The organism is Pseudomonas yamanorum (genome assembly GCF_900105735.1).
GTDB lineage: Bacteria > Pseudomonadota > Gammaproteobacteria > Pseudomonadales > Pseudomonadaceae > Aquipseudomonas > Aquipseudomonas yamanorum.
In genome coordinates this window covers 1858609-2087593 of sequence record NZ_LT629793.1, presented here as the reverse complement: position 1 = coordinate 2087593, position 228985 = coordinate 1858609, and the positions used below count along the sequence as shown (strand labels likewise).

The 228985-nt window shown below is 60.5% G+C and carries 210 protein-coding genes, 1 tRNA gene, 1 pseudogene and 1 riboswitch (2 of these 213 running past the window's edge); of the genes and pseudogenes, 111 read left to right on the top strand and 101 right to left on the bottom strand.

The genetic code is table 11. From position 1 onward, the window contains the following. Nucleotides 1-521, bottom strand: the beginning of a protein-coding gene (gene plsB, locus BLU46_RS10085) for a glycerol-3-phosphate 1-O-acyltransferase PlsB (protein ID WP_063032927.1). The gene continues 1984 nt to the left of window position 1, outside the view; only the first 521 of its 2505 coding nucleotides appear in the window; the start codon lies at nt 519-521; its stop codon lies off the left edge, out of view. Between the two features lie 193 nt (nt 522-714). On the opposite strand from plsB, the gene BLU46_RS10080 reads away from it, so the two are divergent. Further along, nucleotides 715-924 (top strand): cold-shock protein, encoded by a 210-nt coding sequence (locus BLU46_RS10080; protein ID WP_017479430.1) that lies wholly within the window; start codon nt 715-717, stop codon nt 922-924. 172 nt (nt 925-1096) lie between these two features. Here BLU46_RS10080 and BLU46_RS10075 read toward each other — a convergent pair whose 3' ends face one another. The 4 genes from BLU46_RS10075 to BLU46_RS10060 form a co-directional block, all read right to left on the bottom strand. After that, on the bottom strand, nt 1097-1474 hold the full coding sequence (locus tag BLU46_RS10075) for a hypothetical protein (RefSeq protein ID WP_010176770.1): 378 nt from the start codon (nt 1472-1474) through the stop codon (nt 1097-1099). 77 nt (nt 1475-1551) lie between these two features. Next, complete coding sequence (locus tag BLU46_RS10070; protein ID WP_063032925.1) at nt 1552-2361, bottom strand: putative RNA methyltransferase; 810 nt, start codon at nt 2359-2361, stop codon at nt 1552-1554. Continuing rightward, complete coding sequence (dapE, locus tag BLU46_RS10065; protein ID WP_063032923.1) at nt 2361-3512, bottom strand: succinyl-diaminopimelate desuccinylase; 1152 nt, start codon at nt 3510-3512, stop codon at nt 2361-2363. The genes BLU46_RS10070 and dapE overlap by 1 nt, the downstream gene beginning before the upstream one ends. Before the next feature lie 236 nt (nt 3513-3748). Continuing rightward, a complete protein-coding gene (locus BLU46_RS10060; protein ID WP_093201156.1) occupies nt 3749-6340 on the bottom strand; it encodes a glycosyltransferase in 2592 nt (863 codons plus the stop codon). Between the two features lie 219 nt (nt 6341-6559). Between BLU46_RS10060 and tcdA the strand changes: the two genes are divergently transcribed. After that, nucleotides 6560-7384: a tRNA cyclic N6-threonylcarbamoyladenosine(37) synthase TcdA gene (tcdA, locus tag BLU46_RS10055; RefSeq protein WP_408003272.1), complete on the top strand. Its 825-nt coding sequence runs from the start codon at nt 6560-6562 to the stop codon at nt 7382-7384. A gap of 102 nt (nt 7385-7486) precedes the next feature. On the opposite strand, the gene BLU46_RS10050 is transcribed toward tcdA, so the two are convergent. From BLU46_RS10050 to BLU46_RS10035, 4 genes are all read right to left on the bottom strand, one after another. Next, nucleotides 7487-7900, bottom strand: coding sequence for a SufE family protein (locus BLU46_RS10050; RefSeq protein ID WP_093201147.1), 414 nt, complete (start codon nt 7898-7900; stop codon nt 7487-7489). After that, the gene (locus BLU46_RS10045) at nt 7897-9102 is read right to left on the bottom strand and encodes an aminotransferase class V-fold PLP-dependent enzyme (RefSeq protein WP_093201143.1); all 1206 of its coding nucleotides are present in this window, start codon (nt 9100-9102) and stop codon (nt 7897-7899) included. The genes BLU46_RS10050 and BLU46_RS10045 overlap by 4 nt, the downstream gene beginning before the upstream one ends. Before the next feature lie 69 nt (nt 9103-9171). Beyond that, nucleotides 9172-10206: a 2,3,4,5-tetrahydropyridine-2,6-dicarboxylate N-succinyltransferase gene (dapD, locus tag BLU46_RS10040; RefSeq protein ID WP_017479423.1), complete on the bottom strand. Its 1035-nt coding sequence runs from the start codon at nt 10204-10206 to the stop codon at nt 9172-9174. Between the two features lie 33 nt (nt 10207-10239). Further along, a complete protein-coding gene (locus BLU46_RS10035) occupies nt 10240-10602 on the bottom strand; it encodes an ArsC family reductase (protein WP_003219341.1) in 363 nt (120 codons plus the stop codon). A 213-nt stretch (nt 10603-10815) separates the two neighbouring features. Here BLU46_RS10035 and BLU46_RS10030 point away from each other — a divergent pair, with 213 nt between their 5' ends. Beyond that, nucleotides 10816-12459, top strand: coding sequence for a Na+/H+ antiporter (locus tag BLU46_RS10030; protein ID WP_093201138.1), 1644 nt, complete (start codon nt 10816-10818; stop codon nt 12457-12459). Between the two features lie 33 nt (nt 12460-12492). Here BLU46_RS10030 and dapC read toward each other — a convergent pair whose 3' ends face one another. From dapC to map, 3 genes are all read right to left on the bottom strand, one after another. Further along, on the bottom strand, nt 12493-13692 hold the full coding sequence (dapC, locus tag BLU46_RS10025; protein WP_093201134.1) for a succinyldiaminopimelate transaminase: 1200 nt from the start codon (nt 13690-13692) through the stop codon (nt 12493-12495). A 46-nt stretch (nt 13693-13738) separates the two neighbouring features. Beyond that, nucleotides 13739-16441 carry a [protein-PII] uridylyltransferase gene (locus BLU46_RS10020; RefSeq protein ID WP_093201131.1) on the bottom strand — a complete coding sequence of 901 codons (2703 nt, stop codon included), beginning with the start codon at nt 16439-16441 and terminating at the stop codon, nt 13739-13741. Between the two features lie 61 nt (nt 16442-16502). After that, the gene (map, locus tag BLU46_RS10015) at nt 16503-17285 is read right to left on the bottom strand and encodes a type I methionyl aminopeptidase (protein ID WP_003219332.1); all 783 of its coding nucleotides are present in this window, start codon (nt 17283-17285) and stop codon (nt 16503-16505) included. Nucleotides 17286-17670: 385 nt separating this feature from the next. Here map and rpsB point away from each other — a divergent pair, with 385 nt between their 5' ends. The 23 genes from rpsB to ispD all read left to right on the top strand — a co-directional run bounded on the left by rpsB (nt 17671) and on the right by ispD (nt 43848). Further along, complete coding sequence (gene rpsB / locus BLU46_RS10010; protein ID WP_003219330.1) at nt 17671-18408, top strand: 30S ribosomal protein S2; 738 nt, start codon at nt 17671-17673, stop codon at nt 18406-18408. A gap of 192 nt (nt 18409-18600) precedes the next feature. After that, a complete protein-coding gene (tsf, locus tag BLU46_RS10005; protein ID WP_008432237.1) occupies nt 18601-19464 on the top strand; it encodes a translation elongation factor Ts in 864 nt (287 codons plus the stop codon). A 210-nt stretch (nt 19465-19674) separates the two neighbouring features. Then, nucleotides 19675-20418, top strand: a complete 744-nt coding sequence (gene pyrH, locus BLU46_RS10000; protein ID WP_003219327.1) for a UMP kinase — start codon at nt 19675-19677, stop codon at nt 20416-20418. Beyond that, complete coding sequence (gene frr / locus BLU46_RS09995; protein ID WP_093201127.1) at nt 20415-20972, top strand: ribosome recycling factor; 558 nt, start codon at nt 20415-20417, stop codon at nt 20970-20972. The genes pyrH and frr overlap by 4 nt, the downstream gene beginning before the upstream one ends. Nucleotides 20973-20989: 17 nt before the next feature. Further along, complete coding sequence (uppS, locus tag BLU46_RS09990) at nt 20990-21745, top strand: polyprenyl diphosphate synthase (RefSeq protein ID WP_003219323.1); 756 nt, start codon at nt 20990-20992, stop codon at nt 21743-21745. Beyond that, complete coding sequence (locus BLU46_RS09985) at nt 21745-22551, top strand: phosphatidate cytidylyltransferase (RefSeq protein WP_093201122.1); 807 nt, start codon at nt 21745-21747, stop codon at nt 22549-22551. Before uppS ends, BLU46_RS09985 begins: the two co-directional genes overlap by 1 nt. Continuing rightward, nucleotides 22548-23738, top strand: a complete 1191-nt coding sequence (gene ispC, locus BLU46_RS09980) for a 1-deoxy-D-xylulose-5-phosphate reductoisomerase (protein WP_017479412.1) — start codon at nt 22548-22550, stop codon at nt 23736-23738. The genes BLU46_RS09985 and ispC overlap by 4 nt, the downstream gene beginning before the upstream one ends. 53 nt (nt 23739-23791) lie before the next feature. Further along, nucleotides 23792-25144 carry a sigma E protease regulator RseP gene (gene rseP / locus BLU46_RS09975; RefSeq protein WP_063032906.1) on the top strand — a complete coding sequence of 451 codons (1353 nt, stop codon included), beginning with the start codon at nt 23792-23794 and terminating at the stop codon, nt 25142-25144. A gap of 74 nt (nt 25145-25218) precedes the next feature. After that, nucleotides 25219-27606, top strand: a complete 2388-nt coding sequence (bamA, locus tag BLU46_RS09970; protein ID WP_063032904.1) for an outer membrane protein assembly factor BamA — start codon at nt 25219-25221, stop codon at nt 27604-27606. A gap of 45 nt (nt 27607-27651) precedes the next feature. Beyond that, nucleotides 27652-28155: an OmpH family outer membrane protein gene (locus BLU46_RS09965; RefSeq protein ID WP_003219314.1), complete on the top strand. Its 504-nt coding sequence runs from the start codon at nt 27652-27654 to the stop codon at nt 28153-28155. 3 nt (nt 28156-28158) lie between these two features. Further along, nucleotides 28159-29214, top strand: coding sequence for a UDP-3-O-(3-hydroxymyristoyl)glucosamine N-acyltransferase (lpxD, locus tag BLU46_RS09960; RefSeq protein WP_063032902.1), 1056 nt, complete (start codon nt 28159-28161; stop codon nt 29212-29214). 110 nt (nt 29215-29324) lie between these two features. Then, nucleotides 29325-29765 carry a 3-hydroxyacyl-ACP dehydratase FabZ gene (gene fabZ, locus BLU46_RS09955; protein ID WP_003219309.1) on the top strand — a complete coding sequence of 147 codons (441 nt, stop codon included), beginning with the start codon at nt 29325-29327 and terminating at the stop codon, nt 29763-29765. Further along, nucleotides 29762-30538 carry an acyl-ACP--UDP-N-acetylglucosamine O-acyltransferase gene (lpxA, locus tag BLU46_RS09950; protein WP_063032900.1) on the top strand — a complete coding sequence of 259 codons (777 nt, stop codon included), beginning with the start codon at nt 29762-29764 and terminating at the stop codon, nt 30536-30538. Before fabZ ends, lpxA begins: the two co-directional genes overlap by 4 nt. A gap of 2 nt (nt 30539-30540) precedes the next feature. Then, the gene (lpxB, locus tag BLU46_RS09945; RefSeq protein WP_093201119.1) at nt 30541-31680 is read left to right on the top strand and encodes a lipid-A-disaccharide synthase; all 1140 of its coding nucleotides are present in this window, start codon (nt 30541-30543) and stop codon (nt 31678-31680) included. Then, on the top strand, nt 31677-32309 hold the full coding sequence (gene rnhB, locus BLU46_RS09940; RefSeq protein ID WP_088423009.1) for a ribonuclease HII: 633 nt from the start codon (nt 31677-31679) through the stop codon (nt 32307-32309). Before lpxB ends, rnhB begins: the two co-directional genes overlap by 4 nt. A gap of 76 nt (nt 32310-32385) precedes the next feature. Next, nucleotides 32386-35907, top strand: a complete 3522-nt coding sequence (gene dnaE / locus BLU46_RS09935; protein ID WP_063032894.1) for a DNA polymerase III subunit alpha — start codon at nt 32386-32388, stop codon at nt 35905-35907. Nucleotides 35908-36046: 139 nt separating this feature from the next. Beyond that, the gene (locus BLU46_RS09930; protein ID WP_010176746.1) at nt 36047-36994 is read left to right on the top strand and encodes an acetyl-CoA carboxylase carboxyltransferase subunit alpha; all 948 of its coding nucleotides are present in this window, start codon (nt 36047-36049) and stop codon (nt 36992-36994) included. A 174-nt stretch (nt 36995-37168) separates the two neighbouring features. Continuing rightward, nucleotides 37169-38488: a tRNA lysidine(34) synthetase TilS gene (gene tilS / locus BLU46_RS09925; protein WP_093201114.1), complete on the top strand. Its 1320-nt coding sequence runs from the start codon at nt 37169-37171 to the stop codon at nt 38486-38488. 273 nt (nt 38489-38761) lie between these two features. Next, the gene (locus BLU46_RS09920; RefSeq protein ID WP_003219298.1) at nt 38762-40393 is read left to right on the top strand and encodes a CTP synthase; all 1632 of its coding nucleotides are present in this window, start codon (nt 38762-38764) and stop codon (nt 40391-40393) included. A 5-nt stretch (nt 40394-40398) separates the two neighbouring features. Continuing rightward, nucleotides 40399-41244 carry a 3-deoxy-8-phosphooctulonate synthase gene (kdsA, locus tag BLU46_RS09915; protein WP_003219295.1) on the top strand — a complete coding sequence of 282 codons (846 nt, stop codon included), beginning with the start codon at nt 40399-40401 and terminating at the stop codon, nt 41242-41244. Nucleotides 41245-41401: 157 nt separating this feature from the next. Then, a complete protein-coding gene (gene eno / locus BLU46_RS09910) occupies nt 41402-42691 on the top strand; it encodes a phosphopyruvate hydratase (protein ID WP_003219294.1) in 1290 nt (429 codons plus the stop codon). Nucleotides 42692-42862: 171 nt separating this feature from the next. After that, nucleotides 42863-43141, top strand: a complete 279-nt coding sequence (gene ftsB / locus BLU46_RS09905) for a cell division protein FtsB (protein ID WP_003219292.1) — start codon at nt 42863-42865, stop codon at nt 43139-43141. Further along, entirely contained in the window at nt 43138-43848 is a 711-nt protein-coding gene (ispD, locus tag BLU46_RS09900) for a 2-C-methyl-D-erythritol 4-phosphate cytidylyltransferase (protein WP_063032889.1), read from the top strand. Before ftsB ends, ispD begins: the two co-directional genes overlap by 4 nt. 3 nt (nt 43849-43851) lie before the next feature. On the opposite strand, the gene BLU46_RS09895 is transcribed toward ispD, so the two are convergent. Together BLU46_RS09895 and BLU46_RS09890 are read right to left on the bottom strand one after the other, a co-directional pair. Next, complete coding sequence (locus BLU46_RS09895) at nt 43852-46890, bottom strand: dermonecrotic toxin domain-containing protein (protein ID WP_093201110.1); 3039 nt, start codon at nt 46888-46890, stop codon at nt 43852-43854. Nucleotides 46891-46959: 69 nt separating this feature from the next. Next, nucleotides 46960-47856 carry a LysR substrate-binding domain-containing protein gene (locus tag BLU46_RS09890; protein ID WP_063032886.1) on the bottom strand — a complete coding sequence of 299 codons (897 nt, stop codon included), beginning with the start codon at nt 47854-47856 and terminating at the stop codon, nt 46960-46962. A 109-nt stretch (nt 47857-47965) separates the two neighbouring features. Here BLU46_RS09890 and BLU46_RS09885 point away from each other — a divergent pair, with 109 nt between their 5' ends. The 8 genes and pseudogenes from BLU46_RS09885 (at nt 47966) to rpoS (ending at nt 55087) form a co-directional block, all read left to right on the top strand. Further along, on the top strand, nt 47966-49078 hold the full coding sequence (locus BLU46_RS09885) for an S-(hydroxymethyl)glutathione dehydrogenase/class III alcohol dehydrogenase (RefSeq protein WP_010176741.1): 1113 nt from the start codon (nt 47966-47968) through the stop codon (nt 49076-49078). A gap of 8 nt (nt 49079-49086) precedes the next feature. Continuing rightward, nucleotides 49087-49932 carry an S-formylglutathione hydrolase gene (gene fghA / locus BLU46_RS09880; protein WP_003219284.1) on the top strand — a complete coding sequence of 282 codons (846 nt, stop codon included), beginning with the start codon at nt 49087-49089 and terminating at the stop codon, nt 49930-49932. A 54-nt stretch (nt 49933-49986) separates the two neighbouring features. Beyond that, the gene (gene ispF, locus BLU46_RS09875; protein WP_010176739.1) at nt 49987-50460 is read left to right on the top strand and encodes a 2-C-methyl-D-erythritol 2,4-cyclodiphosphate synthase; all 474 of its coding nucleotides are present in this window, start codon (nt 49987-49989) and stop codon (nt 50458-50460) included. Beyond that, the gene (truD, locus tag BLU46_RS09870; RefSeq protein ID WP_093201106.1) at nt 50457-51515 is read left to right on the top strand and encodes a tRNA pseudouridine(13) synthase TruD; all 1059 of its coding nucleotides are present in this window, start codon (nt 50457-50459) and stop codon (nt 51513-51515) included. The genes ispF and truD overlap by 4 nt, the downstream gene beginning before the upstream one ends. Beyond that, on the top strand, nt 51503-52252 hold the full coding sequence (gene surE / locus BLU46_RS09865) for a 5'/3'-nucleotidase SurE (protein WP_017479399.1): 750 nt from the start codon (nt 51503-51505) through the stop codon (nt 52250-52252). The genes truD and surE overlap by 13 nt, the downstream gene beginning before the upstream one ends. A 41-nt stretch (nt 52253-52293) precedes the next feature. After that, nucleotides 52294-52929, top strand: a complete 636-nt coding sequence (locus tag BLU46_RS09860) for a protein-L-isoaspartate(D-aspartate) O-methyltransferase (protein WP_010176736.1) — start codon at nt 52294-52296, stop codon at nt 52927-52929. A gap of 209 nt (nt 52930-53138) precedes the next feature. Then, on the top strand, nt 53139-53975 hold the full coding sequence (locus BLU46_RS09855) for a peptidoglycan DD-metalloendopeptidase family protein (protein WP_063032882.1): 837 nt from the start codon (nt 53139-53141) through the stop codon (nt 53973-53975). A gap of 106 nt (nt 53976-54081) precedes the next feature. After that, nucleotides 54082-55087, top strand: a pseudogene (gene rpoS / locus BLU46_RS09850) (RNA polymerase sigma factor RpoS). A gap of 331 nt (nt 55088-55418) precedes the next feature. On the opposite strand, the gene BLU46_RS09840 reads toward rpoS, so the two are convergent. Beyond that, complete coding sequence (locus BLU46_RS09840) at nt 55419-55628, bottom strand: cold-shock protein (protein WP_002554837.1); 210 nt, start codon at nt 55626-55628, stop codon at nt 55419-55421. A gap of 378 nt (nt 55629-56006) precedes the next feature. On the opposite strand from BLU46_RS09840, the gene dcd reads away from it, so the two are divergent. Both dcd and BLU46_RS09830 read left to right on the top strand, forming a co-directional pair. Then, nucleotides 56007-56573 (top strand): dCTP deaminase, encoded by a 567-nt coding sequence (gene dcd / locus BLU46_RS09835; protein WP_003219273.1) that lies wholly within the window; start codon nt 56007-56009, stop codon nt 56571-56573. A 107-nt stretch (nt 56574-56680) separates the two neighbouring features. After that, the gene (locus tag BLU46_RS09830) at nt 56681-56884 is read left to right on the top strand and encodes a hypothetical protein (RefSeq protein WP_003219272.1); all 204 of its coding nucleotides are present in this window, start codon (nt 56681-56683) and stop codon (nt 56882-56884) included. A gap of 31 nt (nt 56885-56915) precedes the next feature. On the opposite strand, the gene pdeM is transcribed toward BLU46_RS09830, so the two are convergent. The 11 genes from pdeM to BLU46_RS09770 form a co-directional block, all read right to left on the bottom strand. Next, entirely contained in the window at nt 56916-57572 is a 657-nt protein-coding gene (gene pdeM / locus BLU46_RS09825) for a ligase-associated DNA damage response endonuclease PdeM (RefSeq protein ID WP_093201098.1), read from the bottom strand. Then, the gene (locus BLU46_RS09820) at nt 57572-60049 is read right to left on the bottom strand and encodes a ligase-associated DNA damage response DEXH box helicase (RefSeq protein ID WP_093201094.1); all 2478 of its coding nucleotides are present in this window, start codon (nt 60047-60049) and stop codon (nt 57572-57574) included. Before BLU46_RS09820 ends, pdeM begins: the two co-directional genes overlap by 1 nt. Before the next feature lie 903 nt (nt 60050-60952). Then, the gene (locus BLU46_RS09810; RefSeq protein ID WP_063032874.1) at nt 60953-61717 is read right to left on the bottom strand and encodes an ABC transporter ATP-binding protein; all 765 of its coding nucleotides are present in this window, start codon (nt 61715-61717) and stop codon (nt 60953-60955) included. A gap of 13 nt (nt 61718-61730) precedes the next feature. Continuing rightward, the gene (locus BLU46_RS09805; RefSeq protein WP_093201089.1) at nt 61731-62849 is read right to left on the bottom strand and encodes a succinylglutamate desuccinylase/aspartoacylase family protein; all 1119 of its coding nucleotides are present in this window, start codon (nt 62847-62849) and stop codon (nt 61731-61733) included. Nucleotides 62850-62858: 9 nt separating this feature from the next. Next, entirely contained in the window at nt 62859-63569 is a 711-nt protein-coding gene (locus BLU46_RS09800; RefSeq protein WP_093201085.1) for an ABC transporter permease, read from the bottom strand. Further along, entirely contained in the window at nt 63566-64294 is a 729-nt protein-coding gene (locus BLU46_RS09795) for an ABC transporter permease (RefSeq protein ID WP_063032870.1), read from the bottom strand. The genes BLU46_RS09800 and BLU46_RS09795 overlap by 4 nt, the downstream gene beginning before the upstream one ends. Nucleotides 64295-64351: 57 nt before the next feature. After that, nucleotides 64352-65131, bottom strand: a complete 780-nt coding sequence (locus BLU46_RS09790; protein WP_003213667.1) for a transporter substrate-binding domain-containing protein — start codon at nt 65129-65131, stop codon at nt 64352-64354. 329 nt (nt 65132-65460) lie between these two features. Further along, a complete protein-coding gene (locus tag BLU46_RS09785; RefSeq protein ID WP_093201080.1) occupies nt 65461-67095 on the bottom strand; it encodes an ATP-dependent DNA ligase in 1635 nt (544 codons plus the stop codon). Then, nucleotides 67092-68096: a ligase-associated DNA damage response exonuclease gene (locus tag BLU46_RS09780; RefSeq protein WP_093201074.1), complete on the bottom strand. Its 1005-nt coding sequence runs from the start codon at nt 68094-68096 to the stop codon at nt 67092-67094. Before BLU46_RS09780 ends, BLU46_RS09785 begins: the two co-directional genes overlap by 4 nt. A gap of 195 nt (nt 68097-68291) precedes the next feature. Beyond that, nucleotides 68292-70733, bottom strand: a complete 2442-nt coding sequence (locus tag BLU46_RS09775; RefSeq protein ID WP_093201067.1) for a penicillin acylase family protein — start codon at nt 70731-70733, stop codon at nt 68292-68294. A 234-nt stretch (nt 70734-70967) separates the two neighbouring features. Next, nucleotides 70968-71612: a glutathione binding-like protein gene (locus BLU46_RS09770; RefSeq protein WP_017479389.1), complete on the bottom strand. Its 645-nt coding sequence runs from the start codon at nt 71610-71612 to the stop codon at nt 70968-70970. Between the two features lie 96 nt (nt 71613-71708). On the opposite strand from BLU46_RS09770, the gene BLU46_RS09765 reads away from it, so the two are divergent. Further along, nucleotides 71709-72260 carry a cysteine hydrolase family protein gene (locus tag BLU46_RS09765; RefSeq protein ID WP_093201062.1) on the top strand — a complete coding sequence of 184 codons (552 nt, stop codon included), beginning with the start codon at nt 71709-71711 and terminating at the stop codon, nt 72258-72260. A 5-nt stretch (nt 72261-72265) separates the two neighbouring features. On the opposite strand, the gene BLU46_RS09760 is transcribed toward BLU46_RS09765, so the two are convergent. The 5 genes from BLU46_RS09760 to BLU46_RS09740 all read right to left on the bottom strand — a co-directional run bounded on the left by BLU46_RS09760 (nt 72266) and on the right by BLU46_RS09740 (nt 78480). Next, entirely contained in the window at nt 72266-73054 is a 789-nt protein-coding gene (locus BLU46_RS09760; RefSeq protein ID WP_093201058.1) for an ABC transporter ATP-binding protein, read from the bottom strand. Beyond that, nucleotides 73051-74109, bottom strand: coding sequence for a FecCD family ABC transporter permease (locus BLU46_RS09755; protein ID WP_093201053.1), 1059 nt, complete (start codon nt 74107-74109; stop codon nt 73051-73053). The genes BLU46_RS09760 and BLU46_RS09755 overlap by 4 nt, the downstream gene beginning before the upstream one ends. Before the next feature lie 161 nt (nt 74110-74270). Then, nucleotides 74271-75386, bottom strand: a complete 1116-nt coding sequence (locus BLU46_RS09750) for an ABC transporter substrate-binding protein (protein WP_093201049.1) — start codon at nt 75384-75386, stop codon at nt 74271-74273. 28 nt (nt 75387-75414) lie between these two features. Next, entirely contained in the window at nt 75415-76095 is a 681-nt protein-coding gene (locus tag BLU46_RS09745) for a Fe2+-dependent dioxygenase (protein WP_093201046.1), read from the bottom strand. 3 nt (nt 76096-76098) lie between these two features. Then, nucleotides 76099-78480, bottom strand: coding sequence for a TonB-dependent receptor (locus BLU46_RS09740; protein ID WP_093201041.1), 2382 nt, complete (start codon nt 78478-78480; stop codon nt 76099-76101). 196 nt (nt 78481-78676) lie between these two features. Between BLU46_RS09740 and BLU46_RS09735 the strand changes: the two genes are divergently transcribed. Further along, nucleotides 78677-79387, top strand: a complete 711-nt coding sequence (locus BLU46_RS09735) for a response regulator (RefSeq protein WP_003213692.1) — start codon at nt 78677-78679, stop codon at nt 79385-79387. Further along, on the top strand, nt 79384-80775 hold the full coding sequence (locus BLU46_RS09730; RefSeq protein ID WP_093201036.1) for an ATP-binding protein: 1392 nt from the start codon (nt 79384-79386) through the stop codon (nt 80773-80775). Before BLU46_RS09735 ends, BLU46_RS09730 begins: the two co-directional genes overlap by 4 nt. A gap of 121 nt (nt 80776-80896) precedes the next feature. Here BLU46_RS09730 and BLU46_RS09725 read toward each other — a convergent pair whose 3' ends face one another. The 4 genes from BLU46_RS09725 to BLU46_RS09710 form a co-directional block, all read right to left on the bottom strand. After that, entirely contained in the window at nt 80897-81097 is a 201-nt protein-coding gene (locus tag BLU46_RS09725) for an SEC-C metal-binding domain-containing protein (RefSeq protein ID WP_003189235.1), read from the bottom strand. Next, the gene (locus BLU46_RS09720) at nt 81094-81594 is read right to left on the bottom strand and encodes an LEA type 2 family protein (protein ID WP_026078214.1); all 501 of its coding nucleotides are present in this window, start codon (nt 81592-81594) and stop codon (nt 81094-81096) included. Before BLU46_RS09720 ends, BLU46_RS09725 begins: the two co-directional genes overlap by 4 nt. Nucleotides 81595-81655: 61 nt before the next feature. Next, nucleotides 81656-82126 carry a YchJ family protein gene (locus BLU46_RS09715; protein ID WP_063032848.1) on the bottom strand — a complete coding sequence of 157 codons (471 nt, stop codon included), beginning with the start codon at nt 82124-82126 and terminating at the stop codon, nt 81656-81658. 4 nt (nt 82127-82130) lie between these two features. Further along, complete coding sequence (locus BLU46_RS09710; RefSeq protein ID WP_093201032.1) at nt 82131-82628, bottom strand: DUF6231 family protein; 498 nt, start codon at nt 82626-82628, stop codon at nt 82131-82133. Between the two features lie 180 nt (nt 82629-82808). Between BLU46_RS09710 and BLU46_RS09705 the strand changes: the two genes are divergently transcribed. The 3 genes from BLU46_RS09705 (at nt 82809) to BLU46_RS09695 (ending at nt 84676) form a co-directional block, all read left to right on the top strand. Continuing rightward, nucleotides 82809-83504: an OmpA family protein gene (locus BLU46_RS09705; protein WP_008432103.1), complete on the top strand. Its 696-nt coding sequence runs from the start codon at nt 82809-82811 to the stop codon at nt 83502-83504. A 127-nt stretch (nt 83505-83631) separates the two neighbouring features. Continuing rightward, nucleotides 83632-83925, top strand: coding sequence for a DUF1145 domain-containing protein (locus BLU46_RS09700; protein WP_063032844.1), 294 nt, complete (start codon nt 83632-83634; stop codon nt 83923-83925). Continuing rightward, on the top strand, nt 83918-84676 hold the full coding sequence (locus tag BLU46_RS09695) for a hypothetical protein (RefSeq protein WP_063032842.1): 759 nt from the start codon (nt 83918-83920) through the stop codon (nt 84674-84676). The genes BLU46_RS09700 and BLU46_RS09695 overlap by 8 nt, the downstream gene beginning before the upstream one ends. 102 nt (nt 84677-84778) lie before the next feature. Here BLU46_RS09695 and BLU46_RS09690 read toward each other — a convergent pair whose 3' ends face one another. After that, nucleotides 84779-85243: a CopD family protein gene (locus tag BLU46_RS09690; RefSeq protein ID WP_063032839.1), complete on the bottom strand. Its 465-nt coding sequence runs from the start codon at nt 85241-85243 to the stop codon at nt 84779-84781. Between the two features lie 99 nt (nt 85244-85342). On the opposite strand from BLU46_RS09690, the gene dinG reads away from it, so the two are divergent. From dinG to BLU46_RS09660, 6 genes are all read left to right on the top strand, one after another. After that, on the top strand, nt 85343-87487 hold the full coding sequence (gene dinG, locus BLU46_RS09685; protein WP_008432096.1) for an ATP-dependent DNA helicase DinG: 2145 nt from the start codon (nt 85343-85345) through the stop codon (nt 87485-87487). A gap of 95 nt (nt 87488-87582) precedes the next feature. Then, complete coding sequence (locus BLU46_RS09680; RefSeq protein WP_093201028.1) at nt 87583-89910, top strand: beta-galactosidase; 2328 nt, start codon at nt 87583-87585, stop codon at nt 89908-89910. A 92-nt stretch (nt 89911-90002) separates the two neighbouring features. Then, complete coding sequence (locus BLU46_RS09675; protein WP_093201025.1) at nt 90003-91148, top strand: serine hydrolase domain-containing protein; 1146 nt, start codon at nt 90003-90005, stop codon at nt 91146-91148. 142 nt (nt 91149-91290) lie between these two features. Beyond that, the gene (locus tag BLU46_RS09670) at nt 91291-92463 is read left to right on the top strand and encodes an OmpA family protein (protein WP_093201020.1); all 1173 of its coding nucleotides are present in this window, start codon (nt 91291-91293) and stop codon (nt 92461-92463) included. Nucleotides 92464-92490: 27 nt separating this feature from the next. Next, nucleotides 92491-93138, top strand: coding sequence for a pyridoxamine 5'-phosphate oxidase (gene pdxH / locus BLU46_RS09665; RefSeq protein ID WP_093201016.1), 648 nt, complete (start codon nt 92491-92493; stop codon nt 93136-93138). A gap of 280 nt (nt 93139-93418) precedes the next feature. Further along, nucleotides 93419-93883, top strand: a complete 465-nt coding sequence (locus tag BLU46_RS09660) for an outer membrane lipoprotein (protein WP_010176704.1) — start codon at nt 93419-93421, stop codon at nt 93881-93883. An 81-nt stretch (nt 93884-93964) separates the two neighbouring features. On the opposite strand, the gene nhaA is transcribed toward BLU46_RS09660, so the two are convergent. Further along, nucleotides 93965-95152: a Na+/H+ antiporter NhaA gene (nhaA, locus tag BLU46_RS09655; RefSeq protein WP_017479371.1), complete on the bottom strand. Its 1188-nt coding sequence runs from the start codon at nt 95150-95152 to the stop codon at nt 93965-93967. Nucleotides 95153-95365: 213 nt separating this feature from the next. On the opposite strand from nhaA, the gene BLU46_RS09650 reads away from it, so the two are divergent. Continuing rightward, a complete protein-coding gene (locus BLU46_RS09650) occupies nt 95366-96463 on the top strand; it encodes a PLP-dependent cysteine synthase family protein (RefSeq protein ID WP_172834583.1) in 1098 nt (365 codons plus the stop codon). 145 nt (nt 96464-96608) lie between these two features. Here BLU46_RS09650 and BLU46_RS09645 read toward each other — a convergent pair whose 3' ends face one another. The 3 genes from BLU46_RS09645 to BLU46_RS09635 all read right to left on the bottom strand — a co-directional run bounded on the left by BLU46_RS09645 (nt 96609) and on the right by BLU46_RS09635 (nt 99675). Beyond that, on the bottom strand, nt 96609-98222 hold the full coding sequence (locus BLU46_RS09645) for an NAD(P)/FAD-dependent oxidoreductase (protein ID WP_093201007.1): 1614 nt from the start codon (nt 98220-98222) through the stop codon (nt 96609-96611). 107 nt (nt 98223-98329) lie between these two features. Further along, a complete protein-coding gene (locus BLU46_RS09640) occupies nt 98330-99001 on the bottom strand; it encodes a COG3650 family protein (RefSeq protein WP_063032827.1) in 672 nt (223 codons plus the stop codon). A gap of 74 nt (nt 99002-99075) precedes the next feature. Next, complete coding sequence (locus BLU46_RS09635; protein WP_017479367.1) at nt 99076-99675, bottom strand: short chain dehydrogenase; 600 nt, start codon at nt 99673-99675, stop codon at nt 99076-99078. Nucleotides 99676-99779: 104 nt separating this feature from the next. Here BLU46_RS09635 and BLU46_RS09630 point away from each other — a divergent pair, with 104 nt between their 5' ends. Continuing rightward, the gene (locus tag BLU46_RS09630) at nt 99780-100688 is read left to right on the top strand and encodes a LysR family transcriptional regulator (RefSeq protein WP_063032825.1); all 909 of its coding nucleotides are present in this window, start codon (nt 99780-99782) and stop codon (nt 100686-100688) included. Here BLU46_RS09630 and BLU46_RS09625 read toward each other — a convergent pair. The 10 genes from BLU46_RS09625 to BLU46_RS09585 all read right to left on the bottom strand — a co-directional run bounded on the left by BLU46_RS09625 (nt 100685) and on the right by BLU46_RS09585 (nt 108377). After that, nucleotides 100685-101170, bottom strand: a complete 486-nt coding sequence (locus tag BLU46_RS09625) for a DoxX family protein (protein ID WP_093201003.1) — start codon at nt 101168-101170, stop codon at nt 100685-100687. The genes BLU46_RS09630 and BLU46_RS09625 overlap by 4 nt on opposite strands. Further along, the gene (locus BLU46_RS09620) at nt 101167-101943 is read right to left on the bottom strand and encodes an HvfC/BufC N-terminal domain-containing protein (RefSeq protein WP_093200999.1); all 777 of its coding nucleotides are present in this window, start codon (nt 101941-101943) and stop codon (nt 101167-101169) included. Before BLU46_RS09620 ends, BLU46_RS09625 begins: the two co-directional genes overlap by 4 nt. Then, nucleotides 101940-102815 (bottom strand): MNIO family bufferin maturase, encoded by an 876-nt coding sequence (gene bufB, locus BLU46_RS09615; protein ID WP_093200994.1) that lies wholly within the window; start codon nt 102813-102815, stop codon nt 101940-101942. Before bufB ends, BLU46_RS09620 begins: the two co-directional genes overlap by 4 nt. 26 nt (nt 102816-102841) lie before the next feature. After that, a complete protein-coding gene (locus BLU46_RS09610; protein ID WP_093200990.1) occupies nt 102842-103147 on the bottom strand; it encodes a BufA1 family periplasmic bufferin-type metallophore in 306 nt (101 codons plus the stop codon). Between the two features lie 234 nt (nt 103148-103381). Then, nucleotides 103382-104083 (bottom strand): ABC transporter ATP-binding protein, encoded by a 702-nt coding sequence (locus BLU46_RS09605; protein WP_003211664.1) that lies wholly within the window; start codon nt 104081-104083, stop codon nt 103382-103384. A 1-nt stretch (nt 104084) separates the two neighbouring features. Further along, entirely contained in the window at nt 104085-104852 is a 768-nt protein-coding gene (gene livG, locus BLU46_RS09600; RefSeq protein ID WP_063032815.1) for a high-affinity branched-chain amino acid ABC transporter ATP-binding protein LivG, read from the bottom strand. Further along, nucleotides 104849-106102, bottom strand: a complete 1254-nt coding sequence (locus tag BLU46_RS09595; RefSeq protein WP_017479359.1) for a high-affinity branched-chain amino acid ABC transporter permease LivM — start codon at nt 106100-106102, stop codon at nt 104849-104851. The genes livG and BLU46_RS09595 overlap by 4 nt, the downstream gene beginning before the upstream one ends. Continuing rightward, a complete protein-coding gene (livH, locus tag BLU46_RS09590) occupies nt 106099-107022 on the bottom strand; it encodes a high-affinity branched-chain amino acid ABC transporter permease LivH (protein ID WP_017137212.1) in 924 nt (307 codons plus the stop codon). Before livH ends, BLU46_RS09595 begins: the two co-directional genes overlap by 4 nt. Continuing rightward, nucleotides 107022-107204, bottom strand: coding sequence for a hypothetical protein (locus BLU46_RS32845; RefSeq protein WP_003211657.1), 183 nt, complete (start codon nt 107202-107204; stop codon nt 107022-107024). Before BLU46_RS32845 ends, livH begins: the two co-directional genes overlap by 1 nt. A gap of 45 nt (nt 107205-107249) precedes the next feature. Then, on the bottom strand, nt 107250-108377 hold the full coding sequence (locus tag BLU46_RS09585; RefSeq protein ID WP_003211654.1) for a branched-chain amino acid ABC transporter substrate-binding protein: 1128 nt from the start codon (nt 108375-108377) through the stop codon (nt 107250-107252). Nucleotides 108378-108718: 341 nt separating this feature from the next. On the opposite strand from BLU46_RS09585, the gene BLU46_RS09580 reads away from it, so the two are divergent. After that, nucleotides 108719-109021 carry a DUF2288 domain-containing protein gene (locus BLU46_RS09580; protein ID WP_017479356.1) on the top strand — a complete coding sequence of 101 codons (303 nt, stop codon included), beginning with the start codon at nt 108719-108721 and terminating at the stop codon, nt 109019-109021. 1009 nt (nt 109022-110030) lie between these two features. On the opposite strand, the gene BLU46_RS09565 is transcribed toward BLU46_RS09580, so the two are convergent. Beyond that, the gene (locus BLU46_RS09565) at nt 110031-112208 is read right to left on the bottom strand and encodes a hypothetical protein (protein WP_093200981.1); all 2178 of its coding nucleotides are present in this window, start codon (nt 112206-112208) and stop codon (nt 110031-110033) included. Between the two features lie 206 nt (nt 112209-112414). After that, the gene (locus BLU46_RS09560) at nt 112415-114676 is read right to left on the bottom strand and encodes a putative bifunctional diguanylate cyclase/phosphodiesterase (RefSeq protein WP_063032811.1); all 2262 of its coding nucleotides are present in this window, start codon (nt 114674-114676) and stop codon (nt 112415-112417) included. A gap of 281 nt (nt 114677-114957) precedes the next feature. On the opposite strand from BLU46_RS09560, the gene BLU46_RS09555 reads away from it, so the two are divergent. Beyond that, on the top strand, nt 114958-116304 hold the full coding sequence (locus BLU46_RS09555) for a spinster family MFS transporter (protein WP_063032809.1): 1347 nt from the start codon (nt 114958-114960) through the stop codon (nt 116302-116304). A gap of 186 nt (nt 116305-116490) precedes the next feature. Here BLU46_RS09555 and rapA read toward each other — a convergent pair whose 3' ends face one another. Next, nucleotides 116491-119337 (bottom strand): RNA polymerase-associated protein RapA, encoded by a 2847-nt coding sequence (gene rapA, locus BLU46_RS09550; RefSeq protein ID WP_063032807.1) that lies wholly within the window; start codon nt 119335-119337, stop codon nt 116491-116493. Between the two features lie 216 nt (nt 119338-119553). Between rapA and BLU46_RS09545 the strand changes: the two genes are divergently transcribed. Next, nucleotides 119554-119895, top strand: coding sequence for a hypothetical protein (locus BLU46_RS09545; protein ID WP_063032805.1), 342 nt, complete (start codon nt 119554-119556; stop codon nt 119893-119895). On the opposite strand, the gene BLU46_RS09540 is transcribed toward BLU46_RS09545, so the two are convergent. The 3 genes from BLU46_RS09540 to BLU46_RS09530 form a co-directional block, all read right to left on the bottom strand. Then, a complete protein-coding gene (locus BLU46_RS09540) occupies nt 119892-121088 on the bottom strand; it encodes an aminotransferase class V-fold PLP-dependent enzyme (RefSeq protein ID WP_408003271.1) in 1197 nt (398 codons plus the stop codon). The two genes, BLU46_RS09545 and BLU46_RS09540, sit on opposite strands and share 4 nt — an antisense overlap. Beyond that, nucleotides 121085-121555 (bottom strand): RidA family protein, encoded by a 471-nt coding sequence (locus tag BLU46_RS09535; protein ID WP_017479348.1) that lies wholly within the window; start codon nt 121553-121555, stop codon nt 121085-121087. The genes BLU46_RS09540 and BLU46_RS09535 overlap by 4 nt, the downstream gene beginning before the upstream one ends. An 88-nt stretch (nt 121556-121643) precedes the next feature. After that, entirely contained in the window at nt 121644-122516 is an 873-nt protein-coding gene (locus BLU46_RS09530) for a LysR substrate-binding domain-containing protein (RefSeq protein WP_093200976.1), read from the bottom strand. On the opposite strand from BLU46_RS09530, the gene BLU46_RS32840 reads away from it, so the two are divergent. After that, nucleotides 122503-122811 carry a hypothetical protein gene (locus BLU46_RS32840; RefSeq protein ID WP_157721295.1) on the top strand — a complete coding sequence of 103 codons (309 nt, stop codon included), beginning with the start codon at nt 122503-122505 and terminating at the stop codon, nt 122809-122811. The two genes, BLU46_RS09530 and BLU46_RS32840, sit on opposite strands and share 14 nt — an antisense overlap. Before the next feature lie 143 nt (nt 122812-122954). After that, the gene (ccoM, locus tag BLU46_RS33430; protein ID WP_010176679.1) at nt 122955-123071 is read left to right on the top strand and encodes a cytochrome c oxidase subunit CcoM; all 117 of its coding nucleotides are present in this window, start codon (nt 122955-122957) and stop codon (nt 123069-123071) included. An 849-nt stretch (nt 123072-123920) separates the two neighbouring features. On the opposite strand, the gene BLU46_RS09510 is transcribed toward ccoM, so the two are convergent. Together BLU46_RS09510 and BLU46_RS09505 are read right to left on the bottom strand one after the other, a co-directional pair. Then, nucleotides 123921-125396: an inorganic phosphate transporter gene (locus BLU46_RS09510; protein ID WP_063032797.1), complete on the bottom strand. Its 1476-nt coding sequence runs from the start codon at nt 125394-125396 to the stop codon at nt 123921-123923. Between the two features lie 310 nt (nt 125397-125706). Beyond that, the gene (locus tag BLU46_RS09505) at nt 125707-125907 is read right to left on the bottom strand and encodes a hypothetical protein (protein ID WP_003219834.1); all 201 of its coding nucleotides are present in this window, start codon (nt 125905-125907) and stop codon (nt 125707-125709) included. A gap of 676 nt (nt 125908-126583) precedes the next feature. Between BLU46_RS09505 and pcaR the strand changes: the two genes are divergently transcribed. From pcaR to pcaC, 11 genes are all read left to right on the top strand, one after another. Next, nucleotides 126584-127426, top strand: coding sequence for a pca regulon transcriptional regulator PcaR (gene pcaR / locus BLU46_RS09500; RefSeq protein ID WP_093200967.1), 843 nt, complete (start codon nt 126584-126586; stop codon nt 127424-127426). Between the two features lie 148 nt (nt 127427-127574). Beyond that, the gene (locus tag BLU46_RS09495) at nt 127575-128921 is read left to right on the top strand and encodes an MFS transporter (RefSeq protein ID WP_093200962.1); all 1347 of its coding nucleotides are present in this window, start codon (nt 127575-127577) and stop codon (nt 128919-128921) included. 148 nt (nt 128922-129069) lie between these two features. Further along, nucleotides 129070-129927 (top strand): CoA transferase subunit A, encoded by an 858-nt coding sequence (locus BLU46_RS09490; RefSeq protein WP_063032796.1) that lies wholly within the window; start codon nt 129070-129072, stop codon nt 129925-129927. Next, the gene (locus tag BLU46_RS09485; RefSeq protein WP_172834582.1) at nt 129924-130706 is read left to right on the top strand and encodes a CoA-transferase subunit beta; all 783 of its coding nucleotides are present in this window, start codon (nt 129924-129926) and stop codon (nt 130704-130706) included. The genes BLU46_RS09490 and BLU46_RS09485 overlap by 4 nt, the downstream gene beginning before the upstream one ends. After that, the gene (gene pcaF, locus BLU46_RS09480) at nt 130703-131908 is read left to right on the top strand and encodes a 3-oxoadipyl-CoA thiolase (RefSeq protein WP_172834581.1); all 1206 of its coding nucleotides are present in this window, start codon (nt 130703-130705) and stop codon (nt 131906-131908) included. Before BLU46_RS09485 ends, pcaF begins: the two co-directional genes overlap by 4 nt. 28 nt (nt 131909-131936) lie before the next feature. Next, entirely contained in the window at nt 131937-132641 is a 705-nt protein-coding gene (gene pcaH / locus BLU46_RS09475) for a protocatechuate 3,4-dioxygenase subunit beta (protein WP_093200953.1), read from the top strand. 1 nt (nt 132642) lies between these two features. After that, nucleotides 132643-133209: a protocatechuate 3,4-dioxygenase subunit alpha gene (gene pcaG / locus BLU46_RS09470; RefSeq protein ID WP_093200950.1), complete on the top strand. Its 567-nt coding sequence runs from the start codon at nt 132643-132645 to the stop codon at nt 133207-133209. Nucleotides 133210-133389: 180 nt separating this feature from the next. Continuing rightward, a complete protein-coding gene (locus tag BLU46_RS09465; RefSeq protein WP_063032788.1) occupies nt 133390-134685 on the top strand; it encodes an MFS family transporter in 1296 nt (431 codons plus the stop codon). Between the two features lie 49 nt (nt 134686-134734). Beyond that, entirely contained in the window at nt 134735-136099 is a 1365-nt protein-coding gene (locus BLU46_RS09460; protein ID WP_063032786.1) for a 3-carboxy-cis,cis-muconate cycloisomerase, read from the top strand. 10 nt (nt 136100-136109) lie between these two features. After that, complete coding sequence (gene pcaD / locus BLU46_RS09455; protein WP_093200945.1) at nt 136110-136901, top strand: 3-oxoadipate enol-lactonase; 792 nt, start codon at nt 136110-136112, stop codon at nt 136899-136901. Between the two features lie 51 nt (nt 136902-136952). Further along, nucleotides 136953-137351: a 4-carboxymuconolactone decarboxylase gene (pcaC, locus tag BLU46_RS09450; protein WP_017479335.1), complete on the top strand. Its 399-nt coding sequence runs from the start codon at nt 136953-136955 to the stop codon at nt 137349-137351. A 24-nt stretch (nt 137352-137375) separates the two neighbouring features. Here the strand turns inward: pcaC and BLU46_RS09445 are convergent, their stop codons facing one another. The 6 genes from BLU46_RS09445 to BLU46_RS09420 all read right to left on the bottom strand — a co-directional run bounded on the left by BLU46_RS09445 (nt 137376) and on the right by BLU46_RS09420 (nt 147267). Next, entirely contained in the window at nt 137376-138989 is a 1614-nt protein-coding gene (locus BLU46_RS09445) for a M91 family zinc metallopeptidase (RefSeq protein WP_231988885.1), read from the bottom strand. A 110-nt stretch (nt 138990-139099) separates the two neighbouring features. Further along, nucleotides 139100-139999: a polysaccharide deacetylase family protein gene (locus BLU46_RS09440; RefSeq protein ID WP_063032782.1), complete on the bottom strand. Its 900-nt coding sequence runs from the start codon at nt 139997-139999 to the stop codon at nt 139100-139102. Between the two features lie 78 nt (nt 140000-140077). Next, nucleotides 140078-141328 carry an OprD family porin gene (locus BLU46_RS09435; RefSeq protein WP_093200941.1) on the bottom strand — a complete coding sequence of 417 codons (1251 nt, stop codon included), beginning with the start codon at nt 141326-141328 and terminating at the stop codon, nt 140078-140080. Nucleotides 141329-141499: 171 nt separating this feature from the next. Beyond that, nucleotides 141500-142957, bottom strand: coding sequence for an AdeC/AdeK/OprM family multidrug efflux complex outer membrane factor (adeC, locus tag BLU46_RS09430; RefSeq protein WP_093200936.1), 1458 nt, complete (start codon nt 142955-142957; stop codon nt 141500-141502). Further along, on the bottom strand, nt 142954-146115 hold the full coding sequence (locus BLU46_RS09425; RefSeq protein WP_063032776.1) for an efflux RND transporter permease subunit: 3162 nt from the start codon (nt 146113-146115) through the stop codon (nt 142954-142956). Before BLU46_RS09425 ends, adeC begins: the two co-directional genes overlap by 4 nt. A gap of 3 nt (nt 146116-146118) precedes the next feature. Continuing rightward, the gene (locus tag BLU46_RS09420; protein ID WP_003219800.1) at nt 146119-147267 is read right to left on the bottom strand and encodes an efflux RND transporter periplasmic adaptor subunit; all 1149 of its coding nucleotides are present in this window, start codon (nt 147265-147267) and stop codon (nt 146119-146121) included. Nucleotides 147268-147553: 286 nt separating this feature from the next. Here BLU46_RS09420 and BLU46_RS09415 point away from each other — a divergent pair, with 286 nt between their 5' ends. The 10 genes from BLU46_RS09415 to BLU46_RS09370 all read left to right on the top strand — a co-directional run bounded on the left by BLU46_RS09415 (nt 147554) and on the right by BLU46_RS09370 (nt 157104). Beyond that, nucleotides 147554-148186, top strand: coding sequence for a TetR family transcriptional regulator (locus BLU46_RS09415; RefSeq protein ID WP_063032772.1), 633 nt, complete (start codon nt 147554-147556; stop codon nt 148184-148186). Between the two features lie 433 nt (nt 148187-148619). Beyond that, nucleotides 148620-149975, top strand: a complete 1356-nt coding sequence (locus BLU46_RS09410; protein WP_063032770.1) for a phenylacetate--CoA ligase family protein — start codon at nt 148620-148622, stop codon at nt 149973-149975. 14 nt (nt 149976-149989) lie between these two features. Continuing rightward, nucleotides 149990-150544, top strand: a complete 555-nt coding sequence (locus tag BLU46_RS09405; RefSeq protein ID WP_063032768.1) for a hypothetical protein — start codon at nt 149990-149992, stop codon at nt 150542-150544. Then, nucleotides 150537-151223, top strand: coding sequence for an iron-containing redox enzyme family protein (locus BLU46_RS09400; RefSeq protein ID WP_063032766.1), 687 nt, complete (start codon nt 150537-150539; stop codon nt 151221-151223). Before BLU46_RS09405 ends, BLU46_RS09400 begins: the two co-directional genes overlap by 8 nt. A gap of 4 nt (nt 151224-151227) precedes the next feature. Next, nucleotides 151228-151839: a flavodoxin family protein gene (locus tag BLU46_RS09395; protein WP_063032764.1), complete on the top strand. Its 612-nt coding sequence runs from the start codon at nt 151228-151230 to the stop codon at nt 151837-151839. A gap of 7 nt (nt 151840-151846) precedes the next feature. Continuing rightward, nucleotides 151847-152731, top strand: coding sequence for a DMT family transporter (locus tag BLU46_RS09390; protein ID WP_093200932.1), 885 nt, complete (start codon nt 151847-151849; stop codon nt 152729-152731). Nucleotides 152732-152760: 29 nt separating this feature from the next. Then, entirely contained in the window at nt 152761-153660 is a 900-nt protein-coding gene (locus BLU46_RS09385) for an alpha/beta fold hydrolase (RefSeq protein WP_063032760.1), read from the top strand. A gap of 522 nt (nt 153661-154182) precedes the next feature. Next, nucleotides 154183-155658, top strand: a complete 1476-nt coding sequence (locus tag BLU46_RS09380; RefSeq protein ID WP_093200928.1) for an anthranilate synthase component I family protein — start codon at nt 154183-154185, stop codon at nt 155656-155658. Further along, nucleotides 155655-156248: an anthranilate synthase component II gene (locus BLU46_RS09375; protein ID WP_063032756.1), complete on the top strand. Its 594-nt coding sequence runs from the start codon at nt 155655-155657 to the stop codon at nt 156246-156248. Before BLU46_RS09380 ends, BLU46_RS09375 begins: the two co-directional genes overlap by 4 nt. A gap of 88 nt (nt 156249-156336) precedes the next feature. Next, nucleotides 156337-157104 (top strand): autoinducer binding domain-containing protein, encoded by a 768-nt coding sequence (locus BLU46_RS09370; RefSeq protein ID WP_063034045.1) that lies wholly within the window; start codon nt 156337-156339, stop codon nt 157102-157104. A 106-nt stretch (nt 157105-157210) separates the two neighbouring features. On the opposite strand, the gene BLU46_RS09365 is transcribed toward BLU46_RS09370, so the two are convergent. Genes BLU46_RS09365 through BLU46_RS09355 form a run of 3 tightly spaced genes read right to left on the bottom strand, consistent with a single transcriptional unit; the run spans nt 157211 to nt 159787 of the window. Continuing rightward, nucleotides 157211-158266 (bottom strand): alkene reductase, encoded by a 1056-nt coding sequence (locus tag BLU46_RS09365; RefSeq protein ID WP_017479327.1) that lies wholly within the window; start codon nt 158264-158266, stop codon nt 157211-157213. 26 nt (nt 158267-158292) lie between these two features. Continuing rightward, on the bottom strand, nt 158293-159459 hold the full coding sequence (locus tag BLU46_RS09360) for an MFS transporter (protein ID WP_063032752.1): 1167 nt from the start codon (nt 159457-159459) through the stop codon (nt 158293-158295). A gap of 13 nt (nt 159460-159472) precedes the next feature. Continuing rightward, a complete protein-coding gene (locus BLU46_RS09355) occupies nt 159473-159787 on the bottom strand; it encodes an ArsR/SmtB family transcription factor (RefSeq protein WP_093200923.1) in 315 nt (104 codons plus the stop codon). Between the two features lie 156 nt (nt 159788-159943). On the opposite strand from BLU46_RS09355, the gene BLU46_RS09350 reads away from it, so the two are divergent. After that, nucleotides 159944-160528 (top strand): acyl carrier protein phosphodiesterase, encoded by a 585-nt coding sequence (locus BLU46_RS09350; protein WP_063032750.1) that lies wholly within the window; start codon nt 159944-159946, stop codon nt 160526-160528. A gap of 109 nt (nt 160529-160637) precedes the next feature. Here BLU46_RS09350 and BLU46_RS09345 read toward each other — a convergent pair whose 3' ends face one another. Together BLU46_RS09345 and olsB are read right to left on the bottom strand one after the other, a co-directional pair. Next, entirely contained in the window at nt 160638-161429 is a 792-nt protein-coding gene (locus BLU46_RS09345; RefSeq protein WP_017479323.1) for a lysophospholipid acyltransferase family protein, read from the bottom strand. After that, nucleotides 161429-162184 (bottom strand): L-ornithine N(alpha)-acyltransferase, encoded by a 756-nt coding sequence (gene olsB, locus BLU46_RS09340; protein ID WP_093200919.1) that lies wholly within the window; start codon nt 162182-162184, stop codon nt 161429-161431. The genes BLU46_RS09345 and olsB overlap by 1 nt, the downstream gene beginning before the upstream one ends. Nucleotides 162185-163227: 1043 nt before the next feature. Between olsB and BLU46_RS09330 the strand changes: the two genes are divergently transcribed. The 8 genes from BLU46_RS09330 to BLU46_RS09295 all read left to right on the top strand — a co-directional run bounded on the left by BLU46_RS09330 (nt 163228) and on the right by BLU46_RS09295 (nt 171468). After that, on the top strand, nt 163228-164307 hold the full coding sequence (locus BLU46_RS09330; RefSeq protein WP_093200914.1) for a serine hydrolase domain-containing protein: 1080 nt from the start codon (nt 163228-163230) through the stop codon (nt 164305-164307). Beyond that, nucleotides 164304-164618, top strand: a complete 315-nt coding sequence (locus tag BLU46_RS09325) for an amidase (protein ID WP_093200910.1) — start codon at nt 164304-164306, stop codon at nt 164616-164618. Before BLU46_RS09330 ends, BLU46_RS09325 begins: the two co-directional genes overlap by 4 nt. Before the next feature lie 108 nt (nt 164619-164726). Further along, complete coding sequence (locus BLU46_RS09320) at nt 164727-165902, top strand: M20 aminoacylase family protein (RefSeq protein ID WP_063032742.1); 1176 nt, start codon at nt 164727-164729, stop codon at nt 165900-165902. Nucleotides 165903-165959: 57 nt separating this feature from the next. Continuing rightward, entirely contained in the window at nt 165960-167270 is a 1311-nt protein-coding gene (locus tag BLU46_RS09315) for a citrate-proton symporter (protein ID WP_093200905.1), read from the top strand. Next, nucleotides 167267-168709 (top strand): amidase, encoded by a 1443-nt coding sequence (locus BLU46_RS09310; RefSeq protein WP_093200900.1) that lies wholly within the window; start codon nt 167267-167269, stop codon nt 168707-168709. Before BLU46_RS09315 ends, BLU46_RS09310 begins: the two co-directional genes overlap by 4 nt. 64 nt (nt 168710-168773) lie before the next feature. Next, nucleotides 168774-169544 (top strand): helix-turn-helix domain-containing protein, encoded by a 771-nt coding sequence (locus BLU46_RS09305; RefSeq protein WP_063032738.1) that lies wholly within the window; start codon nt 168774-168776, stop codon nt 169542-169544. Between the two features lie 183 nt (nt 169545-169727). Next, nucleotides 169728-170309 carry a YceI family protein gene (locus BLU46_RS09300; RefSeq protein ID WP_063032736.1) on the top strand — a complete coding sequence of 194 codons (582 nt, stop codon included), beginning with the start codon at nt 169728-169730 and terminating at the stop codon, nt 170307-170309. A gap of 1 nt (nt 170310) precedes the next feature. Continuing rightward, a complete protein-coding gene (locus tag BLU46_RS09295; protein ID WP_093200895.1) occupies nt 170311-171468 on the top strand; it encodes a phospholipase D-like domain-containing protein in 1158 nt (385 codons plus the stop codon). A gap of 127 nt (nt 171469-171595) precedes the next feature. Here BLU46_RS09295 and bglX read toward each other — a convergent pair whose 3' ends face one another. Further along, a complete protein-coding gene (gene bglX, locus BLU46_RS09290; protein WP_093200891.1) occupies nt 171596-173887 on the bottom strand; it encodes a beta-glucosidase BglX in 2292 nt (763 codons plus the stop codon). A gap of 214 nt (nt 173888-174101) precedes the next feature. Here bglX and BLU46_RS09285 point away from each other — a divergent pair, with 214 nt between their 5' ends. The 4 genes from BLU46_RS09285 to BLU46_RS09270 are packed head-to-tail and all read left to right on the top strand — an operon-like array spanning nt 174102 to nt 177343. Continuing rightward, on the top strand, nt 174102-174710 hold the full coding sequence (locus BLU46_RS09285; protein ID WP_003209150.1) for a LemA family protein: 609 nt from the start codon (nt 174102-174104) through the stop codon (nt 174708-174710). After that, nucleotides 174710-175438 carry a TPM domain-containing protein gene (locus BLU46_RS09280; RefSeq protein ID WP_093200887.1) on the top strand — a complete coding sequence of 243 codons (729 nt, stop codon included), beginning with the start codon at nt 174710-174712 and terminating at the stop codon, nt 175436-175438. The genes BLU46_RS09285 and BLU46_RS09280 overlap by 1 nt, the downstream gene beginning before the upstream one ends. Nucleotides 175439-175466: 28 nt before the next feature. Next, a complete protein-coding gene (locus BLU46_RS09275; RefSeq protein WP_093200883.1) occupies nt 175467-176084 on the top strand; it encodes a TPM domain-containing protein in 618 nt (205 codons plus the stop codon). Nucleotides 176085-176125: 41 nt separating this feature from the next. Next, nucleotides 176126-177343 carry a class I SAM-dependent methyltransferase gene (locus BLU46_RS09270; RefSeq protein ID WP_063032726.1) on the top strand — a complete coding sequence of 406 codons (1218 nt, stop codon included), beginning with the start codon at nt 176126-176128 and terminating at the stop codon, nt 177341-177343. A gap of 103 nt (nt 177344-177446) precedes the next feature. On the opposite strand, the gene BLU46_RS09265 is transcribed toward BLU46_RS09270, so the two are convergent. Next, nucleotides 177447-178346: a DMT family transporter gene (locus BLU46_RS09265; RefSeq protein ID WP_063032724.1), complete on the bottom strand. Its 900-nt coding sequence runs from the start codon at nt 178344-178346 to the stop codon at nt 177447-177449. 324 nt (nt 178347-178670) lie between these two features. Between BLU46_RS09265 and BLU46_RS09260 the strand changes: the two genes are divergently transcribed. Further along, nucleotides 178671-179252 carry a DJ-1/PfpI family protein gene (locus BLU46_RS09260; protein ID WP_093200878.1) on the top strand — a complete coding sequence of 194 codons (582 nt, stop codon included), beginning with the start codon at nt 178671-178673 and terminating at the stop codon, nt 179250-179252. A gap of 16 nt (nt 179253-179268) precedes the next feature. Beyond that, nucleotides 179269-179586 carry a ribbon-helix-helix domain-containing protein gene (locus tag BLU46_RS09255; RefSeq protein ID WP_003209138.1) on the top strand — a complete coding sequence of 106 codons (318 nt, stop codon included), beginning with the start codon at nt 179269-179271 and terminating at the stop codon, nt 179584-179586. Between the two features lie 105 nt (nt 179587-179691). Here BLU46_RS09255 and BLU46_RS09250 read toward each other — a convergent pair whose 3' ends face one another. The 5 genes from BLU46_RS09250 to BLU46_RS09230 all read right to left on the bottom strand — a co-directional run bounded on the left by BLU46_RS09250 (nt 179692) and on the right by BLU46_RS09230 (nt 185788). Further along, nucleotides 179692-182250, bottom strand: coding sequence for a TonB-dependent receptor (locus tag BLU46_RS09250; RefSeq protein WP_093200873.1), 2559 nt, complete (start codon nt 182248-182250; stop codon nt 179692-179694). A 128-nt stretch (nt 182251-182378) separates the two neighbouring features. Next, on the bottom strand, nt 182379-183347 hold the full coding sequence (locus BLU46_RS09245; RefSeq protein WP_063032716.1) for a FecR family protein: 969 nt from the start codon (nt 183345-183347) through the stop codon (nt 182379-182381). After that, nucleotides 183344-183883, bottom strand: coding sequence for an RNA polymerase sigma factor (locus tag BLU46_RS09240; protein WP_093200868.1), 540 nt, complete (start codon nt 183881-183883; stop codon nt 183344-183346). The genes BLU46_RS09245 and BLU46_RS09240 overlap by 4 nt, the downstream gene beginning before the upstream one ends. A gap of 206 nt (nt 183884-184089) precedes the next feature. Further along, nucleotides 184090-184977 (bottom strand): dihydrodipicolinate synthase family protein, encoded by an 888-nt coding sequence (locus BLU46_RS09235; protein WP_093200863.1) that lies wholly within the window; start codon nt 184975-184977, stop codon nt 184090-184092. A gap of 28 nt (nt 184978-185005) precedes the next feature. Next, complete coding sequence (locus BLU46_RS09230; RefSeq protein WP_076015980.1) at nt 185006-185788, bottom strand: aldolase; 783 nt, start codon at nt 185786-185788, stop codon at nt 185006-185008. A 104-nt stretch (nt 185789-185892) separates the two neighbouring features. Between BLU46_RS09230 and BLU46_RS09225 the strand changes: the two genes are divergently transcribed. Both BLU46_RS09225 and BLU46_RS09220 read left to right on the top strand, forming a co-directional pair. Beyond that, the gene (locus BLU46_RS09225) at nt 185893-186435 is read left to right on the top strand and encodes a helix-turn-helix domain-containing protein (RefSeq protein WP_093200858.1); all 543 of its coding nucleotides are present in this window, start codon (nt 185893-185895) and stop codon (nt 186433-186435) included. Between the two features lie 297 nt (nt 186436-186732). Next, nucleotides 186733-187674, top strand: a complete 942-nt coding sequence (locus BLU46_RS09220) for an IS110 family RNA-guided transposase (RefSeq protein ID WP_093200084.1) — start codon at nt 186733-186735, stop codon at nt 187672-187674. Nucleotides 187675-188394: 720 nt separating this feature from the next. Here the strand turns inward: BLU46_RS09220 and BLU46_RS09210 are convergent. Further along, complete coding sequence (locus BLU46_RS09210) at nt 188395-189411, bottom strand: DUF4917 family protein (RefSeq protein ID WP_093200854.1); 1017 nt, start codon at nt 189409-189411, stop codon at nt 188395-188397. Between the two features lie 127 nt (nt 189412-189538). Here BLU46_RS09210 and yiaY point away from each other — a divergent pair, with 127 nt between their 5' ends. Further along, nucleotides 189539-190687 carry an L-threonine dehydrogenase gene (gene yiaY, locus BLU46_RS09205; RefSeq protein ID WP_093200850.1) on the top strand — a complete coding sequence of 383 codons (1149 nt, stop codon included), beginning with the start codon at nt 189539-189541 and terminating at the stop codon, nt 190685-190687. On the opposite strand, the gene BLU46_RS09200 is transcribed toward yiaY, so the two are convergent. After that, complete coding sequence (locus BLU46_RS09200; RefSeq protein ID WP_093200846.1) at nt 190654-191841, bottom strand: MFS transporter; 1188 nt, start codon at nt 191839-191841, stop codon at nt 190654-190656. The genes yiaY and BLU46_RS09200 overlap by 34 nt on opposite strands. 115 nt (nt 191842-191956) lie before the next feature. Here BLU46_RS09200 and BLU46_RS09195 point away from each other — a divergent pair, with 115 nt between their 5' ends. From BLU46_RS09195 to BLU46_RS09170, 6 genes are all read left to right on the top strand, one after another. After that, entirely contained in the window at nt 191957-192631 is a 675-nt protein-coding gene (locus tag BLU46_RS09195; RefSeq protein ID WP_093200842.1) for an NAD(P)H-binding protein, read from the top strand. After that, entirely contained in the window at nt 192632-193543 is a 912-nt protein-coding gene (locus BLU46_RS09190) for a LysR substrate-binding domain-containing protein (RefSeq protein WP_093200838.1), read from the top strand. Between the two features lie 235 nt (nt 193544-193778). Then, the gene (locus BLU46_RS09185) at nt 193779-194972 is read left to right on the top strand and encodes a CaiB/BaiF CoA transferase family protein (RefSeq protein WP_093200834.1); all 1194 of its coding nucleotides are present in this window, start codon (nt 193779-193781) and stop codon (nt 194970-194972) included. After that, nucleotides 194969-195907, top strand: coding sequence for a hydroxymethylglutaryl-CoA lyase (locus BLU46_RS09180; RefSeq protein WP_093200830.1), 939 nt, complete (start codon nt 194969-194971; stop codon nt 195905-195907). Before BLU46_RS09185 ends, BLU46_RS09180 begins: the two co-directional genes overlap by 4 nt. Nucleotides 195908-195966: 59 nt before the next feature. After that, complete coding sequence (locus BLU46_RS09175) at nt 195967-197298, top strand: MFS transporter (protein ID WP_063032695.1); 1332 nt, start codon at nt 195967-195969, stop codon at nt 197296-197298. 212 nt (nt 197299-197510) lie between these two features. After that, complete coding sequence (locus tag BLU46_RS09170) at nt 197511-198038, top strand: DUF4142 domain-containing protein (RefSeq protein WP_063032693.1); 528 nt, start codon at nt 197511-197513, stop codon at nt 198036-198038. Between the two features lie 55 nt (nt 198039-198093). Here the strand turns inward: BLU46_RS09170 and BLU46_RS09165 are convergent, their stop codons facing one another. The 4 genes from BLU46_RS09165 to BLU46_RS09150 form a co-directional block, all read right to left on the bottom strand. Beyond that, nucleotides 198094-198519, bottom strand: coding sequence for a low affinity iron permease family protein (locus tag BLU46_RS09165; protein ID WP_063032691.1), 426 nt, complete (start codon nt 198517-198519; stop codon nt 198094-198096). 109 nt (nt 198520-198628) lie between these two features. After that, entirely contained in the window at nt 198629-199111 is a 483-nt protein-coding gene (locus tag BLU46_RS09160; protein ID WP_093200822.1) for a methylated-DNA--[protein]-cysteine S-methyltransferase, read from the bottom strand. Between the two features lie 89 nt (nt 199112-199200). Further along, on the bottom strand, nt 199201-199533 hold the full coding sequence (locus BLU46_RS09155) for a hypothetical protein (RefSeq protein ID WP_063032687.1): 333 nt from the start codon (nt 199531-199533) through the stop codon (nt 199201-199203). A gap of 88 nt (nt 199534-199621) precedes the next feature. After that, nucleotides 199622-200521 carry a LysR family transcriptional regulator gene (locus BLU46_RS09150; protein WP_093200817.1) on the bottom strand — a complete coding sequence of 300 codons (900 nt, stop codon included), beginning with the start codon at nt 200519-200521 and terminating at the stop codon, nt 199622-199624. 95 nt (nt 200522-200616) lie between these two features. On the opposite strand from BLU46_RS09150, the gene BLU46_RS09145 reads away from it, so the two are divergent. From BLU46_RS09145 to BLU46_RS09130, 4 genes are all read left to right on the top strand, one after another. Continuing rightward, nucleotides 200617-201780: an MFS transporter gene (locus BLU46_RS09145; RefSeq protein ID WP_093200812.1), complete on the top strand. Its 1164-nt coding sequence runs from the start codon at nt 200617-200619 to the stop codon at nt 201778-201780. Further along, nucleotides 201777-202970, top strand: a complete 1194-nt coding sequence (locus BLU46_RS09140; RefSeq protein ID WP_093200808.1) for an MFS transporter — start codon at nt 201777-201779, stop codon at nt 202968-202970. Before BLU46_RS09145 ends, BLU46_RS09140 begins: the two co-directional genes overlap by 4 nt. A 606-nt stretch (nt 202971-203576) precedes the next feature. Continuing rightward, nucleotides 203577-203816: a DUF6124 family protein gene (locus tag BLU46_RS09135; protein ID WP_093200803.1), complete on the top strand. Its 240-nt coding sequence runs from the start codon at nt 203577-203579 to the stop codon at nt 203814-203816. An 80-nt stretch (nt 203817-203896) separates the two neighbouring features. After that, complete coding sequence (locus BLU46_RS09130) at nt 203897-204346, top strand: GNAT family N-acetyltransferase (RefSeq protein ID WP_093200799.1); 450 nt, start codon at nt 203897-203899, stop codon at nt 204344-204346. A 105-nt stretch (nt 204347-204451) separates the two neighbouring features. On the opposite strand, the gene BLU46_RS09125 is transcribed toward BLU46_RS09130, so the two are convergent. The 10 genes from BLU46_RS09125 to BLU46_RS09080 form a co-directional block, all read right to left on the bottom strand. Then, nucleotides 204452-204525, bottom strand: a tRNA-Gly gene (locus tag BLU46_RS09125). A 137-nt stretch (nt 204526-204662) separates the two neighbouring features. After that, on the bottom strand, nt 204663-205547 hold the full coding sequence (locus BLU46_RS09120) for an alpha/beta fold hydrolase (RefSeq protein ID WP_093200795.1): 885 nt from the start codon (nt 205545-205547) through the stop codon (nt 204663-204665). A gap of 305 nt (nt 205548-205852) precedes the next feature. Beyond that, complete coding sequence (locus BLU46_RS09115; protein ID WP_093200792.1) at nt 205853-206545, bottom strand: pseudouridine synthase; 693 nt, start codon at nt 206543-206545, stop codon at nt 205853-205855. Further along, nucleotides 206545-206757 (bottom strand): cysteine-rich CWC family protein, encoded by a 213-nt coding sequence (locus BLU46_RS09110; protein WP_063032670.1) that lies wholly within the window; start codon nt 206755-206757, stop codon nt 206545-206547. Before BLU46_RS09110 ends, BLU46_RS09115 begins: the two co-directional genes overlap by 1 nt. Before the next feature lie 73 nt (nt 206758-206830). Then, nucleotides 206831-210592 (bottom strand): 5-oxoprolinase/urea amidolyase family protein, encoded by a 3762-nt coding sequence (locus BLU46_RS09105; protein WP_093200789.1) that lies wholly within the window; start codon nt 210590-210592, stop codon nt 206831-206833. Between the two features lie 305 nt (nt 210593-210897). Beyond that, the gene (locus BLU46_RS09100; protein WP_093200786.1) at nt 210898-211530 is read right to left on the bottom strand and encodes an urea amidolyase associated protein UAAP2; all 633 of its coding nucleotides are present in this window, start codon (nt 211528-211530) and stop codon (nt 210898-210900) included. Nucleotides 211531-211539: 9 nt separating this feature from the next. After that, nucleotides 211540-212265 carry an urea amidolyase associated protein UAAP1 gene (locus BLU46_RS09095; protein ID WP_093200783.1) on the bottom strand — a complete coding sequence of 242 codons (726 nt, stop codon included), beginning with the start codon at nt 212263-212265 and terminating at the stop codon, nt 211540-211542. Continuing rightward, complete coding sequence (locus BLU46_RS09090) at nt 212262-213026, bottom strand: ABC transporter ATP-binding protein (protein WP_063032664.1); 765 nt, start codon at nt 213024-213026, stop codon at nt 212262-212264. Before BLU46_RS09090 ends, BLU46_RS09095 begins: the two co-directional genes overlap by 4 nt. Continuing rightward, nucleotides 213023-213838, bottom strand: coding sequence for an ABC transporter permease (locus BLU46_RS09085; protein WP_063032662.1), 816 nt, complete (start codon nt 213836-213838; stop codon nt 213023-213025). Before BLU46_RS09085 ends, BLU46_RS09090 begins: the two co-directional genes overlap by 4 nt. Nucleotides 213839-213850: 12 nt before the next feature. After that, the gene (locus BLU46_RS09080; protein WP_093200780.1) at nt 213851-214918 is read right to left on the bottom strand and encodes a putative urea ABC transporter substrate-binding protein; all 1068 of its coding nucleotides are present in this window, start codon (nt 214916-214918) and stop codon (nt 213851-213853) included. Between the two features lie 61 nt (nt 214919-214979). Then, nucleotides 214980-215080: riboswitch (guanidine-I (ykkC/yxkD leader) on the bottom strand. Nucleotides 215081-215382: 302 nt separating this feature from the next. Between BLU46_RS09080 and BLU46_RS09075 the strand changes: the two genes are divergently transcribed. After that, a complete protein-coding gene (locus tag BLU46_RS09075; protein WP_093200776.1) occupies nt 215383-215751 on the top strand; it encodes a hypothetical protein in 369 nt (122 codons plus the stop codon). Nucleotides 215752-215910: 159 nt separating this feature from the next. Then, nucleotides 215911-216345 (top strand): DUF3757 domain-containing protein, encoded by a 435-nt coding sequence (locus BLU46_RS09070; RefSeq protein ID WP_063032656.1) that lies wholly within the window; start codon nt 215911-215913, stop codon nt 216343-216345. Nucleotides 216346-216352: 7 nt separating this feature from the next. Here the strand turns inward: BLU46_RS09070 and BLU46_RS09065 are convergent, their stop codons facing one another. Next, the gene (locus BLU46_RS09065) at nt 216353-217465 is read right to left on the bottom strand and encodes an enoyl-CoA hydratase/isomerase family protein (protein WP_093200773.1); all 1113 of its coding nucleotides are present in this window, start codon (nt 217463-217465) and stop codon (nt 216353-216355) included. A gap of 132 nt (nt 217466-217597) precedes the next feature. Here BLU46_RS09065 and ung point away from each other — a divergent pair, with 132 nt between their 5' ends. Further along, nucleotides 217598-218290, top strand: coding sequence for a uracil-DNA glycosylase (gene ung / locus BLU46_RS09060; RefSeq protein WP_017479266.1), 693 nt, complete (start codon nt 217598-217600; stop codon nt 218288-218290). Between the two features lie 139 nt (nt 218291-218429). Here ung and BLU46_RS09055 read toward each other — a convergent pair whose 3' ends face one another. From BLU46_RS09055 to BLU46_RS09035, 5 genes are all read right to left on the bottom strand, one after another. Continuing rightward, complete coding sequence (locus BLU46_RS09055) at nt 218430-219467, bottom strand: AbrB family transcriptional regulator (RefSeq protein ID WP_093200770.1); 1038 nt, start codon at nt 219465-219467, stop codon at nt 218430-218432. Beyond that, nucleotides 219460-220974 carry a tripartite tricarboxylate transporter permease gene (locus tag BLU46_RS09050; protein ID WP_063032650.1) on the bottom strand — a complete coding sequence of 505 codons (1515 nt, stop codon included), beginning with the start codon at nt 220972-220974 and terminating at the stop codon, nt 219460-219462. The genes BLU46_RS09055 and BLU46_RS09050 overlap by 8 nt, the downstream gene beginning before the upstream one ends. A gap of 1 nt (nt 220975) precedes the next feature. After that, nucleotides 220976-221434, bottom strand: coding sequence for a tripartite tricarboxylate transporter TctB family protein (locus BLU46_RS09045; protein ID WP_093200767.1), 459 nt, complete (start codon nt 221432-221434; stop codon nt 220976-220978). A 130-nt stretch (nt 221435-221564) separates the two neighbouring features. Then, nucleotides 221565-222551, bottom strand: coding sequence for a Bug family tripartite tricarboxylate transporter substrate binding protein (locus BLU46_RS09040; RefSeq protein WP_172834528.1), 987 nt, complete (start codon nt 222549-222551; stop codon nt 221565-221567). A gap of 28 nt (nt 222552-222579) precedes the next feature. After that, entirely contained in the window at nt 222580-223860 is a 1281-nt protein-coding gene (locus BLU46_RS09035) for an OprD family porin (protein WP_093200760.1), read from the bottom strand. Between the two features lie 237 nt (nt 223861-224097). On the opposite strand from BLU46_RS09035, the gene BLU46_RS09030 reads away from it, so the two are divergent. Both BLU46_RS09030 and BLU46_RS09025 read left to right on the top strand, forming a co-directional pair. Beyond that, nucleotides 224098-224769, top strand: a complete 672-nt coding sequence (locus tag BLU46_RS09030) for a response regulator (protein ID WP_003212008.1) — start codon at nt 224098-224100, stop codon at nt 224767-224769. Continuing rightward, nucleotides 224762-226147 carry a sensor histidine kinase gene (locus BLU46_RS09025; protein ID WP_063032642.1) on the top strand — a complete coding sequence of 462 codons (1386 nt, stop codon included), beginning with the start codon at nt 224762-224764 and terminating at the stop codon, nt 226145-226147. The genes BLU46_RS09030 and BLU46_RS09025 overlap by 8 nt, the downstream gene beginning before the upstream one ends. Here the strand turns inward: BLU46_RS09025 and BLU46_RS09020 are convergent, their stop codons facing one another. After that, nucleotides 226148-226969, bottom strand: coding sequence for an HDOD domain-containing protein (locus tag BLU46_RS09020; protein ID WP_093200756.1), 822 nt, complete (start codon nt 226967-226969; stop codon nt 226148-226150). A gap of 36 nt (nt 226970-227005) precedes the next feature. Further along, nucleotides 227006-227947: a CAF17-like 4Fe-4S cluster assembly/insertion protein YgfZ gene (ygfZ, locus tag BLU46_RS09015; protein ID WP_093200753.1), complete on the bottom strand. Its 942-nt coding sequence runs from the start codon at nt 227945-227947 to the stop codon at nt 227006-227008. Between the two features lie 139 nt (nt 227948-228086). On the opposite strand from ygfZ, the gene BLU46_RS09010 reads away from it, so the two are divergent. Beyond that, complete coding sequence (locus BLU46_RS09010; protein WP_003212000.1) at nt 228087-228341, top strand: FAD assembly factor SdhE; 255 nt, start codon at nt 228087-228089, stop codon at nt 228339-228341. After that, nucleotides 228325-228777: a protein YgfX gene (locus BLU46_RS09005; protein WP_063032636.1), complete on the top strand. Its 453-nt coding sequence runs from the start codon at nt 228325-228327 to the stop codon at nt 228775-228777. Before BLU46_RS09010 ends, BLU46_RS09005 begins: the two co-directional genes overlap by 17 nt. Here BLU46_RS09005 and nadB read toward each other — a convergent pair. After that, nucleotides 228746-228985: the final stretch of an L-aspartate oxidase gene (gene nadB / locus BLU46_RS09000; RefSeq protein WP_063032633.1), read on the bottom strand. 1377 nt of this gene lie beyond the right edge of the window; the window shows 240 of its 1617 coding nt (coding positions 1378-1617); its start codon lies off the right edge, out of view; its stop codon occupies nt 228746-228748. The genes BLU46_RS09005 and nadB overlap by 32 nt on opposite strands.

The window sequence follows — 228985 nt, the reverse complement described above, 5'->3', positions numbered from 1 at the left end:
GCGGAGAATTGCACCCGGGTCTTGCGGCCCAGGATCAGGATGCTCAGCAACCGGCGCAGGCGGCCGGTGACGGCCCAGCTGTCAGCGAACAGCAGTTTCCACGGGCTGGACTCGCTGTCGGGCGACTGGCCCCAGAACACGCTGACTGGAATGATCTGTGCATTCTCTTCGGCGTGTTCGGTGAGTACGTCCACCAGGCGGGTCAGGGTGGGCGGTGCGCCACGCTTGTCTTGGCGGCCGAGCCAGTCGGGGTCGGGCGTCAGGTAGAAGAAGGCCGCCGGTTCCATCAACGGGCCGACCGATACCGGCAGCACCGGGCGCGGCAGGCCGGCCTTGGTACATTCGGTATCAACCACCGCCAATTCGGTGAGGGACGGGGATTGCAGGACGTAAAACACCGGACGACTGCGGTCGAGGTTGAGGGTAAGGGACGACTGGTTGATCGTCTCTGAGCGAACCCAGAGGTACAACAGCCGACGCAAGGTGCCAAATACCAGACGGCGAAAGGGAGAGCGGGTCATACGGCTTCTGCTTTGAGTGGGAAAAACCGAGCGGTTGCTCGGTGCGCTAGTGTGCAGTATTAGCCGAAAATCGGCAAAAAAGCGGCGAAGTAATCTTGAGTTGAAGCTTTTTGAGCCTGTCTTATACTCGGCAGTTCAACTGCGACGACTCAACAATAAACGTACTTATAAAAAGCATGTGGGAGCAAAACAGATGGCAACGCGCGAAACCGGCAATGTGAAGTGGTTCAATGACGCCAAGGGTTACGGCTTTATACAGCGGGAAGATGGCAAGGATGTGTTTGTGCACTACCGCGCCATTCGCGGTGAAGGGCATCGCTCATTGTCTGAAGGCCAGCAGGTGGAGTACGCCGTGGTGACGGGCGAGAAGGGCTTGCAGGCTGAGGATGTGGTTGGGCTGTAAGCCGATAAGCACGACGCACCTTTAAATGTGGGAACCCGGTCAAATGTGGGAGCCGGGCTTGCCCGCGATGGCATCGCCGCGGTTTGGCTGAATGACCGAGGTGGGCCCATCGCAGGCAAGCCAGCTCCCACATTTGATTGGGTTTGCACATTGAGGCCTTGTTAGCCTGACCTTATGCTGTTTTCCAGGTGATCTGCTCTTCACCGTCTTCGCTGATACGAATCCAGGTATCTGCGCTTTCTTCACCTTCTTCCTCAACCCAGCTGCCCGGTGCGCAACGCACTTCGACGTTCAGCGCGGCAAAGGCCGCACGAGCGCAGGCGATGTCGTCTTCCCACGGGGTCTGGTCGCTTTCCAGGTACAGGCTGTTCCATTTGCCTACGGCTTTCGGCAGCCAGGTGACCGGCACGCTGCCGGCTGTGCACTTGTAGGTCTGGCCACGCTGGACCCAATCGGTGCACGGGCCCAGGGCGGCGCCCAGCCAGGCGGCGATGGCCTTGTGGTCGACGTCGGCGTCCTTGAGGTAAATCTCGATATCAGGTTGGCGCATGGATGTTCCTCATTGCGGGATTTTGAAAATCCATTCGCGGATTCAGCGCAGGCCCCGAGAGGCCCGCAAATAATGGGTTATTGAAGCACGAAATAGTCGTAGCGCATCGACACAGTGACCAGCAGCGGTTCGGCCGCCTCGATCACTTGGGCGCGGCGCTCGGCACTGGCGCGCCAGCCGTGGGGGGTCATCGCCAGCAGATTGGCGCGGTCCTTGGGATCGGCCAGGCTGAGCTTGAACTCCAGGGTTTCACTGTGTTGCAGGCTCATGCCGTCCGGTACCAGCGCCAGGTGCTTATCGTCGGTGTACTCGCGCACTTCGTCGTACAAACGCTCACGCAGTTCCATCAGGTGGCCGCTGGTGGGGCCGACTTTCATCAAACCACCGCCCGGGCTGAGCAGGCGCTTGGCCTCCAGCCAGTCCAGCGGGCTGAAGACACTGGCAAGGAACTGGCAACTGGCATCGGCCAACGGCACTCGGGCCATGCTGGCGATCAACCAGGTCACCGTGGGGTTGCGCTTACAGGCACGCTTGACCGCTTCCTTGGAAATATCCAGGGCGTAGCCGTCGGCGCGCAGCAGGGTGTCGGCGATTTGCGCGGTGTAGTAACCCTCGCCACAGCCGATATCCAGCCAGCGCTGGGGTTTGCGTTCTGCGGCCAGTTCGGCCAGGCGCCTGGCCACCGGGGCGTAGTGCCCGGCGTTGAGGAAGTCGCGGCGCGCTTCCACCATTGCCAGGTTGTCGCCCGGGTCCCGACTGTTCTTGTGCTGCACCGGCAACAGGTTCAGGTAGCCCTGGCGCGCGCGGTCGAAACGGTGCCCGACCGGGCAAGCCACGCCATTGTCCACTTCATGGAGCGGTGCGCTGCAAATAGGGCAAGCGAGCATCAGGCGAGCAACTTGATCAGGGTCTGGTAGTAGATTTCGGTCAGTACATCTAGATCGCTGGCGAGAATGCGCTCGTTGACCTGATGGATGGTCGCGTTGACCGGGCCCAGCTCTACAACCTGAGTGCCGAGGGTCGCAATGAAGCGCCCGTCGGAAGTGCCTCCGCTGGTGGACGCCTTGGTCTCGCGGCCGGTGACGGCCTTGATGCTGGCGGAGACGGCATCGAGCAACGCGCCCGGTTCGGTGAGGAACGGCAGGCCCGACAGCGCCCACTCCACATGCCAGTCCAGGCCATGCTTGTCGAGAATCGCCGCGACCCGCTGCTGCAGGCCTTCGACGGTGGACTCGGTGGAGAAGCGGAAGTTGAAAACCGCCGTCAGGTCACCCGGGATCACGTTGGTGGCGCCGGTGCCGGAATTGAGGTTGGAAATCTGGAAGCTGGTGGGCGGGAAGAAGGTGTTGCCGTCGTCCCAATGCTCGGCGGCCAGTTCGGCCAGGGCCGGAGCGGCCAGGTGGATCGGGTTCTTCGCCAGGTGCGGGTAGGCCACATGGCCTTGCACGCCGCGCACGGTCAGGGTGGCGCCGAGGGAGCCGCGACGGCCGTTCTTGACCACGTCGCCCACCAGGGTGGTGCTCGACGGTTCGCCGACGATGCACCAGTCCAGGCGTTCCTTGCGGGCTGCCAGGCGTTCGATCACAGCCTTGGTGCCGTGGTGTGCCGGGCCTTCTTCGTCACTGGTGATCAGGAAAGCCACCGAACCCTTGTGGTCCGGGTAGTCAGTGACGAAACGCTCGGAGGCGACCAGCATCGCGGCCAGGCTGCCTTTCATGTCGGCCGCGCCACGGCCGCAGAGCATGCCGTTTTCGTCGATCAGCGCGTCGAACGGGTCGTTCTGCCATGCCTTGACCGGACCGGTCGGCACCACGTCGGTGTGGCCGGCGAAGCACAATACCGGGCCTTCGTGTTTACCGTGGGTGGCCCAGAAGTTATCCACATCCTCGATGCGCATCGGCTCAAGCGCAAAACCGGCGTCGCCCAGGCGCTGCATCATCAGCTTCTGGCAATCGGCGTCGATCGGCGTCACCGATGGGCGACGGATCAGGTCGATAGCGAGTTGGAGGGTCGGCGAAAGGTCGGCGTGGGCCGTCATGTAAAAACTCCAGAAGCATGTCAGGGCGCAAGGCTTATGTGGGAGGGGGCTTGTGTGGGAGCGGGCTTGCTCGCGAATACGGAGTGTCAGTCAACAACGTATGAACTGACCCGGCGCATTCGCGAGCAAGCCCGCTCCCACACAAAGCAATGGCCTGGGCCAAGTCTCACAAAATGGCCGTTATCTTATAGCAAAACGGCGGCCAGAGGCCGCCGTTTAGTGCATTGCGCAGGATTTTAAGCAGCGGCCACAGGCTCTTGCTTCGGTGCCGGTTTCGGCAGCGACGACAGGAACGCCATGATCAGCGCCGCCACATACGGCAGCGACTGCACCAGCAACATCACCACCCAGAAGCGCATGTCATTGCTCGGCAGGCCCTGCACCAGGTAAATCCCCAGTGCCGCGCCCCACAACAGCAGCATGATGAACATCTCTTCCCGGGCTTCGGAAATCGCGACCCAGAAACCGTGGTTATCGGCGTTCTTCGGTGTACGAAAGAACGGAATGCTGGTGGTGAAGAAGCCGTACAGCACTGCCTTGGCAATGGTGTGGGACAACGCTAACCCGGCCAACGCCGCGCAGAACGCATCTTTCAGGTTCACACCCACCGCACGGCGGTAGAGGAAGATGATCTTGCCGACCTTGAACACGAACAGCGCCAATGGCGGAATCGCGAAAATCAGCAGCGGCGGGTCAACCCGCGTCGGCACGATAATCATCGCCGCCGACCACAACAGGGCGCCCACGGTGAAGAAGATGTTCATGCCGTCGGCCACCCACGGCAACCAGCCCGCGAGGAAGTGGTAGCGCTGGCCGCGGGTCAGCTCGGTGTCCTTGCCGCGCAACAGGCTCGCGGTGTGACGCTTGATGATCTGGATCGCCCCGTAGGCCCAGCGGAAACGCTGTTTCTTGAAGTCGATAAAGGTATCGGGCATCAGGCCTTTGCCGTAGCTGTCGTGGTAGTACGCCGCCGACAGGCCTTTCTCGAATACCCGCAGGCCCAACTCGGCATCTTCACAGATGCACCAGTCGGCCCAGCCCAGCTCTTCAAGCACCGAGCGACGGGTCATGGTCATGGTGCCGTGCTGGATGATCGCGTCACGGTCGTTACGGGTGACCATGCCGATGTGGAAGAAGCCTTTGTATTCCGCGTAGCAGAGCTTCTTGAAGGTGCTTTCGTTTTGGTCGCGATAGTCCTGTGGCGACTGCACCACAGCGATTTTCGGGTCGGCGAAGTGCGGCACCATGTGCTTAAGCCAGTTCGGCGACACGCAGTAATCGGAGTCGATCACCGCGATCACTTCGGCATCCTTGGCGGTATGCGGGATCAGGTAGTTCAGCGCGCCGCCCTTGAAACCAGCCAAGGGCGAGACGTGGAAGAACTTGAAGCGCGGGCCCAGGGTTTCGCAATAGTCGCGCACCGGCTCCCACACGGCCGGGTCCTTGGTGTTGTTGTCGATGATCAGGACTTCATAGTCCGGATAGTCGAGGGCGGCCAGGGCGTCGAGGGTCTGTTTGACCATCTCCGGCGGCTCGTTGTAGCACGGCACGTGGATCGAGACTTTCGGGCGGTAGTCCGAATCTCCTACAACCGGCAGGAATTCACGCCGGCGTTTGTGAGTCCAGACAGCCTCTGCCAGTTCGTGGGCTTCGGTAAGCAACACGATAAACACGCCCAGGGCGCCGAGTGCCAGCAGGAAGCCTACCGTCAAACTGAACCAGGTGCTGTATTGCTGGCTGTAGTCGTAGCCGATCCACACCAATACTGAACCGCACAGGAAGGCGATAAAGGTCAGGAACGTACGACCACGCTGGCGCAGGGCCGAGCCGTCGATCATCAGCAGGGTCAGCGACAGCAGCGCAAGCACCACCGAGCCGATCGCCAGCACTCGCCATTGCGGAATCGCGACCACCGGGCCATCAAAATTGAATTTCTGCTGGCGTGCGGCGTTGAACACGCCCCAATAAGCGCCCACCGAACCTTCGTCGCTGGCTTTCCACGGCTGGTCAAACGCTTCGATCACGAAGTAGTTGTAGCCCTGGCGGTTCAGCGTGTTAACCAGCGTGCGCAGGTAAATCGCCTGGTCGGCCGGAGAGGCGTCAGCACCGCCACGCATCCGTCCGTTGCTTGGCCAGCCAACCTCCGACAGCAACAGCGGCTTTTTCGGGAAGGTCTTCTTCAGGTCCCGTGCGCGATCGAGGACGAACTGGCCGGCCTTGTCCACCGGGATATGTTCCCAGTACGGCAGGATGTGCGCGGCGATCAGGTCGACGTGCTTGGCCAGTTGCGGGTTGTGTTCCCAGATGTGCCATTGCTCGGAGGTGGTCACGGGCACCTTGACGGCGGCCCGTACCCGATCCAGCAGCACGATCAGCGCTTCCGGAGTGATTTCTTCGCGGAACAGCGCTTCGTTACCCACCACTACCCGCACTACGCTGCGGGAGTTGTTGGCGATTTCGATGGCACGCTGGATCTCGCGCTCGTTGCGCTCGAGGTCCGGGCTGATCCAGATTCCCAGGGTCACCCGCAGGCCGAACTCTTCCGCCAGCTTGGGGATATCCCCCAGGGTGCCGTCGACCGAGTAGGTACGGATGTTGTCCGTCAGCTTGCTCATGATCGCAAGGTCCTGACGCATTTGATCGTCGGTCGGATACTGGTCTTTCTGTGGGTACTGGCCTTGCTGGAACGGCGAGTACGAAAAACCGGAGATCTGCTCGGGCCAGTTAGGGGCATTGACCGGGCGGTTGATCAGCGCCCAGAAGCCAGTGAACAGCGCGGCAATTGCCAGCACCACCACCAGGTTGAGTCCAAATTTACGCGATGACATGGCTATTTCGGGTTCCAAAGGGTGTGGAACGAAAAGAGGTGTCGGCCTACGCCGAACGGCGCGCATCCTACACTGGCCTTTCACCGACCGTACAGCAAGCCGAGAAAAACCGGACATTGGGCAGTGCAACTCGTCGTAAGTTCTCTTACTTGTAGCTTGTAGCTTAAAACTTGTCGCTGCGTAGCCCTATAATGCGCGCCGGTTTTTGGGGTAATGGTCATGAGTACAGAAGATCCACGGTTTGCCGGCGTCGCCCGCTTGTATGGCATTGAAGGCCTGGAACGCTTGAAGGCGGCCCATGTGGCCATCGTCGGCGTGGGCGGGGTGGGCTCGTGGGCGGCGGAAGCCATCGCCCGTTGTGGGGTGGGCGAGATTTCGCTGTTTGACCTGGATGATGTGTGCGTCAGCAACAGCAACCGCCAGTTGCATGCGCTGGACAGCACGGTGGGCAAGGCCAAGGTCGAGGTCATGGCCGAGCGCCTGAAGGGCATCAACCTGGATTGCACCGTGCACGCGGTGGCGGATTTCGTCACTCGCGAGACGATGGCCGAGTACATCACGCCCAATATCGATTGCGTGATCGACTGCATCGACAGTGTGAACGCCAAGGCCGCGCTGATCGCCTGGTGCAAGCGGCGCAAGATCCAGATCATCACCACTGGCGGCGCGGGTGGGCAGATTGATCCGACGCTGATTCAGGTGTGTGATTTGAACCGTACGTTCAATGACCCGCTGGCGTCGAAAGTGCGCTCCACCCTGCGCCGCGACTACGGCTTCTCGCGCACCGTGACCCGCCATTACAGCGTGCCCTGCGTATTTTCCACCGAACAGCTGCGTTATCCAAAGCCGGACGGCAGCATCTGTTTGCAGAAGAGTTTTGTCGGGGATGGCGTGAAACTGGACTGCGCCGGTGGGTTTGGCGCGGTGATGATGGTCACCGCGACCTTCGGCATGGTGGCGGCGACCAAGGCGGTAGACAAGATTGTGGCCGGGGTGCGCCGGCCTGCTGACAGAGTTCAGGCAGCACCGATCTCTGCACCCTGAAAAGATCAAAATGTGGGAGCGGGCTTGCTCGCGAAAGCGGAGTGTCAGTCACCAGACAGGTCGACTGATACACCGCTTTCGCGAGCAAGCCCGCTCCCACATTCAGTTTTGTGTGAGGCTCAGCTGCCGCATGCGCTGCAGCACTGCATTCAACCCATTGCTGCGCGACGGCGATAACTGCCGCGACAGGCCCAGTTGTTCAAACCAGCCGGGCAAGTCGACGGCGTGCAGTTCGGCAGCAGACACACCGTTGACCCGCGCCAGCAACAACGCCACCAGCCCGCGTATCAGCCGTGCATCGCTGCTGGCGGCAAACTGCCAATGCCCATCCTGCAAGCGCCCCACCAGCCACACCAGGCTTTCACAGCCCTGCACCAGGTTGACGTCTACCTTGTCTTCGTCCGGCAAGGCGGGCAGCCGCTCGCCCCATTGCATCAGCAGGCGGGCTCGTTGCTCCCAACTGCCGATTGCCTGGAACGCTTCCAGCGCGACAACGGCCTCCGGCGGCAAGCTCATCGCAACATATCCAGGGCTTGATCCAGCGCTTCAAAAAAGCGCTCCAGGTCATCGGAGTCGTTGTACAGCGCCAGTGACACCCGAATCGCCCCCGACAATCCCATCTGCTTGAGCAGCGGCATCGCACAATGATGGCCGGCGCGCACCGCAATCCCTTGTTCGGTCAGCAAGTGGGCGAGGTCGGCGTTGTGCACGCCGTCCACCACAAAGCTGGCCAGGGCCACGTGCGGCGAACCCAGCAGGCGCACGCCGTTGCGGGCCTGCAGGCCACGCAGCAGGTAGTCGTGCAGGGCGGCTTCGTGGGCCGTCACCGCCTGCTGGTCCAGGGAACTCAGGTAATCCAGGGTTGCGCCCAGGCCGATCACGCTGGCGATCGGTGGTGTACCGGCTTCGAACCCGAGGGGCGCCGGGCGGAAGCTGGCGCTTTGGTAGTCAGCCTGCTGCACCATCTCGCCGCCAAACTGCCAATGGCGCAGGTGATGCAGGGCTTCGGTGCGACCGTAAAGCACGCCGACGCCATCCGGACCGTAGAGCTTGTGGCTGGAAAACACGTAGAAGTCGCAGGCCATGGCCTGCACGTCGTGGCGACCATGGACGATGCCCTGGGCGCCATCGACCACCGTCAGTGCGTCGTGGGCCTTGGCCAGCGCCAGCAATTGCGGCAACGGCTGCCAGGCACCTAGCACGTTGGACAGTTGGCTCACCGCCAGCAGGCGGGTGCGCGGGCCGATCAGTTGGGCGGCGGCTTGCAGGTCGATCAAGCCGTCATCGTTAAGCGGCAGTACCACCAACGCCAGCTCGCGACGTTTGGCCAGTTGCTGCCACGGCAGCAGGTTGGCGTGGTGTTCCAGGGCGCTGATGACAATCTCGTCGCCCGGGTTGAATAGGTGCTCAAGGCCATATGCCAGGAGGTTCAGCGCCGATGTCGCGCCGTGGGTGAAGATGATTTGCCCCTCGTCACCGACGTTCAGCCACTGCGCCACCTTGTTGCGACTGTCCTCGAACGCCTGGGTTGCATGGGCGCCCGGCAAATGCTGGGCACGGTGCACATTGGCTGCGCCATTGGCGTAGTAATGGCTGATGGCGTCCAACAGGGCTTGAGGTTTTTGCGTGGTGGCGGCGTTGTCCAAGTAGGTCTGGTCTTGCCGTTGCAGGGTGGCGATGGCCGGAAAATCGGCGCGCCAGGGAGAGGGCACAAGCATGGTGATCAAGACTCGTATAAACGGCCCGCATCCGGAAGAAGCGGGCCGTTAGTGGCATCGAGTCGCTGCTTAGTTGTGAGCGTGCAGCGCTGCGTTCAGTTCGATGGCCGATTTGTGGGTTTTGCACTCCACGGCACCGGTCTCGGAGTTGCGGCGGAACAGCAGGTCCGGTTGGCCGGCCAGCTCACGGGCCTTGACCACTTTGACCAGCTGGTTTGCTTCATCCAGCAGCGCAACCTTGGTGCCGGCGGTCACGTACAGGCCCGACTCAACGGTGTTGCGGTCGCCCAACGGGATACCGATACCGGCGTTGGCGCCGATCAGGCACCCTTCGCCGACCTTGATCACGATGTTGCCGCCGCCCGACAGGGTGCCCATGGTGGAGCAACCGCCGCCCAGGTCCGAACCCTTGCCGACGAATACGCCAGCCGACACACGGCCTTCGATCATGCCCGGGCCTTCGGTGCCGGCGTTGAAGTTGACGAAACCTTCGTGCATCACGGTGGTGCCTTCGCCCACGTAGGCGCCCAGGCGGATGCGCGCGGCATCAGCGATACGCACGCCGCTCGGCACCACGTAGTCGGTCATTTTCGGGAACTTGTCCACCGAGAACACTTCCAGCAACTCGCCACGCAGGCGCGCTTCCAGCTGACGCTCGGCCAGCTCGGCGATGTCGATTGCGCCCTGGCTGGTCCAGGCCACGTTCGGCAACTGCGGGAACACACCGGCCAGGTTCAGGCCGTGGGGCTTGACCAGGCGATGGGACAGCAGGTGCAGCTTGAGGTAGGCCTCAGGGGTGGAAGTCAGTGCGGCGTCTTCGGCCAGCAGGGTGGCGACCAGCGGCGTGTGGCTTTCAGCCAGGCGGCTCAACAGGGCGGCTTGGGCGGCGTCGACGCCTTTGAGCGCGTCAGCCAGTTGCAGGGCCTGGGTAACGGTGAAAGTGATCGCCTGGTTGCCTTCGGTGTAACCGAGGATCGGGGTGATGGCAGCGATGATTTCAGCCGATGGATTGAGCAGCGGTTGTGCGTAAAACACTTCCAGCCAAGCACCTTGGCGGTTCTGAGTGCCGACGCCGAAGCCCAGGCTGAACAGGGAATTGGACATGCTGTTACCTCTACAAAAATGGAGTGGGCTGGCCTACTTGAGGGCCGCCGAATAACTATCTGGCTTGAAGCCAATCAGGGTTTTGTCACCGAGATCAAGCACGGGGCGCTTGATCATCGAGGGTTGCGCGAGCATCAATTCAATGGCTTTCGCTTGGTCGAGATCGGCTTTGCGTTCGTCTTCGAGTTTGCGAAAGGTGGTGCCCGCACGGTTCAAAACCACCTGCCAACCGTGCTCATTGCACCATTGGGTCAAGTGTTCGCGGTCGATACCGGCCGTTTTGTAGTCATGAAACTCATACTGGATAGCGTGCTCGTCGAGCCAGGTGCGCGCCTTTTTCATGGTGTCGCAGGCTTTTATGCCGAAAAGGTGCAACGTTTTGCTTGAAGCGGTCAAGGAATTGCCCCCCTTTGGGCTGACGCAGATGAAAGGTCAAGGATTATGCCATGGCCAGCGGCTTTCGGCGCCGCTCGTCACACTTACGTTTTGCTCGCGTGCGACTTTTGTGCAAAGGCCATCGCGCAGCATAGGCGGCTAATATGGCACTTCAACGGCGAGTTGTTGCCTGATGTGTGTTGTTGCAAGTTGATTGTCTGGGAATCCCGCGTTATGCAAACCGCCTACACCGTACTTATCCTGCTGATGCTGGTCAGCGTTTCGCGCCTCGTCGGGCGCATCATCCCACTGCCGTTGCCACTGGTGCAGATCGCCGCCGGCGCCTTGTTGGCCTGGCCGACCCTAGGCCTGCATGTAGCCCTCGATCCCGAGTTGTTTCTCTTCCTGTTTCTGCCGCCGCTGCTGTTCTCCGATGGCTGGCGTATGCCCAAGCGTGAATTGTGGCGCCTGCGCGGGTCGATCCTGACGCTGGCGGTGGGCCTGGTGCTATTCACCGTGGTCGGTGCCGGTTACTTCATTCACTGGCTGTTGCCGAGTATCCCACTGCCGGTGGCCTTCGCCCTGGCGGCCGTGTTGTCGCCGACGGATGCGGTGGCGGTGTCAGCCATTTCCCAGAATCGTCTGCCAACACCGCTGATGCATATGCTTCAGGGCGAGGCGCTGATGAATGACGCCTCGGGCCTGGTGACCTTCAAGTTCGCCCTGGTGGCGGCGGTGACCGGGGTGTTTTCCCTGGCGAATGCCAGCCTGACATTTGTGCTGGTGGCCGTCGGTGGCCTGGCCATTGGCGTGGCCTTGAGCTGGCTGGTGGGCCGCTTGCGGTCCTGGATGATCGCCCGGGGCTGGGACGACCCGGCGACGCACGTGGTATTCATGTTGCTGCTGCCGTTTGCTGCCTACGTGCTGGCCGAACGCCTTGGCGCCTCGGGCATCTTGTCGGCGGTGGCCGCGGGGATGATGCAAAGCTGGCTCGACCTGCTGCCGCGCCAGACCAGCACCCGGTTGCTCAACCGCAGTGTCTGGTCGCTGCTGGAGTTTGCGTTTAACGGTTTGATCTTCCTGCTGCTGGGCCTGCAATTGCCGGACATTATCAAGGCGGTGGTGAGTCACGAGCCGACGCTGTGGCCGACCTTGTTGTATCGCTGCCTGGACGTGGTCGCGATTTTCCTGGTGCTGGTGGTGTTGCGGTTTATCTGGGTGCAGAGCATCTGGCGACTGTCGGGTTTATTGCGCCGGATTCGTGGGAAAAGTGAGCTGACACTGGTGCCCACCGCGCGGTCTTGCTGGCTGTTGACCGTCGGTGGGGTACGCGGTGCCGTGACCCTGGCCGGTGTGATGTCGGTACCGTTACTGCTTGCGCCGGGGCAGGACTTCCCCGAGCGCGACCTGCTGATCTTCATCGCCGCCGGTGTGATCCTGCTGTCGTTGGTCGCGGCCTGCATCGCTTTGCCGCTGCTGTTACGCGGCATCGAGAAGAGTCCGGATGAGAAACGCCACAATGAAGTGCGCGAGGCCTGGAAGAAGACCGCCGTGGCTGCTATCCATGCACTCGAAACCGAAGATCCCGCTGAAGCTGCACCTCTGGATGCCGCCCAGGCAGCCTTGGCCACCGAGCTCAAGGCGCGGTTGATGTCGGAGTATCGTCATCAATTGGAGGTGTTCAATGATTCGGCCGAAGCCCAGGCGCTGGCGTTTCAGATGGACCAACTGGAGCGCAAGTTGCGGCTCAAGGCCCTGCGGGCGCAGCGTCTGGAGCTGTATAGCCTGAGCCGTCACCACCAGATTGGTGATGACGTGCTACGGGAGGTGTTGGCGGATCTGGATATGAGCGAGGCGAATCTGGGTCATATCAAATAACACCGCGGTGCTCCCTCGCCACATTCAGCGCAGTTATTTATTGCGGGTAATAAAGTCGCGAATCCGCGTCGCCGCTTCCACGCACTCCGCCAACGGCGCGACCAGCGCCAGGCGCACACGCCCGGCGCCCGGGTTGACCCCGTCCACTTCCCGCGACAGGTACGAGCCTGGTACCACGGTCACGTGTTCTTCCACGAACAAGTCACGGCAGAACGCCGCGTCGTCGCCCTTCACGTTCGGCCACAGGTAGAAGCCACCGTCGGGGTTTTGCACGTCCAGCACCGGCTTCAGGATCGCCAGTACGGCATCGAACTTCTCCCGGTACAGATCGCGGTTGGCCTGCACGTGGGCTTCGTCCTGCCAGGCGGCAATGCTCGCCAGTTGGGTTTGCACCGGCATCGCGCAACCGTGGTAGGTGCGGTACAGCAAAAAGCCCTTGAGGATTTCGGCGTCGCCGGCCACAAAGCCCGAACGCAGGCCCGGCAGGTTGGAGCGTTTGGACAGGCTGTGGAACACCACGCAGCGCTTGAAATCCTGGCGACTCAGCTCGACGCAGGCGCTGAGCAGGCCCGGCGGCGGGGTTTGTTCGTCGAAGTACAACTCGCTGTAGCACTCGTCGGCGGCGATTACGAAGTCGTATTCGTCGGCCAGGGCGATCAGCTTTTTCAGGGTGTCGACGGGAATCAGTGCACCGGTCGGGTTGCCTGGCGAGCACAGGAACAGGATCTGGCAGCGTTTCCAGATGTCCGGCGATACGGCGTCGAAATCCGGGTTGAAGCCGTTTTCATCCAGGCACGGCAGGTAGTGCGGCTTGGCTCCGGCGAGGAACGCCGCGCCTTCGTAGATCTGGTAGAACGGGTTTGGGCTGACCACCAGCGCGTCATCGCCACGGTTGACCACGGTCTGGGTGAAGGCGAACAACGCTTCACGGGTGCCGTTCACCGGCAGGATATTGCGCGCCGGGTCCAGCCAGCCCTTGGGCACGCTGAAACGACGTTCGCACCAGGCGCCAATGGCTTCGCGCAGGGCGGGAATGCCCAGGGTGGTGGGGTACACCGCCATCTGGTCCAGGTTGTTGGCCAGCGCGTCGGCGACGAACTGCGGAGATTTATGCTTCGGTTCGCCGATGGAGAGGGCGATCGGACGCTTGTCCGGGTTCGGTGTGACGCTGCCCAGCAGGACGCGCAATTTCTCGAACGGGTAGGGCTGCAGTTGGTTCAGGGCATTGTTCATCGATAAATCTCGTTCAATTCATTGGAAGCTGAAAATGGGCGGTCGGTCAGATGCTCAAGCGTGACATCTCGACGCCGGTCTCCTGATTGACGCTCAACTGCTGGACGATGGCTTCCTGCAAGCGTCGGCACAGTTCAGGGTCGGAAAGCGGCTGGTTGTCGGCATCGGTAATGAAGAACACGTCTTCCACCCGTTCGCCCAGGGTCGCAATCTTGGCGTTCTGCAACGACAGGTCAAACTCCAGGAAGATCGTGCCGATCCGCGCCAACAGGCCAGGCCGGTCCGGCGCGCTGAGTTCCAGCACCGTCACCGGGCGTTGGGCGTCGTTGTGGATGGTCACCTCAGGGGCAAACGCAAAGTGCTTGAGCTGGCGCGGTACCCGGCGCTGGATGATGGTCGGGTAGTCGTCAGGGTTGCGCAGCGCGTCGGTGAGGCCTTTGCGGATCTTTTTCACCCGCTCCGGGTTGTCGCCGATGGACTCGCCTTCCGTGTCGAGCACGATGTAGGTGTCGAGGGTGAACTGGCTGCTGGAGGTGATGACCCGGGCGTCGTGAATGTTCAGGTTGAGCTGGTCCATCGCGGCCACGGTCACGGCGAAGAAATCGTGCTGGTCCGGGGCGTAGATGAAGATCTGCGTACCACCCTCGAACTCGCGCTGGGTGGTTTCCTTGATCAGCACCAGCGGCCCGCCATCGGCCGGCTGCTGCAGGATCGCGTCGCTGTGCCAGGCTACATCGCCGGCGGTGTGGCGCAGGAAGTAGTCGTCTCCCAGTTGCGACCAGAGTTGCTCGACGTCGTCCGGGTCGTTGCCGCCACGCACCAGAATATCCAGGGCCGCGCTTTGGGTGCGGCGGATCTGCTCTTCGCGGTCCACCGGGTTCTCCAGGCCGCGACGCAGCGCGCGCTTGGTCTCGGTGTAGAGCTGGCGCAACAGGCTGGCGCGCCAGGAATTCCACAGCGTCGGGTTGGTGGCGTTGATGTCGGAGACGGTGAGCACGTACAGGTAGTCGAGACGGGTTTCGTCGCCGACGGCCTGGGCGAAATCATGGATCACCTGCGGGTCGGACAAGTCCTTGCGCTGGGCGGTTGTGGACATCACCAGGTGGTTTTGCACCAGCCACACAATCAGGCGGCTGTCCCACAGTGGCAACTGGTGACGCTGGCAGAACGCTTCGGCGTCCACCGCACCAATTTCCGAGTGGTCACCGTGGCGGCCCTTGCCGATGTCATGGTACAGGCCGGCAAGGTAGATCAGCTCGGGCTTGGGCAGCCGCGCCATGAGCTTGCTGGCCAGCGGGAATTTCTCTGACACCTGGGTGTACTGCAACTTACGCAGGTGCTTGATCAGGTTCAGGGTGTGGGCGTCCACCGTATAGATGTGGAACAGGTCGTGCTGCATCTGCCCGACGATAAAGCCGAACTCCGGCAGGTAACGCCCCAGGATCCCGTAGCGGTTCATGCGCCGCAGGTTGCGGTGGATGCCGATCTTGCACTTGAACAGCTCGATAAACAGGCTGGTGTTGCGAATGTCGTTACGGAAGTCGTCGTCGATCAGGTGACGGTTTTCCCGCAGCAAACGAATGGTGTCGGCGCGTACGCCTTTGATTTCCGGTTGTTGGGCCATCAACACGAAGATTTCCAGCATCGCGAACGGCGTGCGTTTGAACACGTTGTCGTTGCGAGCCTCGATGTAGCCATCGTGGAGTTGGAAGCGCGAGTTGATCGGCTGCGGCGGTGCTTCGTCTTCCGGGGCCAGGATCACTTCTTCGAAGTGCTGAATGATCAGGTCGCTGAGCTGGGCAATGCTCATTACCACCCGGTAGTACTGCTGCATGAAGCTTTCGATGCTGGTCTTCGCGTCTTCGCCTTCAAACCCCAGCAGGGTCGCGATGGAGCGCTGGTGGTCGAACAGCAGGCGGTCTTCGGAGCGACCGGCCAGCATGTGCAACGCGTAGCGCACTTTCCACAGGAATTCCTGGGAGGAGGCCAGCAGGGCGTTTTCGCTCTCTACCAGGAAGCCTTCCCCGGCCAGGGCGCGCAGGTTCAGGGTGCCGTATTGACGGCGGGCGACCCACAAAATCGTCTGGATATCCCGCAGCCCGCCGGGGGAGCCTTTGACGTTGGGTTCCAGGTTGTATTCGGTGTCGTTGTACTTGTGGTGCCGGGCTTTCTGCTCGGCACGCTTGGCCAGGAAGAAGTCCTTGCTCGGCCACATGTGCGCGGTGCTGGTGACTTCCAGCATGCGCTGGCGCAGGCGCTCGGGGCCGGCGATGGTGCGGCTTTCCATCAGGTTGGTGATCACCGTCAGGTCGGCGCGGGCTTCCTGGGCGCATTCGTCCACCGAGCGCACGCTTTGGCCGACTTCCAGGCCGATGTCCCACAGCAACGTCAGAAAACGCTCGATGGAGTCGCGGAAAATTTCGTGATCGGCGCTGTCCAGCAAAATCAGCAGGTCGATATCGGAGTAGGGGTGCAGTTCACCACGGCCGTAGCCGCCGACCGCCACCAGGGCGATATCAGCGTCTTCGCTCCAGCTGAACTGTTCCCAGGCCTTTTGCAGGATGTTGTCGACGAACCAGGCGCGGTCCTCGATCAGCCGGCGGATGTCCCGGCCCGTGCGAAAGCGCTCGTCGAGCACCTCGCGGGCCTGACGAATGGCCTTCTTGAAGGCGGCGATGGGGCTGGCCTTCAGCGCCAGTTCCGCCTGAAACTGGCCGCGGTCGAAGAGTTCGGGATCCACCTGGGGCATCGATCGGTTTTCCTTTCTATCTATGGGTCACAGCGTTGCTATTAGAAAACCGGTGCAAACATTACGCCGAAACGCGGGGAATCGTGTCGTCGGCCCGCAGAGTGAAGATCTCGTAGCCGGTGTCGGTGACCAGCAGGGTGTGTTCCCACTGGGCCGAGAGCTTGCGGTCCTTGGTGATGGCGGTCCAGCCGTCGCCCAGTACCTTGGTGTCGGCCTTGCCCTGGTTGATCATCGGCTCGATGGTGAAGGTCATGCCTGCCTTCAGCTCCATGCCGGTGCCGGCGCGGCCGTAGTGCAGGATCTGTGGCTCTTCGTGGAATACCTTGCCGATGCCGTGGCCGCAGAATTCGCGCACCACCGAGAAGCCGTTCTTTTCAGCGTGCTTCTGGATGATTTCACCGATGTCGCCCAGGCGGCAGCCAGGCTTGACGATCTCGATGGCCTTGTACATGCATTCCTGGGTCACTTGCGAAAGGCGCTCGGCCCAGACCGGCACGGTGCCGACGTGGAACATGCGGCTGGTGTCGCCGTGGTAGCCGTCCTTGATGACGGTGACGTCGATGTTCAGGGTGTCGCCGTCTTTCAGCGGCTTGTCGCCGGGAATCCCGTGGCACACCACGTGGTTGATCGAGGTGCAGATCGACTTGGGGAAGCCCTTGTAGTTCAGTGGTGCAGGGATGGCTTTTTGCACGTCAACGATATAGTCGTGGCAAATGCGGTCCAGCGCTTCAGTAGTGACGCCGGGCTTGACGTGTTCGGCAATCATTTCCAGCACGTCGGCAGCCAGTTTGCCGGCAACACGCATGCCAGCGATATCTTCGGCGGTTTTGAGGGTGACGGTCATACAGGCTCTCTCTAGCGCGACGCGCTGAAATCAATACGGTTTACGGGTGTGCGACAAAAGGTTGCAGAATTCGCACAAGCCCAAAAAACGCGATTCTAGCAGACGCAGGGGTGAAACCATGAGCGTCTGGCGATCGCTTCTGTCTATAAGGGTGGGGGCATTCTGGCTCTATTCAAAGGCTTAGGCAAAAGCGACTGACGGCAAATGTGAATGCGGGTTTCGTTTTTGCAAGCTCTGTGGTATAAAATGCGCCGCTTTCCGGGGATACCCCGCAAAGCTTAAATCCACACACGTGTCGACACGATGACCTGGGTGCCGGAGGCGAATGCCACTGGTTGGTCATTGGGATACGTGGAGGCCAAACCCGACTTATTAAGGAACTATCATGTCCCAAGTCAACATGCGCGATATGCTGAAGGCCGGTGTGCACTTCGGTCACCAGACCCGTTACTGGAACCCGAAAATGGGTAAGTACATTTTCGGCGCGCGTAACAAGATCCACATCATCAACCTTGAAAAAACCCTGCCAATGTTCAACGAAGCTCTGACTTTCGTAGAGCGCCTGGCCCAGGGCAAAAACAAGATTCTGTTCGTCGGCACCAAGCGTTCCGCTGGCAAGATCGTTGCTGAAGAAGCAGCACGTTGCGGTTCGCCGTACGTCGATCACCGCTGGTTGGGCGGCATGCTGACCAACTTCAAAACCATCCGTGCTTCCATCAAGCGTCTGCGTGACCTTGAAGTGCAAGCCGAAGACGGTACTTTCGCCAAGCTGACCAAGAAAGAGGCGCTGATGCGCACTCGCGACCTGGAAAAGCTCGATCGTTCCCTGGGTGGTATCAAGGACATGGGCGGTCTGCCTGACGCACTGTTCGTTATCGACGTTGATCACGAGCGCATCGCGATCACCGAAGCTAACAAGCTGGGTATCCCGGTTATCGGCGTAGTCGATACCAACAGCAGCCCGGAAGGCGTTGACTACATCATCCCAGGCAACGATGACGCAATCCGCGCTATCCAGCTGTACATGGGTTCGATGGCTGACGCTGTAATCCGTGGTCGCAACCACGTTGCTGGCGGCACCGAGCAGTTCGTTGAAGAAGCTCCGGTAGCAGCAGCTGAGTAACTGACGCCTTGGCGTTGACTCAGTAAGCAAAAAGGGGGCTTGGCCCCCTTTTTGCCACCTCGAAAACCATTTGTCGGCAGCGCAGCTACAACATCTGTAACGTGCAGCGGCCTACAAGGGTGGTTCGGGAAGAATTGATCGCCCGTTCAATCGGGTGGAATGGTTGAAAACCTATCCAAGAGGATTTTGAAAATGGCAGAGATTACTGCAGCGTTGGTTAAAGAACTGCGTGAGCGTACCGGCGAAGGCATGATGGATTGCAAAAAGGCCTTGACCAAGGCCGGCGGCGACATCGAAAAAGCCATTGATGACATGCGTGCTTCGGGCGCCATCAAGGCTGCCAAGAAAGCAGGCAACGTCGCTGCTGAAGGCGCTATCGCAATCAAGGAAGACGGCAAATCCGCCGTTATCCTGGAAGTTAACTCGCAGACCGACTTCCTGGCCCTGCAAGACGACTTCAAAAACTTCGTCGCTGCCAGCGTTGAAAAAGCGTTCGCTGACAAACTGACCGACGCCGCTCCGCTGATCGAAGCTCAAGAAGCTGATCGTCTGGTTCTGGTGGGTAAAGTAGGCGAGAACGTTAACATTCGTCGTCTGACCCGCGTTGAAGGTGATGTTGTGGGTGCTTACCTGCACGGCAACAAGATCGGTGTTGTGGTTGCCCTGAAAGGCGGCAACGTTGAACTGGCCAAAGACATCGCTATGCACGTAGCGGCCAGCAACCCTGAATTCCTGCTGCCATCGGAAGTTTCTGCTGAAGCCATCGAACGCGAGAAAGCCGTGTTCCTGCAGCTGAACGAAGAAAAAATCAAAGGTAAGCCTGAAAACATCGTTGAAAACATGGTTAAAGGCCGTATCAGCAAGTTCCTGGCTGAGGCTTCCCTGGTTGAGCAGGCGTTCGTCAAGAACCCTGAAATCAAGGTTGGCGAACTGGCCAAGAAAGCTGGTGCTGAAATCGTTTCCTTCACCTACTACAAAGTAGGCGACGGCATCGAGAAGCCGGTCGACAACTTCGCTGAAGAAGTTGCTGCCCAGCTGGCTGCCACCAAGAAGTAAGACGGTTTTTAACTGTCGCCCAAAAGAGGCTGCCCGCTTACGCGCGCAGCCTCTTTTCAAATGGGGTGATCAATTTTATTGGTTTCCCTTTGGAACTGGCTTACAAAGCCGTGTTCCGATGGCGCTGTGAAAGCGTCAAGCTAGAGTGAACGCAGGCCGTAAACGGCTTGCCAAGAATTTTCAAAAAATACGCCGCAGGAGAGATTCGCAATGGCTCAGCAGGGCAGTGGTCATCAGGCTCGCTATAAACGCATTCTACTCAAGCTTAGCGGCGAGGCCCTGATGGGCTCGGAAGAGTTTGGGATCGATCCCAAGGTACTCGATCGCATGGCGCTGGAAGTCGGCCAGTTGGTCGGTATCGGTGTTCAGGTCGGTCTGGTGATCGGCGGCGGCAACCTTTTCCGCGGTGCGGCGCTGAGCGCTGCCGGCATGGATCGGGTGACAGGCGACCACATGGGCATGCTGGCCACTGTGATGAACGCCCTGGCGATGCGTGACGCCCTCGAGCGCGCCAATATCACCGCTATCGTGATGTCGGCTATTTCCATGGTTGGCGTAACGGATCACTATGATCGTCGCAAAGCCATGCGCCACCTGGATGCCAAGGAAGTAGTGATTTTTGCTGCCGGTACCGGCAACCCGTTCTTTACCACCGATTCGGCAGCCTGCCTGCGTGGTATCGAGATCAACGCGGACGTGGTGCTCAAGGCCACCAAGGTTGACGGTGTTTACACTGCGGACCCATTCAAAGACCCGCATGCCGAGAAGTTCGATCATCTGACTTATGATGAAGTGCTGGATCGCAAGCTGGGTGTGATGGACCTGACGGCTATTTGCTTGTGCCGCGACCACAAGATGCCGCTGCGCGTATTTAACATGAACAAGCCCGGCGCCCTGCTGAACATCGTACATGGCGGCGCGGAAGGGACTCTGATCGAGGAAATTGAACAATGATCAACGAAATCAAGAAAGACGCTCAAGAGCGCATGCAGAAATCCCTGGAGTCTCTGAACCATGCATTTGGTCAGATTCGTACCGGCAAGGCCCACCCAAGCATTCTGGGCAGCGTGATGGTGCCGTACTACGGCGCTGATACCTCCATCACTCAAGTGGCCAACATCACTGTAAAAGATTCGCGCACCCTGCAAGTCGTGGCCTTTGAGCGCAACATGCTTGGCGCCGTCGACAAGGCTATCCAGAGCGCCGGCCTGAACCTCAATCCGACCAACCTGGGCGAATTGCTGCTGATCTCCATGCCTGCCCTGACCGAAGAAACCCGCAAGGGCTTGACCAAGCAGGCGCGCAGTGCAGCGGAAGACGCACGTGTTGCGGTGCGCAACATTCGTCGTGATGCCTTGGGTGACCTGAAGAAGCTGGTCAAGGACAAGGAAATCAGCGAAGACGAAGAGCGTCGCGCCGTCGCCGATATCGATAAGCTGACTAAAGATGCCGAGGCCCAGATCACCAAGGCCACGGAAGATAAAGAAAAGGACCTGATGGCCGTATAAGGGGTCAGGACGCCTTCATGGAAAAGACCAAGCAGACTGTGCCCTCCGTGGTGCCGCGCCATGTCGCGATCATCATGGACGGGAATAATCGCTGGGCGAAGAAGCGCTTTATGCCAGGCGTTGCCGGGCATAAAGCGGGTGTCGATGCTGTGCGTGCCGTGATCGAGGTGTGTGCCGAGGCCAAGGTCGAGGTGTTGACCCTGTTCGCGTTCTCCAGTGAAAACTGGCAGCGCCCGGCCGAGGAAGTCAGTGCCTTGATGGACCTGTTCTTCAAGGCATTGCGTCGTGAGGCCAAGCGCCTGAACGAGAACAACATCAGCCTGCGCATCATCGGCGACCGTTCGCGGTTCCATCCGGAGCTGCAAGCGGCCATGCGCGAAGCTGAGGCGATCACTGCCGGCAGCAACCGTTTTGTGCTGCAGATCGCAGCCAACTACGGCGGCCAGTGGGATATTGCCCAGGCAGCGCAGCGCCTGGCGCGGGAAGTGCAGGCCGGCCATCTGCGCCCGGAAGACATCACGCCCGAGCTGTTACAAACCTGTCTGGTGACCGGCGACCTGCCATTACCCGACCTGTGTATTCGTACCGGTGGCGACCATCGCATCAGCAACTTCCTGTTGTGGCAGTTGGCCTATACCGAACTGTACTTCTCCGACCTGTTCTGGCCGGACTTCAAACACGATGCCATGCGCAATGCGCTGGCCGATTTCGCTTCCCGTCAGCGTCGCTTCGGTAAAACGAGCGAGCAGATCGAAGCTGGAGCCCGGGTTTAATGCTTAAACAACGAATCATCACGGCGCTGATCCTGCTGCCTATTGCCCTGTGCGGGTTTTTCCTGCTTGAAGGTGCAAACTTCGCACTGTTCATTGGCCTGGTGGTGGCACTCGGTGCCTGGGAATGGGCGCGCCTCGCTGGTTTCGCCGCGCAGTTGCCGCGTGTGGTGTACGCCGCTGTCGTGGCGGTGTTGATGTTCCTGATGTACATCCTGCCGGACTTGGCACCCTGGGTACTGGGTGCGGCGGTGTTGTGGTGGGCGTTGGCGACCTATCTGGTGCTGACGTATCCGGGCACCAGCGGCCACTGGTCCAGTGTCGCCTGCAAACTGGTGATCGGTCTTTTGATTTTGCTGCCTGCCTGGCAGGGGCTGGTCTACATCAAGCAGATGCAGTTGGGTAACTGGCTGATCATGGCGGTGATGGTGTTGGTGTGGGGGGCTGATATCGGCGCCTACTTCTCTGGTCGTGCCTTCGGCAAGCGCAAGCTGGCGCCGGCTGTCAGCCCGGGTAAAAGCTGGGAAGGGGTGTATGGCGGCCTGGCGCTGACCCTGGTGATTACCCTGGTGGTCGGTGTGGTGCGTGGCTGGACCGTCAAGGAAATGCTGCTGTCCCTGGTGGGTGCGGCCGTGGTCGTGTTCATCTCGGTGGTCGGTGACCTGACTGAAAGCATGTTCAAGCGCCAGGCCGGGATCAAGGACAGCAGTAACCTGCTGCCGGGTCACGGTGGTGTTCTGGACCGTATCGACAGCCTGACCGCCGCGATCCCGATCTTTGCCGTACTGCTGTGGATGGCTGCCTCGTGAGCCGCCTGCAACAGGTGACCGTGCTGGGCGCCACCGGCTCGGTGGGGCTAAGCACCCTGGATGTGATTGCCCGTCATCCCGAGCGTTATCAAGTATTCGCATTGACCGGCTTCAGTCGCCTGAGCGAACTGCTGGCACTGTGTATACGGCACGCACCGCAATACGCAGTGGTGCCCGAAGCGGCAGTTGCACGTGGTTTGCAGGATGACCTGCGCGCTGCAGGCCTGGCGACTCAGGTGTTGGTGGGGGAGGAGGGGTTGTGTCAGGTTTCGGCTGACCCTGATGTCGACACCGTCGTCGCGGCGATTGTCGGTGCTGCCGGCTTGCGTCCGACCCTGGCCGCCGTTGATGCAGGCAAGAAGATTCTGCTGGCCAATAAAGAAGCGCTGGTGATGTCCGGTGCGCTCTTTATGCAGGCGGTGCGCAAGAGCGGCGCCGTGCTGCTGCCGCTGGACAGCGAACACAACGCGATTTTCCAATGCATGCCCGGTGACTTTGCCCGTGGGCTGAGCCAGGTCGGTGTACGCCGGATTCTGCTGACAGCTTCTGGCGGTCCTTTCCGGCAGACACCGTTGGCCGATCTGGAGCATGTTTCTCCCGACCAGGCATGCGCTCATCCGAACTGGTCCATGGGGCGCAAGATCTCGGTGGACTCGGCGAGCATGATGAACAAGGGCCTGGAGCTGATCGAGGCCTGCTGGCTGTTCGATGCCCGGCCGGATCAGGTCGAGGTGGTGATCCACCCGCAAAGTGTGATTCATTCCCTGGTGGATTACGTGGATGGCTCGGTATTGGCCCAGTTGGGCAATCCGGACATGCGCACGCCGATCGCCAATGCCCTGGCGTGGCCGGAGCGGATTGATTCGGGTGTTGCGCCGTTGGATCTGTTTGCCATCGCCCGTCTGGACTTCGAAGCGCCCGACGAGCAACGCTTCCCTTGCCTGCGTCTTGCGCGGCAAGCTGCCGAGGCAGGTAACAGCGCCCCGGCGATGCTGAATGCGGCCAATGAAGTGGCTGTGGCGGCGTTTCTGGACCGGCGCATCCGCTTTCCGCAGATCGCGAGTATGATCGAGGACGTTTTAAACCTTGAGCCCGTCGTCGCCGTGAATGATCTGGGTGCGGTGTTCGAAGCGGATGCAAAGGCCCGGGCCTTGGCTGAGCAGTGGTTGAACCGCAATGCGCGTTAGTCTTTAGGCGTGTTTGAGCCTTCAGGCACTGGATTGAAAGGCGGAGAAATTAGATGAGTGCGCTCTACATGATTGTCGGCACCCTGGTTGCTCTGGGTGTGCTGGTCACCTTCCACGAGTTCGGCCATTTCTGGGTCGCGCGTCGTTGCGGCGTCAAGGTGCTGCGCTTCTCCGTAGGCTTCGGCATGCCGTTGCTGCGCTGGCACGACCGTCGTGGCACCGAGTTTGTGATTGCGGCCATCCCGTTGGGCGGCTACGTCAAAATGCTCGATGAGCGCGAAGGTGAAGTGCCGGCTGATCAGTTGGACCAATCCTTTAATCGCAAGACCGTTCGTCAGCGCATTGCCATCGTTGCGGCAGGCCCTATCGCCAACTTCCTGTTGGCGATGGTGTTTTTCTGGGTCCTGGCCATGCTGGGGAGCCAGCAAGTGCGTCCGGTTATTGGTGCGGTCGAGGCGGACAGCATGGCGGCCAAGGCGGGCCTGATCGCCGGGCAGGAAATTGTTTCAGTTGATGGCGAGCCAACCACCGGTTGGGGGGCGGTCAATCTGCAGTTGGTGCGTCGCTTGGGTGAAAGCGGCATCGTGAAGCTGGTGGTGCGCGATCAGGACTCCACCGCCGAAACCCCGCGCGAGCTGGCCCTGGACCACTGGCTGAAGGGCTCCGATGAGCCTGATCCGATCAAGTCCCTGGGCATCCGTCCGTGGCGTCCGGCCTTGCCGCCGGTGCTGGCAGAGCTGGATCCGAAAGGGCCGGCCCAGGCCGCAGGTCTGAAAACCGGCGATCGCCTGTTGGCCCTCGATGGCCAGGCACTGAATGACTGGCAGCAGGTGGTCGACCTGGTACGTGTGCGTCCAGATACCAAAATTGTGCTGAAAGTTGAGCGCGATGGTGCTCAAATCGACGTCCCTGTGACCCTGGCGGTTCGCGGGGAGGCCAAGGCAGCCGGGGGTTACCTGGGTGCCGGTGTGAAAGGTGTCGAGTGGCCACCTTCGATGGTGCGAGAGGTCAGTTTCGGGCCGTTGGCGGCAATTGGCGAGGGTGCGAGACGCACCTGGACCATGAGTGTGCTGACCCTCGATTCCCTCAAGAAAATGTTGTTCGGCGAGCTCTCGGTAAAAAACTTGAGTGGACCGATAACCATTGCTAAAGTGGCGGGCGCTTCTGCCCAGTCGGGCGTTGTAGATTTCCTGAATTTCCTGGCTTATCTGAGTATTAGCCTTGGGGTTCTGAATTTGTTGCCCATTCCAGTATTGGATGGGGGGCATCTGTTGTTTTATCTGGTCGAGTGGGCGCGTGGTCGCCCCTTGTCGGATCGGGTGCAGGGTTGGGGGATACAGATCGGTATCAGTTTGGTGGTCGGGGTGATGTTGTTAGCTCTGGTCAACGATCTGGGACGACTGTAACGCTTCGCTGAATTGCGAATCTGCCGCATTTTGCGGCAGTTTGTTTATTGCCAGTTGGAATAAGAAAGGACTTCATGAAACGTCTGCTGCTAACTGCGGTTCTCACCGTATTGATGATCGCCGAAGTTCACGCCGAGTCCTTCACCATCTCCGATATTCGCGTCAACGGCCTCCAGCGGGTTTCCGCGGGTAGCGTCTTTGGTGCCTTGCCGTTGAACGTCGGGGAACAGGCTGATGACCGTCGCCTGGTGGAATCCACTCGTGCGCTGTTCAAAACCGGGTTCTTTCAAGATATCCAACTGGGTCGCGAAGGTAACGTCCTCGTCATCACCGTCGTCGAGCGGCCTTCTGTCGCCAGTATCGAGATCGAAGGCAACAAGGCGATCTCCACTGAAGACTTGATGAAAGGCCTCAAGCAATCGGGCCTTGCCGAAGGCGAGATCTTCCAGCGTGCCACCCTCGAAGGCGTGCGTAACGAGCTGCAACGCCAGTACGTTGCCCAGGGCCGTTACTCGGCAACCGTCGAGACCGAAGTGGTGCCGCAGCCGCGTAACCGCGTTGGCCTGAAGGTCAACATCAACGAAGGCACCGTGGCGGCGATCCAGCACATCAACGTGGTGGGTAACACCAAGTTCTCCGATGACGACCTGATCGACCTGTTCGAGCTCAAGACCACCAACTGGCTCTCGTTCTTCAAGAACGATGACAAGTACGCCCGCGAAAAACTGTCCGGTGACCTGGAGCGCCTGCGTTCCTACTACCTGGACCGTGGCTATATCAACATGGATATCGCTTCGACCCAGGTGTCCATCACCCCGGACAAGAAGCACGTCTATATCACTGTCAACGTCAACGAAGGCGAGAAGTACAAGGTTCGTGACGTCAAGCTCAGCGGTGACTTGAAAGTGCCTGAAGACCAGGTCAAGTCGCTGTTGCTGGTGCAGAAAGACCAGGTGTTCTCGCGCAAGCTGATGACCACCACGTCCGAACTGATCACCCGTCGCCTGGGTAACGAAGGCTATACCTTCGCCAACGTCAACGGCGTACCGACCCCGCACGACGAAGACCATACCGTAGACATCACCTTCGTCGTAGACCCGGGCAAGCGTGCCTACGTGAACCGCATCAACTTCCGTGGCAACACCAAGTCTGCTGACGAAGTCCTGCGTCGCGAAATGCGTCAGATGGAAGGTGGCTGGGCATCGACTTACCTGATCGACCAGTCCAAGGTTCGCCTTGAGCGCCTGGGCTTCTTTAAGGAAGTCAACGTTGAAACCCCGGCTGTACCGGGCGTGGATGACCAGGTTGACGTGAACTACGCCGTAGAAGAGCAAGCCTCCGGTTCGATTACCGCCAGCGTCGGTTTCGCCCAGAGTGCCGGTCTGATCCTCGGTGGTTCGATCACCCAGAACAACTTCCTCGGTACCGGTAACAAGGTTTCCATCGGCCTGACCCGAAGCGAATACCAGAGCCGCTATAACTTCGGTTATGTCGACCCCTACTGGACAGCTGACGGTGTGAGCCTGGGCTACAACGCCTTCTACCGCACAACCGACTACAAAGACCTCGACGTTGACGTTGCAAGCTATGCCATCGACAGCCTGGGTGTTGGCGCCAACATTGGTTACCCGATCAGTGAGACCTCGCGTCTGACCTTCGGCCTGACCGCGCAACAGGACAAGATCAAGACCGGTGTGTACACCGTGGATGAGATCTTCAACTTCGTGCGTAAAGAAGGCGACCAGTTCCTGAACTTCAAGGCTTCGGCCGGCTGGTCGGAATCGACTCTGAACAAAGGTGTGTTGGCAACCCGTGGCCATTCCCAGAGCTTGACTCTGGAAGCAACCACGCCGGGCAGCGACCTGTCGTTCTTCAAGCTTGATTACCGTGGCCAGTTGTTCCAGCCATTGAGCGAAAACTACACCATGCGCCTGCACACCGAACTGGGTTATGGCGACGGTTACGGTTCGACCAGCGGCTTGCCGTTCTATGAGAACTACTATGCGGGTGGTTTCAACTCGGTACGTGGCTTCAAGGACAGCACCCTGGGGCCTCGTGGTACACCGAGCCGTGGTGTGGGTGTAACGGGTAACCAAGGTACAGTGGCTGACTCGGACAACGACCCGCTGCCATTCGGTGGTAACGTATTGATCCAGGGTGGTGCGGAAATCCTGTTCCCGCTGCCATTCGTGAAAGATCAACGTTCCCTGCGTACTTCGGTCTTCTGGGATGTGGGTAACGTGTTCGACTCCAAGTGCGAACAGGTCACCAACCCGAATGGCTCGAAGTCCAACACCCAGTGTAACGATGTGAGCTTCAGCAACCTGGCAAGCTCTGTCGGTGTCGGTGTGACTTGGGTTACTGCTCTTGGCCCGTTGAGCTTTGCTCTGGCCATGCCGGTCAAGAAACCGGATAACGCTGAAACCCAGATTTTCCAATTCTCCCTCGGCCAGACGTTCTAAGCGTCTGACCCAAGATAATGACAACGGATTCTGTAGGAGTGCATCGTGCGTAAGTTGACTCAATTGGTTCTCCTGGCGACTGTCCTGGTAGCGACCCCGGCCTTTGCCGAAATGAAAATTGCCGTTCTGAACTATCAGATGGCCCTGCTGGAATCCGATGCGGCCAAGAAATATGCCGTAGATGCCGAGAAGAAATTCGGTCCTCAGCTGACCAAGCTGAAGACGCTGGAAAGCAGCGCCAAGGGCATCCAGGATCGTCTGGTAGCCGGTGGCGACAAGATGCAGCAAGGCGAGCGCGAGCGTCTGGAGCTTGAATTCAAGCAAAAGGCCCGTGACTACCAGTTCCAGTCCAAGGAACTGAACGAAGCCAAGGCTGTTGCTGACCGCGAAATGCTCAAGCAGCTCAAGCCGAAACTCGACAGCGCTGTGGAAGAAGTCATCAAGAAAGGTGCCTTTGACCTGGTATTCGAACGCGGTGCAGTCATCGACGTTAAACCTCAGTACGACATCACCCGTCAGGTGATCGAGCGCATGAATCAGCTGAAGTAAGCCATGACTGCGACTATCAAGCTCGGCCAATTGGCCGAGTTCCTGGGTGCCACCTTGAGTGGCTCTCCGGAGAAGGAAATCACTGGGCTAGCCACCTTGCAGGAGGCTGGCCCAGCTCAGTTGAGCTTCCTGGCAAATCCTCAATACCGTAAATACCTGGGCGACAGCCGCGCCGCGGCCGTGTTGCTGAAGGCTGCTGATGCCGAAGGGTTTGCCGGGGATGCGCTGGTTGTTGCCGACCCGTACCTGGCGTATGCCCGGGCATCGCACCTGTTCGATCCAAAACCCAAGGCAGCCGCCGGTATCCATCCTTCGGCGGTGATCGCGGATGACGCGCAGGTTGACCCTGCCGCGAGCATCGGTGCTTTTGTGGTGATCGAAAGCGGCGCCCGTATCGGACCGGGCGTAACGGTGGGTGCTCAGTGCTTTATCGGCGCCCGCAGCGAGATTGGTGCCGGTGGCTGGCTGGCCCCGCGTGTGACCCTGTACCACGACGTGCGTATTGGTGAGCGTGTGGTGATTCAGTCAGGTGCCGTGATCGGCGGCGAGGGCTTCGGCTTCGCTAACTCGAAGGGTGTCTGGCACAAGATTGCCCAAGTGGGCGGTGTGTTGATCGGCGATGACGTTGAAATTGGCGTCAACACCGCTGTTGACCGCGGGGCATTGGCCGATACCGTCATTGGTAACGGCGTGAAACTGGATAACCAGATTCAGATCGCCCACAACGTGCAGATTGGCGATCACACCGCCATGGCCGCCTGCGTGGGGATCTCCGGCAGCACCAAGATCGGCAAGCATTGCATGCTCGCCGGCGGTGTTGGCCTGGTGGGCCATATCGAAGTGTGCGACAACGTATTCATCACCGGCATGACCATGGTGACCCATTCGATTACCGAACCTGGGTCCTATTCATCCGGTACGGCCATGCAGCCTGCGGCCGAATGGCGCAAGAGCGCGGCGCGTCTGAGGCAACTCGACGATATCGCTCGACGCCTGAAACATCTGGAAAAGCGTGTTGGGGACGTGACCCCTGGCGGTAATGCTTCATCAGATGGCTGATACCATTTCCATATCAAGTGTGCACAGCCGCTAGACTGCCTCCTTGATTTGCTAGAGGGGCGTGCCTTAGTCCGCACGCTCCCAATCTTTATTACAGGCTTCCCCCCGAAATGATGGACATCAACGAGATTCGCGAATACCTGCCTCACCGTTACCCGTTCCTGCTGGTGGACCGTGTGACGGACCTCAATGTTGAGGAAAAGCGCATTCGTGCCTACAAGAATGTCAGCATCAACGAACCGTTCTTCAACGGTCACTTCCCTGCGCATCCCATCATGCCAGGCGTATTGATCATCGAAGCGATGGCCCAGGCTGCCGGTATCCTTGGTTTCAAAATGCTCGACCTGAAGCCTGCCGATGGCACGCTCTACTATTTCGTGGGCTCCGACAAACTGCGCTTCCGCAACCCGGTTACCCCGGGTGACCAGTTGATCCTGGAAGCCAAGTTCATCAGCTGCAAGCGCCAGATCTGGAAGTTTGAATGCCAGGCTTCGGTCGACGGCAAGCCGGTGTGCTCGGCTGAAATCATCTGTGCGGAACGCAAACTATGAGTTTGATTGACCCTCGCGCAATCATCGATCCGACGGCCGTACTGGCCGCCGACGTTGAGGTCGGCCCTTGGTCGATCGTCGGCGCAGGTGTGGAAATCGGCGAGGGAACAGTCATCGGGCCGCATGTGATCCTCAAAGGCCCGACGCGCATTGGCAAACACAACCGCATCTATCAGTTCTCATCGATAGGCGAAGACACCCCGGACATGAAGTACAAGGGTGAAGAAACGCGTCTGGTAATCGGTGATCACAATATCATCCGTGAAGGCGTGACCATTCACCGCGGTACCGTTCAGGACCGCGCCGAGACCACCCTGGGTGATCACAACCTGGTGATGGCCTACGCGCACATCGGCCATGACAGCGTCATCGGCAACCACTGCATCCTGGTCAACAACACCGCGTTGGCCGGCCACGTGCATGTTGATGATTGGGCGATCCTGTCCGGCTTCACCCTGGTGCATCAGTACTGCCATATCGGCGCTCACAGCTTTTCCGGCATGGGTACCGCCATTGGTAAGGATGTTCCGGCATTCGTCACGGTATTCGGCAACCCGGCCGAAGCCCGCAGCATGAACTTCGAAGGCATGCGCCGTCGGGGCTTCAGCGAAGACGCCATTCACGCCCTGCGCCGCGCCTACAAGGTGGTTTACCGCCAGGGGTTGACGGTCGATCAGGCGTTGATCGAACTGACGGAACCCGCAACATTGTTTCCGGAAGTCGCGATATTCCGTGACTCGATCCAGTCGTCGACTCGCGGCATCACCCGCTGATCATGGCCAAGCTGCGTATAGCGTTGGTGGCCGGAGAAGCTTCCGGCGATATTCTCGGTGCAGGCCTGATGCGGGCTCTCAAGCTCCAGCATCCGGCGGTTGAATTCATTGGTGTCGGCGGTCCGCTGATGCAGGCTGAAGGCCTCACGTCCTACTTTCCCATGGAGCGCTTGTCGGTCATGGGGCTGGTGGAAGTGCTGGGCCGGTTGCGTGAGCTGCTGGCTCGCCGCAAAAAGCTGATCCAGACCCTGATCGAAGAAAAGCCCGACGTCTTTATCGGAATCGACGCTCCGGACTTCACCCTCAATATCGAACTCAAGTTGCGTCAGGCCGGGATCAAGACCGTGCATTACGTCAGCCCGTCCGTGTGGGCGTGGCGGCAAAAGCGCGTGCTGAAGATTCGCGAAGGCTGCGACCTGATGCTGACCCTGCTGCCGTTCGAGGCCAGGTTCTACGAAGAGAAGGGCGTGCCGGTGCGGTTTGTTGGCCACACTTTGGCCGATACCATCCCGCTCCAGGCGGATCGTGCTGCGGCGCGTGCCGAACTGGGCTTGCCTGACGGGCCGTTGGTCGCCTTGATGCCGGGTAGCCGTGGTGGCGAAGTCGGTCGTCTCGGCGCGCTGTTTTTTGATGCTGCCGAACGTCTGCAAGCGCTGAAGCCGGGCGTGCGCTTCGTATTGCCGTGCGCCAGCCCTCAGCGTCGCGCGCAAATTGAAGAGCTGCTGGTAGGTCGCAACTTGCCGTTGACCCTGCTCGACGGCGGCTCGCACCTGGCCCTGGCGGCGTGCGATGCGGTGCTGATCGCCTCCGGCACCGCGACCCTGGAGGCCTTGCTCTACAAACGCCCGATGGTCGTAGCCTATCGCCTGGCGCCGCTGACCTACTGGATTCTCAAGCGTATGGTCAAAAGCCCGTACATCTCGCTGCCCAATTTGCTGGCCCAGCGACTGCTGGTGCCCGAATTGCTACAGGATGACGCGACGCCCGAAGCCTTGGCGCAAACCATGCTCCCGCTGATCGACGGCGGCGAAGAACAAACCCGTGGTTTCGACGAAATCCACCGCACCTTGCGCCGTGACGCATCGAACCAGGCGGCGGACGCTGTGCTGACCTTGATCGGCCATAAACAGGAAACCCTATGAAGACGCAAATGGGCCTGGATTTCAGCCTGGTCGCCGATGCCCTTGATCTGGTTGCCGGTGTTGACGAAGTCGGTCGCGGCCCGCTGTGCGGCGCAGTCGTCACCGCCGCAGTGATTCTCGACCCGAACCGCCCGATCCTCGGCCTGAACGATTCGAAGAAACTCACCGAAGCCCGTCGTGAAAAGCTCTACGACGAGATCTGTGAGAAAGCCCTCAGCTGGCACATCGCCCGGGCCGAGGTCGAAGAAATCGACGAACTGAACATCCTGCACGCCACCATGCTGGCCATGCAGCGCGCCATTGAAGGCCTGCACATCACGCCCAAAATGGCGATGATTGACGGCAACCGCTGCCCGAAGCTGACGATGCCCGCAGAAGCGGTGGTCAAGGGCGACAGCAAGGTGCCAGCGATTGCCGCTGCATCAATCCTGGCCAAGGTCAGCCGAGATCGCGAAATGGCAGCTTTTGAATTGATCTACCCGGGCTACGGCATCGGCGGGCACAAAGGTTATCCAACGCCCGTTCATCTGGAAGCTTTGGCGCGGCTGGGCCCGACCCCGATCCACCGCCGCTCGTTCGCCCCGGTTCGCCAGGCTTACGAAGCGCGGGAGAGTCTCAGCGAGGTTTAGTCGCGAGGCTGATGTTTTGCTCAAGGCCCGGTACAATCCGGGCCTTGTTGTCTCCACGTTTTTAGACAGGATCACTATGCCGGCTTCATTCGTTCACCTGCGCCTGCACACTGAATACTCCCTGGTCGACGGCCTGGTACGGATCAAACCCCTGGTCAAAACCCTGGTGGGCATGAACATGCCTGCCGTGGCGGTGACTGACCAGAACAACATGTGCTCCCTGGTCAAGTTCTACAAGGCCGCCATGGGCGCCGGCATCAAGCCGATCTGCGGCGCCGACCTGTGGCTGTCGAACAAAGACCCGGATAACCCATTGAGCCGCATCAGCCTGTTGGCGATGAACGGCGTGGGTTATCGCAACCTCACCGAACTGATTTCCCGTGGCTTCATCGATGGCCAGCGCAACGGCTCGATCATCATCGAGCGCGAATGGGTGGCCGAGGCCAGCGAAGGGCTGATCATGCTCTCGGCGGCCAAAGAGGGTGAGATCGGCATCGCGCTGTTGGGCGGCAATCCCCACGAGGCAGAAGTACTCGCCCGTGAGTGGATGGAGGTGTTCCCCAACCGTTTCTACCTGGAAATCCAGCGCACCAACCGCCCCAACGATGAAGAACAGTTGCACGCCGCCGTGGCCCTGGCTGAAAAGCTTGGTGCGCCGCTGGTGGCGACCAACGATGTGCGCTTTATCAAGAAGGAAGACTTCGAGGCCCACGAAACCCGCGTATGCATTGGCGAAGGCCGGGCGCTGGACGATCCGCGCCGCTCGAAAAACTACAGCGAAGAGCAGTACCTCAAAAGCGCCGATGAAATGGCCGAGCTGTTCAGTGACCTGCCCGAGGCCCTGGAAAACTCCGTCGAAATTGCCAAGCGCTGCAATATTGAAGTGAAGCTGGGCAAGCACTTCCTGCCCAACTTCCCGATCCCCGATGGCATGACCATCGACGAGTATTTCCGCAAGGTGTCCTTCGACGGCCTGGAGGAACGCCTGAGCGTCCTGCTGCCCAAGGACACCACTGAAGATTATGAAGCCAAGCGCCAGGTCTACGTCGACCGGCTGAATTTCGAGCTGGATATCATTATCCAGATGGGGTTCCCCGGTTACTTCCTGATCGTAATGGACTTTATCCAGTGGGCCAAAAGCAACGGCGTGCCAGTGGGCCCAGGCCGTGGATCGGGTGCCGGGTCGCTGGTGGCCTATGTGCAGAAGATCACCGATCTCGATCCGCTGGAATATGACCTGCTGTTCGAACGTTTCCTTAACCCGGAACGGGTATCGATGCCCGACTTCGACGTCGACTTCTGCATGGATGGTCGCGACCGGGTTATTGAATACGTGGCCGAGAAATACGGCCGCAACGCCGTAAGCCAGATCATCACCTTCGGTTCCATGGCGGCTAAAGCGGTAATCCGCGACGTGGCCCGGGTGCAGGGCAAGTCCTACGGCCTGGCTGACCGACTGTCGAAGATGATTCCATTCGAAGTCGGCATGACCCTGGAAAAAGCCTACGAGCAGGAAGAAATCCTGCGGGACTTCATCAAGGTCGATGAAGAAGCGGCCGAAATCTGGGACATGGCGCGCAAGCTCGAAGGCGTGGTGCGTAACGTCGGTAAACACGCCGGTGGTGTGGTTATCGCGCCTACCAAGCTGACTGACTTTTCGCCGATCTATTGCGACGAAGAAGGCGACGGCCTGGTAACCCAGTTCGACAAGGATGACGTGGAGGCGGCCGGCCTGGTGAAGTTCGACTTCCTCGGCCTGCGGACCCTGACGATCATCGACTGGGCGCTGAAGACCATCAATCGGGACCGCGCCAAGGTCAACGAGCCACCGCTGGATATCGCGTTTATCCCGCTGGACGACAAACCGACCTACAGCCTGCTGCAAAAGGCTGAAACCACGGCCGTGTTCCAGCTTGAATCCCGCGGCATGAAAGAGCTGATCAAAAAGCTCAAGCCCGACTGCCTGGAAGACTTGATCGCACTGGTGGCCCTGTTCCGTCCGGGCCCGCTGCAATCAGGCATGGTGGATGACTTCATCAACCGTAAGCACGGACGTGCCGAGCTGGCTTACCCGCACTCCGACTACCAGTACGAAGGCCTCAAGCCAGTACTGGCACCGACCTACGGCATCATCCTGTATCAAGAACAGGTGATGCAGATTGCTCAGGTCATGGCCGGCTATACCCTCGGTGGCGCGGATATGCTGCGTCGAGCCATGGGTAAGAAAAAGCCCGAGGAGATGGCCAAGCAGCGCGGTGGTTTCATTGAGGGCTGCGCCACCAACAACATCGACGCTGACCTGGCCGGTAACATCTTCGACCTGGTAGAGAAATTCGCCGGTTACGGCTTCAACAAATCCCACTCCGCCGCCTACGGCCTGGTGTCGTACCAGACGGCCTGGCTGAAGGCTCACTACCCGGCGCCGTTCATGGCCGCGGTACTGTCTGCGGATATGCACAACACCGACAAGGTCGTGACCTTGATCGAAGAAGTGCGGACCATGAAGCTGCGCCTTGACGCGCCGGACGTGAACACCTCCGAGTTCAAGTTCACGGTCAACGACGAAGGCCGCATCATTTATGGTCTCGGCGCGATCAAGGGCGTGGGCGAAGGCCCGGTGGAGGCGATTACCGAAGCGCGTCAGGACGGGCCGTTCAAGGACCTGTTCGACTTCTGCGCCCGGGTCGACCTCAAGCGCATCAACAAACGTACCCTGGATGGCTTGATCCGAAGCGGTGCCCTGGATCGTCTGGGTCCGTACTTCCATGATGAGCCGAAGGCTTACCAGGCCAACATCGATCGCAATCGCGCGGTATTGCTGACCGCCATGGAAGAAGCGATCAAGGCCGCCGAACAGACCGCACGCACCCACGACAGCGGCCACGCCGACCTGTTTGGCGGGCTGTTCGTCGAAGAAGACGCCGACGTCTACGCCAACCATCGCAAGGCCAAGGACCTGACCCTCAAGGAGCGCCTCAAGGGAGAGAAGGACACCCTGGGCCTGTACCTCACTGGTCACCCGATTGACGAGTATGAAGGTGAGATCCGGCGTTTCGCCCGCCAGCGCATCATCGACCTGAAGCCGGCGCGGGACACCCAGACCGTCGCGGGCATGATCATCGCGCTGCGGGTGATGAAGAATAAAAAGGGCGACAAGATGGGTTTCATTACCCTCGACGACCGCTCGGGCCGCATCGAAGCGTCGCTGTTTGCCGATGCATTCCACTCCGCCCAGTCGCTGTTGCAGACCGACGCGATGGTGGTGGTGGAAGGGGAGGTCAGCAACGACGACTTCTCCGGCGGCCTGCGCCTGCGGATCAAGCGCGTGATGAGCATGGAAGATGCTCGCACCAACCTCGCCGAAAGCCTGCGCTTGAAGGTCAAGACCGATGCGCTCAAAGGCGATCAGCTACGCTGGTTGGGTGACTTGCTTAAACGCCACCGTGGCGCCTGCCCGGTGACCATGGAGTACACCCGCGACGATGCCAAGGCGATGTTGCAGTTTGGTGAGACGTGGCGAATTGATCCCGCTGATGGCTTGATTCAAGCATTGCGTGACCAGTTCGGGCGTGACAACGTCTTCCTCCAATACCGTTGACGGTCAGGCCGTACAAAGAACGCCTGATCTCGACCGAACATTTAATCTCGACCTAACCGCGCCTCTCCCTTAAGGTAGGGCGCGAATAGACAACCGGCTGGCCAGGCACCCCTTGGCCGTCGACCCAAGACGGACGCTTATGAACCCGAATTTTCTTGATTTCGAACAGCCGATCGCTGACCTGCAAGCCAAGATCGAAGAGCTGCGCCTGGTCGGCAATGACAATTCGCTGAATATCGGCGATGAAATCGCTCGCCTGCAAGACAAGAGCAGCACTCTTACCGAAGACATCTTCGGCAAGCTGACCAGCTGGCAGATCGCGCGTCTGGCCCGCCACCCGCGCCGTCCGTACACCCTGGACTACATCGAGCACATCTTCACCGAGTTCGATGAACTGCACGGCGACCGTCACTTCTCCGACGACGCCGCCATTGTGGGCGGTATCGCTCGCCTGGACGACCAGCCAGTGATGGTGATCGGTCACCAGAAAGGCCGTGAAGTGCGTGAGAAAGTCCGTCGCAACTTCGGCATGCCGCGTCCCGAAGGCTACCGCAAGGCTTGCCGCCTGATGGAAATGGCCGAGCGCTTCAAGATGCCGATCCTGACCTTCATCGACACCCCGGGCGCCTACCCGGGTATCGACGCTGAAGAGCGCAACCAAAGCGAAGCGATTGCCTGGAACCTGCGGGTGATGGCTCGCCTGAAGACTCCGATCATCGCTACCGTGATCGGCGAAGGCGGTTCCGGCGGTGCGCTGGCCATTGGCGTCTGCGACCAACTGAACATGCTGCAATATTCGACCTACGCGGTGATCTCGCCGGAAGGTTGCGCCTCGATCCTGTGGAAAACCGCCGAGAAAGCGCCGGATGCCGCTGAAGCCATGGGCATCACCGCAGATCGCCTGAAAGGCCTGGGTATCGTGGACAAAGTGATCGCCGAGCCATTGGGCGGCGCCCACCGTGACCCGGCTGCCGCTGCCGCGACCATTCGTGCTGAACTCAGCTCGCAACTGGCGATGCTCAAGAAGTTCGACAACGAGGCGCTGCTGGCCCGTCGTTACGAGCGACTGATGAGCTACGGTCTCTAAGCCGACGCGTTGCCAAATGCGGGAGCGGGCTTGTGTGGGAGCTGGCTTGCCTGCGATAGCATCAACTCGGTGCACTAGATAAACCGAGTTGGCTGCATCGCGGGCAAGCCCGGCTCCCACATTTGCTTTGTGTATGCTGGGTTATCGCATTCCGGATTGATGGCGTACTTTGCTATGAAGCCCACCTTGACCGCCAAACTTCTGCAAATCCTCGCCCCCTGGCGCAGCGCTCCGGCCTGGCATATCGCCTTCTCCGGCGGCCTCGACTCCACCGTCCTGCTGCACCTTCTGGCCACTCTGGCCAAAACCGACACACTCCCGCCACTCAGTGCTATCCATGTCCATCATGGGCTGCAAGCTGCGGCTGACGCGTGGCCGGCGCATTGCCGGGCTGTGTGCGACGCCCTGGGCGTTCCCCTGCAAGTGATCCGCGTGCAGGTGCGACCCGGCGCGAGCCTGGAACGCGCCGCCCGTGAGGCGCGGTATCAAGCGTTTGCCGAGGTCACCGGGGCAGGGGAGTTGCTAATCACGGGCCAGCACCGCGACGATCAAGCTGAAACCTTGTTGTTTCGCTTGCTGCGTGGGGGCGGCGTGCGTGGGCTGGCGGCGATGCCTGTGCAGCGTCCATTGGCGGGTGGCTACTTGGTGCGGCCCTTGCTGCATGTATCCCGCGCCGATCTGGAAGCCTACGCCCGCGAGCATCAATTGGACTGGATTGAAGACCCGTCCAACGCCGATCCGCGTTTCTCCCGCAATTACCTGCGCCACCATGTTTTCCCGCGCCTGATCGAACGTTGGCCCCAAGCCGTCAGTACCATGGCCCGCAGCGCCGAACATTTGAGCGAAGCCCAGGGCTTGCTCGACGAACTGGCACAAATGGACCTGCTGACCGCCAGCCAGCCCCCGGCGTTTCCCTGGCTCGTATTGCCCTCACTGACCCTTGAACCGCTTGCCGCGCTCTCCGAGGCCCGCCAGCGCAACGCACTCATGCACTGGCTGACACCGCTGACACGCTTGCCCGACAGCGAGCACTGGGCCGGCTGGGCGACCCTGCGCGACGCCAAGGAAGACGCACAGCCGCTGTGGCGTCTGGCCGACGGTCAATTGCACCGTTGCGGTGGGCATATCTGGTGGTTACCCGCCAGTTGGTCGGATTTTTCTGACGCATCGGTGAGCTGGTCACAGCCACAAAACCCACTACAGTTACCCGGTAACGGCCAACTGCACTTCAGCGGCAGCGCACCCGAAGGTCCCCTGAGCATCCGTTATCGCCAAGGCGGCGAAATCATGGAATTGCCAGGCCGGGGCCGGCGTGACCTGAAGCGGTTGCTTAACGAAAGTGCCGTGCCAGGCTTCATCCGTGGCAGATTGCCGCTGCTGTATCAGGGCCAACAATTGCTGGCTGTGGCCAACCTGCCGGGGCTTGCGGCAAGTGGCGGTACCGACTGGCAATTACATTGGATGCCACCAACCTGCGATCAAGGTTTGAGCTGATAGAGCCTTTCCGGTAGACTACGCTCCCTTCTTGATACAACTTCTGTGGATTCGCCTGAATCGCAGCAGTTGCCGATTACCAAGCAGTCTTTGCTGGGCGATTCCAAAAAATGTGTAGCGATCAACGTACCGGTGTTTCATTGCTGGTCTGTCACAACGCGGCGGTTTTTTTGAAAGGTGCACTGTGATTAATGCAGGTGATCGGGGGCTTCGGCCTTCCTTCGCTTTCCCCGGCGGCTCGGACCGCTTTAACGCAGACTTCTAGGGTTTTTCATGACGCGCTACATATTCGTCACGGGCGGTGTTGTTTCTTCATTGGGGAAAGGCATTGCCTCCGCTTCATTGGCGGCCATCCTGGAGGCGCGGGGACTTAAGGTCACCATGCTCAAGCTGGACCCGTACATCAACGTTGACCCGGGCACCATGAGCCCGTTCCAGCACGGTGAAGTGTTCGTCACTCACGACGGCGCCGAGACCGACCTGGACCTGGGCCACTACGAGCGGTTCATCCGCACGACCATGACCCAGAACAACAACTTCACCACCGGCCGTGTCTACGAGCACGTGCTGCGCAAGGAGCGCCGTGGTGACTACCTGGGTGCAACCATCCAGGTGATCCCGCACATCACCGACGAAATCAAGCGCCGCATCATCAAGGGTGCAGGCGATGCCGACGTGGCGATGGTCGAGATCGGTGGCACCGTGGGTGACATCGAGTCCCAACCGTTCCTCGAAGCCATTCGCCAGTTGCGTTTCGAAGTCGGCGCCAAGCGCGCGATGCTGATGCACCTGACACTGGTGCCGTACATCGCCACCGCCGGCGAAACCAAAACCAAGCCTACCCAGCACTCGGTCAAGGAACTGCGTTCCATCGGCCTGCAGCCGGACGTGCTGGTGTGCCGCTCCGACCACGCGATCGACATCGCGTCCCGTCGCAAGATCGCCCAGTTCACCAACGTTGAAGAACGTGCGGTGATCGCCCTGGAAGACGCCGACACCATCTACAAGATCCCGGGCATCCTGCATTCCCAGGGCCTGGATGATTTTGTCGTCGAGCGTTTCGGCCTGCAGTGTGGCGGCGCCGATCTGTCCGAGTGGGAAGCCGTGGTCGACGCCAAGCTCAACCCTGAGCATGAAGTCACCATCGCCATGGTCGGCAAGTACATGGAGCTGCTGGACGCCTACAAGTCGCTGATCGAAGCGATGAGCCACGCGGGCATCAGCAACCGTACCAAGGTCAACCTGCGCTACATCGACTCCGAAGACATCGAGAACCAGGGCACTGCGTTGCTGGAAGGCGTTGACGCCATCCTGGTTCCGGGCGGCTTCGGTCTGCGTGGCGTGGAAGGCAAGATCACTGCCGTCCAGTACGCTCGTGAGAACAAGGTGCCGTACCTGGGTATCTGCCTGGGCATGCAAGTGGCGGTCATCGAGTTCGCTCGTAACGTCATGGGCTGGAAAGATGCCAACTCCACCGAGTTCGATCGCACCAGCGGTCATCCGGTCGTGGGCCTGATCACCGAGTGGGAAGATGCCACCGGCGCCGTCGAAACCCGTACCGAAGCTTCCGACCTGGGCGGCACCATGCGCCTTGGCGCGCAGGATTGCCTGCTGGAGCCGGGTTCGCTGGTTCACGATTGCTACGGTAAGGACGTGATCGTCGAGCGTCACCGTCACCGCTACGAAGTGAACAACAACCTGCTGCCGAAAATCATGGAAGCCGGCCTGAAAATCTCCGGTCGTTCCGGTGATGGCGCACTGGTTGAAGTGGTTGAAGCACCGGATCATCCATGGTTCGTGGCTTGCCAGTTCCACCCGGAGTTCACATCGACCCCGCGCGACGGTCACCCGTTGTTCAGCGGCTTCGTTAAAGCAGCACTGACGCAACATCAGAAGAAGGCGTAAACCTGATGGCCCAGAAGATCATTCGCGTAGGCGACATCGAGATTGCCAACGACAAGCCCATGGTGCTGTTCGGCGGCATGAACGTGCTGGAAAGCCGCGACATGGCGATGCAGGTCTGTGAAGAGTACGTGAAGGTGACCGAGAAACTCGGTATCCCTTACGTGTTCAAGGCCAGCTTCGACAAGGCCAACCGTTCGTCCGTGACCTCCTACCGCGGCCCGGGCCTTGAAGAAGGCATGCGGATCTTCCAGGACATCAAGCAAGCCTTCGGCGTGCCGATCATCACCGACGTCCACGAGCCTGAGCAGGCTGCCGTGGTCGCCGAGGTGTGCGACATCATCCAGTTGCCGGCCTTCCTGTCGCGCCAGACCGACCTCGTGGTCGCGATGGCCAAGACCGGCGCTGTGATCAATATCAAGAAAGCCCAGTTCCTCGCGCCCCAGGAAATGAAACACATCCTGAACAAGTGCGTGGAAGCGGGTAACGACCAGTTGATCCTCTGCGAGCGTGGTTCGAGCTTCGGCTACAACAACCTCGTGGTGGACATGCTCGGTTTCGGCATCATGAAACAGTTCGAATACCCGGTGTTCTTCGACGTGACCCACGCGCTGCAAATGCCCGGTGGTCGTGCCGATTCCGCTGGCGGGCGCCGTGCCCAGGTACTGGACCTGGCCAAGGCCGGTATCAGCCAGTCCCTGGCAGGTTTGTTCCTGGAAGCCCACCCGGACCCGGACAACGCCAAGTGCGACGGCCCATGCGCCCTGCGCCTGGACAAGCTGGAGCCATTCCTGGCCCAGTTGAAGCAGTTGGACGACCTGGTCAAGAGTTTTCCGACGGTAGAGACCGCGTAACTGCCATTTCTCCGGTAAAGTATCCCACGCTAAACGCTCAGGCCCCCGGGCCTGAGCCTTGTCGCCTGCAAGCCTGCCCCGTTGTTCCACCCTTGCGGTCGGTCAAAAGATTTCCTTCAGCTGCGTCGTTTTCGTCAACTTTGGAGTGTTTACAACAATGGCAAAAATCGTCGACATCAAAGGTCGTGAAGTTCTCGACTCCCGTGGCAACCCTACCGTCGAAGCCGACGTGCTTCTCGATAACGGCATCATCGGCAGCGCCTGCGCGCCGTCCGGTGCTTCCACAGGTTCCCGCGAAGCACTGGAACTGCGTGATGGCGACAAGAGCCGTTACCTGGGCAAGGGCGTACTCAAGGCAGTCGCCAACATCAATGGCCCGATCCGCGACCTGCTGCTGGGCAAGGATCCGTTGGACCAGAAAGCCCTCGATCACGCGATGATCAAGCTCGACGGTACCGAAAACAAAGGCAGCCTCGGCGCTAACGCCATCCTCGCCGTGTCCCTGGCTGCCGCCAAGGCTGCTGCGCAGGACCAGGACCTGCCGCTGTACGCCCACATTGCCAACCTGAACGGTACCCCGGGTGTTTACTCGATGCCGGTTCCGATGATGAACATCATCAACGGTGGCGAGCACGCTGATAACAACGTCGACATCCAGGAATTCATGGTGCAGCCGGTTGGCGCCAAGACCTTCTCCGAAGGCCTGCGCATGGGCACCGAGATTTTTCACCACCTCAAGGCTGTACTGAAGGCCCGTGGCCTGAGCACTGCCGTGGGTGACGAAGGTGGCTTCGCGCCGAACCTGGCGTCCAACGAAGATGCACTGAAAGTGATCTCCGAAGCCGTGGCCAACGCTGGCTACAAGCTGGGCACTGACGTGACCCTGGCCCTGGACTGCGCGGCCAGCGAATTCTACGAAGACGGCAAGTACAACCTGTCCGGTGAAGGCCACGTATTCACCTCGGAAGGTTTTGCTGATTACCTCAAGGGCCTGACCGAGCGCTACCCGATCATCTCGATCGAAGACGGCCTGGACGAGTCCGACTGGGCTGGCTGGAAAGTGCTGACCGACAAGATCGGCGAGAAGATCCAGCTGGTAGGCGACGACCTGTTCGTGACCAACACCAAGATCCTGAAAGAAGGCATCGACAAGAAGATCGCCAACTCGATCCTGATCAAGTTCAACCAGATCGGCACCCTGACCGAAACCCTGGAAGCCATCCAGATGGCCAAGGCTGCGGGCTACACTGCCGTGATCTCCCACCGCTCCGGCGAAACCGAAGATTCGACCATTGCCGACCTGGCCGTGGGCACTTCGGCTGGGCAGATCAAGACCGGTTCCCTGTGCCGTTCCGATCGCGTTTCCAAGTACAACCAATTGCTGCGTATCGAAGAGCAACTGGGCGGTAAAGCCAAGTACAACGGTCGCAGCGAGTTTCGCGGCTGATTGTTAAATGGTAAAAGGTCTGCGGATTACGTCGGAAAAATCACGACAGCGTGAATTTCGGCGCTAATCTCTTGGCTATCAAGCACAAGCCTGGTTATTCCAGGCTTCGTGCTATCAGTTGCTTCAAAAGTTTTGCATGGCTGTCTTTTTTCACTGGATACCCGATATTCGATGCGCAGTCCCAATTGGTTGTTCCTCGTCTTGCTCTTGCTGCTGGCTGGCCTGCAGTACCGCCTATGGGTGGGGAATGGCAGCTTGGCGCAGGTCACCGAACTGACCCAGCAAATTGCCGCACAGCACGCCGAAAACGAGGTGTTGCTGGAGCGCAATCGCGTGCTCGATGCCGAAGTGCTTGAACTGAAAAAAGGCATGGAGACCGTTGAAGAACGGGCTCGCCATGAGTTGGGCATGGTCAAGGAGGGCGAGACCCTCTACCAGTTGGCCCAATGAGCCTTTCGTCACCGGCCTTCTGGGCCGTGATTCCTGCCGCGGGCGTGGGTGCCCGTATGGCCGCGGACCGCCCCAAGCAATACTTGCAACTGGGCGGGCGCACTATTCTCGAACACAGCCTTGGCTGTTTCCTCGATCATCCGGGTCTCAAGGGGCTGGTGGTCAGTCTTGCTGTCGACGACCCTTATTGGCCGAACCTGGCTTGCGCCACCGATCCCCGCATTACGCGGGTGGACGGCGGCGAAGAGCGCTCGGGCTCGGTGCTCAATGCGTTGCTTTACCTGCACAGCCAGGGCGCCAGCGATGACGATTGGGTGCTGGTGCATGACGCCGCCCGGCCGAACCTCAGCCGCGATGACCTGGACAAGTTGCTCTTCGAACTGGCCGACGACAGCGTGGGGGGGCTGCTGGCCGTGCCGGCGCGGGACACCCTCAAGCGCGCCGACAAGCACGGGCGCGTGTTGGAAACAGTCGATCGCACGCCGATCTGGCAGGCTTACACCCCGCAGATGTTCCGCCTTGGCGCGCTGCACCGGGCCTTGGCCGACAGCCTGGTCTCGGACGTGGTCATCACCGACGAAGCCTCGGCCATGGAATGGGCCGGGCACGCGCCACGCCTGATTGAAGGCCGCAGCGACAACCTCAAGGTCACCCGCCCGGAAGACCTTGAATGGCTGCGCCAGCGCCGGGCTTTCCAGTCTTCCTGACGGTCACCCCGTCACTTGTTCAAGCCCGGCCGGGGCCTTGAACTCATCCACCAGCGCCTGAATGCTGTCGAACGGTTTACCGTCCACGGCCCAACCGGGTGCGCTGATGGCGTACCGGCTGCCCTGCTGATCGATCCTGAAATGGCGTACGTCGCCTCGGCGTGAACGGTAGTGAAGGTGTGCCGGTGTCGTAACGGTGGCCGGGATCAGCATGAACTGGCCGGGTTTGGTCAGCAGCGTCTGTGGCGTTTTGGCCTGGGGCTGGGAGGGGCCAGGTGTCGGTTGCGCCGGACGTTGCAAGCTGGCGCGGTCCACCCGCAGGACCAGGTTGGCCTTGACCGTTCCCTCGCCCTTGCCGATGCCCAGGCTGGCGGTGCGTCCCGTGTCCACTTCGACGCCGAGGTGCCCGCCAGCCTCTGCATCCTCGATCCGCAGGCCGATGCTGCCGGTGAGTTCGGCGATTCCAGGAATGCCTTTGTAGGTATTTGTATGGCTGTCACCCACCAGTGCAACCCACTTGCCAGGGCGCGGCTTGGTGGTCTGTATCCATTGAATCACCTCGGTGGCGTAGTAGTTCAGCATGCGCTGGCGCAAGTTGTCGGCGGTGTCCGGCAGGTCGCGGAGCATATAGGTGACGGTGCAGTCGATCGGCTGGATTTTGATCCCGGCGTCACGGGCATGGGTGACGATGTTGACGAACGAGTAGTGCCGGTCGCGCAAAGGCGGGTAGATGTTGTTGAGGAAGCCCTTGAGTTCCTCGGGCATCACCGCGCTTCGGGTACGGTAGAACGTCTTGAGCAAGGGCATGTGTACATCCGTCAGCAGATGCTCGAAATAGATGCGTTTGACACCCTGGCTGGCCAACAGCGGCATGTTGTTGATCAGGAACGCCTTGCTCGACAGCGCGCCGTGGCTTTCGCCGACCACCAGGCCGTCGCTGGCGTGCAGCAGTTTTTGAATGATGTTCGGCTGCGACTCATTAAGGCTGAGCCTTGGAAGCAAGGGCCGCATCGGTGAAAACGGCAGGTTGGCAAAGAACACCGTGGCATCTTCAGACAGCTTGGTTCGTTTCTCGAAAAACAACTTGCGAGTGTCTTTCATTGGCTGGGCGCCGCTGCCCACGGGTTCAAGGTTTTCCGAAAACGAACTGGTATCGGTGAGCATCTCCGAAACGGTCTCACGCGCAACGGGGGGCATCTCGTAGGCACTGTAGAACGTCGCGTGTTCCGGGCCGCCGAACAGCGTGTAGACCCTTTGCCAGGCATTGCGAAATGCGCCTCCGCCGGCCAGCCCGGCCGTGCGCCATTTCAGGTCGGCGCTCTGGATGGCATACAGGCCGGTGGATTGCAGGGTGTTTGGCGCGTTGGGGGCCATTACGAACAGTTCGAAGAAGCCTGATTCATTGGGTGTCTTGTAGGTCAGGTACAGGTCGCCGTGAATCCGGATGGTCTGTAGGCCGCCGGGAGTTATCCCTGGGCTCAGGGTGCGGGTCTCGGTGCTGGCCGCAACGGAAGTTTCGTTGATGGCGGTGACGCTGATCCGGCCCTCATCCTGGCGTACTGCCGGGCCCAGTGTAGGGCGCAGGCGTTCGAGGCCCTTGAGCCCCTTGGCCACGCCATGGGCGACCACCGGCAGCGCGTTAAGGGCGCCAAATACAATGCGCTCCTTCGCGTGAGGTTTACCGCGCAGCAGGTCGTCGGCACCCACCACCATTTCAGTCGCGCCGGAGGTCAGGAAGCAAAATTCCGCCAGTAGCGCGTTGCCCATGGCCAGTGCCACGGGAATCGCCAGGATGCAGGCTTTTTCCAGGGCGTCCAGGGTGTCGGTCTTGAGCGTATCCAGGGGCGAAATAAAGCTTCGCGCCGCTATTTTTGCGAGGCGTAACCTGATCTGCCGGGCGATGAACTCAAACGGGTTACTGCCCAGTGCCGGATACGTCGGATTATTGATGTACTGCTCGGGATCCCAGTAGTTATCGGCCCGCAGGCTGTTGAACAAACCCGGGGAGGTTGCCGGCTTCGGAAACACCGCCATCCCCACCAGTGCCTCCTCCACGCCGCTGTAGATCAGGCCGGAGTCGATGGCGTCCTCATCGAAGTGTTGGGTCAGCGTCTTGCGTTGAGTGGCGTCCCTTGCCGTTTCCACCAGCCACTTGCGCATGTCTGCCGGGTTGTTGAACCCATGGAAGGGCGAGGAGTTGCCCGGGATGTAGAGCAGAGTCACCTGGCTTTGGTTGTCGGTGATGGTCAGGATGTCGGTGGATTCGCTGTTGTGGATGCGCAATAGCCGTAGGGACAGGTTTGGATCAAGACGATAGGGCGCCTGGAAGTCCTCCAGGGTGAGGTTGTCGTGGTTCTTGTCGATGCCAATCCCCGCCGCCCGTGCCGCCAGGTGCCTCTCTGCCACGGTCAGGGTGAACTCATGGAACTGTTCCAGATAGGCTTTGGTGAACGCGATGCGCATCAGGGTGTTGTAGTTTTCCCGGTGGTTGTTCCAGAACTTGCCGATCGCCTCGTCGTAGGCTTGTTCGAAATGGCTTGAGTTAACGATGTGCCTGAAGGTTTTTGGTGAAATCTCCAGCTGCGTGCTCGGGTCGTAAACCTGGGGCTGGCTTTGCAGATACAGCGCCTCATAACGCCTGGGCGGGATCCAGCCCGAGACGATGAACTCTTCGTTGAACATTGCCGGAATCCGGTTATCCATCAAGCGCGGCAGCTCGCTGACAATATTGAAATAAGGCGCAGTGGTGGAAAACCCGGTGGTATTGAGCATGCCGCCCGGGGGCTGGGGCGCATTGCAGACCATGGCCTCGGTCAGCGACATCGACTGGATCACCACGGCGGTGAAGGCCGCGTTGGGGTTGTCGGTGTTGTATTCGAGGGTGGTGAGGAGGGTGGTGTCGGGGTCGAACTCGACCTGGCTGAGGGGCTGTACGCGCTCACGGATCAACTGGGCGGCGATTTGCGAAGGTACGGGGAAATCCGCCAAGACCTTGCGAACGAAATGACTGATGCGCTGGAGTTGCGGGCCGTTGGTTATCATGGGGTGCCTGGTTACGCAGTAAAAAAAGGCTATTTACCGGCACTCAGGCGCTGCATGGGCGGTAGTTGTCTATCGCAGGTAGACGGAGTGGTTGCCCAGGCCCTCCTTGAGAAAGTCCACCAGTTTTCGCACCTTGGGCGAAAGGTGGCGTTGTTGCGGGTACAGCGCCCAAACCGCGGTGTTGGGCGGTTGATGGGCTTCGAGTAACGACACCAGTGCGCCGCTGTGCAAATGCTCCAGCACGTAATAGTCCGGCAGCTGGCAAAGGCCGACACCTTGCAGGGCCGCATCCAGCACCGCTTGCCCGCTGTTGCAGCGCCAGTTTCCTTGTACCCGCTGGGAAAATTCGCGCCCGTCCTGGGCCAGTTGCCAAATATCCGAGCTGCCGATCAGGCAGTTATGCCGACTTAATTCCGACAGGCTATGTGGCCGGCCGTACCTGGCCAGGTAGGACGGTGATGCGCACAGGTACATACGCCGCGGCGCGAGGCGGCTGGCAACCATGCGCGAATCCGCCAGGCGCCCGAGGCGAATCGCAAGGTCCAGGCCTTCGTGCACCAGGTCCAGCTGGCGGTTGGTCAATTCCACGTCCACGCGCAATTGCGGATAAAGCGCCATGAAACGCGTCACCAGCGGCACGATAAAACGCTCGCCGTAAGCCACTGCGCACGTCATGCGCAACATTCCCTTGGGCTCGCTGGCCAAGTCGCCCACGGCGCGCAAGGCTTCTTCGCGACCGTCCTGCAATCGCTGGCAATGTTGCAGGAAGGTCTGGCCGGCTTCGGTCAGCGTCACCTTGCGCGTGCTGCGATACAGCAAGCGTGTTTGCAGGCGCTCCTCCAGTCGCGCCACTTGGCGGCTGATATGGGACGACGACACGCCCAGGCGCTCGGCGGCCGCGGTGAATTGGCTGCATTCGGCCACGGCGACGAACTCATCAATGCCTTCCCAGCGGTTTTCCAACATGCTGATTATCCCTGTGCGGCAATAATGTTTTGCTTTTGTCTGGATTATTAATCAGATGAGCATGTTTTACACTGCTGGCCTTACGTTTTTAACCCGATGGAGAAACCGGATGATCAAGTCCCGCGCGGCCGTAGCCTTCGAAGCCAAGAAACCCCTCGAGATCGTTGAAGTGGATGTGGCCATGCCCAAGGCGGGCGAGGTGCTGCTGCGAGTGGTTGCTTCCGGCGTGTGCCATACCGACGCCTACACCCTGTCGGGCGCGGACCCGGAAGGTATCTTCCCATCGATCCTTGGCCACGAAGGCGGCGCTGTGGTGGAAGCCATCGGCGAAGGCGTGACCTCGGTGGCGGTAGGCGATCACGTGATCCCGCTGTACACCCCGGAATGCGGCAAGTGCAAATTCTGCCTGTCGGGCAAGACCAACCTCTGCCAGGCGATTCGCGCCACCCAAGGCAAGGGCCTGATGCCAGATGGCACCTCGCGCTTTTCCTACAAGGGCCAGCCGATTTTCCACTACATGGGGACTTCGACCTTTTCCGAATACACCGTGCTGCCGGAAATCTCCGTAGCGAAGATTCCTAAAGAAGCGCCGCTGGAAAAAGTCTGCCTGCTGGGCTGTGGCGTCACCACCGGTATCGGTGCGGTGATCAACACCGCCAAGGTCAAACCGGGCGACACCGTGGCCATCTTCGGCTTGGGCGGAATCGGCCTGTCTGCAGTGATCGGTGCAGTGAAAGCCAAGGCCGGTCGCATCATTGCCATCGACATCAACCCGGCCAAGTTTGAAATCGCCAAGCAACTGGGCGCTACCGACTGCATCAATCCCAAAGACTACGATCGCCCGATCCAGGACGTGATTGTCGATTTAACCGATGGCGGCGTCGACTTTTCCTTCGAGTGCATCGGCAATGTCCAACTGATGCGTGCGGCCCTTGAGTGCTGCCACAAAGGTTGGGGCGAGTCGGTGATCATCGGCGTGGCCGGTGCCGGCCAGGAAATTGCTACCCGTCCGTTCCAACTGGTGACCGGTCGTGTCTGGCGCGGTTCGGCGTTTGGTGGCGTGCGGGGTCGCAGCGAATTGCCAAGCTACGTGGAGATGGCCCAGACCGGCGAAATCCCGCTGGATACCTTCATCACCCACACCATGGGCCTGGAAGATATCAACAAGGCGTTTGACCTGATGCATGAAGGCAAGAGCATCCGCACCGTCATTCACTTCTGAGGTCGGCCATGAGTCTGGAAAACCTGTCGTGCCAGAAAAGCTTCGGTGGCTGGCATAAACGCTACAAGCACCATTCCGACGTGCTGGGTTGCGACATGACCTTCGCCGTGTACCTGCCGCCGCAAGCGGAGCAGGGCGGAAAATTGCCGGTGCTGTACTGGCTGTCGGGGCTGACCTGCACCGATGAGAACTTCATGCAGAAGGCCGGCGCCCAGCGCATGGCGGCCGAGCTGGGGTTGATCATTGTTGCGCCGGACACCAGCCCCCGCGGCCCCGGTGTGCCGGGTGATCCGGACAATGCCTGGGACTTTGGCCTCGGCGCCGGCTTCTACCTGAACGCCACCCAGGAACCCTGGGCCCAGCACTATCGGATGCATGACTACGTGGTGCAGGAATTGCCGGCATTGGTCGAGGCGCATTTCCCGGCGTCGGCCAAACGCGGGATCAGCGGCCACTCGATGGGCGGCCACGGCGCACTGGTGTGTGCCTTGCGCAACCCGGGGCGTTATCAGTCGGTGTCGGCGTTCTCGCCGATCAACAATCCGATGGATTGCCCGTGGGGCCAGAAGGCGTTCTCCCGCTACCTCGGGGAAGAGCGCTCGAAGTGGCGCGAATGGGACGCCTGCGTGTTGATCAGCGAAGCTTCGGAAAAGCTGCCGCTGCTGGTGGACCAGGGCGATCGTGACGATTTCCTGGCCGTTCAGCTCAAGCCTGAAGCCTTGCAACAAGCGGCCAGGGCGGCGAACCATCCATTGGAGCTGCGCCTGCAACCGGGCTATGACCACAGCTACTTCTTTATCGCCAGCTTCATCGAAGACCATTTACGCCATCACGCGCGCGCTTTGCTCGGTTAATGTGAGGCAAAAGTAGGTAGAATCACGCCCTGAATTAAATCGGGGCGTTTTTTTATGCGTATTGGCCACGGCTATGATGTGCACCGTTTCGCCGAAGGCGATTTCATCACCCTGGGCGGCGTGCGGATCGCGCACCACCACGGGTTGCTGGCTCATTCCGACGGCGACGTGGTGCTGCATGCCTTGAGCGATGCCTTGCTCGGCGCCGCCGCGTTGGGTGACATCGGCAAGCACTTTCCGGACACCGACCCGACCTTCAAGGGCGCGGACAGCCGTGTGCTGTTGCGTCATGTGGTCGGCTTGATCCATGCCAAGGGCTGGAAGGTCGGCAATGTCGACAACACCATCGTCGCCCAGGCGCCCAAGATGGCCCCGCATATCGAATCGATGCGCGCGCTGATTGCCGCGGATCTTCAAGTTGAGTTGGATCAAGTGAACGTAAAAGCCACCACCACCGAAAAGCTCGGGTTTACCGGTCGCGAAGAGGGCATTGCCGTGCACTCCGTTGCCTTGTTGCTGCGCGCATGAATGATCTGCAACTGCTGGGCCCGCGTGCCTATGGCGAGGCCCTGGGCAGCGCTGTTCTGAAGGCCACCGCTGAAGATTTCCAAGTGGATGAAGTGCTGGATATCCCGCTGACCGGCGAGGGTGAACACCTGTGGTTGTGGGTGGAAAAACGCGGCCTGAATACCGAAGAAGCGGCACGGCGGATTGCCAAGGCGGCGGGCGTGCCGTTGCGCACCGTCAGCTACGCCGGGCTCAAGGATCGCCAGGCGCTGACCCGGCAGTGGTTCAGTGTGCAATTGCCGGGCAAGGCGGACCCGGACCTGAGCGCTGCTGAAAACGAGACCTTGAAGATCCTCAAGACCGGCCGTCACAAGCGCAAGCTGCAGCGCGGCGCACATTCGGCCAACGGCTTTACCTTGCGCCTGACCCAGTTTGCCGGTGATGCCGCGGCTATCGACGCGCGCCTGCATATGATCGCCAAGCAAGGCATTCCCAACTATTTCGGCGCCCAGCGGTTCGGTCATAACGGCGGCAACGTCGTCGATGCCCGCGACTGGGCCGCGCGCAAGGCCTTGCCGGAGCAGCGCAATGTGCGTTCGCGCTTGCTCTCGACGGCCCGCAGCTTCCTGTTCAATAAAGTGCTGGCGGCGCGGGTAGCCGACGGTTCCTGGCAGCGCGCCCAGGTCGGTGACTTGCTGGCGTTTACCGACAGCCGCAGCTTTTTCCCGGCGGGGGAGGCTGAATGCAGCGACCCGCGCCTGGCGATTCTCGACTTGCATCCCACAGGTCCACAGTGGGGCGAAGGTGATTCGCCGGCGTCGGGGGCAACCTTCGCTCTGGAACAGGCGATCGCCGACGGTGAAGCTGACCTGCGGGATTGGCTGGTGAATGCCGGCATGAGCCAGGAACGTCGCATTCTTCGACTGCCCATTGGCGGGTTGACGTGGCATTATCCCGAACCTGACATTCTGCAATTGGAATTCGTCCTGCCGGCCGGATGCTTCGCCACTGTCTTGGTGCGCGAGCTTGTAGATCTGGTGCCGGTGGGGCAGACGGACAGCCCATGCGTATTCTGATATCTAACGACGACGGGGTCACCGCACCCGGCCTTGCCGCGCTTCATGCTGCGCTGGCGGATTACGCCGAGTGCGTGGTGGTAGCCCCGGACCAGGACAAAAGCGGCGCCAGCAGCTCGCTGACGCTCGACCGTCCGTTGCACATACAGACGTTGCCCAACGGCTTTATCAGCGTGAATGGCACGCCGACCGATTGCGTGCACCTGGCAATCAACAGCCTGCTGGACCGCGAGCCGGACTTGGTGGTTTCCGGGATTAACCTGGGCGCCAACCTCGGTGACGACGTGCTGTATTCCGGCACGGTGGCGGCGGCCCTTGAGGGGCGTTTCCTGGGCCGGACCTCGTTCGCGTTTTCGCTGGCGTCGCGTCAGTTGGACAACCTGGAGACGGCGGCCTACTTCGCCCGCAAGCTGGTGGAGGCCCATCACACTCTGGATTTGCCGCCGCGTACGGTGCTGAACGTCAATTTTCCGAACCTGCCTCTTGAGCATATTCGCGGCTTCAAGCTGACCCGCCTGGGCCATCGCTCCCGCGCCGCGGCACCGCTGAAGGTGGTAGACCCGCGCGGCAAGGAAGGTTACTGGATCGCCGCTGCCGGCGATGCCGAAGACGGCGGCGAAGGCACGGACTTTCATGCGGTGATGCAAGGTTATATTTCGATTACTCCGTTGCAACTTGATCGCACCTTCAGTGATGCCTTCAGTAGCCTCGATGGCTGGCTGGAGGGAGTGCTCTGATGGCGCGCGAACAAGACGACCTGCTGCGACGGGGCATTGGGATGACTTCCCAGCGCACCCGCGAGCGATTGATCCAGCGCCTGTATGAAGAAGGGCTGTCCAACGCCCAGGTGCTGGAAGTCATCCGGCGTACCCCACGGCATTTGTTTGTCGATGAAGCCCTGGCGCATCGTGCCTATGAAGACACCGCGCTGCCCATCGGCCACAACCAGACCATCTCCCAGCCTTATATGGTGGCGCGGATGAGTGAGCTGTTGCTGGCGGCGGGCCCGCTGGACAAGGTGCTGGAAATCGGCACCGGCTCCGGCTACCAGACGGCCGTGTTGTCGCAGTTGGTTGAGCGGGTGTTTTCGGTCGAGCGCATCAAGGTGCTGCAAGACCGGGCCAAGGAACGCCTGGTGGAGCTGAACCTGCGCAATGTGGTGTTTCGTTGGGGGGACGGTTGGGAAGGCTGGCCGGCGCTGGCGCCATATAACGGCATTATCGTCACCGCCGTGGCCACCGACGTGCCCCAGGCCTTGCTCGATCAACTGGCTCCCGGAGGGCGGCTGGTGATCCCGGTGGGCTCCGGCGAAGTGCAACAATTAATGTTGATCATTCGCGAGGAAGAAGGCTTTTCCCGGCATGTGCTCGGGGCGGTGCGTTTTGTCCCGCTGCTTAACGGTCCGCTGGCCTGATCAATTATTCCTGCGACTGAATTCTATTGCCGGGTATGTGTCTTACAGCGGGGTCTATTGAGTCAACGTGATCCGCCGTGGGAATTAAACATGATGAAAATTTCTTTAGAATCGTGTTTCCAGTAAAAACCCAATGGCCAGTTATACTTGCGTCATATTTCAAGCCTGATACAGGCGTTCATAGTCAGCCACCACAAAGGGAGCGGCGGGTGAGTCTCACGGTCATTGCACAGCGTATGAGTCAAACAAGCTTTCAGCGACTGGTGATTGGCCTTGTCTTGAGTTCCTTGCTGGCGGCTTGCTCAAGCACGCCATCCGGTGGTGCCCGGGTGGTCGACCGCAATAATGCGGTGCCGCAAAAGCCTACGGTTACCACCGGGCAATATGTCGTGCGCAAGGGCGATACGATGTTCTCGATTGCCTTCCGTTATGGGTGGGATTACAAAGCGCTTGCCGCCCGTAACAACATTCCTGTGCCATATACGATACATCCAGGTCAGACCATTCGTTTCGATGGCCGTACCGGTTCAACACCGACCGCCGTCGTCACAAACACAGCTTCTTCGCCGTCGTCTTCGAGCAAAACCACCATCATCACCCGGCCTGCAGGCACCGCCGCGCCTAGCGTTGCGAGCAAGCCGGCACCTGCGCCGCTGCCGCCAGCAGGGCCTGCTCCTACGGGTTGGGGATGGCCCTCAAATGGCATTCTTATTGGAAAATTCTCTTCAAACGGTAGTTTGAATAAAGGCATTGATATCGCCGGAGATTTGGGACAGCCTGTTTTAGCTGCGTCTGATGGGACAGTGGTGTACGCCGGGAGTGGTTTACGGGGCTACGGCGAGCTGGTCATCATCAAACACAGCGATACCTACGTCAGTGCCTACGGTCATAACCGCAGGCTGTTGGTTCGGGAGGGGCAGCAGGTCAAAGTCGGACAGACAATTGCCGAAATGGGGTCAACTGGTACAGACCGGGTGAAACTGCACTTTGAGATTCGCCGCCAAGGGAAACCTGTTGATCCGCTGCAATTCCTTCCCCGTCGTTGATATGTTGCACAGCCTGTTCCCTCACGTAGAAGGAACAGGCTCCAGCGTTGCCAAGGATAAAGGCGTCGCTTGAGCTTGAGGTCGAACTCACCAAAGGACTATAACAATGGCTCTCAGTAAAGAAGCGCCGGAGTTTGACATCGACGATGAGGTTCTCCTTATGGAGACCGGCATTGCTACGGAATCGATGTCGAATGAGGGACCTGCTGTACCTTCAGTTCGCACCAAATCCAAGAACTCCACCGCGTTAAAGCAACACAAGTACATTGATTACACCCGGGCGCTCGACGCGACTCAGTTGTACCTCAATGAAATCGGCTTTTCCCCTCTGCTCACTCCCGAAGAAGAAGTCTTTTTTGCGCGCTTGTCGCAAAAAGGCGATCCGGCTGGGCGCAAGCGCATGATTGAAAGCAACCTGCGGCTGGTGGTGAAAATCGCCCGACGCTATGTCAATCGTGGGCTGTCCCTGTTGGACTTGATCGAGGAAGGCAATCTCGGCTTGATCCGGGCGGTGGAAAAGTTTGACCCTGAGCGGGGTTTTCGCTTTTCAACCTACGCCACCTGGTGGATTCGTCAGACCATCGAACGGGCGATCATGAATCAGACCCGCACGATCCGGTTGCCGATCCATGTGGTCAAAGAGCTCAACGTCTACCTTCGGGCGGCGCGCGAGCTGACACAAAAACTCGATCATGAACCTTCGCCTGAAGAAATCGCCAACCTGCTGGAAAAACCGGTGGGAGAGGTCAAGCGCATGCTCGGTCTCAATGAGCGGGTGTCTTCAGTCGATGTCTCGCTGGGTCCGGATTCGGATAAAACCCTGCTGGACACCCTGACCGATGATCGTCCTACGGACCCTTGTGAGTTGCTGCAGGACAGACGATCTGTCGCAAAGCATCGACCAGTGGCTTTCGGAGCTGACGGACAAACAGCGTGAGGTGGTGATTCGCCGCTTCGGGCTGCGCGGCCACGAAAGCAGCACGCTGGAAGATGTTGGCCTGGAGATTGGCTTGACCCGTGAGCGGGTGCGGCAGATCCAGGTCGAGGGTCTCAAGCGCTTGCGCGAGATCCTGGAGAAGAATGGCTTGTCGAGTGAGTCGTTGTTCCAGTAAACGACGCAGGACGAAATGTGGGAGCGGGCTTGTGTGGGAGCTGGCTTGCCTGCGATAGCATCACCTCGGTGCAACTGATAGATCGAGGTGATGCTATCGCGGGCAAGCCCGGCTCCCACATAGGTGGGCTCCCACATTTCTTTGTGCATGGAATTACATCGTGTGATTGCTCGTTCCCACGCTCTGCGTGGGAACGCAGCCCAAGACGCTCCGCGTCCCAAGGCGTGACGCAGAGCGTCACAAGAGGCATTCCCACGCAGAGCGTAGGAACGAGCGGGCACAAAAAAGCCCCGCTTTTAAGGGCGGGGCTTTTCGACTAAATCAGTACAAGTTAGATAACTTGAACTTCTTCAGCTTGCATGCCTTTCTGACCGCGGGTAGCGATGAAAGAAACCTGTTGGCCTTCTTTCAGGCTTTTGAAGCCGTCGGATTGGATAGCTTTGAAGTGAACGAACAGGTCGTCACCGGATTGTGGAGTGATGAAGCCGAAGCCTTTTTCATCGTTGAACCACTTAACGGTACCAGTTTGGCGATTAGACATGGTGTATCTCCTTGGACAAAGTTAACTGCGACTCAGGAAAAGCCCTGGCCGAGACTGAGTGCAAAGAGCAGGAAAAATTCTTGGAGATGGTTGGATCGAAATTCAACATATCGTGTAGAGATTCTCAGTGACACAAGCAGCACAGTGGCGCCACCTTAACCCTTTTTCCGGAACGTGCCAATGGTATTTCCGAAGGTTTCTCTATTTTCGTGACTGGCGGCAGCCTGATACAGCACCAATACCCCGCAATTGAAGGTGCGTCCCGCCCAGCAGGGGCTGCGCGGCGCCAAGAAAAACAGCCGCCCCTTTGAACCACGGGGCCAGCCCCGGTAAGATGGCCAACAGAATTTTTTCACCTCGCTATTCAGGACACCCGCCATGAGCATCAAATCGGACAAGTGGATTCGCCGCATGGCGCAAGAGCACGGCATGATCGAGCCCTTCGTGGAGCGCCAGATGCGCGGCGAAGGCGCTGAGCGGCTGATTTCGTTCGGGGTTTCCAGCTACGGCTACGATGTACGCTGCGCCGATGAGTTCAAGGTGTTCACCAACATCAACTCGGCAACCGTCGATCCGAAAAACTTCGACGAAAAAAGCTTCGTCGACGTCAAGAGCGACGTCTGCATCATCCCGCCTAACTCCTTCGCCCTGGCGCGCACCGTCGAATTCTTCCGTATCCCGCGCAACGTCCTGACCATCTGCCTGGGCAAGAGCACCTACGCGCGCTGCGGCATCATCGTCAACGTGACGCCGCTGGAGCCGGAATGGGAAGGGCACGTCACCCTGGAGTTCTCCAACACCACCACGTTGCCGGCAAAAATCTACGCTAACGAAGGTGTCGCTCAGATGTTGTTCTTCGAATCCGACGAAGAGTGCGAAGTGTCCTATAAGGACCGCGGCGGCAAGTATCAGGGCCAGCGCGGCGTTACTCTCCCACGCACCTGATCGAATCGTCTTACAGGCTAAGGGAATTTGTCAGCGGGCATGCACTCTATTGAGTGTACTGCCCCGACGCGTGCACAACGCGCCGGGCCACGCTTGAGGAGTCCCCTATGAAGCTCGATCCGCGAATCAGCGCCGAACTCGCCCGGCTTGAACCCAATCAGATTGGTGTGATGGCCTGGTCCTTGATGGCCGATCCCGCCGCAGGCGGCATTCCCGGCCAGCCCGGTCCGGATGATCCCTGGCCCAACCAGCCTGAAGAGCCTGGCGAACCCACGCTCCCTGACGAACCGCCTCCCGCCCCTGTGGCTTGATTTCCTGCACTTGTCGCCAATGGTCAGATGCTCAACGCACTGGCCATACTTCATGGTCTCCGATCACGAAGATCCGGCTGCCTTCTTCCTGCGTCACTGAATAACCCCCGGTAAATGCGCCAAACGCTGGCAACAGACTGACCTGGTTGCCGAGCAGGAAGCACGGCAGGCGCAAGCTTTGCCGGCCCTTGCCCCGCAGGCGATACACTGGATGCACATGCCCAGCCAGCACATGGTGGCTGGCGTGGGCGTCGGGCTCGTGCTGCAACGCAAACGGGCCCATCAGCAGGGGTTCGGTCACCACCTCAATGTTCAGATCTACCGGTGGGTCGCCAGCGCGCTTGTCATGGTTGCCGCGGATCAGCGTGAGTCCCACGTCTGCATGACGCTCACGCCAGGCTCTCAGCGCGTTCAGGGTGCCGCTGGCGTGAGAGCCGGGCCCGTGGAGAAAGTCGCCGAGAAAGACTACCTGCGCACCGGGGAAAGCCGCCAACAGCCGGTCCAGGCGCTGCAGGTTGTCCGTCGTCGTGCCCTGCGGCACTGGCTGGCCCAGGCTGCGATAGGCTGACGCCTTGCCAAAATGCGCGTCGGCGATCAGCAGGCACTTTCTCGCGGGCCAATACACAGCCTTGTCCGCCAGCAACCACAGCGCTTCTTCCGCCAAGTGTATCGGGTAATGAGCGGGCATCAGGGCTTCCCGTTATCGGCGACTTTTTCCAGATCCTTGACCATTCGCGCAATCCGCTCCGAGAGTTTTTCCGAACTCAGGCTTTCCCGAAAACGTTCCACCAGTAAAGGGAACGCCAGCGGCGTAGGCCGTTTTATCCGATGCAGGTCCAATTTCAACCCCGACAAGTGGCGCAACGTCTCTTCCAGCCGACGAATATCCAGCTCTTCCCGCAGGACTTCTTCTCCGGCCTGGGTCAGCAACAGGTTCTGCGGGTCATATTGCTTGAACACTTCAAAGAACAAGCCGCTGGACGCCTGAACCTGGCGCGTACTTTTCGGCGCACCGGGGTAGCCGGCAAACACCAGCCCGGCGATCCGCGCTATCTCGCGAAAGCGCCGCAGGGCCAGCTCACCGGCATTCAGGCTTGCTACCACGTCATCCAGCAGATCATCTGCACTCAGCAACGCCCCGCTCAGTAATTCAGGCCAATCCACCTCGGTCGCGCTCAGCAGCTCCAGCCCGTAGTCATTGACCGCAATCGAGAACGTCACCGCCTGCTGCCGACTGACGCGCCAGGCCAGCAGGCTCGCCAGCCCCAGATGCACCTGGCGCCCGGCGAACGGATACAGGAACAGATGCCAGCCTTCCCGGGACTTGAGGGCCTCGGCCAGCAAATGCTCGCGGGTTGGCAGCCCGGACCAGCGCAACTGGGTGTCCAGCAACGATTGCACCGCCTGCATCTCCGGGCCGAGGAATTGCCCGTGGGCGGCCGCATCAAAGCGCTCGACCACTGCCTGGGCCAGCTCGTTGGAAAGCGGCATGCGCCCGCCGTTCCAGCGCGGCACGGCAGCCTTTTTCGCGGTACTGCGCCGCACGTATGCGGTCATGTTTTCTACTCGCACCAACTCCAGCAAGCGCCCGGCGAACAAGAAACCATCTCCCGGCTTCAACCGTGCAATAAAGCCTTCCTCGACGCTGCCCAGGGTCTTGCCACCGCCGCCTTTGCTCCAGAATTTCAGCTGGATGCTGGCGTCGCTGACGATGGTGCCCACGCTCATGCGATGGCGCCGCGCCAGTCGTGCGTCGGGGACGCGCCAGATGCCGTGTTCGTCCGGTTCGACCCGCCGATAATCCGGGTAGGCCGTCAGCGACAGCCCGCCATGGCGCACGAAACCCAGGGCCCATGTCCAATCTGCTTCGCTCAAGTCACGATAGGCCCATGCGGTACGCACCTCCGCCAGCAGCTCATCCGGCACAAAACCGCCGCCCAGCGCCATGCTCACCAGATGTTGCACCAGCACATCCAAAGGCTTGTGGGGCGACTGCCGGGCTTCGATACGCCGTTCAGCGATAGCATCCTGCGCGGCGGCGGCTTCCACCAGCTCCAGGCTGTGGGTCGGCACCAGCGTCACCCGCGACGGCCTGCCCGGCGCATGGCCGGAACGCCCGGCGCGCTGCATCAGGCGCGCCACGCCCTTGGCCGAGCCAATCTGCAGTACCCGTTCCACCGGCAGGAAATCCACCCCCAGGTCGAGGCTCGACGTACACACGACGGCCTTCAGTTGTCCATCCTTCAAGGCCCGTTCCACCCAATCCCGGGTTTCCCGGGACAACGAGCCGTGGTGCAGGGCAATCACTCCGGCCCAGTCGGGGCGAGCGTCGAGCAGGGCCTGGTACCAGATTTCCGATTGCGCTCGTGTGTTAGTGAACACCAGGCAACTGCTGCTGGCATCGACCTCGGCTACCACCTGCGGGAGCATTTTCAGGCCGATATGGCCGGCCCATGGAAAGCGCTCGATAACCGGTGGCAACAGGGTGTCCACTTGCAACTGTTTGGTGGTTTGGCCTTGGACGTTGATCCCGCCGCCTTGTGGGATCAACACCTCCAGTGCGTGGGCCTGATTACCCAGGGTCGCGGAAATGCCCCACACAATCAGCTCTGGACGCCATTGTCGCAGGCGGGCGAGGGCCAGTTGCAGTTGCACGCCGCGTTTGTTGCCGATCAGTTCGTGCCATTCGTCCACTACCACCATGCGCAGGTGTGACAGGCTGGTCTGGCTGTCGGCGCGAGCCAGCATCAGCGTGAGACTTTCCGGGGTGGTGATCAGGGTGGTGGGCAGGCGGCGGCTCTGGCGGGCGCGTTCGCTGCTGCTGGTGTCGCCGGTGCGCAGGCCGACGGTCCAGGGGATGTTCAGGGATTCCAACGGTGCTTCAAGGGCGCGGGCGGTGTCTGCGGCGAGGGCGCGCATTGGGGTGATCCACAGGACTGTCAGCGGTTCGGCGGGGGCTTTGCGTTTGCGGGGGGTGGTTTCGGTGATGGCGAAGCGGTTGAGGGCGGCGAACCACAGGGCGTAGGTTTTGCCGGCGCCGGTGCTGGCGTGGAGCAGTCCTGATTGGCCTTCCTTCACGGCCTTCCATACCTGTTTCTGGAAGGCGAATGGGTTCCAGTTTTTGGCGGTGAACCAATCTTTGGCGAAATTGCGGGATTTGGCCATGCTTGGGGCTCTGGGGGTGTAATTCAGAGACCTGTGGGGTGGGGGAAAGGTTTAACTGCGATTGCTGGGTTTTCGGGTGTATATCCGTTATTTAGGTAACGGCCACTTATGGTTCCGCTCTTACAGCGGGTCACTTTTGGCAAACGCCCCAAAAGTAACCAAAAGGTCTTTGCCCCACCACTCGGTGCCTCGCTTAGGCTCGGCATGCCCGCACTCCGGCCCGATTCCGCGGGCCGCCGCGACGGGCCATCCATGGCCCGGCGCGGCTAAATCGGCATCCCTGCCGATTTACCCGCTCCACCGTGCCTGCTTGCGGCCATCGTGGTTAACGGGGCCCGCAGATCAAAATCAAAAGCAGATCAAGAGCACAGCGGCCTACAGGCCGGCTTGAGTGTTAAAAGCAAAGGCAAAGACCAGAGCGAAAGCAAAGCTGCTTTTCTGTGGGAGCTGGCTTGCCTGCGATGCAGACAACTCGGTTTTTCAGGCACACCGAGGTGATGCCATCGCAGGCAAGCCAGCTCCCACATTTGACCGTGCCCGCTTTAGATTTTGATTTGGTTTTTGCTCTTCAACACTCAAGCCGGCCGGGAGGCCGCTGTGCTCCTGCTTTTGATCTTGATTTTGATCTTAGGCGCCCCGTTAAACCACGCTGGCCGAACGCAGGCTTTGGAGCGTGGGTAACCCGGCAGGACGCCGGGTTAGCCGCGCTGGGCCAAGGATGGCCCATCGCGGCGGCCCACGGTCCAAAGCCGGAGTGAGGGCACACCGAGCCTAGGCGAGGTGCCGAGTGGTGGGGCAAGAGCGTTTTGCTTACTTTTGCGCTCTTCAAAAGTGAGCCGCTGTAAGAGCGGAACCATAGGCGGCCGTTACCTAAATAACGGATATACACCCCACCCCGACCGGCTACTTCAAATTCCCACTCAAAAACTGCTGCAACCGTTCGCTCTTCGGATTACCCAGCACATCCTCCGGCGCACCCTGTTCCTCCACCAATCCCTTGTGCAAAAACAGCACCTGGCTCGACACCTTGCGGGCAAAGCTCATCTCATGGGTCACCATGATCATCGTCCGGCCTTCCTCAGCCAACCCCTGAATCACCTTCAACACCTCACCCACCAACTCCGGATCCAGCGCCGAAGTCGGCTCGTCAAACAGCATCACCTCCGGCTCCATCGCCAACGCCCGGGCAATCGCCACCCGCTGTTGCTGGCCCCCCGACAAAAACGCCGGATACTGATCCGCCACCCGCGCCGGCAATCCAACCTTGTCCAGATACCGGCGAGCCCGGTCCTCGGCGTCTTTCTTGCTGCAACCCAGCACCCGGCGCGGCGCCATGGTGATGTTCTCCAGCACACTCATATGGCTCCACAGGTTGAAATGCTGAAACACCATCGCCAACCGCGTACGCAGGCGCTGCAACTCGGCATCATCCGCCACGCGCATCCCATGGCGGTCGCTGACCATCCGAATCTGCTGCCCATCCAGGGTCATGGCGCCGTCATTGGGCTGTTCAAGAAAGTTGATGCAGCGCAAAAAGGTGCTTTTACCCGAGCCACTGGCGCCGATCAAACTGATCACATCACCGGTCTTGGCCTTGAGCGAAACACCTTTGAGCACCTCATTGTCGCCATAGCTTTTATGCAGGCCTTCAACGGTCAATTTGTACATGGGGCGTGCATCCTCAAGGCGAAAGTAGATAGCCGCTGCGATAGGCTTCAGTGCCGGCGACATGGGCAAGGACCATCCCGGCAGTGGCCATGCGTCGCAGCGAACGAGCGTAAAGCAGCCCGGCATTGCGGCAATGCACCGGCGTTACGCGGTCAGAAATAGGGTCGATGATTTCGGCGATCAGTTGCCCGGCTTCCAGGTATTCGCCGGGCAGCACACTGAATACCAGCAAGCCACCCACCGGTGTGGCCACCGGTTCGACGCCCGCCAGCGGTGTGGCGGGGTAGGGCAAGTCCGGCAACGGTGCAGGGTCGCCGCCGATCGCGCCGAAGTGAATCAGGTAATCGATGATCGCCTGGCAGTCGAGGCTGGCCAGGCCGTGGTTGACGTCGCCCTGGCCGCGCAGTTCGACGGTCACGGAAAAGCTGCCCATCGGGATCGGGAAGCGCTCGCCAAACCGTTGCTGCAATTGCCACCAGACCAGGGTGAAGCATTCATCGAACGACTGCCCACCGGAATCGGTAGCCAACAGGCTGGCCTCCGAACCGATATAGCGCGCCAACGGCTCTACCCGGGGCCACGCTTCGGGGGTGGTGTACAGGTGCGCCACGGCTTCGAAGTCGCAGTGCAGGTCCAGCACCATGTCGGCATCGCACGCCAGGCGTTGCAGCACCAAGCGCTGGGATTCCAGCTGCGTGGCGGGTGTCTGCGCCGCAAGCGCCATGGTGAGTGCGTCGCGAATCAGTTCGACGTTGTGCTGTGGATCATCCCCCAGCAGTTCTTCGACCTGATTGCCGACGTCGTCGCTCAGGTCGACAAACAGGCGATTGAAATTCTGCCCGCTTTCCAGCTCATAGCGGCCCAGGGGGATGTCCATCAACACCTGTTCCAGGCCGGTGGGGTTGGCGATGGGCACCAGTACGATCTCGCTGCGCAGGCGGCCGGCGGCGGCCAGCTCCGCCAGGCGCGCCTTCAAGTGCCAGGCCACCAGCATGCCCGGCAATTCGTCGGCGTGCAGCGACGACTGGATGTAGACCTTGCCTTCGGCCTGTTCCGGCCCGAAGTGGAAACTGTGGATCTGCCGCGCCGTGCCCGGCACCGGCGCCAATAGTGGATGAATCTGATGACGCATGAAGGCTCCTTAGTGGCTGGGGCCGAGAAAGGCCAGCCAGCGACGCTCCGCCAGACGAAACAGACCGACCAGGGCAAAGGTCACGGTCAGGTAGATCAGCGCAGCGATACCGAATGATTGAAAGGTCATGTAGGTGGCCGAGTTGGCGTCCCGGGCGACTTTCAGGATATCCGGGATCGTCGCGGTGAAGGCCACCGTCGTCGAGTGCAGCATCAGGATCACTTCATTACTGTAGTACGGCAGCGAACGGCGCAGGGCCGACGGCATGATCACGTAGGCATACAGCTTCCAGCCGCTGAGGCCGTAGGCTTTCGCCGCTTCGACTTCGCCGTGGGCCATGCTGCGGATTGCCCCGGCAAAAATCTCCGTGGTGTAGGCGCAGGTGTTGAGGGCGAAGGCGAGGATGGTGCAGTTCATCGCATCGCGAAAGAACGCATCCAGTACCGGCTGCGCACGAACCGCCGCGATGCTGTAGATCCCGGTGTAGCAAATCAGCAACTGGATATACAGCGGCGTGCCGCGAAACAGGTAGGTGTAGAACTGCACGGGGCAGCGTACCCAGCGGTTGCGCGACACCCGCGCAATGGACAGCGGGATCGATACCAGAAAGCCGATGAAGATCGAGGCGCTGAGCAGCCACATGGTCATGGCCAGGCCGGTGATGTGCTGGCCGTCGCTATAAAGGAAGGGGCGCCAGTATTGTTGAATAAGTTCGATCATCGCACTGCCTCCCGGGAGCCTGCGGAGTAGCGCCGTTCAAGGCGGCGCAGGACGAAGTTGGACGCGCTGGTGATCAACAGGTAGATAAACGCGGCGATCACCAGGAAATAGAACAGCTGATAGGTGCTCTTGCCGGCATCCTGTGCGGCCTTGACCAGGTCGGCCAACCCGATGATCGACACCAGGGCCGTGGCCTTGAGCATCACGCACCAGTTGTTGTTAATGCCCGGCAGGGCGAAGCGCATCATCTGCGGGAAGGTCACGAAGCGAAACCGCTGGCCACGCGTGAGTCCGTAGGCCGTGGCGGCTTCCAGCTGGCCACGGGGCACGGCGAGGATCGCACCGCGGAAGGTCTCGGTGAAATACGCACCGTAGATAAAGCCCAGGGTGATCACCCCGGCGCTGAATGGGTCGATCTCGATGTAGTCCCATTCCATAAAGTCGGTAAAGCCGGTCAGCCAGATTTGCAGGCTATAAAAAATCAGCAGCATCAGCACCAGGTCGGGCACGCCGCGAATCAAGGTGGTGTAGATCTGTGCGGGAATCCGCAGGAACGGCAGGCTGGAGAGTTTGGCAGTGGCGCCGAGCAAGCCCAGCAACACGCTGACGGCCAGGGAAAACACTGACAACTTGACGGTCATCCAGGTGCCTTGCAGCAACAGCGGGCCGAAACCCTTCAAGCTAAAGGCACTGAGCCCCAGGGTTTGCAAAAGATCTTCGAACATAAATCAGGACCTATGGCGATAAAAAAGCGCCCCTCCAGAGGAAGGGCGCCCCAGGCATTATTTGCCGCTGTACAGGTTCAGATCGCCAAAGTGTTTCTTCTGGATGGTGGCGTAGGTGCCATCATCGTGTAACGCTTTGATACCTTTATCCAACAAGGCCTTGAGGTCTTTGTTACCTTTTTTGATACCGACCGCAGTTTTGGACGGCAGCAGTGGATCGTCGATGGCCTTGCTGACTTCGTAGTCAGCACCGGCTGGCGACTTCAAAAAGCCCAGTTCGGCTTGCAGCATGTCTTGTACGGAAGCGTCCAGACGACCGGATGTCAGGTCGGCGTATACCTGGTCCTGGTTGGCGTAGGCCTTGGTGGTCACACCGGCCTTGTCCAGTACGGCCTTGGCGTAGGCTTCCTGGATGGTGCCTTGCTCGTAGCCAACACTTTTGCCCTTGAGCGACTCAGGCGTGGAGTAGTTCGCGCCCTTTTTGAACACCAGGGAAGTCGGGCCGGAGAACAGCTCGTTGGAGAAGTCGATCGCCTTTTCACGGGCTTCGGTCACGGTCATCGAGGAAATCACGCCATCAAATTTGTTGGCGTTGAGGCCTGGAATCATGCCGTCGAAATCACTTTCGACCCACTTGCACTTGACCTTCAGCTCGGCACAGATGGCATTGCCCAGGTCGATATCGAAGCCCACCAGGCTGCCATCAGCGGCTTTTGACTCAAACGGCGCGTAGGACGGATCGACACCAAAACGCAATTCCTTGTATTCCTTGGCCAGCGCGGAACCGGCGGCCATGCACAGAGCCAGTGCAGAAAGGGTCAGCAATGCTTTTTTCATTATGTAATCCCTGGAAACCAAGATAAGCGCTTGTGGCGCGGTTAGGACTGTTACTGAACGGTGTCAGACCGGACTCAAGTAGCAATTTCTGCACCATAGTTCCGAATGGTCGTTTTAAAAGGTGAGATTAAGGAGTTGTGCCAGTAGGAAATGCCCGAAAATGGGCATTGATAAATCTATGCATTATTTTGGGGCGTTTGAAGTTTTCAAATGTGGGAGCGGGCTTGCTCGCGAATTCGGTGGATCAGTCACCAGATGTATTGACTGACACACCGCATTCGCGAGCAAGCCCGCTCCCACATTGATCTGTGGTGTTCGTGAGAGACGTGTCAGGCCAGTAAATCCTGCAGGGTCGCTAGGCTGTCGGCTTCATCGACGGACTTGTCCTGGCGCCAGCGCAACATCCTCGGAAAACGCACGGCTATTCCGCTCTTATGCCGCTTGGACAGGGCAATCCCTTCAAAACCCAGTTCAAACACCATGCTCGGCGTGACGCTGCTGACCGGGCCGAACTTCTCCACGGTGGTCTTGCGCACGATGGCGTCGACCTTGCGCATTTCTTCATCGGTCAGCCCCGAATACGCCTTGGCGAATGGCACCAGCGTGCGTTCGCTGCCGGGCGGGCCGTCCCATACTGCGAAGGTGTAATCGCTGTACAGGCTGGCGCGCCGGCCATGGCCGCGCTGGGCATAGATCAGCACGGCATCGACACTGAACGGGTCGACTTTCCACTTCCACCACACGCCCATGTCCTTGGTGCGGCCCACGCCGTAGAGGCCATCCCGGGCCTTGAGCATCATGCCCTCCACGCCCAGGCTGCGGGAGGCTTCACGTTGCTCCGCCAAGGCCTGCCAGTTGTCGCCGGTCAGCAAAGGCGACGCCCGCAACGTGGGTTGGCCGCAGTCGCTGATCACCTGTTCCAGTTGTGCCCGACGCTCGGCCTGGGTGTGGTTGCGCCAATCGTCGCCGTGGTGTTCCAGCAGGTCGTAGGCCAGCATTGCGACGGGGGCGTCTTCGAGGATCTTCTTGCTCAGGGTTTTGCGGCCGATGCGCTGTTGCAGCAGGGCGAAGGGTTGCACCGCGCCCTTCCACACCACGATTTCGCCGTCGATCACCGTGCCATCCGGCAGGCTGTTTTCCAGCTCATGAAGTTCCGGAAAACGCTCGGTGACCAGTTCTTCGCCCCGGGACCAGATCCACAGTCGGCCTTCGCGCTTGACCAACTGTGCGCGGATGCCGTCCCACTTCCATTCCACTTGCCAGTCAGCGGGAGAGCCGAGCAGGGCCTCGAATTGCTCCACCGGTTGGGCCAGGCCATGGGCGAGAAAAAACGGATAAGGCTGCCCGCCACGTTGCGCATGCTCGTCGGACGATTCGGCAGCGATCAGTTTCAAATAGCCTTCGGCGGTCGGACGGTTGGACAGGTCGGTGTAACCCACCAGGCGCTGGGCCACGCGTTTGCTGTCGAGACCGGCCATGGCCGCAAGGGCGCGGGTGACGAGCAACTTCGACACGCCCACCCGGAAACTGCCGGTGATCAGCTTGATGCACAGCATCAGGCTCGGTTGATCCAGTTGGGCCCACAACGCGGGCAGGCGCTCGGCCAATTCTTCTGGCGGCAGGCCACGCAGGGGCAGGAGTTTTTCTTCCAGCCACACCGCCAAGCCGTCGTCGGAGGTGTGGGGCGATTCCGGTAACAGCAGGGAAATGGTTTCTGCCAGGTCGCCTACCGACTGATAACTCTCTTCGAACAGCCACGGCTCAATGCCGGCGGCTTCGGTGGCCATGTCCCGGAGCAACCGGGTGGGCACCAGTTGCCGGGGCCGCCCGCCGGATAAAAAGTACACCGCCCATGCAGCATCTTCCGCGGGCGCTTGTAGGAAGTAAGCCTGCAAGGCCGCGAGTTTGGCATTGCTGGAAGTGGTTGCGTCGAGATTGGCGTACAGCTCCGCGAAGGCCTTCATGACGTGACTTCCTCTTCGTCATCGCCGTATTCGGTGGTGAACCCTTGCGCGTCGAGGCCCTTTTCCCGCAGGTGCCGGACCAAGACGCCCACAGAACCGTGGGTGACCATCACTCGTTCAGCGCCGGTTTGCTCGATGGCCCACAACAGCCCGGGCCAATCGGCGTGGTCCGAGAGCACAAAGCCGCGATCCACCCCGCGCCGCCGCCGAGTGCCGCGCAGGCGCATCCAGCCGCTGGCGAAGGCGTCGCTGTAGTCGCCGAAGCGGCGTATCCAGGTGCTGCCGCCGGCCGAGGGCGGGGCGATGATCAAGGCCTGGCGCAACAAAGGGTCGGTCTTTTTGAAGTCGCCGGCGTAGAGGGTTTCGGGGATATAGATGCCCGCTTCGCGGTATACCCGGTTCAGGGGTTCGACCGCGCCGTGGCTGAGGATCGGGCCGATGCTGGCGTCAATGCCGTGGAGAATCCGCTGAGCCTTGCCGAAGGAATAACAGAACAGCACGCTGGCCTTGCCGGCCGCGATATTCGCCTGCCACCAGTCGTTGATTCCGGCAAAAATCTGCGCCTGGGGCTGCCAGCGGTAGATCGGCAGGCCGAAGGTCGATTCGGTGATAAAGGTATGGCAGCGCACCGGTTCAAACGGCGCGCAGGTGCCGTCGGGCTCGACTTTGTAGTCGCCGGAGGCGACCCAGACTTCACCCTGGTATTCCAGGCGCACCTGGGCCGAACCGAGGACATGGCCGGCGGGATGGAAACTCAAGTTGACGCCGTGGTGGCGCAGGGTTTCGCTGTAGGCCAGGGTTTGCAGGTTGATGTCCTGGCCCAGGCGTGAGCGCAGGATGCCTTCGCCGGGGGCGGCGGCCAGGTAGTGTTGGTTGCCGGTGCGGGCGTGGTCGCCGTGGGCATGGGTAATGACGGAGCGTTCCACCGGGCGCCAGGGGTCGATGTAGAAATCCCCGGCGGGGCAGTAGAGGCCTTCGGGCCGGGCGATAACAAGGTCCATGGGTGTGCCGTGGAAGTGGGCTTGTTAATTATGAGGCGGGGGCGGGTGGAGAAGTTCTATCGGAAATGGATGCGATCAACTGTGGGAGCTGGCTTGCCTGCGATGCTGGCGACTCGGTCTGGCAGTCAGACCGGGTTGATGCCATCGCAGGCAAGCCAGCTCCCACATTGATTTGGTTGAGTCAGGGAAACCGGGTTATTTACCCGGCACCAACGTCAACCGCGTCTTCCCATACACCCCGTCAAAGTTCTGCGGCTGCATCGGGAAGCTCAGGTATTGCGCTTTCAACCACGGGTCGATGCCATTGGCATAGTTCGGGCTCGCGGGGTTGCCGGATTGGCCGATGCCGCTTTGGCCCATCATGGGTTCCACCTGGCCGAAGTCGACAATCATCCGCAGTGCCGGCACCTGGGTCGTGTCGAAACTCTGGCCCCAGCTATACGGTGCGCTGTTCAGCGTGTTGTGATCGCCGCCCGCTGCCAGTGGGCCGCGAATGTTCTGGCCGCTGGTGTTCTTCCAGGTGTAGCTGTGCAATTTGCCCCACTGCCAGGCCTTGTGATCGGCGCCCAGTGCGCTATCGCCGGCGGTGATCGCGGCGGCCAGGCTGCGGGCGAGGATCGCCGGCTTGTCGGTTTTCTGCCCGGTGCGGGCGTCATTCCAGAACGGGCTGTCTTCGCGCCCCAGCAGGTGGTCGGCCACCGCTGAGTACGACAGGTTGGCGTTGCCGATAAAGGCTTTCCAGGTGGCGCTGTTTTCCGGACCGAGTTCGTCGAGAAAAATCTGCTTGGCGCTTTCCTGCAGGAACAACTCATAAATCGCCGCGTCGGCAGAGGTGGAGACGAGACGGCCATCGAACGCCATCAGGCGACCCAGGGCTTCCCGCGCCTTGGCCTGGTCTGCCGCTGGCAATGCGTCGATCGCCTGTTTCAGCGGCTGGACCATGCCCGGCGCCTGGAACATGCTCTTGAGCTTGGCGGCGAACGTGGTGGTCTGGTCGTACTGCATGGCGATCATGCTGCGGCTGTCGTGCTTGCCGTTGCCGGCCAGTTGCGCGATACGTTCGGCACGTTCCGGCGCCGCCCACGAGTTGGACAATTGCATGCCGTAGCCACGGGGAATGGTGCGCTGGTTGGCGGTGCCGATCCAGCCTTGGGTCGGGTCCTGATCGTAAGGGTGCAGCATCGCGTCGGCGTAGCCATCCCAGTCGAAACGCCCGTCCCAGCCCGGCGACGGCACCAGGCCTTCGCCTTCACGGCGGTTCGGGAAGCGCCCGGTCACTTGCCAACCGATGCTGCTGGCGTCGGCGAAGACCATGTTCAAGGCAATTGCGCGAATTTCCCGGGTGGCGTCAGACGCTTTACCGGCGGTTTGCGCACGGGACAGGTCGAAGAACGCGTCCAGGCTCTTGTCGTCCTTGAAATCGGCGGTCTGCAAGGCCAGGCCGTAGCCGCTGTTCAGCGATTGGGTACTGTTGAGCAGTGGCCCGTGGCGGGTTTCGTACACCGCTTCGCGAATCGGCCGCTGGCCCTTGGCGAAGTAGGTTTCATTGCGCACGATGGCCGGCAGCCATTTGCCGTTGTTTTCGTAGTACAGCGCATTGCCCTGGCGCTTGACCTTCTCCAGGAACACATCCTGAGTGTCGCCCGAGACCTGGCTCATGCTCCACGCCACCTTGCCGTTGAAGCCGGAAAGCAGGGTTGGCAGGCCAGCGATCGAAACGCCGGCGGCCTGGTATTTCGGCGAACGGATCTGCACGTAGTTCCACAGCGAAGGCGCCTGCATCGAGGTCGACAGGTCATTGGCCAAAAGGCTTTTGTTGCTGCGGCTGCGCTGCGGGCCGATCGCCCAGTTGCTGGAGCTGGAAGTGCCCAGGGTGTTCAAGGTGCCGAGGTGCTCGCTGAGGCTGGTCAACGCGGCGAGGCCCGGGATCTGGCTCAGGTTGATGCCCTTGAGCTTGTCGGATTCGGCCACCGGCAACGGTTCATCCGGGTAGCTTGGGGTCAGCCAGGCGAGTTTGTCGGCGCCGACTTTCTGCGCCAGCACCAATGAGGACAACTCTTCCTGCAGGTTGGTCGACTCGCTGAAATTCAGCAGGCAGAACAGCAGCGCCGAATCTTCCGGCTTCCAGTATTCAGGCTTGTAGCCGCTCTGGGCCAGGTCTGGCGGCAGCTTGTCGCGGTAGCGGAACAGGTAGGCGTTGACCCCGCGTGCATACACTTCAAAGAAGCGCTTGAGGCGCGGCGACGAGGCGTTATACAGCTCGCCGGCGCTTTTGCGCAGGTTGACCGCCCGCATGAAACGGTCGACATCCAGCACATCCGGCCCGGACATTTCCGCCAGGCGGCCCTGGGCCAGCAGGCGCAGGGTGACCATCTGGGTGATGCGGTCGCTGGCGTGCACGTAGCCCAGGGTGAACAGCGCATCGTGGAAGGTGCTGCTTTCAATCAGCGGGATGCCCTGGTTGTTGCGGCGCACGGAAACATTCTGCGCCAGGCCCTTGATGGGCTGCACGCCGGAAACCGGAGGCAGGGTGTCTTGGGTGCTTTGTAACTGGCAACCGGCCAGGCCCAAGGCACTGGCAATGGCCGCGGCAACGCCGAACCGGGGAAGAAAATGTGAGAGGGCTGGCGAGGCCATGGCAAAGCTCCTGCGGGGGGTAGCGTCAGTAAAGGCGCTACGTTAGTGAGCGCGGCGAAACGACGCAAGCGGGAGGCGATGCTTATTTTCAGGATTTGCGTAAGGTTTCTAGTCGGGCACAAATCAGTGTGGGAGCGAGCTTGCTCGCGAAAGCGGTGTGTCAGCTAAAAAGTTGTGACTGATCCACCGCATTCGCGAGCAAGCCCGCTCCCACATTTTTGATTCGGCTTACCTTCAGGATTTCGGCGGATTGACCTTCTGCACCAGCTCATAAGCACGCACCGTCGCCGGGCGTTGCTTGATGTGGTTGAACCAGCGTTCTACATGTGGGAAGTCTTCCAGCTTCTGGCTCTGCCACTTGTGGGAAACGATCCACGGGTAGATCGCCATGTCGGCAATGCTGTACTCATCGCCGGCCACGAACGTGCGGTCGGCCAGGCGCCGGTCCAGCACGCCATACAGGCGGGCGGTCTCGTCCACATAGCGTTTGATCGCGTAGGGAATCTTTTCCGGGGCGAACTGGCTGAAGTGGTGATTCTGCCCGGCCATCGGGCCCAGGCCGCCCATCTGCCAGAACAACCACTGCAATGCTTCCTGACGACCGCGCAGATCCTGGGGAATGAACTTGCCGGTTTTTTCCGCGAGGTACAGCAGGATCGCGCCGGATTCGAACAGGGAAATCGGCGCGCCGCCGTCGGTCGGGTTCTGATCGACGATGGCCGGGATGCGGTTATTGGGGGCAATTTTCAGGAAGTCAGGCTTGAACTGCTCGCCCTGACCAATGTTGATCGGGTGCACCTCGTAAGGCAGACCGGCTTCTTCCAGGAACAACGACACTTTGTGACCGTTGGGGGTGGTCCAGTAATACAGGTCGATCATGAAGCTCTCCAAGGGTGGTAATGCTTGAGCGAATGCCTGTAGGTATAGGTGATGTTAGGGTGACGAAAATTCAATGAAACATTTGGGTCTATCGATATGGAAATTCGTGCGGGCGCAGCGTTGATTCTGATTGACCAGCAAAAAGGCATTCATCATCCCAGGCTGGGGCGGCGCAATAATCCGCACGCCGAGGCGCGCATGCTGGCGTTACTGGGGCATTGGCGGCACGAAGGTTGGCCGGTGATTCATGTGCAGCATTTGTCCCACTCGCCGGAGTCGGTGTTCTGGCCTGAGCAGTCGGGGGTGGAGTTTCAGGACGCCTTTATTCCGCAGACGGGTGAGCAGTTGGTTCAGAAGCGGGTGCCGGATGCGTTTTGTGGGACAGGTCTGGAGGCGAGTTTGCGTGAGGCGGGGATTCGGCAAGTGGTGCTGGTGGGCGTGGCCACCCATAACTCGGTGGAGGCCACGGCCCGCAGCGCCGGCAACCTGGGCTTTGAGACCTGGGTTATCGAAGATGCCTGCTACACCTTCGACAAGCCGGACTTTTTTGGGCAGATGCACTCGGCGGAGGCGGTACATGCCATGTCGTTGGGCAACCTCCACGGCGAATACGCCACCGTCATCTCTTCAGAAACCCTCCTCCCGTAGGGGGGTCAGGTTACGGCGCCGTCCACCAACACCTGCAACGTCTGTTGCGAACACCGTTCGATACGGACCTGCACGCCATAGACTTCGGCAAACAGCGCCGCATCCAGCACTTCGTCCGCTGGGCCACAGGCATGTAACCGGCCTTGTCGCAGCACCGCGATATGGTCGGCATAACGCGCGGCGAGGTTGATGTCGTGCAGCACCACCACGGCGATCAGGTTGTGTTCCCGTACCAGGCCGCGCACGCAGTCCATGACTTTTAACTGGTAGTTCAAATCCAGCGCACTGGTGGGCTCATCCAGCAGCATCACCTGTGGCCGGCGCGCAATCAGTTGCGCCAGGCTGACCAGTTGCCGCTGACCGCCGGATAACGTGCTCAATAGCTGATCCGCCAGGTGAGCGATGCCAATCCTTTGCAACGCATCAAAGGCCTGGCGCATGCATGCGTCGCTTGAAAGCGGAATGCCATCGACATTCGCCACCCGCAACGCGGCGATCACGCTTTCCATCACGCTCAGGCTCAACCCCGGCGGAAGGTTTTGCGGCATATAGGTCACGCGTCGGGCACGTTCACCGACGGACATTTTCGTCAGGTCCAGGTCACCCAATCTGACAACGCCCTGCATCTTTTCCAGCCCCGCCACCGCCCGCAGCAACGTTGACTTGCCCGCACCGTTTGGCCCGATCAACGCGGTCAGGCTGCCGTGGGCCAAGGTTGGCAAGCTCAGGTCATGCACAATCTGGCGTCGTCCATAACTGACGTGGGCGTTCTGAATCGACAATCCCTTACTCATAACTGCCTCCCGCGCTTGAACACCAGCAACACGAAAATCGGCACGCCCACCAGTGCGGTGACGATGCCCACCGGCACGATCACCCCGGGCATGATCAACTTGCTGGCGATGGAGGACAGCGACAACAGCAAAGCGCCGACAAGCGCGCTGGCCGGCAGCAGGAAGCGCTGATCTTCACCCACCAGAATCCGCGCGATATGCGGACCTACCAGCCCGATAAATCCGATGGTTCCTACAAACGCCACAGCGGTGGCCGACAGCAGGCTGATGCGCAGCAACGAGAAAAACCGCAGGCGTTTCACGTCGACCCCGAAGCTTTGCGCGCGGTCTTCGCCCATGCGCAACAAGGTCAGGCGTGGCGCGGCAGCAAAGGAAAAGGGCATGACCACCGCGACCACAAACGCGAGGATGCCGAGCTTGTCCCAGTTGGCCCGGGTCACGCTGCCCAGGGTCCAGAACACCAGTTGTTGCAGCACGTCCTCGGTGGCCACCAGTTGCAACAGGGCGACCACCGCGTTGCAAATGAACACCAGGGCAATCCCGAACAGCACCAGGCTTTCCACCCCGGCACCCCGCAGGCGTGACATGGCTTGCAGCAAAAAGACCGAGGCGGCGGCAAACACAAATGCCGAAATGGAAATCGCCGTATTGGCCGACACCCACAGCGTTGTCACCGGAAACACAATCACCAGGGACGCGCCCAACGCCGCCGCCGAGGAAACCCCCAGGGTGAACGGACTGGCCAACGGGTTGTTCAAGATCGCCTGCATCTCGGCGCCCGCCAGCGACAGCGCACAACCGACCAACACCGCCATCAAGGCGTAGGGCAGGCGCACGTTCCAGATAATCACCTGGTCGGTGGCGCTCAGGTGGGCCGGGTGCAGCAAGCCATCCAGCAGGGCGCCAAGGCCCATGCCCGACGGGCCGCTGGCCAGGTCCACGAGGATCGCGCACATCAGCGCGCCACCCAGCAGGGCGAGCAGCCAGCAGCGACGGGCCAGCAGGTGGCGGTAGCCTTCGCTGGCGGTGGCGAGGTCGAGGGTTTGAGTGGTCATTGGATTCGCAGCCTTGAAAACGACGAAAATCCCTGTCGGTACTCGGTCAGTGTGGGAGCTGGCTTGCCTGCGATGGCGATGGTGAATCCAACACCGCTATCGCAGGCAAGCCAGCTCCCACAGGAACCGTGTCCAGGCAGGGAATGGGTTGTGAGCCTTAGTTACTTGGCCCTGCCATCAATCCAGTAGGCACCCTGCAATGGCATGCCGAGGAACTGCTGGTTCATCGCTTCCATGGTCGCCTTCGGATCCAGCTTCGCGAACAACTCCGGATGCACCCACTTGGCCAGCGCTTCAATCGCCAGCAGGTTGTACGGCGAGTTGTAGAAGTCATGCCACAAGCCGTGGGAATTACCCTCACGAATTGCCCGAAGGTTCACAAACTCCGGCCGGGCCAGCACGGCGTCAAACGCGCCACGCGCATCTTCTTCGCTCACGCCAGCACCCAGAATCAACCCAGGCTTGTGATTGCCGGTGGCCACATACACATCCGGATCAGCCTTCAGCGCGTACTCGACACTGATGTCCCCCAGCGCCCCCGGCACCACGTCGGCGGCGATGTTACGGCCGCCCACCAGCTTGATTACTTCACCCATGCCGCTCTTGCCGGTGGTGTGGCCCGGTGCCTGCCAGGCGCCGGCCAGCAATTCCAGGAACACGCTCGGACGCGGGCCGGCCGGCAAGGTGGCGACGGCGTCGGTGATCACCTTGATGTGCTGGTCATAAAAGTCGAGGAACGCCTTGGCCTGGGTTTCCCGGCCAAGGGCCTGGCCCAGGGCGGTCATGCTGGCGTGGGTGCCTTGCACCGGGTTGATGCGGAAGTCGACGAACAACACCGCGATGCCCGCCTTGGCCAACACGTCCGCCACCGGGCTGTGTTCGGTCGGACCGTGGCCGGAAATGCTGAATACCGCGAGGTCCGGTTTCAGCGAGAGGATTTCCTCGGCGCTGACGCTTTGCTCCGACGCCTGACCAATTAGCGGAATGTCTTTTACCGTCGGAAATTTCGCCACGTAGGCGTTATAGGTGTGGGCGTCCAGCAGCTTCAAATCATTCTGCCAGCCGACAATCCGTTGGAACGGCGCGTCTTTGTCCAGCAACGCAAAGGCCGAAATCAAGCGGCCTTCGCCGAGCACCACGCGCTGCACGTGGTCCGGCACGTCGACCTTGCGGTCCAGTACGTCGGTGACTTCATGGGCAGCGGCGGTTTCGGCGTGGCCAAGGACCAGCACGGCAAACAGCGCGCCCAGCTTGAGGAAGTTGCGGGGTTTCAGCATGGCGAGAACTCCAGGTGAAGGCGGCGCATCAGACATCGCTCCAGCGCCGCAAAAGGTTGTGATAGGCGCCGCTCAGTTGCAGCAGCGCGTGGTCGTCGGCGTGTTGCGCGGTGAGGCGTTGAATCGCCACGTCCATGTCCAGCAGCAGTTGGCGCAGGCTGTCTTCGCGCACCAGGCTTTCGATCCAGAAGAAACTGGCGATGCGCTCGCCGCGGGTGACCGGGTTGATCTTGTGCAAACTGCTGCCGGGATAAATCAGCAAATGCCCGGCGGGCAGCTTCACCGCGTGCTCGCCGAAGGTGTCGCGGATCACCAGTTCGCCGCCGTCGTAGCTGGCCGGGTCGGCCAGGAACAAGGTGGCGGAGATGTCGGTGCGCACCCGTTCGCGCACGCCCTTGAGGCCGCGAATCGCATTGTCGATATGCCAGTCGAAGGCTTCGCCGCCGCTGTAGCGGTTGAAAAGTGGCGGATAGATTTTCTTCGGCAGGGCGGCGGACATGAACAGCGCGTTGTCCGACAGCCGCGACAGAATCTGCTCACCCAGGCGAATCGCTACCGGGTCGTCTTCCGACATCTGCCGGTTGTTTTTCGCCATGGCCGAGCGCTGCCCGGCGGTGACCTTGCCGTCGACCCACGGTTGATCGAGCAGGGTGGCGATGGCCACCTCGACTTCTTCGGCATTCAGTAGGGCCGGGATTTCGATCAGCACGGCTTAAAACTCATAGTCGACACTGGCGGTGAGCGTGCGCCCGGCGCCCGGGACGCCGTAGAGCTGGAAGCCGTCCAGGGACGCGCCAATCTGGCTGTAGTAGAACTTGTTGAACACGTTGTTGAGGTTGAGGTTGACCGTGGTTTGCCTGGTCACTTTGTATTGCGCAGCCACGTTGTTGAGCCAGTAGCCGGGGGCCTTTTCGTGGTCGCGGGTGTAGATCGCGTACACGCCGGACGGGCCGGTGGCGTAGCTGCTGTTGTTGTTCAGGCCGCCGACGTATTTGTTGTCGCTGTAGCGGCGGCGCCCTACGTATTGCGCGCCGTAGCTCAGGCTCAGGTCGTCGGTGACGGCGTAGGTGGTCCACAGGTTGGCGGTCAGGTCGGGAACGTTCTTGGCTTCCTCGCCTTTGTTGGCACCTTTGGTTTGGGTGCTTTTCAGCGCGGAGAACCCGCTGTACACCGTCCAGCGCGGGTTGATATTGCCTTGCAGGCCCAGTTCCACACCGTCTACGCGCTTGGCGGGGAGGGCGCGTACCGGGGCGCTTTCGCCGTCCTGGTATTCCCAGGAGTTGTCCAGTTCGGTGCGGAAGATCGCGGCGGTGATGTTCAGCAGGTCGTGGGCAATGTCCCACTTGGTGCCGATTTCGTAGGTTTTCGACTTGGCCGGGGTGTAGTTGCTGGTGCTGGCTGCGCCGTAGATCTGGTTGTTGGTCGACGCGCCCAGGGCTGACGGTTGTGCCGCTTCGCTATAGGACACGTAGATGCTGCCATTAGGCAACGGCTTGTACACCGCGCCGACCCGGCCGCTCACGGCACCGTCGGTGCTGTCGATGGACGCTTGGCCACGCTGGGTGGTTTTGGCCTGCCAGTTGTCGTAGCGCAGGGAGCCGAGCACTTGCCACTGTTCATTCAGGGTGATGGTGTCACCCAGGTAGATGCCGGCGTTGTCGATCACCGAGCGTGGCTGGCCTTCACCCTTGGTCACTTCGGTGCTGGCAAAGCTGTGGTTCGGGTCGTTCATGTCGAAGAACAGATCGCCGGCCGGCACTTCGGCGTTGCGTTTCAGGCCGCCGTAGGTCTCGTGATAGAACTCGAGCCCGCTGACCACCGCGTGTTCCAGCCCGCCGGTATTGAGCTTGAAGGCGAAGTCGGTCTGGTTGTCGAGGATGGTGTAGCGCGTCGACTGGCCGAAGTCGCTCCCTCGCAAAATACCGTAGGCGGTGTTACCGCTGTTGGCGTATCCCGGGTAGGCATTTACCGTGCTGCCGGGCACTTGGCTGATTGGTCCTACACCGGTATAGCCCAAGGTCGCACAGCGCGTGCCGGTGCAGGTTTTCTGGCCATTGGCGTTGGCAGCGAAGAAGCGCGCGGGCGAGAGCACCGCGAAGTTGTCGGTGCGCTCCCACTTGGTCTGGTTCTTCAGGGTCGCTTCGTTCCAGTCGAAATCATGCTCGAAGCGGGTGGTCAGCGAGGTGGTTTTGGTCTGCTGGGTGTACAGGTGCGAATCGCCGTACCAGTTCGAACGCTTCACGCCGGGCATGCGGTCGCCGTCGGTGCCGCGCTGGATCGGCACACCGCCGTCCGGCGTGTTGTCGTCCTTCTGGTAGAAGGTGTCGATAAACAGGCGCGTGTCGGTGCCCAGGCCGAAGCCGAGGGAGGTCGCAATGCCCCAGCGGTCGTAGTCCACGTCGTCACGCTCGGCCACCTGGTTGTAGTGTTTCATCAGGTTGATGCGCAGGGCGGTGGTGTCATTCAGTTGTTTGTTGAAATCGCCGGTGAGGCGGCGGTAGCTGTCGGTGCCGATGCCGGCCGAGAGTTTGTTGGCATCCCCCAGGTGTGCCTCTTTACTCACCAGGTTGACGCTGCCGCCTACCGCGGAAACGCCGGATTCGATCGAGCCGGTGCCCTTGAACACTTCTGCCTGTTGCAGGTTGAAGGTGTCGGTGCGGGTCGATTGGCCGGCATCGCGCACACCGTCGACGGTCAGGCTCTGCTCCGAGGAAAACCCGCGAATCGAAAACAGGTCGCCCCAACCCAGGTTGCCTTCGCCGGACATGAAGGTGATGCCCGGCACGTTGCGCAACACTTCCTGCAAGGTCTGCGCGTTTTGCTCCTTGAGCACTTGCTGCGGGACGATGGTTACGCTTTGCGGGGCGTCCAGCAGCGGCTGGCTGATTTTTGCCGAGGTCACCCGGTCGACTTTAAAGGCGGAAGTGGCTTCACCGTCGATCTTGATTTCCGGCAGGCTCAGCACCGAATCATTCGACGCCGCCACCGGCGCATCGGCCCAGGCGGTGGGAGAAACGCTGCCGGCGGCAAGCAGGCCGAACATCGGCGCAAGGGTAGATTGCAGCGACAGGGCGCGAGGGGTAGGCAATGGCATTCGGAGTGACCTAGGCTAAATTACAATTAATCTCATTTAGATTAGGTAGTCTAAAGACCGATACCGGCCGCCACGCCGTGGCTTTGTAATGGGGATGCGCGATTACCGCTTCCCACAACATTCCATTACATTTGCGCGTACTCCTGGCTGAAGTTTCGGCTATCTCCTGCCTTTTGAGTTTCGGACGAATTGCCCCATGGCCAAGCAAGACCACCTGCTGATCGTTGATGACGACCCGCAAATCCGCCAATTGCTGTGCGACTACCTGAGTGACGCCGGCTTCCAGGTGTCCACCGCCGGTGACGGCAAGGAAATGCGCCGCCGCCTGGCGCTGAATGTCATTGACCTGATCGTCCTGGACCTGATGTTGCCCGGCGAAGACGGCCTGAGTTTGTGCCGCGAATTGCGCGTCAGCTCCAACACGCCGGTGATCATGCTCACCGCCAAGGGCACGCTGATCGACCGGATCGTCGGCCTGGAAATCGGCGCCGACGATTACCTGCCCAAGCCGTTCGACCCGCGGGAGCTGCTGGTGCGGATCAAGGTGGTGCTGCGTCGGGTGCAGAGTTTTCCGGACCGGGCGCGGCTCGATGAAGCACCGAGCATCAGCTTTGCCGGCTGGCAGCTGGACACCCGGGCCCGGCAATTGCTTTCGCCGGAAGGCGTGGTGGTGAGCCTCGGCAACTCCGATTACCGGGTGTTGCGCCTGTTGTTGCAGCATCCCAACCGGCCGCTGAGCCGCGACTTTTTGCTCAACCACGTGTTCGACAAAGACAGCACGCCGTTCGACCGCTCGATCGACGTGTGCGTCAGCCGTCTGCGCTCGCAGTTGCCCGCTGGTTTGATCAAGACCGTGCGCAACGAGGGCTATATGCTCACCGCCGACGACGTGGCGCTGCAATCGTGAAACTGCTGCCGCGTTCGCTGTTTGGCCGGCTGGTGCTGATCCTGGTCAGTGGCATGCTCGCGGCCCAGGCCCTGACCAGCAGCATCTGGTACGACATGCGCCACGGCCAGGTCCTGGAAATCCCCAGCCGGCTGATCGCCACACGGCTGGCGGACGTGGTGCGGCTGGTGCACAGCGATCCGGCGCAGGCTGATGGGCTGATCAAGCTGCTCGATACACCGGGCTTTCGCCTGACCCTGAGTGACCAGGCCAGTGAGGTGACAAGCCGCATCAGCGACAGCGACCAAGCCACCGAGCGCTTGCTGAATAAAGTGCTGTCGGAGAAAACCGGCTACACCCAGAACCTGCATCTGTTGAGTCTCAAGTTGCTGGATGCCGAGGGCCAGCATGCCGGGTTGTCGACCCTGCTCAGCTCCAAGCCTGTGGTGGGGCAATTCCTGATTGACCTGCGTTTGCCGGACGGGCGCTGGCTGCAGGTGCAGGCCACCGAGGAACAAGGCTGGACCAGTACTTCGCCGATGGACTTGCTGTTCGATTACGTGATGCGTATTTATCTGTTGCGGGTGTTGGTGCTGGTGATTATTGCCTTGGTGGCGGTGCGCCTGGCCATTCGCCCGCTCAATGCCCTGGCCAAGGCTGCCGAGGCGTTGGGCCGGGATATCCAACGGCCACCGTTGGCCCTCGATGGGCCTACCGAAGTACGCCGCGCTGCTCAGGCGTTCAATGCCATGCAACAGCGGCTGATCGCCAATATCGCCGAACGTACGCGCTTCCTTGCGGCGATTTCCCACGACCTGCGTTCACCCATCACACGCCTGAGGTTGCGTACGGAAATGCTCGACGACAACCGCACCAAGGAGCGGTTTCGCAGCGACCTCGAAGAAATGGAGCACATGGTTTCCAGCACCCTGGATTTTGTCAGCAGCGGCGAAATCAACGAGAAGCGCCAGAACATCGACATCAACGCCTTGCTGCAAAGCTTGCAGGCCGATCTTCAGGATGTGGGTGAGACGGTCACGATAGAAGGGCGGGCCAAACAGCCGCTGCCTGGATATGCCCGAAGCCTTAAGCGTTGTGTGCAAAACCTTCTGGAGAACGCAGTGCGTTATGGCCGCGAAGTCGTGGTCCGGGTTGAAGACAAGGCAGATAGCTTGAAGATTGTCATCAGCGACCGTGGGCCGGGGATTCCCCAGGAACAGCTGGAACAGGTGATGGAGCCGTTTTACCGGGTGGAAGGTTCACGCAATGTGGAAACCGGCGGGTACGGGCTTGGGTTAAGCATCGCGCATACGATTGCCAGTGCCCATGACGGGCGGTTGAGCTTGAGCAATCGGGAAGGAGGGGGATTGGAGGTGGTGTTGCAGTTTCAACGCAAATCCCCAAGTTGAAATACGGTCAAAATGTGGGAGCTGGCTTGCCTGCGATAGCGGTGTTTCAGTCACATCAATGTTGTCTGAAAGATTGCTATCGCAGGCAAGCCAGCTCCCACAATGACCAGTGCTCAGGGCATCAAGCCCCGTGGCACTTCTTGAATTTCTTCTCGCTGCCGCACGGGCAAGGGTCGTTACGACCCACATCCTTCAAGGCGTTGCGCACCGGCTCCTGGTGAGCGTGGCCGCAGTTCGGGCCGTGGACATGGCCGTGGTCGTGATCATGGTGATCGTGATCGTGGTTGCAGTCAGGACCATGGACATGGGGTTGCTGAGTCATCGATGTCGCTCCGGAATAGAATCGCCGGGGATTATCTCGCCATTGCGCATCACCTGCACGTCGTTCCCGATAAATAAACCGGTTTTCAACTCGCCTTCAAGGCGATAGGGCACGGGCTCGCGCGGATTTTTCAGCATGTCGACCACATCGCGGATTTGTGGCCACAGGTTGGTGCGCACCGATACCCGGAAGAAAGCGTGGCTGTGGGGCGGTACGGTCAGCCATTCGTTGGACTCACCTTCGGTCAGCAGCAGGGGACCCAGGCTGACCTTGTACACCAGGCCGCGTACGGTCAGATCGTTGTCGTCGCGGTTATCCACACGGAAATACAGCTTGAACTTCTGCTCCAGCAATTTGACCCGCACTGGGTCGACCTTGACCAGCCGCACCTCGGGGGCGGGCGCGTCGTCGGCGAACCACGATGCACAGCCAGAGAGCCCTAGCGTCAATGCCAGTAGAAGGCTGTATGTCCTGAATACCCGCGCCTTAGAAACCATGCCATTACCCCCTTTGAAGAGTCAGCATAGCAAGCGCGAGCCTGCCGGGTATCAATGAATGTCAGAGGTAGCCCGAACAGCACTTCTTGAATTTCTGCCCGCTGCCACACACGCAGGCGTCATTGCGCCCAGCCTTCACGTCCACTGTCGGGTCGATAAAGTACCAGTGCTCATTGGTCTGTACGAAAGATGAGCGCTCCCGGTGGCTGTGTTCGCCAGTGCTGTCGTGCCAGCGTGCGGTAAAGGTCACGAAGGCGTGTTCCGGCTGGCCGCCGAACACCTCGGAGCTTTCCACTGAAAGGCCCAGCCAGGTGCTTTGGGCGCTCCAGGCGCCGATGGCATCTGTGTCCAACCCGGCTTGTTGCGCGGGCAGGGTGGTCGCCACCAGGTAGTCCACCAGGCCCAGCACATAGGCGCTGTAGCGCGAGCGCATCAACGCTTCGGCGCAGGGTGCCGGGTGGCCGGCGTGATAATGGCCGCAGCAGGCATCCAGCAGGTTGCCACTGCCGCAGGGGCAAATGGATGTACTCATCGGGTTACCACCAATACTTTCCAAAGTTTTGCGGGTTGGCCCAGAAGCGGGCGTTCAGCCAATCCGGCACCTGTTTATAGTCAAGCAGATCATAGGTAAACAGCGTCAAAACCTGATCGTCGCGCTGGAAGCGTTCGCTGGCTTGCAGGGCCAGGGAGAAGAAGTCGGTGTCTTTCCAGTGGCAGGCGACAAGGTCCACCAACACTGCAATGCGGCTGGCATTGAGGTTGCGAATGCCCCCCAGCAAGGTCAGGCCCGCAGGTTTTGACAGGTGTTCCAGGCAGTCGACCACCAGCGCCAGGTCAAAACGCTGGGCCGCGAGGTCGGCGGGCAAGGGGCCGGGCTCGGCGAAGGACACCACGGTATCCGGGTGCGCTTCCTTAAAGGCATCCAGCGCCGGGAACTGGCTGGCGCCCAATAACAGCAGGCGTTTGGGCGCGTGAAGATCAAGCAGCGCGGCGAGCGCTTGCTGGGGTGTACGGGAAGAAATACCGGCAGTCATCGAAGATCCTCACATCAGGACCGTAGAGACTAGCCTGCCTGAGCGTGCGGGCCTAGAGCGGACGGTGAGAATAAACCGCTCGGCCCAATGAATACTGGGGTGTGACACGCTGGCGCAGATGAAAAGAGCCGTCTTTACTCCACCCGTCGGCCCCCGCCGATCCCCTCAGGAGAAAGTCAGATGAGCATCATGCGGACAGCTCTACCCTTGGTTCTGCTAACCGGAGTATTGACAGGTTGCGCAGGCTTGCAAAAAACCGACTGGCCCACCTGCGCCGCGGTCGGCGGCGTGACCGGCGCGGCCATTGGTGCAACCCAAAGCTCTTCCTATGCAGGCTACGGCGCGTTGCTGATCGGCGGCATGGCAGGCGCCTATTGCTGGGTGCATGGCGATGGTGATGAAGACGGCGACGGCGTACCGGACAGCCGCGACAAGTGCCCTGGCACGCCAAAAGGCGTGCAGGTCGACGCCAATGGCTGCCCTCCGGTGCCGGTAGCGGTGGTTCAAGAGGAAGTGGTGGTGGTCAAGGAAGAAACCATCGTGATTCGTGACGTGCACTTCGAGTTCGACTCCGCGAAGCTCACGGCTGCCGACAAAACCAAGCTCGACGTCATTGCCACCCGCCTGAAAAAAGAGGCCCCGAGTGCGCAACTACGCGTCAGCGGGCATACCGACAGTGTCGGTAAAGATGCCTACAACCAGAAACTCTCTGAACGACGCGCTCATTCGGTGACCGACTACCTGGTCAGTTCCGGCATCCCGCGCAGCAGTTTCGTCTCCGTGACCGGCGCCGGTGAAAGCCATCCGGTGGCGGATAACAAAACCGCTGACGGTCGTGCGCTAAACCGCCGTGTGGAAATCCAGATCAACCGCTGACCCCGCCTCAAGGCCCCTGTGGAATCCACAGGGCCCCTTCATCAATTTTTTAATCCTTCACTGGCACAACGCCTGTAGAAGTCGTTACTGTGCGCCCAAAGAATAATGTGCAAGGGGAGCGTGCGGGATGAAGGTGTTTTGGGGGCTGGGGAAGTGTTTGACGTTGCTGTTTTGGGCCGTGGTGGTGGTCAATCTGTTCACACCGCTGATCAACCCTTTCCACCTGTTGGTCAATCTGGCCGGCAGCCTATTGTTGTTGACCCATATTCTAGAGCTGCTGTTGTTCAACGGCAGTGTGAAATCCCGTGCCCATCCCTGGCGTGACCGCTTGCAGATCCTGCTGGTGGGTATGTTCCATGTGCAGAGCTTTTCGACGCCGACACCGACTAATGATGTAAACAAGGAGGCCAATCATGCGTAAGGTTTTTCTGTTGGCCCTGTTGGTCAGCCCCATTGCCCTGGCCCAGAGTGTCAGCGTCGAGACCAACTCGTTGATGCGCCTGCCCAACAGCAGTGGCGTGTTGCAACTGGAGCGACTGGACGTGGCGGATTACGGCACCTTGCTGATCCCCGCCAATATCACCCAGGTGACGGTGGATGAACTGCACCTGGGCCGCGACGCGCGCATCGCCATCGTGCCCGGCAGCACCCCCCTGCAACTGCAGGTGCGCCAGGCGCAGCTGGAACATGGCAGCCAGATCACCTCACGGGGTGCTCCCGGTACCCATGAACGTCCGGCCAAGGCGGGGCGTGACTTGGTCTTGCGGATTAACTCGCTGACGGCCGATGAATTGTCGGTGGATGCCCGCGGTGGTGCGGGTGCCCAGGGTTATGCCGGGCTGGACGGTGCCAACGGCGAAGACCCGGGTTGCACCTGGGGTTCGGCCGGGCGCGGTTCCAATGGCGATAACGGCGGCGACGGACTGCCGGGCGCGGCGGGCGCGCAGGTCCGTGTGGAGTTGCCGCAGGACTTTCCGGGCGAGAAGATCAAAGTCTGGGTAGACGGCGGTGCCGGTGGTTTGGCGGGCACGGCGGGCAAGCCAGGTAAAGGCGGGCAGTCCAAGGGGTGCCTGGTGTACCGCGCGGATGGCGGCGAAAAGGGCCGGGCCGGGTTGGAAGGGCAGCCGGGGCCAGCAGGGCCTGCGGGTGCTGTGACTGTTCAAAGGCTCTGAGGCGACTGGCCTGACGCTTTCGCGAGCAAGCCCGCTCCCACATTTGAAATGCATTCCAAATGTGGGAGCGGGCTTGCTCGCGAAAGCGGTCTACTAGGCTCCTCAGAACATTGGCCGTGCCGAAGCGATCGCCACCAGCACCAACCCCACCATCAAATTAATCCCCACCAATTTACGAATCTGCCCCAACGCCGCCGCCCCGGCCGGCCAATCCTCAGCCGCCACCGCCGTGCGCAGCTCCGGCAACTTCAGCGCCTGAATCCGGATAAACAGCGCCGTCATCACCACATACAACCCCATCATGACCTGCACATAACGCGGCGCGGTCTCAAACCCGTTGAAGCGCAGTTGCAGCAGGCCGACACCGCTGATCGGCAAGACCAGCACCGCGACCCACACCCACACGAAAAAACGTTGAAACACATTTACCCAGAGTTTCAGCCGGGCAGGCCCGTCCAGCGCAGCCATGGCGGCGGGGCGCAGGATCATCCAGGCGAAAAACATACCGCCGACCCAGATCAGGGCAGCCAGTACATGCAGCGTGTAAGCGAAGCTAAAGACGGTCATTGGGGTACTCCGTTCTGCGCGGGATTAATTAGCGGGGTATGATAGCGGCCGATCCGAACCACTGAAAATTTATCCAGCGTTTTTTGCGCCCGACTATCCATGATCAGCACTGAACTCAAAACCACGATCCAGGGCGCCTACTCGCGTTTTCTCGAAGCCAAGAGCTTGAAACCGCGGTACGGCCAGCGCCTGATGATCGCCGAAGTTGCCAAGGTCCTCGGGGATATCGACACCGACGACGAAGGTCGGCGCAGTGGCGACCCCGCCGTGGTGGCCGTCGAGGCCGGCACCGGTACCGGTAAAACCGTGGCCTACAGCCTGGCGGCGATCCCCACCGCCAAGGCCGCCGGCAAGCGCCTGGTGATTGCCACCGCTACCGTCGCCCTGCAGGAGCAGATTGTCTACAAAGACCTGCCCGACCTGATGCGTAACAGCGGCCTGAACTTTACGTTCGCCCTGGCCAAGGGCCGTGGGCGCTATATGTGCCTGTCCAAGCTCGACGTGCTGTTGCAGGAAGGCCACGCGCAAACCGCTACTGCCTCGCTGTTCGAAGAAGAAGGCTTCAAGATCGAAGTCGATGAGGTCAGTCAGAAGCTGTTTACCAGCATGATCGAGAAACTCGCCGGCAATAAATGGGACGGCGACCGCGACAGCTGGCCCAATGCCCTGGAAGACGCCGACTGGGCGCGCCTGACCACCGACCACAGCCAGTGCACCAACCGTCATTGCCCCAACTTCGGCCAGTGCGCCTTCTACAAGGCCAGGGAAGGCATGGGCAAGGTCGACGTTATTGTCACCAACCATGACATGGTCCTTGCGGACCTGGCCCTGGGCGGCGGTGCCGTGCTGCCAGATCCGCGTGACACGCTCTACGTGTTCGACGAAGGCCATCACCTGCCCGACAAGGCCATCGGCCACTTCGCCCACTACACGCGCCTGCGCTCCACCGCCGATTGGCTGGAAACCACCGCCAAGAACCTTACCAAGTTGCTCGCCCAGCACCCGCTGCCCGGCGACCTGGGCAAGTTGATCGAGCAGGTTCCGGAGCTGGCGCGGGAGATCAAGACCCAGCAGCAATTCATGTTCAGCGCCTGTGAGCAGGTGGCAGACTTCAAGCCCGGCGAAGACGTGGAAGGCCGCGAACGGCCGCGCCATCGTTTCGTTGGCGGGCTGATCCCCGAGCACATGCGGGAAATGGGTGTCGAGCTGAAGAAGGGATTTTCACGCCTGACCGACTTGTTCACCCGCCTCACCGATCTGCTCAAGGAAGGCATGGACGGCGAGGTCAACATCGGTATCGCCAGCAACCAGGCCGAAGAATGGTACCCGCTGTTTGGCAGCCTGCTGTCCCGCTCCCAGGGCAACTGGGAGTTGTGGACCGCGTTTACCGTCGAAGACCCGGAAGACAACCCGCCCATGGCCCGTTGGCTGACTTTGTCGGAAAGCGGTGCGTTGTTTGATATCGAGGTCAACGCCAGCCCGATCCTGGCGGCGGAAATGCTCCGACGCAACCTGTGGAATGTGGCCTACGGTGCCTTGGTCACCTCGGCGACGCTGACGGCCCTGGGCACCTTCGACCGCTTCCGCATGCGCGCCGGGCTGCCGAAAAAGGCGGTCACCGCCGTGGTGCCAAGCCCGTTCCATCACGCCGACGCCGGTGTGCTGCGGGTGCCGGACCTCAAGGCCGACCCACGGGATGCGCCGGCCCACACGGCGGCGATCATTCGTGACCTGCCCTCGTTGGTAGAGGGGTCCCGGGGCACGCTGGTGTTGTTCTCGTCCCGCAAACAGATGCAGGACGTGTTCGACGGCCTCGACCGTGACTGGCGCAAGCAGGTGTTTATTCAGGGCAACCTGTCGAAACAGGAAACCCTGAACAAGCATAAGGCGCGGGTGGATGGCGGCGATTCCAGCGTCCTGTTCGGCCTCGCGAGTTTCGCTGAGGGTGTGGATTTGCCCGGCGCTTACTGCGAACACGTGGTGATCGCCAAGATCCCGTTCTCGGTACCGGATGATCCGGTGGAGGCCGCGTTGGCCGAATGGATCGAAGCCCGGGGCGGTAATCCGTTCATGGAGATCTCGGTGCCGGACGCCTCCTTGAAGCTGGTCCAGGCCTGCGGGCGCCTGCTGCGTACCGAAGAAGACCGCGGCACCATCACCTTGCTTGACCGGCGTCTGGTTACCCAGCGCTACGGGAAAGCTATCCTGAATGCTTTGCCGCCGTTTCGGCGGGAAATTTCTTAAGACCCCGTGGGCGAATTCGCCCACTTCGTGGTCTATCTCACCATTGCTTCACGTCATCAGGCCAGTCACCGGCCGTTTGGGAGAACCTTGTTCACATGATTCGCACGCTGCCCGCTGTTTTTGCCTTGTTGTTTGCCGCGCCATTGCTGGCTGCGCCTGCCGGGCAACAAACCCTGTTCAACTTTGTACGGCCCGCCGATGTGGTCAATGTAGCGACCCAGGACGCCAGCCTGCCGCAATACAACGCCGAACAAACCCCTGAAGGCGAAGTGCTGCGCCGTATTACCTTCAACCCGGCGGCCGAACCAAGCGTGGTGCTCAGCCCGCAGACCGGTGCCTGGGACTGGTCGCAATCCGGTGCGATGAGCCTGCGTATCCAAAGCGCGATGGACTGGGCGCTGACCCTGTACGTCAAGGTGCAGAGCAATGACGGTCGGACCCTGTTCAGCCGTATCGACCTGCCAGCCGGCCCGGCGCAAACGCTGTTGATTCCGTTGCAAGCCAACTCGCCGCTGAGCCAGGGCATGAAGGCCGGCCCGCCGATGCCGATCACCGTCGATGGCCAGCGCGTGTTGCTGGCCAGCAGCGAAGGGGAGATCGACCGCAACCAGATCGTGTCGGTGACCCTGTCGATGATCAAGCCCAATGTCGCCCAAAGCATCCTGCTGGAGCGCTTTGGCGTGCAGGATATCGAGCCGGTACTCAAGGCCACCTACAGCGACCTGGTGGATGCCTATGGGCAGTCCACCCGTGCCAAGTGGCCGGAGAAAGTCAGCAGTGACGATCAGTTGCGGGCCGCAGCGGTCAAGGAGCAGCAACAGCTCAAGGGCTGGCTGGCCGAGCGCGACAAGGCGTACCTGGACAAGTACGGCGGCTGGAACAAGGGCCCGGCCTTTGACGCCAGCGGCTTCTTCCGCACCGAGAAGCGCGACGGGCGCTGGTACCTGGTGACACCGGAAGGCCATCCGTTCTACTCCCTGGGCGTCAACACCGTCGCCCCGGACAACAGCCAGACCTACGTCGCAGGCCGCGAATGGATGTTTGCCGCGCTGCCCAAGGCCGGCGAGCCTTTCGACAAATACTATGGAAGCGGCGACAGCCGCAGCGGCAATGGCGCGGATCAGGGGCGCAGCTTCAATGTTGGCCGCTGGTACGACTTCTATGGCGCCAACCTGCAACGTACCTATGGCCAGCCGTGCGTGCCGCCGGCACCCTGTGCGCCTGAAGGTTTCGACCAGAAACGCTGGGTCAGCCACACCCTCGACCGCCTGCAAGCCTGGGGCTTCAACACCGTCGGCAACTGGAGTGCGCCGCAGCTGGCGACCGCCGACCGTGTGCCTTACACCTTGCCACTGTCGATCGTCGGCGATTACGCGAGCATCAGCACCGGTACCGATTGGTGGGGCGGCATGCCCGATCCGTTCGACCCGCGTTTCGCCATGGCCACCGAGCGTGCGGTGGCGATTGCCGCCCGTGACCACCGTGACGACCCGTGGCTGATCGGCTTCTTTGCCGACAACGAACTGGCCTGGGCCGGTCCCGGTGATGATGCTAAATCCCGCTACGCCTTGGCCTACGGCACCCTGCGCATGACCACCGACGTGCCGGCCAAGCGTGCGTTTCTCAAGCAATTGCGTGACAAGTACCGCAATCAGGACGGCCTGTCCAAGGCCTGGGGCATCGAACTGCCCGCTTGGGAGTTGATGGAAGACCCGGGCTTCGTGCCGCCTATGCCAAACCCCGAGCACCCGGAAATCGAAGCGGACTTCAAGTACTTCCAGAAAACCTTTGCCGATGCCTACTTCAAGACCATCTCCGATGCACTGAAATGGCACGCGCCGAACCAACTGTTGCTGGGTGGCCGTTACGCCGTCAGCACCCCGGAATCAGTGGCGTCCTGCGCGCAGTATTGCGATGTGCTGAGTTTCAACATGTACACCCTCAAGCCACAGGATGGTTACGACTTTGCGGCCCTGCGGGCTTTGGACAAGCCGGTGCTGATCACCGAGTTCAACTTCGGTTCGGCGGACCGTGGCCCGTTCTGGGGCGGCGTGACGCAGTTGGCCCGGGAAGAGGATCGCGGGACTGCCTACGCCAACTTCCTCAAGCAGGCTATGACCGAGCCATCGATTGTTGGCGTGCACTGGTTCCAGTATCTGGACCAGCCGGTCACCGGTCGTCTGCTGGACGGCGAAAACGGCCACTTCGGCCTGGTGGGCATCACCGATGTGCCGTTCCAGGGTTTTGTCGACAGCGTGCGTAAAAGTAACCTGGCGGCGGTCGACCAGTTGGGCAAGGAGGCCGAAAAGGCCAAGGCGGCCGCTGCGGTCCACATCGGCGAAGGCGGTAAACCGGGGCGTGACGGCAATGCTGCCGGGCCGGGCGCAGGGCATTCCGGTGGGCATTCCGGCAAGGGTCATTGATGGTGCCGGATCGACGAGTGCGGGTTCACAAATCACTCAATGGCTGGAACAATGTCGGCCACTTTTTGTAGTACTTTTCCGAGGGGGCTTAGGTGCAGATTCAGGGTCATTACGAGCTTCAATTCGAAGCGGTGCGTGAAGCCTTCGCCGCGCTGTTCGACGACCCTCAGGAGCGTGGCGCCGCGTTGTGCATTCAGATTGGCGGCGAAACCGTTGTCGACCTGTGGGCCGGTACCGCCGACAAGGACGGTGCCGAGGCCTGGCACAGCGACACCATCGCCAACCTGTTCTCCTGCACCAAGACCTTTACGGCCGTCACGGCGCTGCAACTGGTAGCAGAAGGCAAGCTGCAGCTTGATGCGCCGGTCGCCAAATACTGGCCGGAATTTGCTGCAGCCGGCAAAGAAGCCATCACCCTGCGCCATCTGCTCTGCCACCAGGCCGGGCTACCGGCCCTGCGTGAAACGCTGCCTGCCGAAGCGCTGTACGACTGGCAAATGATGGTCGACGCCCTCGCCGCCGAAGCGCCGTGGTGGAATCTCGGAGAAGGCCATGGCTATGCGGCGATTACCTACGGCTGGCTGGTGGGCGAGCTGCTGCGTCGCGCCGACGGTCGTGGGCCGGGTGAGTCCATCGTGGCCCGGGTTGCGCGGCCATTGGGCCTGGACTTTCATGTAGGCCTGGCAGACGAAGAATTTCATCGAGTTGCCCATATAGCTCGAGGCAAGGGCAATTTAGGCGATGAGGCGGCACAGCGTTTACTTCAAGTAACGATGCGCGAGCCGATGGCGATGACTACCCGTGCATTTACCAATCCGCCGTCTATTCTGACCAGCACTAATAAACCCGAATGGCGGCGCATGCAGCAGCCAGCGGCAAATGGTCACGGTAATGCACGAAGTCTGGCGGGTTTTTATAGTGGGCTGCTCGACGGTAGTTTGCTGGAAGCGGACATGCTTGAAGAGTTGACCCGTGAACACAGTATCGGCCCGGATAAAACCTTATTGACACAAACCCGGTTCGGGTTGGGTTGCATGTTGGATCAACCGCAAGTACCAAACGCCACGTTCGGCCTTGGCCCACGGGCCTTTGGGCATCCGGGGGCAGGGGGCTCGGTGGGGTTTGCTGATCCGGAACATGATGTAGCCTTTGGTTTTGTGACCAATACATTGGGGCCTTATGTACTTATGGACCCGCGGGCGCAAAAGTTGGTAAGAATATTGGCCGGTTGTCTGTAAATAGCTTGCTGTCTTGCGTTTTTTTGTTACAAAGGCACATACAAAAAGACGCTAGGCAAAATGTTGTAACTTTAATGTTCCAAAAGCGTCTGTTTAACGGGTCATTCAGGCCCTTGGTTTTTTCTCATTTTGTGGATATCTCATGTTATCGAACAAGTCCTTGGCACTGGCGCTATGCCTCACTATTACTGGCTGTGCACAAACCCCACAAAATGATGCCGAAGGTGGGCATTGGTGGTCATTTGGTTCTGATAAGGCTGCTACCAAGGATGCAGTGAGCCAAGCCGACACCAAACCGGATGCCAAGCCGGCCGTCGCTGCCAAGGCGCCTGCGCCGGTAGCTCCCGCCGCTGCAGCACCTGCCCAGGCGCCGGCACCGGTTGCCAAGGCAGATACCGGCTCCAGTTGGTGGCCGTTCTCGTCGAAAGCCGACGACGCCAAGGCCGACCTGAAAGCTGACCTCAAGGCTGCAACGCCTGCATCCGCCGCGCCCGCCGCTGCACCGGCTGCCGCACCTGCCGTTGCCAAGACAGATACCGATACCAAATGGTGGTGGCCGTTCGAAAGCAAGCCAAAGCCATTGGCCAAGGTCGACGTTGCCAACATTCCAATGCCTGATCCAAAAATCACCCAGGCCTGGCTGGACGACTACGAGCCGCGCCTGCGCCTCGCGATCAAAGACAGCAACCTGCAACTGGAACGTCGCGACAACGTATTGGTCGTGATTGCCCCGGTTGACGGCTCCTACAACCCGAAACGCCCGGCGATGTTGCTGCCGGTGACCCTGGGTCCATTCACCCGTGTTGCCAAGGCCGTTGAAGGCGATCCGAAGACCGCCGTACTGGTCCTGGGCCACGTCGATACCTCGGGTGCCGAGCCGGTAAGCCAGGCCCTGACCAAAGAGCGCGCGCAGTCCATCGCTTCGATCTTCAGCCTCAGCGGCCTGAAGCAGGACCGCCTGATGCTGCGTGGCATGGGCGACCTGATGCCGCGTGCCGCCAACGACAGCACTCAGGGCCGTGCCTTGAACCGTCGCATGGAGATCCTGTTCACCCAGCGCACCACCATGCTGGCCTTGCTGAGCAAGTACAACTCGGCCAACCCGCCGAAGGCTGAAATGGTTGCTGTGCAGGACGTTCCTGCTCCAGCCGCTGCTCCGGTCAAAAAAGCTGCCGCTCCGGCGAAAAAAACCGTCGCCAAGAAAGCAGCTGCCAAGCCAGCGGCCAAAAAGGCCCCGGCCAAGCCAGCTGCTAAAAAGCCAGCACCAGCCAAGGCCGCCGCTCCAGCCGCTACCAACGACCAGGCAAAAAACTGATTATTTGAGCGAGAAGGATAAAGCCGCATGACCCAGGCACTGGCCGATATGCGCCGTGACTACACACGGGACGGTTTGAGCGAGGCCCAGGCCCCGGACGAACCGTTTGCCTTGTTCCACCAGTGGTTTGCGGACGCGGTGAAAACCGAGCAGCCACCGGTTGAGGCCAATGCCATGACTCTGGCAACGGTCGACCACGAAGGGCGCCCACATTGCCGGATCCTGCTGCTAAAGGGCCTGGACAGCCAGGGCTTTACCTTCTTCACCAATTATCAGAGTGCCAAGGGTGAACAGCTCGCGGCGCGGCCGTTTGCTGCCATGACCTTCTTCTGGCCGACCCTCGAACGCCAGGTGCGCATCGAAGGTCGGGTGGTCAAGGTCACGCCCGAGGAGTCGGACGCTTACTTCCAGGTCCGGCCCCTGGGCAGCCGCCTGGGTGCCTGGGCTTCACCGCAAAGCCGGGTAATCAGGGATCGCGAAGAGTTGCAGGACCTGCTCAAGGCCACCGAACAACGCTTCAGTGATACCCAGCCAGACTGCCCCGAACACTGGGGTGGTTATCGCCTGCTGCCGCAGCGCATCGAGTTCTGGCAAGGCCGCGCGAGTCGTTTGCACGATCGCTTGAACTACCGCTTGCAGGGTGCCGACTGGACCCGTGAGCGGCTGGCGCCCTGAGCCCACCTTTCGTCACCTCGCCTGAATGCAGCGCTGCACGCCGAAGTCTCTAGTCAGAGGCCTCGGATGGGTAGCGTTGCGCCGCGTCATGCAGCCGTTGGCTACAATGTGAAAGCGTCCATGAAGATCCTGAGGGAGGTGGGGTTGCTACCGTTCGTCGAGTTTTTCGGTACAGGCTCTCTGTACTAAGGCTGAATGAAAACAATTTTCTGCCGGGCATGCCGTGACAGGCAGCAAGCCACAGCGGTTTAATGGATACCTGTCCTTTGGAGTTGATGCTATGCGTAAGTCCGTTTTACTAGTTGCCTGCTTTACCACCCTGTCGCTGCTGCTGGGTGGCTGCGCCTCGAGTCTGACCGGCGACTCGTACTCCCGTGACGAAGCTCGTCGTGTACAGACTGTTCGCATGGGCACCATTGAATCCCTGCGTCCGGTGAAAATCGAAGGCACCAAGACCCCAATCGGCGGCGTTGCTGGCGCAGTGGTTGGCGGCGTTGGCGGCAGCGCTATCGGCGGTGGCCGTGGCAGTATCGTCACAGGCGTTATCGGTGCCGTTGCCGGTGGCTTGCTCGGTTCGGCCGCTGAAGAAGGCCTGACCCGTACTCAAGGCGTCGAAGTCACTGTTCGTGAAGACGACGGCAGCATGCGCGCCTACGTCCAGGCCGTTGACCCGAACGAAGTCTTCCGCATCGGCGACCGCGTTCGCATCATGACCGTGAACGGCACCAGCCGCGTTACTCGTTAAGGGTAAGGCTGCAGGAAAAGAAAAACCCCAACCGGGTGACCGGTTGGGGTTTTTTGTTGGGCGAACGATTGTTCGTGATGGTCAGGATTGAACGAGCGCCTGCTTGCGACTGGCCATCGCCGTCACTGCATACCCGATCAGCGCCGCCAATATCGATCCGGTCAGGATGCCCATCCGGTCCATCCCTGCGTATTCACTGCTGCCCGGCACAAACGCCAGAGAACCGACAAACAGGCTCATGGTGAAGCCGATGCCGCACAGGATCGCCACGCCCAGGACCTGGCCCCAGTTGGCGCCGGCGGGCAGTGCGGCGAGGCCGGTTTTTACCATGACCCAGGTGAAACCCAGCACGCCAACGGTCTTGCCCAGCAGCAGGCCGGCGGCGATGCCCATTGGCACGTGGTGGGTGAAGCTTTCCAGGTTGACGCCGGTCAGTGAAACCCCTGCGTTGGCAAAAGCAAACAGCGGCAGGATCGCGTAGGCCACCCAGGGGTGCAATGCATGTTCCAGGGTCAGCAGTGGTGAAGGTTCGGCGTTTTTGGTGCGCAGCGGGATACAGAACGCCAATGTCACGCCCGCCAGGGTCGCGTGCACGCCACTCTTGAGCACGCAGACCCACAGGATCAGCCCGACAATCATGTAGGGGCCCAGCTTGACGACACCGAGCCGGTTCATCGCAATCAAGGCGATCAGGCACGCTGCTGCGCCGGCCAATGAGGCCCCGGACAGGTCGGTGGAGTAGAAGATGGCGATGACGATGATTGCGCCAAGGTCGTCGATGATGGCCAGGGTCATCAGGAACAACTTCAGCGACACCGGCACGCGCTTGCCCAGCAAGGCCAATACGCCGAGGGCGAAGGCAATGTCGGTGGCCATGGGAATCGCCCAGCCGCCGAGGGCTGCCGGGTTGTCCTTGTTCAGCGCCCAGTAGATCAACGCCGGCACAACCATGCCGCCGATGGCTGCTGCGCCGGGCAGCACCACTTGCGAAGGTTTGGAGAGTTGGCCGTCGAGCAACTCGCGTTTTACTTCAAGGCCGATCAGCAGGAAGAACAGGGCCATCAGGCCGTCGTTGATCCACAGCAGCGCCGGCTTGGCGATTTTCAGCGCGCCGATTTGTGCGACCACCGGGACGTCGAGAAAACTCGCGTAAAGGTGCGACAGCGGTGAGTTGTTGATGATTAATGCCAGGGCGGCGGCAGCGATCAGGAGCAGACCGCTGGCGGCTTCCAGCTGGAAGAAACGGGTGAAAGTGCTACGCAGAGGCAAGGGATGCTCTCCAATCAAAGTTCAATAGGTGGGTACCCTAACCCGTACGGTTAGTTGTTAAAACAAAAGTTATATTCTTATTTGTTATAAGGGATCGGTCTCAACACTTGCGCGCCAAACCCCGGAAATTGTGTGTCCAATTGAGTCATGACTGTATCTGTGTGGAGTGTAGGAAACATCCTAAGATCTAGTCTGAAATCCTTAGAGAAACCGATCATGAGCGACAACCGCCAATGGGCCCGCGAAGCCATTCGTATTATTGAAGCGGACTTCCAGCGCAGTGCCGACACCCACCTGATCCCCTTGCCGTTGCCGGGTTTGCCGGATATCGAGTTGTATTTCAAGGATGAGTCCAGCCATCCCACCGGCAGCCTGAAACATCGGTTGGCGCGCTCGTTGTTCCTCTATGCGTTGTGTAACGGCTGGCTCAAGCCCGGCGCACCGGTGATCGAGGCGTCCAGCGGCTCCACGGCGATTTCCGAAGCGTACTTCGCCCGGCTGCTGGGCTTGCCGTTTATTGCGGTAATGCCGGCTACCACCTCCCAGGAAAAGATTGCGCAGATCGCGTTCTATGGTGGCAAGAGCCATCTGGTACAGGATCCGACGCAGATCTACGCCGAGTCCGAGCGACTGGCGCAGGAAAGCGGCGGTCACTTCATGGACCAGTTCACCTACGCCGAACGCGCCACCGACTGGCGGGCGAACAACAACATTGCCGAATCGATCTTCCAGCAACTGCGCTTTGAGCGTTACCCGGAGCCGAGTTGGCTGATTTCCAGCCCAGGCACGGGTGGCACAACGGCGACGTTGGGGCGTTATGTGCGTTATCGCCAGCACTGCACCCGGGTGTTGTGCGCGGACGCGGAGCGTTCGGTGTTTTTTGATTACTACCTGAGCGGCGATGCGAGCCTGCGTTTGGAGTGTGGTTCACGCATTGAAGGTATTGGCCGGCCTCGGGTTGAGGCGTCGTTCTTGCCCAAGGTGATTGATGCGATGGTCAAGGTGCCGGATGCACTGTCACTGGCGGCCATGCATTATCTGGCGCAGCGCTTGGGACGGCGAGTGGGGGGCTCCAGCGGTACCAACCTGATCGGCGCGTTGATCGCGGCGCAGCAGATGAAAGCGGCGGGGGAGTCGGGCTCGATTGTGGCGATCTTGTGCGACGGTGGGGAGCGCTATGCCACGACCTATTACGATCAGGCCTGGCTGGCAGGGCAGGGGTACGAGTTGGAGGGGTTGATTGCGGCCGTTGCGGCGAGTGTTGAGCGGGGGCAACCGTTGCCGGAAAGCATCCTGCGCGCCAATATCTAAAATCTTCCATACCACACAAGACAATGTGGGAGCCGGGCTTGCCCGCGATGGCGATACATCAGGCAACATCACTGTTGAATGACACATCGCCATCGCGGGCAAGCCCGGCTCCCACATTTGATCCGCGTCGTTTGCGGAAGAGGTGTTAAGCCTCCAGGCCCAACATATTCCGCGCCAACGCCTCGGCGATCCGAATCCCGTCGACACCCGCCGACAAAATACCACCGGCATAACCGGCACCTTCGCCCGCGGGGAACAGGCCTTTCACGTTCAGGCTCTGCATCGATTCGTTACGGGTAATCCGCAGCGGCGATGAAGTGCGGGTCTCGATCCCGGTCAGCACTGCGTCGTGCAGCGAGTAACCCTTGATCTGCTTCTCGAACGCCGGCAGTGCTTCGCGGATGGCTTCGATGGCAAAGTCCGGCAGCGCCAGGGCCAAGTCACCCCAGGCCACGCCGGGCTTATAGGACGGTTCCACGGTGCCGATGGCGGTGGACGGCTTGCCCGCAATGAAATCACCCACCAGTTGCGCCGGTGCTTCGTAGTTGCTGCCGCCGAGGATGAACGCGTGGGATTCCAGGCGCTCCTGCAACTCGATCCCGGCCAGCGGGCCGCCCGGGTAATCCACTTCCGGGGTGATGCCCACCACGATCCCGGAGTTGGCGTTGCGTTCGTTGCGCGAGTATTGGCTCATGCCGTTGGTCACTACGCGATTCGGCTCTGATGTCGCCGCGACCACGGTGCCGCCCGGGCACATGCAGAAGCTGTACACCGAACGGCCGTTCTTGGCATGGTGCACCAGTTTGTAATCAGCAGCGCCGAGTTTCGGGTGCCCGGCGTACTTGCCCAGGCGCGCGGCGTCGATCAGTGACTGCGGGTGTTCGATCCGGAAACCCACCGAGAACGGCTTGGCTTCCATGTACACGCCACGGCCATGCAGCATGCGGAAGGTGTCACGGGCGCTGTGGCCGAGGGCGAGGATCACGTGTTTCGACAGGATCTGTTCGCCGCCATCCACCACCACGCCATTCAACTGACCGTCTTCGATCAGCACGTCGGTCACCCGCTGCTCAAAGCGCACTTCACCGCCCAGGGCGATGATCTGCTGGCGCATGTTCTCCACCACGCCGGTCAGGCGGAAGGTACCGATGTGCGGCTTGCTGACGTAGAGGATTTCGTCCGGCGCGCCGGCCTTGACGAACTCGTGCAGCACCTTGCGGCCGTGGAATTTCGGGTCCTTGATCTGGCTGTAGAGCTTGCCGTCGGAGAAGGTCCCGGCGCCGCCTTCACCAAACTGCACGTTGGATTCGGGGTTCAGAACGTTTTTGCGCCACAGGCCCCAGGTGTCCTTGGTGCGCTGGCGCACTTCGCGGCCGCGTTCGAGGATGATCGGCTTGAAGCCCATCTGCGCCAGCAACAGTCCGGCGAAGATACCGCACGGGCCAAAACCGACGACGATCGGCCGCTCGGTCAGGCCTTCCGGCGCATGGCCCACGACCTTGTAGCTGATGTCCGGTGCCGGGTTGACGTTGCGGTCGTCGGCGAACTTGAGCAGCAGGGCCGCCTCGCCTTTGACTTCCAGGTCGATGGTGTAGATGAAGCACAGCTCCGACGATTTCTTGCGGGCGTCGTAGCTGCGTTTGAACAGGGTGAAATCGAGCAGGTCATCACTGGCGATGCCCAGGCGCTGCACAATGGCAGGCCGCAGGTCTTCTTCGGGATGGTCGATGGGCAGCTTGAGTTCGGTGATTCGTAACATGACAGGAATCCGGTAGGCGGCGGGCAAAGAGGCCGGCTGTTTTGCAAACCGGCGATTATAAGCCCCAACAGCGGTTTCCCGTCATGTTAAAACAGCGCAGCGGACAATCAGTCGTCCCGCGAGCCGCCGAACGACGCGCAACCGCGTTGCACCTGGCCGTTGACCCGAAGCTCGGCGGACATGTGCTGCAGGCTGCCGCTGACGCTGTCGACACAGCGTTGCGGGGCCACCCAGAGTTCGATGTGCTGGTTATTGGCTTCGGTCATCAGGTTGAACCGTCCGTCGCCCGATTGTTCTTCCACATACGGCACGGCCAATGGCGGCTGGCCTTCACGCTCCAGCACCATGCCCTTGGCGGTAACGTTCATCGCCCAGGCCGGCTTGTGGCCGTTGGCCCGCAGGATCATGCGCTTGAAATCCGGATCATCGCAGGCCGAGGTCGAGCGTTCGACGCGGTACACCTGTTGCAGGTCCACCGTGCCCTGGGTGCCGCTGGCGACGCCGGAGAACTTGCCACGCAGGTCGGCAAACAGTGCGCCTTGCTGGCCGGCCAGGGAGGCGGCCTCCTGCAGGATGCTGGTGCCGCCGGTGTCGTTGACCACGTAATTGCGTTTGTCGTTGCAGGGCTGGAACAGCAGTTTGTCACCCTGCGCCGTCAGCTCGCCCTGCATGCGGGTCAACCCGGCGAGAGAGGGCTTGGCCGGCTCGTTCTCGAACATCTGGCAGGCGGTGAACAGGGGCAACAAGGCAAACAGAGCTAGGGTACGGGCGGCACGCATTATCGGGTCTCCTGATAAGTGCCGCCACGTTACGCAGGCTGGCGATGCATCACAAGCCCGGGACACAGGTTGAATCAACCGACGATAAACGTCTGCCCGGTCTGCAAGCCTTCCACGCTTTTCGCGTAGGCCAGCGCCACGTCTGCACCTGGAGCCGGTTTGTAGCCACGGAAGTACGGCGCGTAGCTGCCCATGGCTTCCAGCAGCACGGTCGGGCTCACCGAGTTGATGCGCAGGCCGCGGGGCAGTTCGATCGCCGCAGCTTTCACGAATGCATCCAGCGCGCCGTTGACCAGGGCCGCCGAAGCACCGGTGCGAATCGGATCGCGGTTGAGAATGCCGCTGGTGAAGGTGAACGATGCGCCGTCATTGGCGAACTCGCGGCCAATCAGCAGCAGGTTCACCTGGCCCATCAGCTTGTCTTGCAGGCCCAGGTCAAAATCGCTGGCGCTCATGTCCCCCAGAGGCACGAAGTTGACGCTGCCGGCGGCGCAGATCAGTGCGTCGAACTTGCCGGTTTGTTCGAACAGTTTGCGGATCGAGGCGCTGTCGCTGATGTCGACCTGGAACTCGCCACTCTTGCGACCGATGCTGATCACTTCATGCCGTTGGGACAGTTCTGCCTTGACCGCCGAACCCACGGTGCCGCTTGCGCCAATCAACAGGATTTTCATCGTGCCTTCCTCCAGATGTGTAGGTGAGGTTTCAGTCTAGAGTGATTTTTTGCGCGGATAAGTGCACTAATAGGCAACCTTTGGTTTTCAAATGGAAACAATCCATGAGCGAAATGGATGACTTGGCGGCGTTTGCGGTGTTGATCGAAGCCGGCAGCTTTACCCTGGCGGCTCAGCAGTTGGGCTGCAGCAAGGGGCAACTGTCCAAGCGCATCAGCCAGCTGGAAGCGCAGTTTTCGGTGGTGTTGTTGCATCGAACCACGCGTCGTTTGAGCCTGACGGCAGCGGGGGCGGCACTGTTGCCGCAGGCCCAGGCGTTGGTGGTCCAGGTGGAACGGGCACGTCAGGCACTGGCCAGGCTCAAGGACGACCTGGTCGGCCCGGTGCGTATGACGGTTCCGGTTTCCTTGGGCGAAACCTTCTTCGATGGTTTGCTGCTGGAGTTTTCCCGGGAGTACCCGCAGGTGCAGATCGAACTGGAGCTCAACAACCAGTATCGAGACCTGGGGCGGGACGGCTTTGACCTGGCGGTACGCTCGGAAGTCGCCAACGACGAGCGACTGGTGGCCAAGCCGCTGCTGGCCTGGCACGAGATGACCTGCGCCAGCCCGGCCTATCTGGAACAGCACGGCGAGCCGCTGACACCGGCGGAACTGGTGGGCCACAACTGCTTGCTGAACAGCCACTACAGCGGCCGTGAAGAGTGGCTGTATCACCAACAGCATGAGCTGCTGCGGGTTCGCGTATCCGGGACCTTTGCCTCCAACCATTACAACTTGTTGAAGAAGGCGGCGCTGGTGGGGGCGGGCATCGCGCGTCTGCCCTCTTATGTGTTGCACACGGAATTGGCTGAGGGGCGCTTGCGCTGGCTCCTGCGGGATTATCAGACCCGCAGCATGCCGATGTACTTGGTCCATCCGTATCAGGGGGGCCTGCCGCGCCGCACTCAGGTACTCGCAGATTATCTGGTGGGCTGGTTCAAGCGCAGCGGCGAGGCCCTGGATCGCCTTTAGCGCAAGCGCCGGGCAATCAGGTGATCGATGGAGAAGCAGCCCGGCCCCTTGGCCATCAACAGCAACAACAGTGCGATCCAGGTGCCGTGGGTCGGGTAGGCGTCCGGGTAGACGAACAGCTGGATGGTCAGGGTCATGCCCAGTAGAGCCAGCGCCGAGAACCGCGTGGCAAACCCCACCAGGATCAGCACCGGGAAAAAATGCTCGGCGAACGCGGCCATATGCGCCGCCACTTCCGCTGACAACAGCGGCACATGATATTCGCTGCGAAACAGCGGCAGGGTGGACGGCGCCAAGTGCGGCCAGCCCAGTTGGAACGTACCGCCGATCAGGTCCACGGCGAGGCCTTCGACCTTGGTCTGTCCGGATTTCCAGAACACCGCGGCGATAGAGAAGCGTGCGACGAAGGCGATCAGGCTGTAGGAGATTTTCTCGAAGAGCTGGATGATCCGTTGGATCAGCCCGGGAGCGGGGGTGTTCATGGCGATACCTTGGGTTCTGTGTGCAAGTGGGTGATGGCGCCATGGCCGATCAGCAGGGCCAGGCATTGATGCAGATCAAATTCGGCGGCTGCATCGAGGGCGTAGGCCACGGCCATCTCCAGCGGCCAACCGTTGTTCAGGCTGTTGATAAACGCGGCTGCGCCGCTGTCGATGTGAAATACCTGCACGTGCAGGCCGTTGCGCAGCACCAGCGCGCTTTGGGCATGGAAGGGGTCGAGGGTGGCGAGGGATTCGCCTGTCTGGTGAGCAGCCCATAACGCCACCACGGCGTAGGCCGAGTTCAGGGTGGCCAGGGACGGATGCAGTTGCAGGCGCAGTTCGCCCAAGTCCGACTGTTGTTGCAGGGCGGCGATGATTTCCTGCTGATCCAGTTGCAGTGCGTCCGCCGCGTGGTAGGCCCTGACCCGCAATCGCTCCAGGCGCGCCACGTCGGCTAGATATGGCACGCTGGCGGCGGGGGCGAAGCCCTGGATAAAGTCAGCCAGGTCGCCGCCGTACTCATTGATCAGTGGACTGGTCGGTGGGAAATCCTGGACATACACACCGGCCATCGCCCGAAAAAACTCATCGCCCACCAGTTGCAGAGTGACCGGGTAGCCGGCGGCCAGGGCGTTGATCAGTGAGCTGTGGACATTGTTGCGGTACACCGCAAAACGACTGGCCGGATCGGCGCCGTTACGGCTGAACAAACCTTCGGGGCAGCTTTCCTCGGGGGACAGCAAGGCGCGGGTAAACACGTCCTGGCGGCTCATGCGCGCGCCTCCAGCAGAAACCGGTCGGCTTGGCGCGCTTCAGCATGCAGCACGCTGAACGCCGGCACCTGGTTGTCGCGTTCGATCAGCGTGGCGACCGGCCCGGTGCGGGTGAGCACGTGCTGGTAGAGCTGCCACACCGCGTTGTCGATGGGGGCGCCGTGATCGTCAATCAGCAAACGGTCGCCGAGGCTGTCGGTGTCTTCGGCAAACCCTGCCAGATGAATCTCGCCCACGGCGTGCAACGGCAAGGCCTCGATGTACTTCAGCGGGTCTTGCTGATGGTTGATGCACGACACATACACATTATTCACGTCCAGCAGCAGCCCGCAGCCGGTGCGGCGGATCGCTTCGCTGATGAAGTCGGTCTCTTCCAGGGTGGAGCACTGGAATTGCAGATAGGTTGACGGGTTCTCCAACAGCATGGGCCGCTGCAGGCGGGTTTGTACCTGGTCGATGTGTTCGCACACCCGCTTCAGGGTTTCATCGTCATACGCCAGCGGCAGCAGATCATTGAGAAACACCGGGCCGTGGCTGGACCAGGCCAGGTGTTCGGAAAAGGAGTGGGGTTGATAGCGCTCGATCAGCGTGGCCAAGCGCTCAAGGTGCTCATCGTTCAGCGGACCTTCGCCGCCGATGGACAGGCCCACACCGTGCAGCGACAGCGGGTACTGTTCGCGGATCAAGCCCAGGTAGTGATGGAAAGGCCCGCCGGCCACCATGTAGTTTTCGGCGTGGACTTCAAAAAAACCGATGTCGGGGGAAGTCTCGAGCACTTCACTGAAGTGCTCGTCCTTGAGCCCCAGCCCGGCCCGACGGGGGAGGCCGGGCGCCTGAGCCTGGGAGATGGAGTGGGTGAATGAGAGCGTCATCGTCAGTACTCAGGCTGTGCAGGGTTTCAGGACTTGGCGGTGAAGGTAGCTTCCTGGCCGAAGCCGGTTGGCGAGGTGGTGCTTGGGGTTTTCAGGCAGGTACCGGCCGGGACCAGTTTCCAGGCGTTGGCCTGATCCTTGACCTTCGAGGTGCCCGCGCAGGAAGTGCCGGCGCCTGCAGCGCAATCGTTCTTGCCGGCTTCGGCTACACCGAAGCATTTCTGCATGTCATCGGCGGCGTGGGCGGTGGTGGTCAGGGCGGACAGGCTCAGGGCCGAACCCAGGGCCAGGACGAGGGTGGCAGCGGACAGCGAGCGGGTTTTGGTAGTCATGGTGTATCTCCAGCAGTGGGTTGGGTTGGCAAGCGTAGTTGCCTGCTTACACCACTAGAGATAGGGGGAAGGGATTCGTTACAAACCAGGGGAAAATAATTTCAGGTTTCGCAAAACAAATGTGGGAGCTGGCTTGCCTGCGATGCTGACGCCTCGGTGTTTCAGTTCCACCGAGGCGATGCTATCGCAGGCAAGCCAGCTCCCACAGAGGCCGGCTTCTACTTCCAGACGGCATCAACCGCCCAAATAAGCCTCACGCACTTTCGGATCGGTCAGCAGTTGTTCGCCGCTGCCCTGCATCACCACGCGGCCGTTTTCCAGCACATAGGCACGGTCGGCAATCTTCAGTGCCTGGTTGGCGTTCTGCTCCACCAGGAACACCGTCACACCGTCCTTGCGCAGCTGTTCGATGATGTCGAAGATCTGCTGGATGATGATCGGTGCCAGTCCCAGGGACGGTTCGTCCAGAAGCAACAGCTTGGGCTTGCTCATCAGCGCGCGGCCGATGGCGAGCATTTGCTGTTCGCCGCCGGACATGGTGCCGCCGCGCTGGCTGAAGCGTTCCTTGAGCCGCGGGAACAGGTGCAGCACCTTGTCCATCTGCTCCTGGTAATCGCCCTTGTCGGTGAAGAACCCGCCCATGGCGAGGTTCTCTTCCACGGTCAGGCGGGCAAATACCCGGCGGCCTTCCGGAACCACGGCAATGCTCTTGCGCATGATCTCCGAGGAGGCCTGGCCCACCAGTTCCTCACCCATGTAGCGGATGCTGCCGCTGTGGGCCTGGGGCGAACCGCACAAGGTCATCAGCAGCGTGGATTTACCGGCACCGTTGGCCCCGATCAGGGTGACGATTTCGCCCTGGCGCACTTCGACGTTGACGCTGTGCAGTGCCTGGATCTTGCCGTAGAAAGTGGAAACGTTTTCGAATTGCAGCATTTTACGCTTCCCCCAAATAGGCTTTGATCACGGCCGGGTTGTCACGGATCTGCTCCGGCGTACCGTCGGCCAGTGGCGTGCCCTGGTTGATCACCACGATATGGTCGGAGATGCTCATGACCAGTTTCATGTCGTGTTCAATCAGCAGCACGGTGGCGTTGTTTTCTTCACGCAGCACGCTGATCAGCGCCTTGAGGTCTTCGGTTTCCTTGGGGTTCAGGCCGGCGGCCGGTTCGTCGAGCATGAGGATCCGCGGACGGGTCATCATGCAGCGGGCGATTTCCAGGCGACGTTGCTGACCGTAGGCCAGGGTACCGGCAGGACGGTTGGCAAACTCGGTGAGGTTGACCTTGTCCAGCCAGTACGCTGCATATTCCATGGCCTCGCGCTCGCTCTTGCGGAACGACGGAGTCTTGAACAGGCCGGCAAAGAAGTTGGTGTTCAGGTGACGGTGCTGGGCGATCAAGAGGTTCTCGACCGCTGTCATGTCCTTGAACAGCCGCACGTTCTGGAAGGTTCGCACCACGCCCTTGCGGGCAATCTCGTGACCGGCCAGGCCCTGAATCGGCTGGCCATCCAGCAGGATGGTGCCGCCAGCCGGCTTGTAGAACCCGGTCAGGCAGTTGAACACCGTGGTCTTGCCGGCGCCGTTGGGGCCGATAAGAGCCACAACCTGCTTCTCTTGTACGGTCAGGGCCACGCCGTTGACCGCGAGCAAACCGCCGAAGCGCATGCTCAAATTTTCGACTTTCAGGATCTCGCGGCTCATTTGCGCAGCTCCATGTGTGGACGTTGCATGGGCAGCAGGCCTTGAGGACGCCAGATCATCATCAGCACCATCATGGCGCCGAACATCAACATGCGGTATTCGCTGAACTCACGCATCATTTCCGGCAGCAGGATCATCACGATCGCCGCGAGGATCACGCCCAGCTGCGAGCCCATGCCACCCAGTACCACGATGGCGAGGATGATCGCCGACTCGATGAAGGTGAACGACTCCGGTGTCACCAGGCCCTGGCGAGCGGCGAAGAAGCTGCCAGCAAAACCGGCGAAGGTTGCCCCGAGGGTGAATGCCGAAAGCTTGATGACGGTCGGGTTCATGCCTAGTGCACGGCAGGCGATTTCATCTTCGCGCAGCGCTTCCCACGCGCGGCCGATCGGCATGCGCAGCAGGCGGTTGATCACGAACAGCGCCGCCAGTGCCAGCAGCAGGGCCACCAGGTACAGGAACACCACTTTGCTGACCGGGTTGTAGTCGATCCCGAAGTACTCGTGGAAAGTCTGCACGCCTTCGGCCGCGGTGCGGTCGAACGACAACCCGAAGAACGTCGGCTTGGGGATGCTGCTGATGCCGTTGGGGCCGCCGGTGATATCGGTGAGGTTACGCAGGAACAGACGGATGATTTCCCCGAAGCCCAGGGTCACGATCGCCAGATAGTCACCGCGCAAGCGCAGTACCGGGAAGCCCAGCAGGAAGCCAAATGTGGCCGCCGCCATGCCGGCCAGTGGCAGGCAGATCCAGAAGCCCCAGCCCAGGTAGTGCGAGAGCAACGCGTAGGTGTAGGCACCCACTGCGTAGAAGCCCACATAGCCCAGGTCGAGCAGGCCGGCGAGACCCACCACGATGTTCAGGCCCAGGCCCAGCAACACGTAGATCAGGATCAGTGTCGCGATGTCCACCGCACCCCGGGAACCGAAGAACGGCCAGATCAACGCGGCCACGATCAGGCCAATGATGATGTAGCGCTGGGTGCGCGGCAGGGTCAGGAACTGACTGACCTTGGGCGAAACCAACGGGCCACGGTTGGACTTGAGGAGTGCACCGACCTGCTGGGTAAACAGCACGCGCAGGAACATCAACACCGAGCACAGGGCAATGATGGTCAATGTCACGGGACCGGTGCCATGCACTTCGAGGTTGATCCCGACAATGCTCAGCTTGAGGCCGAGTACCGGAAAGGCCACGGCCCACACCAGCAAGGCGCTGAAAAACGCCGATTTAAGATATCTGCTCATACTTTCTCAACCTCCGGACGGCCCAGAATGCCGGTCGGCCGGAACAACAGCACCAGAACCAATAGACCGAATGCCACCACGTCCTTGTACTGGTCGCCGAACACATCGGCGCCAAAGGCTTCAGCCACCCCCAGCACCAGCCCGCCGAGCATCGCACCCGGAATGCTGCCGATGCCGCCCAATACCGCTGCGGTGAAGGCCTTGAGGCCCACCAGGAAACCGGCGTTGGGGTTGATCACGCCATACTGCATGCTCAGCAATACAGCGGCGATGGCCGCCAGTGCGGCACCGATGACGAAGGTCAGGGCGATGATGTTGTTGGTGTTGATGCCCAACAGGTTGGCCATCTTGATGTCTTCGGCGCAGGCCCGGCAGGCACGCCCCAGACGGGAGCGAGAGATGAACAGGGTCAGGCCGAGCATTGCCACCAGGGTGACGACGAAGACCAGGACCTGCATGTAGGAAATCAGCACTTCTTGTGCGCCACCTGGGCCGAAGGAGAAGCTCCCCGGGATCAGGTTGGGAATGGATTTGTCCTTGGAATCCTGGGACAGCAATACGGTGTTCTGCAGGAAAATCGACATGCCGATCGCAGAGATCAGCGGGATCAAGCGGTTGCTGCCACGCAAGGGGCGGTACGCAACGCGTTCGATACTGTAGCCATAGGCACTGGTTACGACGATGGACGCCAGGAACGCAGCGGTCATCAACAGCGGCAGGGAGTGGATACCCAGCATGGCCAGCCCGGCAAGGGCGATGAAGGCCACGTAGGAACCAATCATGTACACCTCGCCATGGGCGAAGTTAATCATTCCAATGATGCCGTAAACCATTGTGTAGCCAATGGCTATCAAGGCATAGGTGCTGCCAACGGTCATGCCGTTAACCAGCGTTTGGAAAAAATGATAGATCTCAGGCATTACAGCGCTCCTAAAAACCCGATACGCATTTCACTGGTGGAGTCAATTTCCGGCTCGGTGCCCTGTTCTGTGATCAGGTTGCACAAAGCGTTTGCCAGCGAACCGCTGGTGACGGTTTTAAGATTTTCAGGTGAGCCAGCGCCCGGATCGCGGGTGACAGGCCCATAAACCTCGTAAAACAAAGCCCACTGCTTGCACAGTGGGCTTGTTGACCAGTAACGCCTGGCTTACTGAGGGGAAACTTCGGTTTTTGGTTTGCCGAAGTGCCATTCGTAGACCACGAACTTGAAGTCCTTCAGGTCGCCCTTGGCGTCGAAGCTCAGGTCGCCGGTCGGGGTCTTGAAGGTACCGGCGTGGATGGCAGCAGCCACTTTGGCGGTGTCTTCGCTCTTCGCGGCAGCGATACCGCCGGCGATTACTTCAACAGCCGAGTAGGCCGGGAACACGAACGGACCGGTTGGGTCCTGCTTGTTCTTGGTGAACTCTTCAACGATTGCCTTGTTGGCAGGATCGGTGTCGAAAGACTTCGGCAGGGTGACCAGCAGGCCTTCGGAAGCGCCCTGGGCGATTTGCGAGATGGAGTCGTTGCCGACGCCTTCAGGGCCCATGAACTTGGCGTTCACGCCTTTTTCCTTGGCTTGGCGCAGGATCAGGCCCAGCTCCGGGTGGTAGCCGCCGTAGTAGACGAAGTCGACGTTGGCTTGCTTGAGCTTCTGAATCAGCGAACCGAAGTCTTTGTCGCCAGCGTTGATGCCTTCGAAGAGGGCAACTTTCACGCCTTTCTTCTCCAGGGTCTGCTTGACGGCGGTGGCGATGCCTTCACCGTACTGCTGCTTGTCGTGGATAACGGCTACGACTTTCGGCTTCACGTGGTCGGCGATGTAGTTACCGGCGGCTGGGCCTTGGGCGCTGTCCAGGCCGATGGTACGGAAGACCAGCTTGTAGCCACGGGACGTGATTTCCGGGCTGGTGGCAGCCGGGGTGATCATGATCACGCCTTCGTCTTCGTAGATGTCGGATGCTGGCTGAGTGGAGCTGGAGCAAAGGTGACCAACCACGAACTTGACGCCGTCGTTGACCACTTTGTTGGCTACGGCCACGGCTTGTTTTGGATCGCAAGCGTCGTCGTATTCTTTGGCTTCGAGCATTTTGCCATCTACGCCGCCCTTGGCGTTGATGTCGGCGATGGCCTGCTTGGCACCCATGAACTGCATGTCGCCGTACTGGGTCACAGGGCCGGTTTTAGGGCCGGCAATACCGATCTTGATGGTGTCAGCTGCGAACGAATGGCTGGCAACCCCGGCCAGGACCATAGCGGCAAACAGTTTGGAAATCTGCTTAGTAGCCTTATTCATAGTGCTCCACTCTTACTGTTGTATTTTTTATAGTTCTAGCGGCCTTGTGAGCTGCAGAACCGGATCAGATATCTCGGATATCCCCCGGCAGCGGCCTGGCAACTGTACCGGTACAGTGTAGAGCGCCGGTTGATCGCTTGAAAAGCTGGCTGCTGGGGGCAAAACCCGGGTATGTCGCTTAAATGAAAGAAAAAGACAGAATTGCGGCGGGGGTGATGCCAGAGTTCCGGGCAATCCTTGGCTTTCCTGACACTTTCGTTCGGTGCCTCATTTGCAACTGGGTTTTTCTGCCTGGAGCTCGACGGTATGATTGCGCCGATTTTTTCTTCAGGTGAACTCCCATGACGCAAGAACCTAGCACCCTCTATGCCAAGCTGCTTGGTGAAACCGCGGAAATTTCCTGGAAGGAGCTTGAGCCGTTCTTTGCCAAGGGTGCCCTATTGTGGGTCGATGCCGGGCTGGATTTGATCGAGGCCGCCGAGGGCATGGCTGAGGACAACCGTGAGAAAGTCGCTGCCTGGCTGGCTGCGGGGAGTCTTGGCGAGGTGTCTGCGACGCGGGCGTTGGACCTGGTTGAGCGGGACCCGAGTTTGTGGGCGGTGGTGGTTTCGCCGTGGATTCTGATCCAGGAAAGGGCGGCGTAGGAAATGACTGCGCGAAAATGGTGCGTGATTTTTCTGGGTTTAAGTGTGTAGGCGGGTAACTGCATTCGCGGTGATGGCATGTTGCCGTAGAGAAAGGTCACAGGCGGGGGTTACGTGCGCGTCATGGGAACAGTTTTGGTAGCGAGGGAATGCGCTGGGAATTGTTTCTGGGTGTGTGTACATATCCGTTATTTAGGTAACGGCCACCTATGGTTCCGCTCTTACAGCGGGTCACTTTTGGCAAACGCCCCAAAAGTAACCAAAAGGTCTCTGCCCCACCACTCGGTGCCTCGCCTAGGCTCGGCATGCCCGCACTCCGGCCCGATTCCGCGGGCCGCCGCGACGGGCCATCCATGGCCCGGCGCGGCTAAACCGGCGTCCTGCCGGTTTACCCGCTCCACCGTGCCTACTTGCGGCCATCGTGGTTAACGGGGCCCGCAGATCAAAATCAAAAGCAGATCAAAAGCAGAGCACAGCGGCCTCCCGGCCGGCTTGAGTGTTAAAAGCCAGAGCGAATGCAGATCTGCTTTTCTGTGGGAGCTGGCTTGCCTGCGATGCAGACACCTCGGTGTATTAGGTACACCCAGTTGATGCTATCGCAGGCAAGCCAGCTCCCACATTTGGACCGTGCCCGCTTTAGCTTTAGCTTTTGATTTTGCTGTTGCTTCACCACACTCAAGCCGGCCGGTACCCCTGTGCTCTTGCTTTTGATCTTGATTTTGATCTTAGGCGCCCCGTTAAACCACGCTGGCCGAACGCAGGCTTTGGAGCGTGGGTAACCTGGCAGGACGCCAGGTTAGCCGTCCTGGGCCAGGGATGGCCCATGACGGCGGCCCACGGTCCAAAGCCGGAGTGAGGGCACACCGAGCATTAGCGAGGTGCCGAGTGGTGGGGCAAGAGCGTTTTGCTTACTTTTGCGCTCTTCAAAAGTGAGCCGCTGTAAGAGCGGAACCAATATCAGCCCCAACCCAAATAACGGATATACACCCCACCCCAGCAACAACAAAGCCTACGCCGTCTTCCCGGTATGGTTATTCAGCGAAATAACCTTGGTCTTCCCAATCCGGTGACGATAAATCTCACGCAGGTACTTGATCGCCTTCTTCACACAATCCCGCGACAGCCGAATATCGTTGATCGAGACAAACTTGTCCTTGTCGTTGATCAACTCACGATACTTCTTCTCATACATAGGCTTGATGGCATACCAGTTGGTGTCCAGGATCTTCGCCGGGTTCTCAAACTCATTGAGCAGCTCATCAATCCGGTCTTCATCAAAATCCTCATGGATGATGAAATCCAGAATCGAGTTATCCAGCGTGTCATCAAACCGATACGGATTCCTCGCAAAGCAGCGCTTGATAAACGCCACGATCAACGTCAAAAAATCATCCGACAAACACGGACTCTTAGCGATCAAGGTCGTGAGCGACAAGTTGGCCGACGCCCCGATCACCAGCGCATACCGCTTGAGCGTCGTGTTGGGAAACAGACTGTTGAGGTGCGTCTTGAGCCGATTCAGGTCCATATAGGACAGCTTGTAATCCTTGGGCAACGACACAATCGACACCACCGACGAGCAGTTCTTGAAGAAGTGCAGGTCATGCAACGCCGCCGCGTCATACCCGGAATTCTTGTACTGCTCCAAGGAGGCTTTGTAGCGCTTGGACTCAATCGGCAACAGGCTGATGCCCTCGATCGCCTGGGTCACCTTGTTGAAATGCGGCAGGTCAATGGAGCGGAAAAACAAGTCATCGATATTCAGCCGCTGTGGTTCTTTTTCGAACACCTTGAACTTGTCACTCGAAGGCGCGGGCGTTTCCGGCACCACCGATTCGGCATACGCAATCGCCACCGGGCCGGCCAGGCTCATAAACAGGTCGTTGGCATCCAGGCGGATGGTCTCGCCGATGTCGATCCCGGCCCGACGGAAGTAGGTCTGGTCGTAGTCGGTGGTAACCGCTTGGGCCGTCAGAATGTTGAAGATCTGTTGTGAGATGTACTGGTTGGCGTGCTTCTCCATGGCATTGACATCAATGTTCTGGATGTTGCCGTCATCGCTTTCTTCGGCATACCGCATGATGTCGTTGGAGATCAGCATCATCGCGTTCCACGGCCGGATGCGGCCTTTCACGCTGGCCTCGCTGCTGTCTTCATTGTCGAAGTTGTACGAGAAATCCCATTCTTCCGAGAGGTATTTGCACAGCAGCCGCCCGGCGTTGATGTGCAGCGCCTCGGACATTTCACTGCGGTGATCGGAGATGTTCGGCAGCACACAAATACCGCTGGTGAAGATCGGCTCGAACACAAAGGCGTGGCCGCTTTTACTGTCATGTTCGTCGGCGGGCTTGGTGTCGAACGTCTTGTTCATGTACGAGTGCTGCTGGGCCAGGCCGAACTCCGAGGCCATCCCCGAGCCGGTACCGCCGCCGGCGCTGAAGATCGAGAAGTACAGGCGGGACTGGTTGGCCTTGATGCCGCAGGAGTCGATCAGGTACGAGTGGATCATCTTCCAGTCGGGGCTGGAAAAGCGCTGGGTGTCTTTGTTGAGGATGATTTTGGCCAGGTACTGGCCAAGGATCGGCGCGTTACCGGCGCCACCGGCATGGACTTCCGAGAGGTCCATGATTTTCATCTTGCTGTAGTCCCGCAGGAAACCGCTTTTCTCTCCCTTGCGCGAGAAACGGATGCGCCCGGCGATGTCCTTGTCCAGGTCGCCCAGCATCACCAGCGGCTCGACCAGGAACACCGGCTTGGTGCCTTTGTTCGACCCCAGGCGCAGGTTGTTGCGAATCCACTGGGCGGGGCGGTAGCCCTTGTCGGTGGATTTGTCTTCGTTGCTGAATTCGTTGAGGTAGAACTTGCGGGCGTTGTACACCAGCTCTGCCACATCCAGGGCAATGTTCGAGCCGCAGCGGCCCAGGCCGATCAGGCACACCGAGGGGAATTCCTGCTCGTTGCGCAGTTCGCTGTCGACTTCCAGGTGCGGTGCGCGCGGGAACACCATGTCGCGCAGGCCGTCGAGGTTGTCGAGGATGCGGTCGGTGTTGGTCTCGGTGAAGTACAGGTACTGCTGGGTGGCCAGTGGGCGGGCGGTGCTCAATGACTTTGAGCCTGAGGGTTTTTCCGCAGGGGCTGTCAGCAACACGTCGGATACCGCGGTGGCAGAGTTATTTTTAGAAGTCATTGTGCGCCATGTGCCTGGACGGATGGCTGAAGAGGTATCAAGTGGCCATCACGGAATGAGAGATCGCGACTTTACAGTGCGTCCTGGTCCTGGGCGGGAGGGTTTAACCCTAGGGTTTTAAGGGGAAATCCTGGCCGGACTCTGATGAATCGGCCGTTCGTCGGGATTCTTTAGTGAAGTGATGGCGATTTGCCAAATTTTCGGCGTCAGCGAATTGGCCTGACGATGGAGGCGGGGCCCGTACGGCCCGAAGGCGGGTCTTTGGGGGCGGGTTCACTGCCTGTAAGGCCCAGCAGGCTGAACATGTTGTGCTGGTCGAGGCCTTTGATCACTGCGCTGATGTCACTCATCGGTACCGCAGCGCTGAGCAAGTAACCCTGAACGAAATCACAGCCGTGTTTTTGTACCACTTCCAATTGTTGCAGGGTCTCTACGCCTTCGGTCACGACTTGCAGATGCAGGGTGTGGGCCATGCCGATAATGGCCTGGACGATATCGATGTCGGTGGCGGATTTGGGAATGTCCTGGATAAACGAGCGGTCGATTTTCAAGGTATTCAGCGGCAGGCGCTTGAGGTAGGCGAGGGACGAATAGCCGGTGCCGAAGTCGTCGATGGACAGCGACACGCCCAATGCGCGGATTTGCCGCAGCAGTGCCAGGGTGCTGCTGATATTGCCCATCAGGGCGTTTTCGGTCACTTCCAGTTCCAGGCGATTGGCGGCGATCCCGCCGAAGCGCAGGGCGTTTTCGATTTCATCGGCCAGTTCGTCACGAGTCAGGTTCAAGGCCGAACAATTGACCGCCATGATCAATTCCGTATGACCCTGCTCCGACAGCAGGCTGAGGTCGTGGCAGGCCTGGCGCAGGACCCAGTGATCCAGTTCGGCAATCAGGCCATTGTTTTCAGCAATGCCAATGAACCGGTCAGGGGTCAGCAAGCCGTGTTGGGGATGTTGCCAACGCACCAGGGCTTCGAGGCGTGTGATCCGGCCTTTTTTCAGGTCAAGAATCGGTTGATAAAACAGCACCAGCTCGTTTTTGCCCCGCAGCGCGGCGCGCAGTTCTTCCTCCAGTTGCAGTTCCAGGAAAGCCCGGGTTTTCAGGTTGGAGCTGAAGAAGTTCAGGTTGTTACGCCCGGTATCCTTGGACTGATACAACGCCAGGTCGGCAGTTTTGAGTAGCTCCTCGCTGGTTTTTCCGTCTTCGGGGAACAGGCTGATGCCGATGCTGGTGGTCATCACCATGCGCCGGCCAGCCAACTCGATGGGGTCTTTCATTTTCTGCATGATGCGTTGGGCCATGTGCCGCGCTTCATCGCGATGGTGAATGCTGATCAGGATGCAGAACTCGTCACCGCCAAACCGCGCGACCACGTCGTCGTGGCTGCGTACCGAGCTTTTGATATGGCCGGCCAGCACCGTGAGCAATTCGTCGCCGGCGTCATGGCCGAGGCTGTCGTTGATGCGCTTGAAGTGGTCGATATCCAGGAAGATCACCGCCAGCATGCCGTCGGTGGCGGTTTTTTCTGCGAGCTTCTCGGCGAAGATCTGGTTGAAGCCGCGGCGGTTGAGCAGGCTGGTCAAGGCGTCGTAGTGCGCCACCTGTTGCAGCGAGGCGCGGGCCTGGTCGAGTTCGGTGAGCAGTGCATTGACCCGGCGCAGGTCGGTTTCCTTGTGTTGCAGCTTCTTGTCTGCCAGCGCAGCGCTGATGCTGCTGCCGATCACCAGCAAGGCGATGACCGCTACCAGCAGGCCCAGTTGGATGGGGTTGTTGTCCACGGGCAGCGCCGACGGAACAAGGTCCTCGGGCACCAGCAGTTGCATGGCCGCCATGCCGGTGAAGTGCATGCTGATAATGCCGGCGCCGAGCACCAGGCTGGCGGCGTACTTAAGTAATTGATGAAACATGCCGGTGCCGTTGCGCAAGTACAACGACAGCAGCAACGCCGCGAGGCTGGCGCCGATGGCGATCAACACCGAGGCCAGGAACAGCCCGGTCTCGAAATACACGCCCGCCTCGGAGCGCATGGCCGACATGCCCACGTAGTGCATCAACGCAATGCCCAGCCCCATCCACACCGATGCCAGCACATATTGGTGCAGGCGCAGCCTGGGGTGACTGAGGGTTTGCATGGCGAACAGCGACGCGATCAGGGCGATCAGCAGCGAGGCGAACGTCATGATCAATTCGTAGTGAATTGCGATAGGCGCCTGGAAGGCCAGCATGCTGATGAAGTGGGTCGACCAGATTCCGCCTGCCAGGCAGCCCGCACCTACCCAGCGCCAGTGCCGTTGAGCCTTGGGGTTGTCGACATGGCCGACCCGCTCGGCCATGTCCAGGGTGCCGAAGCCCGCTGCACAGGCCACCACGTAAGCCAGAAGCACCAGAAAGGGGTTATGACTGCAATTGAGTAATAAGTGCCCGCTGTCCGGAAGGTCGGTAAAAAAATGCAAACCAAGCCATTCCATAGCATGTCCCGTCACAGAGTTTTAGTCTGACTGCGTCTTTCAGTATAGAGAGCGTGAGCGGGTTACAAGGGCTGATGGCAGATTGCTTCTAATCATTTGGCGATGAGTTTATAAATAACTAGAACTAAATGATTAGGGATGACAGCCCGAGTCGCCCGATGGAGTGACATCAGACTTACGAATCATTACAGACAATCCCCACGGGGCTGACTAGATTGCAGGTTCCGGGCTCAGGATGCGTCTGGCATCGCGGCTCACATAACAATAAAAGAGACGGACCCATGCAGAACTCGACCCAAGCGGCGAATGCCTGGCGCATTCTGTTCCTGTTGTTCCTGGCCAACCTGTTCAACTTTTTCGACCGCACCATCCCCGCGATTATCATCGAACCGATCCGCATGGAGTGGCACCTCAGCGATTTCCAGCTCGGCATCATCGGCACTGCGTTCACCATTGTTTATGCGATTGCCGGCTTGCCCCTCGGGCGCATGGCCGATACCGGCTCGCGCAGCAAACTCATGGGCTGGGGCCTGGCGGCGTGGAGTGGCCTGACGGCGGTCAACGGTCTGGTGGGCAGCTTCTGGACGTTTTTGCTGGTGCGCATGGGCATCGGCATCGGCGAGGCCAGTTATGCACCAGCGGCCAATTCGCTGATCGGTGACCTGTTTCCGGCTCACCGCCGGGCGCGGGCCATGGGGATCTTCATGCTGGGCCTGCCCTTGGGCCTGTTGCTGGCGTTCTTTACCATTGGTGCGATGGTCAAGGCGTTCGACAGCTGGCGTGCGCCGTTCTTTATTGCCGCGGTGCCGGGGCTGATTCTTGCGGTGTTCATGTTCTACATCAAGGAGCCCAAGCGCGGCGCCGCAGAAACCGTGCAAGTCTCCCAGGAGAAAGTCGACCGGCCGATTCGCCGGGTGCTGGCGGTGCCGACGTTTCTATGGCTGGTGCTGGCAGGCTTGTGCTTCAACTTCGCCACCTATGCCTGCAACTCGTTCCTGGTGCCGATGCTGCAGCGCTATTTCCTGCTGCCGTTACAGGATGCGGCAGTCGCCACCGGTGTTATCGTCGGTATTACCGGCCTGGTGGGCCTGACCCTGGGCGGCTGGATTGCCGACAAGATCCATCAACGCATCGCGAATGGCCGGTTGTTGTTCGCGGCGTGCAGCTTGATCATCTCTACCGTCACCACTGCTTGGGCGTTGCACGCCGGGCGGATCGAGATTGGTGTGTTTGTGGCGTTGTTCAGTGTGGGCTGGCTGTTTGCCTATAACTTCTACACCTGCGTGTACACGGCGATCCAGGACGTGGTCGAGCCGCGCCTGCGGGCCACGGCGATGGCGTTGTTCTTCGCCGGCTTGTATTTGCTGGGCGGTGGCATGGGGCCGATTGTGGTGGGCGGGCTGTCGGATCATTTTGCCCATTCGGCGATGTATGCGGCGGGGGCGGAGCAGATGACCGAGGCTTATAAAGCCATAGGCTTGCACGATGCCATGTACCTGATTCCGGTGGCGCTGTTTCTGACCATGCTGTTTCTGTTCCAGGCGTCCCGCAGTTTTGTGCGCGATGCCAAGCGGATGAAGGATGGGTTGGGGGTGGTGGAGGTGCCGGCTACGGCGGTTACTGCCTGAGACCGAGGTAAGGCCATCGCAGGCAAGCCAGCTCCCACAGTTGACCGAGTTGTCGCTGATGTACACGGTCATTGTGGGAGCCGGGCTTGCCCGCGATGAGGGCATCAGGGTCACCGATGAAACCCAGTGAATAAAAAAGGCCCGCATTACGCGGGCCTTTTTGTTTGGCAGGGTAGGGCGGCGAAGTTAGCCCGCGACCAATACCCGAATCGCTTCCAGTCGCAGCGCCGCCTTGTCGAGCATGGCCAGGCCTTGCTCGCGCTGTTGGCGCAGGGCAACCAGTTCGCTGTCACGCACGGTCGGGTTGACCGCTTGCAACGCGGTCAGGCGCGCCAGTTCTTCGTCGGTGTCCGCCGCCAGGCGACGTTGAGCCTCGGCTACACGCTCGGCGTGACGCGGGGCGATCTTCTCTTCGCCGGCGTTGATCCGTGGCGTCAGCTGGTCGCGCTGGGCCTGGACGAACTTGTTGGCGCTGGCCCGGGGCACGCTTTCCAGCTGGTCGTTCAAGGTCAGGAATGACACGCGGCCCGACAGGTCATTGCCGTTGGCATCCAGCAGGCAACGCAGCGCAGCCGGCGGCAGGTAACGGCCCAATTGCAGCGAACGCGGGGCAACCACTTCGCTGACGTAGAGCAGTTCCAGCAACACGGTGCCCGGCTTGAGCGCCTTGTTCTTGATCAGCGCCACGGCGGTGTTGCCCATGGAACCGGACAGCACCAGGTCCATGCCGCCCTGCACCATCGGGTGTTCCCAGGTGATGAACTGCATGTCTTCGCGGGACAGCGCCTGGTTGCGATCGTAGGTGATGGTCACGCCTTCGTCGTCGCCCAGGGGGAAGCTGGCGTCGAGCATTTTTTCGCTGGGCTTGAGGATCAGCGCGTTTTCCGAATGGTCTTCGCTGTCGATGCCGAAGGCGTCGAATAGGGTTTCCATGTAGATCGGCAGGGTGAACTGGTCGTCTTGCTCGAGGATGGCTTCCACCAGCGCATCACCTTCACCGGCACCGCCGGAGTTGAGCTCCAGCAAACGATCGCGGCCGGTGTGCAGTTCGGCTTCGAGGCGCTCGCGCTCGGCACGGGCTTCGTCGATCAGCGCTTGCCACTCGCCGTCGTCGGCATTTTCCAGCAGCGGCAGCAGGCGCGGGCCGAACTGGTGCTGCAAGGCGTTGCCGGTCGGGCAGGTGTTGAGGAACGCGTTCAGCGCTTCGTGGTACCACTGGAATAGCCGCTCTTGCGGACTGGTTTCCAGGTACGGCACATGCAGTTCGATCACATGCTTCTGGCCGATCCGGTCCAGACGGCCGATCCGCTGTTCCAGCAGATCCGGGTGGGACGGCAGGTCGAACAGCACCAAGTGGTGGGAGAACTGGAAGTTGCGGCCTTCACTGCCGATTTCCGAGCAGATCAGCACCTGGGCGCCAAACTCTTCATCCGCAAAGTAAGCAGCGGCGCGGTCGCGCTCGAGGATGTTCATGCCCTCGTGGAACACCGTGGCCGGGATACCGGAACGCACGCGCAGGGCGTCTTCCAGGTCCATGGCGGTTTCGGCGTGGGCGCAGATCACCAGGACTTTGGTGCGCTTGAGCATTTTCAGCTGGTCGATCAGCCACTCGACGCGCGGGTCGAAACGCCACCAGCGTTGTTCTTCATCCACATCCGGCTGGGACTGGAAGCTGACTTCCGGGTACAGCTCGGCGTGTTCGCCCAGGGGCAGTTCGAGGTATTCGTCCGGGCACGGCAGCGGGTAGGCGTGCAGCTTGCGCTCCGGGAAGCCTTGTACGGCGGCGCGGGTGTTGCGGAACAGCACGCGGCCGGTGCCGTGGCGGTCGAGCAGTTCGCGTACCAAACGGGCGCTGGCTTCGGCATCGCCATCGTTGACGGCGGTCAGCAGCGCTTCGCCTTCGTCGCCGAGGAAACCCTGGATGGTCTTGTGGGCGGCGGGCGAGAGGCGGCCCTTGTCCAGCAGCTCCTGAACGGCTTCGGCCACCGGGCGATAGTTTTCGCTCTCGGCGCGGAAGGCGTGCAGGTCGTGGAAACGATTCGGGTCCAGCAGGCGCAGGCGCGCGAAGTGGCTGTCCTGGCCCAATTGCTCAGGGGTTGCAGTGAGCAGCAGTACACCGGGAATCACTTCGGCCAGTTGTTCCACCAGCGAGTATTCGGGGCTGGCTTTTTCTTCGTGCCAGACCAGGTGGTGAGCTTCGTCGACCACCAGCAGGTCCCAGCCGGCGGCGAACAACGCGTCCTGGGCTTTCTCGTCGTCCACCAGCCATTCCAGGGCCACCAGCGCAAGCTGGGTGTCTTCGAACGGGTTGGTGGCATCGCTTTCGATAAAGCGCTCTTCGTCGAACAGCGCCACCTGCAGGTTGAAGCGGCGGCGCATTTCCACCAGCCACTGGTGCTGGAGGTTTTCCGGCACCAGGATCAGCACGCGGTTGGCGCGACCGGACAGCAACTGGCGATGGATCACCAGGCCAGCTTCGATGGTCTTGCCCAGGCCCACCTCGTCCGCCAGCAGAACACGCGGCGCGATGCGGTCGGCAACTTCACGGGCGATGTGCAGCTGGTGCGCGATCGGTTGCGCACGCACGCCGCCCAGACCCCAAAGCGAGGACTGCAACTGGCGGCTGGTGTGTTCCAGGGTGTGATAGCGCAGGGAGAACCAGGGCAGCGGGTCGATCTGGCCGGCGAACAGACGGTCGCTGGCCAGACGGAACTGGATGAAGTTCGAGAGTTGGGTTTCCGGCAGGGTGACCTGCTCGTTCTGCCCATTGAGGCCGTGGTAGACCAGCAGGCCGTCGACATCGTCGACCTCTTGCACGGTCATTTTCCAGCCTTCGAAATGGGTGATGGTGTCACCCGGCGAAAACCTCACGCGAGTGAGGGGCGCATTCCGTAGCGCATACTGGCGGGTGTCGCCAGTGGCCGGATAGAGCACGGTTAACAAGCGGCCGTCCTGTGCCAGAACGGTGCCTAACCCCAGCTCTGCTTCGCTGTCACTAATCCAGCGTTGCCCCGGTTGATACTGCTGCGCCATGCTGCCTGACTCCCGCCGTGAAAAAGCCGACTATTCTAACGGAACACGGCTTCCAGACCAAAAGGAATAGGTGCAGCTTCAAGCTTTAAGCTACAAGCGGCAAGAAAAAGGGCTGTATGTTCGTCGGATAGATGACGATTGGTTCACAAGTTGGCGGCTTGACGCTCAAGTCGTCACCCACGCAGCCGACAGTCTGCTGAACAGGAGACTATTAATATGCTGCCACCCATGCTGCCCTTGAGTGTTGTGCCGGTCACGTCGCAGCTTGATCCGGTGCGCCAGAAACCGGATATCCCGCCTGTGGCGCCGGTTCAACCAGGCTCCAACGAAAGCACCATCGACCTGCAAAAGCGCGACCCCGAGGAAGCAGCCCTGTTGCTGCGCGAGGAACAGCGACGCCAGCAGGAACAGCAAAAGCGCCGCCGCGAAGCCGATGAGGATTCGGAGCAGCACCTGGCCATTCCCGGCGACGAACTCAACGCCGACAACACCGTGCCGGTGGTGCCGCTGATTGAAGATGCGCCACGGCAAGGCCTGTGGGTGGACGTCGAGGTTTAATCCCGCAGTTCGTGCAGGGCGGCTACCAGTTGCTCGATATCGTGCGCGGTGTTGAGGTAGCTCACGGAGATTCGCGCCACGCTGTCCAGCTCGCGCGCCTGCATGTCCAGCGGGGTGTAGGGCACGCCGTTGGCACCGATGTTGATCCGCTTGAGCCCCATGCGCCGCTTGAGCTCAAAGGCGTCCCAGCCGGCCAGGTTGAAGGCGATCAGGCCTGACTGGTTTCCGGCAATGCCCAAATCATGCACGGTAATCCCCTCGATCCCGCTAAGTTCTTCGCGGATCGTGTCACTTAGAAGCCGAACCGTCCGGCGAATCCGCTCAACGCCCAGTCGATTGACCTCCTGCAGTGCATTGCCCAGGCCTGCCAGCAACGCGAATGACACTTCGCTGGTTTCAAAGCGCCGGGCGTCGTTGCGCAAGTCGAAACCCGCAGGGCTCCAGGGCGCAGAAAACACATCGCGCTGGGCTGGGTTCAAACGTTCAAGAAAATCCGGACGCACATACAGCAATGCGGTTCCGCGTGGGCCGCGCAGATGCTTGCGCCCGGCGCCCTTGAGCACATCGCAGTGCAGCGTTTGCACATCCACCGGCACCTGGCCGATGGCTTGTCCGGCGTCGATGAAGTAGGCGATGCCATGACGCTTGGCCAGCGCGCCGATGGCCTCGGCAGGGTTGATCAAGCCGCTGTTGGCGGGGAGCCAGGTCAGGTCGATCAACCGCACCCGGGCGTCGAGCATGGCTTCCAGGCCGGCGACGGACACCGCGCCGGTTTCATCGCAAGGGATTACCTCCACGTGCGCACCCGCTTGCACGGCCGTCTGCATGCTCGCCAGGTTGCCGCCCCATTCGTGGCGGCCCACCAGAATGCGGTCGCCCGGGTGCCATGGGCCCAGCGCCTGGAACGCCATGCTCCAGGCGGTCGAGCCGCTGCTGGCGAAGGCAATCGATGACACGGGGGCGTTGAGCAATTGCGCCGCCGCGCGACGGGCTTTCTCCGCCAGCAGCGACCCGTGCTCGCCGGCCTCCATCGGGCCGTCACGGGCTTCGCGTTGCAACTGGTCAATGATTGCGTCGAGCGTCCCCTGGCTTGGCAAGGAGGCCCCGGCGTGGTTGAAGTGGACGATGCCGGACTGGCAGCCCGGCGTTTCGTCCCGCAGCTCCCGGACCTCGGTCAGGGACAGCGCGGTCACGGCTGCAGCTCGAAAATGGCATCAACCTCCACTGCCACGCCGCCTGGCAAACTGGCGACGCCCACGGCAGTACGGACATGGCGACCTTTGTCGCCAAGGGCGTTCACCAGCAGGTTCGAGGCGCCATTGGCCACTGCGCCCTGGCGCTGGAAATCACCGCTGCTGGCGATAAACACGCCCAACCGAATGATGCGCACCAGCCGCGACAGGTCATCGCCCAAGGCATCGCTCAATTGTGCGAGCAGGCCCAGCGCAGCGAGTTCGGCGGCTTTAGCGCCTTCGTCTTCGCTGATGGACTCGCCGAGTCGGCCAATGTACGTCGGCTTGCCGTCCAGCAGCGGAATTTGGCCGGAGATAAACAGTTGGTTCTGGCTGATCACGTAATTGACGTAGTTGGCGATCGGCTGGCTGGGTGTTGGTAGGCTCAGGCCGAGGGCTTGTACGCGTTGCGAGATGGAGTGGCTCATGTTGAATCCTCTTGGGAAGAGTCTTCAGCATGGGCGGCGTGGTTTGGGTCGACAAACGGATAGATCTCACTCGACGTATCGAAATAACTCATGCGTCAGCACAGATTTCCCGCAGCCATTCACTGAAACAGTTGGCCGCTTGGCTGGTACCGCCTTGCGAGGTGATCAGCCAGTAACCGATCTCGCTGTGGTAGGGCGGCTGGTCGAAGGCTTCCACCAATGTGCCGTCCTTCAACCTGCGCTCGATCAGGCGGTGGCGGCCCATGGCGATGCCCTGGCCGGCGACGGCAGCTTCCACCACGATGTTGTAGTCGTGTAACAGTGCCTTGGGGTAGTGCTCCACATCCACTTGGTAATGCCGGGACCAGTCGGTCCACTCGAAAGGGCGGTGCGAGGTGGCCATCAGCAGGGGGCCGTTCTCCAGTAGGCTGGCCTTGAAAGCTGGGCTGCAAACCGGTGACAGGGTTTCGCTCATCAAGCGGGTGGCCTGCACGTCGGCCCAGTCGCCTTTGCCGTAGCGAATCGCCAGGTCGACCTCGGCGGCGGCGACATCTGCCAGTTGAATCGCGGGTACCAACTCCACCTGGATGTGCGGGTAGCGGCTAAGAAACCCGGCCAGGCGCGGCGCCAGCCACAAGGTGGCGAACGAGGCGAGCAGGCCGACGCGCAGCACGCTGGTGGCGGGTGGTATTTGTTGCTGGCGGGTAGCGGCGGCGATGACGTCGAGGGCGGGGCGGATTTGGTCGTAGTAGTGTTGGCCGTCTTCGGTCAGATCGATGGCGCGGGTGCGTCGGACAAATAGAGGCTTGCCCAGATGTTGTTCGAGCTTCTGCACTTGATGGCTGAGGGCGCTTTGGGTCACCGACAGTTCGGCGGCAGCCTTGATAAAACTCAGATTCCGGGCCACGGCTTCAAAGGCGCGCAGGGCCAGGAGTGGGGGAAGGTCCTTGTGCAGTGCCACGTCGAACGCTCTGTGTGAGGGTTGGGATGGGGTGATTTTGCGGGCAAATGCGCGGGATGACACCGATTTTGTTTACGTGGGATTGGCGCAGGACGCATTATTGGGGCATCCCAGCCATTACGTAAGCCAAGCCATGAGTGACGATGACAAACTGATAGACCTGAATGCCGAACGGGCCAAACGTGTCCATGATCTGAATGACAAACGACTGAATGAAGTGCGTCAGGCGTTTGAGCAGGCGATGCCGTTGGGTAAGGCCAAGAAAAAGCCGAAAAACAAACCGAAAAAGCGTTGATATAGCCTGCATCGTTTGATGCAGGTCAGTTATTTCCCTTCTTTACGCCCCGTCGCGGGCGACATTGATCCTCGTCAATTTCTTCTTTCGTCTTCTTGGTTAACTTAGCCCTATCGCAACAGGGCAAGTGCAGGAGGCCGGTCATGTTTTTCGATAATGTGGTATTTGCCGGAGTGCTGACGGTTGGCCTCATGGTGATGTTCTTTGTAGGGTTTGGAATTTTTATCTGGAAAGACGCTAACAAGCGTAAGAAGCCTTAGGTCTTTTCGGGATACATGAGCACGCAAGGCATTTTGGGCGACTTCGGTCGCCTTTTTTTTGTTTTGGATTTAGTGGTGGGGTGTGGGTGTATATCCGTTATTTAGGTAACGGCCACTTATGGTTTCGCTCTTACAGCGAGCCACTTTTTTACAAACGCCTAAAAAAGTAACCAAAAAACGCTTTGCCCCACCACTCGGTGCCTCGCCCAGGCTCCACCGTGCCTACTTGCGGCCATCGTGGTTAACGGGGCCCGCAGATCAAAGTCAAAAGCAGATCAAAAGCACGCAGCCTCGCTGGCGCTCGACAGCTGCTACGGGCGGGGTGGCTCTGTTTTTCTGTGGGAGCTGGCTTGCCTGCGATGCAGACAACTCGGTTTTTCAGACACACCGAGGTGATGCCATCGCAGGCAAACCAGCTCCCACATTTGACCGTGCCCGCTTTAGCTTTTGATTTTGCTCTTCAACACTCAAGCCGGCCGGTAGGCCGCTGTGCTCTTGCTGTTGATCTTGATTTTGATCTTAGGCGCCCCGTTAAACCACGCTGGCCGAACGCAGGCTTTGGAGCGTGGGTAACCCGGCAGGACGCCGGGTTAGCCGCGCTGGGCCAAGGATGGCCCATCGCGGCGGCCCACGGTCCAAAGCCGGAGTGAGGGCACACCGAGCCTAAGCGAGGAGCCGAGTGGTGGGGCAAGAGCGTTTTGCTTACTTTTGCGCTCTTCAAAAGTGAGCCGCTGTAAGAGCGGAACCATAAGTGGCCATCACCCAAATAACGGATATACACCCAAACCCCAGCCACAAAAAAAGGCACGACCCTCACAGGTCGCACCCTCTTCACAAGCCAAAGATCTGTCAGCTACCCAAAGCCTTGGAAGCCAACCAGAACAACCCGGCCGAAAGGCCCACAGTCGCCGGCAAGGTCAACACCCAAGCCATCAAAATGGTCTTAACGGTACCGCCTTGCAGCCCACTCTTGTTAGCCACCATGGTCCCGGCCACACCCGAAGACAACACATGGGTCGTGGAAACCGGCAGGCTAAAGATGTTAGCCAAACCAATCATGCTGGCCGTGGTGATCTGCGCCGACATGCCCTGGGCATACGTCATCCCTTGCTTGCCGATCTTCTCACCAATGGTCAACACCACACGCTTCCAGCCCACCATGGTGCCCAGGCCCAAGGCCAGCGCTACCGCCAGGATCACCCAGAACGGTGCATATTCGGTAGTAGCCGTCAGATCCTTGCGCAACTTGTCCAGGTCCGACTTCTCACGCGCTTCCAGGCCAGGCAACTTGCCCACCTTCTTCGCGGTGTCATCCAGGCACAACAGATAACGACGCACTTCAATGCGGTGCTCGGCAGTCAACGAATGGTAGTCAGAGACCCCCTTCAATGTATCCAGCAGGGCGTTGATGGTCGGTTCAGTCTGCTGCGGATTGCACTGGAACTTGCCCGGCAAATCGTCTTTCACACTCTTGCCCAGAGCGAGGAACTCACCGAGGGTTTCGTGATTACGCTGGTAGAACTGATTCAAGTGCAGCGTCGCGTCGCGGGTACGCTCGATCTGGTAAGTGGTGCTGCCCAAGTCCAGTACGAACTGCGCCGGGACGATACCAATCAACACCAGCATGATCAGGCCGATACCTTTCTGACCATCGTTGGAGCCGTGCACGAAGCTCACGGCCATTGCCGAAATCACCAGTACCAGGCGGTTCCAGAACGGTGGGTGCTTCTTGTCGTCGAGCTTGCGGCGCTGGTCCGGTGTCTTGTGCATCTTTGACAGCGGGCGCCACCACTTCAGGCCGAGCAGCACCAGGGCTGCCACCACGAAACCGGCCATCGGCGAGAACACCAGCGAGGCACCGATATCGATCGCTTTCTGCCAGTTCACGCCGTCAGCCAGGGGAATGTCGTTGATCAGGGCGTTGGCCAGGCCGACACCGAGGATCGAGCCGATCAGGGTGTGGGAACTGGACGCCGGGATCCCGAAATACCAGGTGCCGAGGTTCCAGGTGATCGCCGCGGCCAATAATGAGAAGACCATGGCCAGACCGTGGCCGGTGTTCACATTGATCAGCAACTCCACCGGCAGCAAGTGCACGATGGCATATGCAACACCGACACCGCCGAGCAACACGCCGAGGAAGTTGAACACCCCGGAGAAGAACACGGCCAGATGCGGAGGCATGGCTTTGGTATAGATGACTGTGGCAACCGCGTTAGCGGTGTCATGAAAGCCATTGATGAACTCGAAGGCGAGGACAAAGGCCAGGGCGAGCAACAGGCTCACTAGAACCCAAGCATCCAGTCCGCTGAATAAATCGATCATGAAGGTTTTCTGACCCGGTCGTAAGGGGGCGCGATTATGCCAGAAAACATCGGTAATCAATGCACTAGCTGCTCATCGGTAACATTCTTCAACGAAAAAAAATGGCGGGGAGGGGCGTATCCCGGTGTTTTCGGGGCTTTGGCAAGTGGTTGATTTATAAGGAGGATGCTTTAAATGTGCGGCTTAAACCGCTGGAAGGAAGCATCTGAAACAATTGTATGAAATTTCGGTAAGACGCCATTAGGCGCTTCCCTCCGCCAGCGCGGTACTGGCAGAGAGATGGCACCTCTGGAAGCTCAATCCGAATCGCTTATGGCTCTTCGGCTTTGAGGTCCTGTTCAATCTTTTGGATTTCCTGGGCAAAGGCCTGGTCGAGCAGACTGGCTCGTTTGCGCCATGGCTTGCGTTCAGGTTCTGGTTGGGCGGCGTAGGTGGTGACTTCCCCGCCGTAAACATCCTTGTAACGTTGTTCCTGGCGCTCAAGTTCCGCGCGCAGTTCGTCTTTCGTCACATTGTTACCTAATTGAGTTGAGTTTGATTCCGGCGAAGCGCGATGCCGGGAAGTCGCCCCGGTATACCATCAACCCGAAAGATCAGCGTGTGAAGGTATACAGGAAAAACCACTTCTTTATTGCACGCGGCCACGATGCCGGAGAAGAACAGCTGTCGTAGCAACAGTTTTCTTGTTCACAACCACAAGCAGTTGGCAGGCATTTGAAATGAGTGTCAGGTACTTGCGGCGCAGCTTGCACAAAGCCGGTACACGGCTGGGTGAGGTTCGTCCTCGAGGGCGAGACGACTGGCCTCTACACAGGATGCATTATAGCGACGCGTTTGAATAACACTATCGCGATCAAGTTAAAAATCGTCAACTTTGTGTGAGAGTTTTGTTACGCGCGCAGGTGAGGTACTTGCTGAACTATTGGCGTCATAAATGGTGAAGCTTTCTAAACGCGGTAAATAAATCTTAACTTCTCTCGTACATCAGCCGATTCTGAAAGTCGCTTGAGAAGCCACCCTGGTGGACGATCCGGATCCGACACCAGCCGGCAGTGAAAAATTGCGATAATCGAATGGTCGTCCGATAATCGCCCAATGTTGGCCTCGCTGCCTTGTGTATCAATTGCACGGCGGCTTGTAATAGCGCTCACCCCCGCAGCGGTTAAAAATAAGAGAAAGGACCCCAAATGAACGATCAATTGCGCAACTCCTTCGCATCAGTGGCGCCGCCGATCGTTGCGTCACCGGCCAAGCGTATCCAGGCGTTTACCGGTGATCCGGACTTCATGACCTCTCTGGCCCGTGGCCTGGCCGTGGTGCAGGCGTTCCAGGAACGCAAGCGCCACCTGACCATCGCCCAGATCAGCCACCGCACGGAAATTCCCCGCGCCGCCGTACGTCGTTGCCTGCATACCCTGATCAAACTCGGCTATGCCACCACCGACGGGCGTACCTATTCGCTGCTGCCCAAGGTGTTGACCCTCGGCCACGCGTACCTGTCGTCCACGCCCCTGGCGGTTTCCGCCCAACCCTACCTGGACCGCATGAGCGAGCAACTCCACGAAGCCTGCAACATGGCGACCCTGGAAGGCGATGACATCCTCTACATTGCCCGCTCCGCCACCACCCAGCGCCTGATTTCCATCGACCTTTCCGTGGGCGGCCGTCTCCCGGCCTACTGCACCTCCATGGGCCGTATCCTGCTGGCGGCGCTGGATGATGCCTCGCTGCAGGACTACCTCGACCACGCCGACCTGCAAACCAAGACCAGCCGCACCCTCACCACCCCGCAAGCCTTGCTCGAATGCCTGCAGGAAGTGCGGCAACAAGGCTGGTGCATTGTCGACCAGGAACTGGAACAAGGCCTGCGTTCCATCGCTGTGCCGGTGTACGACGCTTCCGGCCAGGTTCTGGCTGCGCTGAACGTCAGCACCCATGCCGGGCGGGTCAGCCGCAGTGAGCTGGAGCAGCGTTTTCTGCCAAGCATGCTCAGCGCCAGCCAGGAGCTGAGTGCCCAGCTGTTTGCGTAAGCTGTTCGGTGACCGCACAGATCCCGGCTGGATGAATTGACGGTGTTTCCCAAGGCTTATTAATGTGCGGCAGCGCTTCAAGGCGCCGCCCCAATAATAATGACGACTCAAGGTCGTTCGCCCGCCCATCGGTGTGGAAATAAAAATAATGAATCAGCCTTCACCTGCTGTCGGTACTTGCCTGGACGTTCAGTCCTTCATCAACGCCCAGCCGCTGTCGCGGTATCAGTGGCGGGTGGTGATCCTGTGTTTTCTCATCGTCTTCCTCGACGGCCTCGACACGGCCGCCATGGGCTTTATTGCCCCGGCGCTGTCCCAGGACTGGGGCATCGACCGCGCCAGTCTCGGCCCGGTGATGAGCGCCGCGTTGATCGGCATGGTCTTTGGCGCCCTCGGCTCCGGCCCACTCGCCGACCGCTTCGGACGCAAGGTGGTGCTGGTGGGGGCGGTATTGGTGTTTGGTGCCTTCAGCCTGGCATCGGCCTACAGCAGCAACGTCGATCAACTGCTGATCCTGCGTTTCCTCACCGGCCTGGGCCTGGGCGCGGGCATGCCGAATGCCACGACGCTGCTCTCCGAATACACCCCGGAGCGCCATAAGTCGCTGCTGGTGACCAGCATGTTCTGCGGCTTCAACCTGGGCATGGCCGGTGGTGGGTTTATCTCGGCCAAGTTGATCCCGGCCTTTGGCTGGCACAGCCTGCTGATGATCGGCGGCATCTTGCCGTTGATCCTCGCGGTGGTGTTGCTGTTCTGGCTGCCGGAGTCGGCGCGTTACCTGGTGGTGCGCAATCGCGGCACCGACAAGGTGCGCAAGACCCTCGCGCCCATCGAGCCCAGCATCGTCGCCCAAGCCTCAAGCTTCAGCGTACCCGAGCAAAAAACCGTCAAGGCGCGCAACGTGTTCGCGGTGATCTTCTCGGGCACCTACAGCGCCGGCACCTTGCTGTTGTGGCTGACTTATTTCATGGGCCTTGTGATTGTTTACCTGCTGACCAGTTGGCTGCCGACCCTCATGCGTGACAGCGGCGCCAGCATGGAACAGGCCGCATTTATCGGTGCGTTATTCCAGTTCGGCGGCGTGCTAAGCGCAGTCGGCGTGGGCTGGGCGATGGATCGGTTCAATCCCCACAAGGTCATCGGCGCCTTCTATCTGCTGGCCGGGGTGTTTGCCTACGCGGTGGGGCAGAGCCTGGGCAATATCACGCTGCTGGCGACCCTGGTGCTGATCGCCGGTATGTGCGTCAACGGTGCGCAATCGGCGATGCCATCGTTGGCCGCACGCTTCTACCCAACCCAGGGCCGTGCCACCGGTGTGTCGTGGATGCTCGGCATCGGCCGTTTTGGCGCGATCCTCGGTGCATGGATGGGCGCAACCTTGCTGGGCCTGGGCTGGAACTTCGAACAGGTGCTGACGGCACTGGTGATACCAGCGGCATTGGCCACCACCGCGGTGGTGATCAAGGGCATGGTCAGTCATGCGGACGCCACCTGAGGCGGACCGATAGCAAGACAACAATCCGTTCGATAATCGAACACTCAGTCGATTATCGGATTGTTTGGCCTCAACCCCCGGCTTAATCTTCAAGCACTTCGGCGCTGCCCCCAGCGCCTTTTTCGATCGATACCGGGAGCCCAACCCCATGGCTGAAATCCTTTCGCTGGCTGATGCGGTCAAGCAGTTCGTGAATGACGGTGACACCGTTGCACTGGAAGGCTTTACTCACCTGATCCCTACGGCGGCGGGTCATGAAATCATTCGTCAGGGCAAGAAAGACCTGACCCTGGTGCGCATGACGCCTGACCTGATTTACGACCAGTTGATCGGTGCGGGCTGTGCACGCAAGCTGATTTTCTCCTGGGGCGGCAACCCGGGCGTGGGCTCCCTGCATCGCCTGCGGGACGCGGTTGAAAAGCAATGGCCGCAACCGCTGGAGATCGAAGAACACAGCCACGCCGACCTGGCCAATGCCTACGTCGCCGGTGCCTCCGGCCTGCCATTCGCGGTGCTGCGGGCCTACGCCGGTTCCGACCTGCCCAAGGTCAACCCGCTGATCAAGACCGTGACTTGCCCCTTCACCGGCGAAGTGCTGGCTGCCGTGCCATCGGTGCGCCCGGACATCACCGTGATCCACGCACAAAAGGCTGACCGCAAGGGCAACGTGTTGCTCTGGGGCATCCTCGGGGTGCAGAAAGAAGCGGCCCTGGCGGCCAAGCGCTGCATCGTCACCGTCGAAGAAATCGTCGATGACCTCAAGGCACCGATGAACGCCTGCGTCCTGCCGACCTGGGCCCTGACTGCCGTGTGTCATGTGCCGGGTGGCGCGCATCCGTCCTACGCCCACGGTTACACCGAACGTGACAACCGCTTCTACCAGGCGTGGGACCCGATTGCCCGGGACCGTGAGACGTTTACTGCGTGGATCAACGAATACATCCACGGCACCGCCAACTTCAGTGAATTCCAGGCCAAGCTGGCCACCGCGCAGGAGGCCAAATAATGGCTTACTCCACCAATGAAATGATGACCGTCGCCGCCGCGCGCCGCCTGAAGAACGGTTCGGTGTGCTTCGTTGGCATCGGCCTGCCTTCCAAGGCTGCCAACCTGGCGCGCCTGACGTCGTCGCCGGATGTGGTGCTGATCTATGAGTCCGGCCCGATTGGCGCCAAGCCATCCGTGCTGCCGCTGTCCATCGGCGACGGCGAGCTTGCGGAAACCGCAGACACCGTGGTGCCTACCGGTGAGATTTTTCGCTACTGGCTGCAGGGCGGGCGCATTGACGTCGGCTTCCTCGGTGCGGCTCAGGTCGACCGTTTCGGCAATATCAACACCACCGTGGTCGGTGATTATCACCAGCCCAAAGTGCGCCTGCCGGGTGCCGGTGGCGCGCCGGAGATCGCCGGCTCCGCCAAGAGCGTGCTGATCATCCTCAAGCAGTCGGCGCGTTCGTTTGTCGACAAGCTGGACTTCATCACCTCGGTTGGCCACGGCGAAGGCGGCGACTCACGTAAACGCCTGGGTCTGCCAGGCGCCGGTCCGGTAGGCATCATTACCGACCTGTGCATCATGGAACCGGAGGAGGGCAGCCACGAGTTTGTCGTCACCGCCCTGCACCCCGGCGTAACCCGTGAGCAAGTGGTGGCCGCCACCGGTTGGGCGATTCGTTTTGCCGACCAGGTGACCACCAGCGCCGAACCTACCGAGATTGAACTGACCGCCCTGCGCGACCTTGAGGCACGCACTGCTGCGGCCCACGGCCAAGCCCCCGGAGAAGCCTGATGCGCGACGTATTTATCTGTGACGCCATTCGTACCCCCATCGGCCGTTTTGGCGGTGGCTTGTCCACCGTGCGTGCCGATGACCTGGCGGCACTGCCGATCAAGGCGCTGATGGAACGCAACCCATCGGTGGACTGGAACGCGGTGGATGAAGTGTTCCTCGGCTGCGCCAACCAGGCCGGTGAAGACAACCGCAACGTGGCGCGCATGGCAGCATTGTTGGCGGGCCTTCCGGAAAACATTCCCGGCGTCACCCTGAACCGCCTGTGCGCCTCGGGCATGGACGCGATCGGCACGGCTTTCCGCGCCATCGCCAGCGGCGAAATGGAGCTGGCGATTGCCGGTGGCGTTGAGTCGATGTCCCGCGCACCGTTTGTGATGGGCAAGGCCGATGCGGCGTTCTCGCGCAACATGAAGCTGGAAGACACCACCATCGGCTGGCGTTTCATCAACCCGTTGATGAAGGCCCAGTACGGCGTCGATCCGATGCCGCAAACCGCCGACAACGTGGCCGAAGATTACAAAGTCTCCCGCGTCGATCAGGACGCCTTCGCTCTGCGCAGCCAGCAACGTACCGCTGTTGCACAGGCTGCCGGCTTCTTCGCCGAAGAAATCGTGCCGGTGCGTGTCGCCCATAAAAAAGGCGAAACCCTGGTCGAGCACGACGAGCACCCGCGGGCCGATACCACTTTGGAAGCCCTGACCAAACTCAAGCCGGTCAACGGCCCTGACAAGACTGTCACCGCGGGCAACGCCTCGGGTGTGAACGACGGCGCCGCGGCGCTGATCCTGGCCTCCGCTGAAGCCGTCAAAAAACATGGCCTGACCGCTCGCGCTCGTGTGCTGGGCATGGCCAGTGCCGGTGTGGCGCCTCGCGTCATGGGCATCGGCCCGGTGCCGGCGGTGCGCAAACTAGTGGAGCGCCTCGGCCTGGCGGTCACCGATTTTGATGTGATCGAGCTCAACGAAGCCTTCGCCAGCCAGGGCTTGGCCGTACTGCGCGAGTTGGGGATTGCCGACGACGCGCCGCAGGTCAACCCGAACGGCGGCGCCATTGCCCTTGGCCATCCGCTGGGCATGAGCGGCGCGCGTCTGGTACTGACCGCCCTGCATCAGCTGGAAAAAACTGGCGGCAGCAAAGGCCTGGCGACCATGTGTGTCGGTGTTGGCCAAGGCCTGGCCCTGGCGATCGAACGCGTTTGAGACCCACAAGAAGAAAGAGGATTGCTCCATGAGTGACAAGCCCGGATACCGGCGCCCGCAAGCGGGTACTCAGCCTGATTACCTGCACCCGGCCTACCAGTCGACGAACCTGCGTTCGCCGTCCAAGCCGTTGGTGTTCCTGCCCCATTCCTTGTCGGAAATCACCGGCCCGACTATCGGCGCCGAGCGCATCAACGAAAAGGACAACGACCTGACCGCCCAGCATGAAGGCGAGCCCCAGGGCGAACGCATCATCATTCACGGGCGTGTGCTGGACGAAAACGGCTTGCCCGTGCCCGGCATCCTCGTGGAAATCTGGCAGGCCAATGCTGCCGGCCGCTACAACCACAAGCGCGACCAGCACGACGCGCCGCTGGACCCGAACTTCACCGGCACCGGGCGCACCGTCACCGACGCCGAGGGCTGGTACCAGTTCCAGACCATCAAGCCCGGCGCCTACCCGTGGGGCAACCATCACAACGCGTGGCGCCCGGCGCACATCCACTTCTCGCTGTTCGGCCCGAGTGTGCTGACGCGGTTGGTGACGCAGATGTATTTCCCCGGCGACCCGCTGCTGGCCTACGACCCGATCTACAACTGCGTCCCGGACACGTCCGCCAAGGAACGCCTGATCGCCAGTTTCGACCTGGAAAAAACCATTCCGCACTATGCCCTCGGCTACCGCTGGGACATCGTCCTGCGCGGCCGCGACGCCACGCCGATGGAGAAATGAGATGAGCCTCAACGCGACTACTTCCCACACCGTCGGGCCGTATTACCACATCGGCCTGACCTGGCTGAACCGCGAAGACCTCACCGTTGCCGCCACCCTCGGTGAGCGCGTGGCGATCACCGGGCAGGTGGTGGATGGCAACGGCGATGTGGTCAACGACGCCATGCTGGAAGTCTGGCAGGCCAATGCGGCCGGCAAGTACGACCATCCTGAGGATGATCAGGACAAGCCGGTGGACCCGAACTTCGAAGGCTTTGGCCGGGTGCCGGTGGATGCCGAAGGGCGTTTCAGGTTTACCACCATCAAGCCGGGCAGTGTGCCGGGGTTGAAGGGCACGACCCAGGCGCCGCATTTGGTGGTGCTGGTGTTTGCCCGTGGGTTGGTGAAGCACCTGCTGACGCGGATTTACTTTGACGGTGAGGCGGCGAATGGCGATGACGCGCTGTTGGCGTGTGTGCCGCAGGAACGCCGGCGCACGTTGATCGCCAAGGCGGATGCGACGGGTGTGTATCAGTGGAATGTGATTTTGCAGGGCACAGACGAGGAGACGGTGTTCTTCGATTATTGAGTTGGCTGGGGACCTGTCGCAGGCAAGCCGGCTCCCACAGGGGAATGCATTCCAAATGTGGGAGCCGGGTTTGCCCACAATGAGGCCGGCACAGGCAACAAATATCCAAAAGTCTGCTTGCGGAACATGGTTGTTGCAAAGTATGTCTAGGCTATAACCGTTCCCACTGAGTGAAAAAACATGACAACAAAAACCAGCCACTACACCGGAGAAGAACGCAGCAAAAGGATTTTTGCGATTGTCGGTGCCTCTTCCGGCAACCTCGTCGAATGGTTCGACTTCTACGTCTATGCCTTCTGCGCCATCTATTTCGCCCCGGCGTTTTTCCCGTCGGACGACCCCACCGTGCAACTGCTCAACACCGCTGGCGTGTTCGCCGCCGGCTTCCTGATGCGCCCCATCGGCGGCTGGCTGTTCGGCCGGGTGGCGGATAAACACGGTCGCAAGAATTCGATGATGATCTCGGTGCTGATGATGTGCGCCGGCTCCCTGGTCATCGCCTTTTTGCCCACCTATAAAGACATCGGCGCCTGGGCCCCGGCCTTGCTGCTGGTGGCCCGGTTGTTCCAGGGCCTGTCGGTAGGCGGCGAATACGGCACTACCGCTACCTATATGAGTGAAGTGGCGCTCAAGGGCCAGCGCGGGTTCTTTGCCTCGTTCCAGTACGTGACCCTGATCGGCGGGCAACTGCTGGCGGTGTTGGTGGTGGTGATCCTGCAACAGATCCTCACCGAAGATGAACTGCGGGCCTGGGGCTGGCGGATTCCGTTTGTGATCGGCGCCATTGCGGCGGTGATCTCGCTGCTGCTGCGTCGCACCCTGAAAGAAACCACCAGCAAGGAAATGCGTGAAGACAAGGACGCCGGCAGCATTGCCGCGCTGTTCCGCGATCACAAGGCCGCGTTTATCACCGTGCTCGGCTACACCGCCGGCGGTTCGCTGATTTTCTACACGTTCACCACCTACATGCAGAAGTACCTGGTGAACACCGCCGGGATGCACGCCAAGACCGCCAGCTACATCATGACCGGCGCGCTGTTCTTCTACATGTGCATGCAGCCGGTGTTCGGCATGCTGGCGGACAAGATTGGCCGCCGTAACTCGATGCTGTGGTTCGGTGCCCTGGGCACGCTTTGCACCGTGCCGATCCTGTTGACCCTGAAAACCGTCAGCAGTCCGTTCCTGGCCTTTGTGTTGATCACCCTGGCCCTGGCCATCGTGAGCTTCTACACCTCCATCAGCGGCCTGGTGAAAGCCGAGATGTTCCCGCCGCAAGTGCGTGCATTGGGCGTGGGCCTGGCGTATGCGGTGGCGAACGCGATCTTCGGTGGTTCGGCGGAATACGTGGCCTTGGGGCTCAAGTCCATGGGCATGGAGAACACCTTCTACTGGTACGTCACGGCGATGATGGCGGTGGCGTTCCTGTTCAGCTTGCGCCTGCCCAAAGAGGCGGCGTACTTGCATCACGATCTGTAACCGGCTGGCGCATGCCCCTCTTCGGGTATGCGCCACCTAGGGATGTTTTATGACGATGCGCACGAGCAACCAACTGTTCGACGCCTACTTCACCGCCAACAGCATGGCCGAAGTGTTCTGCGACCAAGGGCGCTTGCAGGGCATGCTGGATTTCGAAGCGGCACTGGCCCGGGCCGAGGCTCAGGTCGGGTTGATCCCGCAAGCGGCCGTCGCACCGATTGCCCAGGCCTGCCTGGCTTCTCTTTACGACGTGGATGCCCTCGGCGAGGCGATTGCCACGGCGGGCAATTCGGCGATTCCGTTGGTCAAGGCCCTCGGCAAATTGATCGCCAGCGAAGATGCCGGCGCGGAACGTTATGTGCATCTGGGCGCTACCAGTCAGGATGTGATGGACACCGGCCTGGTGCTGCAACTGCGCAGCGCTGTCGAGTTGATCGAACACGATCTGGCGCGGTTGGGTGACATTCTTGCCGCCCAGGCTCAGCGCTATGGGACAACTCCTTTAGCTGGCCGGACGTGGCTGCAACATGCGACGCCGGTCACCCTGGGCATGAAAATCGCCGGCTGGCTCGGCGCAGTCACCCGAAGTCGGCAGCGCCTGAGTGAGCTCAAGCCGCGTTTGCTGGTGCTGCAATTTGGCGGTGCTTCCGGAACCCTGGCAGCCCTTGGCGAACAGGCGATGCCGGTGGCGCAAGCCTTGGCGGCCGAGTTGCAGCTGGGCCTGCCGGAGCAACCTTGGCACACCCAGCGCGATCGTCTGGTGGAGTTTGCCTCGGTGCTTGGCCTGATCGCCGGTAGTCTCGGCAAACTGGGCCGCGACATCAGCCTGCTGATGCAGACCGAAGCGGCGGAAGTGTTCGAACCCTCAGCCCCCGGCAAGGGCGGCTCTTCGACCATGCCCCACAAGCGCAACCCGGTGGGCGCGGCCGTGCTGATCAGCGCCGCCACCCGCGTGCCGGGCCTGGTGGCGACGATGTTCAGCGCCATGCCCCAGGAGCACGAACGCAGCCTGGGCTTGTGGCATGCCGAATGGGAAACCTTGCCGGAAATTTGCCGGCTGGTATCCGGTGCATTGCATCAGGCGCTGCTGGTGAGTGAAGGGCTGGAAGTCGACCCAGGGCGCATGGCCCAGAATCTGGACTTGACCCAAGGCCTGGTATTGGCTGAAGCGGTCAGCATCGTCCTCGCCCAGCGCCTGGGCCGCGAAACTGCGCACCATCTGCTGGAACAGTGCTGCAAACGCGCCGTCGCCGATGGGCGCCACCTGCGGGCGGTGCTGGGGGAAGAACCCCAGGTGACTGCCGAGCTTTCGCCGGCCGAACTCGATCGCCTGCTGGACCCGGCGCACTACCTGGGCCAGGCACACACCTGGGTTACCCGGGCCGTGGCCGAACATTTTGCTTTGACTGCCTGAGGAGGCTGCTGTGGGATTTGTACAACTCGCCGATGGCGAACTGAACTACCAACTCGATGGCCCCGAAGACGCACCGGTGTTGGTGCTGTCCAACTCCCTGGGCACCGACCTGCACATGTGGGATATCCAGATCGAGGCGTTCACGAAATACTTCCGGGTGCTGCGTTTCGACACCCGAGGCCACGGCAAATCCCTGGTCACCGAAGGCCCTTACAGCATCGAGCAATTGGGCCGTGACGTATTGGCGCTGCTGGATGCGCTGGAAATCGAACGCGCGCATTTCTGCGGGTTGTCCATGGGCGGCCTGATCGGCCAGTGGCTGGGCATCCATGCGGGTGAGCGTTTGCATCGGTTGGTGGTGTGCAACACCGCAGCCAAAATCGGCACGCCCGAGATCTGGAACCCGCGCATCGAGATGGTCCTGCGCGACGGTGCGGCAGCGATGGTTGCCCTGCGTGACGCGTCGATTGCCCGCTGGTTCACCGCCGACTTTGCCGAGGCTCATCCTGACCAGGCCAAGCTGATCACCGACATGCTGGCAGCGACCAATCCCCAAGGTTATGCCGCAAACTGCGCGGCTGTGCGCGATGCGGATTTCCGTGAGCAACTGTCGTCCATCAAGGTGCCGACCCTGGTGATTGCCGGCAGCGAAGACGCGGTCACGCCGCCGTCTGGTGGGCACTTTATCCAGGAACATGTGAAGGGCGCCGAGTACGCCGAGTTCTACGCCGCGCACCTGTCCAACGTACAGGCCGGCGCGGCGTTCAGCGACCGTGTGCTGGAATTTCTGTTAGCCCGCTGAGTATCGCCACAGGTTATGTGCCTGTCGTCAACGTTGCATGAGGAGCTTTTTGTGGACGAGAAACAACGTTATGCCGACGGCCTGCAAGTGCGCCGTGAAGTGCTGGGGGACGCCCACGTCGACCGCAGCCTCAACGCCCTGACCGAATTCAACAGCGAGTTCCAGGAAATGATCACCCGCCACGCCTGGGGTGATATCTGGACCCGCCCGGGCCTGCCGCGGCATACCCGCAGCCTGATCACCATCGCCATGCTGATCGGCATGAACCGCAGCGAAGAGCTGAAGCTGCACCTGCGCGCCGCCGCGAGCAACGGCGTGACCCGCGCCGAGATCAAGGAAGTGCTGATGCAGAGCGCGATCTATTGCGGGATCCCGGCGGCGAATGCGACGTTTCATTTGGCTGAGTCGGTGTGGGATGAGTTGGGGGTTGAATCGCGCGATCCAGCCTGATTGAACCCCCGCAGGACGCGTCTGCTAGGTGTACTGGGTGCGTAACGGGCGTCCCATTTCCTCTCGGAGAGCATTTTCCGTAAAGGGCTTGGGATTGGTTGTCGTGGGTTCGGTTGATCGATGATTGTCGAAGTCAAAAGGCAGCGCAACCGTAGGCAGGCCTACAGCTTGCCGTTCGGCGTTGGGTTCGCCGCCGGGGTTCTCCGGGATGCCGGTATCGCCTTCGAGAAAGGTTCCCGTGGCACCGTTATAGGCATGGGCCATTTCATGGTAGAGGGCGTTGACTGGGGCGCTGTCTTCATCCAGTGAGTAGGAGGGGTTGTAGTGTATTTCCCCGCCTGTAGCGGCCGCGCCGCGCTGATTATGGGTGATGTAGCCCCGGGCTGCGGGCTCTAGCGTTTCAAGGGTATTGCCGGCTGCCAAGTGGTTGCGAACAGCCGTGTTGTTGAAAAAGTAACGACCGTTATCCTCAGAAAACTCAATGATGCGAACGGGCGCATCGTTTTGCTGAGCCTTGGCGTCGGCGGTACTGAGCATCTTCTTGCCCTGCATAGACATTCTCAGCAGTTCCATATCGTCTTCTACCTGTTGTTTGAACTCGGTAGAGCCTTCAACGATATAGCCACTTTTACCCGCCTCACTGGGTTGTGTGTGAACAAGTGTGGAACCTGGGGTGCGATGAATCTGGTCCGAAGGCTTGGCGTAAATAACGGTGTCATCGTTGTCGGACCTGACAATGTTCTTGTCGCGGCCGGTATAAACCGTGGCGGGGCCGTGAGTGACAATCAGGTTTTCACCTTTGCCTCCGTGCATGACCGCCGGAATGTTTGTGTCATTGCGGGTGACAATCATGAAGTCGTGGCCATCACCGCCGTCCATGAGCAGGCGGCGCTCAGGGAGGCCTTGGCCTGCCTGCATGCGATCGTTGCCGTTATTGCCTTTGAGGATGCTGTTGCCTGAGCCTGCGATCAGCAGGTCATCGCCATCATCGCCCATCGCGATGCCATTGCCGCTCCCGAGTTTGAGCCTGTCGTTACCTGCACCGCCGTATAGCCGGGTATTGCCGGAGCCCGCCTGGGCGTAATCGTCACCAGCGCCCAACTCAATGCGAATATCGTTATCAACCTGTGGATCGATCAGCACGCAATCGTTGCCGCCATTGGTTCTGATCCGCAGTGGTTGGGTTTCACTGCCATCAGGGGAACGAAGCAGGTTCAGTTGATAGGGCGTGTTGTTGATGATGGCGATCAGATTGTTGTCCGGACTTTTTTTGATGACCACCTTGTCGTCGTGATTGGCGGTCTCGATGATGAATTCGTTACCGGCAGCGCCTACAGGCTTCCCGCCTTTGCTGACGTAGGTGATTTCCTGGTAAATCTTCACATTCTGGTCATGACGCAATATGTCGGTGTTGGTGTATTTTTTTTCGTTTTTGTCGAGGGGGTTCTGATCCGCGGCGAGCTTGGAAAGGGAAGAGAAATACATGAAATCCAGGGGTCTGTCGTGACCGATATACCGGGATGATTTGCTGGTGACTACGACGGGGGCCTGCACAGAGGGAGCAGTGGAAGCCGCTGGCAGGGGCGATGTCGACAGTTGATTAAAGGCAGGCGAAACCAATAGCGAAGGCGTGTTCATGGGGGTATCTCATCGCGAATATACCCCAGTGTGTGGTGCGGGTTGAGCGTGGGTTCCCCTGTCGGTCGAGCTTGGACAGGGGCAAATGTTACCTGCTGTCACGCAGGTGATTAATGAGCGTCAGCGTCCCACACCCAATTCCACACCCCCGGCAGATGCACCACTTCGTCGGCGCTCTTCACCGTGCGGGCCATGGCGGCTCGCTGCAAGGTTGCCCGGTCGGTATAGAACGGCTGCTGGGCGACCGGCACGCCGTTGATGCGCGCGCTGTCCATCAGGATTTGCAGGTATTCCTTCAAGTGCCAGGCGGTGTAGCGGTTGATGTCGTGGAAGGTCACCACCACCGGGATCACGCCGTCCACCGTTGGCAACTCATCCCGGGCGATGCGTTCGCGCAGTACTGACAGTTGGCGTATCAGGTTTTCCCGCCGGCGGGGGCTGCCATTGAACACCCAGATCACCCCATCGTTTGCACTCAGGTCCGTGAGCAGCACATGCATGCCGTGCTGCTGATAGGCGGCGAAGGTGCGCTTGTCGTAGTTCCAGAACGGCGGGCGTACCAGCGTGGGCGGCTGGCCGGTGATGGATTCGAGGGTCGACGAGCCCAGGCTGAGGTAGTGTTCCAGCTCAGCGGGATTCTGCGAGCGATGATTGCTGTGCCATGGGGTCGCGGTGTGGAAGCCCAGGATATGACCCGCCGCGTATTCGCGTTCCATGGTCTTGCGGCCTCGCGGGTTGCCGCCGGAGCGGGGCGCCTCGGTCTGCAAAAAGAACACCGCCTTGATCCCCGGTTGTATCGGGTTGTTCGCCAGGTCCGCCATCACCGAGCGGCTGGGGTTCATGAAACCCGAGGCGCTGGGGCCGTCGTCGAAGGTCAGCAAAAAACGGATCGGCGCTTCGGTTTGCAGGCGTCGTTCGGTTTGCGGTGTCAGCGCCAAGGGCGGGCCGATGCAGCCGCTTAGACTCAGGGCCAAGGCTAATGCGGCCGATACGATGGCAAAGTGTTTCATGGAGGACTCGAAAGACGTTGGCTGCTGGGGCGGGTCATCCATGACACGCGCGCACCATACAGCAAGTCTGTCGAGGCTTTACAGCAGGCTTATCGGGTAACTGACGATCAACCGGTTTTCATCAAACTCATTGTTGTTGTAATCCCTGCGCATGCTGGAATTGCGCAGACGCACATTGAGGTTCTTCAATGTTCCGCTCTGCACAACGTAGGCCACTTCAGTTTCCCGTCCCCATTCCTTACCGTCAGTCACCGTGCCGCTGTGTACGTTACTGCCGCTGATATAGCGGTTCATCAGTGTCAGGCCCGGCACGCCAAGGGCGGCGAAGTTGTAGTCATGGCGCACCTGCCAGGATTTTTCCTGGGCATTGTCGTAGCTGGAGTTGTAGCTGTCGTTGGCCAGGGTGCCGCCGCTGGTGCCGTTGACGCGCATCCAGGCACTGTTGCCGGTGAGCTTTTGCAGGCCGACGTAGAAGGTGTTGCCGCCGTATCGGGCCGAGAACAATCCGGACCAGGTCTTGTTGTCGAGGTCACCGGCGCGGGCGCTGCCGTCGTCCTTGCCATAGAAGAACCCGAGGTTGGCGCCCAGGGTCCAGTCGCCTACGGGCTGGCTGTGGATCAGGTTCAGGTATTGCTGGCGGTAGATGTCCTTGAGCTGCGCGTTCCACACGCCGATCTGGGTGCGTTTGTCGTTGAAGGCATACTCGCCGCCCTGGAAGTTGAAACGGTCGGAAGTAAACGCGGTTTTCCCGAACATCGACATGTCGGTCATGCTGCTGTCGTCGCGCGGACTGTTGGCGCGGAACTGGCCGCCGTACAGGGTCAGGCCGTCGATTTCTTTGGAGGTGATTTGCCCACCGCGCAGGGTTTGCGGGAGCGAGCGGCCATCGTCCGAACGCAGGATTGGCAGCACCGGCATCCATTCGCCGACCTTCACTTCCGTCTTCGAAATTCGCGCCTTGAACGCCACGCCCAAACGCCCGAATTCATCCGCAGGGCGGCCGTCGTGGTCCAGCGGCAACAGCTGGGTGCCACCGGTGCCGCGCCCGCCATCAAGCTTCAATGAGTACAGCCCCAGTACATCCACACCGAAACCTACGGTGCCCTGGGTAAAGCCCGACTTGGCGTCGAGAATGAAACTTTGCGTCCACTCCTGCGCGCCGCCCTGGGTTTTGGTGGGGTTGGTGTAATTGCGATTGAAGAAGAAATTACGCAGGTTGAGGTTGGCGCTGGCATCTTCGAGAAAGCCGTGTTCTTCAGCGACGACGGGGAGGGCAAGGCTGGCGACAGCGGTTGCCAGCAAGAGCCGGCGCGGGTTGAAAGTGCTCATGGTGTTGGACCTGTTGTTATTGGGGTTATGCAGGTGGCGGCCATGGTGCGGGGCAGTATGGGGGCGATGAAAGTGGGGGAAAGCGGGTTGTGGGCGATGATCGAACGCAAAGTAGGGGCGTAAAAAAACCGCTCCCTGTGAGGGAAGCGGTTTTTGTTTACTGCGCCACTATCAGAACAACTTCAAGGGCGGCGCTTCTTCTTTCAACGGTTCGTTCTTCGCGGTTTGTTCGTTCCAGCCACCACCGAGGGCCTTGTACAGGTTGACCTCGCTGTTGAGCTGCGCCAGGCGATCGGTGATCAGCGATTGCTGGGCACTGAACAGTTGGCGCTGGGCATCGAGGAACGTCAGGTTGCTGTCGACACCAATGCGGTAGCGACGCTCGGCCAGGCGGTAGTAATCCTGGTTGGCCGCGACGAAGCCACGTTGGGCGTCCAGTTGCTGCTTGTAGGTCTCACGGGCGGCGAGGCCGTCGGAGACTTCCTGGAAGCCGGTCTGGATCGCTTTCTCGTAGTTGGCGACGTTGATCTCTTTCTGGATTTTCGAGTAATCCAGGCTGGCGCGCAGGCTGCCGGCGTTGAAGATCGGGATGTTGATCTGCGGTGCAAACGACCAGGTACCCGAACCGCCCTTGAACAGGCCGCCCAGGGTCGGGCTTGCGGTGCCGGCGCTGGCGGTCAGGCTGATGCTCGGGAAGAACGCCGCCCGTGCGGCGCCGATGTTGGCGTTGGCCGCCTTGAGGTTGTACTCGGCCTGCAGGATGTCGGGACGACGTTGCAGCAGGTCCGATGGCAGGCCGGCCGGTACTTCGCTCAACAGGTCATCAGCCAATGGCCGGCTGACGATGTTCGCCGGCAGGCCGGTACCCAGCAGCAGGGTCAGGTTGTTTTCGTCCTGAGCCACCTGGCGGGTATAACGCGCCAGTGCAACCCGGGCGTTTTCCACCGAGGTACGGGCCTGGCTCAAGTCCAGGGCCGACGCCACGCCGACTTCGTTGCTGCGCGAGGTGAGCTTGTAGCTCTGTTCGAACGCACCGAGAGTGTCCTGGGTGAGCTTGAGCAGTTCCTTGTCGGCCTGCCAGGTCAGGTAGGCATTGGCCACGCTGGCCACCAGGCTGATCTGGGTCGTGCGACGCGCTTCTTCAGTGGCGAAGTATTGTTGCAGCGCTTGTTCGCTCAGGCTGCGGACGCGGCCGAACAGGTCCAGCTCATAAGAGCTGATCCCGAGGCCAGCCGAATACTGGCTGGAGATGGTCGATTCGCCGGTCTGGGACAGCTTGGCCGGGGTACGCGAGCGGCTGCCGCTGCCCGTGGCCGAGATTGCCGGGAACAGGTCGGCACGCTGGATCTGGTACTGCGCGGCATACGCGTCGATGTTCAGGGCCGCGACACGCAGGTCGCGGTTGTTCACCAGTGCAGTCTGGATCAGCTGTTGCAGGGCTGGGTCATGGAAAAACTGCTTCCAGCCTTGCTCGGCAGCGGCCTGGCCAGGCGCCTGGGCCGACGAATACGCCGGCCCCTGCGGGAACTGCGCGGCTACCGGCGCTTCAGGGCGCTGGTAGTCCGGGATCAGCGAGCAGCCACTAAGCACGAATGCTGTGACCGCTAAGGAAAGTAGCGACTTGCTCATTGGCCAGCCTCTTTAGGAGTTTGCTTGGTTTCAGTCTTTTTACGCTCGCCAGCGGAGGACACGGTTGCGAAGAACAGGGGTACCCAGAAGATCGCGAGGACCGTGGCGGTGATCATACCGCCAATTACGCCCGTACCGATGGCGTGCTGGCTACCTGAGCCTGCACCGGTGGAAATCGCCAGGGGCAGCACGCCGAGCATGAACGCCATGGACGTCATGATGATCGGTCGCAGACGCATGCGGGATGCCTCGATGGCCGACTCGACGATGCCTTTACCCTGTTCGTGGAGCTCTTTGGCGAACTCCACGATCAGGATGGCGTTTTTCGCTGCCAGACCCACCGTCACCAAGAGGCCCACCTGGAAGAACACGTCGTTGGACAGTCCCCGCAGGCTGGTGGCGATCAACGCACCGATCACACCCAGTGGTACAACCAGAATCACCGCAATCGGGATCGACCAGCTTTCGTACAGTGCCGCAAGGCAGAGGAACACCACCAGCAGGGACAGGGCGTACAGCGCAGGTGCCTGGGAGCCGGAGAGGCGTTCTTCGTACGACAGGCCGGTCCACGAGTAACCGACACCGGCCGGCAGGTCCTTGGCAATGCGTTCGACTTCCGCCATCGCATCACCGGTACTGTAGCCAGGTGCCGGGGTACCGAGGATTTCCATCGCCGCTACACCGTTATAGCGCGAGAGTTTCGGCGAACCGAAGATCCACTTGCCCGAAGAGATGGCCGACAGCGGCACCATCTTCCCGGACGTGCTGCGTACGTACCATTTGCTCAGGTCTTCCGGAGACATCCGGCTGGCGGCGTCACCCTGTACATACACCTTCTTCACACGACCACGGTCGATGAAGTCGTTGATGTAGCTGCCACCCAAGGCGATTGCCAGGGTCTGCTGGATGTCTGCCAGGCTGATGCCCTGGGCGCTGGCCTTCTCGTCGTCAACGGTCAGCTCGTACTGCGGCTCATCGTTCACGCCGTTGGGGCGCACGCCCGCCAGGATCTTGCTTTGTGCCGCGGCACCCAGGAACTGGTTACGCGCATCCATCAACTTCTGGTGGCCGACGCCGCCCTGGTCTTGCAGGAACACGTCGAAACCGGTGGCGTTACCCAGTTCAAGTACCGACGGTGGCACCACGGCAAATACCATGGCGTCCTTGAAGGCCCCGAAGAAGTAACCCTGGGCACGCTTGGCAACCTCAAATACCGACTGGGTCGAGTCACGCTCGTCCCACGGCTTGAGCATCACGAACGCGAGGCCCGAGCTCTGGCCACGACCGGCGAAGTTGAAGCCGTTCACGGTAAACACCGATTTGACAGCCTTGCCTTCGCCTGGCTCGCCTTCCTTGTCGTTCAACAGGTAGGCGCGCATATCGTCGATGACTTTCTGCGTACGTTCAGCCGAAGAACCCACCGGCGTTTGTACCTGGGCAAAGATCACGCCCTGGTCTTCCTCCGGGAGGAACGCGCTTGGAATGCGGGTGAACATCCAGATCATGCCGGCAAGGATCAGGGCATAGACCACGAACGCCGGGAACTTGTGCTTGATCATGTTACCGACGCCGCGCTCGTAGCTCAGTACGCCACGGTCGAAGGTACGGTTGAACCAGCCGAAGAAGCCGCGCTTGGGTTGGCCGTGTTTTTCCGGGTCAATCGGCTTGAGCATGGTGGCGCACAAGGCCGGGGTGAAGATCAGGGCAACCAGTACCGACAGCGCCATCGCCGAAACGATAGTGATGGAGAACTGGCGGTAGATCACACCGGTGGAACCACCGAAGAACGCCATTGGCAGCAATACCGCCGACAACACCAGGGCGATACCCACCAGGGCCCCCTGGATCTGGCCCATGGACTTGACCGTCGCCTCCTTGGGCGACAAGTGCTCCTCGGCCATTACCCGCTCGACGTTCTCCACCACAACGATGGCATCGTCCACCAGCAAGCCGATAGCCAGGATCATGCCGAACATGGTCAGGGTGTTGATGGTGAAGCCGAACGCAGCGAGGATCCCGAAGGTACCCAGCAATACCACCGGTACGGTCATGGTGGTGATGATGGTGGCGCGGAAGTTCTGCAGGAACAGGAACATCACCAGGAACACCAGCACGATCGCTTCGACCAGGGTGTGAACCACACCGGAGATCGATTCGGTCACAACCGGCGTGGTGTCATACGGCACCACAGCCTTCATGCCAGGCGGGAAGAACGGTTCGAGGGAAGCAACCGTTTCGCGAATCGCCTTGGCGGTGTCCAGTGCGTTGGCACCGGCTGCCAGCTTGATCGCCATACCGGAAGCCGGCTTGCCGTTGAACTGTGCGCTGATGCTGTAGTTCTGGCCGCCCAGTTCGATACGCGCAACGTCACCCAGGCGAACCTGGGAGCCGTCGGTATTGACCTTCATCAGGATATTGCCGAACGCTTCAGTGGTTTGCAGACGCGTCTTGCCGATGATGGTGGCGTTCAACTGAGTGCCGGGCAGGGCAGGCAGGCCGCCGAGTTGGCCGGTGGCCACCTGGACGTTCTGCGCCTGGATGGCGTTGCTGACATCCACTGGCGTCAGCTGGTAGTTGTTCAGCTTGGCCGGGTCGAGCCAGATACGCATGGCGTACTGGGAACCGAACACCTGGAAGTCGCCCACACCGGCGGTCCGGGAAATCGGGTCCTGGATGTTGGAAACGATGTAGTTGGAGAGGTCATCCTTGGTCATGCTGCCGTCTTCCGACACCAGACCGATCACCATCAGGAAGTTCTTCACCGACTTGGTAACGCGGATACCTTGCTGCTGTACTTCTTGTGGCAGCAGCGGGGTTGCCAGGTTGAGCTTGTTCTGTACCTGAACCTGGGCGATGTCCGGGTTGGTACCCTGGTTGAACGTCGCGGTGATGGTCATGCTGCCGTCGGAGTTACTGTCCGAGGCGACATAACGCAGGTTGTCGATACCGTTGAGCTGTTGTTCGATCACCTGAACCACGGTGTCCTGCACGGTTTGTGCAGACGCGCCCGGGTAGGTCACCTGGATATCAATGGCGGTTGGCGCAATGGCCGGGTACTGGTTGATGGGCAACTTCAGGATCGACAGTGCCCCGACCAGCATGATCACCAGGGCAATTACCCAGGCGAAAATGGGACGGTCGATAAAAAATTTCGACATGAATTACTCCCCTTGACCAGCAGCGGCAGCAGGAGCAGCAGCGGAACCGGCGGGTTTGGCGTTATCAGCGTCCTTGACCTTGACTTCGATGCCCGGCTTGATGAATTGCAGGCCTTCGGTGATCACACGGTCACCGGCGTTCAGGCCTTTTTCCACCAGCCAGTAGGCGCCGGTAGTGCGGTTGGCCACCAGTACACGTTGCTCGACCTTGTTGTCCTTGTTCACCACCAGCGCGGTCGGGATGCCCTTCAGGTCGCGGGTCACGCCTTGCTGTGGTGCCAGGATGGCCTTGCTGTTCACACCGGCTTGCAGCTGCGCGTGGACAAACATGCCCGGCAGCAGGGTGTGGTCAGGGTTCGGGAACACGGCACGCAGGGTCACGGAACCGGTGGTTTCGTCGACCGAGACTTCGGAGAATTCCAGCTTGCCTTCCACGCCGTAGGCGGTGCCGTCTTCCAGGGTCAGCTTGACCTTGGCCGCGTTTTCGCCGGCTTTTTCCAGTTGGCCGCTTTCCAGGTCGCGACGCAGTTTCAGCATCTCGGCGGAGGACTGCGTGACGTCGACGTAGATCGGGTCCAGTTGCTGGATCACTGCCATGGCGTCGGTCTGGCCGTTGCTGACCAGCGCGCCTTCGGTGACCGAAGAACGACCGATACGCCCGGAGATCGGGGCAAACACCTTGGTGTAGCGCACGTTGATCTGGGCCGTTTGCACATTGGCTTCAGAGGTCATGCGGTTGGACACGGCGGTGTCGTATTCCTGGCGGCTGACGGCTTGCTCATCGACCAATTGCTTGTAGCGATCGGCAATCGACTTGGTCTGGGCGAGGTTGGCCTGGGCGCTTTTCAGGGAGGCGTCATACACCGACGGATCGATCTGATAGAGCTGCTGGCCTTCCTTGACGTCGCCCCCTTCCTTGAACAGACGCTTGAGAATGATGCCGTTGACCTGAGGGCGAACCTCGGCAATGCGATAGGCCGTGGTGCGGCCTGGCAGCTCGGATGTCAGGGTAAAGGCTTGAGGTTGAATAGTGACCACGCCGACCTGAGGGGTTTGAGCGGGCGGAGCCGCTTCTTCCTTTTTACATCCGCTGAGCAGCGATGCCAGGGCGACGGCAGTAACCAGGGCGGTAACAGCTGGCTTAAGTTGCATGAAGATCCTCGGGTCAGGCGCGCAGGGTGCGCACAAGAAGTGTGGAAGGGTAAAAAACAGGCACTGAGTAGATAAGTAGCTTGCTACGCAATATACTTACGTTCATGGTTGTTTGTAAACTCTTGACAGGCTTCGCGGAATGTTGACAAAGCAGCGTCCAAAGCCTCGATTCTAGTACGTTCGGCGCCCATGAAGGCGTCGTCCCACAATTATTCAGATGATGGTTACCGGCTCCAGAATTGCCGTTACCTATCACCCCAGGATTTCTGATTGAGGTTTTACTGCCATGGTTCGTCGTACCAAAGAGGAAGCTCAGGAAACGCGTAGCCAGATTCTTGAAGCGGCCGAGCAGGCCTTCTACGAGCGCGGGGTTGCGCGTACCACACTGGCGGATATAGCCACTCTGGCAGGCGTGACGCGCGGTGCCATCTACTGGCATTTCAGCAACAAGGCCGATCTGGTGCAGGCGATGCTCGATACGCTGCACGAGCCGCTGGATGAATTGGCCAGGGCCAGTGAGAGCGAGGACGAGGTCGATCCGCTGGGTTGCATGCGCAAGCTGCTGATTCATCTGTTCCATCAAGTGGCCCTGGACCCGAAGACCCGGCGCATCAATGAGATTTTGTTTCATAAGTGCGAATTCACCGATGAAATGTGTGATCTGCGCCGTCAGCGCCAGACCGCCAGCCTTGAATGCAACCTGCGCATCGGGCTGACCCTGCGTAACGCGGTCCATCGCGGGCAGCTTCCGGAGAATCTCGACACCGTACGTGCGGCGGTGTGCATGCATGCCTATATCGACGGAATTCTCGGCCAATGGCTGCTGGTACCCGACAGTTTTCAGTTGGCCCAGGACGCAGAGCGGTGGGTTGATATCGCGTTGGACATGCTGCGCTTGAGCCCTGGCCTGCGCAATTAAGACAAAATGCGTAATTGCGACCAGTTGTGTCAACAATAAAGACCAAGGGTAGGTCAACCGGACTTTTCCCTGATTTTGTGGGGTGACTTTATATACGGGCTGGCGGGTGGTTGATAGGTAGTTGGCTAAGTATTTTGTAGCAATATTGTTGCAAGGCTGTGAAGGAATGTTTCCCGCCGCCCATAAAAAAGCCCCGGCTCTCGCAAGCCGGGGCTTTTTTATTTCAATTGGTGCCATGGCCTTGGGCTGACGACGAGACAGCGCTTGGCGAGTGAAGATGTTCAGATAGCGCCGCCAGCGCCCATAGCACATAGGTTTTTCGATAACAACTGCTTGAGTAGACAGGTGTGGGGTTTCTCCTGGCTCGTTAGTGTCTGCATCCAGAGCGGGCAGCCGCAGTGGCGAAAAACCTATGTCGATGAGGGAGCAGGTTATGGGGGCGGTAAAGCTGTTTGATGAGTTCACGGTAAAGTATGACGATATTCATCGGGCGTACTGGACCGATACGTTAAGTGAAGGCGATCTGAAGCAATGGCATGAAGCCCAGCTTAGAACAGTCTTGCGCCACGTCAAAAACAAGTCCGCTTTCTACGCCGGGCACTTGAAGGACGTCGATGTCGACGGTGTCACGCTGGCAAATCTTTCCTCACTGCCGTTTACCACCAAGGACGATTTGCGCGAGTCCATGCTGGATATCCTCTCCGGCACATTGGAAGACAGTATTTATTACTACGAAACCACCGGTACCACCGGCCCGGCGACGCCATGCCCGCGGGATAAAAAAGAAAGTTATGCCAGCAACAAACAACTGGCCATGGCTTATCAGGCAGTGTTGGAGAAACACTTCCCTACGGAGAAAACCGTTGTGGGCGTCATGGGACCGACCGAAGTGCACTCCTTCGGCGATACCCTGGGTGATGTCTGTCATCAGCTTGGGGTCTGTAACGCCAAAATCTGGCCACATTCCCCGGTCATCGGTTATCCCAAGACGCTCCAGTTGATGAAGGACTTGCGTATCGGTGTCGTCGCGTCGGCGCCGGGGTTGCTGCTTGCGTTGGCCAAGGAAGCCGAGCGACTTGGTTTCAACCCGCGTGAGGATTTTCATTTGCGGGCGTTCATGATGAGCGGCGAACTTTGCACGCCAGCACTGAAGAACAATTTGTACAGCCTCTGGGGCTGCGAAGCCTATAACAGCCTGTATGGCTCCCAGGAAGCAATGATCATTGCCGCGACCAACGCCAGCGATCAACTAATGCCTCACCGACTCAACTACATCATCGAGGTGCTAAACCCGCAAACGGGTGAAAGCCTGGGCGACAGTGGCGAAGGGGAGCTTTGCGTCACCATGCTGATCGATGGTGTGAAGCCTCTGGTTCGCTACCGAACGGGCGACCTGGTCTCTATTCAAAAAAATCCGAAGAATCCGATCGCCCACGCGCAAGTCATGAAAGTGGTCGGGCGTGTCAAGGATGCGATGACACTCAATGGCAAGGCCTTTACCGCCGGCCATATCGAGCAGGCCCTGCTTGAAGGTGTGGAGCAATGCCTGGGGTATCAGATCGTCATCAACTGTGTGAGTGGCAGGGACACGGTGATCGCCAAGATGGAAATGTCCCGGTTCTACAAGGGCGACCGCAGCCAATTGACACTGTTGATTCGTGAGCGTGTGCGCGAACGTCTCGGCGTCGAGGCCACGATCATGATCGTCGATGACCTGGACGACCACGTGAACCTGGGCAGTTGGTTCAGTTGGAAAGAAGCGCGAATTGTCGATCAGCGCAATCGATAGCAGGGGGGCTGCGTATGAGCATGTCCGTGCAAATCGTGTCGGCGAAAAGTGAGCTGTTCCAGAAAGTCTGCGCATTAAGGTCTCGCTATATCGGTGACAACCCCGCCAATGAAGAAAGTTTTTCCGATGCCGAGGCGTTACGCGATACCTGTTCGTACCACATGGCTTATTTCGATGGCGACGAAATAGTCGGGGCTCTCCGGATAACGCCATTGGGGCATGGCATGAGCTTTGTCGAACGCGTGGTTAATGTGGGGAATTACTTCGCTCACCCCATGGATTCGTTTGATGCCAATCGGTTGGTATTGGATGAGAGGTACAGAGGGGGTTTGCACTTGAGGTCGTTTCTTCTGCAAACCGCGATCTGGCTGAAGGCCAATACGCAGTTTCGTTACATCTCGGCTTTATGCCGGGGGCGCCTGGCTGCTCTGTATGTCGATATCGGCGGCCATGTCCTGGCCGACGATATTACTTGGACGAACCGCCAGTCATCACGCAATTACAGTTTGGTTTACCTGGAATTGGAAACCGTCTTTAACACCATCAAGGGAAAAGTAGCTCATGGATAATTTTTTCAAGGAACTGGACGCGATTGTTGATAGCGGCTGGGACAAAATCAAAAAAGGTCGTTATTGGAATCATAGCCTTGAGCAGACGATTACGGTCGAGCTTTATCAGCAAGTGATGCTCCAGGTTTACCACTACACCCGGTTCAACTCGATTAATCAGGCCGCCTGTGCGTTCAGCGCGGATCCGAGTCAGACCACCCTGCTGCGCTTTGTCTATAAGCATGCACTTGAAGAGTTGGGGCACGAAAAAATGGTCATTCGCGACCTGGAGTCCATCGGTGCCTTGCCGGTGTCGTTGCCTGCGCCGCTGCCACCCACTCAAGCGCTGATCGCTTATCTGAATGACGTCGCCATTCGTCTCGGGCCGGTTGCTCGACTGGGCTACAGCTACTGGGCGGAAGAGGTGTATGAGCATATCCAGCCGATCCTGAACAAGTTTCGCACGGATCTGGGGCTCAAGGACGAGCAGATGACATTCTTCGTCGCCCATTCGACCATCGACGAAAAGCATTCCGAGGAGGTTCGCCTGGCGATGCAACGCTCGGTGAAGACGGATGAAGAGCGGGCGCTGATCAAGGAAGTGGCCCGTGTGACCCTGTACTTGACCGGCCAGTTGCTGGAGGAGTCGTTGCTCGAATACGAGCGTCTCGCCGATGCGCCGCTGGCCAAGGCGTCCTGAGCTGATGAAGCTGATCGTCATTGTCGGGTCAAGCCGCTCGCACGGGGTCAGCAGCCAGGTGGTGTCGTTGATTCGACGCCACCTGGAAGGGCGCGCCTCGGTCCAGGACCTCTGGCTGCGCGATTATCGTATCGACTACTGCGACGCTGATAACGCGTGCTCTCATACCGATTGTTTGCTGCAGGACGATGTCGCCGCAATTGTCGAGGAGATGGCCAAGGCCGACGCCATCCTGTACCTGCCAGTGATGCATGCCTATGGCACCAACAGTCGATTCCAGGCGTTCCTTGAGCGGGTGGGGTATGGCTTTTTACGCCCAAGGGAACGCCCGTTAAGGGACAAGCTGGCCGCGGTGGCGGTGGTGGGGCGCCGGTATGGGCACACAGCAGTTTTTAGTCAAGTGGTGCTGAACGTTCTGCTGAACAAAATGGTGCTCGTTGGCTCTGGATTTCCAGCCACATTCAACACGCAACTGGTTCAGGACCCCGAGGCGGAACAGGCCCTGCGGGAAACACTGGATCGCCTGCTCGAACACTTTCACAAATTGAACGAACGCCCGCGCCAAGGCGTTGAGCGTCTGCGCCTGCTCAAGCAAGTCCAATTTCAAACGGGATGATGGATAAATGCCTATTCGCGATTCGTTGATAGCCGTACTGGTAGCGTTTTTATGGGGCGCTCAGGTGACGGCAGTTAAAATTGGGGGGCAGGAACTTCCGCCAATTCTGATGGTAGCCATGCGTTTTGCCTTGATGGCCGTTGTATTGGTACCGTTTTGCGGGATCCCCAAACGCCGCGAATTACTCCCGGTATTCTGGATTGCCTCGCTGGTGGGAGCTCTGCACTTCGGGCTCTTGTACTGCGGTATTTCTCGAGTGGACGCATCCACCTCCGCTGTCGCGTACCAACTGGCGACCCCCTTCACGTTGCTGCTGGCTTTCGCCGTCTTGAAGGAGCGGATTGGCCTGCAGGTGGTGGCCGGGATTGTCATCGCGTTGATCGGGGTGCTCACGGTGTTGGGTGGCGTTGGCCGTGGCGGTGCATTGTCGGGCGTCTTGCTGGTGATTGCCGCGGCGTTTGTTTTCGCGGTGGGAACTGTACTTACCAAACGCTGGGGACCTTTCAATCCCGTGGCGATCAGCGCGTGGACGGCATTGATTGCCGCACCGGAGTTGCTAATGGTTTCCGCCGCAGTGGAAAGGGATGCGTGGGGTTCGGTACTGACTGCCAGCCCGACGGCGTGGGGTGCCGTGCTGTATACCGCCGTCAGTGGTGGACTCATCGGGTTTGGCCTCTGGTATTGGCTTTTGGGGCGGCACCCCGTCCAGCGCCTGACGCCGTTCCTTTTATTGGTGCCGGTTTTTGCGGTGGGGGTCAGCCAGGTGCTTCTGCAGGAAGGTGTTTCGCTGAGCCTTGTCCTCGGTGGCGTGGCGGTTTTGACGGGGGTTGCCTTGTGTCAGTTTCGGTTACCGCCACGGCAGTTGCATGCCGAAAATACTCCGGCCGATTGATAGGCGAACCCGTTGAGAGGTGATGTTCGATGAATTGGCCAGGTCAATGGGTATTGCTCGCCATACGTGAGCAAAACCGGTTTCGTTACAGGCTAAAGGCTCGGCGCTGGAAGGGGCAAGGTTATGAGGTCGCCTACTTACAATCGAGCGGTGTCAAGACAGGACCTACCCTGGTGTTCCTTCATGGCCTGGGTGCCAGCAAGGATCAGTGGGGCCCCGGGCTGTATTCGTTGGTTGAGACCTGCAACTGCGTTTTCCTGGACCTTCCCGGGGAAGGCGAGTCGTCGTTCGACGTGTTGCAAAGCTATAGCCCCGTGGCTCAAGTAGAGCGCTTGAGGGGTTTTTTCGAGGCGCACGCCTTCAAGGACCTTGTCTTGATAGGCAGCTCTATCGGGGGGTGTATTGCCTGTCTGTATGCGGCCACTTATCCGGCAGAAGTTTCCGGTTTAATCGCAATGGCGCCTGCGGGATTGCAGGCGGCACGGTTCAGTCCGGCGATGAGTCGGTTCCTTGAGTCCGGCAAACATCCTTTTGGATACCGCTGTGTTGACGAAATGCAGACGCTTTGGAAGATGGTGTTTACTCGACCGCCCAAGGTCCCGGCTTTTCTCGCGAAGGCGCTGGCTAACAAGGGGGCACAGCGCTATGGGAAAGTCGGGAAAATACTCGAGGACTTCAAGAACGCCGGACTGTACCCGCTCCAACAGCGATTAGCGGACGTTCAAGCCAGGACCTTGGTGGTGTGGGGCGGCAATGATCGGGTATTTGATGTTTCGTGCCTGTACGAGGTCTACAAGCTTCTGCCGCAGGCCAGTATTTGCGTTATCGAGGATGCGGGACATGTACCGTATCTGGAGTGTGCCGAGCAAACCCTGGAGGCCGTCCAGCGGTTTCTTGCCGAAGCTCAAGCGTTGCCTGAGCCTGGATGAGAGCACCTATAAAACGTAGGCAATTGAGGTTGACCCTTATTGAACCTATGAGTAGTATTCAACGGGCATTCAGGAATTAGTCCTGCAATGCCCTCAAGACACAGGAAGTCTTAAATGTACTACCGACTATCAGTGCTGAAGAACTCCCTCGGATCTTCCTCCGAGTCCAACACTGCCCATCTTTCGCTTTTCAAAAGCAACATCTGGCGTCGCTAATTTAGCAACTGCCGGTGTCTCGCTGTCTGTTTCAGTCAAACACCCCTAATAAGTAATTCATTAATAGCCGAGCGCTGTTATTCGATCTTTCGTGGCTGTTCCCATGAAAATCGTAATACACGAATGGTGCGCTGAAGTTCTGTCTCTTTTTTGAGTGAGTGCTTTTGCGGGCCCCGAATGGGCGCGTGGCTGATGAATCCTTCACATCAATAATTAGCTGGTTGAACTGCCAGACAGTTTGAGGCGTCGCCCTGTGCGCTCGGTTTTCTGCTGTGTGAGCTGTTATTAATAAAAAGGAGTGATGTCATGCGTGGGATAACCACACCCGTGAGTGTTCAACTACATACCAAACGTTTGAAGTGCGATCCGCTTGTCGTCTATGAAGCGGCGACAAAAGTACTCGGCGCCGATAAAACCTTCATTCTCGAATCGCTGTCCGGCCCCAGCCGGGATCGCAAGGCGACAATTATCGGAATCGAGCCTCTGCTGGCGGTAAAAATTTATGAGGGGTATGCAACACTCGAGGCGAATGAGCAACTGATCAGTTATCTAAGAAGTGCATTTTCGCTACAGGGAATAGTCCTGGATGACCAAGGGCGTATAGGCATTGGTTCGAACGACGCGGTATGGGACTTGTTGCGTGCATTACAAACTCCGTTTGATGTTCCGCGTCAGACTAATCCCAGTCTCGCGTTTTTTGGCTATCTCTCTTATGACTGCGTTCGCTTTGTCGAGGATATTCCTGACCTGACCGAGCGGACCAATGATTATCCGATCATTGCCTTGACCGTGTTTCAGACCCTGGTGTATTTCCACGCCAATGGAACAGTGGACGTCATGGTCAACAACAGTGCTCTCTGGAAGCCCCGTAGCACCGATGAGTACGTTGCACTGCTGGCGGATGCGGCGGGTATCCCGGCTGCTGACTCACCGATTATTTATCCCTCGGTCACGGTCGCGCGCGATACGGTTCAAAAAGAGCAATTCCTTGGCTGGGTCGACAAGGCGTTGGAGCACATTCGCAAAGGTGATATTTATCAAATCCAGTTGGGGCACGAGGTGCAGGTGGATACACCGGTCAAACCCTTTGACGTGTATCGGGCGTTGCGCAAGAACAACCCGTCTCCCTACATGTATTTGGCCAACTTGGGAGGTGTTGACCTGATTGGCGCAAGCCCTGAGCTGTTTGTTCGTATCAAGGATGATCTGATCGAGATGAGGCCTATCGCCGGTACTGTGGGCAAAACCCCCGGCATACCGTCCAGCGAGCTGATCCTGAGCATGACGCGCTCTGAAAAAGAACGGGCGGAACATCTGATGCTGGTGGATTTATGCAGGAACGACATCGGTCGCGTCTGCCAGCCAGGTTCACTTGAGGTCGATGAGTTGATGCTGGTCGAGGAGTACTCCCACCTCTATCACATGGTATCCAACGTACGTGGTTTATTGCGAAAAGGCTTCGATGCCTTTGATGTGATCAAGGCCTCTTTCCCTGCGGGAACCATGACTGGCGCACCGAAAATCCGCGCGATGCAGATTATCGAAAGCATGGAAAACAACCGTCGCGGGATATATGCCGGAGCGGTCGGCCTGATCGGATTCGACGGCAGCATCAATACGGCTTTATGCATTCGCTCAGCCGTTCATAAAGACGGTACTTATTACTTGCGCGCTTCGGCAGGCGTGGTCGCCGACTCGGTTCCGGATAAAGAGTGGACTGAAACCTTCTACAAAATGGGCTCTGTCTATCGCGCGGTTACCGGAAAGGAGATGCTGCAATGAAAGTTTTCTTGATTGATGCTTATGACAGTTTTGTCTTTATTATCAGCCAGTACCTTGAACAACTGGGGCTGGAAACCCACGTGGAGCGCAACGATGTTCCTGACCTTATTGAGCGAATCGAGGCATACGCCCCAGACTTTTGTGTACTCGGACCAGGGCCCGGTCATCCGCGGGAAGCCGGTTATATCGAGGTGATCCGGCACTTTAAAGGGCGTATGCCGATATTGGGTGTGTGCCTTGGGCATCAGGCCATTGGCCTGGCATTTGGCGGGTCGGTCATTCGAGCCTCCCATGTCATGCATGGCAAGATCAGCACCATCAATAACGATGGTCAGGGTGTCTACACCCATACCGAGGGCCGTTCGATCAAGGCGACCCGCTACCATTCGTTGATTATTGAAAACCAGGGCCTGCCTAGGGAACTGGCCGTGACGTCGACCTCGGCGGACGATGGATACATCATGGGCGTGCGGCACGCGGACTACCCCATAGAGGGAGTCCAGTTTCATCCCGAAAGTATCTTGACGGAGGATGGCCTGGGAATATTCAAGAGCTTTATAGAACAGCACTGTCGCCCATCAGGATTGTAAGCGGCGGGCAGCGGGTCGCTTGTTTAGCGGCCCGTTTTTTAATGTTGAGTTGTATCAAAAAAGCTTCTATGAGTGGCAGGGATTCATCGTGGATGACTTATTTAGGTATAAGAAAGAAGACGTACTCCTGAGGATTAATTTCAAAGAGGTATTGGATGACTTCTCCGTGCTGGCCACCGACTTGCACCGGCGAGATTGGGAAAGCCATCTACGGAAGGTGCTGCGTCGCATTGGCTATGAAAGCTATTTGCTGAGCTTGGGCCCTTCAACCACCAGTGACCCCTTCAACAGGATCATGACGACTTATCCTTCTGACTGGCTCAGGCGATACAAGAATGAGAACTTCATTCAGGTGGACCCGATAATCAGGCATTGCCGTCATCATTTCGCGCCCCTTTTCTGGAGCATTGCGCGCAGGCAGGCGCGAGGCCGGTCCAATCAGTTCTGGACGGCGCGCGAGGGGTATGGGCTTTTACAAGGTGTCAGCATTCCCCTGCGTTTCAACGAAATGGCCGGGTCGCTCAATGTCGCTCAGTGTGTGAGTTTTAAGGACGACCTTGGCGATGAGCTGAATGGTCCGTTGGGGAAGCTATTCATGCTGATTCCCTTTCTTCTGGAAGGCGCACAAAAACATTTGAAAGTTGTGGGTGAACGGCCCTGCAACCTGACGTTGAGAGAGTCTGAAGTGCTGAAATGGTCCGGGGTAGGCAAAACGACCTGGGAAATGAGCTGCATCTTGGGATGTTCTGAGAGAACCATCAATTTTCACATTGCGAATGCGAGTCGAAAATTGGGCTCTTTCAGCCGACGGCAAGCCGTGGGCGCGGCGTTGGCGCAGGGATTGATTTCGCTATAGAAAATGATTCAAGAGGAGACCGGTCATTTCAAATCATGCCAGGTGTTTCCCACCACCCATAAAAAGCCCCGGTTCTCGCAAGCCGGGGCTTTTTCGTTTCAGCAGATCAGAGTGCCAGGGTTGGATAGTCGATGTAGCCGACCGGGCCTTTGGCGTAGAACGTCTCTGGGTGTGCTTCGTTCAGCGGCGCATCGGCCTTCAGGCGAGCGGGCAGGTCCGGGTTGGCGATGAACGGCACGCCAAACGCTACGGCGTCGGCTTTGCCGGAGGCCAGCCAGGCGTTGGCGCTGTCCTTGGTGAAGCGTTCGTTGGCGATGTACGGGCCGCCAAAGGCCGCTTTCAGTTGTGGGCCGAGGCTGTCGCCTGCTTCCTTTTCACGGGAACAGATGAACGCGATGCCGCGTTTGCCCAGCTCTTTGGCGACGTAGGTGAAGGTTTCCGACAGGTTGGCGTCGCCCATGTCGTGTGCGTCGGCGCGTGGTGCCAGGTGCACACCGACACGACCGGCGCCCCAGACTTCAATCACTGCGTCAGTGACTTCGAGCAGCAAGCGAGCGCGGTTTTCCAGGGAGCCACCGTAGTTGTCGGTGCGCTGGTTGGTGCTGCTTTGCAGGAACTGGTCGAGCAGGTAGCCGTTCGCACCGTGGACTTCGACGCCGTCAAAGCCGGCGGCCTTGGCGTTCTCGGCACCTACGCGGTAGGCATCGACGATGTCGGCGATTTCAGCGATTTCCAGGGCGCGCGGGGTAGGGTAGTCGGCCAGCGGGCGCACCAGGCTGACGTGGCCCTTGGCCGCAATGGCGCTTGGGGCAACCGGTGCTTCGCCGTCCAGGTACGACTCGTGGGAGATCCGGCCTACGTGCCACAGTTGCAGGAAGATCTTGCCGCCCGCACCGTGTACGGCTTTGGTCACATTGGCCCAGCCGCGAACCTGGTCGTTGGACCAGATGCCCGGGGTGTCCGGGTAACCCACGCCCATTGGCGTGACGGAAGTGGCTTCGCTGAGGATCAGACCGGCGGAAGCGCGTTGTACGTAGTACTCAGCCATCAGCGCATTGGGCACGCGACCGGCATCGGCACGGCAGCGGGTCAGCGGCGCCATGATGATACGGTTCGACAGTTCCAGGTCGCCCAGCTTGATTGGATCGAAAATAGTCGTCATGGGATAACACCCTTCTCTTTAGTTGATCAGTTAGTCGCGGGGGCCAGGTCGGCATCGCCGGTCTGACGGAAAGTAATCAGGGTCACCAGCAGCGCAAGCACCGCCAGTGCTGCAGCGGCCAGGGGCACGCTGGTCAGGCCGAAGCCATGGGCAATCACACTGCCGCCCACCCAGGCGCCGAGGGCGTTGCCGATGTTGAAGGCGCCGATGTTCAAGGTGGACACCAGGTTCGGTGCCGCCTTGCCGAAGGTCACCACGTTGATTTGCAGCGCCGGTACGGCGGCAAACGAGGCGGTGGCCCAGAGGAACAGGGTGATTTCAGTCGGGATCACGGCGACGCTGGTCCAGGTCAGTACCGTGGAGACCACCGCCATGCTGATGAACACGCCGATCAGGGTGGCAGCCAGGCGCTTGTCGGCCAGCTTGCCGCCGATGATGTTGCCGACGGTCAGGCCCAGGCCGATCAGCAGCAGGGTCCAGGTCACGCCTTTGGGCGAGACGCCAGTGACATCCCCCAGCAGCGGCGCGACGTAGGTGAAGAGGGTGAACATCGAGGCAGCGAACAGCGCGGTCATGCTCAGTGACAGCCAGATGCCGGCACCTTTGAGCGCTCTCAGTTCGGCGCGCATGTCGAGTTTTTCCTCGTCACGCTTGGCTGGCAGGAAGCGGATCAGGCCGATCAGGGCGATTACCCCAATCACCGTCACTGCCCAGAAGGTCGAGCGCCAGCCGGCTTCCTGACCCAGCGCGGTGCCCAGCGGTACGCCGAGCACGTTGGCCAGGGTCAAGCCGGTGAACATCAGTGCCACGGCCGATGCACGCTTGTTGGCCGGCACCAGGTTGGCAGCGACCACCGAACCGATGCCAAAGAAGGCACCGTGGCACAGCGCGGTGACCACACGGGCAAACATCAGCACGTTGTAGTCACTGGCCAGGGCGCAGAGCAGGTTGCCGACGATGAAGATGCCCATCAACGCTACCAGGGCGGCCTTGCGCGGCAGCTTGGCGGTGGCCAGTGCCATGAACGGCGCACCGATGGCCACGCCCAGGGCGTAACCGGTCACCAGCCAACCGGCGCCGGGAATCGATACACCGAGGTCGGCCGCCACATCGGGCAACAGGCCCATGATGACGAACTCGGTGGTACCGATGGCGAAGGCGCTTAAGGCCAGGATGAGTAGCGAGAGAGGCATGGGTGAGTCCTTGTTACAGCGGTGCGCTGAGTTCTTCGGTGAGCGCTTTGAGGAAGGCTTGGATCACGTCCTCATTGCGTTTGAAAAAGTGCCATTGGCCGGCCTTCTGGCTGCTGATCAGCCCCGCCCGTTGCAGGTTCGCCAGGTGCGCCGAGACGGTGGACTGGGACAGCCCGCAGCGTTGGTCGATCTGCCCGGCGCAAATGCCATGCTCGTGGTGGTGGATCTGATCGGGGAATTGCGTCCTAGGGTCTTTCAGCCAGTTGAGGATGTCTCGCCGTACTGGGTGCGCCAGGGCTTTTATTATTTCGTCGAGGTCGATGGACATGGCAGTGATGCTCAAATTTGTAAAACGTTATATCGCGATGAGGCGAACCTTAAATCGTTGTATCCCGATATACCAATATGATTTTGGTCTTAAACCAGATTAAATCGCTATATCGGGTTATAACGATGCGTTGACGGCAGTGCTAAACTGCGCGCCATGAATTATCTCGCACATCTGCACCTCGGCGGCCAACTTCCTGCTCAATTGCTCGGCAGCCTGTATGGCGACTTTGTTAAAGGTCGCCTGCAAGGCCAGTTCAGCCCGCAAATCGAGTCGGCGATTCAGTTGCACCGCTCAATCGATCGCTACACCGACAGCCACCCGCTGATCGGGGAGGCGCTGTCGCGCTTCACGCTGACCCGACGCCGCTACGCCGGGATCGTCCTCGATGTGTTTTTCGACCATTGCCTGGCGCGGGATTGGGCGTTATATGCCGATCAGCCACTGGAGCGTTTTACCTCCCAGGTTTACCGGGTGCTCGCCGAAGAGCCGGCGCTGCCGGGTCGGCTGGCGCAGATTGCGCCGTACATGGCGGCGGATGACTGGCTGGGTTCGTACCGGGAATTTGCGGTAATGGAGCAGGTACTGCGGGGAATTAGCCGGCGCCTGACACGGCCCGAAGAACTGGGCCATGCCATGCAGGAATTGCGAGCGCTGTATGAACCGTTGAGCGAGGACTTCCGGGTGTTTTACCCAGAGTTGCAGCGGTTCTCAAATAGCCAGTTGGCAATACAACTATAAATGTGGGAACGGGCTTGCTCGCGAAAGCGGTGGGTCAGCGAATGAATCTGCTGACTGATACACCGCCTTCGCGAGCAAGCCCGCTCCCCCATTTTTCACCGTGCTCGCCTTAGGCCGCGAATGCTGGCCGCGCTGGCATTTGCTCAGCTTCTGGAAGGGGGCCAAACAACGCCTTCTGCACCGCCTGCTGCGCCTGGAACGCCAGCGCCGCACGCTCCTGCCCGGCGCAGGCAATCGGCTTGAGCAGATGAATTTCCACATCGCCCTGGTCATTGCCAAACAACCGCATCAAGTGCGAGAGCAAATCATCATCGCCAATGAAGGGTGCCAGAGGGTCGATTTTGCCGTCGCGCAGATAACGAATCGCCACTGGTTGCAACGACACGTCGGCATCAATTGCACTGGCCAGTAAGCGCCCATGAAAAGTACGCAGGGTGCGGCCATCGGTGGTGGTGCCTTCCGGGAACATCAACAGCGGGTGTTTTTGTTCCAGGTGACGCGTCATCTGTTTGCGGATCAACTGGCTGTCACCTGAACCACGACGGATAAACAGGCTGCCGGCCTTGGCTGCCAACCAACCCGCCACCGGCCAGGTGCGTACCTCGGCCTTGGACAGGAACGACATCGGCGCCACCATCCCCAGCAGCGGAATGTCGGTCCACGACACATGGTTGCTGACCCACAACATGGACTGCTGCGGCAACTCACCGTGAACGGTTACGCGAAAGGGCAGGGCGTTGGTCAACCGCGCCATGAAAAAACGCGACCAGCGCTGACGCCGCACCATCGAGTTGGCCACCCCCAAACGTTCAAATACGCCAAACACACTGGCCATGGTCAAACCCAGGGCCACCACTACCAGCACGCGGGCAATTCGCCCGTACACCCGAAGGCGGCTCATCACATGGCTGCCTTGAAGTGGCGGGCATAACGCGGGCACAGCTCGTCGCGCTTGAGCAGGATGAACACGTCGGCCACCTGGAAGTCTTCGTCCCAGCAGGGTTCGCCGCAAATCTTCGCGCCCAGGCGCATGTAGGCCTTGAGCAGGGGCGGCATTTCAGCGATGACGTTGGACGGCAGGTCCAGCGCCGGCAGTGGTTTTTTCGGCTCGGCCCGCAGGTGTTCGTTGCACAGGTAGCGTTCGCGCAGGCGCTGCATGATCGCGTGGGCCTGGATGCCGCCGTCGTGCATCGGGATGCTCGCGCAGCCCATCAGGTAGCTGTAGCCGCCCTGGTTGAGCACCTCGGCCAACTCGCCCCACAACACCGCGATGGTGCCGCCGTTGCGGTAGGCGGGGTCGACGCAGGTGCGGCCGATTTCCAGGATCGGGCCTTTGAGGTGCAGCAGGCCGTGGAGGCTGAATTCTTCTTCACTGTAGAAGCGGCCCAGGGTGCTGGCGGCCTGGTGGTCGAGCAAACGGGTGGTGGCGACGAGTCGACCGCTGTTCAAATCCCGCACGCCGATGTGGCTGCAGTGAACATCATAGTCATCCATGTCCAGGCCCAGTTCAGCGCCTTTCAGCTTGGCGTGGAATTCGCCGCTGAACACGTTGAAGCGCAGGGCCTGGGCTTCCTGCAAAGCCTGGGCGCCGATCAGGCGTTCGGCTTGCAGACGGCGTTCATTGCCGGTGTCGCTGATGCGGGCGATCTGAGTCATGGCGAGTCTCCGAGTGCCGGCCAGGGTTGCGGCCGGTCGACTTGTTTGTGCCATGTCAGGCTATGTAGGGCCGGTGTCATCTCCATGAAGTTACGGTGACGCTTAGATGACAGGCGTTTCGCCGGTGGGTGCTGTGTTTTTTGTGTACATATCCGTTGCTGCGGTAACGGCGGCTTAGGGTTCCGCTCTTACAGCGGGTCACTTTTGGCAAACGCCCCAAAAGTAACCAAAAGGTCTTTGCCCCACCACTCGGTGCCTCGCTTAGGCTCGGCATGCCCGCACTCCGGCCCGGTTCCGCGGGCCGCCGCGACGGGCCATCCATGGCCCGGCGCGGCTAAATCGGCATCCTTGCCGATTTACCCGCTCCACCGTGCCTACTTGCGGCCATCGTGGTTAACGGGGCCCGCAGATCAAGATCAAAAGCAAGAGCACAGCGGCCTACCGGCCGGCTTGAGTGTTTAAAAGCCAAATCAAAAGCTAAAGCGGGCACGGTCAAATGTGGGAGCTGGCTTGCCTGCGATGGCATCAACTGGGTCTGCCTGATACACCGAGGTGTCTGCATCGCAGGCAAGCCAGCTCCCACAGAAAAGCAGAGCTGCATCAGCTTCAGATTTGGCTTTCGCTTTGGCTTTTGATCTGGCTTTTAAACACTCAAGCCGGCCGGTAGGCCGCTGTGCTCTTGATCTGCTTTTGATCTTGATCTTAGGCGCCCCGTTAAACCACGCTGGCCGAACGCAGGCTTTGGAGCGTGGGTAACCCGGCAGGACGCCGGGTTAGCCGCGCTGGGCCAAGGATGGCCCATCGCGGCGGCCCACGGTCCAAAGCCGGAGTGAGGGCACACCGAGCCTAAGCGAGGTGCCGAGTGGTGGGGCAAGAGCGTTTTGCTTACTTTTGCGCTGTTCAAAAGTGAGCCGCTGTAAGAGCGGAACCATAAGCCGCCGTTACCCAAATAACGGATATGTACTCCCCCCAGGGCCCCGTAACAAAACCGTCATCCCCCTGGGCTAGCCTCGCGGGCTCGAATGCCCTGAGACTCAAAGTCCATGTTCAAAGGCCTGCTCTACGCCGCGCTGCTGTTCACCCTGACAGCCCAAGCCGAAACCTGGCCGGAGAAGGATTGGTCTCAAGGCCTGACCCTAAACGGCCCAGCTGCCAAGGCCCTGGATGACTACGCCTTCCCACCCCGCGACGACACCACCCGCAAAGGCATCCGCACCGACGCCTTGCTGATCATCCGCGACGGCCAGATCATCTACGAACGCTACGCCGCCCCCACCACCGCCAGCACCCCGCACCTCACCTGGTCCATCAGCAAAAGCCTGATGGCCACCGTACTCGGCGTGGCATTCGGCGAAAACCGCTTCAAACTCAGCGACCCCGCCGCTCGCTTTTACCCACCCATGAAACAACACCCGAGCGTAACCATGGCCGACCTCCTGCACTGGGCCTCGGGCCTCGACTGGCAGGAAGACTACGAATTCGCCCCACTGAAATCCTCGGTGGTGGCAATGCTCTACACCCGCGGTCGCCACGACATGGCTGAATTCAGCGCCGACACCACCACCTTCAGCCCCCCCGGCCAGGCATTCCGCTACTCCAGCGGCGACAGCAATATCCTGTCCGCCACCCTCAAAGGCATGCTCGGCCACAAGGCCTACGTCGACTACCCATGGACCGCCCTGTTCCAGCCGCTGGGCATCCGCAACGCCACCTGGGAAAGCGACGCCGACGAAACCTTCGTCGCCTCTTCATACGCCTACCTCACCGCCCGCGACCTGGCGCGCGTCGGCCTGCTGATGCAGCGCGACGGTCGCTGGGGCGAACGCCAGTTACTGCCCAAGGAGTGGATCGCGTTCAATCGCCAACCCTTCGACCACTACAAGCCCGGCCAGGACGAAGCCGTCCCCGGCGGCCAATGGTGGCTCAACCGCGAAGTGCAAGGCGCCGCCAAACCCTGGCCAGACGTGCCCGCCGACACCTTCGCCGCCCTTGGCCACTGGGGCCAGGCGCTCTACGTGATGCCCGATGAGCACCTGGTGATCGTGCGCTACGGCGACGACCGCGACGGTAGCTATCGCCATAACGAACTCCTCAAGCGCGTCCTCGCGGCGGTGCAACCATGATCTGCCGTCATCCCTTCATCAGCCTGTTGATCCTGCTGCTACTCATGTTGCTCGGCTGGGTCTGGCACGAGCGGGTCAACCTGCAAGCCTTCCCCGACATCATCGCCGCCTACACCGCCAAGGAGTACTGCTCCTGCCGGTACGTGGAAGGCAATCCCGCTGATTATTGCCTGGGTTATGTGAAGCAATACGTGCCCACCAGCGCCTTCGCCGACAACCCGGAAAAACACCGGGTGACCGCCAGCGGCCTGGGTCGCACCCACAGTGCCCAATGGCTGGGCCAACGCGAGGGCTGCCGACTCTTGCCATGAGGTTCCACAGGGTGGAACCACCTTTGATTGTCCTCCTGCGCACATCGCGGTTATCTGGCGGTGTGCAACGAACAAGAACGGGAACACCCGCCTGCGAGGAGAATCACCATGAGCCCACACCAGCACATCCTGGATTGGCTGAGCGATGTCACCAGCGACCTGCACGCCGTGCGTCAGGACATTCACGCCCACCCCGAACTGGGCTTTGAAGAAAACCGCACCTCCGCCCTCGTGGCGCAATCCCTGCGAAGCTGGGGCTATGAAGTCCACACCGGTATCGGCCAGACCGGCGTGGTCGGTGTGCTGCGCAATGGCAGCAGCGCGCGCAAGCTGGGGATTCGTGCCGACATGGATGCCTTGCCGATCATCGAAAACACCGGCGCCAGCTACAGCAGCCAACACGCCGGCTGCATGCACGCCTGCGGCCATGACGGCCACACCACCATGCTGCTGGGCGCCGCCCGTTACCTGGCCGCGACCCGGCAGTTCGACGGCACCCTGAACCTGATTTTCCAGCCTGCCGAAGAAGGCCAGGGCGGCGCCGAAGCCATGCTCGCCGACGGCTTGCTGGAGCGTTTTCCCTGCGACGCACTCTTCGGCATGCACAACATGCCGGGCTTGCCCGCCGGCCATCTGGGTCTGCGGGTCGGGCCGATGATGGCCTCCCAGGACCTGCTCACCGTGACCCTCGAAGGTGTCGGCGGCCATGGCTCCATGCCGCACCTGACGGTCGACCCGCTGGTGGCCGCCGCCAGTATGGTCATGGCGTTGCAGACCGTGGTGGCGCGCAATATCAATGCCCAGGAAGCCGCAGTAGTGACCGTCGGTGCGCTGCAAGCGGGCCAGGCGGCCAACGTGATTCCCCAGCAAGCACTGTTGCGTTTGAGCCTGCGTGCCCTGGATGCGAACGTGCGTGAGCTGATGCTGGAGCGGGTCAAGGCGATCATCCTGACCCAGGCCGCGAGCTTCGGCTGCACCGCGCAGATCGAACATCGCCCGGCCTATCCGGTGCTGGTCAACCACCCCGAAGAAACCGAATTCGCCCGCCAGGTCGGCGTCGCCCTGCTCGGTGAAGATGCCGTCGACGGCAACACCACCAAGCTGATGGGCAGCGAAGACTTCGCCTGGATGCTGCAACGCTGCCCCGGCAGCTACCTGTTTATCGGCAACGGCGTCTCGCGGCCGATGGTCCACAACCCCGCCTATGACTTCAACGACGACATCCTGTTGACCGGCGCCGCCTACTGGGGCGCGCTGGCCGAGAGCTGGCTCAAGCCCGCCTGACGACCTCTTTTTTCTGCCGCTGGACCCTTTCCCAACAGGTTGAATGGAGTGTTCCTCATGCAGACTGCAAAACAGGGCGTATCCCGCACCCGCCAGGTCGTGGCGGCGGTGATTGGCAATGCGCTGGAATGGTATGACTTCATCGTTTACGGCTTTCTCGCCAGCATCATCGCCCGGCAATTTTTCCCGTCGGAGGATGAATACGCCTCGCTGCTGATGGCCCTGGCCACCTTTGGCGTCGGCTTCTTCATGCGCCCGGTGGGCGGGATTCTGCTGGGCATGTATTCGGACCGTAAAGGCCGCAAGGCCGCGATGCAGTTGATCATCCGGCTGATGACCGTCTCCATCGCCTTGATCGCTTTCGCTCCCAGCTACGCCGCGATCGGCATGGGCGCGCCGATGCTGATCGTGGTTGCACGCATGCTCCAGGGCTTTGCCACCGGCGGCGAATACGCCAGTGCCACGGCGTTCCTGGTGGAAAGCGCGCCGGCTCATCGCAAGGGGTTGTACGGTTCGTGGCAGTTGGTGGGGCAGTGCCTGGCGGTGTTCGGCGGCGCGGCGATGGTGGCGTTGGTGACGCACTTTTTCGAGCCGCAAACCCTTGAAGTCTGGGGTTGGCGCCTGCCGTTCATCTTTGGCTTGCTGATCGGCCCGGTGGGCTTGTGGATCCGGCGCCACATGGAAGATCCCGAGGAGTTTATCGAGGCGCGCAAACAGGCCAAGGGTGCGGCACCGAGCTTGATGGACGTCATTCGCGATCACCGCCGCAGCATCCTCGTGTCGATGGGCCTGGCCTGTGGGGCAACGGTGTCGTTCTACGTGGTGCTGGTGAATATGCCGACCTTCGCCCACAAGAACCTCGGCCTGCCGCTGGACCAGGTGCTGATGGTGCAGATGTTCGCGGTGGCGCTGATGACCGTGGTGATTCCGCTGTCCGGTCTGTTGTCGGATCGGCTGGGTCGGCGTCCGGTATTGATGGCGTTCACCCTGGCGTTTTTCGTGATGGTGTACCCGCTCTATGTGTGGGTCGCGGCCGCGCCGTCCATCGAGCGCTTGCTGGTGATGCAGGTGATGTTGTGCACCGCCATCGGCGGTTTTTTCGGCCCGGCGCCGACGGCCCTGGCCGAGCAGTTTCCCATCGAAGTACGCTCTACCGGGGTGTCGGTGGCTTACAACGTGGCGGTGATGGTGTTCGGGGGCTTTGCGCCGTTGATCGTCACCTGGCTCAGCAAGGTGCTGGGCACGCCGGTAGCCCCGGCATTTTATGTGCTGTTTGCTTGCGTCCTGACGCTGCTGGGCACTTACTGCATGCATGAGGCGCCACGGGCGAAACGACCGGCGCCGTTTTCCAGCGAGGTGAAACCTTGAGTATTGTTGAACTGGATGCCATCGAACTGTCACAGGCGATCCATGCGCGGCAGGTGTCTTGCCATGAGGTGATGCAGGCGTATCTGGCCCAGGTCGAGCGCTTCAATCCGACGGTGAATGCGCTGGTCTCGCTGCGCTCCCATGAGGAGGTGCTGGCCGAAGCGTCGCAGCGGGACCGGGAGCTGGACCAGGGCCAATCCCGTGGCTGGATGCACGGCATGCCCCAGGCGATCAAGGACCTGGCGGCCACCCAGGGCCTGCGTACTACTCTCGGCTCGCGGCTGTTCGCCGAGCACATTCCTCAAGAAGATGCGATCAGCGTGGCGCGGGTGCGGGCCAGTGGCGCGGTCATCATCGGCAAGACCAACGTACCGGAATTCGGCCTGGGCTCGCAGACCTACAACAGCGTGTTCGGCACCACCGGCAATGCCTATGACCCGCGCCTCGTGGCCGGTGGCAGCAGCGGCGGCGCGGCAGTGGCGCTGGCGTTGCGCATGCTGCCGGTGGCCGATGGCAGCGACATGATGGGCTCGCTGCGAAACCCGGCAGCGTTCAATAACGTGTTTGGCCTGCGCCCGTCCCAGGGCAGGGTGCCTCACGGGCCGGCGCCGGAGCTGTTCGTCCAGCAACTGGCCACGGAAGGCCCTATGGGCCGCAGCGTGGCCGATGTGGCGCGGCTGCTGAGTGTGCAGGCCGGCTACGACCCTCGGGTGCCGCTGTCGCTCAAGGAGGATCCGGCGGTGTTGGGTGAGCCGTTGCAGCGCGACTTCAAGGGTGCACGCCTGGGCTGGCTCGGGGATTACAACGGTTATCTGCCGATGGAAGACGGCGTGATGAGCCTGTGCGAAACGGCCCTCAAGGACTTCGCCGCGCTGGGTTGCGAGGTCGAACACTGCCAACCGGAATTCTCCCTGGAGCGCCTGTGGCAGACCTGGCTGGTACACCGCCATTGGCTGATCCAGGGCTCCCTCGGCGCGGCCTACGCTGACCCGCAAAAACGTTCACTGCTCAAGCCCGAGGCGCAATGGGAAGTGCAGGGCGGATTGCAACTGAGTGCGGCAGATGTCTACCAGGCTTCGGCCAACCGCAGCGACTGGTACCGCGCCCTTGGCAAGCTGTTCGAACGTTACGATTTCCTGTTGCTGCCCACCGCCCAAGTGTTCCCTTTCGATGCACAACAAACCTGGCCGCGCCTCGTCGCAGGGCGTGAGATGGACACCTACCACCGCTGGATGGAAGTGGTGATCGGCCCCACGCTGGCCGGTTTGCCGAGCATGAATGTGCCGGTGGGTTTCAACCCGCAGGGCTTGCCCATGGGCCTGCAAATCATCGGCCCGGCCCAGGCGGACAGGGCGGTGTTGCAACTGGCGTACGCCCACGAACAGCTGACTCGCTGGGTGCAGCGCCGGCCGCCTGCTTGCCTCTCGCCGACCGGCTGAGTCGCGACGGGCCTGTATCTTGCTGTGAAATCAGATCATCCATCGGCATCAAGGAGATCGACACATGGGCAGCGACGCCGAGACGGGAACCGTACGCTCAGTGGGGCGGGCACTGGCAATCATCGAATTGCTCGGCGAGCATCAGGCGCTGGGGCTGGAAGAGTTGCACTACCTGACTCACCTGCCAAAGGCCACCGTCTCGCGGATGCTGCTGACCTTGCAGGAACAGGGCTGGATCTATCGTGGCCTCAGCGACCGCCGTTACCGCCTGCGGGCCCGGCGCCTGTTCGGTGATACCCAGCAACGTTTCAAACGCCAGTTGGTAGAAAGCGCCGCACCGTGGCTGCTGGACCTCAGCGAGCGCACCGGCCTGGTGGTGGATTTGTCGAGCTTCGACGGCGAACGCCTGGAAGTGATGGAAAGCGCGATCCCCACGGTGCTGCGCAAGCTCTACCCGAACAACTGCCAGATCGTCGGCCAGCACGCCAGCCTGTTTCACTCGGCCATGGGCAAGGCGTGCCTGTCGCAATTGTCGGCGGATGAAGTGCAGCGCCTGGCCGGTCGTGAGCGGGTGGCGGAAGACGATCAATACCGGGCGTGTGAACAATCCCAGCACCAGGGGTTTGGCCAGCGCACCGAAGGCTACTGGGAATACCCGGTGCGCCTGCCTTTCCTGATTCGCGCGGTGGCCTTGCCGGTGCGGGCCAATGGGCGGTTGGTGGGCAGCATGGCGCTGCATTGGCCGATGGATCAGGCACCGGTGGAACGGGTGCTGAGCCTGCACCTGGCCAGCCTGGAATCGACCATTCGCGATGTGCAGCAGGCGTTGGCCTGAAATACAGCTCATGCGGGAGCGGGCTTGCTCGCGAACGCAGTGGGTCAGTTAATACATCAAGTGACTGACACACCGCGTTCGCGAGCAAGCCCGCTCCCACACAAGCCAGCTCCCACATTGGATTTGCGCCGCTCGTTACATTGCGCTTAAGGTTCGTCCAGGTTTTTTGCCCCAAGAGTCTTTATGTCCCTGTTCAAACCCATGGCCGTCCTGCTGCTGGCCGCTGCCGCCGTGCCTGCCCACGCCGACTGGTACCTGGACAACGAGTCCTCGCGCCTGTCGTTCGTCACCACCAAAAACACCGACATCGCCGAAGTGCAGCGCTTTCTGGTGCTGCATGGCAAGGTCGACAGCAAGGGCGCGGCGCAGCTGGAAGTCGAACTGGAGTCGATCAACAGCGGCATTCCGCTGCGCGACGAGCGCATGCGCAATGAGCTGTTCGAGATCAAGACCTTCCCGGACGCGGTGATCAACGCGCAAATCAACCTGCAACCGATCAACGACCTGGCCCCCGGCGCGCAATACGAACTGCGCCTGCCGCTGTCGGTGACGCTCCACGGCAAGACCCAGACCTACAGCGCCGAGTTGCTGGCGACCCGTCTGGATGACCGACGCTTTCAAGTGGTGACGTTGGAACCGTTGGTGGTGCACGCCGAGGATTTCGATTTGCTCCCGGGTGTGGCCGCGTTGCGCAAGGCCGCCGGGCTGTCGCAAATCAGCCTGTCGGTGCCGGTGGGTGCGGTACTGATTTTCACGGCGCGCTGACATGAGCGGCGCAGTGTTCCCGTGGCGCAGCGCCAACCGTTTTGAGTTGATGATCGACGGTCCGAGTTTCTTTCCACGCATGTTGGAAGCTATCGCCCAGGCCGAGCAGCAAGTCGCGCTGGAGCTGTATCTGGTGGAGGCGGGAGCGTGTGCCGAGGCGATGGTTCAGTCCTTGGTCGGGGCGGCCGAGCGTGGCGTGCGGGTGCGTTGCCTGTTCGATGACTATGGCAGCCTGGCGTTTACCCTGGGCCTGCGTCGACGGTTGATCGATGCCGGGGTGGACCTGCGTTTCTACAACCGCTTGAGCTGGCGCCGCTGGATGCGCAACCTCTACCGCGACCACCGCAAGCTGTTGCTGATCGACCAGACCGTCGCCGTGGTCGGCGGCACCGGTGTGACGGATGAATTCTGGACGCCCGGGGAAGACACCGCCGACTGGCACGAAGTGATGGTGCAGATTCGTGGCCCGCTGGTGCTGGATTGGCAGGCGTTGTTTGATCGTCAATGGCTGGCCAACGACGATCGTAGGGCCTGGAAGCCCGCCACGCATTTTGGCTTGCCACGCTTGCCCAAGGTGCCGGCGACAGGGCCGGGGCTGGGGCGGGTGGCCTATGCCGACGCTCGTCAGCATCGGGATATTTTGCAGTCACTGATCCGTGCGCTGAACAGCGGCCACCAGCGTATCTGGCTGGCCACGCCGTATTTCCTGCCAACCTGGAGCGTACGGCGTGCCCTGCGCCGGGCGGCGGGGCGCGGGGTGGATGTGCGCTTGCTGTTGACCGGGCCCCGTACCGATCACCCGTCGGTGCGGTATGCCGGGCACCGTTACTACCCGCGTTTGCTCAAGTCCGGGGTGCAGATTTTTGAGTATCAGCCGTGCTTCCTGCACCTGAAAATGGTGCTGGTGGACGATTGGGTGAGCATTGGCTCGTGCAACTTCGACCACTGGAATCTGCGCTTCAACCTGGAGGCGAATCTGGAGGCATTGGACCCGGAATTGACGTTGGCAGTGGTGGGGAGTTTCGAGCGGGATTTTGCCCTGAGCCAGGCGGTGAGCCTTGAGGCGTGGCGGTCGCGGCCATTGTGGCGGCGGGTGAAGCAGCGGGTGTGGGGGTGGATTGATCGGTTGGTGGTTAACCTGCTGGACCGCCGCGGATAAGCCAGAACACCCCAATCAAATGTGGGAGCGGGCTTGCTCGCGAAAGCGGTGGATCAGCCAAACTTCCATTGACTGACACACCGCATTCGCGAGCAAGCCCGCTCCCACATGTTGACCGAGCAAGACGTTAGAGCAGTTCGAAGCTCTGCTGCTTCACATCCTGGGAATCCAACCCGATCTGCACATTGAACTCGCCCGGCTCAGCCGCGAACTTCAACTGGGTGTTGTAGAACTTCAAGTCTTCTTCGGTGATGGTGAAGTGCACCGCACGCTCTTCGCCAGCCTTGAGCATGATCTTCTGGAAGTTCTTCAGCTCCTTGACCGGGCGGATCATCGAGCCGGCCACGTCCTGGATGTACAGCTGCACCACGGTTTCGCCATCGACCTTGCCGGTGTTTTTCACCACCACGGTGGCGTCGAGCTTGCCGGACTTGTTCAGGGTGGTGGACGACAGTGCCATGTCCGACAGGCTGAAGCTGGTGTAGCTCAAGCCATAACCAAACGGAAACAGCGGCCCGGTGGTGTCATCGAAGTACTGCGAGGTGTAGTTGCCCGGCTTGCCCGGGGTGAACGGCCGGCCAATGCTCAGGTGGTTGTAGTAGGTCGGAATCTGCCCCACCGAACGTGGGAAGGTGATTGGCAGCTTGCCCGACGGGTTGTAGTCACCGAATAGCACGTCAGCGATGGCGTTGCCGCCTTCAGTACCGGCGAACCAGGTTTCGAGGATTGCGTCAGCCTGTTCGTTCTCCTCGACAATCGACAGCGGACGGCCATTCATCAACACCAGCACCAGCGGTTTGCCGGTAGCTTTCAAGGCCTTGATCAGGTCGCGCTGGCTCTGCGGGATGTTCAGGTCGGTGCGGCTTGACGACTCGTGGGACATGCCACGGGACTCGCCCACCGCTGCCACGACCACGTCGGCGCCTGTGGCGGCCTTGACGGCTTCGTCGATCATGTCCTGGGACGAGCGCGGGTCATCCACCACTTCCGGCGCATCGAAGTTCAGGAAGTTGAGGTAGTCGACGACTTTCTTGTCGTTGGTGATGTTGGCGCCACGGGCATAGATCACTTTGCCCTTTTCGCCGATCACGGCATTCATGCCGTCCAGCAGGGTCACCGATTGCGCGGGTTTACCGGCAGCGGCCCAACTGCCCATCATGTCGATCGGCGCCTTGGCCAGCGGGCCGACCAGGGCGATGGTCGCGGTCTTTTTCAGCGGCAGGGCGTTGTTCTGGTTTTTCAGCAGCACCAGGCTGCGGCGTGCCACGTCACGTGCGTCGGCGCGGTGCAGGCGGCTTTCGGCGTAGGTGTCGGCCGGGTCATCCTCGGCCTTGCCGATGCGCAGGTACGGGTCGGCGAACAGGCCCATGTCGTACTTGGCGCCGAGCACTTCGCGCACGGCGTTGTCGATGTCGCTTTGTTCGATCTCGCCGGATTTCAGCAGGCCGGGCAATTCCTTGCCATAGAGCGAGTCGTTCATGCTCATGTCGATGCCGGCCTTGATCGCCAGCTTGGCGGCTTCACGCCCGTCCTTGGCCACGCCGTGCTTGATCAATTCGAAGATCGCGCCATGGTCGCTCACTGCCAGGCCCTTGAAGCCCCAGTCCTTACGCAACAGGTCGTTCATCAGCCAGGTGTTGGCGGTGGCTGGCACGCCGTTGATCGAGTTCAGCGCAACCATCACCCCGCCGGCACCGGCCTTGATCGCGGCGTGGTAGGGCGGCAGGTAGTCCTGGTACATCTTGACCGGGCTCATGTCGACCACGTTGTAGTCGCGACCGCCTTCCACCGCGCCATACAGGGCGAAGTGCTTGACGCTGGCCATGATGCTGTCGGCCTTGGCGGGGCTGGTGCCCTGGAACGCCTTGACCATCACTTCGGCAATGCGCGAGGTGAGGTAGGTGTCTTCGCCAAAACCTTCGGAGGTGCGCCCCCAGCGTGGGTCACGGGAGATGTCGACCATCGGTGCAAAGGTGATGTCGAGGCTGTCGGCGGCGGCTTCCTGGGCGGCGACGCGCCCGGAGCGGCCGATGGCGTCCATGTCCCAGCTGGAGGCCAGGGCCAGGCTGATGGGGAAAATCGTGCGGTGGCCGTGGATCACGTCATAGGCGAAGAACATCGGGATCTTCAACCGGCTGCGCATGGCCGCGTCCTGCATCGGACGGTTTTCCGGGCGGGTGATGGAATTGAAGGTACCACCGATGCGACCGGCGGCGATTTCCTTGCGGATCAGCTCGCGGGGCATTTCAGGGCCGATGCTGATCAGGCGCAACTGGCCGATCTTTTCATCGAGGGTCATTTGCTTGAGCAGGTCACTGACGAAGGCGTCTTTGTCCTTGAGTACTGCGGGCTTTGTTTCGGCAAATACGGAATGAGTGGCCAAACTGACAACAAGGCCCAGCAAACACAGCTTCTTCATGAAAATCCTTTCTCGCAGCCTTGGGACCGGAGAGCGTCTATTGTTGTTCGGGTGTTGTTCAGATAAATGCAGCACACTTCTGAACTCTTATTGGCGCTGGGCATCTTTTAGCTGATTGGCTCGATGCAATCCAGTGGGTGGTGGCGGATTATGCCCTAAGCCCGTAGCTAACGCGTCAGTCGGTACATTTCATAGGTTTGGCAGGAGAAACACCATGCAAGCAGCACAAGGTTACCGTTGGGGCTGGAAGGCCGTGGCATTGATACTGGTGAGCACCGTGCTGAGCGGTTGCGGCATCAACAAGATCCCGACCCTGGATGAACAGGCCAAGGCGGCCTGGGCCCAGGTGCAGAACCAGTACCAGCGGCGCGCCGACCTGATCCCCAACCTGGTGGAAGTGGTCAAGGGCTATGCCGCCCATGAACAGGACACCCTGACTGCCGTGATCGAAGCGCGAGCCAAGGCCACCTCGATCCAGGTGGATGCCAGCACCTTGGACAACCCGGAAAAACTCAAGCAGTTCCAGCAAGCCCAGGACGGCTTGAGCGGTGCACTCAGCCGCTTGATGGTGGTGTCCGAGCGCTACCCGGACCTGAAGGCCAACCAGAACTTCCTGGCCCTGCAATCGCAACTTGAAGGCACTGAAAACCGCATCGCCGTGGCCCGTCGCGACTTTATCCAGGCGGTACAGGCCTACAACACCGAGATCCGCACCTTCCCGGGTCGCCTGTGGCACAGCGTGATGTACAGCGACTTGCCGGTCCGCGCCAACTTCGAGGCCACCAGTGCCGATGCTGATAAAGCGCCGCAAGTGAAATTCTGATGGGCAAGCGCGCTTGGTTGCTGGCGGCGGTGCTGCTGGCCTTTAGCCTGACCGCCCAGGCCGCCCTTAACTTTCCGGCCCTGACCGGACGGGTGGTCGACAACGCCCAGATGATCGACCCGGCCGTGCGCGAGCAGCTGACCCAGCAATTGCAGGCGCTGGAGCAAACCAGCGGTGACCAGATCGTGGTGGTCACCGTGCCGGACCTGCAAGGCGTGCCCATTGAAGACTTCGGTTATCAACTGGGCCGTGCCTGGGGTATCGGCCAGAAGGGCAAGGACAACGGCGCATTGCTGATTGTCGCCCGGGATGAGCACAAGATCCGTATCGAAGTGGGTTACGGCCTGGAAGGCGTACTCACCGACGCGCAGTCCTGGGTGATCATCAACCAGGTGATCGCCCCGGCGTTCAAGACGGGCAACTACAGCAAGGGCATCAGCGATGGCGTGGCGGCGATGCTGCAGGTGGTGGGCGGCGATCCGCTGGCCGTGCCTGCGCATGTGTCTGAAGCCAACTTCGCCAAGCAAAACCCGGGGATTTCCATTGGTCTGTTTATCCTGTTGCTGGCGGTGCTGTGGCTGTGCAATCGCATGGGCCTGCCCGTAGGCGCTATTCTGCTGGCGATTCTCAGCAGCAGCGGACGCGGCGGTGGGGGAGGCGGCGGTGGCGGTGGCTTCAGGGGCGGCGGCGGTGGTTTCGGTGGCGGTGGCGCCTCGGGCGGCTGGTAATGACAATAACGAGAGAGCATCAACAACCATGGCATTACTGAGTCAACACGAGCAACGCCAGGTCGCCGAGGCGATCGCCAGGGTCGAGCAACAGACCGACGCCGAACTGGTGACCGTGCTCGCGGCCCGTGCCGACGACTACGCCTACATCCCGCTGTTGTGGGCCAGCCTGTTGGCGCTGGTGGTACCGGGGATCATTCACTATCTGTCGGGCTGGTTGACCATGTACACCTTGCTGCTGGCGCAGTGGGGCACGTTCGTGGTGTTGTGCCTGGTGTTCCGGTTGCCCAAGGTGACTACGCGGCTGATCCCGCGCTCAGTGCGTCACTGGCGTGCGTCCAACCTGGCACGGCGGCAGTTTCTGGAGCAACACCTGCACCACACACTGGGCAGTACCGGGGTGCTGATTTTTGTCAGTGAGGCCGAGCGGTATGTAGAAATCCTGGTGGACAAGGGGATTTCCAGTCGCCTGGATGACAGCAGTTGGGATGCGATCGTCAAGGACTTCACCCGCCAGGTGAAGCAAGGCCAGACGTTGGCCGGGTTTGTGGCGTGTATTGAGGCTTGCGGAGAATTGCTCAAGGAGCACGTACCGGTGACCCACGCGCGCAATGAGCTACCGAATCGGTTGGTGGTGTTGGAGTAGTGTAAAATTCCCGGCATTCCCTGCCCGAGGCGTTTTTGTTCATGTCTGCCACCGCTAAACCTGCCAGCCCCGCGCCGGATCATCACGCGCAGTTCCTCGAACTGCTGAGCGCGAGCCTTGAGCAAAACGCCTTTATCAAGCTGGTGCTGGCCAAGTACGTCGGCACCGAGCCTGATCTTCAGAAGCTGATCATCAAGCAGCTGACGGTCAAGGATCAGCCTTGCCTGTCCTTCGTCTACCGCTACAAGACCCGCGACATCACCAAGAACTTCTCCCTGCCTGACGGTGTGGCTGCGATTGCCGAGCTGTTGCCGGCCTCGTTCAAGAACGCGCACCTGCTGTCGGTGACGGACGAAGCCCAGCTGGAATACAGCAAGAAGAACAAAAGCTCGCTGTTCAAAAGCAAGCCGCAACAACTGCGGGAGGCGCCGTCTGCCGAGCACAACCGCGAGAAGAATCGCTTCCTGGACCTGACCCGGCCCTTTCTCGCTGACCTTGGCGTGACCAACGCCAAGCACGAGCTGATCCCGGCGATGTCGCGCAAGTGGAAGCAGATCAACAAGTTCATCGAAGTGTTCAGCCATGCCCTGACCACCTCACCGCTGAAGCTGGACCGGCCGGTGCGGGTCGCGGACTTTGGTTCGGGCAAGGGCTACCTGACGTTTGCGATCCACGATTACCTGCGCAACACCCTCAACGCTGAGGGCGAAGTCACCGGTGTGGAACTGCGCGAAGACATGGTGACCCTGTGCAACAACGCCGCCGCCCGCCTGGACCACCCGGGGCTGGTGTTCAAGTGTGGTGATGTGCGCAGCGTCGCGCCCAGCGAACTGGACGTGATGATCGCCCTGCATGCCTGCGACATCGCCACCGACTACGCGATTCACACCGGCATCCGCTCCGGGGCGTCGATCATCATGTGCTCGCCGTGCTGCCATAAGCAGATACGCTTGCAAATCCAGAGCCCGGTGCTGCTCAAGCCGATGCTGCAATACGGCCTGCACCTGGGCCAACAGGCGGAAATGGTCACCGACAGCCTGCGTGCGTTGTTCCTTGAAGCCTGCGGTTATGAGACCAAGGTGTTTGAGTTCATCTCGTTGGAACATACCAACAAGAACAAAATGATCCTTGCCGTGAAGCGTGCGGAGCCGGTGGATAACGCTCAGCTCCTGGGGAAAGTCCAGGAGCTCAAGGCGTTCTACAACATCACCGAACATTGCCTCGAAACCCTGCTGCGGGCGGATGGTTACCTGACCTGAGAGCGACGCTAACCAATGTGGGAGCTGGCTTGCCTGCGATGCAAGCACCTCGGTGTAACAGGTAAAGCGAGGTGATTCTATCGCAGGCAAGCCAGCTCCCACATTAGATCGTGCTCGCCTTGGAGGCCGGTGCAGGCTGCACCGCTGTCTTGCGCCCCAACATCACCGTCACAATCACCCCGCAGGCAAACAGCCAGGTGATCGGTTCGATGTGCTCACCAAAAAACAGCGCGGAAAACGCAATGGTGAAAAAGATCTGCAACAGCTGAATCTGGCTGACCCGCGCGATGCCGCCCATGGCCAGCCCGGCGTACCACGCAAAGAACCCCAGGAACTGCGAAAACAGTGACACATAACCAAACGCCCACCAGGTGCGCATGGAAATCGGCCCTTCGTGTTGCAGCGCCAGGTAGGCCACCGGCCCGATCAATACCGGCGTCGACAGCACCAGCGCCCAGCAGATCACCTGCCAGCCGCCCATCTCCTTGGCCAAACGGCCACCTTCTGCGTAACCCAGGCCACCCACGGCAATCGCCCCGAGCATCAACAGGTCGCCCGCCTGGATACTGCCGGCCCCGGTGATCAACGCATAACTCAGCACCAGCGCACTGCCCAGCGCCGCGCAGGCCCAGAAGGCTTTCGATGGGCGTTCATGGGACAGCCACGCCGCATACAGCGCCACGCACAGCGGTTGCAAGCCGTTGACCAACGCACCATGGGACGCGGGCAAGGTTTGCATGGCCCAAGCCGACAGCACCGGGAAGCCCAGGATCACCCCGGCAATCACCAGCGTCAGCCCGCGCACCTGGCGCCAGGTGGGCCAGCGCTCACGTCGCCACAGCAACAGTGCCGCCGCCGGCACCGCCGCAAACAACGCCCGGCCCAGGCCATTGAGCAGCGGGTGGATTTCCTGCACCACGATACGGGTGAAGGGCAGGGTAAGGCTAAAGATGACGACGCCCAGCAGGCCGAGGGCCATGCCGGTATTTTCGCGGGAGCTCATGGAAGGAACCAGAATCGAATGGGCCGGAAGTGGACGTTCATCTAGCCACAAAGCCCGGAGAACGCGGGCCTACAGCTGGGTGCAGATTGATCCGTACAGTTTTGAATGGGCGACTCGGTTCATGTGGGAGCTGTCGAGCCTTGGCGAGGCTGCGATGGGATCAACGCAGTTTACCTGTGAGGCCGAGGTGTCTGCATCGCGGGCAAGCCCGGCTCCCACACAAGCCAGGGTGCTGATGTAGTAGCGGGCCATTACCCGGCCCATCGGCACAGGTCTATCTTGGCTACTCCTGTCTGCCCAACCGTTCAACCGGAGGAATGTCCCATGGCCGCGAAGAAAATCCTGATGCTGGTCGGCGATTACGTCGAAGACTATGAAGTGATGGTGCCGTTCCAGGCGCTGCTGATGGTGGGGCATGCCGTGCACGCCGTGTGCCCGGACAAGACCGCCGGCCAGACCGTGCGCACGGCGATCCACGACTTCGAAGGCGACCAGACCTACAGCGAAAAGCCCGGGCACCTGTTTGCCCTGAACGCGGACTTTGCCAAGGTCGACGCCGCCGACTACGACGCGTTGCTGGTGCCCGGCGGCCGTGCGCCCGAGTACCTGCGCCTGAACGAGAAAGTCCTGCAACTGGTCAAGGCGTTCGACCAGGCCGGCAAGCCCATCGCTGCGGTGTGCCACGGTGCGCAACTGCTGGCCGCCGCCGGCATTCTGGAAGGCCGTGAGTGCAGCGCTTACCCGGCGTGCGGGCCGGAAGTGCGATTGGCGGGCGGTACGTTCATCGATATCCCGGTGACCGACAGCCACGTTCAAGGCAATCTGGTGACTGCACCGGCGTGGCCGGCGCACCCCAGCTGGCTGGCGGGTTTCCTTGGCCTGCTGGGCACCAAAATCATCCTGTAAAGCGGAGGTCATCGCCATGTGCGAGCTGTACGTCAAGGCCGACCCGATTCTCTACGAGTCCCGCTCGCGCTCCTTGCGCATCTGCGGCGTGGTGACCACCGTGCGCCTGGAAAACCAGTTCTGGGACATCCTCAGCGAAATCGCCGAAGTGGATGGCATGACCACCAATCAACTGATCGCCAAGCTGTATGAAGAGGTGATGGATTACCGTGGCGAAGTGGTGAATTTTGCTTCGTTCTTGCGGGTGAGTTGCACGCGGTATTTGAGCAAGCAGCGGGTTCACGCCCCAGAACTCAGCCTTGTGAATACAAGAAATGGCGCGCAGAAGATCTGAATGTGGGAGCGGGCTTGCTCGCGAAGGCGGTGTGTCAGGTAACTCATGTACCGACTGATCCACCGCTTTCGCGAGCAAGCCCGCTCCCACATTGATTAGGTGGGGTCAGAAGAACCGCGTCACGCTGATCTTCGCATCCCGGCCCTTGGTGTAGGCGCGGTCGCCGCTCAACGCCGGGCGGAAGTTGTTGTTGAACAGGTTATCCACGGTGAAGTTGACCTCGGTGCCCTTGAGGTAAGCCTGCTGCGGCTTCCAGCTGGCGAACAGGCCCTGGGTGTTGTAGCGCTTGTTACCGTACTGATCGTAGAACAGGTCACCGATACTGGTGCCCGGGCCGCCGGCATACTTGTCGCTTGGCAAACGGCTGGTGGCGCCGATGAACTGTCCCTGCCAGCCCACCTGCGCATCCAGGCTCGGGATCTTGGTGCCGAGCACGATCACCCATTTGGTCGGCGGAATATCCCGTGCCCAGACGTCCGGGCCCCACGGGTTGGTGTAGGCGCCTTCGTGTTTGCCGGTGGTGTAGGCGAAGGACACCGAGCCGAACACGTAGGTGGAGTCGTAGAAACTCTCGGCCTCGAAACCCTTGATGGTCATGCCGCCGATGTTGCGGTAGTTGGACATCGCCCCCGGCGGGCAGGCGCTGGAAATCGTCCCGCCATTGACCGCCTGGTTCTGGCAGCCCACGCCCGTGGCCTTGAAGATCTCGTCTTCGACTTTGTTGTGGAACAGCGTGGTACGCAGTTGCAGGTTGTCGCCGTGGGTGAACACGTCGCCGAAGCGGGTGACGTTGCCCAGGGTGATGGAGGTGATGCGCTCGGGGTCCAGGTCGAGGCTGGTGGCGGTGCGGCTGCCCAGGCCCTGGACTTCATACTGCTCGTCGATTACCGGGGCACGCCAGGTGCGGCTCCAGTTGGCAAACATCGCCACGTTCGGGGTGATGGTCCAGTACGCCGCCAGGCGTGGCGACCAGCCGGTGTAGGTGCGGTCGCTGTAGTCGTGGCCGATGGCCGGATCGGGGTTGCTGTAGTACGGCGCGTCGTTGGCTTCGCCGCGGTTGCGCACATGGTCGTAGCGCATCGACGGGGTAATGGTCACATCGCCCAGCGTCACCGCGTCCTGGATAAAGAAGCTGTTGGTGTCGACCTTGCCATGAGGCATGAAGCCCGGCTGGAAGTGCCCGTAGTTGTATTTCGGGGTGTTGTAGGTGGCGCCGGGCATCCACATTTCGGTTTCCCGGGTGTGCTTGCGGATTTGCACACCGGTGGTCACCGCGTGCTGCAACGCACCGGTGGAAAACAGACTGACGTTGCGTACGTCGAGGTTCTTGTCGTTGTAGGAGGTGTCCATCTTGCGCCCGCCAGTGGCCAACTGGAAAAACGCCGTAGCGTCTCGCTCGTCGGTCTGATCGGTATTGGATTCGGAATACTTGATGGTCAAGTCCACCAGCGGGTTATTCATCGGCTGGTATTCGTACTTGCCGGACCAGGTGGTGTCGACGGTATTGCGGTTGGCCAGGAAGCGTTTCAGCGCGGCTTCGTAGCCATAGCGGTCGATGTTGGCCTGGGTCGGCGGCGTCGGGTAGCTGGCGGCAGAGAAGGGCGTCCAGCGCTGACTGTTGGAGCGCGAATACGACAGGCCAAGGCTTTGCTCATCGGTGAAGTGAGCATTGAGCTTGAACAGTTTGCCGTCCACATTCTGGGCGCTGTTGGGCAGGCGCTTGGGGTTGATCGGGTACTGGTTGTTGTCGTTGGGCAGGGTGGCGGCCAGCTTCATGTCGCCGCCGTCGCGCTGGGTCAGGTAGGCCAGGGCGTCGAAGCGGCCGTCATCGGTGCGCCCGTAGACCGCGCTGCTGTAGACCTGCTCATGGTCGTTGCTGGAGTAGCCGTATTTGAGCATGGCGCCGCTGTTGCGCCCGTCCTTGAGCAGGTCCGGGGCATCCTTGGTGGTCATGTTGACCGTACCGCCGAAGCCGCCGTTGCCGCTGAAGGGCGAGTTGGGGCCTTTCTCCACTTCGATGTTCTTGATCAGCTCGGGCTCGATAAACACGGTGCCCTGCTGGTAGCGCTCAAAGCCGCTTTTGGTGGCGCCATCGACGGTCAGCGGCACGTCTTCGGCGTCGCCGAAACCCCGGATGTTGATGGTCTGGCCGCCGGGCTTCAGCGAGCCGCCCTGGCTGATACCGGGCAAGGTTTGCAGCAGGCTGGGGATGTTATTGGACTGGTAGCGGTCGATGTCGGCCTGGCTCAGGGTCGAGCGGCCGACGGTGGTGGAGTCCACCTCGTTACCGGTGCCGATCACGCTCAGGGCCTCCAGTTGGATCGCGCTGCTGTTGGTGGTCTTGCCTTCTTCGGGGCGTACCACGTAGGTGCTGCCGACCTTGAGCAACACGAACTCGCCGTTGTTGAGCAAGGTGCGAATCGCCACTTCCGGTGTGAAGTCGCCATTGAGGGCCGGCGCCTGGACGTTTTTCAGCAGCGCTTCATCGAACAGCAGCTGGATTTTCGCCTGCTGCGCCACCTGGCTCAGGGACGTGGCCAGGGACTGGGCCGGCAGTTGCAGCTTGAACGACTCGGCCTGGGCACTCAGGCTGAAGGCCAGGCAGGCGGCAATGGCGGTGGGTCGAAGAAACAGGTGCTGAACGTGGCAAGGCGCGCGAAACATGAAATCCCCCGGAGTAGCCAAATGGCCAGAAAGGTGTGCGTATCAAACGCAGACCCGAGGAAGACGCGGCAGGAAAAATAATCCTCACATGCGAATGCAAAATATTCTCAAGTGAGTGTGTCGAGGGATTATTTTCGAGGCTCAATCCTGATATTGCCGTCGGCCAGGGCCACGGTTTTCACTGGTAGCAGGGCGGGGAGGGCGTTGAGCAGGGCGTCCGGATCATTCACGTCCAGATTGCCCGAGACCTTCAACTGCGCCACCGCGCTGTCCACCAGCAACGGCGCCTGTGGCCGGTACAGGCTCAACTCGTCCATCAGGCTGGCCAGCTCGCGATTACGAAACGATACGTGCCCGCCGCGCCAATCGGCGACCTCGCCGGCAGTGAGGGTTTGCTGTTGCAGGGTACCCTTGGCATAACTGAACGTAGCGCGCTGATCGGCGCCGAGCAGGGTGGCCGGCAGCTTGGAGTCCGGATCGAACGCCACTTGCCCGTGGGCCACGCTGACCACCAGTTGCTGCTTGCTGCGCCGCACATCAAAGCCGGTGCCGACCACTCGCACATTGGCTTCGCCGGCCTGCACGTACAGTGGCCGTTCCTTATCGGGTGCCACCTCGATATACAGCTGGCCCTGATCCAGATGCACGATGCGCTGATGACCGTTGAAGTCCACCCGCAGGCGCGTGTTGGCGTTGACGTACAAGGTGCTGCCGTCGGGCAAATGCAAGGTGCGCATCCCTTTGGCATGGGCCGCGACCTGGGCGTGAAACAGCTCGCGCGGGGCGCCGATGTTGCTCGCCAGCAGGGCACATACCAGGGCGGCAGCTACCGCCAGGGCCGGGCGCCAGGCGGGTGTCTTGCGTACGGGCAGCGGTGTGGGTTTGTTCAGTTGCTGCAACTGGGCCAGGTCGGCCCACAGCTGTTCGAATTCAGCATAGGCACGGGCATGGGCCGGCTCGGATTGCCAGGCTGCAAACGCCTTGCGGTCAGCGCGGCCCGTATCATTGCGGTTGCGCGCAAACCAGCTGGCGGCCTGGGCATCGATGGAGTCGCTGGCCTCGATGTCACAGGTGTCGATATCGCTCAGGCGGGTCATTCTGGCTGCTCCTTGCCCTGGTCTTGTTGAAGTCGCTGCTTGCAATGCAGCAGGGCAAAAGCGATGTGCTTTTCCACCATGCTGACCGAGACGCCCATGCGCTCGGCGATCTGCGCCTGGCTCAGGCCTTCGAAGCGGTGCAGCATAAGGGCTTCTCGTCTTCTGGGCGAGAGTTCAGAGAGGACTTCTTTCAACTGTTCCAGGCGTTGCAGGCGTTGCGCGGCGGCCATGGGATCGTCTCGCGAGTCGCTGACAGGCTCGGCATCCAGTTCGGCCTGTTGCTGGTGGACGGTGTGCCGCACCTTTTGTTTGCGCCAGTGATCGCGCAGCAGATTGCGCGCCATCTGGAACAGAAATGCCCGTGGCTGCTCGACCTGAGCCCGGTCGCGATAGTCCAGCCATTGGGTGAAGACATCCTGGGTCATGTCTGCCGCGTCGCTGGCGTTATCCGTGCGTTTGCGCAGGAAATGCAGGATATCTGCATAAAACCTGCGAAAGGCATCGGCCGACAGCGGGTCGGGCTTGGGACGAGACATGGATATCCTTCTTGACGAAGCACGACGTGGAAAAGTCGTGAATGATATCGAGAATTATTGTCATTTGTCTCTATTGAAGTGCTAGAGGTGAATGCCGGACAGATGTGGGAGCGGGCTTGCTCGCGAAGGCGGTGAGTCAGTCGACATATTAATTGACTGACCCACCGCCTTCGCGAGCAAGCCCGCTCCCACCTTTGGATGGCGTTTCAGCGCAACAGGGTCAGCAGCTCTTGCAACTGAACACGGCCAGGCTCACCCAGCGGGAACACCGGCAACCGTGGATCCCCCGACTCCAGCCCCGTCAGCCGTAAACCGGCCTTGATCGTCGCCGGCAAGCCGCCTTTGAGGATGAAGTCCAGCAACGGCAACTGGCGATAAAACAGTTCCCGCGCTTTCTCCAAGTCATTGGCCAACACGGCTTCATACAAATCCAGGTTGAGCTGCGCAATCAGGTTCGGCGCCGCCGTGCACCAACCCTTCGCCCCTGCGGCAAACGCCTCCAGTGCCAACGGATTGCAGCCGTTGTAGAACGGCACCTGGCCCTCGCTGCGACGATGCAGTTGGTGCATGCGCTGAATATCGCCGGTGCTTTCCTTGACCATGGTCACGTTGTCGACGCTGTCGACGATGCGCAGGATCAAGTCCACCGACATGTCGGTGCCGCTGGTGGCCGGGTTGTTGTAGAGCATGATCGGCACACCGATGCTGTCGCCAATGGCCGCATAGTGAGCGAGGATTTCTGCTTCGCTGAGTTTCCAATACGAGGCTGGCAAGACCATCACCACGTCTGCGCCGTGAGCTTCGGCAAACTGCGCGCGACGCACGGCCTTGGCGGTGGTCAAGTCGGAGACGCTGACGATGGTCGGCACGCGTTTGCCCACTTTCTGGAGACTGTAGGCGGCGACTTCATCCCACTCGGCATCGCTGAGGTAGGCGCCTTCGCCGGTGCTGCCCAGCGGAGCGATAGCGTGCACGCCGCTGTCGATCAGGCGGTCGATCGAAAGCCCCAAGGCGTCCAGGTCAATGCGCTGGCCGTCGGTGCTGAACGGGGTGATGGTGTAGCCGATAATGCCGTGAATAGAAGGGCTGGACATGAAAAAGTCTCCGGTCGAAAAAGGGGTTTCAGTTCAGGCAATCGGCGTGTTGACGCAGGTTCTGCCGAGCGTAGTAGTTGAACGCAGCGCCGTGGCGCTTGGGCTTGGAAATCCAGTCATGGGCTTCGCGGCCCAGCTCCGGCAGGATCGGTTTGATCGTGCCAGCGGCCATCGCCAGCAGCTGCAACTTGGCGGCACGTTCGATCAACTGTGCGATCACACAGGCTTCCTCGATGCTCGCCCCGGTGGACAATTGGCCGTGGTGAGAAAGCAGAATCGCGCGTTTATCCCCCAGGGCGGCGGTGATGATTTCGCCTTCTTCGTTGCCCACCGGCACGCCGGGCCAGGCTTCTAGGAACGCGCAGTCTTCGTACAAAGGGCAGAGGTCCATGTGCGATACCTGCAGCGGCACTTCCAGCATCGACAAGGCAGCGATATGAGTCGGATGAGTGTGGATGATGCAGTTCACATCAGGGCGACCGCGGTACACCCAGCTGTGAAAACGGTTGGCCGGGTTGGGCATGCCGTGGCCTTCCAACACTTCCAGGTCTTCGTTGACCAACAGCAGGTTGCTGGCGGTGATTTCATCGAAACCCAGGCCGAGTTGTTGGGTGTAATAAGTGCCCGGAGTGGGGCCGCGTGCGGTGATCTGCCCGGCCAGTCCGGAGTCGTGGCCGTTTTCGAACAGGATCCGGCAGGTGAGTGCCAGCTTTTGCCGGTCGGTCCACGTATTATCCGCCAGGGTGTTTTGCATCTGGCTCAGCGCTTGCTTGACCAGTTGGTCTTTCGGGAGTGCTAATGTCTTGGCCATATCAGTGTCCTTGTTCGTCGCAAATGACACGAAAGAGACTATATGACACAAAGTGTCATTGGCAAGCATTCATCATCGCCTCTTTAATGGATTAACCGCTGCACATGTCTATCCGTTTGAAAATACTGAGAAAAAAACTTGGCGTGACCTTGGAGTCGCTCGCGGAAAAATCCGGGATGACCAAGAGTTACCTGTCGAAGGTTGAGCGCGGGCTGAATACGCCTTCGATTGCTGCGGCGCTGAAGTTGGCCAAGGCGTTGAATGTGAAGGTTGAAGAGCTGTTCAGTGAAGACAACGTCAGTCTCGACAGTTACAGCCTGGTGCGCAGCCATGAACGGCAGGCGTTGTCGGGCACCGATGCGTCACCAGGGTATGCGGTGCTGGCGCATCAGGTCAGTGAGCGCAGTTTATTGCCGTTTATCATTTACCCGCCGGCGGAGTTCACCGACAAGACCTTCAAGGAGCATTTGGGGGAGGAGTTTTTGTTTGTGCATGAAGGCCAGGTTGAGGTGGATTTCATGAGTGAGCGGGTGGTGTTGAATCGTGGGGATGCGTTGCATTTCAATGCGCAGAAGCCCCATCGGATTCGGTCGGTGGGGGAGGTTCAGGCGCAGCTTTTGGTGGTGGTGCATAGTGCTGAGGAGTGATGGTGGGGTGGGGGCATATCCGTTATTTAGGTAACGGCCGCCTATGGTTCCGCTCTTACAGCGGCTCACTTTTGAAAAGCGCAAAAGTAAGCAAAACGCTCTTGCCCCACCACTCGGCACCTCGCTTAGGCTCGGTGTGCCCTTGTAAGATTATTTTCACCTGCTTCAGACCGTGGTGCCCTCAGATTTCAAGATCGTGAGTGAGCATGGGTCGAAGCAGGTTCTTTTCTAAACTAGTCCGAACGGTTGCCTGGGCGTAAAGCCCGATTCTGCAAGGTTGGACGTGAGGAAAACGCCATGGACCATGACTCTGCGTTCGTCGGAATTGATGTTTCCAAAAACAAGCTCGACTCATTCGTCAGCACTACTGGCCAAGTCGAGCAGTTTTTCAATACTCCAGAAGATATCCAGCGTTTAGCTAAGCATCTCAAGGCTCAGATGCCCGCTTTAGTGGTGCTGGAAGCAACTGGCGGATATGAGCGGCTTGCCGCTGCCGAGCTTTGCGCTGCTGGATTACCAGTCGTTGTTGTCAATCCCCGTCAGGTCCGTGATTTCGCTAAGGCTACCGGACGGCTGGCTAAAACCGACGCTCTGGATGCCCAGGTGATTGCGGAGTTTGCTCAGGCGGTCAAACCCGAAATTCGGGAGATGCCAGATGAACACGCTCGTGAACTGGCAGATCTACTGACTAGACGCCGTCAGCTTATCGATATGATCGTGGCGGAGGAGTCTCGACTGAAACAGGCGGTATTCAAGGCGCTTCGACGGGATATCAAGGCACATATCGTCTGGCTTCAAAAGCGTCTTAAAAGTACAGACGATGACTTGCACGAAGCGATCAAAGCTTCGCCGGCCTGGAAGGCCAATTATGATTTGCTGCGCGAGGTCTCAGGTGTTGGCAATGTGCTCGCACTTTCGCTGCTGGCGATGGTTCCTGAGCTAGGCAAAGTGAATCGCAAACAAGTGGCTGCATTGGTTGGTGTGGCCCCTTTTAACTGCGATAGCGGCCTGTACAAAGGACGTAGACGGATATGGGGTGGTCGAGCTGAGGTGCGAAGTGTGCTTTACATGGCTGTCTTGTCCTCGAAGAGCCATAACCCGGTGATCGAGAGGTTCTACAACCGTCTGCTTGCTGCAGGGAAGACGAAGAAAGTGGCGCTGGTTGCATGCATGAGAAAGCTGCTGACGATCCTGAATGCGATGGTCCGAGATCAAAAACATTTCGCTGAAATGGCTTGAGATTCGACACGGTTGCTCACTCCGGCTTTGGACCGTGGGCCGCCGCGATGGGCCATCCTTGGCCCAGCGCGGCTAACCCGGCGTCCTGCCGGGTTACCCACGCTCCAAAGCCTGCGTTCGGCCAGCGTGGTTTAACGGGGCGCCTAAGATCAAAATCAAGATCAAAAGCAAGAGCACAGCGGCCTACCGGCCGGCTTGAGTGTTGAAGAGCAAAAGCCAAATCAAAATCTAAAGCGGGCACGGTCAAATGTGGGAGCTGGCTTGCCTGCGATGGCATCACCTCGGTGTGCCTGAAAAACCGAGTTTTCTGCATCGCAGGCAAGCCAGCTCCCACAGAAAAGCAGCTTTGCTTTCGCTCTGGTCTTTGCCTTTGCTTTTAACACTCAAGCCGGCCGGGAGGCCGCTGTGCCCTTGCTTTTGATTTTGATCTTGATCTGCGGGCCCCGTTAACCACGATGGCCGCAAGTAGGCACGGTGGTGCGGGTAAATCGGCAAGGATGCCGATTTAGCCGCGCCGGGCCATGGATGGCCCGTCGCGGCGGCCCGCGGAGCCGTGCCGGAGTGCGGGCATGCCGAGCCTAGGCGAGGCACCGAGTGGTGGGGCAAAGACCTTTTGGTTACTTTTGGGGCGTTTGCCAAAAGTGACCCGCTGTAAGAGCGGAACCATAAGCCGCCGTTACCGCAGCAACGGATATGTACACCCCACCCCACCCCACCCCATCACCGCTCCACGGGCACCGAAAACCCCGAATTCCCAAGCGCATGACTACGCGCATCAAAAAACCGCAACTCCACATCCACCCCCTCAAACAACGCCGCAAAACGCCGCTTCTGCTGCTGAATAAACCCCGCACTGCGCCCAAACACCGAAATCGCCAACATCGTGACCTTCGCCTGTCGAATCGCCTGCACCAGATGCACATCCTGCGCGCCGAGGTGATGCCCGAAGATGCACAGCGCGCCCTCATGACTCAACAACTGCTCATAACAGAACGACAAATAGTCAGAACTGCGAATGGTCTTCAGCTTCTCCTCAACCTTCCCCTCGCTGACAAACAACGGCACATCATCCAACGTCTTGATCGTGTTGTTGATCGCAAAACTGCTAAGCAACGTACTGTCAGTGGTCGGCAATTTACGCGCCGTACCGTCAAGGTTACGCACCAGGTGCAAACCACCATGCAAATACAAAATGCGCGTGCCGTCGGTGACGGTATTGCGCAGGTCAAAGCTCGCATCCGCACTGCGAAACAGATCATCGATGCCCGGCGCCTGCAGGATCGCCCAGTAGTTGAGCAAGTCGTAATTGCTGGTGAATACCGTCGGATAACTCGCCAACTCCTGATGAATCGTCGCCAGCGTCGAAGGCTTCACCAGGCGCCACGGAATGTGCACGCTGTGGATCGTATTGATCAGCGCTTCCTTGATCGCGTAGTAGCGATTACGCGGCGCCGCCGAGCTGACCGCCAAGGCCTTGTTGACCCGGCTGGTGGTTTTCAACGCGCCCAGCACCTGTTCGAAACTGCGGGTCTGCATCGCGTCAAACACGCTGAGCTCGGACTGGCTCAGGGGTTTTTCTTCCACGGTGCGGGCGTTTTCGAACAGTGAGTCGTAGGCAAAGTCTTCCCACACTGCGCGGCTGGCGCCGTTGCCGATCAGGATCCCGCTGAAGGCGGTACTGCTGCGCAAGGCGTTCCAGTCTTCAAGGTGGGCGTCAAAATCCTGGGAATCCTTCATTGCGGCGGGTCTACTCAAAATCGGCTGGGCGGTGACTTTATCACGAGCGGGCGTTGATCCTGGTCAAGATGCCGCAGGCAATCGAGGTCGATGCTGTAGGCATAACGACTTTCGAGGATTTGCCACCATGAGCAGCACCTTCTTCATTCCATCCGTCAACATCATGGGCATCGACTGCCTCGACGAAGCCATGACTGCGATTCGCAACTACGGTTTTCGCAAGGCGCTGATCGTCACTGACGCCGGGATGGCCAAGGCAGGTGTCGCCAGCATGATCGCCGAGAAACTCGCGATGCAGGACATCGACTCGGTGATCTACGACGGCGCCAAGCCCAACCCGAACGTCGAGAACGTCGAAAAAGGCCTGGCGTTGTTGAAACAGAGCGCCTGCGATTTCGTGGTGTCCCTGGGCGGTGGCTCACCCCATGACTGCGCCAAGGGCATTGCCCTGTGTGCGACCAACGGCGGGCACATCGGCGATTACGAAGGTGTCGACCAGTCGGCCAAACCGCAACTGCCGCTGGTGGCCATCAACACTACCGCTGGCACTGCCAGCGAAATGACCCGCTTCTGCATCATCACCGACGAAACCCGTCACGTGAAAATGGCCATCGTCGACCGCAACGTCACGCCGCTGCTGTCGGTCAACGACCCGGCGCTGATGGTCGGCATGCCCAAGGGCCTGACTGCCGCCACCGGCATGGACGCACTCACCCACGCGATCGAAGCCTACGTGTCCACCGCCGCCAACCCGATCACCGATGCCTGTGCGATCAAGGCCATCGAACTGATCAGCGCCAACCTGCGGATTGCGGTGCGCGACGGCCAAGACATGGCCGCCCGGGAGAACATGGCGTATGCGCAGTTCCTTGCCGGCATGGCCTTCAACAATGCGTCCCTGGGGTTCGTACACGCCATGGCGCACCAGTTGGGCGGGCTCTATGACCTGCCCCACGGCGTGTGCAATGCGGTGCTGTTGCCCCATGTGCAAAGTTTCAACGCCAGCGTCAGCGCCGAACGCCTGAGCCATGTGGCACGGGCCCTTGGCGCAGACATCAAAGGGACGTCGGTTGAAGAGGGCGCTCAGGCGGCCATCGCGGCGATTCGCAGCCTGTCCCAGGATGTGGAAATTCCTGCCGGGCTGCGGGAGCTGGGCGCCAAGTTGCAGGACATCCCGCTGCTGGCGTCCAACGCCCTGAAGGACGCCTGCGGCCTGACCAACCCACGGCGCGCGGATCAGCGTCAGATTGAAGAGATCTTTCGCAGCGCGTTCTGATCAGCCCTGGCCATGGCGACGCACAGCAGTGCGCCGCCCGCCAGCGCCACGCATAACACCGCCAACGGCCAGGCCTGCTGACTCGCCAACAGGCTGGCCACCCCGCCGATCGCCGCCGCCATCAACTGATGCATGAAACCGCTCAAGGCCATGGCGTAGGAGCCGCTCACCGGCGACTCATCATTGGCCAGCGACAGGCTGATGGGATAACTCATCGACTGCCCGAACACCGCCAGGCAATACGGCAGCCACAACAGGATCGCCAGCCCGTTGGCAAACAGGCTGCCCAGCAACATCGTCGCGCTGCCGCACACCACCAACGCTACGCCCCAACTCATCATCGATAGGCGCCCGGTACGGGCGACCAGGCGATTGACCATCAATGCGCCCGCCAGATACGCCCCGCTGATCGGCCAGCCGAGCCAGCCATATTGCGCGGCGCTCCACTGGAAATGGCCCTGCAAGATCAACGGTGCGCAGGTGTTGAAGGCGATGATCACCCCATAACCCAAACCGCCCGCCAGCGCAGGCCGCAGGAACGCCGGATGGCGCAGGATCGTGGCGTAGATGTGCCAGGCCGAGACGTGCCCGGCGGCTTTTTCCAAAGTCGGAAACACCACCCGTTGCAGCGTAATCATCAAACCGACAGCCGCCATCGACAGCCCGTAAAAGATCGCCTCCCAGCCAAATGCCACTTGCAACAGCGAGCCCACAAACTGCCCGATGCCCAGGGCGATCACGAATGTCATCCCCAGCCACGACAAGCCTTTAGCCAACAGGGCACCGCTGAAACTGTCGCGAACCAACACCCGCGCCATCACCGACACACCGCCCGCGCCGAGGCCTTGAACCAGCCGCAGGCCGAGGAACGATTCGAGGCTGTAGGCGGACGGAATCGCCGCACTGGCCAGCGCGTACAGCGTCAACGCGGCCAGGAGCACCGGCTTTCTGCCCAGGCGCTCACCGAGGCTGCCCCAGAGCAGCATCGGCAACGCCATACCGATCAAATACACCGCCAGGGCCAGGGCCACCTGATCCTCGGCGGCTGGCAATGCGTGGGCAATTGCCGGTACGGCGGGTAGGTAACTGCTGATGCCAACCTGGGACAGAAAGGCCGCGCTGCAGGCGATGGCGAGGGTCGTGGTGCTTTTCAAGGGGCAAAAGATCCTGTTGGGCAGTAAGCTGCAAGCCGCAAGCTACAAGCTGCTAATGTGTTTGTCTCTACCTGGCAGCTTGAAGCTAACCGCTTGTCGCTTAGGAACCAACCTTATGAGAGTTCTATTATTCGGCGCCACCGGCATGGTCGGCCAAGGCGTGTTGCGCGAGTGCCTGCTGGCCAGTGACGTGCAGGAAGTCGTCGCCGTCGGCCGTACCGCGCTGACCCAGGAACACGGCAAGCTGCACCAGGTGCTGCATGCCGATATGTTCGACTTCCAGCCCCTGGAGCATCTGCTGCAAGGCTTCGATGCCTGCTTCTTTTGCCTGGGCGTTTCCTCGGTGGGCCTGGACGAAGTCAAGTACACCCATTTGACCTACGACCTGACCCTGGTGGCCGCCAGCACCCTGGCCCGGCTCAATCCGCAGATGACCTTCATCTACGTATCCGGCGCCGGTACCGACAGCAGCGAAACCGGCAAAACCATGTGGGCGCGGATCAAGGGCAAGACCGAGAATGCCCTGCTGCGCCTGCCGTTCAAGGCCGTGTACCTGTTCCGTCCCGGGGTGATCCAGCCGTTGCACGGTGTGCGCTCGAAAACCCCGCTCTACCAGTCCATCTACACCGTGGTCGGCCCGTTGTTGTCACTGCTGCGCCATGTGCGGCCGGCCTGGGTAGTGAGCACTGAAACCGTTGGCCGCGCGATGCTCTCGGCCGTCCGGCACGGCGCACCTCTGCCGGTGGTGGAGCAGGCCGATATCAATCGCTTGGCCACCGAGCGCGCCTAGATGCTGCACAAAAGCCTGGTCCGTCGCCTTGACCTGATCACCCTGCAATTGTTTGTGGCGGTGCATGAAGAAGGCACGCTGACCCGCGCCGCCGCCCGCGAAGCCATTGCGGTCTCGGCCGCCAGCAAGCGTTTGATGGAGCTGGAACAGGTGCTGGGCGTGAGCCTGTTTGTGCGCCAGGCCAAGGGCATGCAGCTCACGGCCGCCGGCGAGACCTTGCTGCACCATGCGCGGCAGATGCTGTTCAACGTCGAGAAGATGGGCCTGGAGCTGGGCGAACACAGCCACGGCGTGCGCGGTTATGTGCGGATGCTGGCGAACCTCTCGGCGATCATTCAGTTCCTTCCGGAAGACTTGCGCGACTTTTCCGCGCTGCACCCACAGGTCAAAGCCGACCTGGAAGAGCGGCCCAGCAATGGCGTGGTCCAGGGTGTGATTGACGGCGTTGCGGACCTGGGCATCTGCTCCAGCGACACCGATACCAAAGGCCTGCCCGGCGTGACCTATCGCCGGGACAAACTGGTGGTGCTGATGCCGGCAGATCACCCGTTGGCGTCGCGCAAGACCCTGGCGTTCGCCGAGACGCTGGACAGCGACTACGTGGGGCTGCATTCCGCCAGTTCGATCAATATGCGCACCCATGCGGCGGCGCGGGAGGCGGGTAAGGTGTTGCGCCTGCGGATCCATGTGCCGGGCTTTGATGCCATGTGCCGAATGGTCCAGGCCAACATGGGCATCGGCATCCTGCCGCAAAAGGCCTACGAGTTGTTTGGCCGGGCACTTGGGCTGCACGCGGTACCGCTGACGGATGCCTGGTCGGATCGCAGCCTGATCCTGGTGGTGCGTGATGAGGCGCAGCTGTCGCCGGTCAGCCGGCTGTTGTTCGATTATTTGCGTCGGGAGCAGGGCTGAGCGAAACACTGCAGGCCTCATCGCGGGCAAGCCCGGCTCCCACAGTTGACCGAGTTGTTTGGGGAAAAATCGATCCCCTGTGGGAGCCGGGCTTGCCCGCGATAGCGATTTAAAGAGCGCCCAAAATCCTCGACCCTTCGCATTTCGCGAACGCTCGTTGCCAACTGACGGTTGGATTTCTACTGCCTGCGTCCTCTAGCCTTGGACCACATTCCAAGAACAAGAGGTACACCCCATGACGGCTCCCCTGAGCGGTATCAAGGTGATCGAGATCGGCACCCTGATTGCCGCGCCCTTCGCCGCCCGGCTGATGGCCGAGTTTGGCGCCGAGGTGATCAAGATCGAAGCCATGGGGCAGGGCGATCCGCTTCGCAAATGGCGAAAGCTGCATGAAGGCACGTCGCTGTGGTGGTACCTGCAATCGCGCAACAAGAAGTCCCTGGCCCTGGACCTTAAGTCGGCAGAAGGCCTGGACCTGGTCAAACAATTGCTGGGCGACGCCGACGTGCTGATCGAAAACCTGCGCCCCGGCGGCCTGGAAAAACTCGGTCTCGGCTGGGACGTGCTGCACGCCCTCAACCCCAAGCTGACGTTGGTGCGTATCTCGGGCTACGGCCAGACCGGCCCCTACCGCGACCGTCCGGGCTTCGGTGCCATCGGCGAGGCCATGGGCGGGATTCGCTACACCACCGGCAACCCGGATTCGCCACCGGCGCGGGTGGGCGTGAGCCTCGGTGATTCCCTGGCGTCACTGCACGGCGTTATCGGCGCGCTGATGTCGCTGCTGCGGGTCAAGACCGGCCAGGGCGACGGCCAGGTCGTCGACGTGTCCCTGGCTGAAAGCGTATTCAACCTGATGGAAAGCCTGGTACCGGAATACGACATGCTCGGCCATGTACGCGAACGCAGCGGCGGCGCCTTGCCCGGCATCGCACCCTCGAATACTTACCTGACCGCCGACGGCGCCTATGTGGTGATCGCCGGCAACAGCGACCCGATCTACAAACGCCTGATGCTCGCCATCGGCCGCGCCGACCTGGCCGAAGCGCCGGAGTTTGCCCACAACGACGGCCGTGCCGCCAAAAGCGGCCTGCTCGACGCCGCCATCACCCACTGGACCAGCAGCCTGCCCATCGACCAGGTGCTCAGCGCCCTGGAAGTCGCCGAAGTACCGGCAGGGCGCATCTATTCAGTGGCCGATATCGTCGCCGACCCACACTACCAGGCCCGCGATATGTTGCTTAGCGCCGACCTGCCCGGCGGCCTCACGGTGAAGATGCCCGGCATTGTGCCCAAGCTGTCGGAAACCCCCGGCGCGGTGAACTGGCAGGGCCCAAGCCTTGGCCAGCACACCGATGCAATCCTCGGCGACCTGGGCTTGAGCGGGGCCGATATTCAACGCCTGAAAACCTCGGGAGTGGTGCAATGAAAAGCTATTCCGATGCCTTGATCGTGCAGGAAGTCTCGCCCCGGGATGGGCTGCAAATCGAGCCGACCTGGGTCGAGACCGTCGATAAGATCGCGTTGATCGACCAACTGTCCCTGGCGGGTTTTTCCCGGATCGAAGCCGGTTCGTTTGTTTCACCCAAGGCCATTCCCGCGTTGCGCGATGGCGAGCAAGTGTTCCAGGGCATCACCCGTCGCCCCGGGATTATCTTCGTGGCCTTGATCCCCAATCTCAAGGGCGCCCAGCGCGCCGTCGAGTCCCGGGCTGATGAGTTGAACCTGGTGATGTCCGCCAGCCAGACCCACAACCTGGCGAATATGCGCATGCGTTGCGAAGCCTCGTTGGCGGCGTTCGGCGACATCGTGAGTTTTGCTGCCGACTATCCGGTGCGCCTCAACGGCAGCATCGCCACCACCTTCGGCTGCCCGTTCGAGGGCAAGATTGATGAAGACCGTGTGCTGCAATGGGTCGACGCCTACCGCGAGTTGGGCATCCAGGGCATCAGCCTGGCGGACACCACCGGCATGGCCAACCCGCGTCAGGTCGAACGCCTGGTCACGCGTGTGCTGGAGCGTATTCCGGCGAGCGACCTGACCCTGCATTTCCACAACACTCGCGGCCTGGGTTTGTGCAACGTGCTGGCCGCCTACGAGGCCGGAGCGCGACGGTTTGATGCGGCACTGGGCGGCCTCGGCGGCTGCCCGTTTGCTCCCGGCGCGTCGGGCAATATCTGCACCGAAGACTTAGTCAACCTGTGTGACGAAGTCGGGATTCACACCGGTATCGACCTGCCGCACTTGCTGAAAATGTCGCGACAACTGCCGGCCCTGCTCGGCCATGAACTCCCGGGCCAGGTGGCCAAGGCCGGGCGCAATTGCGACCTGCATCCGCCACCGGCCTACATCGCCACCTTGTAAGCCGCCACCAGACAACAAAAACAATCGGACGCCTGCGAGCAGTCCGCTGGAGAGAAACAATGAGCCTTAATACGTTGGAGGCCGGCGTGCGCCCGGCCGCTGAACACGATGCGGAAAAAGCCTTGGTCAGCAAGGTCGCCTGGCGCCTGATGCCGCTGATCATGATCTGCTACCTGTTTGCGTTTTTTGACCGCATCAACATCAGCTTCGCCAAGTTCCAGCTGCAGACCGACCTGAGCCTGAGCGACACCGCCTACGGCCTCGGCGCCGGGCTGTTTGTGGTCGGCTATGTGATCTTCGAAGTGCCGAGCAACATGATGCTGTACAAGGTCGGCGCTCGCCGCTGGATCGCGCGCATCATGATGTCGTGGGGGCTGGCGACGGCCGCCATGGTGTTCGTCACGGCCGAATGGCAGTTCTACGGCCTGCGTTTCATCATCGGTGCGATGGAGGCAGGGTTCGCGCCGGGCGTGTTGTATTACCTGACCTTGTGGTTCCCGCAGCACTACCGTGGGCGCATCACGTCGATGCTGTTCCTGGCCTCGGCGTTTGCCGGGCTGGTGGGCGCGCCGTTCTCCGGGCTGGTGCTGGAACACCTCGATGGCGTGCTGCAAATGCGCGGCTGGCATTGGTTGTTCTTGCTCGGTGGTTTGCCTTGCGTTGGCCTGGGTTTCCTGGTGCTCAAGTTGCTCAAGGACCGCATCGAGGATGCCCACTGGTTGACCTCGGCGGAGAAGACGTTGCTGGCCAGCCGCATTGCCGTGCATGAACCCCACAAGAGTGGCGGCTCATTGCTGGCAGCACTCAGGATTCCCGGCTTCCTGATGTTGGGCTTTATCTACTTCCTGATCCAGGTAGCGTCCTACGGCCTGAACTTCTGGGCGCCGCAATTGATCCGCAGCGCCGGCACCCAGAGCCCGGTGATGATCGGTCTGCTGACGGCGATTCCCTACGTCTGCGGCGCTATCAGCATGGTGGTGATCGGACGCTTGTCGGACGCCACCGGCGAACGCCGCAAGTTCGTCAGCGGCCTGGTGGCGCTGGGGGCGGTGGGGTTCTTTTGTGCGGGGATCTTTGCGGATCACACCACGTTCCTGATCGTCGCCCTGAGCTTGCTGGGCGCGGGCATCATCGCCTCAATCCCGACCTTCTGGACCTTGCCGCCGAAGCTGTTGGCCGGTGCCGGCGCGGGCGCGGCGGGCGGGATTGCGGTGATCAACACCTTGGGCCAGTTCGGCGGCATCGTCAGCCCGGTGATGGTCGGCCGGATCAAGGACCTGACCGGCAGCACCACGCCGGCGCTGTATGTCATCGGCGTGTGTGCGTTGCTGGCGGCGGCGCTGTTGCTGTGGGGCTTGCCGCAGAAGCTGCGCACCCTCGACAAGCGCTGATCAGCTGGCAGTGAGCCACGCCGGGTGGAGACCCGGCGTTGAAGTGGTTGAATGGGCAGGTGCAGGGAGCATTGTCGGACCCGTTTGGCAGCAAGACCTGAGGACCGTTCGTCGCACTGGCAAGTTTTTTCTAAACCTTTATCGCCCTGAAAATTCAGATTCAGAGCGGGGCTCGTTTCCCTGCACCTGTTTATTACCAGGAGGAACCCATCATGAGCCGCATGGTTATCCGGTTACGCACCGCCAGTTTCGCGATGCTGCTGGGCCTCGGCGCCAGCAGTGCTTTCGCCCAGTCGCCTGCCGATTTCATCGAGCAGGCTTCGGCCAAGGGCATGGCCGATATCGAGACCAGCCGCATGGCACACGCCAAGACGTCGTCCCAGGAAATCAAGGACTACACCATCGAAGTCATCAATGAACGCACCCTGGCCAATCAGCACCTGGCGGCCATTGCCAAGAAGCTCGACTTGCCGGTGGCCCCACGGGACAAGATCGTCGACAAGGCCGAATCGTTGATGCCCGAGCTCAAGGACGGCGATTCGTTTGACGCCGCCTACACCGCCGAGCAGGTCAAGGCCAATGAAGACGCGATCGCGCTGTTCAAGCAGGAAGGTGCCGAGTCTGACATTCCTGAAATAAAGGCCCTGGTGGATGAGACCCTGCCCAAGTTGGAAGAACGCCTGGAGAAAGCCCGGGCGTTGGCGTCAACTTACGGTAAAGGTCACCAAGGCGACGGTTGATTGCGTTGAGTACTTCATAAAAAACGGCGGCTGGATCACTCCAGCCGCCGTTTTTTTATGCCTGGTTAAAGTCCGTCTTGGGGCGGTCACCGTCATTCGGTGTTTCGGTCACCAGTGTGGTGACGGTGATGGTTTCGCTATCCCCAATGGTCTTGTATTCCTTGCGTAATTTCTCCAGTTCCTTGCGGTCCATGCCGTCCAGGCTCAACACGGCGTTTTGTGCGTCCTTGGTGGCGCGTAGCAACTCGTCGATCTTGATATGCAAAATATCGTTGTCGCGGTTTTGCGTGTTCTGGATCAGGAACACCATCAGAAAGGTGATGATGGTGGTGGAGGTGTTGATGATCAGCTGCCACGTGTCGTTGTAGTGGAAATAAGGCCCGCTCAAACTCCACAGGAGGATCAACCCCACCGCCGCGTAGAACGTGCGGGCGCTGCCTGCCCAGCGGGACAGGGATTGAGAGATGGCGGAGAATTTCATAACCGTTTTCCTTAAAGGGTGGGTGATGAAAATACTGACCGCAGGCGTGCGCTGAAATTTCTTTTTACAATTGAGGGATTGAACAAAGTTATACAGTTTTTGCCGGGATTCAGGCGTGCTCCTCCAGCTCCAGCAGATACTGCTTGGCCTCAAGCCCACCGGCGAACCCGGTCAGCCCGCCCGAGGCACCAATCACCCGATGGCACGGCGCCACAATGGAAATCGGATTGCGCCCGTTGGCTGCGCCGACGGCACGCACTGCCTTGGGGTTACCGATCTGTGCGGCAATCTGGCTGTAGCTGCGGGTTTCCCCGAACGGGATGGTCAACAGCGCCTGCCAGACTTTCTTCTGGAAGTCGGTGCCGGCAAAGTCCAGTTCCAGCTCGAAACGGTTGCGGGTACCGGCGAAATATTCCTTCAACTGCCGCTCGGTTTCCTGCAACACCGGGCTGTTATTGGCCTCTTGCAGGGCACCCAGGCGAACACGGTTGGGGCGTTCTTTTTCCCAGAGGATGGCGGTGAGTTTTCCGCCACGGGCCACGAGGGTCAGTTGGCCGACGGGGGAGGGCATGTATTTGTATTCATAGGACATGGTCGGGCTCCTTGAGTGGGTATGGCTCTACTGTAGATAGGCCGGCCCATGGTGGAACTACGTTTCTTGCGGTCGAATTCGCGAACGACTTAGAGGTTCCAGTAAACCCAATCGGCGTAATACGGATACCCGTAAAGCCACGAGAACCAGTACAGCGCCTTGAGTACCGATGCCGTACCAATGACAAAAAATGAAGCGATGTTGAACAGCGTGATGATCACGGCAAATACGGTTACACGTCGGCTGGCATGCAGTTGGGCAAAACGGGCGCCATAAACGGAGGCTGTGATGGACGCCAGCACCAACACAAGTCCCAGCGGAAAGGGCAGCCTGAGAAACGAGAGCAGCAGAGGCGCGATCAGCACCCAGCCCAGTACTTTGCGCAGTACGGGTTTTGGAGTGCGTTGTGCGGGAGGGAGCATGCCGGTTCCTGATTCAGAGGTGACGGGTGAGCATCATCGTGGCCTTGGTTCGGTGTGGCATTCGGAGTTTGCTTAATCGTGAAAGTGCCTATCGGATAAACAAAAGTTCATCAATCACCTTCATGAATGCTTCAACCATCAAGCTTCGCCCTTCGGCTCGGGTGAGAACCAACAGCTGCGCATACGCATCCAGATCCACCAACGGCCGATACGTCACGCCCTTATTCATCAAACTCTGAGTACATTCCGGTACCAGCGCCACACCTTGTCCCGCCGCCACCAGTGCAATGATCGAGGTAATTTGCCGCCCCGACGGCCCGGCCCGCAGTGGCAAACCCTTATGCCGATATAGCTGTTCAATGGACTGGTTAAGCCCGGAGCCATAATCGGCTGGAAACAGAATCAACGGATACCCACTCAACTGCGCCAGGCTGACCTCGGCCTGGTTGGCCAACGGGCTGTCGCTGGACACCGCCGCCACCAGCCGCTCCTCACCCAACGACAACGCTTGCACCTCAGTCTGACCTTCCTGGGGCAGTAACCGGCTCAAGCCGATATCCAGGCGCCCATCAGCCACCTGCGCGCCCAGGCTCCCGGAGGCGCATTCCACCAGCGTCAATTGCACATCGGGAAAGCGTTGGGCGAAGGCCTGAATCGCCTGGCTGAACAAATCCGAGAGGGCTATGGAACTCACGTAACCCAGCGCCAGTTGCCCGGCGGTGCCTGCGGCCAGTTTGCCGGCGATGACTTCGGCGAGGTCGACCTGCTCCAGCACCGCCCGTGCGTAGGGCAGGAACGAGCGGCCCTGAGGCGTGAGCGAAACCGTGCGACTGGTGCGGTCGAACAGGCGAAACCCCAATTCAGCCTCCAGCGCGGAAATCTGCCGGGTCAACGGCGGCTGGGCCAGGTGCAGGCGAATGGCGGCGCGACCGAAGTGCAATTCTTCGGCGACGGTCAGAAAGTAACGCAGCTTGCGTAGGTCGAGCATCCTGGCCCCAGGGTATTGATCGGTCCGAAATCGGTATTGGTCTCGGGTGTGCGGGTCATTCTATAAAGGCCGCAGATAATAAAACGAGAGGTTTCATGAAACCGCGCCTGCATTGTGCCCGTCTTGCCCTGTTCCTGTGTGGCTGCGCGGCGTTTCTCAACCTCTACGCCACCCAGAGCATTTTGCAGACGCTTGCCGCCAACTTTGAGGTGAGCGCCAAGGCTGCCGGTTGGAGCATTACCGTCACCACCTTGGCGGTGGCGCTGACCGCGCCGTTTGTCAGCCGCCTGACCGGGCGGTTTGAGCAACGCACCGTGATCTCGGTGGCCGCGCTGTTGCTGGCGGTGCCGGCGCTGATGACTGCCTATGCCAGCAGCTTTGCCGAACTGCTGGTGTGGCGCTTTATCGAAGGGATGCTGATTCCGGTAGTGTTTGCCACCAGCGTGGCTTATATCGGTGATCGTTGGCGCGGCGGCACCGTGACCGAGGTCACCAGCCTCTACGTGGCCGGCACCGTGCTCGGCGGGTTTGCCGGGCGCTTCGTCACCGGGGTGATGACCGAGTATGTCGGCTGGCGTGAAGCCTTTGAGCTGTTGGCGGTGTTGAGCCTGATGGTGGGCGGGTTTATCCAGTTTCTGCTGCCGGGCAATCCACCCCGAGCTGCGCGACCGTCAACCACCTGGGCTGACGTGCTCGGCACGCCGCTGCTGGCTGCCTACGCTGTAGGGTTTTGCGTGCTGTTCTCCCAAGTGGCGACGTTTACCTACGCTGGCCTTTACCTCAGCCAAGCCCCGTTCGACCTTGGCCCGGCGGCGCTGGGCACGATCTACATGGTGTTCCTGCTGGCCCTCGTAGTCATTCCCGTTGCCGGGCGCCTGAGCAAATCCCGCCCGCAATCCGAACTGCTGACCGCCGCTGCGGCACTTGGCGTCTGCGGCTCGGCCCTGACCTTGGTGCCGTCCCTGTGGTGCATCGTACTGGGCCTGGCCCTCAGCTCCACCGGCGTATTCCTCGCCCAGGCCGCCGCCAGCGCCTTCACCACTGCCACCGCCCGCCACAACAAGGCCGGTGCCGTGGGCCTGTACCTCACCTGCTATTACCTCGGTGGCAGCTTCGGCGCCATCGTCCCGGCGTTGATCTGGGGACGCTGGGGCTGGACGGGGTGCGTAGCGCTGATCATCGGTTTCCAGTTGCTGTCACTGCTGATCGCCCTGACGGGCTGGAAGCCCCTCCAACCTGAACTGAGCAAGACCTCATGAACGACGCCGTTGCCTTGCCCGTGCCCGAGACTTCCGCCCGCCGCCGCTCGCTGATTGCAGGGTGCAGCGCCCACGCCATTCACGATGGCCTGACCGATGTGATCTACGTGCTGCTGCCGATCTGGCAAGCGCAGTTCGGCATGACCTACGCCCAGATCGGCCTGCTGCGTGGCGCTTACTCCGGGATGATGGCGGTGTTCCAACTGATGGCCAGTCGCGCCGCCAAACGTTGGGGGCGTATGCCAATGCTGGTGGGCGGCACGGCGCTTGCCGGTGTTGCCTATCTGTTGGCGGGGCAGGCGACCGGGTTGGGCATGTTGTTGCTGGCGCTGGTGTTGGGCGGGCTGGGGGCGAGTACCCAGCATCCGCTGGCTTCTTCGATGATCACCGATACCTACGAGAACGGTGGTGGGGTCAAGGAAGCGCTGTCTCAATACAACTTCTCCGGAGACATTGGCAAAACCCTGGTTCCCGGGTTGGTGGGGCTGTTGCTGACGGTCATCAGCTGGCGCTCCAGCGTCACGTTGTTGGGCCTGCTGGGATTGGCGGCAGCGGGGTTGCTGTGGTGGCTAATACCCACGCAGGCGGCGTCATTGACTTCCGGAAAGTCCGCCAAGACTTTGATCGGAAGTGGCTCGGTCAGCGGTCTGCGTGCGCTGATCGTCACGGGCACACTCGACAGCGCCGTGCGCATGGGCTTTCTCACGTTTTTGCCCTTTCTTCTGCAAGCTAAAGGCGCTGGTACTGCGGGCATCGGTCTCGCGCTGACCATGCTGTTTATCGGCGGCGCCTTCGGCAAGTTGCTTTGCGGCTACCTCGGCGCACGTATCGGCATGATGAAAACCGTGTGGCTGACGGAGACCAGCACCGCGCTGTTGATCGTCGCGGCGGTGTACCTGCCGTTGACCGGTTTGATGGTGATGTTGCCGGTGTTGGGGCTGGCGCTAAATGGTACGTCTTCGGTGCTCTACGGCGCGGTGCCGGATCTCGCTGGCGCAGGTAAACGAGAGCAGGCGTTTGCGGTGTTCTACACCGGCACCATCGGCGGCGGCGCACTGGCGCCGGTGCTGTTTGGCGGGCTGGGGGACTCGATGGGCGTGCCGGTGGCGGTGATGGTGCTGGCGGGGATGTTGTTGCTGACCTTGCCGTTGGCGTGGGTGGTGCAGCGGGGAGTGGTGCTCGAGAGATAGCCGTCTTTTCGGATGGTGAATTCAGTTCCTTGTGGGAGCTGTCGAGCCTTGGCGAGGCTGCGATGGGATCGCTGCGGTGTACCTGGCAGACCGCGCCGCCTGCATCGCGGGCAAGCCCGGCTCCCACAGGGAGTGCATTCCAGATTTGGGAGCGACACCGCTCTAATGTGGGAGTTGTCGAGCTTTGGCGAGGCTGCGATGGCCTTGCCTGAGTGCCACGAAAAATCACTGCCCTCCAGAGGAATAAGCGGTTCATGATCAATCTTGTTGCCAGAGATTGCCGGCTTATTTGGGCGAGCAAGCAGTGATGAATATTGCGGCTTTGCCTACACAACCATCAGAATCGTCCCGGTTGTGCGCCTTAGGCGACCTCTTTAAGGTTCGTCAGCCGCTGCCCATCAGCGGTCGGGTTTAGTAGCCCGATTTGATCAACGGCGTATCGCTGTGCCATTTCTCAGATGTTTCGGTGTCTGGTCTTGATGGTGGCTGTACGCGGGGCGCCCTTGGGCGCGCCGGTTTCGTTGATCAACCGGTCTACTAACCCGCGTATAGCCGCCACCCTTTGTTTAGTAGCTCTGGAAGGTGGTCCTAACCGAGGATCAACAGATGTGTACTGACTCGTATAACTCAGCCGTAAGAATCTTCAGCGTACGTCCCGAAATCGGCACCGATGCATTACTCGCCAACGCCTACGAAACCATTGCCGGCGCTGGAGCAATGACCAACGAATTTGCAGATAACCTGCCAGATGAGCATCGCTATCTGGCATTGGCAATTCAGCAAATGATTGAGCAGGGGCTTTTACTGGTAGAAACCGTGCAGGACCGAGTGGATCGGTTTTCTTGATTCTATAAAACGCTTTCCCTTCCAGGCCGCACATACCAAGGGAAGGGCAGCCGATTTTGACGTGTTGGGAGTCAGTACCGATGACCCGGAACAGCGAGACAAGCACAGCCCCGTCGGCCCGAGAGGCAACATTTGAAGACGTGAGTGCAATGGTTGAACTCGACGCTTTCGCGAAATCGAATGTCAGCCGTGGCGAGCTTATTCGCGAGGCCGTTGAGAGGCGTCAATGCCTGGTTGCAGTAGAGTCCGGCAGCGTCGTCGGCTATCTCGTACTTACCCATGGTTTTTTCGGGAATGGCTTTGTTTCACTGGTGGTTGTCTCTCCTGAACACCAGCGCAAAGGCATCGCGCTTCTGCTGCTTGTTGCCGCCGAATCCCTATGTAAGACGGATAAGCTCTTCACCTCAACGAACCGCTCAAACGTCGCTTCACAGCAACTCATATCCAAGGCTGGATTCTTGCGCAGTGGCGTTATTGAGAATCTGGATGAGGATGATCCGGAGCTTGTCTATTTCAAGTTTGTTCGGTGATCGGCAGCCTTCTCAAATTTCGAGCATAAAAAAACCGGTCACCAAGGACCGGTTTTTTTACACATCCCCCGTCAAAACCATCCTGACGCAGGACCAAAATCTGAGTGGAGCGGGTAGAGGGAATCGAACCCTCATCTAAAGCTTGGGAAGCTTTCGTTCTACCACTAAACTATACCCGCTCAGAGCGGCTGACTTTGTACCAGATGTGCTCGCGGATTTGAAGTTTTTCTTCGAAAATTCTGTGTTTTACGTGCCAACGGTCGGTCGTGGGCAGGCGGACCCCTATGGAAATCCAGCCCACCCACAACCCCACCGCTCATACGGCAAACGCATGCTGTGGCTGGGACGCGTGGTATCGCAGCCGACTTGGCTGCTGCTCCGGCCTCAGAAAGCCCATCAACGCCTCTCGGCTATCCCGGCACGCGGCCTTGTGCTCCATATCCAGAAAATGCCCGGTCGCCTGAATCGTGCCGAAGCTGCTTTTCGCAATATGCTGCCCAAACAGCTTCGCATCCTGGGCACTGGTGTACTCGTCCCATTCGCCGTTCAAGAACAACACCGGTATATCAATCTGCTTCGCCGCCTTGAGGTAGCACAGCCGGTCGCTGTTGAGCACGTGGCTGATGTGAAAGTGCATCTGCCCATACTCATGCTCGGCCAGGCTGCTCACGTGTTTGTAGTTGAAGCGTTTGAACAGCGACGGCAGGTGTTTGCCGATGGTGCTGTTGACCAGGTGGCCCACGCGGTCGCGGTCGAGGTTGCCGAGGTAGTCGACGCCGCGCTCCAGGTAGTCGCGCATCGGGGCGTTGATCACCGGGGAGAACGAGCTGATCACCGCCTTTTCCACACGACGCGGGCGGTGGGCGAGGGCGACGAGGGTCGCGGCGCCGCCCCAGGAAAAGGACAGCACGTGTTCGGCGGTGAAGTGGTCGATGAGCTCCAGAAGGATCTGGCCCTCGACTTCTTTCGTCAGCATATGCTCGTGGCGGTTGTGGATTTTTGAGCGACCGGCGTAGGGCTGGTCGTACAAAACCACGTTGAACGTCGGGTACAGGCTTTTCACGGTCTGGGCGAAAGACGCAGTGGTGGCCATTGAGCCGTTGACCAGAATGATGGTCTTGGCAGCTGCGTCCGCGCGATAGAACTCCGTGTAAACCCGATACTGACCCTGTATATCCAGCACAGCGATTTCTGGCCTCATGTCGTAAGACTCCTGGCAAGCGGGTAATGCGCGCAGATCACTCTGCACGAGCTTTGTGACAGGTAGGCATACGCCTGGAAGTGAGGGCCCATGTCGATCCGGTACTGGCTGGCCGACGGGTGTTGTTATGGCGGGCAATTTGCCGTGAGGTGCCCGCAGATCAAGCGTGCGGACGGGCAAAGTGTTTCTTGTAGGTAGGGGTGACTCGCCAGTCAGATTGCGGCTGGCTCGGTTGATTCAAGCATCAGGGATGCCAGTTCGCCAGTCGAAGGCGTGGGTTTTTGCCATCATCGGCTGAACGGTCATCAGACCTGTTGGATTTCAGCGTCTGTAAGCGCCCGGTACTGGCCTGGCGCAAGGGCTGAGTCTAATTCCAGCGGCCCCATGCGCACACGGTGCAGGCGGGTCACTTTGTTGTCGAAGTGCCCGAACATGCGCTTCACCTGGTGATAACGCCCTTCAATGATGCTCAGGCGCGCCGTTCTGGGGCTCAATAGCTCCAGTTCCGCCGGTTGTGTGGTGAGGTCTTCAAACGCGAAGTACAGGCCGGCGGCAAAGGTGGCGGCGTATTCCGGGCCGATGTCCTGCTCGGTCTCAACGTAGTACACCTTGGGCAGTTTGGTTTGCGGCTGGGTCAGGCGGCGCGACCACTGGCCGTCGTTGGTGATCAGCATCAGGCCGGTGGTGTTGAAATCCAGACGACCGGCGATATGCAGCTCGTGCTTGTCCGGTTCATCCAGCAGGTCGAGCACAGTGGGGTGTTGCGGGTCGGACGTGGCGCTGACGCAGCCCTGGGGTTTGTGCAGCATGAAGTAGCGCGCGGGTTTGCCGGCTTGCAGCACTTCGTCATCCAGTAGCACACGGCTGAACTCGCTCACCGGGTGATGCGGATCGCTGACGAATTGGCCATCGACGGTAATCCGCCGTTCCACCAGCAACAGGCGAACTTGCTTGCGGTTGAATCGGGGCAGGTTGCTGAGGAAGCGGTCTACGCGCATTACGACCGCTCGTTCCCGCGCAGTTGCTCGTCCACCTGGGCGCAGCGTGGGCACAGGCAGGCTTTGTTGCGCAGTTCCGGCGGCAAGGCTTCAAGCACGGCAGGGTCGATGCTGACGCTGTAGCACCAGCACGCCTGGTCGGCAGTGCGCGGGTCGGCCAAGGCGCAATCGTTGCGGGCGCCGCAGGCGGGGCAGAGGGTTGGCGTGGTCATCGGTCGGTTCAGGCTGTATCGGACAAGGTCCCGGTGAAACCCGGTGTGCCTTGCACGATACAGCCCCGAGGCGTTATTGCAAATCACGCTCCAGCACGACCACCCGTTGCCCGGCGCCAATGCCGCTGCCTGGTTGCACGGGAATTTCCCGCACGGTGCCGGCGAACGGCGCGAGTACCGGGATTTCCATTTTCATCGACTCCAGGATCACCAGTACATCACCCGCCGCCACGCGTTCCCCCGCGCTCACCTGCACTTGCCAGAGATTGCCCGCGATGTGGCTGTCGATGCTGTATTCGTTGGCCTGCAACGGCGTGTCTTCGCCCAATGGCGCCGCGAGTTCCTCACTGTCGAAATGCGCCTGGCCGCTGGCGATCCAGCGTTCGCGTTCGGCGTTGAACGCGCGCTGTTGTTGCCCGCGAAACGCGCCAATGCTCTCGGCTTCCTGCGCGAGAAAGGCCTGGTAGTCCGTCAGGTTCAACTGGCTGTGTTCGATGCCCAGTTCAAACCGCCCAAGGGGAAAATCCCGGCGTATCTGCACCAGCTCATCGGCGCTCACCGGGTAAAAGCGGATCTGGTCGAAGAAGCGCAGCAACCACGGTTTGCCATCGAACGCCGCGACTTCCCGGTAGCGGTTCCACATCTGCAAGGTGCGCCCGACGAACTGATAACCGCCGGGACCTTCCATGCCGTACACGCACAGGTAGGCGCCACCGATGCCCACGGAGTTTTCGGCGGTCCAGGTGCGTGCCGGGTTGTACTTGGTGGTGACCAGGCGGTGGCGCGGGTCCAGCGGCGTGGCCACGGGCGCGCCGAGGTAGACGTCGCCCAGGCCCATCACCAGGTAGCTGGCGTCGAATACGGTGTGGCGCACTTCGTCGAGGTTGGCCAGGTCGTTGATGCGGCGGATGAACTCCAGGTTGCTCGGGCACCACGGGGCATCCTTGCGCACGGTGGTCATGTATTTTTCGATGGCCAGTTGGCAGGCCGGATCGTCCCAGGAGAGTGGCAGGTGGACGATGCGCGACGGGACTTGCAGGTTTTGGCTGGCGCAGACGGCGTGCCATTCGGTGGTGATCAACGCCAGGAGGTCGGCGATGGGCAGTTGTTCGGGCTGGTAGTGGATTTGCAGGGAACGGATGCCGGGTGTCAGGTCGATGACGCCGTGCAGGGCGCGGGCTTCCAACGCTTGCATCAGGGCGTGGGCGCGAAAGCGCAGCACCAGGTCGAGTTCAGGGGCGCCGATTTCCAGGAGCAGGTGGGTGTCGCCGGCGAGGCGGGCGACCAGGCGCGTGTCGGCTTGGCCGATGTCCAGAACAACAGGCGAACTGATCGTTCCCACGCTCTGCGTGGGAATGCATCCTGTGACGCTCTGCGTCATTGCGTCGACAGCGGGACGCGGAGCGTCCCAGGCGGCATTCCCACGCAGAGCGTGGGAACGATCACACACCACAGGCGACTCAATCGAATGTGGGAGCGGGCTTGCTCGCGAAAGCATCGCCTCGGTTTGCCTGTCGGACCGAGTTGCCTGCATCGCGGGCAAGCCCGGCTCCCACACCTGATCCCATTCCAAGGCGAGTGTGCGGGCGGTCTTTAGGTCGACTGGAGTGAACTGAATCTTGTCACCCGCCTTGAGCTGGCCCAGCTGCCACAAGTCCGCCTCGATCACCGTCACCGGGCATACAAACCCACCCAGGCTCGGGCCGTCGGGGCCGAGGATCACCGGCATGTCCCCGGTAAAATCCACCGCTCCGATCGCATAGGGATTGTCGTGAATGTTGGACGGGTGCAGTCCCGCCTCACCCCCATCCGTACGCGCCCACAATGGCTTCGGCCCGATCAACCTCACACCGGTACGGCTGGAGTTGAAATGCACTTCCCATTGGGTGGCAAAGAACGTCTCGATGTACTCAGGCTTGAAGTATTCCGGCGCGCCGTGAGGGCCGTAGATCACCCGCAGGGTTCGCACTTCGGCGAGCGGTTCAGGCACTAACGTGTTGCCGCAACTGACGTCTACCAACGGCAGCAAGTGCAACACGTCACCCGCTCGCAGAGCCCGTCCGCCATGCCCACCAAACTGTCCTAACGTGAAGGTACTTTTGCTGCCCAGATAATCCGGAACCTGCAGCCCGCCGCGCAGGCAAAGGTAGCTGCGCGCACCGGCCCCGGCGATGGTGCCCAGGCTCAAGGTCGCACCCGCCGGCACCAACAGCGCAGTGTTCATTGGCACCACTTCATCATTCAACCGCAGCGCAATGTCCGCCCCGGTCACCGCCACCACTGCCGCGCAATTGAAGCGCAGCATTGGCCCGCTCATGGTGATTTCCAGTGCGGCAGTACCCTCGGCATTGCCCAGCAGGCGGTTACCCAGACGCAATGCGCGGCTGTCCATCGGCCCCGACGGCGGCACGCCAACGGCCCAGTAACCGAGGCGCCCCGGATAATCCTGGACACTGGTTTGGGTCCCGGCGCTCAGCACTTCGAACGTGTTGGCGTGGTACACCAAACCTTCAAGGCAGCGCGTCCACGGCTGGCCGCTGGCGAACGGTGCGGCCATCAGAATCTGCCGCAGGTAATCGCGGTTGGTTTCCACGCCGTACAGCTGGCTACTGGTCAGGGCTTGATGCAGATCGAGCCGCGCCTGTTCGCGGGTCGGTGCCCAAGCGATGAGCTTGGCGATCATCGGGTCGAAGTAGGGCGGGATCTCGCAACCGGCCTCCACCCAGGTGTCGACGCGCAGGCCTTCAGCGACCGGGAAATCCACATACGTCAAAAGCCCCGGGCTTGGCTGAAAATCCCGGCCCGGATCTTCGGCGTACAGGCGTGCCTGAATCGCGTGGCCGTTTGGCTTCAGTTCCAGCTCCCGCAGCGGCGGCATTTCTCCGGCGGCCAGTTGCACCATCCAGCGCACCAGGTCCACGCCCCACACTTGCTCGGTGACGCCATGTTCCACCTGCAACCGGGTGTTCACTTCCAGAAAATAGAAGCGGCCGTCGGCGCTATCAAAGATAAATTCCACGGTACCGGCGCTGCGGTAATTCACGGCCTTGGCCAGGGTGATTGCGGCGTGGCACAGCTTATCCGCCATCCCGTCGGGCAGGTTCGGCGCCGGGGTTTCCTCGAGCACTTTTTGGTTGCGCCGCTGCACTGAACAGTCGCGCACACCGAGGGCAATCACCTCGCCACACCCATCACCAAACACCTGCACTTCCAGGTGGCGGGCGTGCTGGATGTATTTTTCGATAAACACACCGGCGTCGCTGAAATTATTCTGGCCGAGGCGTTTGACTGCCTCGAAACAGTCGCGCAATTCATCGGCGCTGTTGCACACGCGCATGCCGATACCGCCGCCGCCCGCTGTGCTTTTGAGCATGATCGGATAGCCCACGCTTTCGCCGGCCAGCAGTGCGGCGTCAAGGCTATTGAGCAGCTCGGTGCCTTCCAGCAATGGGATGTTGTGCTGCTTGGCCAACGCCCGCGCGGTGTGCTTGAGGCCGAACACCCGCAGCTGTTCCGGCGTCGGGCCGACAAAAGCGATACCGGCTGCTTCGCAGGCTTCGGCGAACGCGGCGTTTTCCGAGAGAAAGCCATAGCCCGGATGAATCGCCGTGGCGCCACAGGCTTTGGCCGTGGCGAGTATTTTCTCCACCGACAAATAGGTGCCGGCCGCCGCGCCTTCGCCCAGGCTGCAGGCTTCGTCGGCCTGCTGGATATGCAGGCTGGCGGCATCGGCTTCGGAATACACCGCCACACCTTTGACCGAAAGCTCGCGCAGGGTGCGCAGGATGCGGCAGGCGATGGCGCCACGGTTGGCGATCAACAGTTTTTCGAACATGGCAAAACCCCGCAGGCCGATGCATGTCCGGCCTTGTCCTGGGATGCGGGCCGTCCCGCAAATGTGGAGGGCGCTGCGGTCGTCCGGAGCGCAAATTTCAACACCAATGGAGATCAACTGTGGGAGCCGGGCTTGCCCGCGATGGCGGTGTGTCAGTCACCCCATATGTTGGCTGATCCACCGCTATCGCAGGCAAGCCAGCTCCCACAGGTCATCTTCCACAGTTGATCTTCAGCGCTTTTTGAGGCACTGCCCGGCTCGAGCCTGGCACAGGGCGAACAACCACTGACGCAACCGCTTCATTTTCAGTTCCATACCAGTAACTCCGCCGGGGTGGGGTTGTAGCCGTTGCACGGGTTGTTCAGTTGCGGGCAGTTGGAGATCAGCACGATCACGTCCATCTCGGCCCGCAGGTCGACGTATTTGCCGGGGGCGGAAATACCGTCTTCAAACGTCAGTCCGCCATCGGCGGTCACCGGCACGTTCATGAAGAAATTGATGTTCGGCCCGATGTCGCTTTTACCCAGCCTTCCATCGTGGGCGCAGGCCCGCAGGTAGTTGTCGCGGCAGCTGTGCATGTAGCGTTTTTCCAGGGCGTAGCGCACGGTGTTGCTCTCTTGGGCGCAGGCGCCGCCGAGGGTGTCATGGCGCCCGCAGGTGTCGTCGACGATGGTCAGCATCGGCTGGCCAAGGTTGGAATACAGCACGCTGCCGATGCTCAGGTACACCCTGTTTTGCCGGCGCAACGTGCGCTGCACGTCGTAGCGTTCCTTGGGGTTTTTCAGGCTGTAGAACAGCGTGTCGACGGCCTGGTTGCCCTCAAGGTCGAGGATGCGCAGCGTCTGGCCGGCCTTGACTTCCATCAGCCAGGGTTCGCCGGCGGGGATGGTCGCGCGGTACACGGCCGCGTCCGGTTGGTTGGCGAGTGCGATAGACATGGCAGGTCCTCAGGCGAACAGACGGTCAGTGTTGATAAAGCCGCGCTCGTTTTCCGGGCGCGAGGTGCGGCAGTGTTCGGCGACGCTTGGGTCGGCGTTCATCCAGCTGAGTTTCAGCGGCTGCGGCGCGTATTCGGGGTTGGGGTCCATGGGGTGTTGCAGGGCGGTGAGCACCACCAGCGTGTCCATCGGTGCGTAGAGTTCGATGTAGTCGCCCGCCTTGGAATTACCTTCGGCAAAGTGCAGCGTGCCGGTGTCATCCACGGTGATTTTGCTGAACAGGTTGAGGGTCATCAGCAGGTCGGACAGCCCCAGGCCCCACTTGCCCAATTCCACCAGCAGGTTGTCGGTGCCGTTGCGGTAGAAGCCGTTGCGCAGCTCTTGATAGCGGCCCTTGCCGTATTTTTCCGCGACTTCGGCGGCGCATAACACGCCACCGATGCTGTCACTCCAGCCGCAGGTGTCGGCGGTGATGGCGGCCAATACGCGGCCCATGTCCGAGTACAGGCAATGGCCACTGGTGAGCTTGGCGGTGTGTTGGCATTTGAGGCTGTCGGGCAGGTTAAGGCGCTCGGTTTTTTCATTGGCATTGAGCAGGGTCAGGCTGACGTTGGCGCCGCCGCGAATGTCGGTGAGGCGCAGCAGTTGGCCGCGCTTGAGCACGAAGGAGCGGTGGCCGCCGCCGGGGAGCATTTCCTCGGCGAAGGGTGGGAACAATTGAGTCGAGTCGGTCATTTGGAAGTGGCTCCAAGTTCGGCGGCGATCGCCTTGCGGCGTTCGCTGTTCAAAGGGATGTCGTAGGTGATGCGGGCGCCGTAAGCGCCGGGGGCGTGCGGGTCGAGGCGCACCTTGTCGAACACCAGCAAGCGGGTGCCGAGGCTGAAGCCTTCGCTCAGGTCGTGGGTGACCATGAACACCGTCAGCCTGGTTTCGCGCCACAGCTCCAGCAACAGCAGGTGCATGTCTTTGCGAATGCCCGGGTCGAGGGCGCCGAAGGGTTCGTCCAGCAGCAACACGCGGGGCTTCATGATCAGCGCCTGGGCGATGGCCAGCCGCTGTTGCATGCCGCCGGAAAGCTGTGCCGGGTACTTGTCCAGGGCGTGGCCCAAACCGACTTTATGCAGCAGTGCTGCTGCCTGTTCCCGTGCCTGTTTTTTCGCGTTGCCGAACAGGCGACCGAGCAACGGCGAGCGCGGCAATTCAAGGCCGAGTGCAACGTTGTTCAGCACCGTCAGGTGCGGGAACACCGAGTAGCGCTGGAACACCACGCCACGGCTGGCGTCGGGTTCGGCGGCCAGAGGTTTACCGTCCAGCAGGATCTCGCCATGGCTGGCGCTTTCCTGCCCCAGCAGCAGGCGCAGGAAGGTCGATTTGCCGCAACCCGAGGTGCCGACCAACGTGCAGAATTCGCCTTCGGCCACGTGCAGGTTCAGGCGCTCCAACACCACCTGATCGCCATAGCGCTGCCACACATTGTTGACGATGATAAAGCTCATGCCCGCGCTCCTTCGTACCAGGGGAACGCACGCCGGGTCAGGGCATTTAGGCCCCAGTCCATCAGCCAGGCGAGGAGGGTGATCCACACCACGTAGGGCAGGATCACGTCCATCGCCAGGTAGCGGCGCACCAGGAAGATCCGGTAACCCAAACCGTCGGTGGAGGCGATGGCTTCGGCCGCAATCAGGAACAGCCACGCCGAGCCAAGCATCAAGCGCAGGGAGATCAGCAAGCGCGGCAGCAATTGCGGCAGCACCACCCGCAGCATCAGGGTCCAGGTCGAGGCGCCGAGGGTCTGCGCTTTCACCAGTAACTCGACGGGAATTTCCCGCGCCCGCTGTTCCAGATCTCGCGCCAGGGCAGGGGTGATGCCGATCACGATCAGCATCACTTTCGACAATTCTCCCAGCCCGAACACGATGAACAGGATCGGCAGGATCGCCAGCGGCGGCACCATCGACAGCACCGTCAGTAACGGCGACAACGGTGCGCCAAACAGCGGCAAGGTCCCGGCAGCGATGCCCAGGCACAGGCCGGCGAGGGCGCTGATACCGAGGCCGATCGCCAGGCGACGCAAGCTCGATGCGCTGTCTTGCCACAGCACATATTCACCGGTGCGAGCGTCCGCGCTGAAGGCCAGGCGTTTCACCGCGTCGCCCATTTGTGCGGCGCTGGGCAGCAGCTTGTCGTTGGGGTTGTCTGCCAGGCGCTCGGCCGAGCCCACGAAGTAGGCGAACAGCAGCAGGGCGAAGGGCAGCAGCACCAACAGCAGGCGACTGGAGCGTTCCGGGTGACGGTTGATCAGGCGCATGGCCGGGTCCTCTTACAGCGTGCCGTCGGCCGCCATCTGCACGTAGCTGGGGTCGAAATGCAGCTTGAGGTTGGCGGTGTCGCCGCGGGTCACGCCGTTGGCGAAGCTCATGCCCACGGCGTTGGTGTCCTTGGCACCTTCACCCAGCAGGCCGTGTTTAAACGAGAACTCGGCGACCTTGCCCATGGTGGCGGGCAACTGCGCGCTGGTGGCGAAGGCCAGGGCTTCTTTGGGCGTGGCGAACAGCTTGGTGGTGTCCAGTTGCGACTGGAAGCCCTTGAGGTCGGTGCCGGAGGCCTTGGCCATGTGTTCCAGGGCGTCAGTGCTGGCGGCGTTTTTTGCGTTCATCAAGGCGACCACTTCAAACCAGGCACCGGTCAGCGCCTTGCCCAGCTTGGGGTTGTCTTTGAGGGTCTGGGTGTTGACCACCATCATGTCCATGATTTCGCCGGGCACTTTGCTGGAGTCGAACACTTCGGTGACGCCGGGCTTGGCCTTGATCTCCGAGAGCATCGGGTTCCAGGTGGTGACGGCCTTGACCTGGTCGGTGTTGAAGGCGGCGGCGATGTCGGCGTCGGAGGTGTTGACCACTTTCAGGTCTTTTTCGGTGAGGCCGGCTGACTCCAGGGCGCGGGCCAGCAGGTAGTGGGACACCGAGAGTTCCACCAGGTTGACGTTCATGCCCTTGAGGTCGGCGACGGTCTTGCCTTCGCCCTTGATGACCACGCCATCGTTGCCGTTGGAGAAGTCGCTGACCACCAGTGCGGTGCTGTCCACGCCACCGGCGGCGGGGATGGTCAGGGCGTCCATGTTGGTCATGGTGCAGCCGTCGAACTGGCCGGCGGTGTACTGGTTGATGGATTCGACGTAGTCGTTGAGCTGCACCATGTCGATCTTGATGCCGTACTTCTTGGCCCACTTGTCGAGGATGCCTTGGCTGCCGGCGTACTCCCACGGCATCCAGCCGGCATAAATCGTCCAGCACACGCTGAAATGGTCTTTGGGGGCGGCCTGGGCGGAAAAACTCACCACGGCGGCAAAGGCGGCGGCGAGCAGGGCGGGTAGACGTATCGAGGGCATGGATGCTTCTCCAGTTGATCAAGGGCGAGCAGGAGCAACGCGGCACCGTGAACGGTGGCTTGTCTCCCGGGCTTTTATCCCGCCGTGTAACCTCAACTGGAGGTCGCCAACTCTCGGACCAGCCACTCGCCTTAGCGAGCCGGAACCCTAGTCAGCCATTGCAAATTGTGGTGCCGCGAACCTGTGATGACTCTTGCACGGGAGAGGTAAAGCGAGAGTCGTGCCAAGTGGCATGGGCGCAGTAACGGCGTGGGTTGGCGCGAGGTGGAGGGCGAAACGTGCAGTGAATATGCGTTGTGGTGGTGCGGGGTTGCACTGCAATGAGGCGACCAGCAGATGTATCAATCTATGTCTAAATCGCACCAGATTCCGTTTTTGATGTCAGATATTTCGTCAGGCAGTGAAAGCTGTTTGCCGCCCCCCAGCGTCGCTGGGTGTGCTCTTCCGCGGTCCAGGAGGCCGCCATGTATCGTCGACTGCTTCTCATCGCTTTGCTCGGTTTGACCCTGTCTGCGTGTGCGCCCTATTACGATGGCGGCGGGGCCTACTACGGTTCCGAGGTCTACACGGCGCCCGCGCCGGCGTACTACTACGGCGGCGGTCCTTATTATCATTACCGCCAGGGTTACTACCCGCCACCGCAGCGTTACTACCCGTCGCCGCGTTATTACCAGCCGGCGCCTCGCTATTACCCTGCAGGGCCGCGAGCCGGTTACCGGCCTTACCCCAACCAGGGTTGGGGCAATGGTCATTGGGGCAATGGCGGCGGGCGTGGTCAGGGCGGCCAAGGTGGCCAAGGTGGCCACGGGGGAGGCCGTGGCGGGCATCGCTGATCGTACTAATTGGAAAAACGGCGCTTAGGCGCCGTTTTTGCTGACCGCTGGTCGGTACTGTCATATTTGACAGCTATTCTATGGGTTACGACTGTAGTTAATTGGGTGCGGACGCTAGCTGGCGTGTCGTTTCCTGTATCGACTGACGGAGCCCGTACCATGCGAGTCAGCCCGCTTTACTTATTCTTTTTTATTCTTTCAGGCTTCAGCACATTGGCGGCGGCGCAAGGCTGCCCTTACCCGAGTACCGTGCGCTACGTTGATGGCCACTTTCAGGGAGCTGATAAAGAGTCCCCCTGGATAAGCCAGACAATGAACGGCCAGGACCTCGTGGAGACCTTTGTGGGGGCGATTTTTATCCCGCGGGAGTCGGGTGAGCGCAAGCGTGGCTACCTGGAAAAGTGCATCTATAAAACCGTCCGCGGTAACACGGTTGCCTTGAGGTTCGGCCCGGCCCGGGGCGGGGGCACGATGTCGCTGGCAGAGACCACGCACTGGCAACCGGGTACCGATGTTTTCGGGCAACCCACATTCCAGTGCGAAGACCGTCAACCCGATAATTGTGCCTTCACGTTCGAGGCGGCAAAGCGCTGACGGGCGCTCAATAGTCTGACAAGTCCGCCAGCGGATGCCGCCCTTCCCACACCTTGTGGAAGTGTGCCTGCACCACGGCCTCAGGGATCAAATTGATATCCGGCCAATGCCAGTGGGGCCGTTGGTCCTTGTCGATCAACCGCGCCCGCACCCCTTCGCTGAATTCCGGGTGACGGCAGCAGTTCAGGCTCAAGGTGTATTCCATCTGGAACACCTGGGCCAGGGACAGGTGCCGCGCCCGCTGGATCTGCTCCCAGACCAGATGCGCGGTCAGCGGGCAGCCTTCGCTCAAGGTCTTGCCGGCGCGGCTGAACAGCGGGTCGGTGTGGTCGCGCAACAGGCTCAAGGCGCGCCACGCGCAACGCACATCGCCTACATCCAGCCACTCGTCGATCTGCCCACGGCGCGGCAGCCATTGGGCTTCGGGCAACTGACCGATGGCTTCCTGGGCCAGGGCCTTGAGCAGGCTGTTGAGTTGCATGTCGGTCTGTTCCTGCCAGTTCAGTTGCAGCAGGCCTTCGAGCAGCTCGTCTTGTTGTTCATCCAGCAGAAAGCGGTCGGCCAGGCCCAGGTCCAGGGCGTCCCGGCCATTCATGTGGGCGCCGGTCAGGCCGAGGAACAAACCCAACTTGCCGGGCAGGCGTGACAGGAACCAACTGGCGCCCACGTCCGGGTACAGACCGATGCTGATTTCCGGCATGGCCAGGCGGCTGCTCGGGGTGACGATGCGCACAGCGGCACTTTGCAGCAAACCCATGCCGCCGCCCAGCACATAGCCGTGACCCCAGCAGATCAACGGTTTTGGATAGTTGTGCAGGCGGTAGTCGAGACGGTATTCAGCGGCGAAAAATTGCGCGGCCAGTGCCGGGACTTCGCCGGGATGCTCACGGCAGGCCTGGGCCAGGCTACGTACTTCGCCACCGGCGCAAAAGGCCTTGGGGCCATTGCCGCGCAGCAGCACGCAGACGATTTGCGGGTCTTTGGCCCAGGCGTCCAGGCGTTCGCTCAGGGCCAGGATCATCGGCAAGGACAGGGCGTTGAGGGATTTTTCCGCGTCCAGGCTGGCGATGCCAATGCGGGCGCCGCCGGTGCCAATCAGCTCTTCGAAGTGCAGGTTCATCATGACCTCAATCGAGAAAGTGAAGGTTCAGTATGATCGCTTCACAGGAAAGTGCCGGTTCTGCGTCAGATCAATTGACAAGCAGGGTGGGCTTTCCTAGGGTTCGCACCATTGTTTTTTCTGGATACAACCATGACCTCCGACGACCGTATCAAACTCGAACCCAGCTGGAAACACGCCCTGCGTGACGAGTTCGACCAGCCGTACATGGCCCAGTTGCGGGAATTCCTGCGCCAGGAGCACGCGGCCGGCAAGGAAATCTACCCGCCGGGCCCGATGATCTTCAACGCGCTCAACTCGACGCCGTTGGACAAGGTCAAGGTGGTGATCCTCGGCCAGGACCCGTATCACGGCCCGGGCCAGGCCCACGGCTTGTGCTTCTCGGTACAGCCGGGCGTGCCGGCGCCGCCGTCGCTGGTCAATATCTATAAAGAACTCAAGCGCGACCTGAACATCGACATCCCCAACCACGGCTACCTGCAAAGCTGGGCTGACCAGGGCGTGCTGATGATCAACACCACCATGACCGTGGAGCGTGCGAATGCCAACGCCCATGCGGGCAAGGGCTGGCAGTTCTTTACCGATCGGATTATTGAAGTGGTGAGCGAGCACCAGCCGCACCTGGTGTTCTTGCTCTGGGGCGCCCATGCGCAGGGCAAGCAGAAGTTGATCGACGCCACCAAGCACCTGGTGCTGACGTCGGTGCATCCGTCGCCGCTGTCGGCGTATCGAGGGTTTATTGGCTGCGGGCATTTCAGCCGCGCCAACAAGTTTCTTGAGCAGAATGGCGAGACGCCGATTGAGTGGCGATTGCCGCCGGTTTGACGTAGATCCAATGTAGGAGCTGTCGAGCTTTAGCGAGGCTGCGAAGGCGGCGGCACAGTCAGCATCAATGCTGCCTGACCCACCGCTATCGCAGCCTCGCTGGGGCTCGACAGCTCCCACAATTGAACGTCGCGAGGCGTTAGATTTTGTCTGGCTGTCGGTTCCAGTGCCGAAACAACGGCTCCGCCAGAAATAACACAAACAACAAGCGCATCACCTGCATCGCCGTTACCAACGGCACCGACAGTTGCAGGGTTTCTGCCGTCAGGCTCATCTCGGCAATCCCCCCGGGCATCATGCCCAGTGTCAGTGAACGCAGATCCAGATGCGTCAGCGCGCTCAAACCTACCGCCGCCAGTGTCGCGATCAACATGGTCAACACTGTACCGATCAAGGTACGCCCCATGAACAATGGCGCGCGCCGGAAGAACTGTCGGTTGAAGTGGCAACCCAGGCCGCTGCCAATCAGCCACTGGCCGATCTGGCTGCCACCGTCTGGCAGGCCGATGTGCAAGTCCCAGGTGATACTGACGATGGCGCTGACCAGTAGCGGCCCGAACAGCCAAGGATTCGGCTGACGCAAGCGCTGCCAACCCCAGGCTACCAACGCGCCGACGGGGAACAGCACCGCCAGCCATGCCCAATCGACGGTCGCCGGATGAAACTGCGGAGCACCTTCCCCCAGCAAATACTTGAACGCCGCCGGTACACACAGCACCACCACCAACACCCGCAAACTCTGGCCTGCGGCAACGCGGCTGAGTACCGCGCCATTGCGTGCACCGAGGTTGACCATCTCCCCAGACCCGCCCGGCATGCTCGAGAAAAACGCCGTGGCGCGGTCTTCACCGCTACGGCGCATCAACCACACGCCCACAATGCTGGAGAGGCTGGTGACCAGCGCGCCAAAGAAGATCAGGCCGAAGTGGCTCATCACCTGTTCCATCACCACCGGGGTGAAGTGCAGGCCGATACCGATGCCCACCACCCATTGGCCGCATTTGCGGCCGCCGGGAATTTCCGCCAGCTGCCAGGGTGTGAGGCAGCGCACGAGGATGATCGCCAACAACGAGCCGACCATGTACGGCAGTGGCCAGCCGATCTGGCTGGCGAGGTACCCGCCCAGCAGACCGACCAGCGGTGTTGCCCACCATTTTTTAAACGTGGCCTCAGACATCGGCCACGGCACGGCGCTGCAGGGAACGCTTGCGCCAGATGCGCACCAGCGGGAACAACAGCATCAAGGCCGTCAGCACCCATACGCCAAAGGTGATCGGGCTCGACCAGAGGATCTGCAGTTCACCGTTGGAGATCGACAGCGCACGACGCAGGTTCTGTTCCATCAACCCACCGAGGATAAAGCCCAGCAGTACCGGCGACAGCGGGAAATCCAGCTTGCGCAGGATGTAGCCGAAGATGCCGATGCCGACCATCAGGAACAGGTCGAAGGTGGTGGCGTGAACCGCATACACACCGATCGCGGTGATGATGGCGATCACCGGCACCAGCGCCCAGTTCGGCACGGCAAGGATGCGGGTGAAGATACGGATCATCGGGATGTTGAGGATCACCAGCATGATATTGGCGATAAACAACGAGGCGATCAGGCCCCAGACGATGTCGGGCTGCTGTTGGAACAGCAGCGGGCCGGGGGTGATGTTGTACAGCGACAGCGCGCCGATCATCACGGCGGTGGTACCCGAGCCGGGTACACCGAGGGTCAGCATCGGCACCAGGGCGCCGCAGGCGGAAGCACCGATCGCAGTTTCCGGCGCCGCCAGGCCGCGCATGTCGCCCTGGCCGAATTTACCGCTGGCTCCGGCCAGACGCTTTTCGGTCATGTAGGCCACGGCGGAGGCGAGTGTTGCACCCGCGCCCGGCAGCACGCCCATGATGAAACCCAACAGCCCGCAGCGAATATTTACGACGAATACTGCGGAAGCTTCCTTCAGGTTAAACATCATCCGTCCGGTAGCTTTCACCGCTTCCTGGCCACGGTGGGTTTTTTCCAGCAGCAACAGGATTTCGCTGATGGAGAACAGGCCCAGCACCAGCACCACGAATTGGATGCCGTCGGTCAGGTGGATGTTATCGCCGGTGAAGCGGTACACACCGCTGTTGGCATCGATACCCACCGCTGACAGAAACAGGCCGATCAACGCCGCGACAAAGGTCTTCAGCGGTTTGTCACCGGCCATGCCGCCCAGGCAGACGATGGCAAACACCATCAGTACGAAATATTCCGCCGGGCCGAAGGCAATCGCCCATTTGGCCAGCAGTGGGGCGAACAGCACCATGCCGCAGGTGGCGATAAACGCACCGATGAACGAACTCCATGCCGACAGCGACAATGCCACGCCCGCCAGGCCTTTGCGGGCCATTGGGTAGCCATCGAGGGTGGTCATCACGGTGGAGGCTTCACCAGGGATGTTCAACAGGATCGAGCTGATACGCCCGCCGTATTCGCAGCCCAGGTACACGGCGGCCAACAGGATCAATGCCGACTCAGGCGGCAGCCCGAGGGCGAACGCGATGGGGATCAACAGCGCTACGCCGTTGATCGGCCCAAGGCCCGGCAACAGGCCGACGACGGTGCCGATCAAAGTCCCGCACAGCGCGGTGATCAGGTTGTAAGGGGTCAGTGCAACGCCGAAGCCCTGGCCCAAATAGCTGAACGTATCCATATCAGTTCTCCAGAACTTCAAGCAGGCCGAGCGGCAGCGGTACATCCATGGCTTTGTCGAACAGCAGGTAAAGACCGATGCTCATCAAGGTCACGATTACCACGCTGGGCATCCATCGGCCGCCATACAGGCGGGCCATCGGAATGCCGATCAGCATGCTGCTGAGGATGAAACCCAGGGGTTCGAAGGTGCCGGCGAAAATGATCAACAGCGTCACGCAGGCAGCGATCTTGACCAGTGTCTCGCGGTCCAGCGCGGGCTCTTCTTCAGTGTGCTTGGTGGGTTGTGGGCGAAACAGCATGTAGAGCAAACCCAGGCCCATCAGCCCGAGCATCAGCAGCGGGTAGGCCCGAGGTCCTACCGGCTCATAGGAAAACGAAGCCTGATACGGCCAGGCCATCAGTGCGAGGCCGGCGCAGACCAACAACATCACTGAGGCGAAAATGCGTTGTAAGAGCATGGGAAACTCCTTGGAGACTCTTGTAGGCGCGAGCTTGCTCACGAAGAACGCCAGGACGTCGCGTTTATACAGGCAGCACGCGTCATCGTTGAAGTTTTTCGCGAGCAAGCCCGCTCCCACAGAGGGGCGATTACTGGATCAGGCCGAACTCTTTGGCCAGCACTTTGTAGTCAGCCACCTGTTTCTTCACATAGGTGTCCAGTTCCGGGCCGGTCATGGCGAACGGGAACAGCTCGCGCTGGTCACGCAGCTTGGCGAACTCGTCGGAAGCCAGCAGTTTGTCGAAGGCGTCTTTCCACCAGGCGTAGTCTTCGTCGCTGACTTTTGGCCCGAGGTAGAAGCCACGTACCACCGGCCAGACGATGTCGTAGCCTTGTTCCTTGGCGGTCGGAATGTTCTTCATTTCCGGCTCATCCAGGCGCTCGTCGGAGAACACCGCCAGCAGGCGCATGTCGCCGCTGAGGATGTGCGGCATGGAGTCGGAGATGTCGGTGCTGCCCACCTGGATGTGGCCGCCGAGCAGGGCGGTGGCGATTTCGCCGCCGCCTTCCAGTGCCACGTAGCGCAGGTCACGCGGATTGATCCCGGCGGCCTTGGCGATCAGTGCGGTTTGCATCCAGTCCTGGCTGCCGACGGTGCCGCCGGAACCGATGACCACGCTGCCCGGATCTTTCTTCAGGGCCTTGACCAGATCGTCGAGGTTTTTGTAGGGCGAATCGTTTTTCACCGCGATGGCACCGTAGCTGGTACCGACGGCCGCGAGCCAGCGCACGGCGCTTTCATCGAAGCGGCCAAACTTGCCTTGGGCCAGGTTCAGCAGCGAGCCGCTGGACCACGCCACCAGCGTGCCGGCGTCTGCCGGACGCTGCGCCACGACGGCGTTGTAGGCCACCGCACCCACGCCGCCGGGCATGTAGGTCACGCGCATCGGCTTGCTCAGCAGCTTCTCGTTGACCAACGCGCTCTGCGCCAGTTTGCAGGTCAGGTCAAAACCACCGCCCGGGGACGCCGGGGCGATGCATTCCGGGCGCTTGGGCTCGGCGGCCAGCAATTGGCTGGCGAACAGCATGCAACTGGCCGTCAGGGCAAATTTACGCAGTGAAAGGGTCATGTTCATCTCCATCATTGTTGTTATGAGGTTGCTGTTACCAGAGTGCGACGCTGTAGCTCACCAGCAGGCGCACTTCATCCGCATCACGGGCCGAATAGTTGGAACGGTAAGTGGCATTACGCAGGCGCACGGCCACGTCCTTGAAGGTGCCGCTTTGCACCACGTACTTGATCTCGCTGTTGCGTTCCCACTCCTTGCCGGTCTCGCCGTTCTTGAGCTTGATGTTGTCACCCGACAGGTAACGGCTCATGAAACTCAGGCCGGGAATCCCCAGCTTGGCGAAGTCGTAGTCGTAGCGTGCCTGCCAGGAGCGTTCTTCGGCGCCGGCAAAGTCGTTGATCTGCACGAAGTTGACAAGGTAAGGATCGCTACCGTCCACGTAGGGAAAGGCGCTATCGCCCGACATGTGTTGATAGCCGGCGCTGAGCTTATGGCCATTGAGGGCATAGCTGAAGAGACCGTTGAGGGAGGTGTTGTCGATCTTGCCGCCGCGGGCGGCCCCGGTGTCATCACTGACGGCCAGGCGCAGGTCGGCGCCGAAGGTGCCGGGGCCCATCGGCCGTGAGGCGACCAGGCCGAGGAAATGCTGGCGGTACACGTCGTCGAGTTGGGCAAAGTGGTAGCTGCCGGTGATCTTGTCGGCAAACTTGTAGTCCACGCCGCCGAAATCGAAATGCTTGCCGGTGGCACCGCTGAGGAAGCGGCTGTTCTTGTTATTGAGGCCGATGTCTTCGTAGTTAGTGTCGTCGCGGTCTTTGGCCTTGTTCAGGCGGCCGCCGGTAAACACCAGGTTCTTGAACTCCTTGGAACTCAACAGGCCGCCTTCAAACGTCTGCGGCAGGATGCGCCCGTCGTTGGGCTTGAGGATCGGCAACTCGGGTATCAGTGCGCCGATCTTCAGCTCGGTGGCGGAGATCTTCACTTTGCCGGTCAGGCCGAGTTTGGAATATTCGTTGGCGGCGCGGCCGTCATCGTGGGTGGGCAGCAGGCCGGTGCCGGTGCGGTCGGGGCTGGAGTCGAGCTTGACCCCGAGCATGCCCAGGGCATCCACGCCGAAGCCGACGGTGCCGTCGGTGTAGCCCGATTGCAGGTTGAGCATGAAGCCCTGGGCCCACTCGTCGCGCTTGGATTGTTGTGCGCTGGTGCCATCGCGAAAGTCGCGATTGAAGTACATGTTGCGGGTTTCGAGGGTGGCGGTGCTGTCCTCGAAAAAGGCGGCTTGGCCTACAGGCGAAAAGCCGGCAAAGGCGGCAGCACTGGCAAGGGCGGTCTGGGTGAAACGAGAAGAACGAGCAGGCGGCTGTGTGCGCAGCATCGTGGGTGTACTCCGTTTATTGTTCTTATTTTGGCGAAAACGCTTCGAGGCGTTTTTCGGGCGCTATGGGTGAAATAGCTCGGCAGGCGAAACCCACCGTGGCTGGATGCTAAAGGGCGAAGCTTTCACTAACCTTTCAGTCGTCTTTCAATGTTTTCGGGCTTCACAGCACAGGTTGCGCCTGTAAACTCCCCGGCAAAGCGTGGCGCCGACCACCCCCGAACGAGGTAAGAACCCATGCGTGTCCTTCTGGTCGAAGACCATTTGCAGCTAGCCGAAAGTGTCGCCCAGGCGCTCAAGAGCACGGGTTTGACCGTCGACGTGTTGCACGATGGGGTGGCGGCGGACCTGGCCTTGAGCAGCGAGGAATACGCGGTGGCGATCCTTGATGTGGGCCTGCCGCGCATGGACGGTTTTGAGGTATTGGCGCGGTTGCGGGCCCGCGGTAAAAATCTGCCGGTGCTGATGTTGACCGCTCGCAGTGATGTGAAAGACCGGGTGCACGGCCTCAACCTGGGGGCGGATGACTACCTGGCCAAGCCATTCGAACTGACGGAACTGGAAGCCCGAGTCAAAGCCCTGCTGCGCCGTAGCGTGCTGGGCGGTGAGCGGCAGCAGGCGTGTGGCGTGCTGATTTACGACCTGGATACGCGGCGCTTCACCCTGGGTGGCGAACTGCTGACCCTGACCTCCCGCGAGCAGGCGGTGCTTGAGGCGCTGATTGCACGCCCGGGCCGGGTGATGAGCAAGGAACAACTGGCCTCCCAGGTGTTCGGCCTGGATGAAGAGGCCAGCCCCGACGCCATCGAAATCTACGTGCATCGCCTGCGCAAGAAACTCGATGGCCAGCCGGTGGCCATCGTCACCTTCCGTGGCCTGGGGTACTTGCTGGAAGCTCGCGATGCATAAGCCCAGCAGCCTGCGCTGGCGCCTGCTGTGGAACCTGGCGCTGTTGCTGGTGGTGTTGATGCTCGCCAGCGGCTTGAGCGCTTACTGGAATGGGCGCGAGGCGGCCGACACGGCTTACGACCGCACGCTGCTGGCCTCGGCGCGGACCATTGCGGCCGGCCTGTCCCATCGCGACGGGACCTTGAGTGCCGACGTGCCGTACGTGGCCCTGGATACGTTCGCCTACGACAGCGCCGGACGGATTTACTACCAGGTCAACGATATTCACCAGAAGCTGATTTCCGGCTACGAGAACCTGCCGGGCCCGCCGCCGGGCACGCCGCGCACCGATGACTATCCGGCGCTGGCGCGCTTTTATAACGCCAAGTATCAGGGCCAGAACGTGCGAGTGGTCAGCCTGCTCAAGGCCGTCTCCGAACCGAACATGAATGGCATGGCGGAGATACGTGTGGCCGAAACCGATGAGGCGCGGGTCGCCATGGCTCGCAGCCTGATGGCCGATACTTTGCTGCGCCTGGGGATGTTGGCTGTCGGCGCGTTGTTGTTGGTGTGGTTTGCCGTGAGTGCAGCGTTGCGGCCATTGGAGCGTTTGCGCACGGCCGTGGAAGAGCGCCAGCCCGATGACCTTCGGCCATTGCCGCTGGTGGAAGTGCAGCATGAGTTGGGTCCGCTGGTTCGGGCGCTCAACCATTTCACTGAACGCCTGCGCGGGCAGTTCGAGCGCCAGGCGCAGTTTATTGCCGACGCCGCCCATGAGCTGCGTACACCGCTGGCGGCCCTCAAAGCCCGCCTGGAGCTCGGCTTGCGGGCCGAAGACCCGGCCACCTGGCGCACGACCCTGGAAACCGCCGCCCAGGGCACTGATCGCCTGACTCACCTGGCCAATCAATTACTGTCGCTGGCTCGCATCGAAAACGGTGCCCGGGCGATTGCCGAAGGCGGGGCCCAGTTGCTGGACTTGAGCCAGCTGGCTCGCGAACTGGGCATGGCCATGGCGCCGCTGGCCCATGCACGTGGCGTAGCCCTGGCCCTGGAAGCCGATGAGCCAGTGTGGCTGCGAGGCGAGCCGACCCTGTTGAACGAGTTGTTGAGCAACCTGGTGGACAACGCCTTGGCCCACACGCCGCCGGGTGGCAACGTGATCCTGCGGGTGACGGCGCCAGCGGTGCTTGAGGTGGAAGACGACGGCCCGGGAATCCCGCTGGATGAGCGGGATCGGGTATTCGAGCGGTTCTATCGGCGCAGTCAGCAGGGCTTGGGTTCGGGCTTGGGGCTGGCGATTGTCGGTGAGATCTGTCGGGCACATCTGGCGCAGATCAGCTTGCATGATGGTGAGTTGGCGGGGTTGAAGGTGCGGGTCAGTTTTATTGCGGGGTAATCAGTAAAACATCGACCGCGCTTCATCCAGCTCGGCACGCAAGGCGTCGCTGTGCGGGTCGAGGCGCAGTTTCTTGATTGCAGGCAGCGTCGATAGCGGCACGCTGGCGAGCGGATGGTCGGTGTTGCGGTGGCAATACAGCACGGCGACCTGCACCAGGTCGATATAGTCCAGGCGCTCGGAGTCGCGCTCCAGGTCGAGGTATTGCCCTGGCAGGTTCACCAGCATTTCCGGGAAGTCCCAACGTCGCAGCAGTTTGTCCCCCAGCAGCGGGTGGATGCTTTCAATCACGTGGTTGAGGCTGACGGGGTCAGCCAGCAGCTCATAGTGATCTTCGGCGTAGGTCAGGATCGGCAGCACGCCAATCTGGTGCACCAAGCCGCCGAGGGCCGCCTGGTCAGGCTTCAACTGGCTGTGGTTGCGGCACAGCGCGTAGCTCACGCCGGCCACTTCCAGGCTGCGTCGCCACACGTCGCGCATCTTCTGTTCGACCACGTCGGAACGGGCGTGGAAGATCTGTTCCATCACCAGCCCGATCGACAGGTTACTGCTGTAGTTGGTGCCCAACCGGGTGATGGCGGTGTGCAGGTCAGTGACTTCCTGGGTCGCGCGCAACAGCGGGCTGTTGACCACTTTGATCAGCCGCGCCGACAAGGCGGTATCGCGGCTGATCACTTTGCTTAGATGGCTGATACTGATGTCCGGGTCTTCGGCGGCCTGACGAATCTTCAGGGCTACTTCCGGCAACGTTGGCAGAACCAGGTCATCGTTATCGATGGCCACAACCAACGCCTGTTGGACTTTTTCCGCCAGCATGTTCATTCATGATCTCTAGGGTGTTGCAAAAAGGTACGACGATCAGCGCTGGATCTCGCGATCACGGTCCAGTTGGTAGGGCAGGTCGAGCAACTGAAGGCCCGGGCCTTCCAGCGTGCCTACATGCACATCGCCACTCTCTGCTGCTTCGGCTTGCAGCACCGCTAGAAGTTCAATCCCTTGGTCGGCACGGGCGGCAATGACCACCTCGCCAATTGCACTGTTGTGAGTCGGGGAAAACAGTGGGGTGCCTGGCTCCGGCAGTTCACTGGCAGCCAGGCTCAGGCGGTACAGGCGGCGCTTGAGTTTGCCCAGGTACTGCATGCGCGCGACGATTTCCTGGCCGGTGTAGCAGCCTTTCTTGAAGCTGACGCCGCCGATGGCTTGCAGGTTGAGCATTTGCGGGATGAACAGTTCGCGGGTCTGAGGCATGACCTGGCCGATGCCGGCACGGATCTGGCCCAGCAACCACTGGTTCAGTTCACCTTCGTTCAATTGCCCGGCGAGTTGGCTGTGCAGCGTTTCAGCCTGGGCGGCGGGGGCCCAGAGTTCGGCGCGGCCTGGCGATACGCGGATGGTGATCAAGTCGTCACTGCGCACCACGCTGTCGGTCTCGGCGGGTAGCTCGAGGCCGAGGCTGGCCAGTACCTGATCCGCATCCGATACACCGAAGCGCACCCAGGCGGCGCTTTCGTCGGTAAGTTTGGATTTGGAGAACACGGCGTACTTTTTCAGGTCCGCCAGTTGCGGCTCCAGCAGTTCGGTCGCCATGGCCAGCAGCACGCCATCGCCTTGCAGCAGAATGCGGAAGCTCGACTGCATGCGCCCCTTTTGGGTGCAGCGTGCGCCCAGGCTGGCCTGGGTGTCACTCAGGTAGTTGAGGTTGCAGGTCAGTTGTCCCTGGAGGAACTTGGCAGCGTCGGAGCCGCGGACGGCAAGAACGCCTTCGTGGGACAGGGGGCAGAAGAAAGCAGAGTCAGCCATGGGTCATCGCAGGTTAAAAAGTCATGAGTGCATCATAGAGGGGCGCCCGGCAAATGGATAGTTTCCGTATGGCCGACCAAAGCCGACTGTTCCAGGCAGCGTCGGCCTGTATACTTGCGCTCTATTTGAGGAGCGCTCCATGGTCGAAGATGTAGAACTCAATCGCCTCTACTGGCACAGCCGCCGCGGCATGCTTGAGCTGGATGTGTTGCTGGTACCGTTCGTCAGGGAGGTCTATCCGCACCTCAACGACGTCGACCGCGACTGCTACCGCAAGCTGCTGGAATGCGAAGATCAGGACATGTTCGGCTGGTTCATGGAACGCGCCGAATCGGAAGACCCGGAGCTGCAGCGCATGGTTCGGATGATTCTGGATCGTGTCCAGCCCAAGTAATACGTTCGAATGCCGCTGGCATGCCTCCGGGCAGTTGCTGGCGGTTTATCTTTTCGCCCAGGCGTTCGCATTGGGTGCGTTGTGGTTTCTAGACGTTCCCCCGTGGATTGCTGCCTTTGGCGCCTCGTTGTGCCTGGCCCATGCAGGTTGGGTGTTGCCGCGTCATCTGCTGCTGACTCACCGTTCGTCGATTCGTGGCCTGCGTCGCGATGAGGAGGGCTGGCAGCTGTGGAGCGCCGCACGTGGCTGGCACCGCGTGCAACTGCGCCCCGACAGCCTGGCGTTGCCGTTGATCGTGGTACTGCGCTTTCGGGTGCAGGGTGACTGGCAGGTACGTTCGATCTGCGTGCCGCGGGATTCGCAGGCGACCGATGTGCATCGTCGCCTGCGGGTACGCTTGAAGTTCAGCCGCCGTAGGTGGTTGGCACCAGAATAGTGTCGCGCGCTTCGGGCAGCATTTGCGGGTAGTCGAGGGTGTAATGCAGGCCCCGGCTCTCCTTGCGTTCCATGGCCGAGCGGATCATCAGTTCCGCCACCTGGGCCAGGTTGCGCAGCTCGATCAGGTCGCGGCTGACTTTATAGTTGCTGTAGAATTCGTCGATCTCATCCAGCAGCAGCCGAACCCGGTGTTGCGCCCGCGCCAG

Bases quoted from the DNA above. Each gene is read 5' to 3' on its own strand.
- BLU46_RS09885 (WP_010176741.1), top strand. From the start codon at position 47,966: ATGATCAAGTCCCGCGCGGCCGTAGCCTTCGAAGCCAAGAAACCCCTC.
- BLU46_RS09620 (WP_093200999.1), bottom strand. From the start codon at position 101,943: ATGAGCCGCCAGGACGTGTTTACCCGCGCCTTGCTGTCCCCCGAGGAA.
- BLU46_RS09495 (WP_093200962.1), top strand. From the start codon at position 127,575: ATGAATCAGCCTTCACCTGCTGTCGGTACTTGCCTGGACGTTCAGTCC.
- BLU46_RS09115 (WP_093200792.1), bottom strand. From the start codon at position 206,545: ATGCGCGTAGACCGCTTCCTCAGCAACCTGCCCCGATTCAACCGCAAG.
- BLU46_RS09220 (WP_093200084.1), top strand. From the start codon at position 186,733: ATGGACCATGACTCTGCGTTCGTCGGAATTGATGTTTCCAAAAACAAG.
- BLU46_RS09270 (WP_063032726.1), top strand. From the start codon at position 176,126: ATGTCTGCCACCGCTAAACCTGCCAGCCCCGCGCCGGATCATCACGCG.
- pdxH (WP_093201016.1), top strand. From the start codon at position 92,491: ATGACCCAGGCACTGGCCGATATGCGCCGTGACTACACACGGGACGGT.
- BLU46_RS09705 (WP_008432103.1), top strand. From the start codon at position 82,809: ATGAGCATCATGCGGACAGCTCTACCCTTGGTTCTGCTAACCGGAGTA.
- adeC (WP_093200936.1), bottom strand. From the start codon at position 142,957: ATGAGCAAGTCGCTACTTTCCTTAGCGGTCACAGCATTCGTGCTTAGT.
- BLU46_RS09325 (WP_093200910.1), top strand. From the start codon at position 164,304: ATGATCTGCCGTCATCCCTTCATCAGCCTGTTGATCCTGCTGCTACTC.
- frr (WP_093201127.1), top strand. From the start codon at position 20,415: ATGATCAACGAAATCAAGAAAGACGCTCAAGAGCGCATGCAGAAATCC.
- BLU46_RS09445 (WP_231988885.1), bottom strand. From the start codon at position 138,989: ATGAACACGCCTTCGCTATTGGTTTCGCCTGCCTTTAATCAACTGTCG.
- BLU46_RS09770 (WP_017479389.1), bottom strand. From the start codon at position 71,612: ATGATCGACCTGTATTACTGGACCACCCCCAACGGTCACAAAGTGTCG.
- BLU46_RS09410 (WP_063032770.1), top strand. From the start codon at position 148,620: ATGGGGGCGGTAAAGCTGTTTGATGAGTTCACGGTAAAGTATGACGAT.
- BLU46_RS10050 (WP_093201147.1), bottom strand. From the start codon at position 7,900: ATGAGCTTGCCGCCGGAGGCCGTTGTCGCGCTGGAAGCGTTCCAGGCA.
- BLU46_RS09420 (WP_003219800.1), bottom strand. From the start codon at position 147,267: ATGCAACTTAAGCCAGCTGTTACCGCCCTGGTTACTGCCGTCGCCCTG.
- BLU46_RS09365 (WP_017479327.1), bottom strand. From the start codon at position 158,266: ATGACGACTATTTTCGATCCAATCAAGCTGGGCGACCTGGAACTGTCG.
- lpxD (WP_063032902.1), top strand. From the start codon at position 28,159: ATGACTGCGACTATCAAGCTCGGCCAATTGGCCGAGTTCCTGGGTGCC.
- pcaR (WP_093200967.1), top strand. From the start codon at position 126,584: ATGAACGATCAATTGCGCAACTCCTTCGCATCAGTGGCGCCGCCGATC.
- BLU46_RS09765 (WP_093201062.1), top strand. From the start codon at position 71,709: ATGGAAATTCGTGCGGGCGCAGCGTTGATTCTGATTGACCAGCAAAAA.
- ftsB (WP_003219292.1), top strand. From the start codon at position 42,863: ATGCGCAGTCCCAATTGGTTGTTCCTCGTCTTGCTCTTGCTGCTGGCT.
- BLU46_RS09180 (WP_093200830.1), top strand. From the start codon at position 194,969: ATGAAAAGCTATTCCGATGCCTTGATCGTGCAGGAAGTCTCGCCCCGG.
- BLU46_RS09145 (WP_093200812.1), top strand. From the start codon at position 200,617: ATGAAACCGCGCCTGCATTGTGCCCGTCTTGCCCTGTTCCTGTGTGGC.
- BLU46_RS09345 (WP_017479323.1), bottom strand. From the start codon at position 161,429: ATGAGCCGCCTTCGGGTGTACGGGCGAATTGCCCGCGTGCTGGTAGTG.
- BLU46_RS09435 (WP_093200941.1), bottom strand. From the start codon at position 141,328: ATGAGCACTTTCAACCCGCGCCGGCTCTTGCTGGCAACCGCTGTCGCC.
- BLU46_RS09930 (WP_010176746.1), top strand. From the start codon at position 36,047: ATGAACCCGAATTTTCTTGATTTCGAACAGCCGATCGCTGACCTGCAA.
- BLU46_RS09155 (WP_063032687.1), bottom strand. From the start codon at position 199,533: ATGCTCCCTCCCGCACAACGCACTCCAAAACCCGTACTGCGCAAAGTA.
- pyrH (WP_003219327.1), top strand. From the start codon at position 19,675: ATGGCTCAGCAGGGCAGTGGTCATCAGGCTCGCTATAAACGCATTCTA.
- BLU46_RS09140 (WP_093200808.1), top strand. From the start codon at position 201,777: ATGAACGACGCCGTTGCCTTGCCCGTGCCCGAGACTTCCGCCCGCCGC.
- BLU46_RS09985 (WP_093201122.1), top strand. From the start codon at position 21,745: ATGCTTAAACAACGAATCATCACGGCGCTGATCCTGCTGCCTATTGCC.
- BLU46_RS09760 (WP_093201058.1), bottom strand. From the start codon at position 73,054: ATGAGTAAGGGATTGTCGATTCAGAACGCCCACGTCAGTTATGGACGA.
- BLU46_RS09110 (WP_063032670.1), bottom strand. From the start codon at position 206,757: ATGACCACGCCAACCCTCTGCCCCGCCTGCGGCGCCCGCAACGATTGC.
- rseP (WP_063032906.1), top strand. From the start codon at position 23,792: ATGAGTGCGCTCTACATGATTGTCGGCACCCTGGTTGCTCTGGGTGTG.
- BLU46_RS09245 (WP_063032716.1), bottom strand. From the start codon at position 183,347: ATGACCCGCCTGAGCGATATCGACACCTGTGACATCGAGGCCAGCGAC.
- BLU46_RS09300 (WP_063032736.1), top strand. From the start codon at position 169,728: ATGTCCCTGTTCAAACCCATGGCCGTCCTGCTGCTGGCCGCTGCCGCC.
- BLU46_RS09185 (WP_093200834.1), top strand. From the start codon at position 193,779: ATGACGGCTCCCCTGAGCGGTATCAAGGTGATCGAGATCGGCACCCTG.
- BLU46_RS09750 (WP_093201049.1), bottom strand. From the start codon at position 75,386: ATGCTGAAACCCCGCAACTTCCTCAAGCTGGGCGCGCTGTTTGCCGTG.
- BLU46_RS09800 (WP_093201085.1), bottom strand. From the start codon at position 63,569: ATGATCGAACTTATTCAACAATACTGGCGCCCCTTCCTTTATAGCGAC.
- BLU46_RS09400 (WP_063032766.1), top strand. From the start codon at position 150,537: ATGGATAATTTTTTCAAGGAACTGGACGCGATTGTTGATAGCGGCTGG.
- BLU46_RS09670 (WP_093201020.1), top strand. From the start codon at position 91,291: ATGTTATCGAACAAGTCCTTGGCACTGGCGCTATGCCTCACTATTACT.
- BLU46_RS09625 (WP_093201003.1), bottom strand. From the start codon at position 101,170: ATGAACACCCCCGCTCCCGGGCTGATCCAACGGATCATCCAGCTCTTC.
- BLU46_RS09820 (WP_093201094.1), bottom strand. From the start codon at position 60,049: ATGGCCAAATCCCGCAATTTCGCCAAAGATTGGTTCACCGCCAAAAAC.
- BLU46_RS09415 (WP_063032772.1), top strand. From the start codon at position 147,554: ATGGTTCGTCGTACCAAAGAGGAAGCTCAGGAAACGCGTAGCCAGATT.
- BLU46_RS09890 (WP_063032886.1), bottom strand. From the start codon at position 47,856: ATGTTGGAAAACCGCTGGGAAGGCATTGATGAGTTCGTCGCCGTGGCC.
- BLU46_RS09510 (WP_063032797.1), bottom strand. From the start codon at position 125,396: ATGATCGATTTATTCAGCGGACTGGATGCTTGGGTTCTAGTGAGCCTG.
- BLU46_RS09610 (WP_093200990.1), bottom strand. From the start codon at position 103,147: ATGACTACCAAAACCCGCTCGCTGTCCGCTGCCACCCTCGTCCTGGCC.
- lpxA (WP_063032900.1), top strand. From the start codon at position 29,762: ATGAGTTTGATTGACCCTCGCGCAATCATCGATCCGACGGCCGTACTG.
- BLU46_RS10030 (WP_093201138.1), top strand. From the start codon at position 10,816: ATGCAAACCGCCTACACCGTACTTATCCTGCTGATGCTGGTCAGCGTT.
- rapA (WP_063032807.1), bottom strand. From the start codon at position 119,337: ATGGCGCAGCAGTATCAACCGGGGCAACGCTGGATTAGTGACAGCGAA.
- BLU46_RS09560 (WP_063032811.1), bottom strand. From the start codon at position 114,676: ATGGAATGGCTTGGTTTGCATTTTTTTACCGACCTTCCGGACAGCGGG.
- ispF (WP_010176739.1), top strand. From the start codon at position 49,987: ATGCGTATTGGCCACGGCTATGATGTGCACCGTTTCGCCGAAGGCGAT.
- bufB (WP_093200994.1), bottom strand. From the start codon at position 102,815: ATGACGCTCTCATTCACCCACTCCATCTCCCAGGCTCAGGCGCCCGGC.
- BLU46_RS09165 (WP_063032691.1), bottom strand. From the start codon at position 198,519: ATGAAATTCTCCGCCATCTCTCAATCCCTGTCCCGCTGGGCAGGCAGC.
- BLU46_RS09295 (WP_093200895.1), top strand. From the start codon at position 170,311: ATGAGCGGCGCAGTGTTCCCGTGGCGCAGCGCCAACCGTTTTGAGTTG.
- BLU46_RS09645 (WP_093201007.1), bottom strand. From the start codon at position 98,222: ATGTTACGAATCACCGAACTCAAGCTGCCCATCGACCATCCCGAAGAA.
- BLU46_RS09715 (WP_063032848.1), bottom strand. From the start codon at position 82,126: ATGAGTACATCCATTTGCCCCTGCGGCAGTGGCAACCTGCTGGATGCC.
- kdsA (WP_003219295.1), top strand. From the start codon at position 40,399: ATGGCCCAGAAGATCATTCGCGTAGGCGACATCGAGATTGCCAACGAC.
- BLU46_RS09490 (WP_063032796.1), top strand. From the start codon at position 129,070: ATGGCTGAAATCCTTTCGCTGGCTGATGCGGTCAAGCAGTTCGTGAAT.
- eno (WP_003219294.1), top strand. From the start codon at position 41,402: ATGGCAAAAATCGTCGACATCAAAGGTCGTGAAGTTCTCGACTCCCGT.
- BLU46_RS09230 (WP_076015980.1), bottom strand. From the start codon at position 185,788: ATGGCCAAGACATTAGCACTCCCGAAAGACCAACTGGTCAAGCAAGCG.
- BLU46_RS09755 (WP_093201053.1), bottom strand. From the start codon at position 74,109: ATGACCACTCAAACCCTCGACCTCGCCACCGCCAGCGAAGGCTACCGC.
- livG (WP_063032815.1), bottom strand. From the start codon at position 104,852: ATGAGCCGCGAGATCCTGAAAGTCGAAAATTTGAGCATGCGCTTCGGC.
- fabZ (WP_003219309.1), top strand. From the start codon at position 29,325: ATGATGGACATCAACGAGATTCGCGAATACCTGCCTCACCGTTACCCG.
- BLU46_RS09285 (WP_003209150.1), top strand. From the start codon at position 174,102: ATGCAAGCAGCACAAGGTTACCGTTGGGGCTGGAAGGCCGTGGCATTG.
- BLU46_RS09405 (WP_063032768.1), top strand. From the start codon at position 149,990: ATGAGCATGTCCGTGCAAATCGTGTCGGCGAAAAGTGAGCTGTTCCAG.
- BLU46_RS09075 (WP_093200776.1), top strand. From the start codon at position 215,383: ATGTATCGTCGACTGCTTCTCATCGCTTTGCTCGGTTTGACCCTGTCT.
- dapD (WP_017479423.1), bottom strand. From the start codon at position 10,206: ATGTCCAATTCCCTGTTCAGCCTGGGCTTCGGCGTCGGCACTCAGAAC.
- BLU46_RS10070 (WP_063032925.1), bottom strand. From the start codon at position 2,361: ATGCTCGCTTGCCCTATTTGCAGCGCACCGCTCCATGAAGTGGACAAT.
- dnaE (WP_063032894.1), top strand. From the start codon at position 32,386: ATGCCGGCTTCATTCGTTCACCTGCGCCTGCACACTGAATACTCCCTG.
- BLU46_RS09260 (WP_093200878.1), top strand. From the start codon at position 178,671: ATGGCCGCGAAGAAAATCCTGATGCTGGTCGGCGATTACGTCGAAGAC.
- BLU46_RS09740 (WP_093201041.1), bottom strand. From the start codon at position 78,480: ATGCCATTGCCTACCCCTCGCGCCCTGTCGCTGCAATCTACCCTTGCG.
- dapE (WP_063032923.1), bottom strand. From the start codon at position 3,512: ATGACGGCCCACGCCGACCTTTCGCCGACCCTCCAACTCGCTATCGAC.
- BLU46_RS09100 (WP_093200786.1), bottom strand. From the start codon at position 211,530: ATGTCTATCGCACTCGCCAACCAACCGGACGCGGCCGTGTACCGCGCG.
- BLU46_RS09070 (WP_063032656.1), top strand. From the start codon at position 215,911: ATGCGAGTCAGCCCGCTTTACTTATTCTTTTTTATTCTTTCAGGCTTC.
- BLU46_RS09120 (WP_093200795.1), bottom strand. From the start codon at position 205,547: ATGAGGCCAGAAATCGCTGTGCTGGATATACAGGGTCAGTATCGGGTT.
- BLU46_RS09010 (WP_003212000.1), top strand. From the start codon at position 228,087: ATGGTCGAAGATGTAGAACTCAATCGCCTCTACTGGCACAGCCGCCGC.
- BLU46_RS09265 (WP_063032724.1), bottom strand. From the start codon at position 178,346: ATGAGCTCCCGCGAAAATACCGGCATGGCCCTCGGCCTGCTGGGCGTC.
- map (WP_003219332.1), bottom strand. From the start codon at position 17,285: ATGACCGTCACCCTCAAAACCGCCGAAGATATCGCTGGCATGCGTGTT.
- BLU46_RS09350 (WP_063032750.1), top strand. From the start codon at position 159,944: ATGAATTATCTCGCACATCTGCACCTCGGCGGCCAACTTCCTGCTCAA.
- BLU46_RS09580 (WP_017479356.1), top strand. From the start codon at position 108,719: ATGACGCAAGAACCTAGCACCCTCTATGCCAAGCTGCTTGGTGAAACC.
- BLU46_RS09225 (WP_093200858.1), top strand. From the start codon at position 185,893: ATGTCTATCCGTTTGAAAATACTGAGAAAAAAACTTGGCGTGACCTTG.
- BLU46_RS09355 (WP_093200923.1), bottom strand. From the start codon at position 159,787: ATGTCCATCGACCTCGACGAAATAATAAAAGCCCTGGCGCACCCAGTA.
- BLU46_RS09425 (WP_063032776.1), bottom strand. From the start codon at position 146,115: ATGTCGAAATTTTTTATCGACCGTCCCATTTTCGCCTGGGTAATTGCC.
- BLU46_RS09830 (WP_003219272.1), top strand. From the start codon at position 56,681: ATGAAGCTCGATCCGCGAATCAGCGCCGAACTCGCCCGGCTTGAACCC.
- BLU46_RS09795 (WP_063032870.1), bottom strand. From the start codon at position 64,294: ATGTTCGAAGATCTTTTGCAAACCCTGGGGCTCAGTGCCTTTAGCTTG.
- BLU46_RS09920 (WP_003219298.1), top strand. From the start codon at position 38,762: ATGACGCGCTACATATTCGTCACGGGCGGTGTTGTTTCTTCATTGGGG.
- pcaH (WP_093200953.1), top strand. From the start codon at position 131,937: ATGAGTGACAAGCCCGGATACCGGCGCCCGCAAGCGGGTACTCAGCCT.
- BLU46_RS09605 (WP_003211664.1), bottom strand. From the start codon at position 104,083: ATGCTGCAATTCGAAAACGTTTCCACTTTCTACGGCAAGATCCAGGCA.
- BLU46_RS09255 (WP_003209138.1), top strand. From the start codon at position 179,269: ATGTGCGAGCTGTACGTCAAGGCCGACCCGATTCTCTACGAGTCCCGC.
- BLU46_RS09380 (WP_093200928.1), top strand. From the start codon at position 154,183: ATGCGTGGGATAACCACACCCGTGAGTGTTCAACTACATACCAAACGT.
- BLU46_RS09635 (WP_017479367.1), bottom strand. From the start codon at position 99,675: ATGAAAATCCTGTTGATTGGCGCAAGCGGCACCGTGGGTTCGGCGGTC.
- BLU46_RS09105 (WP_093200789.1), bottom strand. From the start codon at position 210,592: ATGTTCGAAAAACTGTTGATCGCCAACCGTGGCGCCATCGCCTGCCGC.
- BLU46_RS09585 (WP_003211654.1), bottom strand. From the start codon at position 108,377: ATGAATAAGGCTACTAAGCAGATTTCCAAACTGTTTGCCGCTATGGTC.
- BLU46_RS09080 (WP_093200780.1), bottom strand. From the start codon at position 214,918: ATGCCCTCGATACGTCTACCCGCCCTGCTCGCCGCCGCCTTTGCCGCC.
- tsf (WP_008432237.1), top strand. From the start codon at position 18,601: ATGGCAGAGATTACTGCAGCGTTGGTTAAAGAACTGCGTGAGCGTACC.
- BLU46_RS09195 (WP_093200842.1), top strand. From the start codon at position 191,957: ATGAGAGTTCTATTATTCGGCGCCACCGGCATGGTCGGCCAAGGCGTG.
- BLU46_RS09440 (WP_063032782.1), bottom strand. From the start codon at position 139,999: ATGAAACACTTTGCCATCGTATCGGCCGCATTAGCCTTGGCCCTGAGT.
- ygfZ (WP_093200753.1), bottom strand. From the start codon at position 227,947: ATGGCTGACTCTGCTTTCTTCTGCCCCCTGTCCCACGAAGGCGTTCTT.
- BLU46_RS09805 (WP_093201089.1), bottom strand. From the start codon at position 62,849: ATGCGTCATCAGATTCATCCACTATTGGCGCCGGTGCCGGGCACGGCG.
- BLU46_RS09780 (WP_093201074.1), bottom strand. From the start codon at position 68,096: ATGGACCTTGTTATCGCCCGGCCCGAAGGCCTCTACTGCCCCGCCGGG.
- BLU46_RS09735 (WP_003213692.1), top strand. From the start codon at position 78,677: ATGGCCAAGCAAGACCACCTGCTGATCGTTGATGACGACCCGCAAATC.
- BLU46_RS09690 (WP_063032839.1), bottom strand. From the start codon at position 85,243: ATGACCGTCTTTAGCTTCGCTTACACGCTGCATGTACTGGCTGCCCTG.
- BLU46_RS10080 (WP_017479430.1), top strand. From the start codon at position 715: ATGGCAACGCGCGAAACCGGCAATGTGAAGTGGTTCAATGACGCCAAG.
- BLU46_RS09035 (WP_093200760.1), bottom strand. From the start codon at position 223,860: ATGCTGCGCACACAGCCGCCTGCTCGTTCTTCTCGTTTCACCCAGACC.
- BLU46_RS09640 (WP_063032827.1), bottom strand. From the start codon at position 99,001: ATGCGTGCCGCCCGTACCCTAGCTCTGTTTGCCTTGTTGCCCCTGTTC.
- BLU46_RS09595 (WP_017479359.1), bottom strand. From the start codon at position 106,102: ATGAGCAGATATCTTAAATCGGCGTTTTTCAGCGCCTTGCTGGTGTGG.
- BLU46_RS09085 (WP_063032662.1), bottom strand. From the start codon at position 213,838: ATGCGCCTGATCAACCGTCACCCGGAACGCTCCAGTCGCCTGCTGTTG.
- BLU46_RS09135 (WP_093200803.1), top strand. From the start codon at position 203,577: ATGTGTACTGACTCGTATAACTCAGCCGTAAGAATCTTCAGCGTACGT.
- BLU46_RS10075 (WP_010176770.1), bottom strand. From the start codon at position 1,474: ATGCGCCAACCTGATATCGAGATTTACCTCAAGGACGCCGACGTCGAC.
- BLU46_RS09390 (WP_093200932.1), top strand. From the start codon at position 151,847: ATGCCTATTCGCGATTCGTTGATAGCCGTACTGGTAGCGTTTTTATGG.
- rpsB (WP_003219330.1), top strand. From the start codon at position 17,671: ATGTCCCAAGTCAACATGCGCGATATGCTGAAGGCCGGTGTGCACTTC.
- BLU46_RS09095 (WP_093200783.1), bottom strand. From the start codon at position 212,265: ATGACCGACTCGACTCAATTGTTCCCACCCTTCGCCGAGGAAATGCTC.
- BLU46_RS09680 (WP_093201028.1), top strand. From the start codon at position 87,583: ATGATTCGCACGCTGCCCGCTGTTTTTGCCTTGTTGTTTGCCGCGCCA.
- ccoM (WP_010176679.1), top strand. From the start codon at position 122,955: ATGTTTTTCGATAATGTGGTATTTGCCGGAGTGCTGACGGTTGGCCTC.
- BLU46_RS09840 (WP_002554837.1), bottom strand. From the start codon at position 55,628: ATGTCTAATCGCCAAACTGGTACCGTTAAGTGGTTCAACGATGAAAAA.
- tilS (WP_093201114.1), top strand. From the start codon at position 37,169: ATGAAGCCCACCTTGACCGCCAAACTTCTGCAAATCCTCGCCCCCTGG.
- BLU46_RS09535 (WP_017479348.1), bottom strand. From the start codon at position 121,555: ATGAGCCACTCCATCTCGCAACGCGTACAAGCCCTCGGCCTGAGCCTA.
- BLU46_RS09050 (WP_063032650.1), bottom strand. From the start codon at position 220,974: ATGGATACGTTCAGCTATTTGGGCCAGGGCTTCGGCGTTGCACTGACC.
- dcd (WP_003219273.1), top strand. From the start codon at position 56,007: ATGAGCATCAAATCGGACAAGTGGATTCGCCGCATGGCGCAAGAGCAC.
- BLU46_RS09045 (WP_093200767.1), bottom strand. From the start codon at position 221,434: ATGCTCTTACAACGCATTTTCGCCTCAGTGATGTTGTTGGTCTGCGCC.
- ung (WP_017479266.1), top strand. From the start codon at position 217,598: ATGACCTCCGACGACCGTATCAAACTCGAACCCAGCTGGAAACACGCC.
- BLU46_RS10045 (WP_093201143.1), bottom strand. From the start codon at position 9,102: ATGCTTGTGCCCTCTCCCTGGCGCGCCGATTTTCCGGCCATCGCCACC.
- rnhB (WP_088423009.1), top strand. From the start codon at position 31,677: ATGAAGACGCAAATGGGCCTGGATTTCAGCCTGGTCGCCGATGCCCTT.
- BLU46_RS09385 (WP_063032760.1), top strand. From the start codon at position 152,761: ATGAATTGGCCAGGTCAATGGGTATTGCTCGCCATACGTGAGCAAAAC.
- BLU46_RS09055 (WP_093200770.1), bottom strand. From the start codon at position 219,467: ATGTCTGAGGCCACGTTTAAAAAATGGTGGGCAACACCGCTGGTCGGT.
- dinG (WP_008432096.1), top strand. From the start codon at position 85,343: ATGATCAGCACTGAACTCAAAACCACGATCCAGGGCGCCTACTCGCGT.
- BLU46_RS09375 (WP_063032756.1), top strand. From the start codon at position 155,655: ATGAAAGTTTTCTTGATTGATGCTTATGACAGTTTTGTCTTTATTATC.
- uppS (WP_003219323.1), top strand. From the start codon at position 20,990: ATGGAAAAGACCAAGCAGACTGTGCCCTCCGTGGTGCCGCGCCATGTC.
- BLU46_RS09065 (WP_093200773.1), bottom strand. From the start codon at position 217,465: ATGAACCTGCACTTCGAAGAGCTGATTGGCACCGGCGGCGCCCGCATT.
- BLU46_RS09030 (WP_003212008.1), top strand. From the start codon at position 224,098: ATGCGTGTCCTTCTGGTCGAAGACCATTTGCAGCTAGCCGAAAGTGTC.
- BLU46_RS09130 (WP_093200799.1), top strand. From the start codon at position 203,897: ATGACCCGGAACAGCGAGACAAGCACAGCCCCGTCGGCCCGAGAGGCA.
- BLU46_RS09695 (WP_063032842.1), top strand. From the start codon at position 83,918: ATGCGTAAGGTTTTTCTGTTGGCCCTGTTGGTCAGCCCCATTGCCCTG.
- dapC (WP_093201134.1), bottom strand. From the start codon at position 13,692: ATGAACAATGCCCTGAACCAACTGCAGCCCTACCCGTTCGAGAAATTG.
- BLU46_RS09720 (WP_026078214.1), bottom strand. From the start codon at position 81,594: ATGGTTTCTAAGGCGCGGGTATTCAGGACATACAGCCTTCTACTGGCA.
- BLU46_RS09275 (WP_093200883.1), top strand. From the start codon at position 175,467: ATGGCATTACTGAGTCAACACGAGCAACGCCAGGTCGCCGAGGCGATC.
- lpxB (WP_093201119.1), top strand. From the start codon at position 30,541: ATGGCCAAGCTGCGTATAGCGTTGGTGGCCGGAGAAGCTTCCGGCGAT.
- BLU46_RS09725 (WP_003189235.1), bottom strand. From the start codon at position 81,097: ATGACTCAGCAACCCCATGTCCATGGTCCTGACTGCAACCACGATCAC.
- BLU46_RS09175 (WP_063032695.1), top strand. From the start codon at position 195,967: ATGAGCCTTAATACGTTGGAGGCCGGCGTGCGCCCGGCCGCTGAACAC.
- BLU46_RS09545 (WP_063032805.1), top strand. From the start codon at position 119,554: ATGCTGCCACCCATGCTGCCCTTGAGTGTTGTGCCGGTCACGTCGCAG.
- BLU46_RS09280 (WP_093200887.1), top strand. From the start codon at position 174,710: ATGGGCAAGCGCGCTTGGTTGCTGGCGGCGGTGCTGCTGGCCTTTAGC.
- BLU46_RS09320 (WP_063032742.1), top strand. From the start codon at position 164,727: ATGAGCCCACACCAGCACATCCTGGATTGGCTGAGCGATGTCACCAGC.
- BLU46_RS10020 (WP_093201131.1), bottom strand. From the start codon at position 16,441: ATGCCCCAGGTGGATCCCGAACTCTTCGACCGCGGCCAGTTTCAGGCG.
- ispD (WP_063032889.1), top strand. From the start codon at position 43,138: ATGAGCCTTTCGTCACCGGCCTTCTGGGCCGTGATTCCTGCCGCGGGC.
- BLU46_RS09235 (WP_093200863.1), bottom strand. From the start codon at position 184,977: ATGTCCAGCCCTTCTATTCACGGCATTATCGGCTACACCATCACCCCG.
- livH (WP_017137212.1), bottom strand. From the start codon at position 107,022: ATGCCTGAGATCTATCATTTTTTCCAAACGCTGGTTAACGGCATGACC.
- BLU46_RS09810 (WP_063032874.1), bottom strand. From the start codon at position 61,717: ATGTACAAATTGACCGTTGAAGGCCTGCATAAAAGCTATGGCGACAAT.
- BLU46_RS09565 (WP_093200981.1), bottom strand. From the start codon at position 112,208: ATGACTTCTAAAAATAACTCTGCCACCGCGGTATCCGACGTGTTGCTG.
- tcdA (WP_408003272.1), top strand. From the start codon at position 6,560: ATGAGTACAGAAGATCCACGGTTTGCCGGCGTCGCCCGCTTGTATGGC.
- BLU46_RS09790 (WP_003213667.1), bottom strand. From the start codon at position 65,131: ATGAAAAAAGCATTGCTGACCCTTTCTGCACTGGCTCTGTGCATGGCC.
- yiaY (WP_093200850.1), top strand. From the start codon at position 189,539: ATGAGCAGCACCTTCTTCATTCCATCCGTCAACATCATGGGCATCGAC.
- pdeM (WP_093201098.1), bottom strand. From the start codon at position 57,572: ATGCCCGCTCATTACCCGATACACTTGGCGGAAGAAGCGCTGTGGTTG.
- bamA (WP_063032904.1), top strand. From the start codon at position 25,219: ATGAAACGTCTGCTGCTAACTGCGGTTCTCACCGTATTGATGATCGCC.
- BLU46_RS09210 (WP_093200854.1), bottom strand. From the start codon at position 189,411: ATGAAGGATTCCCAGGATTTTGACGCCCACCTTGAAGACTGGAACGCC.
- BLU46_RS09330 (WP_093200914.1), top strand. From the start codon at position 163,228: ATGTTCAAAGGCCTGCTCTACGCCGCGCTGCTGTTCACCCTGACAGCC.
- bglX (WP_093200891.1), bottom strand. From the start codon at position 173,887: ATGAAGAAGCTGTGTTTGCTGGGCCTTGTTGTCAGTTTGGCCACTCAT.
- BLU46_RS09305 (WP_063032738.1), top strand. From the start codon at position 168,774: ATGGGCAGCGACGCCGAGACGGGAACCGTACGCTCAGTGGGGCGGGCA.
- truD (WP_093201106.1), top strand. From the start codon at position 50,457: ATGAATGATCTGCAACTGCTGGGCCCGCGTGCCTATGGCGAGGCCCTG.
- surE (WP_017479399.1), top strand. From the start codon at position 51,503: ATGCGTATTCTGATATCTAACGACGACGGGGTCACCGCACCCGGCCTT.
- BLU46_RS09630 (WP_063032825.1), top strand. From the start codon at position 99,780: ATGAGCGAAATGGATGACTTGGCGGCGTTTGCGGTGTTGATCGAAGCC.
- BLU46_RS09170 (WP_063032693.1), top strand. From the start codon at position 197,511: ATGAGCCGCATGGTTATCCGGTTACGCACCGCCAGTTTCGCGATGCTG.
- BLU46_RS09775 (WP_093201067.1), bottom strand. From the start codon at position 70,733: ATGGCCTCGCCAGCCCTCTCACATTTTCTTCCCCGGTTCGGCGTTGCC.
- BLU46_RS09150 (WP_093200817.1), bottom strand. From the start codon at position 200,521: ATGCTCGACCTACGCAAGCTGCGTTACTTTCTGACCGTCGCCGAAGAA.
- BLU46_RS09190 (WP_093200838.1), top strand. From the start codon at position 192,632: ATGCTGCACAAAAGCCTGGTCCGTCGCCTTGACCTGATCACCCTGCAA.
- BLU46_RS09020 (WP_093200756.1), bottom strand. From the start codon at position 226,969: ATGAACATGCTGGCGGAAAAAGTCCAACAGGCGTTGGTTGTGGCCATC.
- BLU46_RS09395 (WP_063032764.1), top strand. From the start codon at position 151,228: ATGAAGCTGATCGTCATTGTCGGGTCAAGCCGCTCGCACGGGGTCAGC.
- fghA (WP_003219284.1), top strand. From the start codon at position 49,087: ATGAGTCTGGAAAACCTGTCGTGCCAGAAAAGCTTCGGTGGCTGGCAT.
- BLU46_RS09025 (WP_063032642.1), top strand. From the start codon at position 224,762: ATGCATAAGCCCAGCAGCCTGCGCTGGCGCCTGCTGTGGAACCTGGCG.
- pcaG (WP_093200950.1), top strand. From the start codon at position 132,643: ATGAGCCTCAACGCGACTACTTCCCACACCGTCGGGCCGTATTACCAC.
- BLU46_RS09700 (WP_063032844.1), top strand. From the start codon at position 83,632: ATGAAGGTGTTTTGGGGGCTGGGGAAGTGTTTGACGTTGCTGTTTTGG.
- BLU46_RS09465 (WP_063032788.1), top strand. From the start codon at position 133,390: ATGACAACAAAAACCAGCCACTACACCGGAGAAGAACGCAGCAAAAGG.
- BLU46_RS09555 (WP_063032809.1), top strand. From the start codon at position 114,958: ATGCAGAACTCGACCCAAGCGGCGAATGCCTGGCGCATTCTGTTCCTG.
- BLU46_RS09360 (WP_063032752.1), bottom strand. From the start codon at position 159,459: ATGCCTCTCTCGCTACTCATCCTGGCCTTAAGCGCCTTCGCCATCGGT.
- BLU46_RS09460 (WP_063032786.1), top strand. From the start codon at position 134,735: ATGACGATGCGCACGAGCAACCAACTGTTCGACGCCTACTTCACCGCC.
- BLU46_RS09660 (WP_010176704.1), top strand. From the start codon at position 93,419: ATGCGTAAGTCCGTTTTACTAGTTGCCTGCTTTACCACCCTGTCGCTG.
- BLU46_RS09785 (WP_093201080.1), bottom strand. From the start codon at position 67,095: ATGAAGGCCTTCGCGGAGCTGTACGCCAATCTCGACGCAACCACTTCC.
- olsB (WP_093200919.1), bottom strand. From the start codon at position 162,184: ATGACTCAGATCGCCCGCATCAGCGACACCGGCAATGAACGCCGTCTG.
- BLU46_RS10060 (WP_093201156.1), bottom strand. From the start codon at position 6,340: ATGTCATCGCGTAAATTTGGACTCAACCTGGTGGTGGTGCTGGCAATT.
- BLU46_RS09090 (WP_063032664.1), bottom strand. From the start codon at position 213,026: ATGAGCTTTATCATCGTCAACAATGTGTGGCAGCGCTATGGCGATCAG.
- BLU46_RS09240 (WP_093200868.1), bottom strand. From the start codon at position 183,883: ATGTCTCGTCCCAAGCCCGACCCGCTGTCGGCCGATGCCTTTCGCAGG.
- BLU46_RS09160 (WP_093200822.1), bottom strand. From the start codon at position 199,111: ATGTCCTATGAATACAAATACATGCCCTCCCCCGTCGGCCAACTGACC.
- BLU46_RS09040 (WP_172834528.1), bottom strand. From the start codon at position 222,551: ATGAACATGACCCTTTCACTGCGTAAATTTGCCCTGACGGCCAGTTGC.
- BLU46_RS09710 (WP_093201032.1), bottom strand. From the start codon at position 82,628: ATGACTGCCGGTATTTCTTCCCGTACACCCCAGCAAGCGCTCGCCGCG.
- BLU46_RS09315 (WP_093200905.1), top strand. From the start codon at position 165,960: ATGCAGACTGCAAAACAGGGCGTATCCCGCACCCGCCAGGTCGTGGCG.
- BLU46_RS09860 (WP_010176736.1), top strand. From the start codon at position 52,294: ATGACTTCCCAGCGCACCCGCGAGCGATTGATCCAGCGCCTGTATGAA.
- BLU46_RS09895 (WP_093201110.1), bottom strand. From the start codon at position 46,890: ATGATAACCAACGGCCCGCAACTCCAGCGCATCAGTCATTTCGTTCGC.
- BLU46_RS09250 (WP_093200873.1), bottom strand. From the start codon at position 182,250: ATGTTTCGCGCGCCTTGCCACGTTCAGCACCTGTTTCTTCGACCCACC.